At 62.9% G+C, this 226881-nt stretch carries 212 protein-coding genes, 1 tRNA gene, 1 other RNA gene and 5 pseudogenes (2 of these 219 cut by a window edge); 122 read left to right on the forward strand and 97 right to left on the reverse strand.

Annotated elements, in window-relative coordinates:
* From NKI59_RS07115 to NKI59_RS07130, 4 genes are all read right to left on the reverse strand, one after another.
* On the reverse strand, positions 1-864 hold the 5' portion of the coding sequence (locus NKI59_RS07115; protein WP_023676335.1) for a carbohydrate ABC transporter permease. 87 nt of this gene lie to the left of the window's left edge; only the first 864 of its 951 coding nucleotides appear in the window; it begins with the start codon at positions 862-864; the stop codon falls past the left edge of the window.
* The gene (locus NKI59_RS07120; protein WP_031211681.1) at positions 861-1808 is read right to left on the reverse strand and encodes a carbohydrate ABC transporter permease; all 948 of its coding nucleotides are present in this window, start codon (positions 1806-1808) and stop codon (positions 861-863) included. The genes NKI59_RS07115 and NKI59_RS07120 overlap by 4 nt, the downstream gene beginning before the upstream one ends.
* A 109-nt stretch (positions 1809-1917) precedes the next feature.
* Positions 1918-3249, reverse strand: coding sequence for an ABC transporter substrate-binding protein (locus tag NKI59_RS07125; protein WP_352703253.1), 1332 nt, complete (start codon positions 3247-3249; stop codon positions 1918-1920).
* A gap of 212 nt (positions 3250-3461) precedes the next feature.
* Positions 3462-4151, reverse strand: a complete 690-nt coding sequence (locus NKI59_RS07130; RefSeq protein ID WP_352591132.1) for a PIG-L deacetylase family protein — start codon at positions 4149-4151, stop codon at positions 3462-3464.
* Between the two features lie 27 nt (positions 4152-4178).
* Here NKI59_RS07130 and NKI59_RS07135 point away from each other — a divergent pair, with 27 nt between their 5' ends.
* The 5 genes from NKI59_RS07135 (at position 4179) to nhaA (ending at position 11090) form a co-directional block, all read left to right on the forward strand.
* Positions 4179-5069: a DMT family transporter gene (locus NKI59_RS07135; RefSeq protein WP_352703255.1), complete on the forward strand. Its 891-nt coding sequence runs from the start codon at positions 4179-4181 to the stop codon at positions 5067-5069.
* Between the two features lie 75 nt (positions 5070-5144).
* Positions 5145-7763: an ATP-dependent helicase HrpB gene (gene hrpB, locus NKI59_RS07140; RefSeq protein WP_352703257.1), complete on the forward strand. Its 2619-nt coding sequence runs from the start codon at positions 5145-5147 to the stop codon at positions 7761-7763.
* A gap of 89 nt (positions 7764-7852) precedes the next feature.
* On the forward strand, positions 7853-9178 hold the full coding sequence (locus tag NKI59_RS07145) for an ActS/PrrB/RegB family redox-sensitive histidine kinase (RefSeq protein ID WP_352448476.1): 1326 nt from the start codon (positions 7853-7855) through the stop codon (positions 9176-9178).
* A 63-nt stretch (positions 9179-9241) separates the two neighbouring features.
* A complete protein-coding gene (locus tag NKI59_RS07150; RefSeq protein ID WP_023676342.1) occupies positions 9242-9805 on the forward strand; it encodes an ActR/PrrA/RegA family redox response regulator transcription factor in 564 nt (187 codons plus the stop codon).
* Positions 9806-9896: 91 nt separating this feature from the next.
* The gene (gene nhaA, locus NKI59_RS07155; protein ID WP_352703259.1) at positions 9897-11090 is read left to right on the forward strand and encodes a Na+/H+ antiporter NhaA; all 1194 of its coding nucleotides are present in this window, start codon (positions 9897-9899) and stop codon (positions 11088-11090) included.
* 17 nt (positions 11091-11107) lie between these two features.
* Here nhaA and NKI59_RS07160 read toward each other — a convergent pair whose 3' ends face one another.
* From NKI59_RS07160 to NKI59_RS07190, 7 genes are all read right to left on the reverse strand, one after another.
* Complete coding sequence (locus tag NKI59_RS07160; protein ID WP_352568331.1) at positions 11108-12535, reverse strand: gamma-aminobutyraldehyde dehydrogenase; 1428 nt, start codon at positions 12533-12535, stop codon at positions 11108-11110.
* Between the two features lie 25 nt (positions 12536-12560).
* The gene (locus tag NKI59_RS07165; RefSeq protein ID WP_023676345.1) at positions 12561-13376 is read right to left on the reverse strand and encodes an ABC transporter permease; all 816 of its coding nucleotides are present in this window, start codon (positions 13374-13376) and stop codon (positions 12561-12563) included.
* Positions 13366-14316 carry an ABC transporter permease gene (locus NKI59_RS07170; protein WP_352454675.1) on the reverse strand — a complete coding sequence of 317 codons (951 nt, stop codon included), beginning with the start codon at positions 14314-14316 and terminating at the stop codon, positions 13366-13368. Before NKI59_RS07170 ends, NKI59_RS07165 begins: the two co-directional genes overlap by 11 nt.
* A 14-nt stretch (positions 14317-14330) precedes the next feature.
* Positions 14331-15326 (reverse strand): ABC transporter ATP-binding protein, encoded by a 996-nt coding sequence (locus NKI59_RS07175; RefSeq protein WP_352703261.1) that lies wholly within the window; start codon positions 15324-15326, stop codon positions 14331-14333.
* Between the two features lie 189 nt (positions 15327-15515).
* A complete protein-coding gene (locus NKI59_RS07180) occupies positions 15516-16670 on the reverse strand; it encodes an ABC transporter substrate-binding protein (RefSeq protein WP_352703263.1) in 1155 nt (384 codons plus the stop codon).
* 291 nt (positions 16671-16961) lie between these two features.
* A complete protein-coding gene (locus NKI59_RS07185) occupies positions 16962-17888 on the reverse strand; it encodes a LysR family transcriptional regulator (RefSeq protein ID WP_023676350.1) in 927 nt (308 codons plus the stop codon).
* Between the two features lie 90 nt (positions 17889-17978).
* Positions 17979-18755: a DeoR/GlpR family DNA-binding transcription regulator gene (locus NKI59_RS07190; protein WP_352448483.1), complete on the reverse strand. Its 777-nt coding sequence runs from the start codon at positions 18753-18755 to the stop codon at positions 17979-17981.
* A gap of 435 nt (positions 18756-19190) precedes the next feature.
* Here NKI59_RS07190 and NKI59_RS07195 point away from each other — a divergent pair, with 435 nt between their 5' ends.
* Both NKI59_RS07195 and NKI59_RS07200 read left to right on the forward strand, forming a co-directional pair.
* The gene (locus tag NKI59_RS07195; RefSeq protein ID WP_352591294.1) at positions 19191-20075 is read left to right on the forward strand and encodes a phosphotransferase; all 885 of its coding nucleotides are present in this window, start codon (positions 19191-19193) and stop codon (positions 20073-20075) included.
* On the forward strand, positions 20072-22525 hold the full coding sequence (locus NKI59_RS07200) for a GcvT family protein (protein WP_352703265.1): 2454 nt from the start codon (positions 20072-20074) through the stop codon (positions 22523-22525). Before NKI59_RS07195 ends, NKI59_RS07200 begins: the two co-directional genes overlap by 4 nt.
* Positions 22526-22543: 18 nt before the next feature.
* Here NKI59_RS07200 and NKI59_RS07205 read toward each other — a convergent pair whose 3' ends face one another.
* Positions 22544-23176, reverse strand: a complete 633-nt coding sequence (locus NKI59_RS07205; RefSeq protein WP_352568327.1) for a class I SAM-dependent DNA methyltransferase — start codon at positions 23174-23176, stop codon at positions 22544-22546.
* Between the two features lie 103 nt (positions 23177-23279).
* On the opposite strand from NKI59_RS07205, the gene NKI59_RS07210 reads away from it, so the two are divergent.
* Complete coding sequence (locus NKI59_RS07210) at positions 23280-24182, forward strand: phosphotransferase (protein WP_352703267.1); 903 nt, start codon at positions 23280-23282, stop codon at positions 24180-24182.
* Here the strand turns inward: NKI59_RS07210 and NKI59_RS07215 are convergent.
* The 3 genes and pseudogenes from NKI59_RS07215 to ilvD all read right to left on the reverse strand — a co-directional run bounded on the left by NKI59_RS07215 (position 24179) and on the right by ilvD (position 28566).
* Positions 24179-25100 (reverse strand): annotated as a pseudogene (locus tag NKI59_RS07215) (DMT family transporter). The gene NKI59_RS07210 and the pseudogene NKI59_RS07215 sit on opposite strands and share 4 nt — an antisense overlap.
* Positions 25101-25215: 115 nt before the next feature.
* The gene (locus tag NKI59_RS07220) at positions 25216-26490 is read right to left on the reverse strand and encodes an amidohydrolase family protein (RefSeq protein ID WP_352469954.1); all 1275 of its coding nucleotides are present in this window, start codon (positions 26488-26490) and stop codon (positions 25216-25218) included.
* Between the two features lie 231 nt (positions 26491-26721).
* The gene (gene ilvD / locus NKI59_RS07225) at positions 26722-28566 is read right to left on the reverse strand and encodes a dihydroxy-acid dehydratase (protein ID WP_352703269.1); all 1845 of its coding nucleotides are present in this window, start codon (positions 28564-28566) and stop codon (positions 26722-26724) included.
* A 288-nt stretch (positions 28567-28854) separates the two neighbouring features.
* Here ilvD and NKI59_RS07230 point away from each other — a divergent pair, with 288 nt between their 5' ends.
* The gene (locus tag NKI59_RS07230) at positions 28855-29328 is read left to right on the forward strand and encodes a VOC family protein (protein WP_352703271.1); all 474 of its coding nucleotides are present in this window, start codon (positions 28855-28857) and stop codon (positions 29326-29328) included.
* Between the two features lie 301 nt (positions 29329-29629).
* Here the strand turns inward: NKI59_RS07230 and NKI59_RS07235 are convergent, their stop codons facing one another.
* From NKI59_RS07235 to NKI59_RS07255, 5 genes are all read right to left on the reverse strand, one after another.
* Positions 29630-30616: an IS5 family transposase gene (locus NKI59_RS07235; protein ID WP_352685171.1), complete on the reverse strand. Its 987-nt coding sequence runs from the start codon at positions 30614-30616 to the stop codon at positions 29630-29632.
* A gap of 88 nt (positions 30617-30704) precedes the next feature.
* Positions 30705-32297, reverse strand: a complete 1593-nt coding sequence (locus NKI59_RS07240) for a peptide chain release factor 3 (protein ID WP_352635068.1) — start codon at positions 32295-32297, stop codon at positions 30705-30707.
* 89 nt (positions 32298-32386) lie between these two features.
* Positions 32387-32749: a hypothetical protein gene (locus NKI59_RS07245; protein WP_352458662.1), complete on the reverse strand. Its 363-nt coding sequence runs from the start codon at positions 32747-32749 to the stop codon at positions 32387-32389.
* A 266-nt stretch (positions 32750-33015) separates the two neighbouring features.
* Positions 33016-33933, reverse strand: coding sequence for a haloalkane dehalogenase (locus NKI59_RS07250; RefSeq protein WP_352703273.1), 918 nt, complete (start codon positions 33931-33933; stop codon positions 33016-33018).
* Positions 33930-34529 carry a TetR/AcrR family transcriptional regulator gene (locus NKI59_RS07255; protein ID WP_352703275.1) on the reverse strand — a complete coding sequence of 200 codons (600 nt, stop codon included), beginning with the start codon at positions 34527-34529 and terminating at the stop codon, positions 33930-33932. The genes NKI59_RS07250 and NKI59_RS07255 overlap by 4 nt, the downstream gene beginning before the upstream one ends.
* A 117-nt stretch (positions 34530-34646) precedes the next feature.
* Here NKI59_RS07255 and NKI59_RS07260 point away from each other — a divergent pair, with 117 nt between their 5' ends.
* Complete coding sequence (locus tag NKI59_RS07260; protein WP_352703277.1) at positions 34647-35723, forward strand: NAD(P)/FAD-dependent oxidoreductase; 1077 nt, start codon at positions 34647-34649, stop codon at positions 35721-35723.
* Here NKI59_RS07260 and NKI59_RS07265 read toward each other — a convergent pair.
* Together NKI59_RS07265 and NKI59_RS07270 are read right to left on the reverse strand one after the other, a co-directional pair.
* A complete protein-coding gene (locus NKI59_RS07265) occupies positions 35717-37090 on the reverse strand; it encodes an amidase (RefSeq protein WP_352703279.1) in 1374 nt (457 codons plus the stop codon). The two genes, NKI59_RS07260 and NKI59_RS07265, sit on opposite strands and share 7 nt — an antisense overlap.
* A 171-nt stretch (positions 37091-37261) precedes the next feature.
* Positions 37262-37477, reverse strand: coding sequence for a DUF6356 family protein (locus NKI59_RS07270; RefSeq protein ID WP_352469961.1), 216 nt, complete (start codon positions 37475-37477; stop codon positions 37262-37264).
* Between the two features lie 115 nt (positions 37478-37592).
* On the opposite strand from NKI59_RS07270, the gene NKI59_RS07275 reads away from it, so the two are divergent.
* The 3 genes from NKI59_RS07275 to NKI59_RS07285 all read left to right on the forward strand — a co-directional run bounded on the left by NKI59_RS07275 (position 37593) and on the right by NKI59_RS07285 (position 39289).
* Positions 37593-38063: an Lrp/AsnC family transcriptional regulator gene (locus NKI59_RS07275; protein ID WP_352703281.1), complete on the forward strand. Its 471-nt coding sequence runs from the start codon at positions 37593-37595 to the stop codon at positions 38061-38063.
* An 84-nt stretch (positions 38064-38147) separates the two neighbouring features.
* Positions 38148-38633, forward strand: a complete 486-nt coding sequence (gene dut / locus NKI59_RS07280) for a dUTP diphosphatase (RefSeq protein ID WP_352448498.1) — start codon at positions 38148-38150, stop codon at positions 38631-38633.
* Entirely contained in the window at positions 38633-39289 is a 657-nt protein-coding gene (locus NKI59_RS07285) for an HAD family hydrolase (protein WP_352458656.1), read from the forward strand. The genes dut and NKI59_RS07285 overlap by 1 nt, the downstream gene beginning before the upstream one ends.
* Before the next feature lie 33 nt (positions 39290-39322).
* Here the strand turns inward: NKI59_RS07285 and NKI59_RS07290 are convergent, their stop codons facing one another.
* Entirely contained in the window at positions 39323-39907 is a 585-nt protein-coding gene (locus NKI59_RS07290) for a TetR/AcrR family transcriptional regulator (protein WP_352703283.1), read from the reverse strand.
* A gap of 80 nt (positions 39908-39987) precedes the next feature.
* Here NKI59_RS07290 and NKI59_RS07295 point away from each other — a divergent pair, with 80 nt between their 5' ends.
* From NKI59_RS07295 to NKI59_RS07310, 4 genes are all read left to right on the forward strand, one after another.
* A complete protein-coding gene (locus NKI59_RS07295; protein WP_352458654.1) occupies positions 39988-40398 on the forward strand; it encodes an SRPBCC family protein in 411 nt (136 codons plus the stop codon).
* A 75-nt stretch (positions 40399-40473) separates the two neighbouring features.
* Positions 40474-41331, forward strand: coding sequence for a hypothetical protein (locus NKI59_RS07300; RefSeq protein ID WP_352703286.1), 858 nt, complete (start codon positions 40474-40476; stop codon positions 41329-41331).
* 77 nt (positions 41332-41408) lie between these two features.
* Positions 41409-42212 carry an isocitrate lyase/PEP mutase family protein gene (locus NKI59_RS07305; protein WP_352458652.1) on the forward strand — a complete coding sequence of 268 codons (804 nt, stop codon included), beginning with the start codon at positions 41409-41411 and terminating at the stop codon, positions 42210-42212.
* A gap of 14 nt (positions 42213-42226) precedes the next feature.
* Positions 42227-43213, forward strand: coding sequence for a proline racemase family protein (locus NKI59_RS07310; protein ID WP_352703288.1), 987 nt, complete (start codon positions 42227-42229; stop codon positions 43211-43213).
* Here NKI59_RS07310 and NKI59_RS07315 read toward each other — a convergent pair.
* Positions 43144-43905: a sulfate transporter family protein gene (locus tag NKI59_RS07315; RefSeq protein WP_352570221.1), complete on the reverse strand. Its 762-nt coding sequence runs from the start codon at positions 43903-43905 to the stop codon at positions 43144-43146. The genes NKI59_RS07310 and NKI59_RS07315 overlap by 70 nt on opposite strands.
* A 215-nt stretch (positions 43906-44120) precedes the next feature.
* On the opposite strand from NKI59_RS07315, the gene NKI59_RS07320 reads away from it, so the two are divergent.
* Positions 44121-45113: an adenosine kinase gene (locus tag NKI59_RS07320; protein ID WP_352623206.1), complete on the forward strand. Its 993-nt coding sequence runs from the start codon at positions 44121-44123 to the stop codon at positions 45111-45113.
* A 184-nt stretch (positions 45114-45297) separates the two neighbouring features.
* Here the strand turns inward: NKI59_RS07320 and NKI59_RS07325 are convergent, their stop codons facing one another.
* A complete protein-coding gene (locus tag NKI59_RS07325) occupies positions 45298-47577 on the reverse strand; it encodes an NADP-dependent malic enzyme (RefSeq protein ID WP_023676376.1) in 2280 nt (759 codons plus the stop codon).
* A gap of 204 nt (positions 47578-47781) precedes the next feature.
* Between NKI59_RS07325 and mutS the strand changes: the two genes are divergently transcribed.
* Positions 47782-50430 (forward strand): DNA mismatch repair protein MutS, encoded by a 2649-nt coding sequence (mutS, locus tag NKI59_RS07330; RefSeq protein WP_352703588.1) that lies wholly within the window; start codon positions 47782-47784, stop codon positions 50428-50430.
* Between the two features lie 110 nt (positions 50431-50540).
* Here mutS and NKI59_RS07335 read toward each other — a convergent pair whose 3' ends face one another.
* The 3 genes from NKI59_RS07335 to NKI59_RS07345 form a co-directional block, all read right to left on the reverse strand.
* Positions 50541-51386, reverse strand: a complete 846-nt coding sequence (locus NKI59_RS07335) for an aldo/keto reductase (protein ID WP_352703290.1) — start codon at positions 51384-51386, stop codon at positions 50541-50543.
* Between the two features lie 109 nt (positions 51387-51495).
* Complete coding sequence (copM, locus tag NKI59_RS07340; RefSeq protein WP_352703292.1) at positions 51496-51882, reverse strand: CopM family metallochaperone; 387 nt, start codon at positions 51880-51882, stop codon at positions 51496-51498.
* A gap of 43 nt (positions 51883-51925) precedes the next feature.
* Positions 51926-54430, reverse strand: coding sequence for a heavy metal translocating P-type ATPase (locus NKI59_RS07345; RefSeq protein WP_352703295.1), 2505 nt, complete (start codon positions 54428-54430; stop codon positions 51926-51928).
* Positions 54431-54657: 227 nt separating this feature from the next.
* Here NKI59_RS07345 and NKI59_RS07350 point away from each other — a divergent pair, with 227 nt between their 5' ends.
* Complete coding sequence (locus NKI59_RS07350) at positions 54658-57456, forward strand: [protein-PII] uridylyltransferase (RefSeq protein WP_352703297.1); 2799 nt, start codon at positions 54658-54660, stop codon at positions 57454-57456.
* 46 nt (positions 57457-57502) lie between these two features.
* Positions 57503-59101: a murein biosynthesis integral membrane protein MurJ gene (gene murJ, locus NKI59_RS07355; RefSeq protein ID WP_352703301.1), complete on the forward strand. Its 1599-nt coding sequence runs from the start codon at positions 57503-57505 to the stop codon at positions 59099-59101.
* On the opposite strand, the gene NKI59_RS07360 is transcribed toward murJ, so the two are convergent.
* Complete coding sequence (locus NKI59_RS07360) at positions 59076-59480, reverse strand: type II toxin-antitoxin system VapC family toxin (protein ID WP_352703303.1); 405 nt, start codon at positions 59478-59480, stop codon at positions 59076-59078. The genes murJ and NKI59_RS07360 overlap by 26 nt on opposite strands.
* Positions 59480-59725 carry a type II toxin-antitoxin system VapB family antitoxin gene (locus tag NKI59_RS07365; protein WP_023676383.1) on the reverse strand — a complete coding sequence of 82 codons (246 nt, stop codon included), beginning with the start codon at positions 59723-59725 and terminating at the stop codon, positions 59480-59482. Before NKI59_RS07365 ends, NKI59_RS07360 begins: the two co-directional genes overlap by 1 nt.
* A gap of 368 nt (positions 59726-60093) precedes the next feature.
* Between NKI59_RS07365 and trpS the strand changes: the two genes are divergently transcribed.
* The 3 genes from trpS (at position 60094) to NKI59_RS07380 (ending at position 62702) form a co-directional block, all read left to right on the forward strand.
* Positions 60094-61176: a tryptophan--tRNA ligase gene (gene trpS, locus NKI59_RS07370; protein WP_352703305.1), complete on the forward strand. Its 1083-nt coding sequence runs from the start codon at positions 60094-60096 to the stop codon at positions 61174-61176.
* Between the two features lie 185 nt (positions 61177-61361).
* A complete protein-coding gene (locus tag NKI59_RS07375) occupies positions 61362-61853 on the forward strand; it encodes a universal stress protein (RefSeq protein WP_023676385.1) in 492 nt (163 codons plus the stop codon).
* A gap of 279 nt (positions 61854-62132) precedes the next feature.
* The gene (locus NKI59_RS07380) at positions 62133-62702 is read left to right on the forward strand and encodes a NifU family protein (protein ID WP_023676386.1); all 570 of its coding nucleotides are present in this window, start codon (positions 62133-62135) and stop codon (positions 62700-62702) included.
* A gap of 110 nt (positions 62703-62812) precedes the next feature.
* Here the strand turns inward: NKI59_RS07380 and NKI59_RS07385 are convergent, their stop codons facing one another.
* From NKI59_RS07385 to NKI59_RS07395, 3 genes are all read right to left on the reverse strand, one after another.
* Complete coding sequence (locus NKI59_RS07385; protein ID WP_352448678.1) at positions 62813-63430, reverse strand: L,D-transpeptidase; 618 nt, start codon at positions 63428-63430, stop codon at positions 62813-62815.
* A gap of 338 nt (positions 63431-63768) precedes the next feature.
* Positions 63769-63894 carry a hypothetical protein gene (locus NKI59_RS07390; protein WP_352448513.1) on the reverse strand — a complete coding sequence of 42 codons (126 nt, stop codon included), beginning with the start codon at positions 63892-63894 and terminating at the stop codon, positions 63769-63771.
* 231 nt (positions 63895-64125) lie between these two features.
* Positions 64126-64452: a GYD domain-containing protein gene (locus NKI59_RS07395; RefSeq protein WP_023676390.1), complete on the reverse strand. Its 327-nt coding sequence runs from the start codon at positions 64450-64452 to the stop codon at positions 64126-64128.
* Between the two features lie 155 nt (positions 64453-64607).
* Here NKI59_RS07395 and NKI59_RS07400 point away from each other — a divergent pair, with 155 nt between their 5' ends.
* From NKI59_RS07400 to NKI59_RS07410, 3 genes and pseudogenes are all read left to right on the forward strand, one after another.
* The gene (locus NKI59_RS07400) at positions 64608-64907 is read left to right on the forward strand and encodes a DUF1330 domain-containing protein (protein ID WP_023717905.1); all 300 of its coding nucleotides are present in this window, start codon (positions 64608-64610) and stop codon (positions 64905-64907) included.
* Positions 64907-65059 (forward strand): annotated as a pseudogene (locus tag NKI59_RS07405) (transposase); the annotation flags it as partial. The gene NKI59_RS07400 and the pseudogene NKI59_RS07405, both read left to right, overlap by 1 nt.
* Positions 65054-65192 (forward strand): annotated as a pseudogene (locus NKI59_RS07410) (DMT family transporter); the annotation flags it as partial. The pseudogenes NKI59_RS07405 and NKI59_RS07410, both read left to right, overlap by 6 nt.
* Positions 65193-65380: 188 nt before the next feature.
* Here the strand turns inward: NKI59_RS07410 and NKI59_RS07415 are convergent.
* Positions 65381-65749: a hypothetical protein gene (locus tag NKI59_RS07415; protein WP_352703308.1), complete on the reverse strand. Its 369-nt coding sequence runs from the start codon at positions 65747-65749 to the stop codon at positions 65381-65383.
* Between NKI59_RS07415 and NKI59_RS07420 the strand changes: the two genes are divergently transcribed.
* Positions 65748-66248 (forward strand): MmcB family DNA repair protein, encoded by a 501-nt coding sequence (locus NKI59_RS07420; protein WP_352703310.1) that lies wholly within the window; start codon positions 65748-65750, stop codon positions 66246-66248. The genes NKI59_RS07415 and NKI59_RS07420 overlap by 2 nt on opposite strands.
* Before the next feature lie 82 nt (positions 66249-66330).
* Here NKI59_RS07420 and NKI59_RS07425 read toward each other — a convergent pair whose 3' ends face one another.
* From NKI59_RS07425 to NKI59_RS07470, 10 genes are all read right to left on the reverse strand, one after another.
* Complete coding sequence (locus NKI59_RS07425) at positions 66331-66672, reverse strand: hypothetical protein (protein ID WP_352703312.1); 342 nt, start codon at positions 66670-66672, stop codon at positions 66331-66333.
* Between the two features lie 69 nt (positions 66673-66741).
* On the reverse strand, positions 66742-67104 hold the full coding sequence (locus tag NKI59_RS07430; RefSeq protein WP_352448516.1) for a nuclear transport factor 2 family protein: 363 nt from the start codon (positions 67102-67104) through the stop codon (positions 66742-66744).
* A gap of 77 nt (positions 67105-67181) precedes the next feature.
* Positions 67182-67655, reverse strand: a complete 474-nt coding sequence (locus NKI59_RS07435) for a carboxymuconolactone decarboxylase family protein (RefSeq protein ID WP_352455046.1) — start codon at positions 67653-67655, stop codon at positions 67182-67184.
* 111 nt (positions 67656-67766) lie between these two features.
* A complete protein-coding gene (locus tag NKI59_RS07440) occupies positions 67767-68333 on the reverse strand; it encodes a helix-turn-helix transcriptional regulator (RefSeq protein WP_352703314.1) in 567 nt (188 codons plus the stop codon).
* 105 nt (positions 68334-68438) lie between these two features.
* Positions 68439-68747, reverse strand: a complete 309-nt coding sequence (locus NKI59_RS07445; protein ID WP_352570237.1) for a formate dehydrogenase subunit delta — start codon at positions 68745-68747, stop codon at positions 68439-68441.
* Positions 68737-69564, reverse strand: coding sequence for a formate dehydrogenase accessory sulfurtransferase FdhD (gene fdhD, locus NKI59_RS07450; RefSeq protein ID WP_502901032.1), 828 nt, complete (start codon positions 69562-69564; stop codon positions 68737-68739). Before fdhD ends, NKI59_RS07445 begins: the two co-directional genes overlap by 11 nt.
* Before the next feature lie 202 nt (positions 69565-69766).
* Complete coding sequence (fdhF, locus tag NKI59_RS07455; RefSeq protein ID WP_352703318.1) at positions 69767-72679, reverse strand: formate dehydrogenase subunit alpha; 2913 nt, start codon at positions 72677-72679, stop codon at positions 69767-69769.
* A gap of 12 nt (positions 72680-72691) precedes the next feature.
* Positions 72692-74248, reverse strand: a complete 1557-nt coding sequence (locus NKI59_RS07460; protein WP_352577475.1) for a formate dehydrogenase beta subunit — start codon at positions 74246-74248, stop codon at positions 72692-72694.
* Positions 74245-74724 carry a formate dehydrogenase subunit gamma gene (locus NKI59_RS07465; RefSeq protein ID WP_352448523.1) on the reverse strand — a complete coding sequence of 160 codons (480 nt, stop codon included), beginning with the start codon at positions 74722-74724 and terminating at the stop codon, positions 74245-74247. The genes NKI59_RS07460 and NKI59_RS07465 overlap by 4 nt, the downstream gene beginning before the upstream one ends.
* Positions 74725-74857: 133 nt before the next feature.
* Positions 74858-75757 (reverse strand): LysR family transcriptional regulator, encoded by a 900-nt coding sequence (locus tag NKI59_RS07470; RefSeq protein ID WP_352703321.1) that lies wholly within the window; start codon positions 75755-75757, stop codon positions 74858-74860.
* A gap of 193 nt (positions 75758-75950) precedes the next feature.
* On the opposite strand from NKI59_RS07470, the gene NKI59_RS07475 reads away from it, so the two are divergent.
* Both NKI59_RS07475 and NKI59_RS07480 read left to right on the forward strand, forming a co-directional pair.
* Complete coding sequence (locus NKI59_RS07475) at positions 75951-76592, forward strand: DUF47 domain-containing protein (protein ID WP_023676807.1); 642 nt, start codon at positions 75951-75953, stop codon at positions 76590-76592.
* A complete protein-coding gene (locus NKI59_RS07480; RefSeq protein WP_352703323.1) occupies positions 76592-77596 on the forward strand; it encodes an inorganic phosphate transporter in 1005 nt (334 codons plus the stop codon). Before NKI59_RS07475 ends, NKI59_RS07480 begins: the two co-directional genes overlap by 1 nt.
* Before the next feature lie 38 nt (positions 77597-77634).
* Here NKI59_RS07480 and NKI59_RS07485 read toward each other — a convergent pair whose 3' ends face one another.
* Positions 77635-78012: a VOC family protein gene (locus NKI59_RS07485; RefSeq protein ID WP_352703325.1), complete on the reverse strand. Its 378-nt coding sequence runs from the start codon at positions 78010-78012 to the stop codon at positions 77635-77637.
* Positions 78013-78205: 193 nt separating this feature from the next.
* Here NKI59_RS07485 and NKI59_RS07490 point away from each other — a divergent pair, with 193 nt between their 5' ends.
* The 4 genes from NKI59_RS07490 to chrA all read left to right on the forward strand — a co-directional run bounded on the left by NKI59_RS07490 (position 78206) and on the right by chrA (position 83979).
* Complete coding sequence (locus tag NKI59_RS07490) at positions 78206-79390, forward strand: Mrp/NBP35 family ATP-binding protein (RefSeq protein WP_352623218.1); 1185 nt, start codon at positions 78206-78208, stop codon at positions 79388-79390.
* Positions 79391-79629: 239 nt separating this feature from the next.
* Complete coding sequence (locus NKI59_RS07495; RefSeq protein ID WP_352623219.1) at positions 79630-81435, forward strand: IlvD/Edd family dehydratase; 1806 nt, start codon at positions 79630-79632, stop codon at positions 81433-81435.
* Between the two features lie 319 nt (positions 81436-81754).
* The gene (locus tag NKI59_RS07500; protein ID WP_352591232.1) at positions 81755-82594 is read left to right on the forward strand and encodes a chromate resistance protein ChrB domain-containing protein; all 840 of its coding nucleotides are present in this window, start codon (positions 81755-81757) and stop codon (positions 82592-82594) included.
* Positions 82591-83979, forward strand: coding sequence for a chromate efflux transporter (gene chrA / locus NKI59_RS07505; protein WP_352703327.1), 1389 nt, complete (start codon positions 82591-82593; stop codon positions 83977-83979). The genes NKI59_RS07500 and chrA overlap by 4 nt, the downstream gene beginning before the upstream one ends.
* 3 nt (positions 83980-83982) lie before the next feature.
* On the opposite strand, the gene NKI59_RS07510 is transcribed toward chrA, so the two are convergent.
* Both NKI59_RS07510 and pdxR read right to left on the reverse strand, forming a co-directional pair.
* The gene (locus NKI59_RS07510; RefSeq protein ID WP_352455053.1) at positions 83983-85572 is read right to left on the reverse strand and encodes a trimethylamine methyltransferase family protein; all 1590 of its coding nucleotides are present in this window, start codon (positions 85570-85572) and stop codon (positions 83983-83985) included.
* A 194-nt stretch (positions 85573-85766) separates the two neighbouring features.
* On the reverse strand, positions 85767-87260 hold the full coding sequence (gene pdxR / locus NKI59_RS07515; protein ID WP_023676815.1) for a MocR-like pyridoxine biosynthesis transcription factor PdxR: 1494 nt from the start codon (positions 87258-87260) through the stop codon (positions 85767-85769).
* Between the two features lie 255 nt (positions 87261-87515).
* Here pdxR and pgi point away from each other — a divergent pair, with 255 nt between their 5' ends.
* Positions 87516-89159, forward strand: coding sequence for a glucose-6-phosphate isomerase (gene pgi / locus NKI59_RS07520; RefSeq protein WP_352703329.1), 1644 nt, complete (start codon positions 87516-87518; stop codon positions 89157-89159).
* A 5-nt stretch (positions 89160-89164) separates the two neighbouring features.
* Entirely contained in the window at positions 89165-89887 is a 723-nt protein-coding gene (locus NKI59_RS07525) for an HAD family hydrolase (RefSeq protein WP_352614515.1), read from the forward strand.
* A gap of 43 nt (positions 89888-89930) precedes the next feature.
* Here NKI59_RS07525 and NKI59_RS07530 read toward each other — a convergent pair whose 3' ends face one another.
* Entirely contained in the window at positions 89931-90938 is a 1008-nt protein-coding gene (locus NKI59_RS07530; RefSeq protein ID WP_352703331.1) for a hypothetical protein, read from the reverse strand.
* 253 nt (positions 90939-91191) lie between these two features.
* On the opposite strand from NKI59_RS07530, the pseudogene NKI59_RS07535 reads away from it, so the two are divergent.
* Positions 91192-91404 (forward strand): annotated as a pseudogene (locus NKI59_RS07535) (HAD family hydrolase); the annotation flags it as partial.
* 124 nt (positions 91405-91528) lie between these two features.
* The gene (locus NKI59_RS07540) at positions 91529-91954 is read left to right on the forward strand and encodes a hypothetical protein (RefSeq protein ID WP_352703334.1); all 426 of its coding nucleotides are present in this window, start codon (positions 91529-91531) and stop codon (positions 91952-91954) included.
* Between the two features lie 64 nt (positions 91955-92018).
* Here the strand turns inward: NKI59_RS07540 and NKI59_RS07545 are convergent, their stop codons facing one another.
* From NKI59_RS07545 to NKI59_RS07560, 4 genes are all read right to left on the reverse strand, one after another.
* Entirely contained in the window at positions 92019-92654 is a 636-nt protein-coding gene (locus NKI59_RS07545) for a class I SAM-dependent methyltransferase (protein WP_352703590.1), read from the reverse strand.
* Positions 92655-92739: 85 nt separating this feature from the next.
* Positions 92740-94485 (reverse strand): long-chain fatty acid--CoA ligase, encoded by a 1746-nt coding sequence (locus NKI59_RS07550; RefSeq protein WP_352577486.1) that lies wholly within the window; start codon positions 94483-94485, stop codon positions 92740-92742.
* A gap of 61 nt (positions 94486-94546) precedes the next feature.
* Positions 94547-94765: a hypothetical protein gene (locus tag NKI59_RS07555; protein WP_352577487.1), complete on the reverse strand. Its 219-nt coding sequence runs from the start codon at positions 94763-94765 to the stop codon at positions 94547-94549.
* A gap of 126 nt (positions 94766-94891) precedes the next feature.
* The gene (locus NKI59_RS07560) at positions 94892-95161 is read right to left on the reverse strand and encodes a hypothetical protein (RefSeq protein ID WP_352570256.1); all 270 of its coding nucleotides are present in this window, start codon (positions 95159-95161) and stop codon (positions 94892-94894) included.
* A gap of 13 nt (positions 95162-95174) precedes the next feature.
* On the opposite strand from NKI59_RS07560, the gene NKI59_RS07565 reads away from it, so the two are divergent.
* From NKI59_RS07565 to NKI59_RS07585, 5 genes are read left to right on the forward strand one after another with little or no spacing between them, the layout of a single operon-like run.
* Complete coding sequence (locus tag NKI59_RS07565; RefSeq protein ID WP_023676821.1) at positions 95175-96767, forward strand: ABC transporter substrate-binding protein; 1593 nt, start codon at positions 95175-95177, stop codon at positions 96765-96767.
* 58 nt (positions 96768-96825) lie between these two features.
* Positions 96826-97833 carry an ABC transporter permease subunit gene (locus NKI59_RS07570; protein WP_023676822.1) on the forward strand — a complete coding sequence of 336 codons (1008 nt, stop codon included), beginning with the start codon at positions 96826-96828 and terminating at the stop codon, positions 97831-97833.
* A gap of 1 nt (position 97834) precedes the next feature.
* Positions 97835-98752: an ABC transporter permease subunit gene (locus NKI59_RS07575; protein ID WP_023676823.1), complete on the forward strand. Its 918-nt coding sequence runs from the start codon at positions 97835-97837 to the stop codon at positions 98750-98752.
* Between the two features lie 4 nt (positions 98753-98756).
* Positions 98757-99632 (forward strand): ABC transporter ATP-binding protein, encoded by an 876-nt coding sequence (locus NKI59_RS07580; protein ID WP_352703337.1) that lies wholly within the window; start codon positions 98757-98759, stop codon positions 99630-99632.
* Positions 99629-100459, forward strand: a complete 831-nt coding sequence (locus NKI59_RS07585; RefSeq protein ID WP_023676825.1) for a dipeptide ABC transporter ATP-binding protein — start codon at positions 99629-99631, stop codon at positions 100457-100459. The genes NKI59_RS07580 and NKI59_RS07585 overlap by 4 nt, the downstream gene beginning before the upstream one ends.
* Positions 100460-100481: 22 nt before the next feature.
* Here NKI59_RS07585 and NKI59_RS07590 read toward each other — a convergent pair whose 3' ends face one another.
* On the reverse strand, positions 100482-101402 hold the full coding sequence (locus tag NKI59_RS07590; RefSeq protein WP_352455059.1) for a LysR family transcriptional regulator: 921 nt from the start codon (positions 101400-101402) through the stop codon (positions 100482-100484).
* A gap of 93 nt (positions 101403-101495) precedes the next feature.
* Between NKI59_RS07590 and NKI59_RS07595 the strand changes: the two genes are divergently transcribed.
* Positions 101496-102368 (forward strand): NAD(P)H-dependent oxidoreductase, encoded by an 873-nt coding sequence (locus NKI59_RS07595; RefSeq protein ID WP_352591258.1) that lies wholly within the window; start codon positions 101496-101498, stop codon positions 102366-102368.
* Here NKI59_RS07595 and NKI59_RS07600 read toward each other — a convergent pair.
* From NKI59_RS07600 to NKI59_RS07675, 16 genes are all read right to left on the reverse strand, one after another.
* Complete coding sequence (locus tag NKI59_RS07600; protein ID WP_352703340.1) at positions 102299-103591, reverse strand: cysteine desulfurase-like protein; 1293 nt, start codon at positions 103589-103591, stop codon at positions 102299-102301. The genes NKI59_RS07595 and NKI59_RS07600 overlap by 70 nt on opposite strands.
* Positions 103592-103621: 30 nt before the next feature.
* Positions 103622-104296, reverse strand: coding sequence for an amino acid ABC transporter permease (locus NKI59_RS07605; RefSeq protein WP_292656040.1), 675 nt, complete (start codon positions 104294-104296; stop codon positions 103622-103624).
* A gap of 109 nt (positions 104297-104405) precedes the next feature.
* Positions 104406-105197, reverse strand: a complete 792-nt coding sequence (locus NKI59_RS07610) for an ABC transporter substrate-binding protein (protein WP_352570264.1) — start codon at positions 105195-105197, stop codon at positions 104406-104408.
* A gap of 178 nt (positions 105198-105375) precedes the next feature.
* Complete coding sequence (locus NKI59_RS07615; protein WP_023676831.1) at positions 105376-105771, reverse strand: RidA family protein; 396 nt, start codon at positions 105769-105771, stop codon at positions 105376-105378.
* 71 nt (positions 105772-105842) lie between these two features.
* Positions 105843-106991, reverse strand: coding sequence for an acyl-CoA dehydrogenase family protein (locus NKI59_RS07620; protein ID WP_352703342.1), 1149 nt, complete (start codon positions 106989-106991; stop codon positions 105843-105845).
* A gap of 224 nt (positions 106992-107215) precedes the next feature.
* Complete coding sequence (locus tag NKI59_RS07625; RefSeq protein ID WP_352703345.1) at positions 107216-108028, reverse strand: enoyl-CoA hydratase family protein; 813 nt, start codon at positions 108026-108028, stop codon at positions 107216-107218.
* On the reverse strand, positions 108025-108495 hold the full coding sequence (locus NKI59_RS07630; protein WP_023676834.1) for a MarR family winged helix-turn-helix transcriptional regulator: 471 nt from the start codon (positions 108493-108495) through the stop codon (positions 108025-108027). The genes NKI59_RS07625 and NKI59_RS07630 overlap by 4 nt, the downstream gene beginning before the upstream one ends.
* A complete protein-coding gene (locus NKI59_RS07635; RefSeq protein WP_352455066.1) occupies positions 108489-109262 on the reverse strand; it encodes an SDR family NAD(P)-dependent oxidoreductase in 774 nt (257 codons plus the stop codon). The genes NKI59_RS07630 and NKI59_RS07635 overlap by 7 nt, the downstream gene beginning before the upstream one ends.
* Positions 109259-111553 (reverse strand): bifunctional salicylyl-CoA 5-hydroxylase/oxidoreductase, encoded by a 2295-nt coding sequence (locus NKI59_RS07640; protein WP_352570269.1) that lies wholly within the window; start codon positions 111551-111553, stop codon positions 109259-109261. The genes NKI59_RS07635 and NKI59_RS07640 overlap by 4 nt, the downstream gene beginning before the upstream one ends.
* Positions 111554-111696: 143 nt before the next feature.
* A complete protein-coding gene (locus tag NKI59_RS07645) occupies positions 111697-112296 on the reverse strand; it encodes a VOC family protein (RefSeq protein WP_352703347.1) in 600 nt (199 codons plus the stop codon).
* Positions 112297-112376: 80 nt separating this feature from the next.
* Positions 112377-113207: an ATP-binding cassette domain-containing protein gene (locus NKI59_RS07650; RefSeq protein WP_352703350.1), complete on the reverse strand. Its 831-nt coding sequence runs from the start codon at positions 113205-113207 to the stop codon at positions 112377-112379.
* Positions 113200-114090 (reverse strand): ABC transporter ATP-binding protein, encoded by an 891-nt coding sequence (locus NKI59_RS07655; protein WP_352703352.1) that lies wholly within the window; start codon positions 114088-114090, stop codon positions 113200-113202. The genes NKI59_RS07650 and NKI59_RS07655 overlap by 8 nt, the downstream gene beginning before the upstream one ends.
* Positions 114087-114935 carry an ABC transporter permease gene (locus NKI59_RS07660; RefSeq protein ID WP_352703354.1) on the reverse strand — a complete coding sequence of 283 codons (849 nt, stop codon included), beginning with the start codon at positions 114933-114935 and terminating at the stop codon, positions 114087-114089. Before NKI59_RS07660 ends, NKI59_RS07655 begins: the two co-directional genes overlap by 4 nt.
* Entirely contained in the window at positions 114928-115935 is a 1008-nt protein-coding gene (locus NKI59_RS07665) for an ABC transporter permease (protein ID WP_023676841.1), read from the reverse strand. Before NKI59_RS07665 ends, NKI59_RS07660 begins: the two co-directional genes overlap by 8 nt.
* A 64-nt stretch (positions 115936-115999) precedes the next feature.
* The gene (locus tag NKI59_RS07670; RefSeq protein ID WP_352703356.1) at positions 116000-117526 is read right to left on the reverse strand and encodes an ABC transporter substrate-binding protein; all 1527 of its coding nucleotides are present in this window, start codon (positions 117524-117526) and stop codon (positions 116000-116002) included.
* Positions 117527-117633: 107 nt separating this feature from the next.
* Complete coding sequence (locus NKI59_RS07675) at positions 117634-119208, reverse strand: phytoene desaturase family protein (RefSeq protein WP_352703358.1); 1575 nt, start codon at positions 119206-119208, stop codon at positions 117634-117636.
* Between the two features lie 117 nt (positions 119209-119325).
* Between NKI59_RS07675 and NKI59_RS07680 the strand changes: the two genes are divergently transcribed.
* The 14 genes from NKI59_RS07680 (at position 119326) to NKI59_RS07745 (ending at position 135120) form a co-directional block, all read left to right on the forward strand.
* Positions 119326-120117 carry a cyclase family protein gene (locus NKI59_RS07680; RefSeq protein ID WP_352703360.1) on the forward strand — a complete coding sequence of 264 codons (792 nt, stop codon included), beginning with the start codon at positions 119326-119328 and terminating at the stop codon, positions 120115-120117.
* Positions 120118-120266: 149 nt separating this feature from the next.
* Positions 120267-121838, forward strand: a complete 1572-nt coding sequence (locus NKI59_RS07685) for a phytoene desaturase family protein (protein ID WP_352703363.1) — start codon at positions 120267-120269, stop codon at positions 121836-121838.
* Positions 121838-122317, forward strand: a complete 480-nt coding sequence (locus tag NKI59_RS07690) for a MarR family winged helix-turn-helix transcriptional regulator (RefSeq protein ID WP_023676846.1) — start codon at positions 121838-121840, stop codon at positions 122315-122317. The genes NKI59_RS07685 and NKI59_RS07690 overlap by 1 nt, the downstream gene beginning before the upstream one ends.
* Positions 122318-122359: 42 nt before the next feature.
* A complete protein-coding gene (locus NKI59_RS07695) occupies positions 122360-124513 on the forward strand; it encodes a thiamine pyrophosphate-dependent enzyme (RefSeq protein ID WP_352703365.1) in 2154 nt (717 codons plus the stop codon).
* Positions 124506-126101, forward strand: coding sequence for an indolepyruvate oxidoreductase subunit beta family protein (locus tag NKI59_RS07700; protein ID WP_352703367.1), 1596 nt, complete (start codon positions 124506-124508; stop codon positions 126099-126101). Before NKI59_RS07695 ends, NKI59_RS07700 begins: the two co-directional genes overlap by 8 nt.
* A 268-nt stretch (positions 126102-126369) precedes the next feature.
* A complete protein-coding gene (locus NKI59_RS07705; protein ID WP_352703369.1) occupies positions 126370-127590 on the forward strand; it encodes a tyrosine-type recombinase/integrase in 1221 nt (406 codons plus the stop codon).
* Between the two features lie 208 nt (positions 127591-127798).
* Positions 127799-128059, forward strand: coding sequence for a helix-turn-helix transcriptional regulator (locus tag NKI59_RS07710; protein WP_352703371.1), 261 nt, complete (start codon positions 127799-127801; stop codon positions 128057-128059).
* Positions 128060-128215: 156 nt separating this feature from the next.
* Positions 128216-130693 carry a DEAD/DEAH box helicase family protein gene (locus NKI59_RS07715; protein WP_352703373.1) on the forward strand — a complete coding sequence of 826 codons (2478 nt, stop codon included), beginning with the start codon at positions 128216-128218 and terminating at the stop codon, positions 130691-130693.
* Between the two features lie 398 nt (positions 130694-131091).
* Positions 131092-131670 (forward strand): hypothetical protein, encoded by a 579-nt coding sequence (locus NKI59_RS07720; RefSeq protein ID WP_352703375.1) that lies wholly within the window; start codon positions 131092-131094, stop codon positions 131668-131670.
* Positions 131671-131673: 3 nt separating this feature from the next.
* A complete protein-coding gene (locus tag NKI59_RS07725) occupies positions 131674-132198 on the forward strand; it encodes a hypothetical protein (RefSeq protein ID WP_352703376.1) in 525 nt (174 codons plus the stop codon).
* Complete coding sequence (locus NKI59_RS07730) at positions 132198-132569, forward strand: hypothetical protein (protein WP_352703378.1); 372 nt, start codon at positions 132198-132200, stop codon at positions 132567-132569. Before NKI59_RS07725 ends, NKI59_RS07730 begins: the two co-directional genes overlap by 1 nt.
* Before the next feature lie 12 nt (positions 132570-132581).
* A complete protein-coding gene (locus NKI59_RS07735; RefSeq protein WP_352703380.1) occupies positions 132582-133322 on the forward strand; it encodes a hypothetical protein in 741 nt (246 codons plus the stop codon).
* Positions 133323-133324: 2 nt separating this feature from the next.
* The gene (locus NKI59_RS07740) at positions 133325-133903 is read left to right on the forward strand and encodes a hypothetical protein (RefSeq protein WP_352703381.1); all 579 of its coding nucleotides are present in this window, start codon (positions 133325-133327) and stop codon (positions 133901-133903) included.
* 299 nt (positions 133904-134202) lie between these two features.
* On the forward strand, positions 134203-135120 hold the full coding sequence (locus NKI59_RS07745; RefSeq protein WP_352703383.1) for a hypothetical protein: 918 nt from the start codon (positions 134203-134205) through the stop codon (positions 135118-135120).
* 54 nt (positions 135121-135174) lie between these two features.
* Here the strand turns inward: NKI59_RS07745 and NKI59_RS07750 are convergent, their stop codons facing one another.
* Positions 135175-135411, reverse strand: coding sequence for a hypothetical protein (locus NKI59_RS07750; RefSeq protein WP_352703385.1), 237 nt, complete (start codon positions 135409-135411; stop codon positions 135175-135177).
* A 289-nt stretch (positions 135412-135700) separates the two neighbouring features.
* Here NKI59_RS07750 and NKI59_RS07755 point away from each other — a divergent pair, with 289 nt between their 5' ends.
* The gene (locus NKI59_RS07755) at positions 135701-136099 is read left to right on the forward strand and encodes a hypothetical protein (RefSeq protein WP_352703387.1); all 399 of its coding nucleotides are present in this window, start codon (positions 135701-135703) and stop codon (positions 136097-136099) included.
* Positions 136100-136253: 154 nt separating this feature from the next.
* On the opposite strand, the gene NKI59_RS07760 is transcribed toward NKI59_RS07755, so the two are convergent.
* A tRNA-Thr gene (locus NKI59_RS07760) sits at positions 136254-136329 on the reverse strand.
* A 353-nt stretch (positions 136330-136682) separates the two neighbouring features.
* On the opposite strand from NKI59_RS07760, the gene NKI59_RS07765 reads away from it, so the two are divergent.
* Positions 136683-137840 (forward strand): hypothetical protein, encoded by a 1158-nt coding sequence (locus NKI59_RS07765; RefSeq protein WP_352703389.1) that lies wholly within the window; start codon positions 136683-136685, stop codon positions 137838-137840.
* A 102-nt stretch (positions 137841-137942) separates the two neighbouring features.
* On the opposite strand, the gene NKI59_RS07770 is transcribed toward NKI59_RS07765, so the two are convergent.
* Entirely contained in the window at positions 137943-139544 is a 1602-nt protein-coding gene (locus NKI59_RS07770) for a cisplatin damage response ATP-dependent DNA ligase (protein WP_352703592.1), read from the reverse strand.
* A 238-nt stretch (positions 139545-139782) separates the two neighbouring features.
* The gene (locus NKI59_RS07775; protein ID WP_023676852.1) at positions 139783-140793 is read right to left on the reverse strand and encodes a ligase-associated DNA damage response exonuclease; all 1011 of its coding nucleotides are present in this window, start codon (positions 140791-140793) and stop codon (positions 139783-139785) included.
* Positions 140794-140900: 107 nt separating this feature from the next.
* Between NKI59_RS07775 and NKI59_RS07780 the strand changes: the two genes are divergently transcribed.
* Both NKI59_RS07780 and NKI59_RS07785 read left to right on the forward strand, forming a co-directional pair.
* Entirely contained in the window at positions 140901-141845 is a 945-nt protein-coding gene (locus NKI59_RS07780) for a methyltransferase domain-containing protein (RefSeq protein ID WP_352635808.1), read from the forward strand.
* A 55-nt stretch (positions 141846-141900) separates the two neighbouring features.
* Complete coding sequence (locus NKI59_RS07785; RefSeq protein WP_023676854.1) at positions 141901-142257, forward strand: hypothetical protein; 357 nt, start codon at positions 141901-141903, stop codon at positions 142255-142257.
* Between the two features lie 7 nt (positions 142258-142264).
* On the opposite strand, the gene NKI59_RS07790 is transcribed toward NKI59_RS07785, so the two are convergent.
* The gene (locus NKI59_RS07790) at positions 142265-143128 is read right to left on the reverse strand and encodes a prephenate dehydratase (protein WP_023676855.1); all 864 of its coding nucleotides are present in this window, start codon (positions 143126-143128) and stop codon (positions 142265-142267) included.
* Positions 143129-143161: 33 nt separating this feature from the next.
* The gene (locus NKI59_RS07795; protein WP_023676856.1) at positions 143162-143890 is read right to left on the reverse strand and encodes a 3-deoxy-manno-octulosonate cytidylyltransferase; all 729 of its coding nucleotides are present in this window, start codon (positions 143888-143890) and stop codon (positions 143162-143164) included.
* Positions 143891-144082: 192 nt separating this feature from the next.
* Between NKI59_RS07795 and NKI59_RS07800 the strand changes: the two genes are divergently transcribed.
* The 7 genes from NKI59_RS07800 (at position 144083) to NKI59_RS07830 (ending at position 153596) form a co-directional block, all read left to right on the forward strand.
* A complete protein-coding gene (locus tag NKI59_RS07800) occupies positions 144083-144742 on the forward strand; it encodes a c-type cytochrome (protein WP_352570294.1) in 660 nt (219 codons plus the stop codon).
* 173 nt (positions 144743-144915) lie between these two features.
* Positions 144916-146799 (forward strand): extracellular solute-binding protein, encoded by a 1884-nt coding sequence (locus NKI59_RS07805; protein ID WP_352570296.1) that lies wholly within the window; start codon positions 144916-144918, stop codon positions 146797-146799.
* Entirely contained in the window at positions 146799-148667 is a 1869-nt protein-coding gene (locus NKI59_RS07810; RefSeq protein ID WP_352577505.1) for an extracellular solute-binding protein, read from the forward strand. Before NKI59_RS07805 ends, NKI59_RS07810 begins: the two co-directional genes overlap by 1 nt.
* Before the next feature lie 30 nt (positions 148668-148697).
* Positions 148698-149792, forward strand: coding sequence for a microcin C ABC transporter permease YejB (locus NKI59_RS07815; RefSeq protein ID WP_352570300.1), 1095 nt, complete (start codon positions 148698-148700; stop codon positions 149790-149792).
* Positions 149792-150931, forward strand: a complete 1140-nt coding sequence (locus tag NKI59_RS07820; protein ID WP_352703391.1) for an ABC transporter permease — start codon at positions 149792-149794, stop codon at positions 150929-150931. Before NKI59_RS07815 ends, NKI59_RS07820 begins: the two co-directional genes overlap by 1 nt.
* Positions 150928-152559 carry an ABC transporter ATP-binding protein gene (locus tag NKI59_RS07825; protein ID WP_352703394.1) on the forward strand — a complete coding sequence of 544 codons (1632 nt, stop codon included), beginning with the start codon at positions 150928-150930 and terminating at the stop codon, positions 152557-152559. The genes NKI59_RS07820 and NKI59_RS07825 overlap by 4 nt, the downstream gene beginning before the upstream one ends.
* Positions 152560-152654: 95 nt before the next feature.
* On the forward strand, positions 152655-153596 hold the full coding sequence (locus tag NKI59_RS07830; protein WP_352455091.1) for a 2-hydroxyacid dehydrogenase: 942 nt from the start codon (positions 152655-152657) through the stop codon (positions 153594-153596).
* Between the two features lie 25 nt (positions 153597-153621).
* Here the strand turns inward: NKI59_RS07830 and NKI59_RS07835 are convergent, their stop codons facing one another.
* From NKI59_RS07835 to NKI59_RS07845, 3 genes are read right to left on the reverse strand one after another with little or no spacing between them, the layout of a single operon-like run.
* Complete coding sequence (locus NKI59_RS07835) at positions 153622-153924, reverse strand: Dabb family protein (protein ID WP_352483257.1); 303 nt, start codon at positions 153922-153924, stop codon at positions 153622-153624.
* Positions 153925-153949: 25 nt separating this feature from the next.
* Entirely contained in the window at positions 153950-154891 is a 942-nt protein-coding gene (gene nudC, locus NKI59_RS07840; protein WP_352703395.1) for an NAD(+) diphosphatase, read from the reverse strand.
* 38 nt (positions 154892-154929) lie between these two features.
* Positions 154930-155349: an HIT family protein gene (locus tag NKI59_RS07845; protein WP_023676868.1), complete on the reverse strand. Its 420-nt coding sequence runs from the start codon at positions 155347-155349 to the stop codon at positions 154930-154932.
* 360 nt (positions 155350-155709) lie between these two features.
* Here NKI59_RS07845 and ffs point away from each other — a divergent pair.
* From ffs to NKI59_RS07910, 13 genes are all read left to right on the forward strand, one after another.
* An RNA gene (gene ffs / locus NKI59_RS07850) (signal recognition particle sRNA small type) lies at positions 155710-155806 on the forward strand.
* A gap of 104 nt (positions 155807-155910) precedes the next feature.
* Positions 155911-157749: a DNA polymerase III subunit gamma/tau gene (locus NKI59_RS07855; protein WP_352703397.1), complete on the forward strand. Its 1839-nt coding sequence runs from the start codon at positions 155911-155913 to the stop codon at positions 157747-157749.
* Between the two features lie 31 nt (positions 157750-157780).
* A complete protein-coding gene (locus NKI59_RS07860; RefSeq protein WP_023676870.1) occupies positions 157781-158104 on the forward strand; it encodes a YbaB/EbfC family nucleoid-associated protein in 324 nt (107 codons plus the stop codon).
* 289 nt (positions 158105-158393) lie between these two features.
* Positions 158394-159332, forward strand: a complete 939-nt coding sequence (locus tag NKI59_RS07865) for a cell wall hydrolase (protein ID WP_352703399.1) — start codon at positions 158394-158396, stop codon at positions 159330-159332.
* Between the two features lie 119 nt (positions 159333-159451).
* Positions 159452-160057, forward strand: coding sequence for a recombination mediator RecR (gene recR / locus NKI59_RS07870; RefSeq protein ID WP_352448580.1), 606 nt, complete (start codon positions 159452-159454; stop codon positions 160055-160057).
* Positions 160058-160235: 178 nt separating this feature from the next.
* On the forward strand, positions 160236-161507 hold the full coding sequence (locus NKI59_RS07875; RefSeq protein WP_352703401.1) for a lytic murein transglycosylase: 1272 nt from the start codon (positions 160236-160238) through the stop codon (positions 161505-161507).
* Positions 161508-161708: 201 nt separating this feature from the next.
* Entirely contained in the window at positions 161709-163352 is a 1644-nt protein-coding gene (locus tag NKI59_RS07880; protein WP_352703403.1) for an ABC transporter substrate-binding protein, read from the forward strand.
* A gap of 31 nt (positions 163353-163383) precedes the next feature.
* Entirely contained in the window at positions 163384-164451 is a 1068-nt protein-coding gene (locus NKI59_RS07885; protein WP_023676874.1) for an ABC transporter permease, read from the forward strand.
* 13 nt (positions 164452-164464) lie between these two features.
* A complete protein-coding gene (gene nikC / locus NKI59_RS07890; protein WP_352703405.1) occupies positions 164465-165385 on the forward strand; it encodes a nickel transporter permease in 921 nt (306 codons plus the stop codon).
* Positions 165386-165395: 10 nt separating this feature from the next.
* Positions 165396-166229: an ABC transporter ATP-binding protein gene (locus NKI59_RS07895; protein ID WP_023676876.1), complete on the forward strand. Its 834-nt coding sequence runs from the start codon at positions 165396-165398 to the stop codon at positions 166227-166229.
* On the forward strand, positions 166226-166975 hold the full coding sequence (locus NKI59_RS07900; protein ID WP_352542927.1) for an ABC transporter ATP-binding protein: 750 nt from the start codon (positions 166226-166228) through the stop codon (positions 166973-166975). Before NKI59_RS07895 ends, NKI59_RS07900 begins: the two co-directional genes overlap by 4 nt.
* A gap of 44 nt (positions 166976-167019) precedes the next feature.
* Positions 167020-167334 carry a hypothetical protein gene (locus NKI59_RS07905; protein WP_352448586.1) on the forward strand — a complete coding sequence of 105 codons (315 nt, stop codon included), beginning with the start codon at positions 167020-167022 and terminating at the stop codon, positions 167332-167334.
* A gap of 286 nt (positions 167335-167620) precedes the next feature.
* Positions 167621-168898 carry a 4-aminobutyrate--2-oxoglutarate transaminase gene (locus tag NKI59_RS07910; RefSeq protein ID WP_352703408.1) on the forward strand — a complete coding sequence of 426 codons (1278 nt, stop codon included), beginning with the start codon at positions 167621-167623 and terminating at the stop codon, positions 168896-168898.
* Positions 168899-168961: 63 nt separating this feature from the next.
* On the opposite strand, the gene NKI59_RS07915 is transcribed toward NKI59_RS07910, so the two are convergent.
* A complete protein-coding gene (locus NKI59_RS07915; RefSeq protein WP_352703410.1) occupies positions 168962-169564 on the reverse strand; it encodes a sulfotransferase family protein in 603 nt (200 codons plus the stop codon).
* A gap of 117 nt (positions 169565-169681) precedes the next feature.
* Entirely contained in the window at positions 169682-170935 is a 1254-nt protein-coding gene (locus NKI59_RS07920; protein ID WP_352703412.1) for an NAD(P)/FAD-dependent oxidoreductase, read from the reverse strand.
* A 423-nt stretch (positions 170936-171358) separates the two neighbouring features.
* On the opposite strand from NKI59_RS07920, the gene NKI59_RS07925 reads away from it, so the two are divergent.
* The 18 genes from NKI59_RS07925 to trmB all read left to right on the forward strand — a co-directional run bounded on the left by NKI59_RS07925 (position 171359) and on the right by trmB (position 188755).
* Positions 171359-172651, forward strand: a complete 1293-nt coding sequence (locus NKI59_RS07925) for an imelysin family protein (protein WP_502897061.1) — start codon at positions 171359-171361, stop codon at positions 172649-172651.
* Positions 172652-172707: 56 nt separating this feature from the next.
* Entirely contained in the window at positions 172708-173019 is a 312-nt protein-coding gene (locus tag NKI59_RS07930) for a (2Fe-2S)-binding protein (RefSeq protein WP_023676882.1), read from the forward strand.
* On the forward strand, positions 172985-173470 hold the full coding sequence (bfr, locus tag NKI59_RS07935; protein ID WP_023676883.1) for a bacterioferritin: 486 nt from the start codon (positions 172985-172987) through the stop codon (positions 173468-173470). Before NKI59_RS07930 ends, bfr begins: the two co-directional genes overlap by 35 nt.
* Positions 173471-173482: 12 nt before the next feature.
* Positions 173483-175090 (forward strand): di-heme oxidoreductase family protein, encoded by a 1608-nt coding sequence (locus NKI59_RS07940; protein ID WP_352703414.1) that lies wholly within the window; start codon positions 173483-173485, stop codon positions 175088-175090.
* Positions 175090-176163, forward strand: a complete 1074-nt coding sequence (locus tag NKI59_RS07945; protein WP_352703417.1) for an imelysin family protein — start codon at positions 175090-175092, stop codon at positions 176161-176163. Before NKI59_RS07940 ends, NKI59_RS07945 begins: the two co-directional genes overlap by 1 nt.
* 2 nt (positions 176164-176165) lie before the next feature.
* Complete coding sequence (locus NKI59_RS07950; RefSeq protein ID WP_352703419.1) at positions 176166-177272, forward strand: DUF1513 domain-containing protein; 1107 nt, start codon at positions 176166-176168, stop codon at positions 177270-177272.
* Positions 177273-177432: 160 nt separating this feature from the next.
* On the forward strand, positions 177433-178185 hold the full coding sequence (tsaB, locus tag NKI59_RS07955) for a tRNA (adenosine(37)-N6)-threonylcarbamoyltransferase complex dimerization subunit type 1 TsaB (RefSeq protein WP_352703422.1): 753 nt from the start codon (positions 177433-177435) through the stop codon (positions 178183-178185).
* Entirely contained in the window at positions 178185-178679 is a 495-nt protein-coding gene (gene rimI, locus NKI59_RS07960; protein ID WP_352703423.1) for a ribosomal protein S18-alanine N-acetyltransferase, read from the forward strand. Before tsaB ends, rimI begins: the two co-directional genes overlap by 1 nt.
* A 22-nt stretch (positions 178680-178701) precedes the next feature.
* Positions 178702-179502: a lyso-ornithine lipid O-acyltransferase gene (olsA, locus tag NKI59_RS07965; protein ID WP_352703425.1), complete on the forward strand. Its 801-nt coding sequence runs from the start codon at positions 178702-178704 to the stop codon at positions 179500-179502.
* Between the two features lie 63 nt (positions 179503-179565).
* Entirely contained in the window at positions 179566-180975 is a 1410-nt protein-coding gene (gene miaB / locus NKI59_RS07970) for a tRNA (N6-isopentenyl adenosine(37)-C2)-methylthiotransferase MiaB (protein ID WP_352703427.1), read from the forward strand.
* Between the two features lie 26 nt (positions 180976-181001).
* Entirely contained in the window at positions 181002-182051 is a 1050-nt protein-coding gene (locus NKI59_RS07975; RefSeq protein ID WP_352703429.1) for a PhoH family protein, read from the forward strand.
* Between the two features lie 17 nt (positions 182052-182068).
* The gene (ybeY, locus tag NKI59_RS07980) at positions 182069-182566 is read left to right on the forward strand and encodes an rRNA maturation RNase YbeY (RefSeq protein WP_023676892.1); all 498 of its coding nucleotides are present in this window, start codon (positions 182069-182071) and stop codon (positions 182564-182566) included.
* Positions 182567-182594: 28 nt separating this feature from the next.
* Positions 182595-183668: a hemolysin family protein gene (locus NKI59_RS07985; protein WP_352681248.1), complete on the forward strand. Its 1074-nt coding sequence runs from the start codon at positions 182595-182597 to the stop codon at positions 183666-183668.
* 17 nt (positions 183669-183685) lie between these two features.
* The gene (locus tag NKI59_RS07990) at positions 183686-184156 is read left to right on the forward strand and encodes a VOC family protein (protein WP_352703431.1); all 471 of its coding nucleotides are present in this window, start codon (positions 183686-183688) and stop codon (positions 184154-184156) included.
* 93 nt (positions 184157-184249) lie between these two features.
* The gene (gene lnt / locus NKI59_RS07995; protein WP_352703434.1) at positions 184250-185836 is read left to right on the forward strand and encodes an apolipoprotein N-acyltransferase; all 1587 of its coding nucleotides are present in this window, start codon (positions 184250-184252) and stop codon (positions 185834-185836) included.
* A 137-nt stretch (positions 185837-185973) separates the two neighbouring features.
* Positions 185974-186393 carry a helix-turn-helix domain-containing protein gene (locus NKI59_RS08000; protein WP_023676895.1) on the forward strand — a complete coding sequence of 140 codons (420 nt, stop codon included), beginning with the start codon at positions 185974-185976 and terminating at the stop codon, positions 186391-186393.
* Between the two features lie 359 nt (positions 186394-186752).
* Positions 186753-188042 (forward strand): methionine adenosyltransferase, encoded by a 1290-nt coding sequence (metK, locus tag NKI59_RS08005; protein WP_023676896.1) that lies wholly within the window; start codon positions 186753-186755, stop codon positions 188040-188042.
* An 11-nt stretch (positions 188043-188053) separates the two neighbouring features.
* Positions 188054-188755, forward strand: a complete 702-nt coding sequence (gene trmB / locus NKI59_RS08010; protein WP_352614602.1) for a tRNA (guanine(46)-N(7))-methyltransferase TrmB — start codon at positions 188054-188056, stop codon at positions 188753-188755.
* A 60-nt stretch (positions 188756-188815) separates the two neighbouring features.
* Here the strand turns inward: trmB and NKI59_RS08015 are convergent, their stop codons facing one another.
* Positions 188816-189058: a hypothetical protein gene (locus tag NKI59_RS08015; protein WP_352703602.1), complete on the reverse strand. Its 243-nt coding sequence runs from the start codon at positions 189056-189058 to the stop codon at positions 188816-188818.
* Positions 189059-189262: 204 nt separating this feature from the next.
* Here NKI59_RS08015 and rimP point away from each other — a divergent pair, with 204 nt between their 5' ends.
* The 10 genes from rimP to NKI59_RS08065 all read left to right on the forward strand — a co-directional run bounded on the left by rimP (position 189263) and on the right by NKI59_RS08065 (position 201641).
* Positions 189263-189895: a ribosome maturation factor RimP gene (gene rimP, locus NKI59_RS08020; protein WP_352703436.1), complete on the forward strand. Its 633-nt coding sequence runs from the start codon at positions 189263-189265 to the stop codon at positions 189893-189895.
* A 47-nt stretch (positions 189896-189942) separates the two neighbouring features.
* Positions 189943-191538 (forward strand): transcription termination factor NusA, encoded by a 1596-nt coding sequence (nusA, locus tag NKI59_RS08025; protein WP_352566252.1) that lies wholly within the window; start codon positions 189943-189945, stop codon positions 191536-191538.
* 38 nt (positions 191539-191576) lie between these two features.
* The gene (locus NKI59_RS08030; RefSeq protein ID WP_352455116.1) at positions 191577-192227 is read left to right on the forward strand and encodes an RNA-binding protein; all 651 of its coding nucleotides are present in this window, start codon (positions 191577-191579) and stop codon (positions 192225-192227) included.
* Positions 192224-194791 carry a translation initiation factor IF-2 gene (gene infB, locus NKI59_RS08035; protein WP_352703438.1) on the forward strand — a complete coding sequence of 856 codons (2568 nt, stop codon included), beginning with the start codon at positions 192224-192226 and terminating at the stop codon, positions 194789-194791. The genes NKI59_RS08030 and infB overlap by 4 nt, the downstream gene beginning before the upstream one ends.
* A 122-nt stretch (positions 194792-194913) precedes the next feature.
* Entirely contained in the window at positions 194914-195339 is a 426-nt protein-coding gene (rbfA, locus tag NKI59_RS08040) for a 30S ribosome-binding factor RbfA (protein WP_352470068.1), read from the forward strand.
* Positions 195339-196292, forward strand: coding sequence for a tRNA pseudouridine(55) synthase TruB (gene truB / locus NKI59_RS08045; protein WP_023676905.1), 954 nt, complete (start codon positions 195339-195341; stop codon positions 196290-196292). The genes rbfA and truB overlap by 1 nt, the downstream gene beginning before the upstream one ends.
* A gap of 133 nt (positions 196293-196425) precedes the next feature.
* Positions 196426-197520, forward strand: a complete 1095-nt coding sequence (corA, locus tag NKI59_RS08050; protein WP_352703441.1) for a magnesium/cobalt transporter CorA — start codon at positions 196426-196428, stop codon at positions 197518-197520.
* A gap of 140 nt (positions 197521-197660) precedes the next feature.
* Positions 197661-197972: a 30S ribosomal protein S15 gene (gene rpsO / locus NKI59_RS08055; protein WP_280940423.1), complete on the forward strand. Its 312-nt coding sequence runs from the start codon at positions 197661-197663 to the stop codon at positions 197970-197972.
* Between the two features lie 418 nt (positions 197973-198390).
* Positions 198391-200538: a polyribonucleotide nucleotidyltransferase gene (gene pnp, locus NKI59_RS08060; protein ID WP_352703443.1), complete on the forward strand. Its 2148-nt coding sequence runs from the start codon at positions 198391-198393 to the stop codon at positions 200536-200538.
* A gap of 89 nt (positions 200539-200627) precedes the next feature.
* Positions 200628-201641, forward strand: coding sequence for a class I SAM-dependent methyltransferase (locus NKI59_RS08065; protein ID WP_352703446.1), 1014 nt, complete (start codon positions 200628-200630; stop codon positions 201639-201641).
* A gap of 36 nt (positions 201642-201677) precedes the next feature.
* Here the strand turns inward: NKI59_RS08065 and fabI are convergent, their stop codons facing one another.
* The 3 genes from fabI to fabA all read right to left on the reverse strand — a co-directional run bounded on the left by fabI (position 201678) and on the right by fabA (position 204365).
* Positions 201678-202490 carry an enoyl-ACP reductase FabI gene (gene fabI / locus NKI59_RS08070; RefSeq protein WP_023676910.1) on the reverse strand — a complete coding sequence of 271 codons (813 nt, stop codon included), beginning with the start codon at positions 202488-202490 and terminating at the stop codon, positions 201678-201680.
* Between the two features lie 13 nt (positions 202491-202503).
* Positions 202504-203724 carry a beta-ketoacyl-ACP synthase I gene (gene fabB, locus NKI59_RS08075; protein ID WP_023676911.1) on the reverse strand — a complete coding sequence of 407 codons (1221 nt, stop codon included), beginning with the start codon at positions 203722-203724 and terminating at the stop codon, positions 202504-202506.
* A 122-nt stretch (positions 203725-203846) separates the two neighbouring features.
* A complete protein-coding gene (fabA, locus tag NKI59_RS08080; protein WP_023676912.1) occupies positions 203847-204365 on the reverse strand; it encodes a 3-hydroxyacyl-[acyl-carrier-protein] dehydratase FabA in 519 nt (172 codons plus the stop codon).
* Between the two features lie 240 nt (positions 204366-204605).
* On the opposite strand from fabA, the gene irrA reads away from it, so the two are divergent.
* Positions 204606-205037, forward strand: a complete 432-nt coding sequence (gene irrA, locus NKI59_RS08085; RefSeq protein ID WP_023676913.1) for an iron response transcriptional regulator IrrA — start codon at positions 204606-204608, stop codon at positions 205035-205037.
* A gap of 10 nt (positions 205038-205047) precedes the next feature.
* Positions 205048-205407, forward strand: a complete 360-nt coding sequence (locus NKI59_RS08090) for a DUF4260 domain-containing protein (RefSeq protein ID WP_352703448.1) — start codon at positions 205048-205050, stop codon at positions 205405-205407.
* An 81-nt stretch (positions 205408-205488) separates the two neighbouring features.
* Here the strand turns inward: NKI59_RS08090 and NKI59_RS08095 are convergent, their stop codons facing one another.
* Complete coding sequence (locus NKI59_RS08095; RefSeq protein ID WP_023676915.1) at positions 205489-206046, reverse strand: SH3 domain-containing protein; 558 nt, start codon at positions 206044-206046, stop codon at positions 205489-205491.
* Between the two features lie 155 nt (positions 206047-206201).
* Here NKI59_RS08095 and NKI59_RS08100 point away from each other — a divergent pair, with 155 nt between their 5' ends.
* A complete protein-coding gene (locus NKI59_RS08100) occupies positions 206202-207203 on the forward strand; it encodes a 2-hydroxyacid dehydrogenase (RefSeq protein ID WP_352470076.1) in 1002 nt (333 codons plus the stop codon).
* Positions 207204-207267: 64 nt separating this feature from the next.
* Here NKI59_RS08100 and NKI59_RS08105 read toward each other — a convergent pair whose 3' ends face one another.
* The 9 genes from NKI59_RS08105 to NKI59_RS08145 form a co-directional block, all read right to left on the reverse strand.
* Entirely contained in the window at positions 207268-207756 is a 489-nt protein-coding gene (locus tag NKI59_RS08105; RefSeq protein ID WP_352703450.1) for a GNAT family N-acetyltransferase, read from the reverse strand.
* Positions 207753-208514, reverse strand: coding sequence for a molybdopterin-synthase adenylyltransferase MoeB (locus NKI59_RS08110; protein ID WP_352703451.1), 762 nt, complete (start codon positions 208512-208514; stop codon positions 207753-207755). Before NKI59_RS08110 ends, NKI59_RS08105 begins: the two co-directional genes overlap by 4 nt.
* A 76-nt stretch (positions 208515-208590) precedes the next feature.
* Positions 208591-209739, reverse strand: coding sequence for a DNA replication/repair protein RecF (gene recF / locus NKI59_RS08115; RefSeq protein WP_352470079.1), 1149 nt, complete (start codon positions 209737-209739; stop codon positions 208591-208593).
* A 26-nt stretch (positions 209740-209765) separates the two neighbouring features.
* A complete protein-coding gene (dnaN, locus tag NKI59_RS08120) occupies positions 209766-210884 on the reverse strand; it encodes a DNA polymerase III subunit beta (RefSeq protein WP_352703454.1) in 1119 nt (372 codons plus the stop codon).
* A gap of 199 nt (positions 210885-211083) precedes the next feature.
* The gene (dnaA, locus tag NKI59_RS08125; protein WP_352703456.1) at positions 211084-212556 is read right to left on the reverse strand and encodes a chromosomal replication initiator protein DnaA; all 1473 of its coding nucleotides are present in this window, start codon (positions 212554-212556) and stop codon (positions 211084-211086) included.
* A 915-nt stretch (positions 212557-213471) separates the two neighbouring features.
* Positions 213472-213738, reverse strand: a complete 267-nt coding sequence (gene rpsT, locus NKI59_RS08130; protein WP_023676922.1) for a 30S ribosomal protein S20 — start codon at positions 213736-213738, stop codon at positions 213472-213474.
* A 160-nt stretch (positions 213739-213898) separates the two neighbouring features.
* Positions 213899-214672: an enoyl-CoA hydratase gene (locus NKI59_RS08135; protein WP_023676923.1), complete on the reverse strand. Its 774-nt coding sequence runs from the start codon at positions 214670-214672 to the stop codon at positions 213899-213901.
* 24 nt (positions 214673-214696) lie between these two features.
* Positions 214697-215587 (reverse strand): bifunctional DNA-formamidopyrimidine glycosylase/DNA-(apurinic or apyrimidinic site) lyase, encoded by an 891-nt coding sequence (gene mutM, locus NKI59_RS08140; RefSeq protein ID WP_352448614.1) that lies wholly within the window; start codon positions 215585-215587, stop codon positions 214697-214699.
* Positions 215580-216821 carry a phosphopentomutase gene (locus NKI59_RS08145; protein ID WP_352703459.1) on the reverse strand — a complete coding sequence of 414 codons (1242 nt, stop codon included), beginning with the start codon at positions 216819-216821 and terminating at the stop codon, positions 215580-215582. The genes mutM and NKI59_RS08145 overlap by 8 nt, the downstream gene beginning before the upstream one ends.
* Positions 216822-216980: 159 nt before the next feature.
* Here NKI59_RS08145 and NKI59_RS35075 point away from each other — a divergent pair.
* A pseudogene (locus NKI59_RS35075) lies at positions 216981-217109 on the forward strand (phosphate/phosphite/phosphonate ABC transporter substrate-binding protein); the annotation flags it as partial.
* A gap of 102 nt (positions 217110-217211) precedes the next feature.
* Here the strand turns inward: NKI59_RS35075 and NKI59_RS08150 are convergent.
* The 3 genes from NKI59_RS08150 to NKI59_RS08160 all read right to left on the reverse strand — a co-directional run bounded on the left by NKI59_RS08150 (position 217212) and on the right by NKI59_RS08160 (position 218998).
* Positions 217212-217832 (reverse strand): TadE/TadG family type IV pilus assembly protein, encoded by a 621-nt coding sequence (locus NKI59_RS08150; protein ID WP_023676926.1) that lies wholly within the window; start codon positions 217830-217832, stop codon positions 217212-217214.
* Positions 217833-217862: 30 nt separating this feature from the next.
* Positions 217863-218423, reverse strand: a complete 561-nt coding sequence (locus tag NKI59_RS08155; RefSeq protein ID WP_023676927.1) for a TadE/TadG family type IV pilus assembly protein — start codon at positions 218421-218423, stop codon at positions 217863-217865.
* 152 nt (positions 218424-218575) lie between these two features.
* Positions 218576-218998 (reverse strand): pilus assembly protein N-terminal domain-containing protein, encoded by a 423-nt coding sequence (locus NKI59_RS08160; protein WP_352703461.1) that lies wholly within the window; start codon positions 218996-218998, stop codon positions 218576-218578.
* Positions 218999-219332: 334 nt separating this feature from the next.
* Between NKI59_RS08160 and NKI59_RS08165 the strand changes: the two genes are divergently transcribed.
* From NKI59_RS08165 to NKI59_RS08200, 8 genes are all read left to right on the forward strand, one after another.
* Entirely contained in the window at positions 219333-219503 is a 171-nt protein-coding gene (locus tag NKI59_RS08165) for a Flp family type IVb pilin (RefSeq protein WP_352464861.1), read from the forward strand.
* A gap of 146 nt (positions 219504-219649) precedes the next feature.
* Positions 219650-220168 carry an A24 family peptidase gene (locus tag NKI59_RS08170; protein ID WP_023676930.1) on the forward strand — a complete coding sequence of 173 codons (519 nt, stop codon included), beginning with the start codon at positions 219650-219652 and terminating at the stop codon, positions 220166-220168.
* Positions 220169-220357: 189 nt separating this feature from the next.
* Entirely contained in the window at positions 220358-221173 is an 816-nt protein-coding gene (gene cpaB, locus NKI59_RS08175) for a Flp pilus assembly protein CpaB (protein WP_023676931.1), read from the forward strand.
* On the forward strand, positions 221170-222696 hold the full coding sequence (locus NKI59_RS08180; RefSeq protein ID WP_352703464.1) for a type II and III secretion system protein family protein: 1527 nt from the start codon (positions 221170-221172) through the stop codon (positions 222694-222696). The genes cpaB and NKI59_RS08180 overlap by 4 nt, the downstream gene beginning before the upstream one ends.
* A gap of 14 nt (positions 222697-222710) precedes the next feature.
* Positions 222711-223445, forward strand: coding sequence for a CpaD family pilus assembly protein (locus NKI59_RS08185; RefSeq protein ID WP_352703466.1), 735 nt, complete (start codon positions 222711-222713; stop codon positions 223443-223445).
* Between the two features lie 55 nt (positions 223446-223500).
* Complete coding sequence (locus tag NKI59_RS08190) at positions 223501-224784, forward strand: CpaE/TadZ family protein (protein ID WP_352703468.1); 1284 nt, start codon at positions 223501-223503, stop codon at positions 224782-224784.
* A 29-nt stretch (positions 224785-224813) separates the two neighbouring features.
* Complete coding sequence (locus NKI59_RS08195; RefSeq protein ID WP_352703470.1) at positions 224814-226322, forward strand: TadA family conjugal transfer-associated ATPase; 1509 nt, start codon at positions 224814-224816, stop codon at positions 226320-226322.
* Between the two features lie 29 nt (positions 226323-226351).
* A protein-coding gene (locus NKI59_RS08200; RefSeq protein ID WP_023676935.1) for a type II secretion system F family protein crosses the window boundary here: on the forward strand, positions 226352-226881 show its 5' portion. The gene runs 484 nt beyond the window's last position; the window shows 530 of its 1014 coding nt (coding positions 1-530); the start codon lies at positions 226352-226354; the stop codon falls past the right edge of the window.

The raw sequence follows: 226881 nt of genomic DNA on the forward strand, positions 1-226881 counted from the left end.
CGTCGTGCCGGCCGCGACCGCCGGCCAGTCCTGACCGCCTTCGCCGATGATGGTCGGGATGAAGGGCGGCGCGGTCTGCGCCGTGCCCGAGGTCAGTAGCGCAGCGAAGGCATATTCGTTCCAGGCAAAGATCAGGCAGAAGATGGCGGTTGCGGCAATACCGGTGGTCGCCTGCGGCAGTACCGTGCGCCAGAACGCCTGCAGCCTGGTGTAGCCGTCGATCATCGCCGCTTCTTCATATTCGCGCGGGATCTCGTCGATGAAGCCTTTCAGCAGCCACACCGCCAAGGACACGTTGACCGCCGTATAAAGCAGGATCATGCCGAGAGCCGTGTCCGACAGGCCAAGCTCCCGGTACATCAGGTAGATCGGGATGGCGACGGCGATCGGCGGCATCATCCGCGTCGACAGGATGAAGAACAGAAGGTCGTCGGCGAGCGGCACCTTGAAGCGCGAAAAACCATAGGCCGACAGCGTGCCGAGGAACACCGCGCAAAACGTCGAGCCGAACGCGATGATCAGCGAATTGACGAAGCGCGGCATGAAGTTGGACGGGCCGGCGATCACCATGTTGCGCTTGCGCACCGTCTCGTCGCACAGGCCCGTCGCCGGTCCCAGCGAGTTGATGTATTCCGGTGTTTGCCGAGTCCGGGTCGAGAACAGGTTGCAGTAGCCCTCGAGGCTGGGCTGGAACAGGATCTTCGGCGGATAGGCGATCGAATCCGGCGGCGTCTTGAAGCTTGTGGCGAAGATCCACAGCAGCGGCACGATCGAGATCAGCGCGTAGGCGACGATGATCGTGCCGGCGACGCGCTTCGACGTGGCCGACGGCGCGACAACGGAATGGGCTGACGTCAGGCTCATCTCTGCTTCACCTTGTTGAGCGCCTTGACGTAGATGTTTGCGAGGCCAAACACTGCGACGAACAGGATGATGGCGAAGGCCGAGGAATAGCCCGTCCGCCAGCTTTCGAAGGCCTGCCGCTTCAGCGTGATCGAGGCCACTTCGGTGGTCGATCCCGGCCCGCCGCCGGTGAGCAAATTGACCATGTCGAACATCTTGAAGTTCTCGATGCCGCGAAACAGCACCGCCAGCATGATGAAGGGCAGCGCCATCGGCAGCGTGATCGACCAGAACTGCCGCCAGTTGGAGGCGCGGTCGACCTCGGCCGCTTCGTAGATGTATTCGGGGATCGAGCGCAGGCCGGCGAGGCAGATCAGCATCACGTAAGGCGTCCACATCCAGGTGTCGACGATGATGATCGACCATGGCGCCAGTGACACGTTGGAGAGCATGCTGATTTCGGTTGCCGGAATGCCGGTGACGAACGAAACGGCGTAGGCGAACAGCCCGATCTGCGGCTCGTAGAGGAAGCGCCAGAAATTACCGACCACCGCCGGCGACAGCATCATCGGCACCAGGATGATTGTCGTCCAGAAGGCGTGGCCGCGAAACTTGCGGTCGATCAGCCAAGCCAGCGTGAAGCCGATCAGCGTCTGCAGCAGGATGGTCCAGAACACGAAATGCGCCGTCGTCTGCATGGCGATCCAGATGTCCTGGTCGGCGAGGATGCGCTTGTAGTTTGCCAGCCCAAGGTTCTTCACAACCTCGTTGGGCCGATTGGCGCGAAAATTGGTGAAGGACAGATAGATTGCCCAGAACAGCGGAAAGATGTTGATAGCTAAAAGCAACAGGATCGTCGGCGAGATGAACAGCCAGGCGAGGCCCTTGTCGCTGATGCCCCGGACCTTGCGGGCCAACGGCTCGGGCGTAGCCCGGGCAACGCTGTCCGCCGTCCGATTGAGCATGGTCAGTCCTGCTTCGGTCACTTGCTCGTCTCGACAATGGAATTTATCTGAACTGTGTCCCGTGCCAAGTGGCACGGGACGGTTCGGTCATGGGCTCGGGAGGAGCCGTTTACATCTTGCCATCGTCCTGGAAGACCTCGGTCCAGTCCTTGACGAGGCCGTCGAGCGCATCCTTGGCCGAGCCTTGCCCGGCAACGACATAGTCGTGGAAGCGCTTCTGCGATGCCTGCAACAGCGGGGCATAGCTCGGCTCGGCCCAGAAGTCCTTCACGATGGCCATCGAGTCGAGGAAGGTCTGCGCGTAGGGCTGGCTGGCCGAGATGGCCGGGTCCTTGACGACCGCGTTGAGGCAGGAATAGCCGCCGAGCGACCACCATTTGGACTGCACGTCCTTGTTGGCGAACCATTTGATGTATTTGAGCGCGGCTTCCTGCTTGTCGGAATAGGAGACCACCGAGATGCCCTGGCCGCCGAGCTGGGCGAACTGGTCCCCGTCCGGACCTTTGGGATTGACGAAATAGCCGATCTTGTCGCCGCCGACATTCTCGTCCTTCTGCAGGCCTGGCCAGGTGAAGGCGAAGTTCATGTGCATCGCCACCTGGCCGGATTTGAACGCATCGACGCCTTCGCCCATGTAGCTGTTCGAGGCGCCGGGAGGGGTGCAGCAATCGTAGAGGGCTTTGTAGAACTCCAGGCCCTTCACCGATTTATCGGAGTTGACGAAGCCTTCCATCTCGTAGGGCTTTTTCGGGTTTTCGTACTGGAAGCCGAAGCTGTAGAGCACGTCCATGGCGCCCATGGTGATGCCTTCCGAGCCGCGCTCGGTGTAGATCGACGCGCCATAGACGGTCTTGCCGTCGATGTCGCGCTTCTGGAAGAATTCGGCGATCTGCTTCAATTGGTCGAAGGTCGTCGGCGGGCCGAGATCCCAGCCGTACTTTTCCTTGAATTCCTTCTGCAGCTCCGGCTTGGAGAACCAGTCCTTGCGGTAAGTCCAACCGACGACGTCACCCATGGCCGGCAGCGCCCAGTAATTCGGCGAGTTCTTCGGCCATTCCGAATAGCCGACGACGGTCGCCGGCACGAAATCGTCCATGCTGATCTTCTCCTTGTCGAAGAAGTCGTTCAGCTTGACGTAATGGCCGTTCTCGGCGGCACCGCCGATCCACTGGCTGTCGCCGATGATGAGGTCGCACAGCTTGCCGTGCGAATTCAGCTCGTTGAGAAAGCGATCGGCATAGTTGGTCCACGGCACGAATTCGAATTTCATGCCGATGCCGGTTTCCTTGGTGAAGTCCTTGGACAATTCCACAAGCGCGTTGGCCGGGTCCCAGGCTGCCCAGCAAAGCGTCAGATCTTCTGCCTGCGCGACATTCGAAACGGCTGTCGACGCAAAGAGTGTCGATGCCAGTCCCAACGCCAATTTCAAGGTCGATTTCATGCCTTCCTCCCATTTGCGAAACGCGTCCGGATGACGGTTTCAAGAGCCCGCTAAACCCCTCCTCGGGGGCCTAAACACAACGACGCGGCGCCGCACCGGATGTTTAGTAATTTGTTTAGTGATGCAATTTTTACTAAACAAGGCAAGCGAATTCGTTGCTGCATCGCAGCATGCTGGATAGGAAAGCAACGTGAGAAGTTGCGGCGACCTGCCTAGGTCACCGTCTTGTTGCTGACGGCCACCGGACGGATCACTGGGGCCGGCGGCAGCAGCGCGCGGATATCGGCGAAGGGGAAGACTGGCTCGAAGCGGAAGGCCTCGGCGAACGATCCGGCTGGGCCGTTGCACTGGCCGGCGCGAAAGGCGTTCTGCGTGCGCGCCGCGTCGACGAAACGCTCGGGATCCTGCGACTGGTGCGCCCGGATCGCCTCCGCCTTGAGATCGAAATGCCTGGAGGTATCGACGTAGTGCGTTGGCGAAAACCCGGTGCCGCCGAACGTGTCGGCATGTAGCACCGGCACCGAGAATGACGCTGCGATGCGCACGCCATCCGACAGCGCGCGGTGGTCGCCATGATAGTCGTTCGGCGCATGCGTTATCACCAGATCCGGCCCTATCTCGCCGATCAGTGCTTTGAGCGCCCCGATCAGCGCGGCATCCGCGACCAGCCCGCCATCGGGAAAGTCGAGGAAGCGCGGCGTCACGCCAAGCAGGCCGGCCGCCGCCGTCGCCTCCTTGCGGCGCGTGCGGGCAAGTGCGGCCGGATCGCCATAGCCGCCCCTGGTGCCATCCGTGGCTATGGCAAAAAAGAGTTCTGCGCCTTGCGCGGCATAGGCCGCCATCGTACCGAACATGAAGATCTCGATGTCGTCCGAATGCGCGCCAAGCGCCAATATCTTCACTCTCATCTCTCCCGGAAATGGAAAAACGTGCCCAACGGAATTCTGCTCGCGCTCATCGCCTATGCAAGCTATTCGTGCAGCGACGCTGTTGTCAAAAGCCTGGGCGGGCAGTTCAACGTCTTCGAGATCGGCTTCTTCTCGACATTGTTTGCCGGCTGCTTTCTGCTCTTTACCAGGCCGGCAGGCGAGCGCTGGCTCGATTTCTGGCGCACCAACCGGCCCTGGGCGGTACAGGCCCGGGCCTGGGCCGGCATCGCCTCGGGCGTGCTCAGCGTCTATGCCTTCACCACCATCCCGCTGGCGGAAGTCTATGCGCTCATCTTTCTGGCGCCGCTGTTCGTCACTATCCTGGCCACGCTGGTCCTCAAGGAAAAGGTCGGCCCATGGCGGTGGCTGGCGGTCGTCGCCGGCTTTGCCGGAGTCATGCTGGTCGTCAGGCCTGGTTTTCGCGAGTTGCAGCTTGGCCATCTGGCGGCGTTCATCATCGCCTTCCTGGCCGCCACCAATGTCATCCTGATGCGTTCGCTCGCCGCGCAGGAAAAGCGCACAACGATGCTCGGCGTGCTGATCGGCTACGGCCTGCTCTTCAACGGCGTCGGTGCGGCGGCTACCTCGTTCTCGCTGCCGGATGGCAGGCAATGGGCCTGGCTGGTGCTGGCCGGCGCCTTTACCGCCGGCGGCCAGCTGCTGCATCTGCTGGCGGTCAAACACGCGCCGGCCAACCGCATCGCGCCGACGCATTACTCGCAGATCGTCTGGGCGGTGGTTCTAGGTGCGCTGTTCTTCAGGGAATATCCGGATTTTCTGTCGCTGGTCGGCTTGGCCGTGGTCGGCGGTTCCGGCCTGCTAACGATGGTGCGCGAGGAGGTGCGGCTCGGCACGGTGCGCTGGAACCCGTTTTTGCGGACCAGGCTTTGAGTCGGCGCCGAGGTTGCGCCGCGACCGCCACCGCTGATATGCGGTCGCTGCCAACTGGCTGCACAGCATAGCACAATGACGACAAAACCCTTGCCGGACCTGCCGGTCTCCGTTGTCTTGCCGGCGCTCAATGAAACGCTGAGCCATGGTAACAGCGCCGTGCTGGTGGCGCCGCCCGGTGCCGGCAAGACGACGCTGGTTCCACTGGCGCTGCTCGACGCTGAATGGCTCGGCGGCGGAAAGATCATCCTGCTCGAGCCTCGCCGCCTCGCCGCCCGCGCTGCCGCCCGCCGCATGGCCGAATTGCTCGGCCAAGAGCCCGGCGAAACCGTCGGCTATGCCATGCGCATGGAAAACCGCAGTTCCGCAAAGACCAGGATTCTCGTCGTCACCGAAGGCGTGCTGTCCCGCATGATCCTCGACGACCCGGAACTGCCTGGTGTCGCGGCGGTGCTATTCGACGAGTTCCACGAACGCTCGCTCGACGGCGATTTCGGGTTGGCGCTGGCGCTCGACGTGCAGGGTGCGCTGAGGCCCGAACTCAGATTGCTGGTGATGTCGGCAACGCTCGACGGCGCGCGTGTCGCAAAATTGCTGTCCGGCGCGCCGGTGATCGAGAGCGCAGGCCGCGCCTTCCCGGTCGACATCCGCTATGACGAGCGGCCGGCCGGCGTCACCATCGAGGACGCCATGGCCAAGGCGATCCGCTCGGCGCTTGCCGGGGAGGAGGGCAGCGTGCTCGCTTTCCTGCCCGGCCAGCGCGAGATCGAGCGCACCGCCGAGCGGCTGGCGGGCAAGGTCGGCGCCGATACCGACATCGTCCCGCTCTATGGTATGCTCGACAACAAGGCGCAGGACGCGGCGATCAAGCCGGCGCCGTTCGGCCGCCGCAAGGTCGTGCTGGCGACGTCGATCGCCGAAACCTCCATCACCATCGACGGCGTGCGCGTCGTCATCGATTCCGGCCTGTCGCGGCTGCCGCGCTATGAGCCAGCGAGCGGCCTGACGCGGCTGGAGACGGTACGTGCTTCCCGCGCTTCCGCCGACCAGCGCGCCGGCCGTGCCGGGCGCACGCAGCCGGGCGTCGCCATCCGGTTGTGGCGGGCCGAGCAGACGGCGGCCCTGCCGGCCTTCACGCCGCCGGAAATCCTCGAGGCCGATCTTTCCGGCCTGTTGCTCGATAGCGCGGCGTTCGGCGTCGCCGATCCGACCAGCCTGTCCTTCCTCGACCCCCCGCCGGCTTCGGCGCTCACCGAGGCGAGGGTACTGCTACGTGCGCTCGATGCTGTCGATGCGGCAGGACGCCTGACGGATGCCGGTGCCGCGATGCGCAGGCTGGCGCTACCGGTGCGGCTCGCCCACATGGTCGCCGAGGCGGCAAGGACCGGAGAGGCGCTCGAGGCGGCGATGCTCGCCGTATTATTGACCGAGCGTGGCCTTGGCGGCGATGGTGCCGATCTCGAACGGCGGCTGCTGCGCTTTCGCGCCGAAAGATCGCCGCGCGCCACCGCCGCCCGGCAGCTGGCTGAGAGGCTGGCAAAGCAGGCTTCACCCTCCCCCTTGAGGGGAGGGTCGGCGAGCGAGCCGAGCGCAGCGAGACGAGGGAGACGGGGCGGGGTCGTCGATGGCGTGCCCGAACCGACCCCACCCCGATCCGCCACGCGGATCGACGCGCCGGGGCGAGCCACGGGTCTCGCCCGTCCTTCCGACCCCCTCAAGGGGGAGGGCAGCACAGCCGGCGCTCTCCTCATCCATGCCTGGCCGGATCGGGTCGCCAAAGCGCGCGGCGAGCGTGGCCGCTTCGTGCTTGCCAACGGCTCGGGCGCCATGCTCGACCCCTCCGATCCGCTGGCCGGCGAGACCTGGCTCGTCGTCGCCGACCTGCAGGGCAAGGCGCAGAACGCCCGCATCACCGCAGCGGCAGCCATCGATGAGGCCGACATCCGCACTGCCCTGGCGGAAAAGATCGAGACCCGCCGCGAGGTGAGCTTCGACCGCGACAGGCGCGCGGTGCGGGTGCGCGAAACGGTTCGCCTCGGCGCCATCACGCTGTCCGAACGCATGCTGCCGGCGCCGACCGGTGCCGACGCGGATCGCGCCATCCTCGACGCCTTGCGCGAACACGGCCTAGCCCTGTTGCCGTGGAACAGGGAGGCGGAGACGTTGCGGCAGCGGCTCGGCTGGCTGCATCGCGGCCTCGGCGCGCCATGGCCCGATGTCTCCGACGCCGCGCTCGTCGAGCGCCTCGACGACTGGCTGCTGCCGTTCCTTTCCGGCGCGGCATCCTTTGCGGCAATCGATCCCAGCGTGCTTTCGCAAGGCCTGATGACGCTGGTGCCGCACGAATTGCAGCGCAAGATCGACACATTGGCGCCGACCCATTTCGACGCGCCGTCGGGCAGCCGGCTGCCGATCCGCTATGACGGCGAATGGCCGGTGCTGGCGATCCGCGTGCAGGAACTGTTCGGCTTCGACCGGCATCCGGCGATCGCCAACGGCACTGTGCCGCTGACGCTCGAATTGCTGTCGCCGGCTCACCGGCCGATCCAGACGACGCGCGACCTGCCCGGCTTCTGGCGCGGCTCCTGGGCCGATGTGCGGGCAGAGATGCGCGGCCGCTATCCCAGGCATGTCTGGCCGGAGAACCCGCTTCTCGCCGCCGCCACCAGCCGCGCCAAGCCGCGCGGTACCTGATGCTTCCAGACTGTCATTCCGAACCGAGGGCCGGCTTCGGCGGTTTTCGGAAAAGACCTCCGGCTGTTTCCCCTCTATAATCACTTGCCATGATAAACATCCTGCACGCACCCGACTTCCAGCAAAGCCAGCGGCTGCGCCTCAACACGCTGATCAGGTTGCGCTGGCTTGCCATCGTCGGCCAGAGCCTGACCGTGCTTGTCGTCGCTTACGGGCTGAAATTTCCGCTGCCGGTCAGCATGTGTTTTGCGCTGATCGCCTGTTCGGCCTGGATGAACCTTTTGCTGACCTTCCGCTATCCGGCGGCGCATCGGCTTACCCCGTTCTCGGCCTTCGCCATCCTGACCTTCGACAGCCTGCAGCTTGCCGGCCTGCTCTACATGACCGGCGGACTCACCAATCCGTTTTCGCTGCTGATGACCGTGCCCGTCGTCGTCTCGGCGACGTCGCTGCCGCTGCGGCTGACCGCCATGCTCGGCGCGCTGGTGATCGTGGCGGCGACGCTGCTGGTCTTTTACCACCTGCCGCTGCCATGGCATGAGGGCGCGCCATTGGCGATGCCGTTCATCTATGTCGCAGGCATGTGGATGGCGGTGTTCTGCTCCATCGCCTTTACCGCGATCTATGCCTTCCGGGTGGCCGAGGAGGCGCGGCTGCTTGCCAACGCGCTTGCCGCCACGGAATTGGTGTTGCAGCGAGAGCAGCATCTCTCTGCCCTCGACGGCCTCGCCGCGGCCGCCGCGCACGAGCTCGGCACACCGCTCGCCACCATCACACTGGTCGCCAAGGAAATGGAGAAGGCGCTTGGCGAAGATCCGAAATACGGCGAGGACGTGAAGCTGCTGCGTTCGCAGAGCGAGCGCTGCCGCGAAATCCTGAAGCGCCTGACCAGCCTGTCCTCCGAGAGCGAGGTGCACCTCTCGCGCCTGCCGCTGACCTCGCTGGTCGAGGAGGTGACGGCGCCGCACCGCGATTTCGGCATTTCGATCAAGCTTCGGCCGGGCGAGCGCATCGGCCCGGAACCGGTGGGCCGGCGCAATCCCGGCGTCATTTACGGCCTCGGCAATCTGGTCGAGAACGCGGTCGACTTCGCCCGCAACAGCGTGACAGTGCGCTGGAACTGGAATGAAGCCGCCGTCAGCTTCTCGATCATCGACGACGGGCCGGGCTTTCCACCGGAGATCATCGACCGTATCGGCGAACCCTATATGTCGACACGACAAGGCACCGAAGCCGGCGGCGGCCTCGGCCTCGGCCTATTCATCGCCAAGACCTTGCTCGAACGCTCCGGCGCGACGCTCGATTTCCGCAATTCAAGCGAGCCCGGCGAGGGCGCTATCGTGCAGATATCGTGGCCGCGCAGCGTCTTCCTCAATCCCGAGCAGGCTTCGGCCACCATGTTCGACACGGCCTAAATTGGACAATAGCGTTGCGAAACTATATTTGCGTAAAAATCAGGCAGCAGGATTTTCAGCACGATGAGTACTGACGAAACGATTGGCGCAATGGTCGAAGGCGAGGATACCTCGCTGCTGATCGTAGACGACGACAAGCCGTTCCTGACGCGGCTTGCCCGCGCCATGGAAACCAGGGGTTTCGTGGTCGAGACGGCGGAGAGCGTCGAGGAGGCGGTTGCCAAAGCGCGCGCCAATCCGCCGGCCTATGCGGTGGTCGACATGCGGCTGGCCGACGGCAACGGCCTCGACGTCGTCGCCGCGATTCGCGAGAAGCGCGACGATGCCCGCGCCATCATCCTCACCGGCTACGGCAACATCGCCACTGCGGTGACGGCGGTGAAGCTCGGCGCCATCGACTATCTGTCGAAGCCGGCCGATGCCGACGATATTTTTGCCGCCCTGACCCGCACCGCGGGCGAACGCGCAGCGCCGCCAGAAAATCCGATGTCGGCCGATCGCGTGCGCTGGGAACACATCCAGCGCGTCTACGAAATGTGCGACCGCAACGTCTCGGAAACCGCACGCCGCCTGAACATGCATCGCCGCACGCTGCAACGCATCCTCGCCAAGCGCGCGCCGCGCTAAAGGGCTCTCATTACAGGCTTGCCCGGCCAGCGCTGTTTGCGCATCATCGCTTGGCGGTGTCGGACCTTGCTACTGATACGACGGAGGCGACATGCAGGACGAAAAGCGGCTGGTCTCCATGCTGCGCGAATTCCTCGACAGCGAGGCGGCCGGCGGCCTCGTCCTGATGGCTGCGGCGGCCTTGGCCCTGATCGTCGCCAATTCGCCGCTGGGCGAGGCTTATTTCTCCGCCCTCCATGCCTATCTCGGACCGCTCAGCGTCTCGCACTGGATCAATGACGGCCTGATGGCGGTGTTCTTCCTGCTGGTCGGCCTCGAGATCAAGCGCGAAATGCTTGACGGCCAGCTGTCGACCTGGCCGCGCCGCGTGCTGCCCGGCATCGCCGCCGCCGGCGGCATGGCAGCGCCGGCACTGGTCTACGTCGCCATCAACCACAACAATCCAGCCGCTCTGTCTGGCTGGGCGATCCCAACCGCCACCGATATCGCCTTTGCGCTCGGCGTGCTGTCGCTGCTCGGCAGGCGCGTCCCGGGCTCGCTGAAGATATTCCTCACCGCGCTCGCCATCATCGACGATCTCGGCGCGGTGCTCATCATCGCGGTGTTCTATACCAGCGGCCTCTCGCTCGCCTATCTCGGCGCCGCCTTCGCCGTGATCGCGCTGCTGGTGGTGCTCAACCGCATGCGGGTGCTGACGCTGCTGCCGTACATCTTGCTCGGCATCGTTCTGTGGGTTTTGGTGCTCAAATCGGGCGTCCATGCGACGCTCGCCGGCGTCGCGCTGGCCCTCACCATACCGCTGAAGATATCGCCGGGCAGCGGCCATGATCTCGACCATTCGCCGCTGCACCGGCTCGAACACGGCCTGCACAAAGTCGTCGCCTTTTTCGTCATCCCGATTTTCGGCTTTGCCAACGCCGGCGTCTCGCTCGCCGGTCTCAGCGCTGCCGCCCTGGCCGAGCCGCTGACGCTCGGCGTCGCCGCCGGCCTCGTCTTGGGCAAGCTGGTCGGCGTGTTCGGGTCTTCCGCGCTTGCCATCCGGCTTGGCTTCGCCGATCTGCCGGTCAATGCCGGCTGGCTGCACATGGTCGGCATTTCGCTGCTCTGTGGCATCGGTTTTACCATGAGCCTGTTCATCGGCCTGCTCGCCTTCGCCAGCGACGCCGCCCTGCAGGACGCGGTCAAGGTCGGCATCCTCGCTGGCTCCTTTATCGCCGCGCTCCTAGGCGCCGCTGTGCTGCTGGTGGCGCCGGCCGGAGGCGAGGCGGAGGAGGCGGAAGAATAGGCGTCTCCTCGCGGGCGCTACCCGTGAGCGACCATGACGTGGCGGACGGCCGTATAGTCCTCCAGCGCGTAGAGCGACATGTCCTTGCCGTAGCCGGATTGTTTCAACCCGCCATGCGGCATCTCGTTGGTCAGCATGAAATGGGTATTGATCCAGGTGCAGCCATATTGCAGCCGGGCCGCCGTCGCCATGGCGCGCGAAACATCCTTGGTCCACACCGACGACGCCAGGCCATAGTCAGAGTCATTGGCCCAGTCCACCGCTTCGTCGACTTCGGAAAAGCGGGTGACCGAGACCACCGGACCGAACACTTCGCGGCGCACGATCTCGTCCTCCTGCAGCGCGCCGGCGACGACGGTCGGCTGGTAGAAGAAGCCGGAGCCCTCGCCCGGCTTGCCGCCCGTGGTGATCTCGATGTGCTTGAGCTCAGAGGCGCGCTCGACGAAGCTCGAGACGCGGTCGCGCTGGCGACGCGAGATCAGCGGGCCGATCTCGTTTTCGGTATCGTCAGGACGATCATACTTGATGGTCGAGACGGCAGCGGAGAGGTCGGCGACGAGCTTGTCGTAGATCTTCTTGCCAGCGTAGATGCGGCAGGCGGCGGTGCAGTCCTGGCCGGCATTGTAATAGCCGAAGGCGCGCAGGCCGTTGACCACCGCGCCGAGATCGGCGTCGTCGAAGACGATGACCGGCGCCTTGCCGCCGAGCTCGAGATGCGTGCGCTTGACCGATTTGGCGGCAGCCTGCAGCACCTTCTTGCCGGTGGCGACGTCGCCGGTGATCGAGATCATGTTGACCTTCGGGTGGTTGATCAGCGTGTTGCCGACGCTGTCGCCGCGACCGAGCACGACGTTGACGACGCCTTCCGGCAGGATCTCGGCAAGGATTTTCGCCAGCTTCAGCGCGGTCAGCGGCGTCTGTTCCGACGGCTTGAAGACGACGGTGTTGCCGCCGGCAATCGCCGGCGCCAGCTTCCAGGCCATCATCATCAGCGGATAGTTCCACGGCGCGATCGACGCGACAACGCCGATGGCGTCGCGGCGGACCATCGAGGTGTGGCCGGGAATGTATTCGCCGGCGACCTGGCCGGGCATCGAGCGGACCGCGCCGGCAAAGAAACGGTAGCAGTCGACGATCGCCGGGATCTCGTCATTGAGCACGGCATTGATCGGCTTGCCACAGTTCAGCGCCTCGAGCGCCGCGAAATCCTGTGCAGCAGCCTCGATGCGATCGGCGATCTTCAGGAGATAGCCGGCGCGCTGCGCCGGTGTTGTGCGGGACCAGGTGACGAAGGCTTTTTCGGCAGCAAGCACGGCCGCCTCGATCTGCGCTGGGCTGGCCTCAGGCAGATTGAGGATGGTCGCCCCGGTCTTCGGGTTGAGGATCGGCTCCTCGGTCTCGGTGCCTTTTTCGAATTTCGAGCCGATCAGCATCTGCGTGTCCATGGAAGTCTCTCCCTTATGAACGAGATCATTTGCCCGAACCGGCGATCTGGTCGCCGTCGCGGGTCAGGTAATAGGCAGCGAGGATGGGGAGCAGCGTCACCAGCACTACCACCATCGCCACGACATTGGTGACCGGACGCTGGCGCGGACGGATCAATTCTTCGAGCATCCAGATCGGCACCGTCTGCTGCTGGCCGGCGGTGAAGGTGGTGACGATGACCTCGTCGAAGGACAGCGCAAAGGCAAGCATGCCGCCGGCCAGCAGCGCGGTTGCGATGTTGGGCAGCACGACATGCCGAAAGGTCTGGAAACCATCGGCGCCGAGATCCATCGACGCCTCGATCATCGAGCCGGACGTGCGGCGGAAACGGGCGACCGCATTGTTGTAGACGACGACCACGCAGAAAGTGGCGTGGCCGAGCACGATCGTCCAGAACGAGAACGGGATTTCGGCCAGCGCGAAGGCCGAGCGCAGCGCGATGCCGGTGATGATGCCGGGCAGCGCGATCGGCAGGATGACCAGCAGCGAGATGGTTTCGCGGCCGAAGAATTTTGTGCGGGACACGGCGGCTGCGCACAGCGTGCCGAGGATCAGAGCGATGGCAGTCGAGATCGCCGCGACCCGCACAGACAATGACAGCGCCTGCCAGACGTCGGGGCGGTTCCAGGTGACGGCGAACCATTGCGTGGTCAAGCCCGGCGGCGGCCAGACGAAGCTCTTCTCCTCGGTGGTGAAGGCATAGACGAAGATCAGCAGGATCGGCAGGTGCAGAAAGAGCAGGCCGCCGGTGGCAGCGAGCTTCAGGCCGATCGGCGCGGATGGGCCACGGTCAGAGCGCATCGAAAGCCCCCATGCGCTTGGCGCCCCAGAGATAGAAGCCCATGATAACGATGGGCACCACGGTAAAGGCGGCGGCGAGCGGGATGTTGCCGGCGGTGCCTTGCTGCGAATAGACGGCCTGGCCGATGAACAGCCGCGAGGTGCCGATGATCTGAGGAATGATGTAGTCGCCGAGCGTCAGCGAGAAGGTGAAGATCGAGCCGGCAACGATGCCGGGCAGCGCCAGTGGGAACAGCACGTTGCCGAAGGTCTGGCCGGGCGAGGCGCCGAGATCGGACGAAGCCTCGACCAAATTGCCCGGCACGCGCTCGAGTGCGGCCTGCACCGGCAGGATCATGAATGGCAGCCAGACATAGACGAAGACGATGAAGGTGCCGGTTGAGGAGACCGACAATGAGTTGCCGCCGACGATCGGCAGCGATAGCCAGGCATCAAGCAGCCAGAGAAGATGCAATTTGGCCAGCAGCCATGTCAGGATGCCTTCCTTGGCCAGGATCAGCTTCCAGGCATAGATCTTGACCAGGTAGCTCGACCACAGCGGCAGCATGACGCCGAGATAAAACAGCGCCTTCCAACGGCCGCGCGCATAGCGCGCCGCGTAATAGGCGATGGGAAAGGCGATGACCGCCGCAGCCAGCGTCACCAGCGCCGCCATCGTCACCGTGCGCAGGATGATGTCGAGATTGGCGGCCTGCAGCAGGTCGCCATAAGTCTTCAGCGTGAACTCGCGGTTGATGAGGCCGGAGAACTCATCGATCGAAAAGAAGCTCTGCAAAAGCAGCGCAAACAGCGAGCCGATATAGACGATGCCGAGCCAAAGAACCGGGGGTAGCAGCATCAGGAGCAGCAAGAATTGCGGCCGGCGCCAGAAGAGATCGGAGAGCCCGCCGCGTACGCCGCCACTACCCGGCAGGATGGCGGGGGCCGTGGCCCGCGGCATGGCAGCGTCCAGGCTCATCCTAGCTCGTCCATCAGATGCAAATGCTCGCGGTTGAAGGTGAGCACCACCGCCTCGCCTTCCCGGGGCAAGGCAGCACCCGCCGGCACAATGGCATGCAGCCGCAAGCCCTCTGCATCGAGAGCAAGTCTTGTCGTGGCGCCGAGATAGTTGGTCGAGACCAGGCGGGCGGCAACCCCTTCGCCGTTGGCCCGGCCAATACGGATGGATTCGGGCCGCAGGCTGCCCCAGCGACGCTGGCCGGCATAGCGCTGGACGAAATCCGGCGGCAGCACGTTGGACGAGCCGACGAAATCGGCGACGAAGCGGGTCTTGGGGCGCTGGTAGATGTCTTCCGGCGTGCCGATCTGCATGATCTTGCCGTCATTGAAGACGGCCACGCGGTCGGCCATCGACAGCGCTTCGCCCTGGTCGTGGGTGACGAACACGAAGGTGATGCCGAGCGCCTTCTGCAGCGATTTCAACTCCTCCTGCATGTTTTCGCGAAGCTTGAGGTCGAGGGCGCCGAGCGGCTCGTCGAGCAACAGCACCTTGGGCTGGTTGACCAGCGCACGGGCGAGCGCGACGCGCTGGCGCTGGCCGCCGGAAAGCTGGCCAGGGCGACGGGCGCCGTAGCCGGGAAGCCGCACCAGCGCCAGCGCTTCTTCCGCCGCCTTTTGCCGCTCCGGTCTGCCGACGCCCTTGACCATCAGCCCATAGGCGACGTTGTCGAGCACGTTGAGATGCGGGAACAGCGCATAATCCTGGAACACGGTGTTGACGTTGCGGCGATAGGGCGGCACGCCCTCGGCGCGTTCGCCGAAGATCGAGATCGAGCCCGCCGTCGGCTGCTCGAAACCGGCGATGAGGCGCAGGCACGTCGTCTTGCCCGAGCCGGAAGGCCCGAGCATGGCGAAGAACTCGCCCGGCACGATGTCGAGATCGACCGCGTCGACGGCACGCACGCTGCCGAAATGGCGAGAGACGTTTTGGAAGGAAACGGCGGAGGTCATGGGGCTGTCCTGATCTGTCAGGCTCATCAAATTTCAGGCGGTAGCGCTGCCTCTCATCCGCCTGCCGGCACCTTCTCCTCGTATAGTGGACGGGGAGAAGGGAGGCGCTCCAACGCTGGCGACCCCCCGTTCTTCACGAGGAGAGGGTAAGGGTGAGGGGCAGCGCCGAGCTTCGTAGGTGAGGCGAACTCACCGCCCGCCGATGACGCCGATATAGTCCGACACCCAGCGGTAATAGGGCACGCACTGGTCGTTCTGGGTGGCGCATTTCGAGACCGGCGTCTTCCAGAACTTGATCTTGTCGAAATTGTCGTACCCGTTGGTCTTGCACCCTTCTTCGCCGAGCAGTTCGTTGCCCTTGCAGGCGGCGGGCACCACCGGCAGCGAGCCGAACCAGGCGGAGACGTCGCCCTGCACTTTTGGCGACAGCGAATGCTCCATCCACATGTAGGCGCAGTTCGGGTGGGCAGCATCGGCCTCCATCATCGTGGTATCGGCCCAGCCGGTGACGCCCTCCTCGGGGATAGTCGAGGCGACCGGCTTCTTGGCCGCGATCAGCGTGTTGACCTGGTAGGGCCAAGAACCGGAGGCGACGACGCCTTCGTTCTGGAAATCGTCGACCTGGATGGCGGCGTCGTGCCAATAGCGTCCGACCAGCGTACGCTGGACCCGCAACAGGTCGAGCGCCGCCTTGTACTGATCCTCGGTCAGTTCGTACGGATCCTTGATGCCGAGCTCCGGCTTGTGAGCCATCAGGTAATTGGCGGCGTCGGCGATGTGGATCGGCCCGTCATAGGCCTGGACGCGGCCCTTGTTCGACTTGCCGTCGGGAAGCTTCAATTCCTCGAAGACCACGTTCCAGCTCTTCGGCGCCTCCTTGAACACTTCGGTGTTGTACATCAGCACGTTCGGCCCCCACTGATAGGGGACGCCGTAATGGACTCCGCCGACGGTGAACCAGGGCGCATCCTTCAGCCGGTCGTCGACCGTCTTCCAGCTCGGGATGAGGTCGGTGTTGATCGGCTGGACGCGCTTGCCGGCGACCAGACGCAGCGAGGCATCGCCCGAGGCGGTGACCAGGTCGAAACCGCCCTCGTTCATCAGCGAGACCATCTCGTCGGAGGTGTTAGCGGTCTTGACGTTGACCTTGCAGCCGGTTTCCTTCTCGAAGGACGTGACCCAATCATAGCCCTTGTCGGTTTCGCCGCGCTCGATATAGCCCGGCCAGGCGACGATATTGACCTCGCCTTCGCCTTTGCCGAGCTCCTTGACCTGGGCGATGGCCTGGCCGGAGAAGCTCAGCGCGACCGTCAAGGCAGTGCATGATTTCAGCAATGAATTCATCGTCGATCTCCCATTTTTTGCATGACCTCGAAACCGGAAGAAGATCATGCGCCCGTTCAAAACGTTGGATGCGCGGCTCTGAAGGGCCGTGCTCCTCGCATCGGCCCGAAAATCGGAATCGATTTTCGGAAAGCCCGATGCGAAAATTGAAAGTCTTAGAGCGTACTATGTGCGTCCAATTGGATGCACGTCGCTCTAACAGCAGCTTTGTTCCCTGACCGAAAAGTGCTGCGAAATTTCCGGTTTCGCAAATTCATTTATCAGAAACCCGATATCGATTTTTCCGATACATCAGCGGCCGATCTTCTCGGGCCGTTGGCGCACCATGCGCTGCGACTGGGCAAGTCCGATGAAGTCGCGAGCCGCCTGCGGCAGGCCGGAGCCGCGCCGCCAGACCATGCCGACCTGGACGACTGGTAACGACCCCGAAATATCGCGCGATTCGATGCGGTCGCCTTCCAGCGACCATGGCCGGTAGACGAGGTCGGGCAGCAGCGCCACGCCGGCGCCGGTAGCGACGAGGCTGCGCACCGCTTCGACCGAGCGGGTGCGGAAGGCGACATGCGGCTTGGCGCCGATTGCCGTCAGCAGCTTTCCGGTATTCTCCTCGATCTCGTCGACGGTCAGCATGATCAGCGGTTCCGAGGCGATGTCGCCGATGCCGATGATGTCGGCACCGGCCAAGGGATGGCCGAGCGGCAGCCACAGCCGGTAGGCCGAGACTTCGAGGATTTCGGACTGCAGTGCCGTGCGGTCGCGCAGGTTCGAGGTGACCATGACGGCAATGTCGAGCTTGCCGCCAATTAACAGGTGCTCGAGATAGTCGCCATTGTCCTCGATCGCCGAGACCTCGACACCCGGATAGGCGCGGCGGTAGCGGGCAAGAAGATCGGAAAGCACATAGCCGGCGACCAGCGAGGTGACGCCAAGTTGCAGCCGCCCGCTTGCCGCGGCCTGTTCGCCGAAGAAGGCGCGGCGCGCATCGGAAACGTCGGCCAGGATCTTTCTCGCATGGCGCAGGAACTGGTGGCCTTTGTGGGTGATGTTCAAGCCGCGCGGGTGGCGCTCGAACAGCTCGACGCCGAGATCGTGCTCCAGCTCCTTGATCGCCTCGGTGACCGAGGATTGCGAGATCGACAGGTTCTGGGCGGCGCCCGACACTGTGCCCTGCTCGGCGACGGCGATGAAGAACTGCAATTGGCGGATGGTGAAAGCCATGGCCGGACTAAACACGGCAGAGGCGGCGCTGGGAAGTGGGTGCTGGCGCAGATCTCCCGATAGAGCTCCCGATAGAGCTCCCGATAGAGCTCAGCCCTCGCTTCCGCCATCGGCAATGCTGAGCCGTGCGCCGGCCTGGGCAAGGGCGGCGGCGATGTCGTGCGGCGGCGGACGGTCGGTCGCGAGTTCGGAAAAGCCGCCGAAGCCGCAGACCTGAACAAGGCCCTGGCGGCCGAATTTGCTATGGTCGGTGACGACAAGCGAACGCTGGCCGCGCGACAGCACCATGCGGGCGAATTCGGCCTCTTCCAGATCATAGTCCATGACGCCGGTGACGGCATCGACCGCACCGGTCGATATCACTGCATGGCTGACGGAAAAGCGGCTGACGAATTCGATGGCCGAGACGCCGAAGGCAGCACCGGAATCGCTGCGCAGCTCGCCGCCGGCCATGTAGACCTTATTGCCGTTGACGGTGGCCAATGTGCGGGCGATGTCGGAGGAGTTGGTGACGACCGTCAGCCGCCGGTGGCCGAGCAGTTCCCGGGCCAGGAAAGAGGTGGTGGTGCCGGTGTCGAGCATGATCGATTCGCCGTCGCGGATGGTGGCGGCGACCATGCGCGCTATTGCCCGCTTGGCATCGGCGTTCTCGCGCATGCGCCGCTCGAACGGCGCTTCGCCGGCAATCGACGGCAGGCCGACGGCGCCGTGCATCTTGAGGATGGAACCGTCGCTGGTCAGTGGCTTGACGTCGCGGCGTACTGTCTCCAGCGAGACGCCCAGCCGGTCGGCCAGGCTCGCAATGGTCACGGTGCCTTCCTCCTTGAGGAGGCGCAGGATTTCGCCATGCCGCTTCGAGTGGACCATCGGTTCCATCCGGTCGGATTGTTGCACCGCTGACCGTTTCTACGGCATAAATGCCACTAACTCCAAGGAATTTAGCAAAATTCGGGCAAAAAACCAGAAAATACCACAATTTCGCGTTGACAACACCTCCAGCGTGGCGCGACATTATCGCTGTGACAGGCTCGGAACGGAGGACGACGGCTGAGCCGCACGAAAAATCGCTTGCCCGAACGCCCGGGAGATCGTCGGGTGCAAGGGTACCGAAATTCAGGATCCGCGGGGGCGGATGCCGGCGTCGAAGAACCCGGCACAAAGGGGCTCGTCGGTGCGGTGCGGGATACCGATCCCGAGATCTGCACCGACGAGATCTTCGCGTTGCCTCCATTCCTCCGTCCGATTGTCATCGCTGGCCAGCCGTGACATGCGTGGAAAATTGACCCAATGTTGGACGAGATCGTGACTGTCGAAGACCGCATCCGTGCGCTGCCTTGCTGGACCGGCAGCATCGACATCGCGCCGCTGCCGGGCGGGCTGAGCAATGCCAATTATTTGGTCAAGGACGCGGCCGGGCGGCACGTCGTGCGGCTCGGCCAGGACTATCCGTTCCACCATGTCTTTCGCGAGCGCGAGATGATGACGGCGCGGGCAGCGCACGCGGCAGGCTTCGCTCCGGCCGTCCACTACACTGGACCCGGCGTCATGGTGACGGAGTATCTCGGCGCCAAGGCCTATGTCGCGCAGGACGTGCGCGCCGATCTCGGCCGCGTTGCCGCGTTGCTGCGCGGTTTCCACCGGGAGATGCCCGGTCATGTCTCCGGCGCCGGCTTCATGTTCTGGGTATTCCATGTCATTCGCGACTATGCGCGCACGCTGGAGGAAGGCCGCAGCCGCAAGCTGGGCGAACTGCCGCGCCTGCTGACGCTGGCGAACGAGCTCGAGCGCGCGCAAAAGCTGCTGCCGATCGTCTTCGGCCATAATGACCTCTTGCCGGCTAACATAATCGACGACGGTCACAGGCTGTGGCTCATCGATTTCGAATATGCAGGCTTCAACACCGCGATGTTCGACCTTGCCGGCGCGGCGTCGAATGCAGGCATGAGCGACGAGGAGTCCTTCGCCTTCCTGACCGCCTATTTCATGAAGGAGCCGGACCCGGCGATACGGCGCTCGCATGCCGCCATGCAATGCGCGTCGCTGCTGCGTGAGGCGATGTGGGGCATGGTTTCCGAGCTTTACCTCGACGCGCCCGGTGTCGACTACGCCGCCTACGCCGACGAAAACCTGGCGCGGCTCGAAGCCGCCCTGGAAAACTACAGGACAAAATACGGGACGCGGACATGACCTTGCCCGCCCAGGCCGGCATCGTCGTCATCGGCGGTGGCATCATCGGCTGTTCGACGGCCTATCATCTGGCGCGCGACCACAAGGCCGAAATCGTGCTGCTCGAACAGGGCAAACTGACCTCGGGTTCGACCTGGCATGCTGCCGGGCTGGTCGGCCAGCTACGCTCGTCGGCGTCGATCACGCGCGTGCTCAAATATTCGGTCGATCTCTACAAGGGGCTGGAAGCCGAAACCGGCCTGGCCACCGGCTGGAAGATGACAGGCTGCCTGCGCCTCGCCACCAAGGCCGACCGCTGGACCGAGTATAAGAGGCTGGCGACGACGGCAAAGAGCTTCGGCATGGATATGCATTTGCTGTCGCCGGCCGAGGTCAAGGAAATGTGGCCGCTGCTGGAAACCGGCGACCTCGTCGGCGCTTCCTGGCTGCCGAGCGACGGTCAGGCAAGCCCTTCCGATATCACCCAGTCGCTGGCCAAGGGCGCGCGCATGCATGGCGCAAAATTGTTCGAGGAGGTGCGGGTCACCGGCTTCGAAATGACGAACGGCCGGATCGTCAAGGTAAGGACGAACAAGGGCGATATCGCCTGCGACAAGGTGGTGAACTGCGCCGGGCAATGGGCGCGGCAGGTGGGTGCGCTGGCCGGCATCAACGTGCCGCTGCAGCCCGTGAAGCACCAATACATCATCACCGAAAGGATCGACGGCTTGGCGGGTGACGCGCCGACGATCCGCGACCCCGACCGCCGCACCTATTTCAAGGAGGAGGTCGGCGGGTTGGTGATGGGAGGCTATGAGCCGAACCCGCAGGCCTGGACGACCGATCTGCCCGGTGGTGATGTGCCGGACGATTGGGAGTTCCGGCTGTTCGACGATGATTACGATCATTTCGAGCAGCATATGGGCCAGGCGATCGAGCGTGTCCCGGCGCTCGCCAATGTCGGCGTCAAGCAGATGATCAATGGACCGGAGAGCTTCACGCCGGACGGCAATTTCATCCTCGGCGTGGCGCCGGAATGCCCGAATATGTTCGTCGGCGCCGGTTTCAACGCCTTCGGCATTGCATCCGGCGGCGGCGCCGGCTGGGTGCTGGCGCAATGGGTGGTCGACGGCGAGGCGCCGCTCGATTTGTGGGTGGTCGACATCCGCCGCTTCTCCAATCTGCACCGCGACCGGCAATGGGTCCGCGACCGCACGCTTGAAGCCTATGGCAAGCACTACACGATCGGCTTTCCGCATGAGGAATATGTCAGCGGCCGGCCGCGCATCGTTTCTCCACTCTATGAACGGCTGAAAGAACATCGCGCCGTGTTCGGCTCGAAGCTCGGCTGGGAGCGGCCGAACTGGTTCGCGCCGGAAGGGTTCGAGCCTAAAGACGTCTATTCGATGGGCCGGCAGAACTGGTTTTCGCCGGTCGGCGACGAACACCGCCACGTGCGCGAAAAGATCGGCATCTTCGACCAGTCATCCTTCGCCAAATACGAAATGACGGGCGCGGACGCGCTGAAGGCGCTGGACTGGATCTGCGCCAATGACGTCGCCAAACCGGTCGGCCGGCTGACCTACACGCAGCTCCTCAACACGCGCGGCGGCATCGCGGCCGATTTGACCGTGGCGCGGCTCGGTGAGGAGAAATTCTACATCGTCACCGGCACCGGGTTCCGCACGCATGATTTCTCCTGGATTGCCGATCATATCGGCAGGGAGTTCGACGTGACGCTGACCGACGTCACGGAGGATTTTGGCACGCTGTCGCTGATGGGGCCGCGCGCCCGCGACGTGCTGTCCGATGTGACCGACGCGGATGTGTCGAATACAGCTTTCCCGTTCGGCCATGTTCGCGAGATCGCCATTGCCGGCCACATCGTGCGGGCACTGCGCGTCACCTATGTCGGTGAGCTCGGCTGGGAATTGCATGCGCCGATCGCGGCGACGGGCGAGGTTTTCGATGCGCTGATGGCGGCGGGCGAGACCTACGACATCCGCCCGGTCGGCTACCGGGCGCTGGAATCACTGCGGCTGGAAAAAGGCTACCGCGCCTGGGGCTCCGACATCACGCCCAACGACACGCCGCAGGAGGCCGGCCTCGGCTGGGCGGTGAAGCTCAGAAAAAACACCGATTTCCTCGGCCGGCGGGCCTTGGAGAAGGTCGACGGTTCGCCGCCCAGGAAACGTTTTGCCGGCTTCACGGTCGACGATCCGGACATCGTCCTGCTCGGGCGCGAGACCATCCTGCGCAACGGCGAGGCGGTCGGTTATCTCACCAGCGGCGGCTATGGCTACACCATCGGCAAGAACATCGGCTACGGCTATGTGCGCAATGCCGATGGCGTCAACGATGATTTCCTCACTTCCGGCAACTACGAGCTGGTGGTGGCAATGGAACGGACGCCGGCTAAGATACACCTCGAGCCGCTTTACGATCCGGCAGGAGCAAAGGTGAAGGCGTAGAGCCTTCCGGTTTCAGCCTCAGTTCACGATGAGCACCAGCCCCCGGCTCGGCACGGTATCGGCCTCGCCTGGCATCGAAACATAGGGCAGCGTCTCTTCGGCGCGCGTGACGGTGGCTTGCGCCTCGAGCTCGGCGATCCGCGCGGCAAACCCGGCATCCCACAGCGTGTTCTTCACCGTCAGCACGATCACCCCACCCGGCCGGCAGATGCGGATCAGCTCGTCCAGCCCCTCGGCTCCGACATGGCCCGAAGTGAAGACGCCGGCGGAGATGATCCCGGCATAGGCATCGTCCACGAACGGCAGCGGTCCGCCAAGCGCCAGGCAGTGAAGCGCCGAATAGACGCCCTTGCGCGCCGCCTGGGCCAGCATGCCTTCCGAGATGTCGAGCGCCTCGACCTGCGGATAACCGGTGATGGCAAGCCATTCGCCGATAAGCCCGGTGCCTGCCCCGGCATCGAGGAGAGGTGCGGCGCCGCGCGGCAGATGGCGGGCCAGCAAGGCAAGGCAGATGGTGGGATGGCGATAGCCAGCCGCCGACATGTCGGCGTCATAGGTGCCTGCCCAACTGTCGTAGAGCGCCGCGACGTCTTCCGGCCGCTTCGCCGCATAGGCTGCGGCGAGTGCGCTCTGCTGATTGCTGTCCGTCATCGCTTTCCGTCGCCTGGTATCGATCCGCAACGCGATCATAGCCAAACGGCGAAAACTGTGGAACCGTCGTCGTCCCAATAACACGGGGAAAGGAGCGAAATCCATGGCGGACGACCGGGCGCGCGCCGCACTTGCGGCTATTCCGGTGCTGGCCGGCTACGAGGGGCCGCTGGAACGGCTTGGCGGCCTCACCAATCTCGTCTTCAGAGCGGGAGATTTCTGCCTGCGTATCCCCGGCAAGGGTACCGAGGAATACATCAACCGCGCCAACGAGGCAGTGGCGGCGCGGGAAGCGGCGAAGGCCGGCGTCAGTCCCGATGTGCTGCATGTCGATGCCGAGACCGGCGTGTTGGTGACCCGCTTCGTTGCCGGTGCCGAGACGATGTCACCGGAAAAGTTCAAGACTCGGCCGGGCAGTCCGGCACGCGCCGGCAAGGCCTTTCGCAAACTGCACACATCCGGCGCGGTGTTCCCCTTCCGCTTCGAGCTGTTTGCGATGACCGACGATTATCTGAAAGTGCTGTCGACCAAGGACGTCGCCCTGCCTGCCGGCTACCACGATGTGGTCCGCGAGGCGGAGGCAGTGCGCTCAGCACTTGCGGCTCAACCTCTGCCGATCGTCGCCTGCCACTGCGACCCGCTATGCGAAAACTTTCTCGATACTGGGGACAGGATGTGGATCGTCGACTGGGAATATTCCGGCATGAACGATCCGCTCTGGGATATCGGCGACCTCAGCGTCGAAGGGCAATTCGACGCCGCGCAGGACGAGGAGATGACGCTGGCCTATTTCGGCGGCGAGCCGAGACCGGCGGAGCGCGCCCGCATCGTCATTTATAAGGCGATGTGCGACCTGCTGTGGACGCTGTGGGGACTGATCCAGCTTGCCAACAAAAATCCGGCCGACGACTTTCGCGCCTATGCCGACGGCCGGTTTGCGCGCTGCAAGGCGCTGATGGAGACGCCGGAATTTTCGCGGCATCTTGCGGCGATGCGCCGGGGTTAGTTCACGCCCTTTGGCACGTTTTCGGGCGGTACCGTGTCGACCACCTTCTGGCGGTGGAAGATGAACAGGCCGGCCAGCACGACGATGGCCGAGCCGACCAGGATACGCGGCCCAGGCACATCGCCGAAGAAGGCCAGGCCGAAGACCACTGCCCACAAAAGCAGGCTGTAATGCAGCGGCGCCAAGGTCGAGGCAGGGGCAAGCTTCCAACGCCCGGGTGATCATCAGGTGCGCGCCGCAGGAGACGACGCCAAGAAGCAGCATGGCGCCGAAATCGAGCGATGACGGCGTCTTCCAACTGCCTATGGTCAACGCAGCGCCGACCAGCAGCGTGCCGATGCTCTGCCAGGTGACCAGCGAAGTGTCGCTGGTGCCGCGCAGCCGCCGGTTGAGGATGATGGCGAAGGCAAATGAAATGCTGCCGGCGAGCGCGAACATCGAGGACAGCGAGAACGCGGCCGAGGATGGCTTCAGCATGATCAGCACGCCGCAGAAGCCGACCAGGATCGCCGCCCAGCGGCGCCAGCCGACCCTTTCGCCGAGCAGGAAATGCGACAGCGCCGCCACGTAGATCGGCCCGGCCATGTAAAAGCTCATCACATCGGCGAGCGGCAGATAGACGACCGCCGCGTAGAACAGCGCCGTGTCGAGCGTCGTCATCACCACGCGCAGCAGCTGCAGCTCCGGCCGCTCCATGCGAAACAGCTTGGCCGGGCCCTGATGTGCAATCATCGGCCCGAGTATGAAAAACGCGCCGATCGAGCGGATCAGCACGACCTGGCCGACGGAAAAACTGGCGACCAGCCACTTGCCCATCGCGTCGTTCAGCGCAAACAGGAAGTCGCCGGCGAGCATCAGCAGGATGCCGGCCAGCAGCACGTTCATGATCGTTGAGTACTGGGCTGCGGGCCGCGCCATTCCGTTACCGGTTCCTCGCCGTGGGGTACGGTGACCCGCGTCGTAGTCGCAAGCTGCAGCCATGACGAGGCGAAAATCGAGAATTCGGTAAGACCAGCGCCGGAAATCGGCTGGACTAAGCGTGGCGCCGGTTCACCGTGCCCGGCCTTCCGGCGATCGAAAGCCGCGTGTCCTGCCGGCTGCGCTCGGCCACCACCTTGCCCCTGGCGATGACGCAGAGACGCTCTGGGCGCAGGCGCAGCGCCTCGACTGGGTTGCCGGCATCGAGAACGACCAGGCTGGCGCGCTTGCCGACCGCCAGGCCAAGGTGGTCGAGGCCCATGATGGCGGCATTGACGTTGGTGACCATGTCGAAGCAGCGCGCCATCTCGGCCGGGCTCGACATCTGCGCGACATGCAGGCCCATGAAGGCGACGTCGAGCATGTCTGCGGTGCCCAGCGAATACCAGGGGTCGAGCACGCAATCCTGGCCCCAGCCGACGCGGATGCCTTGCGCCAGCATCTCCTTGACCCGCGTCAGTCCGCGGCGCTTGGGAAAGGTGTCGTGGCGGCCCTGCAGCATGATGTTGATCAGCGGATTGGGGATCGCCGAAACGCCGGCCTCGGCAATCAGCGGCAATAGCTTCGAAACGTAGTAATTATCCATCGAATGCATCGATGTCAGGTGCGAGCCGGCCACTCTGCCCTGCAACCCGAGCCGCTGCGTCTCATAAGCAAGCTGCTCGATGTGGCGCGACAGCGGATCGTCGGTCTCGTCGCAATGCAAGTCGACCATCAGGCCGCGCTTCGCCGCGATTTCGCAGAGCTCGGTGACGGAGCGCGTGCCGTCGGCCATTGTGCGCTCGAAATGCGGAATGCCGCCGACGACATCGACGCCTATGTCGAGCGCCCGGATGGTGTTGTCGCGCGCCGTCGGCGAGCGGTAAAACCCGTCCTGCGGGAAGGCGACCAGCTGCAGGTCGATATAGGGGCCAACCGTCTTCTTCACGTCGAGCAGCGCCTCGACCGCCAGCAGGCGGTCGTCGCAAACATCGACATGGGTGCGGATGGCGAGCAGGCCCATCGACACCGCCCAGTCGCAATAGGCGAGCGCACGGTCGCGCACCGCTTCGTGGGTCAGAAGCGGCTTCAACTCGCCCCAAAGCGAGATGCCTTCGAGCAGCGTGCCCGAGACATTGATGCGCGGAATGCCGAGCGAAAGCGTGGCGTCCATATGGAAATGCGGATCGACGAAGGGCGGCGAGACCAGATTGCCATGGGCATCGATCGCCGTGCCGGCGCTGACGTTCAGCTCGGGCTCTATCGCTGCGATCGTTTCGCCGACGATGCCGATATCGGCGATCCTGCCGTCGGGCAGCGTCCCGCCGCGCACCACAAGGTCAAAATCCATCTAGCGCCACCTCGTTCAAAAAAGCCGTTTCTTCCCATGCAGCGTGCTGCCGCAAGGCGGAACCTTCAGGCGCGGCCCTTCCCTTCTCCCCTTGTGGGAGAAGGTAGCCGCGAAGCGGCCGGATGAGGGGTGTTCCAGCTTGGCGCCGACGACACTCCGTCCAGCACCCCTCAACCGTCTTGGCGCTGCGCGCCAATCCACCTTCTCCCACAAGGGGAGAAGGAAAAGCCACTATTCCGGCACGTACCGCACCGCCCCCTTGGCGGCACTTGTCGCCATCGCCGCATAGGCGCGCAAGGCCGTCGTCACCTTGCGCTTGCGCTTTTCTTCGGGCTTCCAGGCAGCCGTTCCCCTGGCCTCCATCGCGGCGCGACGGGCGATGAGTTCGGCGTCGTCGACAGCAAGCCTGATGGTGCGGTTGGGGATATCGATCTCGATCGTGTCGCCTTCCCTGACCAGCCCGATCAGACCGCCTTCCGCGGCTTCCGGCGAGACATGGCCGATCGACAGGCCGGAGGTGCCGCCGGAAAAACGACCGTCGGTGATCAGTGCGCAGGCTTTGCCGAGGCTTTTCGACTTCAAATAGCTGGTCGGGTAGAGCATTTCCTGCATGCCGGGTCCGCCGCGTGGCCCTTCATAGCGAATGACGACGACATCGCCGGCCTTGATCTCGTTCGACAGGATCGCCTTGACGCTGGCGTCCTGGCTTTCGAACACTCTTGCCGGACCGGTGAATTTCAGGATCGATTCATCGACGCCCGCCGTCTTCACGATGCAGCCATCGAGTGCCAGATTGCCTTTCAGCACGGCAAGGCCGCCATCCCTGGAGAAAGGATGTTCGGCCGAGCGGATGACGCCCTTCTCGCGGTCGAGATCGAGATCGTCCCAGCGGCGGTCCTGGCTGAACGCGACTTGCGTCGGCACGCCGCCGGGTGCCGCCAGGAAGAAATCGCGGACATTCTGGCTGGTGGTGCGCGAAATATCCCAATGATCGAGCGCTTCGCCGAGGCTTGCGGTGTGCACCGTCGGCAGGTCGCGGTTGATCAGCCCGGCGCTATCCAACTGGCCGAGGATGGCCATGATGCCGCCGGCGCGGTGGACATCCTCCATATGGACGTCTGCCTTGGCCGGGGCCACCTTGCACAGCACTGGCACCCGCCGCGACAGCCGGTCGATGTCCTCCATGGTGAAGTCGACCTCGCCCTCATGTGCCGCGGCAAGGATGTGCAGCACGGTGTTGGTCGAGCCGCCCATGGCGATGTCGAGTGTCATGGCGTTCTCGAAGGCGCCCTTCGAGGCGATGCTGCGCGGCAGCGCGGTGTCGTCGTCCTGCTCGTAATAGCGCTGGGCAAGATCGACGATCAGGTGGCCGGCCTCGACGAACAGGCGCTTGCGGTCGGCATGCGTCGCCAGCGTCGAACCATTGCCGGGCAAGGACAGGCCGAGCGCCTCGGTCAGGCAGTTCATCGAATTGGCGGTGAACATGCCGGAGCAGGAACCGCAGGTCGGGCAGGCCGAGCGTTCGATGGTCCTGACGTCCTCGTCGGACACCTTGTCGTCGGCGGCCGCGACCATAGCGTCGACCAGATCAAGCGCCTGGCTCTTGCCGGCGAGCACCACCTTGCCGGCCTCCATCGGCCCGCCGGAGACGAAGACGGTCGGGATGTTGAGGCGCAGCGACGCCATCAGCATGCCGGGCGTGATCTTGTCGCAATTCGAGATGCAGACCATCGCGTCGGCGCAGTGCGCGTTGACCATGTATTCGACCGAGTCGGCGATCAATTCGCGCGACGGCAGCGAATAGAGCATGCCGTCATGGCCCATGGCGATGCCGTCATCGACGGCAATGGTGTTGAACTCCTTGGCAACGCCGCCGGCTTTTTCGATCTCGCGGGCAACCAGCTGGCCGAGATCCTTCAAATGGACATGGCCCGGCACGAATTGGGTGAAGGAATTGACCACGGCAATGATCGGCTTGCCGAAATCCGAATCCTTCATGCCGGTAGCGCGCCACAGGCCGCGGGCGCCGGCCATGTTGCGGCCATGGGTGGTGGTGCGGGAACGGTAGGCGGGCATTGAACTGTCCTTGCTGTCTGCGTCGCGCCCAAAGGTGCGGAAAACCGGAATTGAGCCGCAGGCCTTATAGACGGCACACTCTGGTCTGGCCACAATTTTGCGCTGCGCCAGGGTGCGGAACGAGCGGCCAGCCAAAGACGCAGCCGGTCCAGGCCGTAAAAAAGTCAGAAGTGCTGTCGGATCGTGTTTTGCTCGAGCGTCCTTGAGCAGACGGCGGGACCGGGCATCAATTGCCAGCCGGCCGTTTTGCGAGTGAAACAAGCCAAAACCAGCCCGAGGAGCAAGAGAATGCAAAAGATCACCCCTTGCCTGTGGTTCGACGACCAGGCCGAGGAGGCCATGAACCATTACATCTCCATCTTCAAGAATTCGAAGGTGCTGAGCGTGATGCGCTGGCCCAAGGGCAGCGGCGATAATGAGGGCAAGGTGCTGATGGTCTCATTCGAGCTCGACGGCGTTCAGTTCCACGCGCTCAACGGCGGCCCGCAATTCAAGTTCACCCAGGCAGTCTCGCTCTCCATCGACTGCAAGACGCAGGAAGAGGTCGACTATTTCTGGGACAGGCTCATCGCGGGCGGTGGCCAGCCCAGCCAGTGCAGCTGGCTGAAGGACAAATTCGGCCTCTCCTGGCAGGTCGTTCCCGAGCAGCTGCCCAGGCTGCTGTTGGACCCCGACAGGGAAAAGGCCGGCCGCGTGATGCAGGCGATGATGCAGATGAGCAAGATCGACATCGCCAAGATCGAAGAGGCAGCGAAAGGGTGAACGAACGCGATCTTTCCTTCTCCCCCTGTGGGAGAAGGTGGATCGGCGCGAAGCGCCGAGACGGTTGAGGGGTACTGGACGGAATGAGACGTTGGTGTTTCCTGGAACACCCCTCATCCGTCGCCTTCGGCGACACCTTCTCCCACAAGGAGGGCTTTGCACGGGGAAGCGAAATCCTGGTTGGTGAGTTAATGGGGCTTTTTTGATGGCCGGGAAAGCAGTTTTCGACGGCTTGGTATGGCATCGACCGGCATGACCGGCCGATCCGCCGATTTTAGGCCGATTTTAGACAGACTCCTCCTCATGCCGGCTTTCCGCCAGGTGGATAGAGGGCGCCGACCATGGTCCGCAGATTGTAGGCGCAGGCGGCTAGTATGCATTGCGTGCGGTTGGCGGCGAGGTTGAAGAAGCGCAGGCGCCGCATGCCGTAGCGCTCCTTGAACACAGCAAAAGGCCGCTCCACAGCCGCCCGCACCTTGGCGATCAACCGGTTACGCAGCTTCTGGCGCGCCGGCAACTCGGGATGATGCTTGTTGGGCCGCCGCATCAGCCGGTCCTTGATCCCGGCCTTGGCCAGCCGATCATGCCTGGCATGGGTGTAGTAGGCCTGATCGCCATAGGCCGCCTTCTCATCGCCGCAAACCAGATTGTCGGCCGCCTCGGTGTCGGTGATCGAGGCGTCGCTTACCTCGACACGCCGGATCATGGTGTGCTCCTGGTCGGCGCCGATGTGCATCTTGTAGCCGAAGGTGCTCTTGTTGCCCTTCTTGCCCCAGCGCGCGTCCTTGTCGGCCGACGGCTTGGCCGGGCCCTGGTGGCCCTTCTTCGGCTGCTTGGGCGGCCGCCCACGGGCCTGCAGGAACGTCGCATCGACTAAGGTGCCGCGCTTGACGATCAGGCCCTTCGTCTCCAGCTGGCGGTTGATCTCCTCAAACACCTTGTCGATCAGCCGCTCGCGCGTCAGTTCCTCGCGGAAGCGCCACAGTGTCGAATGATCGGGCGTACGGTCCGAAAGGCTGAAGCCGGCAAAGCGGCGAAACGACAGCCGGTCACGGATCTGAGCCTCCAATGCCGGATCGCTCAGCCCGTGCCACACGCCCAGCAAAAGACAGCGCACCAGCGCCTCCGCCGGGTAGCTGGTGTTGCCCGAGCCGGGACCGCTGCGCTGACCCAGCAATGTTCGGATCGGTGCCCAGTCCAGTTCCTTCGATACCAGGTCGAAAATCGTCTCGTCCGACGCCGCCAGCCCGTCCGCCAGACTCAACTGACCCAGAACACGATCCGCCATCCCGAATCTCCCTGCTTCGACCATCATCACAGAATCACCAATCGGCTTCTATGCAAAGGTCTCACAAGGGGAGAAGGGAAGGGGCGCATCAAGCCGCTCTGTCGCGGACCTGATAGTCCTTCACCGCCGTGAAGCGGATCGCCTTCCAGCGCTCGGCCTCGTAGTTGAGCGAGAAGGCGTGCTGGGCGAGGAACACCGGATCATTGTCGAGGTCGCGCGCAATGTCGCCGCGATGCGCCTCGATGAAGCGCTGGAGCTCGGCCCTGTCGTCGGCCGATATCCAGCGGCAGACGGAAAACCGCGACATCTCGAAATCGACCGGCAGCGTGTATTCGAAGTTTAGCCGCTCCTTCAAGACGTCGAGCTGCAGGGCGCCGACGACGCCGACGATGGCTGGCGAGCCGTCCTCCGGCGAGAACAATTGCACGACGCCTTCCTCGGCCATCTGGTGCAGCGCTTCCTTGAGCTTCTTGGCTTTCATGGCATCGCCGAGGCGAACGCGGCGCAGGATTTCAGGCGCGAAATTCGGCACGCCCCGGAACAATATCTCCTCGCCTTCGGTCAGCGTGTCGCCGATGCGCAGCGTGCCGTGGTTGGGGATGCCGACGACATCGCCGGCGAACGCCTCGTCGGCCGTGACGCGGGTGCGGGCGAAGAAGAATTGCGGTGCCGACAGGCTCATCGGTTTTCCCGTGCGCACCAGCTTGGCCTTCATGCCGCGCTCGAGCTTGCCGGAGCAGACGCGGACGAAAGCGATGCGGTCGCGATGGTTGGGGTCCATATTGGCCTGGATCTTGAAGACGAAGGAGGTCATCTTGTCCTCGGTCGCCTCGACCTTGCGGCTGTCGGCCTCCTGCGCGCGCGGCGGCGGCCCGTAGGCGCCGAGCGCCTCGATCAGGTCGCGCACGCCGTAATTGCGCAGCGCCGAACCGAAATAGACCGGCGTCAAATGGCCCTCGCGGAAGGCATCGAGGTCGAGCGGGCGACAGGCCTCGCGCGCCAACTCCAGCTCCTCGATGAAGGCCTCCCGCTCGTTCTCCGGCAGCAGGCCGGCGACGCGGTTGGAATCGGGTCCATTGACCGGCGTGCGCTCCTTTTCGGCGTCGCCCTTGCGCACCGCGTTCAGCGCCAGATGGTAGGTCCCGGAAAAGGTCTTGCCGCGGCCGATCGGCCAGGTGATCGGCGCTGTATCCAGTGCCAGCTTCTGCTCGATCTCATCGAGGATGTCGAATGGGTCTCGGCTTTCGCGGTCCATTTTGTTGACGAAGGTGATGATCGGGATATCGCGCAGCCGGCAGACCTCGAACAGTTTCAGCGTGCGCGGCTCGATGCCCTTGGCGGCGTCGATCACCATGACCGCGCTGTCGACCGCCGACAGCGTGCGATAGGTGTCGTCGGCGAAATCCTCGTGGCCGGGCGTGTCGAGCAGGTTGAAGACGGTGTCCTCGTATTCGAAGGTCATCACCGAGGTGACCACCGAAATGCCGCGCTCGCGTTCGATCTTCATCCAGTCCGAGCGGGTCTGGATGCGGTCCTTCTTGGCCTTGACCTCGCCGGCAAGCTGGATGGCGCCGCCGAACAAAAGCAGTTTTTCGGTGAGCGTCGTCTTGCCGGCGTCGGGGTGGGCAATGATCGCGAAAGTGCGGCGGCGCGATACCGCTTGTTCGATGTCTTCAGCCAATTTCATGGAATCCTGTCTGTGGCGCGGGCTTCTAGCAGCGCTTTTCCGGCCTGTCGAACGGAAACACCGCTGATACCCCGGCAGCAGGTTCAGTCTCTGACGATAGCCGCCTGCGTGACCGAGCCAGCGTCATCCAGGCGCATAACCAGCCATTCAGAGTCGATCGAAAAAAATCCTCTTTCCGAACCAAGAATATAAACCAGACTCCAGTCCTCGAAATAGTCCGTCTTCGGCGGCTCGCCGAGCATGGCAACAACTTCTGCCCGCGATTTCCCAACCAACGCCCCGGTCAGCACCAAACCGTCAGCAATGCGATGGCGCTTATGCAAAGGATCCAGCCAGTTGTCGTCCTGCCACCAAGATCGAACGATCGGCAGCGGGCCGAAGAAGACGGCATAGACAATGGCGGCTCCGGCTGCAGCAAAAACCAGCCCTTTTATCCAGCGGCGCAAATGACCCTCATGTGATTGAGCTGAACGTTTCCAGTGAGGCGATCGTCATCGACCCGCTTCGAGAGCGGTCCCGGCAACGCTCTTGGCAAGTCTGTAGCATGGTGGCAATCAAGGCAAGAAGTCCTGGGCGTTTGAAGGTACACGGCCGCGAGCAAGAACATCATCGTCATTGGATACGGCATCATTGGCGCCTCCATCGCTTGGCACCGGCAGAGCTAAGCTGTCGACCTCTCCGCCGGCCGCGGCCGCCGGTTCACGTCCCGACGTCAGGCCGCATGGCTCTCGAACGCTATCTCGGGAATCCACTCGGCAATGGCGGCGCCGATCCTGTCGGCATGATCCTCCTGCAGATAATGCGCGCCGGGTCCGAGATCGATCAGGCGGCAACTCTTCAGGCTCGCCGCGAATTCCCGTGCCGCCTGCGGCGAGACGAGGGCCCCCGGATCGCCTGAGAAAAGCAGCTTCGGGTAGGAGGAGAGCCGGAGCGCCCGATGGTCGTGCTCGCTGATGGCACCGACATCGGCGGGCTGGCCTTCAATCGGCAGGTCGCGCGGCAGCCGCAGGATCGGCTTGCGCGATTGCGGCGTCGGGAACGGTGCCCGGTAGGAGGCCATTTCCTCATCGCTCATCGTGCGCAGCACCGCAGCCGGCAGCACCTTTTCGACGAAGACGTTGTCTTCCAGGACAAGCTTCTCACCGACGCCAGGCGTGCGCATTGCCTTGAACAATTCGCGCGCCTGCGGACGCTGGTGAAAATCGTCCCAACTCTCGAAGGGGCGGATGAATTCCATGAAGGCGAGGCCGAGGATCCGCTGCGGCCGCCGGGCCGCGAGATGGAAGGCGAGCGCGGTGCCCCAGTCCTGCGCGACGACCACCACGTCGGTGATGCCAAGCGTCTCGATGAAGGCGTCGAGATAGCGGACGTGGTCGAAGAAGCGATAGTCGATGTCCGGCTTGCCGGATTGGCCATAGCCGATCAGGTCGGGCGCAATGCAGCGGCCGAACGGCGCCACATGCGGGATGATGTCGCGCCAGATGTAGGACGACGTCGGGTTGCCGTGCAGGAATAGCACCGTCGGACCGGCAGTACCTGCCTCGACATAGGAGATGGTGGAATCGAGTACCGCGACTTGCGAGCGCGGCACCGTTGTGCGGGATTGCTGCTTTTCGAGTTTCGGGTTCATCGGATCAGCTCCTTTTTTGCGAAGACTGTTTTGAAGACGATATTCTTGAAACGCTCGAGCGGTTCGGGACTGCGCTCCACCTTCATGCGCAGCATCGCGCCTTGCCAGGAACTCAACAGGAAATCGGCGAGGTCCTCGGCATCGAACGCGTCGGTGATGTCGCCAGCCGCCTGGCCCTCGGCGATGCATTCGGCAAAGGGCTTACGCCAGCGTTCGAAAATGGCGACGAGTTGCAGCCTCAGCGCCTCGCTGTGAGCCGCCGTCTCGAGGCTGAGATTGCCGATCATGCAGCCCCGTGCCCAATCATGCGCCTCCAGCTTCGACGTGATGATTTCGAGATAGCGGCGCAAGCGCCCGACCGGGGGCGTGCCGTCCCGAGCAAGGGCCTGCTCCGCCAAACCGCTCACATAGGCGAAATAGCGGTCCAGCACCTCGCCGGTGAACGCCTCCTTGGATGCAAAATGATTGGTGAAGGACCCCGGGCGGGCATCGGCCGCGGCGACGATGTCGCGTACGCCGGCGGACGAATAGCCGGAATTCCAGATGGTTTTGAAACCGGCGTCGAGAAGTTTTTCGCGAAGTGAATGTCTAGCCATGCCGGTACAATACGTACGTACGTATTAAAGTCAAGAGGCACATTTGATACGGCGCGCTCTTGGCAGAACCCACGGGCAATGGCATCGCAGTGGTGGCGTTGGAACGAGGAGGGAAGCATGACAGCGGCGAAAGAAGTGATTGTCATCGGCGCCGGCATCATCGGCGCCTCCATCGCCTGGCACCTGACCAGGGCCGGAGCAAAGGTGACGGTCGTTGCCGGCAGCGGCGCCGGCGGCGTCGCGACACCGAATTCCTTTGCCTGGATCAATGCCAGCTGGGGCAATCCGGAGGTCTATTTCCGCCTGCGCATTCGGTCGATGGCCGAATGGACGCGGCTGGCGAACGAGGTGCCCGGCATCCCGTTGCAATGGTGCGGTGGCCTATGCTGGGACCTGCCACGTCCCGAACTTGAGGCCTATGCGGCCGAGCACTCCGCATGGGGCTACGGCATCGAGCGTGTCGACCGTGCCGGAGCGGCGCGCATCGAGCCCAATCTGGCCGAGCTTCCCGATTTCGCCCTTTATGTCGCCGAGGAAGGCGTTGCCGAGCCGGTCGCCGCCACGCAAGCACTGCTGGCCGACGCCGAACGGCGCGGCGCGCGAATTGTAGCCGGGACGACCGTCACCGCTCTGGTGCAAGCCAACGGCAGGATTGCCGGCGTCGATACATCCGGCGGGCGGATTGCTGCCGACGAGGTGGTGATCGCGGCCGGAGCCGGCTCTCCGGCACTAGCGGCAACAGCCGGGATAGAACTGCCGATCGAGACGCCACCCGGCCTGATCGTGCATTCGCGCCCCTACGAAAAGCTGCTCAACGGCCTGGTGATCGGCGACCGCCTGCATATGCGCCAGACGGCGGAAGGCCGCATCATCGCGGGCTCGGATTTCGGCGGCGCCGATCCCGGCATGGATGCCGCAGCCACCGCCCGCGACCTGTTTGCGGCGATGAAGGCGATGCTGCGCGGCGCGGATGAGCTGGAACTCGATTTCCACACCATTGGCTACCGGCCGACGCCGGTCGATGGCTTTCCGATCATTGGCCGCGCCGAAGGCACGAGCGGCGTCTACGTCGCGGTCATGCATTCCGGCATCACGCTGGCACCGGCCGTCGGCCTGTTTGTCGCCCGCGAAATCCTGGACGGCGAGCGCGATCCTCTGCTTGATCCCTACGGGCTGGCGCGGTTTACTCAATAACCGGGCGGGCGGCGAAAGCCGCCGGCCAGCGGGTCGATTGCCCTGGCGATCCCGAGCAGGCGCGACTCCGACCAGCGTTTGCCAACAATCTGTAGTCCGATGGGCAGGCCATTGCTGTCCTGCCCGCAGGGCAGCGACAGGGCGGGATGGCCGCTGTAGTTGAACACCGCGCCATAGGCCGGCAGCATCCAGTAGCTTTGCTTCTCGCCGTCGACCTCGATCGACGTTCCTGGCTCGCAATGCGGGAAGGCGGTGGCCATGGCGACCGGGCACAGCAAGGCGTCGCAGCCGTCGAAGAACCGTTCCCACGCCAGGATGGAGCGGTCGCGGCGGACGAGCGCCTCGAACCAGCGCGAGACCGGCGTCGGCTTCTCCGGTGGTCCGGGCTGCGCCGCCTCCAGCATCATGCCGATCAGCGCACCGCCTTGTGCTAGGTCGTCGTGCAGGTCGAACTCCGGCAACTTAGCTTCCTCGACGATGGCGCCCGCGGCCTGAAGCTCTTTTGCCAGACTTTCGACCGCCGCGCTGATCTCGCCGGCCACCGGAAAGCCCGGAAAGGACGGCGCGACGGCAATCCGCAAATTTCTGAGATCCAGCTCCGGCATGGTTTCGACCGGTACCGGCGCAAGGTCGGTATCGCTTCCATCCGGCCCGGCAATGAGGCCGTAGATCAGTGCCAGGTCCTCGACGCTGCGCGCCATCGGTCCGAGGCAGGAGATCAGCCTCACGCTGCGCGGCGCCCCGCCTGGATCGGGGAAAGCGCCGGCGAGCGAGACGCGGTGCTCGGTCGGCTTGAGGCCGTAGACGCCGCAAAAGGCAGCGGGCAGCCGGATCGAATCCTGCATGTCGGTGCCGACCTCGAACGGCGTCATTCCGGTGCCGAGCGCCGCCGCCGCACCGCCACTGGAGCCGCCGGCGGTGCGCTGGAGATTCCAGGGATTGCCGGTGCGGCCAAACAGCGGATTGCTCGACTGCCAGTCACCGAGCATTGTCGCCACGTTCGTCTTGCCCACCAGTATGCCGCCTGCCGCCTTCAGCCGGGCAACGACCGGACTGTCTGCCCTCGGGGCATAGTCGGCGAAAGCCGGGAAGCCGACGGTGGTTCTCATGCCCGCTGTTTCGTGCGTGTCTTTCAGTGTGAACGGCACGCCGTGTAGCGGCCCAAGGGCCTCGCCGCGCGCCTGGGCTTCGTCGGCCTTGCCGGCGCGTTGCCGCGCACCTTCCCGATCGAGGGTTACGACTGCGTTGACCGCCTCACTGTGCCTGTCAATTTGCGTTAGATGCGCGTCCAGCGCTTCCACAGCGGAAATCTTGCGGTCGCGAATGGCTGCAGCCAATTCTGTCGTCGGGGAAAAGACGATATCCATCGTGGATGCTCCGGGCTATCGCGCCGCGATCCTCAAAATGGCGGATTGCGGCGCGGCTTCAAGCCTGGCTCGACATTTCGACGATGGCGGCGCTTGATCGGGATTGCGCTGCCGGGATCCGTTGAGCGTTGGCCCTGTCCAGCGGCCTCGCCGCGCTCGGCGCCTCTACGGCTACCGTCCTCTATTATGCGTCCGCTCATAGAGCTCACGGATGATGCCGCTTGCCGTGGTCTCGAACAGAAACGGCAAGAAAGCATGAACGAGCGCGGCAAAGGCCGCCATGAACAATCGCGACGAGAACCATGCGGCGAAAGCCATATGGCCGAAATAGCTCTCGCCGACCGCGGCCGGGTGAGAGGTGAAAAGTCTTGCGAGCCGTGCGGTCATGTCGATCCCTCCTGCCGGCATGAAGAGCCAGTGATGAATATCCTGCCACGGCTATCAGGTTCATCGGTCTCAAATTGTCCTTGTCTAAAGCCAAATTTTGGGACAAATATCCCAAATGATGGCGGAAATCGACGAAATAGACCGGAGATTGCTGGCCGAGCTGCAACGCGACGGCAAGCTGTCCGTCGACCAGCTCTCGGCAAGAATATCGCTGTCGCGCAATGCCTGCTGGCGCCGGGTGAAGCGGCTGGAGGAAGACGGCGTCATCACCGGCCGGGTGGCGCTGGTCGACGCAGACAAGCTTGGGCTCGGCCTTTCGGTGTTCATCCTGATCCGCACCTCCAACCACGATCCGGACTGGCTGCAAAGATTCCGAGCGGCGGTGACCGGCTTTGCCGAGATCACCGGCGCTTACCGCATGTCCGGCGATCTCGACTATGTCCTGCGCGCCCGCGTCGCCGATGTGAAGGCCTATGACCGGCTCTATCAACGGCTGATCGCCAAGGTGGCACTATCGGACGTTTCGGCCTCCTTCGTCATGGAGGAGATCAAGGAGACCACGGTCGTTCCGATGGAACTGCGCTGAAGCGGAACTGTGCTGAAAGAAAGCCGTTGATAGCATTGCCGCCGAGTTGACTGGACCGGCGTTCGCGACGATAGGATCAGCCTCATGCGCGCAGCACTTTATCCCACCTCCGTCATCGGTCCGGCTGTCGGCTTCGTCAGGCTGCCGCATGGCGAGGGCTTGCCGCTTCCGGCCTATGAAAGCTCGGGCGCCGCCGGCATGGACCTGCGCGCCGCCGTCCCGGACGACAGGCCGCTTTTGATCCTGCCGGGAAAGCGCGCGCTGGTGCCGACCGGGCTGGTCCTGGAAATTCCGGAGGGCGTCGAAGGCCAGGTCCGGCCGCGTTCGGGCCTCGCCTTCAAGCACGGGCTCACCTGCCTCAACACGCCGGGCACCATCGACAGCGACTATCGCGGCGAGGTCAAGGTGCTGCTGATCAATCTCGGCGACGAGGATTTCGCGGTGACGCGCGGCATGCGGATCGCCCAGATCGTCTTCGCCCCGGTGACCCAGGCGACCGTCGAGGAGCGCACATTGGCTGGCGGTACGGCGCGCGGCTCGGGCGGCTTCGGATCGACCGGCACGGCCTGATGAAAATACCCAAGCTCGTCATCTTCGATTGCGACGGGGTTCTGGTCGACACCGAGAACCTGGCCAATCGGCGCCTCGCCGAATGGCTGACCGCGGCCGGCTTTCCGGCCAGCTTCGAATATTGCCGCAAGAATTTCTCCGGCCGCAGCATGGTCTCGGTGCAGAAGGAAGTCGAGGCGACCGGCGTCAGCCTCGGCGCCGATTTCGTCGAGCGCTGGAACGCCGGCCTGCCGGACCTGTTCGCGCATGGCGTCGAGGCCATCCCCTACGTTCGCGAGTTCATCGAAACCGTGCACGCCGCCGGCATCGCCACCTGCGTCGCCTCGTCGGCACGGGTATCGAAAATGCACATCACGCTCGGCCAGACCGGGCTGCTGCCGCTGTTCGAGCATGCGCTGTTCAGCTCGACCATGGTCTCGCGTGGCAAGCCGTTCCCCGACCTCTTCCTGCATGCGGCAGCGACGATGGGCTTCGCGCCCGCCGACTGCATCGTCATCGAGGACAGCGTCGCCGGCACGGCAGCCGGCATCGCCGCCGGCATGCGCGTCTATTCCTACCACGGCGACCCGCTTTCCGACCGCGATGGACTGATCGAAGCCGGCGGCATCCTGTTCGACGACATGCGTGAACTGGCCGGGCTGGTGCCGATCCACTGACCGCCTTTGCGCAGGCTGCACACGCGCCCGATCTCAGACCGGGCGCGGGGCTCCAAGTACTCGGTCGACCGTGTCGCGTATGAGACTGCGCAGATTGGCCGGCCTGTCGAGATGACTGACGACAAGGAGGCCGTCGGCCGCCACTGTTAGCGCGTCTGCGGTGCGGTCCGGATCGGAATTTGCGTCCGCGATCAGCAGATCCCTGAGGATGCCCCACTTCCAGTGACGATGCTGATCGATCGCCTGGCGAACCGGGCTGCTGGGATCAGGGTATTCGGCAGCGGCGTTCTGGAACGGGCAGCCGCGGTAGCCCGGCTGATCCGCCGCGCCGGCAATAAGATCGAAAACGGCAAGGATCATCTGGCGAGGTGGCCGCCGGCCAAGGCTCGCGATCGCTGCCCGTCCTTCCTTGCTGAGCTCCTCGATGTAGGCGCGGACGAGATCGTCCTTGGCCGCGAAGTGATGATAGAACGTCGCCTTGGCAACGCCGGCCTCGGCGATGATGCGGTCGATGCCGACGGCACGGACCCCCTCCAAAGAAAACAGCGCGGTCGCCGTATCGAGGATGCGTCGGCGCGCAAGACTTTCGGGACGATCGTTGATTCGGGCTGCGGACATGCCTTGACCGTATAGCAGACAGGTCTGTATACATCCACATGTAGACAGACAGGTCTACCTGTTAACTGGGACCAGCGAACATGGCTTCGATAGTCAGGGAAATCATCGTAGATGCTTCACCGGAAAGCGTATGGGCGACGGTGGGCGACTTCGCCGGCGGCGCCCAACGGATAGCCCCAGGCGTTTTCGTCGACTGCCGGGTGGATGAGGGCGACGTGCGGGCCCTTACTTTCGCCGACGGCAAGATCGTGCGAGAGCGGCTCATCGCCCGCGACGAGCAGAGCCGGCGGATCGTGTGGGGATGGCTCGGCGATGAGGTCACCCACGATAATACCTCCATGCAGGTCTTTGCCGAGGGCGAGGGCCGGAGCCGCCTGGTCTGGATCCACGACACTCTGCCCGACGAACTCGGCGCGTGGCTCGCAGCCGCCATGGATCAGCTGGTGCCGGTTTTCCAGCAGACCCTGGCGAGCCAAGCCAAGCCAACATAGTGAGGCAACGCCAGGTGTTTCCTCTTGGCCGCAAAATGCTTTAGCTTGCGCGCGCCCGACATAACGAGCGCGCGCATGACCTTCTCCCTGCTTCGTTTCATCTTTGCCTGCCTGCTGCTGCCCTGTCTTTGGACGACGGCCAGCGCGGAGGCCGTCAGCTTCCCGGAGCTCGGCAGCGCCGTCCCCGGCCACGGCGATGTCACCTATCTCGATCTCGCCAGGATGGTCATTCCCGATCTGGCCGCGGACAAGGACGGCTTTTTCCGGGGTTCGATTCCGATCGAGATGCGCCACATCGCTGGACCGGACTACGACGGCTCGCCGCCGGCGACGTCGGGTCTTTCCAGCGGCGACGTGCTCGACATCAAGGCCGGCGGCAAGGACCGGCTGGCGATGCTGCTCGACCTCGGCGACTCGCCTGACAGCGCCGAGGGTTATGCCGTGCTGGCACTCTACGACATCACCGGCAAGCCGGCCTTGCTCGACGCGGTCAATGTTGCCGTCGACCGCAGCACCTACTTTCGCGATCCGGGCAAGCTGTCGATCGGGCCCGGCGATGACGTCATCATCACCACGAGCACGCATTTCAATTCGAGCCAGGGCTATGTGATCGCGCCGCTGGTCATGGTCCGCAACGACAGGTTCGAGCTGATCGACATGATCAATACGTTCGACGAAAACCTCTGCACCAACCGAAGGACGCAGAATGCGGCCTTCCAGGCGATTGCCGACGGCCAGCCCTATGCAGCCATCAAGGTTACGGTGACCGACGCGACAGTGCCGGGCGATGAAAGCTGCGACGGCCAGCCGCCGCCAGAGGCGTCTTCGCGCGACATTTCCGTCACCTATCATTGGGACAAAAACGCTTCGCGTTACGTCAAGGATTCCGATGCGCTGGACCGATTGGCAGGAGAGAACGCCAAACGCTTCTGAGCCAACCGCATTTGTTTGCCCGGCGCGTTCCGCCGGGCTAGAATTTCCTTCATAGTCCGCACTGGAGGGGAGCATCCATGGACAAGGGCAAGATTTTTCGCGACCTGCATGCCTCGATCTTCGTCATGGCCAATTCCTGGGACGTCGGCACGACCAAGCTCTTGGCCTCATTCGGCTTCAAGGCGCTGGCCACGACCAGCGCCGGCTTTGCCTTTTCGCGCGGCCTGCCGGACGGCGCGGTGACGTTCGAGGCGATGATCCATCATTGCCGTGAAGTGTCGGCGGCGACCGGGCTGCCGGTTTCGGCGGACCTCGAAAAGGGCAAGGGCGACAGCGCGACAAGTGCCGGCGAGACCATCTTCGCCGCCGAGGCGGCTGGCCTCGCTGGCTGCTCGATCGAGGACCATACCGGCGAGCCCGCCAAGCCGATCTATGATTTTTCGCATGCCGTCGATCGCGTCGCGGCGGCGGCGGAAGCGGCACGGGCACTGAAACGCGATTTCGTCTTCACCGCGCGGGCCGAGAATTTCCTGTGGGGCAAGCCCGATCTCGACGACACGATCAAGCGGCTGCAGGCCTTCGAGAAAGCCGGTGCCGACGTGCTCTATGCACCGGGCCTGGGCGACATCGAGATGGTGCGAACCGTCTGCTCGGCGCTGACTAAGCCGGTCAACGTCATGGCCAGGCCCGGCTTCACCATCGCCGATCTTGCCATGGCGGGGGTGAAGCGCATCTCGCTCGGCCCATGGCTGACCAATTTCGCCTTCGGCATGCTGGAGACCGCGGCGCGCGAGATCCAGCAGGATGGCACCTTCGGCTTCACCCGCGCCGCCATGCCGTTCGGCAAGCTGCAGGCGCTGTTTGCCAAATCTTCCGCCTAGGTCGGGCCCGGCGAATGACGCTCACCGTCGTCGACATGCACACGGGCGGCGAGCCGCTGCGGATCGTCACCGGCGGCTACCCCGACATTCCCAAGGGCACGATCCTCGAAAAGCGTGCCTATGTGCGCGACCATCTCGATCATCTCAGAAAGATCCTGATGTTCGAGCCGCGCGGACATTACGACATGTATGGCGCGCTGCTGGTGGAGCCCGACCTGCCGGGCGCCGACCTCGCGGTGCTGTTCATGCACAATGAGGGCTATTCGACGATGTGCGGCCACGCCATCGTCGCGCTCGGCCGCTACGCCGTCGACGAGCGGCTGGTGGCGCCACGCGAGCCGATGACGACCGTCAACATCGAGGCGCCATGCGGGCTGATTTCGGCTGCGGTCGAGGTAAGGGATGGCAAGGCCGGCGCGGTGTCCTTCGAAAGCGTGCCGGCGTTTCTGTTCGCCGGCGACCAGCGGATCGAGCTGCCGGGCTATGGTCCGGTCGGCTTCGACATCGCCTATGGCGGCGCCTTCTATGCACTGGCCGACTGCCGCCAGTTCGGGCTGGAATTTGGCAGGAGCCGCGTCCGCGATTTCGTCGATGCAGCGACCGCGCTGACTGATAAGCTGAAGGCCGAATTGCCGCTGTCGCATCCCGACCATGCCGATCTCGCCTTTCTCTACGGCACCATCCTGACCGACGGACAGGATACGTTCTCCGATATGCCGACCAAAAACATCTGCGTTTTCGCCGAGGCCGAGGTCGACCGTTCGCCGACCGGCTCCGGCGTCACCGCGCGGCTGGCGGCCATGCACGCCAAGGGCCAAATCGAGATTGGCCGAACGCGGCTGTTCGAGAGCATCGCCGGCTCGCGCTTTTCCGGCGCCGTCGTACGCACGGCCACAGCCGGGCCGCATGACGCCATCATCGCCCGCGTCTATTACTCAGGGCGGGCCGAATTCATCGTCGAGGACGACGACGAACTGGGCAGGGGTTTTCTGCTGAGATAGCTCCCTTCCCGTGCCGAGATCGCCTTGTGCAGATGCACCATCATGGCGGCGGCAAACAGCGGCGTCAGAAGATTGAGCAGCGGCACGGCGAGGAAAGCGGCGACCACCAGCCCGGCCAGGAACACGGTGATGGAGTGCTTTCTGCGCAGCGCCTTGGCCTCGGCCTCCGGGCGAAAGCGCATGGCCGCGAATTCGAAGAACTCGCGTCCGAGCAGATAGCCATTGACGATGAAGAAAGCGGCGATGTTGACGCCCGGCACCAGGAGCAGCAGCAGGGCGACGATATTGCCGAGGATGACGACGCCGAAAAACCGGATCGCCAGCACCAGCGAGCGCAACGCCGGCACGGCGCGGCCGGGCGGGTCGTTTGGATAATCCGTGCGCTCGACCACTTCGGCGACGTCGTCGAGGAACAGGCCGGCGATGATCGCCGTCACCGGCGCGATGAGCAGCGCCAAGCCCAGCGCAAGGCCGATGCCGGCGACGACGGCGCCCAGCCAACCGGCCCAGGAGGGTAGGGCGGGCAGCCATGCATCGATCCACGGCCAGGCCAGCCATTCGAACAGGCTCTTGATCCCGAACCAAAGCGCCGCCAGCGCCAGCAAGGTCAGCCCCAGCGTCTTCAGGAACACGGAACGGAATTCGGGCGAGAACAGCCGGCTCAAGGCGGCACGGGCGGCGTCGAGGATCACGGCGTTTCCAATTCCATGTCAAACGAGGCCCATGGGCGATATTTCGGGATAGGCGGAGACAGGTCGCGAGACAAGCGCAAACCGCGCGATACGAAGCATCTGCGTTCTGCCCGGATTTATAACTCGCGGCCTAGGCAAAGCCGTATCAAACCGCTAGACCCGCCCGCGCCCGGCGTGGCAGAAAGCCGGTGGGTTTTTGGCGGAGACATGAATTGATGCCGGACTATGACGTGCTTTGTATCGGAAATGCCATCGTCGACATCATCGCCCAGTGCGACGAGGCGTTCCTGGAGACCAACGGCATCATCAAGGGCGCGATGAATTTGATCGACACGAGGCGCGCCGAACTGCTCTACAGCCGCATGGGCCCGGCCATTGAAGCCTCCGGCGGCAGCGCCGGCAACACGGCGGCGGGCGTTGCCAGCTTCGGCGGCCGCGCCGCCTTCTTCGGCAAGGTCTCGAACGACGCGCTCGGCGAAATCTACGCGCACGACATCCATGCCCAGGGCGTCGCCTTCGACACCAGGCCGCTCAGCGGCGAGCCACCGACGGCGCGCTCGATGATCTTCGTCACGCCGGACGGCGAGCGCTCGATGAACACCTATCTCGGCGCCTGCGTCGAACTCGGCCCGGAGGACGTCGAGGCCGACAAGGCGTCGGGCGCCGCCGTCACTTATTTCGAGGGCTATCTGTGGGACCCGCCGCGCGCCAAGGAGGCGATCCGGCAGACGGCGAAGCTCGCCCATGCCGCCGGGCGCGAAGTGTCGATGACATTGTCGGACTCGTTCTGCGTCGACCGCTACCGCGACGAGTTCCTCGATCTCATGCGCTCCGGCACCGTCGACATCGTCTTTGCCAACAGCCACGAGATCAAGTCGCTCTACCAGACCGCGTCGTTCGACGAGGCGCTGGCCCAGATCCGCAAGGATTGCAAGATCGCCGCCGTCACCCGCTCGGAAAAGGGCTCGGTGATCGTGCGCGGCGACGAGACCGTGACCATCAATGCGACCCAGATCCGCGAGCTGGTCGACACCACCGGCGCCGGCGACCTCTACGCCGCCGGCTTCCTCTACGGCTACACGCAACGCCGCAGCCTGAAGCAGTGCGGCGATCTCGGCTCGCTGGCAGCCGGGCTGGTCATCCAGCAGATAGGCCCAAGGCCACGGCAGAATTTGCGCAGAGAGGCCGAGCAGGCGGGGCTGCTGTAGCGGCACCTCTCCCTTCTCCCCCTGTGGGAGAAGGTGGATCGGCGCGCAGCGCCGAGACGGTTGAGGGGTGCTGGACGGAGTGCTGCCGGTGCCAAGCTGGAACACCCCTCATCCGACCGAGCTTCGCTCGGCCACCTTCTCCCACAGGGGGAGAAGGGAGAGGCGCTGCTGCTGCCCCCGCTCGTCAAGCTCCCGCGCTATACGCCGCGATTGCCGCCATGTTGACGATGTCCGAATCCTTGGCGTTCAGCGAGACGATCTGGACCGGCTTGTTCAGGCCGACCAGCAGCGGGCCGATGACGGTCGAGCCGCCGAGCTCCTGCAGCATCTTGGTCGAGATCGAGGCCGAGTGGAAGGCCGGCATGACCAGCACGTTGGCCGGGCCGGTCAGCCTGATGAACGGGTACTGCGCCATGGCACGGGCGTTGAGCGCCACGTCGGCGGCCATCTCGCCGTCATACTCGAAATCGACGCGGCGCTTGTCGAGGATGCGCACCGCTTCCTGGACGCGCTCGGAGCGCTCGCCCTGCGGATGGCCGAAGGTCGAATAGGCGAGCATGGCGAGCCTCGGCTCGTAGCCCATGCGGCGGGCAAAGCCGGCGGCCTCCTCGGCGATGTCGGCGATCTCGACGGCATCCGGCATGTCGTGCACCGCGGTGTCGGCGACAAGCACAGTGCGGCCCCGCGCGAGCACGATCGACACGCCGATGACGCAATGGCCGGGCCTTGCGTCGATGACGCGGCGGATGTCGTCGAGCGCCGTCGAATAGTTACGGGTAACGCCGGTGACGATGCCGTCGGCATCGCCCAGCGCCACCATGCAGGCGGCGAAATGGTTGCGGTCGTTGTTGATCAGCCGCTGGCAGTCGCGGAACAGAAAGCCTTTGCGCTGCATGCGTTCGTAGAGATAGTCGGTGTAGACCGAGTTGCGCCGCGACAGCCGCGCATTGATGATCTCGATGCCTTGCTTGCCGAGATCGATGCCGGCATTCCTGGCGTTTTCCTTGATGATGTCGTCGCGGCCGAGCAGGATGGCGGTGCCGAGCCGCTGGTTCACATAGGAGACGGCGGCGCGCATCACCTGCTCCTCCTCGCCCTCGGCAAAGACGATGCGCTTGGGCTGGCGGCGGACGCGGTCGTAGATGCGCTGCAGCGTCGAGGCGATCGGGTCGCGGCGGGCGGAAAGCTCCTGCGCATAGCGGTCGAGATCGAGGATCGGCTTGCGCGCGACGCCGGAGTCCATCGCCGCTTTGGCCACCGCAATCGGAATGGCCGAGATCAGGCGCGGGTCGAACGGCACCGGGATGATGTAGTTGGGGCCGAATTTCGGCCGCATGCCCTGATAGGCGGCGGCGACGTCGTCGGGCACGTCCTGGCGCGCCAGTTCGGCGAGCGCTTTGGCCGCGGCGATCTTCATGTCGTCGTTGATGGTGGTCGCCCGCACATCGAGCGCGCCGCGGAAGATGTAGGGGAAGCCAAGCACGTTGTTGACCTGGTTGGGATAGTCGGACCGTCCCGTCGCCATGATGGCGTCGGTGCGGATCTCGGCGACCTCCTCAGGCGTGATCTCGGGGTCGGGATTGGCCATGGCGAAGATGATCGGGTTCTTGGCCATCGACTGCACCATTTTGGTGGTCAGCGTGCCTTTGGCCGAGAGGCCGAGGAACACGTCGGCGCCGTCCAGCGCCTCGGCCAGCGAGCGCGCGCCGGTTTTCACGGCATGCGCCGATTTCCACTGGTTCATGCCTTCGGTGCGGCCCTGGAAGACGACGCCCTTGGTGTCGCAGAGGATGATATTTTCGGGCGCAAAGCCCATCGCCTTCATCAATTCGATGCAGGCGATGCCGGCAGCGCCGGCGCCGTTGCAGACCATTTTCGTGGTCTTCATGTCGCGGCCGGTGATTTCCAGCGCGTTGATCAGGCCGGCGGCCGAGATGATGGCGGTGCCGTGCTGGTCGTCATGGAAGACCGGGATGTCCATCAGCTCGCGCAGCCGCTGCTCGATGATGAAGCACTCCGGCGCCTTGATGTCCTCGAGGTTGATGCCGCCGAAGGAGGGGCCGAGAAAGCGCACGCAGTTGATGAATTCGTCGGCATCCTCGGTATCGACCTCGAGGTCGATGGAATCGACATCGGCGAAGCGCTTGAACAGCACCGCCTTGCCTTCCATCACCGGCTTCGAGGCCAGCGCGCCGAGATTGCCGAGGCCGAGGATAGCGGTGCCGTTGGAGATGACGGCGACCATGTTGCCGCGAACCGTGTAGTCGAAGGCGCGGCTCGGGTCCTCGGCGATGGCGAGAACCGGAACCGCGACGCCCGGCGAATAGGCGAGGCTGAGATCGCGCTGCGTCGCCATCGGTTTTGTGGCGACGATCTCCAGCTTGCCCGGACGCCCCATGGCGTGGAATTCCAGCGCCTCCTGGGCGCTGACGGAGGGCCCGTTGCTTTCGGTTTTCTTGGCCATGGTACTTTTGGTTTCCTCGCCCGTACGGCACCGCTTGAGATGGGGTGCGCATGCTTTCTTTTGTGGAAGGTTCGGGATTAAGGCTACACTTCGCCGCTGTAAACCGCCAAGCATGGCTTGCAAAATTTTGGAAGCAGCTTCTTGAACGACGAGACGCCCATTCGAAGCGACAACGCCACGCCGGCCTTCGCGCCGGCGACGCCGATGATGGAGCAGTATATCGAGATCAAGGCGGCGAACCCGGATTCGCTGCTGTTCTACCGCATGGGCGATTTCTACGAGCTGTTCTTCGACGATGCCGAGAAGGCAAGCCGGGCGCTCGGCATCGTGCTGACCAAGCGCGGCAAGCATCAGGGGCTCGACATCCCGATGTGCGGCGTGCCGGTGCATGCCGCCGACGATTATCTGCAGAAGCTGATCGGCCAGGGGTTCCGCGTCGCCGTCTGCGAGCAGATCGAGGATCCGGCGGAGGCCAAGAAGCGCGGCGGCAAATCGGTGGTGCGCCGTGATGTGGTGCGGCTGGTGACACCCGGCACCATCACCGAAGACAAACTGCTGGCGCCGTCGGAATCGAGTTTCCTGATGGTGCTGGGACGGGTCAAGGGCGGGGCAGAGCACGCTTTTGCCTTGGCCTGGATCGAGATCTCGACCGGTGTCTTCCGCGTCGCCGAGACAACCGCCGACCGGCTGCTCGCCGATGTCTTCCGCGTCGACCCGCGCGAGCTGATCGTCGCCGAGCCGGTGTTTTACGACCCGGAGCTGAAACCGGTTTTCGATGTGCTCGGCCGCGTCGCCAGCCCGCAGCCGCCGTCACTGTTCGATTCGGCTTCGGCCGCCGGCCGCATCGCCCGCTTCTTCGAGGTGGCAACGCCGGATGGTTTCGGCACGTTTTCGCGCGCCGAGCTGTCGGCGATCTCAGGCGTCATCGCCTATGTCGAGAAGACGCAGAAGGCCGAACGGCCGCCGCTGTCGCGGCCGCAGCGCGAGGAGCAGGGTTCGACGCTGTTCATCGACCCGGCGACGCGCGCCAATCTGGAGCTGCTGCGCACGCTGTCCGGCAGCCGCGAGGGGTCGCTGTTCAAGGCGATCGACCGCACGGTGACGGGTGGCGGCGCAAGACTGCTCGCCGACCGGCTGATGGCGCCGCTGACCGACCCGGCGGCAATCGCTGCAAGGCTGGACTCGGTGTCGTTCTTCCGCTCCGAGACGCGTTTTTGCCAGGCGGTGCGGGCAAGCCTGAAGAGCGTTGCCGACATGCCGCGCGCGCTATCCAGGCTGGCGCTCAACCGCGGCGGCCCGCGCGACCTCGGCGCGCTGCGCGCTGGTTTCGAAGCGGCCGGCGCCATCGCCGAACTGTTCGGCCAAACCGCATTGCCGGCCGAACTGACCGCGGCGTTGGGAGCTATCAAGGCACTGCCCAGTGAACTGGCGACGCATCTGGCACAGGCGCTCTGCGACGAGCTGCCGTTGCTCAGGCGCGACGGCGGCTTCGTCCGCGGCGGCTACCACGCCGAGCTCGACGAGATGCGGGCACTGCGCGACGAGTCGCGAAAGGTGATCGCCGGGCTGGAGCGTTCGCTGATCGACGAGACCGGCATCCGCTCGCTGAAGATCAGGCACAACAATGTGCTGGGCTATTATATCGAAGTCACCGCTAACCACCATGCGCTGATGACCGGCAGCGACGGCGCCAAGGCGCGCTTCATCCATCGCCAGACCATGGCCAACGCCATGCGCTTCACCACCACGGAACTCGCCGAACTGGAAACCAAGATCGCCAACGCCGCCGACCGGGCGCTGGCGATCGAGCTTGCCGCTTTCGAGGCGCTGACGGCGGAAGTGGTCGGCCAGGCCGACACGATCCGTGCCGGCGCCGAAGCGCTCGCCGTGCTCGACGTTTCGGCCGCACTTGCCTTGCTTTCCGAGAGCGAGGCCTGGTGCCGGCCGCTGGTCGATGCGAGCCTTGCCTTCGAGATTTCGGGTGGACGTCATCCGGTGGTCGAACAGGCGCTGCGGCGTTCCGGCGAAGGCCCGTTCGTCGCCAATGATTGCGATCTGTCGCCGCAAGGCGATGCCAAGGCCGGCGCGATCTGGCTGCTGACCGGCCCCAATATGGGCGGCAAATCGACCTTCCTCAGGCAAAACGCGCTGATCGCCATCCTCGCCCAGACCGGCTCCTTCGTGCCGGCGGCATCAGCCCATATCGGCGTCGTCGACCGGCTGTTTTCGCGGGTCGGCGCCTCCGACGATCTGGCGCGCGGCCGCTCGACCTTCATGGTCGAGATGGTCGAGACGGCGGCGATCCTCAACCAGGCAGGCGAGCGCGCACTGGTCATCCTCGACGAGATCGGCCGCGGCACCGCCACTTTCGACGGCCTGTCGATCGCCTGGGCGGCGGTCGAATATCTGCACGAGAAGAACCGCTGCCGGGCGATCTTCGCCACGCATTTCCACGAAATGACGGCGCTGGCCGGAAAACTGCCGCGGCTCTCAAACGTCACCATGCGGGTCAAGGAATGGGAGGGCGACGTGGTCTTCCTGCACGAGGTCGGCAAGGGTGCGGCCGACCGTTCCTACGGCGTCCAGGTAGCGCGGCTGGCCGGCCTGCCAGAGGCCGTCGTCGGCCGGGCCAAGGAAGTGCTGCACCAGCTTGAAGCAGGCGAGGTTTCGGGCAAGGCCAACCGCCTGGTCGACGACCTGCCGCTGTTTTCCGTGGCGGCGAAGCGGGAAGCGTCGAAGCCGGCGAAGAGTGACGGGCTGGGCGCGGCGCTAGCGGAGATCAATCCCGACGAGATGACGCCAAGGGAAGCGCTGGAGGCGCTGTACCGGCTGAAGGGGATGGCTGGGAAGTAGTGCTCGTCCGATAGCGCTCTACGGCATACCCCCTCTGTCCTGCCGGACTGTCCGGCAGGACAGAGGGGGTATGACGGAACGCTGCTTTGGCTTGCCTTCCGCCCCACCCCTCAAATCATCGCCAAGCCGGACTTCCGCCTCGGCGGTGGGAAGGCGCGGTCAATTTCGGCGAAATCTTCGCTCGTGAGCTCGATCTCCAACGCCGCGACATTCTGCCGGATATGCTCCGGGCGGCTGGCCTTCGGAATGGCGATGACGCCCTCCTGCGCCATCACCCATGCAAGTGCGATCTGCGCCGGCGTCGCACCGTGGCGGGCGGCGATGGCATCTAACCTGGCGTTGCGCGCCAATACCCCCTGATCGACCGGCGAATAGGCCATCAGCGGCATGCCGCGTTGCCGGCTCCACGGGGCGAGGTCGAACTCGACGCCGCGCTGCGACAGATTGTAGAGCACCTGGTTGGTCTGGACGTTGCCGCCGCCCGGCAACCGGACCAGCTCCTCCATCTCGCCGGTATCGAAATTGCTGACGCCCCAATGGCGGATCTTGCCGGCCGCCTTCAACGCTTCGAACGCCTCTACCGTTTCCATCAAAGGAACGCTGCCCGGCCAATGCAAGAGATAGAGATCGATGCGGTCGGTGGCGAGATGCCTCAGGCTGTTCTCGCATGCCCGTTTCACGCCGGCGCGCGAGGCATTGGACGGCAGCACCTTGGAGACCAGGAAAACCTCGTCGCGGCGCCCGGCGATGGCCTCCGCCACCACCTCCTCGGCACCGCCGCTGGCATACATTTCGGCGGTGTCGATCAGCGTCATGCCGAGATCCAGCCCGAGCTTCAGGGCATTGGCCTCGTCGCCACGGCGGCGGCCGTCTTCGCCCATCTTCCAGGTGCCCTGGCCGAGCACCGGCACAGCTTCGCCGCAGGGCAGGGTGGTCGTTCTTATCGTCGATGGCATGGCATGCTCCAGTCCGAGGCCCGGATAGCACCATAGCCGCCAAGGGAAATCCAGGTGAAGCAGAAATCCAGGTGAAGCCTCTCGCCCGGATTCCCCGACAGCGTGACGCCTACTTCACCGGATGGGCGGCGAGCCAGTCCTGCATCTGCTTGATCTCGGCTCGCTGCGCGGCGATCACTGCTTCCGCCAGCTTGCGGATTTCCGGATCCTTGCCATTGGCGAGCTCGATCTTGGCCATGTCGATGGCCGCCTGGTGATGCGGGATCATGCCGCGGGCGAAATCGACATCGGCATTGCCGGAATATTCGATTGCCATCATGTCGGTATGCATCTTGTCCATCGCCGCCTTGTAGCCCTCGGTCGAGGGGCTCTGCGCGCCCATTGCGCCCATGTCGTGCTTCATCTCCTCGGCTTGTGCCGGAACGCTTTCGAGGAAAACAGCAAGCAGCATTCCCGCCGCCATCATCAGCAGCACGATCTTCTTGGCCAAGGTCATTCATCGTCTCCTTTTTTGAACAGGGTCTATCTGGAAGTTTTACTCAGAGTTTCAACGTCCTGAGCCGCAATGCGTTGGCGATGACCGAAACCGAAGACAGGCTCATCGCCGCCGCCGCGATCATCGGCGACAGCAGCGTGCCGGTGAGCGGATAGAGCACGCCGGCAGCAACCGGCACGCCAAGCACATTATAGAGGAAAGCGAAAAACAGGTTCTGGCGGATGTTGCGGATCGTCGCGCGGGCCAGCGTCCTCGCCCTGACGATGCCGTTGAGATCGCCCTTGACCAGCGTAATTCCCGCACTTTCGACCGCAACATCGGCGCCTGTGCCCATGGCGATGCCGACATCGGCGGCGGCAAGTGCGGGTGCATCGTTGACGCCGTCGCCGGCCATGGCGACGCCGGCACCGCCGGCACGCAATTCCTCGACCAGCGCGTTCTTCTGTTCGGGCAAAAGTCCGGCACGCACCGCGTCGATGCCGAGCTTGGCTGCGATGGCCCTGGCGGTGCGCTCATTGTCGCCCGTCGCCATGACGATCTTCAGCCCGCTGTCATGCAGCGCCTTGATCGCCTCGGCGGTGGTCGCCTTGATCCGGTCGGCAACGGCGACGAGGCCGGCGAGCTTGCCTGCGACAGCGACGAACATCACGGTCTTGCCATCGGCCTGCAGCGCCTCGGCGCTGGCCAGGACCGAAGCCGTCTCGATGCCGAGATCGACCATCATCGCGGCATTGCCGAGCGCTACCTTCTGCCCCGAGACCGTGCCGGAAACGCCCTTGCCGGTGACGGCCTCGAAACCGCCGGCGTCGGGGACCTTCACGCCGCGTTCGCGGGCGCCTTCGACGATCGCCTCGGCCAGCGGATGCTCCGAGCCTTTTTCGAGACCGGCGGCGAGCGCCAGCAGCTCGTCCTGTGCCATGCCTTCGACCGCGATGACGTCGGTCAGTTTGGGCCGGCCTTCGGTCAGCGTTCCCGTCTTGTCGACGATCAGCGTATCGACCGAGGCAAAGCGCTCGAGCGCCGCCGCTTCCTTGATCAGCACGCCGGCATGCGCGCCGCGCCCGGTGGCGGTCATGATCGACATTGGCGTGGCAAGGCCGAGCGCACAGGGGCAGGCGATGATCAGCACCGAGACCGCCGAGACGATGGCAAACACCAGGCTGGGTTCCGGTCCGACGATCGCCCAGGCGACAAACGCAATGATGGCAATCAGAACGACGGCCGGGACGAAGTAGAACGAGACGCGGTCGGCCAACCCCTGGATCGGCGCGCGTGAACGCTGCGCCTTGGCGACCAGCTCGACGATGCGCGCCAGCGTCGTCTCGGCGCCGATCTTTTCGGCGCGCATGATCAGCGAACCGTTCTTGTTGAGCGTGCCGCCGGTGAGGTTGTCGCCTTCGGTCTTTTCGACCGGCAGCGGCTCGCCTGTGATCATCGATTCGTCGATGGACGAGCGCCCTTCGAGCACAATGCCGTCGACCGGCACGGCGTCACCGGGGCGGATGCGCAGGCGGTCGCCGGCCTTGACGGTTTCGAGCGGCACGTCGTTTTCGGAACCGTCCGCGCCGATCTGCCGCGCCGTCTTCGGCGCCAGGTCGAGCAGCGCGCGGATCGCCGAGCCGGTTTTCTCGCGGGCGCGCAATTCCAGCACCTGGCCAAGGAACACCAGCGCGACGATCACCGCCGCCGCCTCGAAATAGACCGGCACGGTGCCGTCATGGCCGCGGAACTGGTGCGGAAAGAGGCCTGGAAACAGCGTGGCGACGACGCTGTAGAGATAGGCGGCACCGACGCCGAGCGAAATCAGCGTCCACATATTGGGGCTGCGGTTGAGGACCGAGTTCCAGCCGCGATGGAAGAACGGGAATGCCGCCCACAGCACCACCGGGCTGGCCAGCGCCAGCTCCAGCCAGACCTTCGCGCGGTCGTCGATGAAGGCCTGGAACGTCAGGCCGAGCATCGGCGCCATGGCGATGACCAGCAACGGCACGGACAGCACCGCGCTCACCCAAAAGCGCCTGGTGAAGTCGACCAGTTCGGGGTTAGGTCCCTCGTCGCCGGTCGGCACGCCCATCGGCTCCAGCGCCATGCCGCAGATCGGGCAGGAGCCGGGCTTGTCGCGGATGATTTCCGGATGCATCGGGCAGGTGTATTGCGTGCCCTTGGGCATCGGCTGCGGCGCCGGCCTGTCGCCGAGATATTTTGCCGGCTCGGTTTCGAACTTCGCCTGGCAAGCGGCCGAGCAGAAATAGAAGCCCCGGCCCTCGTGCCGCAAAAAGTGCTTGGCCGTGGCACGGTCGACGCTCATGCCGCAGACGGGATCGGTTGCGGTCAGGTATTTTTCCGGTTCGGCGACGAATTTCGAACGGCAGCTTTCGCTGCAGAAATGATAGCGATGGCCGTCATGCTCGGCCGTCGGCTTGCCGGCAGCCGGATCGACGGTCATGCCGCAGACCGGATCGCGGACGACGGCGTCCGCAGCAGAGGAGACGCCTTTTGGCGAGCAGCAGCTGCCATGGGCGTGATGATGGTGATCGGAATGCGTCATGCCGAAAGCCCCTGTATTTCGATGTTGCGGCGGAGGTAGTGCTTCCAGTAACTGGAAGGTCAAGGGCTGATTTCGATTTTTCGTGGCCAGGCCCAAACTGCACCGGCCGCGGGCATGAGACGATCGTCCCGTTCCACGGCTGCGGAGAACGCGTCCGTCCGCCCCATACCCAGCGCCGCGAAAACGCGCTATAGACGCCGCCGAAACGGCGAGGCCGAACGGCATTTATGGCAAGAATATCCCTGAAGCTCGAGGAACTGATCGACGGCGAAGCCTTGCGCCGCGAGATGACCGAACTGACCGAGGCGTCGGCAGGCGACGGCTCCGGCAAGGCCGCGCGCAGCGGCGTTCTCAAGCTTCTCAAAAGCCGGCTCGCTGACGGCCGCACGGTCGCCGAACGCATGCTGATGGACGATGGCAGCGGTACCGCCTGCGCCGCCCGGCTGTCGCATCTGATGGATGAGATCATCCGCGCGCTCTACGACTTCGCCGCCACCCATGTCTATCGCGTCAAAAACCCGTCATCGGCCGAGCGCATGGCGGTCGTGGCCGTCGGCGGCTATGGCCGTGGCACGCTGGCGCCCGGGTCCGACATCGACCTGCTGTTCCTCCTGCCCTACAAGCAGACGCCATGGGGCGAGCAGATCGTCGAATACATGCTCTACATGCTGTGGGATCTCGGGCTGAAGGTCGGCCACGCCACCCGCAACATCGACGAGTGCCTCAGGCTGTCGCGCACCGACATCACCATCCGCACCTCGATCCTGGAGGCGCGCTTCCTGTGGGGCGAGCAAAAGCTCTATGACGAGCTTTTGCAACGCTTCGACCACGAGGTGGTGCGCACCACCGGCCCCGAATATGTCCAGGCCAAGCTCGCCGAACGCGACGAGCGCCACGCCAAGGCCGGCGAGAGCCGTTACCTGGTCGAACCCAACGTCAAGGACGGCAAGGGCGGCCTGCGCGACCTGCAGACGCTGTTCTGGATCGCCAAATATTTCTACCGCGTGCGCACCGGCGAGGAACTGGTCGACAAGGGCGTCTTCACCGACGCCGAATACAGAGAATTCCAGAAGGCCGAGGATTTCCTATGGGCGGTGCGCTGCCACATGCATTTCCTCACCGGCAAGGCCGAGGAGCGGCTGCATTTCGACATCCAGCGCGACATTGCCGAGCGGCTGGGCTACACCACCCATCCCGGCCTGTCGGCGGTCGAACGCTTCATGAAGCACTACTTCCTCGTCGCCAAGGATGTCGGCGACCTAACCCGCATTTTCTGCGCCGCGCTCGAGGAGGAGCAGGCCAAGCATGTGCCGGGCTTCAACCGCATTTTCCTCACCTTTTCGCGCCGCAAGCGCAAGCTCGCCGGCACGGCCGATTTCATCGTCGACAACCACCGCATCAACATTGCCGACGACGAGGTGTTCGAGCGCGATCCGGTCAATCTCCTCAGGCTGTTCTGGTTCGCCGACAAGCACGGCCTGGAATTTCACCCCGATGCGCTGAAGCTGTTGACCCGTTCGCTCGGCCTCGTCGGCAAGGCACTGCGGCGCGACGAGGAAGCCAACCGGCTGTTCCTCGACATCTTGACCTCGGACCGCAACGCCGAGCTCAATCTACGGCGCATGAACGAGGCCGGACTGCTTGCCAAGCTGATCCCGGACTTCGGCAAGATCGTCGCCATGATGCAGTTCTCGATGTACCACCACTACACGGTGGACGAGCACCTCATCCGCTGCATCGGGGTGCTGGCCGAGATCGAGCGCGGCGACGGGGAAAAGATCCATCCACTCGCCCACTCGCTGATGCCGGGGCTGAAGAAGAGCCGCGAGGCGCTCTATGTCGCCGTGCTGCTGCACGACATCGCCAAGGGCAGGCCGGAGGACCATTCGCAAGCCGGCGCCAGGATCGCCCGGCGCATCTGCCCGCATATGGGGCTCTCGCCGGCCGACACCGAAACGGTCGCCTGGCTGGTCGAGAACCACCTCGTCATGTCTATGACGGCGCAGACCCGCGATCTCAACGACCGCAAGACGATCGAGGATTTTGCCGCCATCGTGCAGTCGGTCGAACGGCTGAAGATGCTGCTTGTGCTTACCGTCTGCGATATCCGCGGCGTCGGGCCCGGGGTCTGGAACGGCTGGAAGGGCCAGTTGCTGCGTACGCTCTATTACGAGACCGAGCTTTTGTTGACCGGCGGGTTTTCGGAGGTGTCGCGCGCCAAACGGACGGCGGCGGCGCGCGAACAACTGGCCGAGGCGCTTGCCGACTGGCCGGAAAAGGCCCGCAAGCGTTATGTCGGCCAGCACTACGAGAACTATCTGCTGGCGGTCGATCTTCCCGACAAACTCCGCCATGCCGAATTCATCCGCGAGGCCGATCACGCCGGCAAGAAGCTCGCCACCATGGTGAAAACCCACCAGTTCGAGGCAGTGACCGAGATCACGGTACTTGCGCAGGACCATCCGCGCCTGCTTTCGGTGATTGCCGGCGCCTGTGCCGCGGCCGGCGGCAACATCGTCGACGCGCAGATCTTCACCACCTCAGATGGTCGGGCGCTCGACACCATCCTGATCTCGAGGGAGTTCGACCTCGACGAGGACGAGCGCCGCCGTGCCGAGCGCGTCGGCCGGCTGATCGAGGACGTGCTATCGGGCAAGAGCTGGCTGCCCGAAATGATCGAGAAGCGGACCAAGCCGCGGCGCGGCGCCAAGGTTTTCCGTATTCCGCCACGCGCCGAGATCCGCAACACGCTGTCGAACCGTTTCTCGGTGATCGAGGTCGAGGGGCTGGACAGGCCGGGCCTTCTGTCGGAGATCACCGGCATGTTGTCGGACCTGTCGCTCGACATCGCCTCGGCCCACATCACCACCTTCGGCGAAAAGGTCATCGACACGTTCTACGTCACCGATCTCACCGGCCAGAAGATCGACAGCCCGTCGCGTACGGCGACCATCCGCAACAGGCTGATCGCGGTGCTCGAGGGCACGGCGTCCGAGCGCGGCAAGACCAAAACGGCCGCCGAGTGACTGTTACCTTCCATTTGCCCCAATCGCACAGGCAGTCTTCAAGCGCATGAGCCTTGTCAAGAAATTCGCCACGGTCGCTTCCGGCACGCTGATGAGCCGCGCCCTCGGTTTCGGCCGCGAGATGCTGATGGCTGCCGCACTCGGCACCGGGCCGATCGCCGACGCTTTCAACGCCGCCTTCCAGTTTCCCAACACCTTTCGCCGGCTGTTCGCCGAAGGCGCCTTCAATGCCGCCTTCGTGCCGCTGTTCGCCAAGGAGATCGAGACGCACGGCACCGACGGCGCCAAGCGCTTTTCCGAAGAGGTGTTCGGCGTCTTGTTCACGGCGCTTCTGGCGCTGACCATCGCCATGGAACTGGCGATGCCGCTGATCGTGCGCTACCTGGTGGCGCCGGGCTTTGCCGACACGCCGGGAAAATTCGAGACGACGGTGGCGCTGGCGACCGTCATGTTCCCCTACCTGATCTGCATGTCGCTCGGCGCCATGATGGCCGGCATGCTGAATTCGCTGCGCCGCTATTTCGCCGCTGCGGTGGCGCCGGTGTTCCTCAACGTCATCCTTATCGCCGTGCTTGCCTATGCCTGGTACAAGGGTTCGGACGCCCGCACCGTTGGTTTCGGCCTGGCCTGGGGCGTGCTGGCGGCCGGCCTGGTGCAGCTGGCGATCGTCTGGGCGGCGGTGCGCCATGCCGGCATTTCGATCGGCTTCCGGCGGCCGAAGATGACGCCGAACGTCAAGCGGCTGCTGATCCTGGCGCTGCCGGCGGCGATCACCGGCGGCATCACCCAGATCAACCAGCTGATCGGCACGGCGATCGCGTCGGCGCAGGACAGCGCGGTGTCGTCGCTGGCCTATGCCGACCGCGTCTACCAGCTGCCGCTGGGCGTCGTCGGCGTCGCCGTCGCCATCGTGCTTTTGCCGGAACTGTCGCGGGCGCTGAAATCAGGCAATCTGGTCGAGGCCGCCAATCTGCAGAACCGCTCGGTCGAGTTTACCCTGTTCATGACCTTGCCGGCGGCGGCCGCGCTGCTGGTCATGTCCGAGCCGATCGTGCGGCTGGTCTATGAGCGCGGCGCCTTTGCCGCCAACAATTCGACGCCGACGGTCGCGGCAATCCTGGCGATCTTCGGCCTCGGCCTGCCGGCCTTCGTGCTGATCAAGGCGTTCACCCCAGGCTATTTCGCCCGCGAGGACACGCGCACGCCAATGATTTTTGCCGCCATCTCGGTGGGGGTTAACATTACGACGGCGCTGACGCTGTTTCCGACCATGGGCGCGCCCGGCATTGCCGTTGCCTCCGCTGTCGCAGGCTGGGTCAATGCGGCGATGCTGCTCGCCGTGCTGATCCGGCGCGGCCATTGGGGCCGCGACGTGCCGCTCATGAAACGCATCCCGCGGCTGGTGCTGTCGGCGGCGGTGATGGCCGCGGCGCTCTATCTTGCCGAACACTGGTTCGCCGCAAGGCTCGGCTCCGGCTCGCCGCTGGTGATCAAGGCGGTAACGCTGCTTGCGCTCGTCGCCGGCGGGGCGCTGCTCTACTTCGTTACTGCCTTCGCCACCGGCGGCGCCGATTTCGGCATGATCCGCCGCAATATCGGGCGCAAGGGCTCCCAGCCGGTCAAGCAACAGTCTCCAGATCCGTGAAGCGGAATTCGTCCGCCGTCGAAAGCATCGGAACGGCATAGTAGCGCGCACAGGCGTAGTGGAAACAGTCGGCCATGTTCAGGCGGCCAGCGTTGTTGCGAAACCGCGATGCAGCCTCGACTGACAGAGATGCCGCGTCAGAGGCAGGCGGAAGCTCCCGCAAGGTGATTCCACGCTCTTCGAGAAAACGGCTGACTATCTTGAAGCTTGTGGCGACCGGGACGGCTAGCTTTTCCGATCGCGAAAGCGCCATCGCGGCTTCCCAAACCACGATAGCCGACGTGAACGGAGCCGACGCCTTCATGACCGCCTGCGCGCAGCGCGGGGCTTCGGTCTCGTTGCTCAGTATTGCAACGATAGCGGCTGCATCGATGAACATCAGTCTTCACCGGACAATTCGTCGTAGACCGAGCGCGGCAGCGGCTTGCGCGCCTGCTCGCTCAGCTCAATACCGAACTCGGCCCGGAGCCGTGCCGCCGTCTCCAGCGGCGTCTCGCGATTGCGCCGGCGCTCCAAGGCTTCGCGCATGGCGATCACGATCGCCTCGGTGATCCCGACACCTTCAAGCCTGGCAAAAGCCCGCGTCAGGCTGTCCGCTTCCTTGTTGTTGATGTTGATCGTCATTGTTTTGCTTCCGCTGTGTAGCAAATATTATGTAGCTATCTACATCAGTCCGTCAATGTGGCCCTGAGCCAAATCGAAGCGATTGCCGAGGCGAGCTATTTTGTTCTTGCTTTGTGCCGGCAGCTATGCTACTAATTTGAGTATGGTGCTGATTCGCACCGACGACCCCGCCGCAAGGCGGGGTTTTTGATTCTGGTCGGCGCCATCCCTTCAAACAGCCTTCTGCGGCGTCTTGCTCGGCCACGGCCAAGGCCCTGCGCGGCCTAGCCAATACCCCTCTTGATCGCCTCCTCGCTCTCGTCCATAAGCGCGCCGTCGCAAGACTTTCGCCGCGCGCGAAACGGCCCTCCACAAGCCAGGGAAACACTATGACCGACCTCAACCAGCCCGCCTTCAAGCCGCTCGTCTTTTCCGGCGTCCAGCCAACCGGCAATCTGCATCTCGGCAATTATCTCGGCGCCATCAAGAAATTCGTCGCCCTGCAGGACACTTCCGACTGCATCTATTGCGTCGTCGACCTGCATTCGCTGACCGCACAGCTCGTCTATGAGGATCTTCAGGACCAGACGCGTTCGATCACCGCGGCGTTTCTCGCCTCCGGCATCGATCCGACCAAGCACATCGTCTTCAATCAGTCGAGGGTGATGCAGCACGCCGAGCTTGCCTGGATCTTCAACTGCGTGGCGCGCATCGGCTGGATGAACCGGATGACGCAGTTCAAGGACAAGGCCGGCAAGGACCGCGAGAACGCCTCGCTCGGCCTGCTCGCCTATCCCTCCCTGATGGCCGCCGACATCCTCGTCTACCGCGCCACCCACGTGCCGGTCGGCGACGACCAGAAGCAGCATCTGGAGCTGACCCGCGACATCGCGCAGAAATTCAACAACGACTTTTCGGACCGCATCGCAGCGCTTGGCGTCGGCGTCGAGATGCAGGTCGGCGAAGAGACGGTGAACGGCTATTTCCCGCTGACCGAGCCGGTCATCGGCGGCCCGGCAGCGCGCATCATGTCGCTGCGCGACGGTTCGAAGAAGATGTCGAAATCCGATCCGTCGGACCTGTCGCGCATCAACCTGACCGACGACGCCGATGCCATCTCGAAGAAGATCCGCAAGGCCAAGACCGACCCGGAGGCTTTGCCCGGCGAACTGGACGGGCTTGCCGGCCGGCCAGAAGCGGAAAACCTCGTCGGCATCTATGCCGGCCTCGCCGAAATCTCGAAAGAGGCGGTGCTGAAGGAATATGGCGGCCAGCAGTTTTCGGTGTTCAAGCCGGCGCTGGCCGACCTTGCGGTGGAAAAACTGGCGCCGATCGCCGGCGAGATGCGCCGCATCTCCAGCGACCGCGCCTATGTCGACGCGGTGCTGCGGGATGGCGGCGAGCGTGCCGGCACATTGGCCGAAGCGACCATGAAGACAGTGCGCGACATTATCGGCCTGCTGCAAGGCTAATGCATGTCGCGCAAAAGTGTGCAGCGGTTTTGCGATAACGACATGCATAAAACAAGAACCTGAAGCGCGTCGCTGGTCGAACGCGACGCGCTTTAAGCTGCACCAGCATTGCCACAGCCGCCGGTCGCTTGCGGGCGGGCTGTGGCGGTGGCAGATTGCGGCCGAAACCATCGAACAGGGTGAATATGGTCTCCAAACGCCTCAGCCGCGAAGTCGGTCATCGCCGCAAGTTCCTGGCGATCATCGACGACACGCCCGAATGCGAGCGCGCCGTCGCCTACGCCTCGAAGCGGGCGCAAAGCACGGGCGGCGTACTGGTGCTGCTCTATGTCATCGAGCCGGATGATTTTCAGCACTGGCTGGGCGTCGAGAAGATCATGCGCGAGGAGGCGACCGCCACGGCGCGTGCCGCACTGGACAGCTACGCCAACAAGGTGCGCCAGAAGCTCGGCATCGAGCCGGAACTGGTGGTGCGCGAAGGCAAGCCGACCGAAGAGATCCACAAGCTGATCGAGGAAGACCAGGACATCGCCATCCTGGTGCTGGCGGCAGGCGCCGGCAAGGAAGGGCCTGGGCCGCTGGTCGGCGCGGTCGCCGGCAAGGGCGCCGCCTTTCCCATCCCGGTCACGGTGGTGCCGCAGAACCTGTCGGACGAAGAGATCGACAGCCTCGCCTGAGATGTGCTGATATTCAGGTGAGGCCGGCCTGCAAATGGCAGCTTCCTGCGCTTCCGGTGCTCACGTACCAAAAGTACGCTCCGCTCCGGTTCACGGAAACCACCATTTTCGGCTCGGCCTGACCTGAATCTCAACACATCTCCAATCGTTTCAGCGAACTAGCAAAACATTCCGCCAGCCAGCCGTTCCCCCCCGAGGCCTTTCCCTTGAATGTCGGGCGGATAAAGCCTAATTAGAATTATTCCAAACTAGCTGCCCGAAACGGGCACGGAGACGGCCATGTTCATCCAGACCGAGTCGACGCCAAACCCGGCGACGCTGAAATTCCTGCCCGGCAAGGAAGTGCTGCAAGAAGGCACCGCCGATTTCCGCGATGCCGATAGTGCCGCGACGGCTTCGCCGCTCGCCGGCCGGCTGTTCGAAATCCCCGGCGTCACCGGCGTCTTCTTCGGCTATGATTTCATCACCGTGACCAAGGACGGCCCCGACTGGCAGCATCTGAAGCCGGCTATCCTCGGCGCCATCATGGAGCATTTCATGTCCGGCGCCCCGGTGATGGCCAAGGCCGGCCCCGCCGCCGAGACCAGCCAGACCGGCGAATTCTACGACAAGGCCGACGAGGAGCTGGTCGTCACCATCAAGGAGCTGCTCGACACGCGGGTGCGCCCGGCGGTGGCCCAGGATGGCGGCGACATCACCTTCCGCGGCTTCGAGAACGGCACCGTGTTCCTGCACATGAAGGGCGCCTGCGCCGGCTGCCCGTCGTCGACGGCGACGCTGAAGCACGGCATCCAGAACCTGCTCCGGCACTTTGTGCCGGAAGTGCAGCATGTCGAACAGGTCTCCTGACGCGACGTTCCATCGTCAACATCGATAGACAACAAAAAACCGGGCCAAAGTGCCCGGTTTTCTGTTTGCGACGTCTGTGTTGTTGCCTAGACGGTCCGCGTATAAGGGTTTTATATCACAATGACCTTGGCGCCGACCGAGGTGCGGTCGTAGAGGTCGATAATGTCCTGGTTCATCAGCCGGATGCAGCCCGACGACATCGCCTTGCCGATCGAATTCCATTCCGGGCTGCCATGCAGGCGATAACCCATGTCGCCGCCCTTGTTGAACAGGTACATAGCGCGCGCGCCGAGCGGGTTCTTCAACCCCGGCTCCATGCCACCGGCAAACTTGGCCAACTCCGGCTGCCGCTTGATCATCTGCGAAGGCGGTGTCCAGGTCGGCCATTCGCGCTTCAGCGCGATATGGGCGGTGCCGTGCCATTCGAAACCCTCACGGCCGACGCCGATGCCGTAGCGCATCGCTTCGCCGTCGCCCATGACGAAATAGAGGAACTTGTTCTGCGTATCGACGATAATGGTGCCCGGCTTTTCCCTGGTGTCGTAGTCGACGATCTGCCGGCGGTATTTGAACGGCACCTTTTCGATCGGAACGCGCGGCAGGTGATAGCCGGCGTCGGTCACCGCGCCGTAGTTGTTGGTGAAGATCTGCGAGCCGATGGTGCTGCAACCGGCGACAGCCGTCGACAGCGCCAGGGCCGCGACGATTGCAAGTGACTTCATGCGCATGAAAAGGTCCGATGCCTGCCCAAACAACAGCGGCTCGAGTCGGCCGCTTTTTTCATCTTCATTCATGCTGGCATTTGCTTTGCTTGCCAAGCGGGCGATGCCTACATCCTTGGACTTGCGTGCTGGTAAACCTGCGACTATGGCATTTCGGCAACAGCCCCCGCAGGATTATGTTGCAAAATCAATGGGCCAGGAACAAGAACCCCGAGCCGAGGAAATCACCCATGAATGTCGGTGACGCTGCCCGGCGCTCTGGCCTGCGGCCAAGACCATCCGTTGCTACGAGGAGATCGGCCTGAGACGCGGCCGCCGCAGGGGAAAGTCCAGACAGGCCGGGTTTAATAAAGGACGCCGCGAAGCACGGTCCAAGCCAGAAGCCCGAACGTGCCGATCACCACCAATGCACCAAGGACCGTGCCGATCTTTTCAGGCAATCCATCGGGGCGACCAGGATCGTTGGCCATTCAACTATCGATCATGACGTAGGCCGCACCAAACACGGCAACGATAATTGCCCCAAGCACCGCCCAGCCTCTGATGGCCGAGCGGATTTCCTCCGGCGTCGGTCGTCATCTTCCGTCATCTAATGCTCCTCCTAGAATCCGTGGCAGACATTGAAAGCGCAAGCTGCAACGTGCGCCGTCCGAGAGCAAGCGTTCCCCAGCCTTCGACACTCCGCAAAGCGCGGGCGGCGGTCACGATCCCGGCGGGCGGTACCGGATCGACTTCGCTTTGCCAAGCGCGTCCATCGTCTCTTCGACACTTAACAGGACGGTGGTCTGGTACGAGCTGAGCGCGCCTCCCGCACCGATGGCGAGCATGACGGATGCCATCGACACGTTGTCCGGCGCCTCCCATAGGTTCCAGCCATCGTACTCCCCGAAGGCATACCAGAACCCGTGCAGCTTTCCGCCGACCGACTCGATGTAGGAACGGGCAGCCTCGCGTCTATCCTCGGGATTATCCATCAAGCGCGCCCAGGTTTCGGGCCTGTAGCTGAATCGCGTGAGATACATCGGCATGGTTCGTCTCTCCTCCCAGAGCTGCCCCCACCAAGACAGTTAAGCGCCCCAATCCGGGAGAACGCGAGTCGTTTCCGAGGCGTAGTACCGCTGGCTTAGTTGCGGGTCTGCTAATAGACCTGTTTCAATTGCCTTCCCCAAGGGGAGTAAGGTCAATGGCCGCATATCTTATTGCTGATGTAGACATAACCGACGCCGCCGTTTTCGAGGAATACCGCCGGGATGTGCCGGCAACCGAAGCCCGCTATGGGGGGAGGTACATCGCTCGCGGCGGAGCCACCAAAGTGCTGGAGGGCGATTGGGAACCTCATCGCCTCGTCATTGTCGAATTCCCGGACATGGCGTCCCTCCTGGCATGGTACGACTCTCCAGAATACGGCCGCCTCAAAGCCATCCGCGAACGCTGCGCAAAGACGAGAATTATTGCTCTGGAGGGCATGATGCCGGTTAGCTAAAGGTGCTCGAGGCCGAAATGGACGAGGCGCTGGGCGCTTCGAAGAGCGAACGCACACCGGAGCGGCTTGGCTACCGCTCGGGTTATTATGGCCGCACCCTTGTCACCCGTGTCGGCAAGCTTGAGCTGCGGGTTCGGCAGGACCGGGGCGGCGGCATTGTTCTGGTCGCGCTGGTCGCCTGGATTTTGTGGGCAAAAACCGGACTTGGCTGGGTTCGTCGGCATGGGCTTAATTTTGGCTGGCGTATTGGTTCTCAACCTACTGTCCAAAACAAGCGCCCATTGATCAGCTAAATTAGCTGCTGCCAGATGCAAGCGGCCCACCTTGTGGAAAGGTGGAGTATTGCGAAATAATCGACTCAAAAAGTCGAAACGTACGCTAACAATATTTCGTCAGAGGGAAAGGGCTTTGCGCTCTATGAAGGGGATCGCCATTCCCCTACGGCTTGGTAACGCTGGCGGGTAGTGGCCTTTCTAGTTCTGCCTTCCCTTCAGAACGCCTTCAACGAGGTCATTGAACTCCTCGACGCTCAGACTACACAGGGCCTCGGCCGCGCCTAAATGGCAGAATTTAAATTCCACGAATTTCTTGTCATTGTTTGGGTCGAACTTGATGAAGAACCGAAACGACCAAGCGCCGCGAAGGGGCACATAAACGTAACTCAAGTCTATGGCCATGAAGTGCCGTTTGACGCTTTTCCAAAACCGCATCGCTGGATTCCCCCAATGACCCCCTCTTTCATACCAGCGCAGGCGCAATTCGCCAGCGGGTTTGTCAACCATAGAATCGCCCCGCATAAAACAGTTCAAACCGTGAACAAAATCTGGCATGGTGTCCGCCATGCCCATCATTTCCCCGATTCCCCTCAACCCGCTCATCGACGGCCGCCAGTCGGAGCGTGCCATGCTGGTCAGGCGTGGCGTGCAGCGGCTGCTCGGGCAGATGGGCGCGCATGTCTTGCCCGAACTGTCGCTGGCCACCGGCCGGCGCGCCGATCTCGTCGCGCTGACCCGCCAGGGCGACATCTGGATCATCGAGATCAAATCCTCGATCGAGGATTTCAGGGTCGACCGCAAATGGCCGGACTACCGGCTGCATTCCGACCGGTTCTTCTTCGCCACCCATCCCGGCGTACCCCAGGAGATATTTCCGGAGGAGTGCGGCTTCATTCTCTCCGACGGCTACGGTGCCGAGATTTTGCGCGATGCGCCCGAGCACCGCATGGCAGCGGCGACGCGCAAGGCGCTGATGCTGCGGATCGCACGCGCCGGTGCGTCGCGGCTGCTCGCGGCCGAGCTTGCCGGCGTGTCGGTGCCGGCGCTGGACGGCGAGAGCGAGTAGGGGTTTTGCTCTCCGTGATCATGGAGGCTGCGCCGTCCCGGCCGGGCGGCCACCTTCTCCCCGAGGGGAGAAGAGGCTGAGATCAACGCCGGCGATCTCCTCTCCCCTCGCGGAGAGGTCGGATTGCCCGAATTGCCTTTCGCAATTCGGTTGGCAATCCGGGTGAGGGGGCATCTTCCCAAATGCGATAGCCCTGTTCCACAAGCTGGTGCCCCGACACCACATAGGGCTCCATCTCCTTGCCCCATTTGGCGTGCGCGTCGATCTTGCCGATCCTGGCGAAGAACGCCTCCAACTGGCGAGGCTTTCGACCTGGTGATGTGACCCGACCGTCGCTTCCCGCGTCGATCGATCCGGTCATGATCTGGAACTTGAGGTCGTCGAGACCGGCCTGCGAGCCGATCTCGCGTTCCCATTTCTTCAACAGAGCACGGTCTGCTTGTGGCCGAATTTTGCGTCGATCTGCCATCTGGCACTGAACATCGCCGCCTCCTTATTCGTCCCAGGCCTGCACGACCGTCTGCCGTGCGATCTGGCCGTTCTTCAGCTCCAGCATCGCCGCGCAGAATACCTTGGTCCCGTCCGGATAGGAGCAGGCCTGGGTGAAGGCGAGATTGTTGCCGTCGGCGATGGTGGTGTCGACCTTGTGGGTCATCGCCCGGCTGCAGATGTCGTCCCAGAACGTGGTGATCGCTGCGCGCCCGCGGATTTCGCGCGGCTTGCTCGGCGGGTTGTTGCGGTCGATCACCCGCACCAATGCGTCGTCGGCATAGAAGCTCGCCAGCAATTTTCCATCACGGCCCTCAATCGCCTTCTTGATCGCAGCGCCGTCTATCGTCTGTGTCTTGGTCAGCATTTTTTCCTCCATAGGCCCGTCTTCACCGGGCGTTCAATTGATCAGAACCGCCCGGCGCTCATAGACGGGCAGGTGGTTCACTGCGACTTCGCCTTGACGGCCGCGAACACCTCGTCGGACTGCTTCTTGAAAGTGGCGAGATCGACCTGGCTGCCGTTGAGCATCGTCGACCAGTGGCGCACGATCGCCGCCATCGCCACCGCCTCCTTGATCTCCTCGTCGCTGGCGCCATTGAGCTTGGCCGCCTGCGTGTGGAAATAGATGCAGTACTGGCAGGGGATCTGCGAGGCGACGGCGAGGCCCATCAATTCCTTGGTCTTGCCGTCGAGCGCGGTGTTCGGGTTGAGCTGCACGCCCTTGATCTCGGCCCAGGCGCCGGCAACGGCGACATCCGGCAGCGTCTTGAACATGTCCGGCACCAAGCCGAGCGTTGCCTGGATGTCCTTGTAGGCAGCGGTCGCTGAGGCGTCTTCGGCCTTGGCAGGAACGATCGCCAACAGCGCGCCAACGCCTGCCGCCAGCACCAGTGATTTGAGTGTCGACTTCAGCATTTTATTCCTCCCTTCGCAGCGCCTTTCCCGGCGACATCCGCCTGGCCTGCATGGGACGAAGTGATAGCGCTTACGCATGCCCGGCCGCTTCGCCCGAAAGCGCCATGGCTCCTATGGCCCGTGCGGGCCAGCGTGCCGGGCCGAGAACGCCGCCGCCGCCGCCCGCGACGGCAGGTCCAGCTTGAGCAGAATATTGGCGACGTGGCGCTTGACGGTGTGTTCGCTCAGCCCGAGTTCGGCGGCGATCGCGGCATTGCTCTTGCCATCGGCGATGAGGTTCACCACCTCGCTTTCGCGCGCCGTCAGTGCGGCCGGCTCGGCAGCTTTGGCCTTCGGCCGGCAGGCCGGCTCCAGATGCTGTTCCGAGGTCGCCTGCACCAGCGCCAGCGGCTCATCCAGCTCGTCAAGCGCGATGCGCCCGGCGTCATTGAAATGAAGGCCTGAACCGGCGGCGAGGTCGGCGACCAGCCGCGAAGCGAGGATGTCGCCGCGCCCGGCATGCCCGGCAAGCTGCATCGTCACGCGCGCCGTCAACCCCGTCGGCGGCCCACGCAACTCGACCTCGCCGACATGTACGCCCTGCGCGCTGGCGACGAGATCGAACGATCCCTGGCCGACCACCTGATAGGCGATCCGCACGTCACCACTGAGCGCGTATCGAGTTTCGATCAGCCTCACGAGTTGTCCGCCCGACCCGACGATTTCTTATCGCCGGATCATAGCAGAGGCGCGCAGCTTGCGGCAGGTGAAACTTTAGAGAGCGTGAATGTGGGCCCGCGGCGCCTACTTCTGTGACGCGGCGGTCGTCTCGGTGTTCGCTCCGCCAGCGCTGAAACCTGCGCCCTCCGGCGCGCCCGGCCGCTTGATGTGTGGCGCGGCCGCGACGACAAGCTCGTTGAACCCCTCGCCGCCGCTGTCCAGCATCTCGAACAATTGCCGGCGCATCCTCGGCTCCCAGAACTTGTTGATGTGCTCGGCGACGCCGGCAATGCCTTGCTCGCGCGGCTTTGAGTGGAAAAAGGCGGCGATCTGGTTGGCCATGCGAACCAGCTTTTCGCTGGTGCTCATGAGGTGGCCCTCGTCATGCGACATGCTTGGCAACTCCGGAAACCACTCGGTCAGGATGGGTGAAAATATCGAAATCGTCGCCGCGCACCAGCGCCACCAGCGTCATGCCGGAATCGTCTGCGGTGCGGATGGCAAGTGCGGTCGGCGCCGAGACGGCAATGATGACGGCCGAGCCGATCGCCGCGGTCTTCTGCACCATCTCGACCGAAACGCGCGACGTGACGACGACGGCCCCCGACCTGCCGTCGATACCGGCTTTGGCCAGCGCGCCGGCCAGCTTGTCCAGCGCGTTATGGCGGCCGACATCCTCGCGCGCCATGACGATGCCCTTGCCGGAAAGGTAAAAACCGGCGGCGTGGACGGCACCGGTCTCGGCGTGCAGCGGCTGCACCTTCGACAAAAGCTTGACCGAGCGGACGATGTCATCGGACTGAAGTGTAAGTTGCGACGCACCGACCGGGTTTACCGAGCGCATTGCCTCTTCGATGGATTCGATGCCGCACAGCCCGCAGCCGACCGGCCCAGCGAGCCTGCGCCGCCGCGCTTCGAAGCGGGTGTTGGCCTGGTCCTTCAGCCGGATCTGGATATCGATGCCGGCGCCGTGATCCTCGACCTCGATCGCTTCGATTTCGTCCGGCGAGGCAATGATGCCTTCGGTCAGCGAGAAGCCGAGCGCGAAATCCTCGAAATCAGCCGGGCTTGCCATCATCACCGCATGCGTGGTGCCGGCAAAGGAGAACGCCACCGGCGTCTCTTCCGGCACCATGCGGTTGGCGGCCGCAGTACCGCCGGCGCGGCGCGCCAGGCGGCTGATCTGTGTGACAGCACGACGTTTGGGCATCACGCGGCATCCCCCTCTGGCCTGCCCTCTTTGTCATCATTTGGCATCTCCCCCTCAAGGGGGGAGATCGGCAGTTCAGGCGTCGCAGCGCACCTTTCGACTTTGGTGATTGGCGAAAGTCGAGATGACATCCAATCTCCCCCCCTGAGGGGGAGATGGCCGGCAGGCCAGAGGGGGGTACTCCGGCACGAAACCAAAACCGCTACTCCGCTGCTTGCAGCGGGGCGATGCGGCGGCTTTGCTTTGCCTGCTCGTCATAGTCGCGCTGCCATTCCGACGGGCCGTTGGATGCACCCACCTGCACCGCGGTCACCTTGTATTCCGGGCAGTTGGTCGCCCAGTCGGAGAAGTCGGTGGTAATGACGTTGGCCTGGGTGTCGGGATGGTGGAAGGTCGTATAGACGACGCCCGGCGACACCCGCTCGGTGATCATCGCGCGCAGCGTCGTCTCGCCGGAGCGGCTGGTCAGCCGCACCCAGTCGCCGTCGCGCAGGCCGCGATTTTCGGCATCGTGCGGATGGATCTCCAGCCGGTCCTCGCTATGCCAGACCACATTGTCGGTGCGCCGGGTCTGCGCGCCGACATTGTATTGCGACAGGATGCGGCCGGTGGTCAGCAGCAGCGGGAAGCGCGGTCCGGTCCTTTCGTCGGTCGCCACATATTCGGTGCGGATGAACTTGCCCTTGCCGCGCACGAAGCCGCCGATATGCATGATCGGCGTGCCTTCCGGCGACTTCTCGTTGCAGGGCCACTGCACCGAGCCCACCCGGTCGAGAAGGTCGAAGGAAACGCCGGCGAAACTTGGGGTTGTCTTGGCGATCTCGTCCATGATCTGGGACGGATGCGTGTAGTTCCAGCCGAGGCCGAGCGCCTTGGCGAGCTCCTGCGTCGTTTCCCAGTCGGCATAGCCGCATTTCGGCTCCATCACCTTGCGCACCATGTTGATGCGGCGCTCGGCATTGGTGAAGGTGCCGTCCTTCTCGAGGAACGTCGAGCCGGGCAGGAACACATGCGCGTAGTTGGCCGTCTCGTTGAGGAAGAGGTCGTGCACGACGACGCATTCCATCGCGGCGAGACCGGCGGCGACATGCTTGGTGTCGGGGTCCGACTGCAGGATGTCCTCGCCCTGCACATAGAGCCCCTTGAACGAGCCGTCGACGGCCGCATCCAGCATATTGGGGATGCGCAGGCCGGGCTCGTCGTCGAGCTTGACGCCCCACAGGCTCTCATAGATGGCGCGCACCGCGTCGCCTGAAATATGGCGATAGCCGGGAAGCTCGTGCGGGAACGAGCCCATGTCGCAGGAGCCCTGCACATTGTTCTGACCGCGCAGCGGATTCACGCCGACGCCCGGCCGGCCGATATTGCCGGTCGCCATGGCGAGGTTGGCAATGGCGATGACGGTGGTCGAGCCCTGGCTGTGCTCGGTCACGCCGAGGCCGTAATAGATCGCGCCGTTACCGCCGCGGGCGTAGAGCCGCGCCGCGCCGCGTATGTCGTCGGGATCGACATTTGCAAGCTGGCCGACCACTTCCGGGCTATTTTCCGGCAGCGCCACGAACGATGCCCAGTCCTGGAACTCGTCCCAGTCGCAGCGCTCGCGGATGAAGGCCTCGTCGAACAGACCCTCGGTGACGATGACATGGGCAAGTGCGGTCAGCATGGCGACGTTGGTGCCCGGCTTCAGCGGCAGATGGAACTGCGCCTCGACGTGGGCCGAGCGCACGATGTCGGTGCGGCGCGGATCGAGCACGATCAGCTTGGCGCCCTCGCGCATGCGCTTCTTCATGCGCGAGGCGAACACCGGATGCGCATCGGTCGGATTGGCGCCGATCAGCAGGATCACGTCCGTCTGCTCGATCGAATCGAAGTCCTGCGTGCCGGCGGAGGTGCCGAAGGTCTGGCCGAGACCATAGCCGGTCGGCGAATGGCAGACGCGGGCGCAGGTATCGACATTGTTGTTGCGGAAGCCCTGCCGGACAAGCTTCTGGACGAGGTAGGTCTCCTCGTTGGTGCAGCGCGAGGAGGTGATGCCGCCGATCGAGGTGCGGCCGTACTGGTATTGGATGCGGCGGAATTCATTCGCCGTATGGGTGAGCGCCTCTTCCCACGACACTTCGCGCCACGGATCGCTGACCTTCTCGCGGATCATTGGTTTCAGGACACGGTCCTTGTGCGTCGCGTAGCCATAGGCGAAGCGGCCCTTGACGCAGGAGTGGCCGTGGTTGGCCTTGCCTGCCTTGTAGGGCATCATGCGGATGACCTCGTCGCCCTTGACCTCGGCCTTGAACGAGCAGCCGACGCCGCAATAGGCGCAGGTGGTGACGGTCGAGCGCTCGGGAAGGCCTTTCGCCAGCACGGTCTTTTCCCTCAGCGCATCGGTCGGGCAGGCCTGCACGCAGGCCCCGCACGACACGCATTCGGAATCGACGAACGCCTCGTGCATGCCGGCCGAGACCCTGGATTCGAAGCCGCGGCCCTCGATGGTCAGCGCGAACGTGCCCTGCACCTCCTCACAGGCTCGCACGCAGCGCGAGCAGACGATGCACTGCGTCGGATCGTAGGTGAAATACGGGTTCGATTCATCGCGGGCGATGTAATCGATGGTCAGCGAGCCATGGCCGGGCGCCACGCCGTTTTCCTGCTTGACGTGGTTGCGGCCGTCCACGCCATAGCGGTTCTCGGTCAGGCCGACCGTCCTGACGACCTTGTCGAACTCGCTGGCGCCAGTGCCGGCCTTCTCGCCCCACGCGGCAGGATGGTCGGAGACGTAGAGTTCCATCACGCCGCGGCGAATGGCGTCTAGCCGGTCGCTCTGCGTATGCACGACCATGCCTTCGCCGACCGGCGTCGTACACGAGGCCGGCGTGCCGCCGCGCCCGTCGATCTCGACGAGGCAGACCCGGCAGGAGCCGAACGAGTCCAGCATGTCGGTGGCGCAGAGTTTCGGGATTTCGACGCCCGCTTCCATCGAAGCGCGCATGATCGAGGTCCCCGCCGGCACCGTCACCGACTTGCCGTCGACCGTCAGCGTTACCTTTTGTTCCGCTTCAGAGGCGGGTGTGCCGTAGTCGATTTCCTGGACCAGCGATTTGATGTCGAATGCCGCGTTCATACCTGTCCGCTCCTATTCCGCTGCTTCGGCGACCGGCGTCGGCCGAAAGTCGTCCGGGAAATGGTTGAGTGCACTCATCACTGGATATGGGGTGAAGCCGCCGAGAGCGCAAAGCGAGCCGAACTTCATCGTGTTGCAAAGGTCGGTGACCAGCGCGATCTGCTTTTCCGGTTCGACGTTCTGGGCGAGCCGGTCCAGCACCTCGACACCGCGCGTCGAGCCGATGCGGCACGGCGTGCACTTGCCGCAGCTCTCGATGGCGCAGAATTCCATGGCAAAGCGTGCCTGCTTCAGCATGTCGGCGCTGTCGTCGAAAACGACGATGCCGGCATGGCCGATCAGCCCGTCCTTGGCGGCAAACGCTTCGTAGTCGAACGGCGTGTCGAACAGCGCGCGCGGGAAATAGGCGCCGAGCGGGCCACCCACCTGCACCGCTTTCACCGGGCGTCCCGTCGCCGTGCCGCCGCCGATATCGTCGACGATCTCGCCCAGCGTCATGCCGAACGCCGCCTCGTAGAGACCGGGATACTTGACGTTGCCGGCAATCTGGATCGGGATGGTGCCGCGTGAACGGCCCATGCCGAAATCCTTGTAGAAGGCGGCGCCCTTGTCCATGATCACCGGCACCGAGGCCAGCGAGATGACGTTGTTGATCACTGTCGGCTTGCCGAACAGGCCCTTGTGCGCCGGCAGCGGCGGCTTGGCCCGCACCTGTCCGCGCTTGCCTTCGAGGCTGTCGAGCAGGGCGGTTTCCTCGCCGCAAACATAGGCGCCGGCGCCGACGCGCACTTCCATGTCGAATGAATTGGCCGAGCCGAGCACATTGACGCCGAGCACGCCGGCCTTGCGGGCGATCTCGACGGCCTTCTGCATAACCGCCACCGCGTGCGGATATTCGGAGCGGATATAGATAAAGCCCTTGGTCGCGCCGGTGGCGATGCCGGCGATCGCCATGCCTTCGATCAGCACGAAGGGGTCGCCTTCCATGATCATGCGGTCGGCGAACGTGCCGGAATCGCCTTCATCGGCATTGCAGACGATGTATTTGCGGTCGGCCGACGTATCGAGCACAGTTTTCCATTTGATGCCGGTCGGGAAGCCGGCGCCGCCACGACCGCGCAGCCCGGACTCGGTCACCTGCTTGACGACCTCGGCCGGCGTCATCGCCACTGCATTCTGCAGGCCCTTCAGCCCGCCATGCGCCTTGTAGTGATCGAGCGACAGCGGATCGGTGACGCCGCAGCGCGCAAAGGTCAGCCGCGTCTGCCTGGCAAGGAACGGGATCTTGTCCGGTGCGCCCAGCCAGCGCTTGTGGTGGCCGCCGGTGAGGAAGCCGCAGTCGAACAGGCCTTTGACGTCGGAGGGCTTCACCGGCCCATAGGCGACGCGGCCATTAGCTGTTGCCACTTCGACCATCGGCTCGAGGAAATAGGCGCCGCGCGAGCCGTTGCGCACGATCTTGGCCTCGATGCCGCGCTCGGCCAGTTCCGCCCGAATCGCCTTGGCGACCTTTTCCGCACCGAGCGCCAGCGCGCCGGAATCGCCGGGAATATAGATACGCGGGATCATGAGCGCACCTCGGCAACGATCTCGTTGAGCTTTTCGTCGTCGAGCCGACCGATCACCTCCCCGTCCAGCATCGCCGACGGCGAGCAGGCGCAAAGGCCGAGGCAATAGACCGGCTCCAGCGTCACCGAACCGTCACGGGTTGTCTCGTGGAAGCCTATGCCCAGCAATGATTTGAGCTTGGCGGCGATCGCATCCGAACCCATCGACTGGCAGGCTTCCGCCTGGCAGAGCTTCAGCACATGGCGGCCAGCCGGCTGGCTGCGATAATCGTGATAGAAGGTCACGACGCCGTGCACCTCGGCCCTGGAAATGTTCAGCGCCTCGGCGATGACCGGCAGCGCGTCCTGCGGCACATAACCGAACTCTTCCTGGATACCGTGCAGGATCGGCAGCAGCGGGCCTTCGAGGCCTTTCAGCTCGTGGATGATCGCCGCGGTGCGCGATGCGATCTCGGTACTTGCAGGCTGCATCGTCATGCAGCGCCCTCCCTGGTCGTGGCGGTCTTCCGCTAAGTGGTTAGGAAATCAGAGGAAACCCGCTAAATCAATAAAGCCGATCCGTTGCTCGATAGAAATTTTCTATCGTTCGCGGTCACCAGCCTTGTCTAGCCTAGCGGCGGGCGCGGAAATCGTCCGCCAGCGCCATTGCCTCGTCCAACAGCGCCGAGACCAGTGGCGTGTGCGGTTCGCGCCGTGCCGCCACCAGCCCGACGGTGTGGCTGGCATCCGGCTCGACGATCGGGATCGCCCGGATCGGCTCGGAAAAACCGAAGGTTTCCGAGAGGTTAAGCGGCATGATCGACGACCATTTGCCGGTGCGGATATGCGAAAACAGCACGATCATCGAGTTGGATTCCAATGTCGGCCGCACCTGCACGCCGGCTTCGGCCAGATGCTGGTCGATGATGCGGCGGTTCTGCATGTCGGGCGTCAGCAGGCAGAGCGGCAGCTGACTGAGTTCCGCCCATGTCACTTTGTCGCGGTCGAAATAGGGGTTCCCGACGGCGGTGATCAGCTGGTAGCGCTCGTCGTAGAGCGGCACGCTGGTGACGCGTCCGAGCGGCTCGTTGTCGAGATAGGTGATACCGGCGTCGATGTCGAAATTGCCGAGCAGCGACAGCACCTCGATCGAGGTCCGCGACAGCACCGAGAAGGTGACGCCGGGGTGCTTTGCCCGAAACGGCGTCGTCAGTCGCGCCACCATGGCCAGCGCCGTCGGGATCGCGGCGATGCGGATGCGCCCTGACAGGCCGTGGCGTGCCGCCCGCATCTCCTCGCGCATGGTCCTGCTGTCGCCGACGATGCGGCGCGCCCACACCAACACCTGCTTGCCTTCCGGCGTCAATCCCTGGAAGCGCGAGCCGCGCAGCACCAGCATCACGCCGAGCTGGCCTTCCAGTTGCTTGATGCCGGCCGAAAGCGTCGGTTGGGTGACGCCGCACACCTCCGCCGCCCGGCCGAAATGTTCTTCCCTGGCAAGTGCTATGAAGAATTCCAGCTTATCGATCATGCCGTCGGGAGCCTGTCACGGACGCTGTGTCCGATTGTAGCGCGCAACGTCGTGGAAATCGCCTTCGGCCGCAAGCCGCGTGTGTAAATCGTCCGCATCCACATCTTTCAGCCGGCTTACTGTTTCCCGCGATGGAATGCGGCGCTATGTGAATGAGACGGGGTCGTGGACTGGACACGACGGGAGACCGAACATGCTGGGCTGGTTCCGCAAGCTGCTGCCGCGCGAAGATCGCTTCTTCGACCTGTTCGAGCGGCATTCCCGCACCGTGGTCGGTGGCGCCGAGGCACTGCAGCAGCTTTTGCAGGGCAACGACATCGACCGCTGGTGTCAGACGATCATCGATCTCGAGGACGAAGCCGATCAGATCACCGCGGAAGTGCTGCTGGCCGTGCGCCGCTCCTTCATCACGCCCTTCGACCGCGGCGACATCAAGGACCTGATCCAGTCGATGGATGATGCCATCGACATGATGCACAAGACCGTCAAGACGGTAAAGCTGTTCGAAAAGAAGGAATTCGACCCGCTGATGCAGGAAATGGGGGGCGTCATCGTCGAGGCCGCCAAGTTGGTGGCCGAGGCGATCCCGCTTCTCGGCAAGGTCGGGGCGCATACGGTGCGCCTCAACGCCATCGCCGAGGAAGTCATGCGCGCCGAAGGCCGGGCCGACGACCTGCACGAGCAAGGCCTGAAGGACCTGTTCAAGCGGCACGGCCGCAGCGATCCGATGGCCTATCTGATCGGCAGCGAGATCTACGGCCAGCTGGAAAAGGTGGTCGATCGCTTCGAGGACGTCGCCAACGAAATCAGCGGCATCGTCATCGAGAACGTATAGTGGAAGCCGCAATAGCCTTTCCCGTGCTGGTCGGCCTTGTCGTCGTCGCGCTGTTCTTCGATTTCCTCAACGGCCTGCACGATGCCGCCAACTCTATCGCCACCATCGTCTCCACCCGGGTGCTGCGGCCGCATTATGCGGTGTTCTGGGCGGCCTTCTTCAATTTCATCGCCTTCATGTTCTTCGGTCTTCACGTGGCGGAGACGCTCGGAACCGGCATCATCGACGCCAGCATCGTCACGCCGGCAGTGATCTTTGCAGCACTTGTCGGCGCCATCGTCTGGAATATCGTCACCTGGCTCGTCGGCATCCCGTCCAGCAGCTCGCACGCGCTGATCGGCGGTTTGGTCGGCGCCGGCGTTGCCAAGGCAGGCACCGGCGCCATCGTCTGGACCGGGTTGGGCAAAACGACGGCGGCCATCGTGCTATCGCCGGCGGCAGGTTTTCTGCTGGCGCTCGTCCTGATCCTCGCGGTCTCCTGGCTGTTCGTGCGGCGGACGCCGTTCGCCGTCGACAGCACCTTCCGCGTCATGCAGTTCTTTTCCGCCTCGCTCTATTCGCTCGGCCATGGCGGCAACGACGCGCAGAAGACTATGGGCATCATCGCCGTGCTGCTCTATTCGCAAGGCATGCTCGGCGCGAATTTTTACGTGCCGCTGTGGGTCGTCATCACCTGTCAGTCGGCGCTGGCGCTGGGCACGTTGCTCGGCGGCTGGCGCATCGTCCACACCATGGGCTCGAAGATCACCCGGCTGAACCCGATGCAGGGTTTCTGCGCCGAGACCGGCGGAGCGATCACCCTGTTCGCCGCCACCTGGCTCGGTATTCCTGTATCGACCACGCACACGATCACCGGCGCCATCATCGGGGTCGGCGCCGCCCGCCGCGTCTCCGCCGTTCGCTGGGGCATTGCCGGTAACATCGTGGTGGCATGGATCGTCACCCTGCCGGCAACCGCGGCGATCGCGGCTCTCACCTACCTCGCGGTCGGCCTGGCAAGGTGACAGCACCGTAGCACTGCGCGGCAGGCGATGCGCCGTATCTACCTATCCACAAGGTTCAGGATGTTGCCGTCCGGTTCCTTGAACCATGCGACCTTCATGCCCTGACCGACATGAACATCGCCCTCCAGCGTCAGGCCTGGCATGTCGTAATGCTCGAAGGTCACGCCCTTCGATTTCAATGCCTCAACGATCTTGCCGAGTTCGTCGCCGACCGTCCATGTCACAGCCGTCGCCTTGTTGGTCCCAGCGAAGTTCGAACGGTAGACGTTGATGCTGGTGTCGCCGCTTTTATAGACGATCAGTTCGCCACCTTTATTGTGCACCTCTTTCAGGCCAAGGACCCCTTCGTAGAATGCCTTGGCCTTGGCCAGGTCCTTCACGGCGAGATTGGCCGTCGCGTTGCTGTTTGCGAGCATGATTCGTCTCCTTCCCTGGCTGTCATTCCATGCTCATGAAATAGGCTGCGTTGACGATTTGGCGACGGCTGCTCCCACTGGAAATGCCGTCATATGCTCGCTGCCTCCCCGATACGCCGCTGCAATTGGTGGTCCATCGCTTGGTTCTGTTCCGGAACTGCATTATCTGGAGCGGAAAAGTAGAGGAAAACTCATGCCCGCCGCCAATGAAAACGTGACCAAGGAAATCGTTATCGAGCGCCTGAAGACGGTCAATGGGCCGGATTTCACCGGCAATATCGTCGACCTCGGCCTGGTTTCCGAGATTTTCATTGCCGATGCCAAGGTGTTCTTTTCGATCACCGTTCCCGCTGCCCGTGCCCAGGAGATGGAACCGCTGCGTGCGGCGGCCGAACGTGTCGTCAAGGCGATCCCCGGTGTTGCCGGCGCCGTGGTCGCGCTGACGGCGGAAAAGAAGGGTGGCGGCATGGAGGCGCCGGTTCCGCAAAGACCGGCTCAGAGGCCCGCTCCGCCGGCCGCACCTGCGCGTCCCGCGCCGCAGGCGCCCGCCTCGCACAGCCAGGGCAAGCGCGGCGTACCCGGCATCGAAGCGATCATCGCCGTCGCTTCCGGCAAGGGCGGCGTCGGCAAGTCGACCACCGCCGTCAATATCGCCCTTGGGCTTGCCGCCAACGGGCTGCGGGTCGGGGTGCTCGATGCCGACATTTATGGCCCTTCCATGCCGCGTCTGCTCAACATTCGTGGCAGGCCGCAGACCGTCGACGGCAAGATCCTGAAGCCGATGCAGAATTATGGCCTCAAGGTCATGTCGATGGGCTTCCTCGTCGATGAGGAGACGCCGATGATCTGGCGCGGGCCGATGGTGATGTCGGCATTGACGCAGATGCTGCGCGAGGTCGAATGGGGACCGCTTGATGTGCTCGTCGTCGACATGCCGCCCGGCACCGGCGACGCCCAGCTGACCATGGCCCAACAGGTGCCGCTGGCCGGCGCCGTCATCGTCTCGACGCCACAGGACCTGGCCCTGATCGATGCGCGCAAAGGCCTCAACATGTTCAGAAAGGTGGACGTGCCGCTATTGGGTATCGTCGAAAACATGAGCTATTTTCTCGCCCCCGATACGGGAAAACGCTACGACATCTTCGGCCATGGCGGCGCCCGCCGCGAGGCCGAGCGTCTCGGCGTCACCTTCCTTGGCGAAGTGCCGCTCGAGATGGGCATCCGCGAAAGCTCCGATGCCGGCACGCCGGTGGTGGTCTCCAAGCCGGATGGCGCTGAGGCGAAAATCTATCGCAACATCGCCGCCAAGGTCTGGGACCGCGTCAATGAAGAGCGCGGCGCGGCCGAGGCTGCAGTGCCGAGCATCGTGTTCGAGTGATACGGATGTCCCTCCCCCAAGTGGGCCCCTTGAGGGGGAGGGTGGCCGGAAGGGTCAGGTAGGGTCCGCGGCGACGCGCTCCAACTTTTCCGGGATAGCGGGCTGACAAACCACGATCCCGTCTAGCGCGGAGGCAGATGTATGTCTTTCGTACCAAAGAGCGGATTCGGATGGCGCGTGCCCCTTGCCTGCTCCCGCGCGTTGTCATATCGATTTGTCATACAAATACGGAGACCACGATGGCAGGCGCCCCCACCCACAAGAAAAAATTTCGCTCGCAGGAGTGGTTCGACAATCCCGACAATCCGGGCATGACGGCACTCTATCTGGAGCGCTACCTGAATTACGGGCTGACGCGGGCCGAACTGATGTCCGGCAAGCCGCTGATCGGCATCGCCCAGACCGGCTCCGACCTGTCGCCCTGCAACCGCCATCACATCGAACTGGCCAAGCGCGTGCGCGAAGGCATCGTCTCGATGGGTGGCATCCCTTTCGAGTTCCCTTGCCACCCGATCCAGGAGACCGGCAAGCGGCCGACTGCTGCACTTGACCGCAACCTTGCCTATCTCAGCCTGGTAGAGGTGCTCTACGGCTATCCGCTCGACGGCGTGGTGCTCACCATCGGCTGCGACAAGACGACGCCGGCCATGCTGATGGCCGCGGCCACCGTCAACATTCCGGCTATCGCGCTTTCGGTCGGCCCGATGCTCAACGGCTGGCACAAGGGCAAGCGCACCGGCTCCGGCACCATCGTCTGGGAATCGCGCCAGCGCCTGTCGGCCGGCGAGATTGGCTATGACGAGTTCATGGATATCGTTGCCTCCTCGGCGCCGTCGACCGGCTATTGCAACACGATGGGTACCGCCACCACGATGAATTCGCTGGCCGAGGCGCTCGGCATGCAATTGCCGGGCTCGGCCGCTATCCCCGCCCCCTATCGCGAGCGCGGCCAGATCGCCTACGAGACCGGAAAGCGCATCGTCGACATGGTGCATGAGGATCTGAAGCCCTCCGACATCATGACCCGTAAGGCCTTCGAGAACGCCATCGTCGTCAACTCGGCGATCGGCGGCTCGACCAATGCGCCGATCCACCTCAACGCCATCGCCCGCCATCTCGGCGTGCCGCTCGACAATGACGATTGGCAGAAGGTCGGCCTCAACATACCGCTAATCGTCAATCTGCAGCCGACGGGCGAATATCTCGGCGAGGACTATCACCATGCCGGCGGCGTGCCGGCCGTGGTCGCCGAATTGATGAAGGGCGGCCTGCTGCCCTATCCGGAAGCCATGACAGCTAACGGCAAGACCATCGGCGACAATTGCAGCGGCGCCGTCAACGAGAACCTCGACGTCATCCGCACGGTTGCCGAGCCGCTGAAAGCCAATGCCGGCTTCATCAATCTCAAGGGCAATCTGTTCGATTCGGCGATCATGAAGACCAGCGGCATCTCGCCCGAATTCCGCGAGCGCTATCTGTCGAACCCGAAGGACCCCGAAGCCTTCGAGGGCAACGCCATGGTCTTCGACGGCCCCGAGGACTATCACGCCCGCATCGACGACCCGGCACAGGGAATTGACGAGCACACCATCCTGTTCATGCGCGGCGCCGGCCCGATCGGCTATCCCGGCGGCGCCGAAGTCGTCAACATGCAGCCGCCTGCCTATCTGATCAAAAAGGGCATCCACGCGCTGGCCTGTATCGGCGACGGTCGCCAGTCGGGCACGTCGGGCTCGCCGTCGATCCTCAACGCCTCGCCGGAAGCCGCCATCGGCGGCGGCCTGGCGCTGCTGAAGACCGGCGACCGCGTCCGCATCGACCTGCGCAAGGGCACCGCCGACATCCTCGTCAGCGACGACGAGATCACGCGGCGCCGCGCCGAGCTGCAAAACAATGGCGGCTATCAGTATCCGAAGCACCAGACGCCCTGGCAGGAAATCCAGCGCGGCATGGTCGACCAGTTTTCCGGAGGCATGGTGCTGAAGCCGGCGGTGAAATACCAGGATGTGGCTCATACAAGCGGCGTGCCGAGGGACAATCACTGACCAGGGTCCGTCGCACGAGCCAGCCGCCGGTGCAGGCAATTTGCCGAGGTCAGCGCCAGGAGGGGTAGGGGGTGGGGGTACATCGTAGAGCGAAAGCCTCGGCTTTCCACCCGCGATAGCCTGCCGTTAATGGCCAGAAATGCCCGGCACAGGGTTGGACGCGGTCATTTGTCAACAGCGATTGCTCCCGCGAGAACGGCAATGCTTGACAAGCGGGCGTGACAAATCCACGATCATCGCAAGGGGTGCATCGCGACGACCCCGTGAGGCGTCAGCCCAACGTTCGCGTCCAAGCTTCTCTTTCAAGGAGGTGGACGCCATGCCGTCAACAACCGCTATCACTGTATCGCAACTGTCCCGTCTGATTGGGCTGCCGGGTGCACCCGCAATCATCGACGTCCGCATCGATGATGACTACAACGCCGATCCGCGCCTGCTGCCGGGGTCGGATCGTCGTGATTTCAGGAGTGTCTCGAACTGGGCTGCCGACTTCGCCGGCAGGCAAGTGACAGTCGTCTGCCAACAGGGAAAAAAGCTCTCGCAAGGCGTGGCCGCATGGCTACGGCAGGAGGGCGTTGCCGCCGAATCGCTCGATGGCGGGTTTGAAGCGTGGCGCGATGCCAAGGGCCTTCTCGTTCACGCCGACAAGATACCGCCCGCCGATGCCAAGGGCCGCACCGTTTGGGTGACGCGTACGCGCCCGAAGGTCGACCGCATCGCCTGCCCCTGGCTGATCCGGCGCTTCATCGATCCTCACGCGGTCTTTCTCTTCGTCGAGCCGGCCGAAGTGGCGGCAGTCGCCGATCGCTTTCAGGCCATCCCTTTCGACATCGAGAACGTGTTCTGGAGCCACCGCGGCGAACGCTGCACCTTCGACACCATGATCGAGGAGTTCGGGCTCAAATCCGAAGCGCTCGATCGCCTGGCCACGATCATACGCGCTGCCGATACTGCGAGCCTCGATCTTGTTCCACAGGCGGCCGGGTTCCTGGCCGCCTCGCTTGGACTGTCACGGATGTTTCGCGACGATCTGGAGCAGCTCGAGGCCGGCATGCTGCTTTACGATGCGTTTTTCCGCTGGTGCCGCGATGCCACCGAGGAGACGCATAACTGGCCGGTCGCCGGCGCAGTCAGTCTCGGCGCAGGCAAACCATCGTGAGCGCCGTCCTTTCGAAAAAGCCGGCGGAGATCCAGGAGCCCGCTGTGCCGAGCTTCCGGCAGGCCGTGAAGGTCTGGGCGAAAATCGGCGTGCTCAGCTTTGGCGGCCCGGCCGGGCAGATCGCGCTCATGCACAAGGAACTGGTCGAGGAACGGCGCTGGATCGGCGAACAGCGCTTTCTGCATGCGTTGAACTACTGCATGCTGCTCCCTGGCCCCGAGGCCCAGCAACTCGCCATCTATATCGGCTGGTTGCTGCACAAAACGGTCGGCGGCCTTGTTGCCGGCCTCCTCTTCGTCGTGCCGGGCGCGCTTGTCATGCTCGTCCTGAGCAGCCTCTATGCGCTCTATGGCGATGTACCACTCGTCGCGGCGCTGTTTTTCGGGGTCAAGGCGACCGTGCTCGCCATTGTCATCGAGGCGGTGATCCGGATCGGCAGACGCGCGCTGAAAAACCCGGTCATGGTGTCGATCGCACTCGCCGCCTTCATCGCCATCTACGCGTTGAACGTGCCGTTTCCGCTGATCGTGCTGCTTGCCGGGCTGGCAGGCTGGATCGGCAACCGTAGTGCGCCGGCAGTTTTTTCCGGCGCCTCGCATGGCAAGGGCGATGTTCCCGACATAAAGGGCGTGGTCGATCTGATGTTCGAGCGCGGTGAACTGACCCACGTCAGGCCGACACGATGGCACGCGCCGCGCACTTTGGCGATCTGGCTGCCGATCTGGCTGGGGCCTGTTCTGCTGGTCTGGGCTTTCACCGGCCCTGCCAGCGTTTGGACTCAAATCGGTGGCTTCTTCAGTGTCATGGCGGTCGTCACCTTCGGCGGCGCCTACGCAGCCCTTGCCTATGTCGCGCAGGCAGCGGTCGAGTACTTCGGCTGGCTGGCACCCGGTGAAATGGTCGACGGCCTCGGACTTGCCGAAACCACGCCGGGTCCGCTCATCCTGGTCTTGCAGTTCGTCGGCTTCGTTGCCGCGTTCCGCCAGCCGGGCTTGCTGGCGCCGCTGCTTGCCGGACTGTTTGGCGGGCTGTTCACGCTGTGGGCGACCTTTACCCCATGTTTCCTATGGATATTCCTTGGGGCGCCTTACATCGAAGCGCTGCGCGGCAACAAGGCGCTGTCGGCGGCGCTCGGTGCGATCACCGCCGCCGTCGTCGGCGTCATCATGAATCTCGCTCTATGGTTCGGCTTGCACGTCATCTTCGGCGAAGTGCGCAATGTCGGGCTTGGAATGGACGTGCCGGTGCTTTCATCGATAGACTGGCGCGCGGCGCTGCTTTCCTGTGCCTCGATGATCGCCATTCTGAAGCTGAAGATCGGTATGCTGCCGACGCTTGCCGGATCGGCGCTGGCCGGTGTCTTGTTGCTGGCGGCGAGCGGGTAACGCTCAGCCGCCCATTCTGCCGCGCGGCAGCTTGATCATATCGCCGAAGCGGGCGCGCAATTTGTCGTCGACCGGCTTTGGCACATGGCGCGGGAAGCGTTCGGCAAGCACGCGTTTCTTCTCGATGATCGCCCGCTGCAGGATATCGGGCCTGCCTTTCTCATTCCATTCCTTCGGCGAAAAGCGGTCGCCGACGGCCGGATAGAAATATTCGGTCTGCATCAGCCGCAGCGTCTGCTCGTTGCCGAGATAATGGCCCGGGCCCTTCAGGCAGACATCGGCAATCGTGTCGATCGACAGCGACTCGTCCGTCACTTCGATGCCGCGCACGCAGCGCAGGCAGTGGCCGAGCATGTCGTTGTCGATGATCAGGCTCTCAAGGCAAAAGCCGAGCAGCGAGGCGTGCATGCCGGCCGATTCGTAAACCAGGTTGAGGCCGGCAAGACCGGCCATCACGTCGGTTATGCCCTTTTCGTAGCCGGACTGAATATCAGGCAGTTTCGAATCTGTCATGCCGGCGGCCGAACCGCCCGGCAGGTCGTAAAATTGCGCCATCTGCGCGCAGGCCGCGGTCAGCACCGCCTGCTCGGCCGAACCGCCCGACATGGCGCCGGTCCGGAGATCCGAGACAAACGGCCAGGTACCGAAAATCGCCGGATGGCCTGGCTTGATGGCGTTGACGTAGATGAGGCCGACGAGGACTTCGGCGACCGCCTGCACCACGGCGCCGGCAATCGCCGCCGGTGCCGTCGCACCCGCCTGTCCTGCCGACAGCAGCAGGATCGGAATGCCGCCCTCGACGCAGGCTTCGAGAACGCCACAGGCGTCCTCGGCAAACTTCATCGGCGGCACGACGAAGCAGTTCGAATTGGAGACGAAAGGCCGCGCGCGAAAATTCTCTTCGCCGCCCGCGATCGCATAGAGCATGTCGAGCGCCGGCTTGACGTTCTCACGCACGGTAAACGAGGTGCCGACATGCTTCGACGTGCCCATGACGCAGGCGTAGAGCGTGTTGAAATCCATATCGAGCGGGTCGGGAATGTCGCGCGGCACCATCGGCCGCTGGAAGAAATGGATGTTGTCGAGCCCTTCGACCAGGCGCGCGGCATCATAAATATCCTGCAGCAGCGACTCGCGATACTCACGCTTTTCGACATCGACAAGATGCACCGCAGCACCGGCCGTGCCGTAGTGCACACGCTTGCCCTGGATCACCATGTCGTGCTTCGGATCCTGGCCGTGGAGGGTGAAATGCCGCGCCGCGTTCTTGATGGTGTCGAGCACAAGGCCGCGAGGAAAGCGCAGGCGGCCGTCCTCACTGAAGGTCGCGCCGGCTTTGGTCAGCGCCTCGATGCAGGAGGGAATGGCGTTGGCGAAGCCGACCGTCTCCAGAAGGGTAAGCACGGCCTCGTGGATACGTTCGCAATCGCTGCCGCTGAGCGGGCTGTAGCTTCCGCCTTCGAGGCCGGCACGCACCGGCTTGACGTCGTCGGCAAGCGGTGCCGCCCGCATGGCGCGGCGCGCCTCGCGCCCGCCGGACCGCCGCGAACGCTGGTCTGCGGACACGTCCTGCTTCTCATGGGCCATTGGCATGAAGGCACTCCAACTTTAGCTGCGGAGCGGGCGCGGCGGTTGGTCCACCATCGGCCTGCTTCGTCCCCTCTATACAGCGACTATGCCGCCGGCATTGGCACAGCCTATGTGCCAGCCGGTCCCGTCGCATATGCCAAGGAGCTAAAGAACCGGAGCCGCACTACATGCGCCAGGCTCCGGTCGGGGAAGGGAGATCAGGCCGCTGCCGGCCTGCGTCCAGCTGCCGTCGCTAGTTCGCGGATGCCGGGTTCGATGTGCTGCAACGCGATCGAGGAAATGCCCAAGCGCATGAAACGCGATGGCTTTTCGGTGCGGTCGAAGAAGCGGTCGCCAGGCTCGATGATGACGCTGCGCGAGGCCGCGGCCTCCGCCAGCCCGCGCGAATCGGTGCCGCGCGGCCCCTCGAGCCAGAGCGACGTGCCGCCGGCCGAATCGGTCGAGCGCCACTCCGGCAGGAAGGCGGAAATCGCATGGACCAGACGCTTGCGCCTCTCGTCGAAGGCGCTCGACAGCCGCCGCACCAGCGCCTCGTGATGGCCGAGCGACAGGAACAATGCGACGGCGCGCTGGTTGTTCGCCGGCGGATGGCGCAGCATGAAGCGGCGTAGCGCCCGAAGCTCGGAGATCAGCCCGGCCGAGGCGACGATGTAGCCGAGCCTGAGGCCGGGAGCCAGCGTCTTCGACATCGAGCCGACATAGACGACGCGGCCGGAGCGATCGAGGCTCTTCAGCGCCTGCTGCGGCGCCTCGTCCAGGAGCTGGCTGTCATATCCGTCCTCGATGATGATCTGGTTGTGCCGGTTGGCGCGCGCCAAAAGCTCCTGCCGCCGCTCTGCCGACAGCGGCACCATGGTCGGGCAATGGTGGCTGGGCGTGACGAAGACGAAGCCGGAATCATTGGGAATGGCCGAGGTTACGATGCCGGAGTGGTCGACCGGAACCGGCTGGATCTCGGCGCCGGCCAGCCGGAAGATCGAACGTGCATCGGGATAGCCCGGGTCCTCCATCGCCACCTTGGAGCCCTTGGTCATCAACAGCGTCGCCAGCATGTAAAGCGCGTTTTGCGCGCCCAACGTCACGATGATCTCGTCCGGATTGGCGAAGATGCCGCGTCGCGGCAGCAGCCGTGCCTGGATCTGCTCGATCAGGAGCGGATCGTCGCGGTCGACCATGTCGGATGCCCAGTTGCGGATTTCGAGCACCGCCAACGCCATGCGGTTGCACTCGCGCCATTCGGCGGTCGGGAACAGCGCCGGGTCGAATTGGCCATAGACGAAGGGGTATGACGACTTGATCCAGTTGTCGTGCTTGGCCGGCGGCGGCATGTCGCTCGCCGCGATCTGCCGACGCGCCTTCCAGTCGATCTCGTTGGCCTGGTCGGGCGCCTTCTGATGCGGCTTGGCAGGCGTCGCCAGCACTTCGGGATTGACGAAATGGCCGCGGCGCTCGCGCGCCACCAGGAAGCCTTGGTCGACCAGCTGCTGGAAGGCCAGCACCACGGTGCCGCGCGCCACGCCGAGTTTTTCGGCAAGAATCCGGCAGGACGGAAGCGGCATGGAAGCCGCGATCTGCCGGTCGAGGATGGCGGCGACGATCGCCTGGCGGATCTGCGCCTGCAGGGTCTGACCGGATTCCGCCGAAATCCGGAACAGGCCGGACCATATGGCCGTGTCGTTTCGCTGTGGCATGGGAAATGTTCCTCGATGGCCAGCTTTTTTCACTTGGCTGGACCAGTCGAATGTACCGGTGGCACAAGGTGTTGCGCCAATCAATTTTTCTGATCGCTGGGATTTATGCCAGTGATCCTTTGAGCCGGCCCACGCTGCGCTGCGGCATCGCTGCGCATTGAAACAGATGGAATTCGACCCGATAGTTTGCCGCGACGACACGCGCCGGAAACATCCGGCCTGATAAGATGCATCTCAAGAGACCGGAGCGAAGCAGTGGATCAATCGTCCTTTCAAAAGCAGCTCGACGCATTGCGCGATCATCGTGCGGCCAAATCGGGCTCGATGCGCGAGGTTTTCGCTGCCGATCCGCAGCGCTTCGAGAGATTCTCCGCCAGTGACGGCGACTTGCTGCTCGACTGGTCGAAATGCGCGGTCGATGCGCGGACTATGGAGTTGCTGGAGAAGCTGGCTGAGGCCGCTGACCTCGAAGGCCGGCGCGACGCGATGTTTGCCGGCAAGAAGATCAACGTCACTGAAGGCCGTGCCGTGCTGCACACGGCGCTGCGCAACCTGACCGGCAAGGGCATCGTGCTCGACGGCCAGGACGTGAAGGCGGAAGTCCTTGCCGTACTCGACGCGATGGGTGCCTTCGCCGACGCGGTGCGTTCCGGCAAGGCGGCCGGCGCGACCGGCAAGAAAATCACCGACATCGTCAACATCGGCATCGGCGGCTCCGATCTCGGCCCGGCCATGGCGACGCTGGCGCTGGCGCCCTATCATGACGGGCCGCGCGCGCATTACGTATCCAATATCGACGGTGCCCATATCCACGACACGCTGAAGGGTCTTTCCGCCGAAACCACCCTGTTCATCATCGCCTCCAAGACCTTCACCACGGTCGAGACGATGACCAATGCCGAAACCGCGCGCAGATGGGTCGAGAAGGCGCTCGGCAAGGAAGCGGTCGGCAAGCATTTCGCCGCCGTCTCGACGGCGCTCGACCTGGTCGCCAAATTCGGCATCGCGCCCGATCGCGTCTTCGGCTTCTGGGACTGGGTCGGCGGCCGCTATTCCGTCTGGGGTGCGATCGGTCTGCCAGTGATGATCGCCATCGGCCCGAAGGATTTTCGCGCCTTTCTCGACGGCGCCCATGAGATGGACGAGCATTTCCGCACCGCGCCGCTGGCGAAGAACCTGCCGGCGCTGATGGGGCTGATTGGCTGGTGGCACCGCGTGATCTGCAAATACCCCGCTCGCGCCGTCATCCCCTACGATCAGCGTCTGTCCAGGCTGCCGGCCTATCTGCAGCAGCTCGACATGGAATCGAACGGCAAGAGCGTCACCCTGGAAGGCGGCGCTGTAACGACGCCGACCGGCCCGCTGGTCTGGGGCGAGCCCGGCACCAATGGCCAGCATGCCTTCTTCCAACTTCTGCATCAGGGCACCGATTTCATTCCGGTCGAATTCCTTGCCGCTGCCGTCGGCCACGAGCCGGAACTGAAGCATCACCACGACCTTCTGCTTGCCAATTGCCTGGCGCAGTCGGAAGCCTTCATGAAGGGCCGCACGCTTGAGGAAGCCCGAGCGCAGATGCTGGCGAAAGGCATGAAGCCGGCCGATGTCGACAGGATTGCTCCGCACCGCGTCTTCTCCGGCGACCGCCCCTCGGTGACGATTCTCTACAGAAAGCTCGACCCGCATACATTCGGACGGCTGATTGCGCTTTACGAACACCGCGTCTTTGTCGAAGGCACGCTGTTCAACATCAACTCCTTCGACCAATGGGGCGTCGAACTCGGCAAGGAACTGGCGACCGGGCTGCTGCCCGTCGTTGAAGGCAAGGAGAACGCCGCAAAGCGGGATGCCTCGACTGCCGGACTGGTGGAATACATTCACCGCTTGCGCGGCCTGGAGTGAAAAGCTTGGCGGACATCAAGGGAATATTGTTCGACAAGGACGGCACGCTCGTAGATTTCAACGCGACATGGCTGGGCATCGCCGACTTCATGGCGATGGATGCGGCCGAAGGCGATCGCTGGAGGGCAGACAGGCTGCTTGCGGCGGCGGGCTTCGACTTCGCCAACAAGCGCTTCAAGCCGGATTCAATTTTTGCCTCCGGCACCAACATGGACGTCGTCGAGCTGTGGTTTCCGCGGCTGTCCGACGAGGACCAGATGCTTGCCGTCGCCCGTTTCAATGCCATCACTTCGGCGCAAGGATCGGCGATGGCCGTGGCGCTGCCGGGTGTGGTCGAGACGCTTGGGCTGCTTCACAGAAAATCCTACCGGCTTGGCGTCGCCACCAACGACTCGACCAGCGGCGCGGAAAAGACCTTGGTCACTCTGGGCGTCGCGCAGCTTTTCGAAGCCGCCTATGGTTACGACGCGGTGGCCAATCCAAAACCGGCGCCGGATACGATCCTTGCCTTTTCGGATCTGACAGGGCTCAGGCCGGCGACGATCGCAATGGTCGGCGACAATCGTCACGATCTGGAGATGGCGCGCGCCGGCGGCTGCGGCCTGGCGATTGGCGTGCTGTCCGGCACCGGCACACGTGAATCGCTGTCGCAGATAGCCGACGTCATTCTGGACTCGGTGGCCGACCTGCCTGATTTTCTTTCGGCGCGAGTGACGGAGACAGCCTGACGGCCGAGGCCATCTCTTCCTTGCATAGGACTTCTTCCGGAGCCTAATCGACCATCAGATGGGTACAGTTGATGGTCGTATTCTCGATGGCCGTCAGTTTGGCCAGCAGGTCCAAGCGGATCATCTCGACAGTCCGGCTCGGTAGAACCCCTTCCACTGTCAGCTGAATATCATACCAGTCCTCGACATAGCGCACGGTGACGCCTTCGACGCAGAGGCGATAGACACGATGCTCGTCCGTGATTTCAGGCATCTTCGAGTGAGGCACGTCGGGCGTGTACAATGTTTCGAGCAAGTCTATTCGAGGATTGGGGCCGAGATGGCGAAGATGTTTGGCTCGAAAGCCGTCGCTGTCCTCTGGTCTGCCGCTGGCGCGATCTGAAAGGCGGCGGCGAAGCCAAAAGATATGATTTTGACAGCCATCATCTCGAACGAATGCAAATCGCGGCCAGAGCCGCCTGGTAAGGCGCTCCCAGCGGCCTGTATGGAGGTCCAGGCGCCAATCGTCGATGTTCTCGACCACTCCAGGCCATCGCGGCCCGATCAGGCGCCCGCCGCGAACCAGGAGTGCGCCACCATCTTCCACGAGTTCCGAAGAGTGCTTGTATATCCATGGCGGCGTTTCTCCGGTCGTATCGAAGCGGCCAACACCAAAGTTTGTTATGTCTAAAACGAGCACCTGGGCCTTGTGACCGCGAACATTCGGATAAGATAGGTTGCCTACTATAAATATTCGGTCGTCGACAAGATTTGCCGTATGAAAGTCGGTCGGTGGAAAAACCTCATCCGAGTAGCCCAAAATCTCGGTGCCGCTCCCAGGATGACTCACGATCACATCGTTGTAGATATAGAAATCTGCATCATAGTGATCTTCATACTCGCCGCCGATCCTGACAAGGCGGCCGTCTGGCAGCACCGTTTCAGTGCGCCCGTACCGGCTGAAGCTCCAGCACGGCCCGACATCCTTTGAAGGCGGGCCGTGGAACGCTTTGTTCAGGGAGTAACCGGTGAGACGGTGCTCAATTGCCCATACCCAGACAGGGTTGGTCATAGGTTCCGGATTGCCAGAACCTCGACTGGGCGAACGAAACTGTAAAAACAGGTCTTGGTCTATGTTCGCGGGCGGTATGATCAAGTTCAAGCGGGGCTAGCAAGGCTGCTACATCGAAGGACGAGCCGATACCCCATCGCTGGATTATAGCCTCCATAGAATCGTCTGCAAGGGGTCGAACTCAGTCATTCGAATGATTTGGTTTTGAGCCGATGTCAGCAATCTTTCGGTTCAAAGAAAACACGCCGCTCGGGATCTGGCGGGGCTCAGGCCCGCGGCAATCGCCATGGTCGGCGACAACCGTCACGATCTTGAAATGGCGCGGGCCGGCGGCTGCGGTCTGGCGGTCGGCGTGCTGTCCGGCACCGGCACACGTGAATCGCTGTCCCAGATAGCCGACGTCATTCTGGATTCGGTGGCCGACCTGCCTGATTTTCTTTCGGCACGAGTGACAGAGACGGCCTGACGGCCGAGGCCCGGGGGCAAAACGCAAATCACTTGGGCTTTTCCACAATGGCCGAGATGGGTGGAAGCGGACATTGCCGTTGGTATCGCGGATGGTCGGATAGCACTAGCCGTGGTAGAAGCGAGTGCACACGGATCAATGTTGTCTGCCTGATATGCTCCCCAACCTGTCGCGCTTTGTCGATATTGAAATGCTTAGGGATGGCGGCTCGCTCACAGCTACTTTTAATGACGATGACCATAACCACATACTTCTTTTGCAGATTGTCCACGAGGCGGATCAAAATAGCCAAGCATCCTATGCTCGCTACCATGATCCAGTATTGATCAACTGCAACATCAAACTGCGACCGCGCGCTTCTGCGGGGATGATCTACAGCGAACTGAGTGACCCTCAAACTCCAATCACATGGGAGGAAGCGGGCGTACTGATTGGTATGGCGAGCCTGCCGGGCAATTCTCCGTCTTGGCGGTTGCAATGGCTTGCAATGATGAAGGAAGCGGTTGCCAATAAAGGTTCGGCTAAGCGCACTTCAGGTGAGCAACGCTAGCTACTGCTTGGTACGCAACGGGTCGAAGTCGGCCGTTCATAGCGATTTGATTTTGATCCTGGCGCTAGCGATCGTCCTGCTCGAAGGAAAAGACGCCGCTCGGCCTGGTCACACCCTTCGCGTCGCCGAAATCCGGCACTTGGTATTCGGCGAGCAGCCGAAGCCGGGACAGCGGCAGGTCCGTGCGGCGGGGGTCGCCGACCAGCACCTTGATGCCGGCTACTAGGCAGCGGTCGAGGAATGGGATAACCCGTAGAGCAACCTCGCGACCGTAGAACACGTCGCCGGCAACCACGACGTCGACCCGTGGTGGCGGACCGGTGGTGATATCCTTGTCGACGATATTGATCGTGACACTATTGGCCGCGGCGTTGAGGCCGATCGCGGCAACGGCGTTGTGATCGATCTCGGCCGCGATCACCGCGCTTGCGCCGGCCTTCTCGGCGGCGATACCTACAAGGCCGGAGCCGGCGCCGAGGTCGAGTACGCGACGGCCGGCCACGGTCTCCGGCCGGTCGAATATGTAGCGGGCGAGCACCGCGCCGCCGGCCCAGACATAGGCCCAGTACGGTGGCTCCGGTTCAGGTCCGTCTTCTTCGGTCGCATGTTGGTTCCATTCGAGAAGCCGCCTGAGCCCGCTTCCCGGATGGGCGGTGTAAAGCCGAATTTCGGGAAGCGCGGGCACGGGGGCGATCCGCATGTTCGCCCGGATGAACTCTGCCGGGTCCGGGCGCGAACCTATACTCACGGCGTTGGCGCCGGCGATGCAATCGCTCAAGCTGCGCCTAGCCCCGCAACGCCCGTCGCAGGATCTTGCCGACCGGTGTCTTCGGCAGCTCGGTGCGGAACTCAATATACCTGGGACGCTTGTAGCCGGTCAGGTTCTCGCGGCAATAAGCCGTCAGCATGTCGGCGGTCAGTGCCGGGTCCTTCTTGACGACGAACAGCTTCGGCACTTCACCCGAATGCTCGTCCGGCACGCCGATCGCCGCCACTTCGAGTACGCCTGGATGCTGCGCCACCACTTCCTCGAGTTCGTTCGGATAGACGTTGAAGCCGGAAACCAGGATCATGTCCTTCTTGCGGTCGACGATCTTGGTGTAGCCAAGCTCGTCCATGAAGCCCATGTCGCCCGATTTGAAGAAGCCGTCCTCGGTCATCACCTTGGCGGTCTCGTCCGGCCGGTTCCAGTAGCCGGCCATCACCTGCGGTCCGCGGATGCAGATTTCGCCGACTTCGCCGAGCGGCAAATTGTTGCCGTCGTCGTCGCGGATGGCGATCTCGGTCGAGGGCAGCGGCAGGCCGATCGTGCCGGTGTAAACGCCGTCGCTGAATTTGTTGATGGTTGTCCCCGGCGAGGTCTCGGTGAGCCCGTAGGCCTCGCTGATCGGGCAGCCGGTCAGCGCCTTCCATCGTTCGGCGATGGCCCTCTGCACCGGCATGCCGCCACCCAGCGTCAGGATCAGCGGCTTGAAATCGAGCTTGCGAAAATCCTCATTATTGAGCAGCGCATTGAACAGCGTGTTGAGGCCCGGAAAGATGTGGATCGGGTATTTCTGCAGCTCCTTGACGAAGCCGGGAATGTCGCGCGGATTGGGGATGAGGACATTCTGCGCGCCTTGCTGCATGCCTACCAGCACGTTCGCCGTCAGCGCAAAAATGTGATAGAGCGGCAGCGCGCAGAGGAAGTTCAGATGCGCCGGCTTCGGCTTGACGGTAAAAGCGTCTTCGGCCCACAGTGCGTTCTGCGCGACGTTCGCCAAAATGTTGCTGTGCAAAAGCATCGCGCCCTTGGAGATGCCGGTCGTGCCGCCCGTGTATTGCAGGAAGGCGATGTCGTCGGCCGCGACCTTTGCGGGCCTGAAGGCCATGCCGGTGCCGGCCTTCAGCGCGGCGTTGAACTTGACATGGCCGGGCAGCGACCATGCCGGCACCATCTTCTTGATGCGGCGTACAACGAAGTTGACGATCGTTCCCTTGAGCCCGCCGAGCATGTCGCCCATCGAGGCGACCACTACATGCTTGACCGCGGTCCTGGCGATCACCGCCTGCAAGGTGCAGGCAAAATTTTCGAGGATGACAATGGCTTGAGCGCCGGAATCCTTGAGCTGGTGCTCCAGCTCGCGCGGCGTGTAGAGCGGATTGATGTTGACCACGACATAGCCGGCGCGAAGCACTGCCATAATCGCCACCGGATATTGCAGCACATTCGGCATCATCAGCGCGACGCGCGCGCCCTTCTGCAGCCCCGTTGATTGCAGATAGGCGCCGAAGGCGGCCGACTGTCGCTCGAGGTCGGCATAGGTGATCGATTTGCCCATGCAGACGAAGGCCGGCCGATTCGCAAACTGCTTGCACACGGCAACGAGAAAGTCGCCGATCGAGCTGGAGGGCAGGTCGCCAATCTCGGCCGGCACGATTTTTGGGTAACTCTGGAGCCACGGTTTTTCAGGCAGGCCAGCGGCCAGTGCGGTGATCGCCTTCGGTAATCTATTGGCCGGACCTGCCGGCGGTCGTGGCGCTGTCGGCACTGCCTTCGCCGCCGGCTTGGCGGCAGATTTTGCAGCAGGCGCAGTCTTGCCGGTTGCCGGTTTAGCAGCCGTTCCAGCCGTGGTCTTCGCCGCCGGCTTCGCGCTTGCCTTCGCGGTAGCCGTCGGCTTGGCGGCGGCCGCTTTTGACTTGACCGCTTTCGATGTTGCCTCGGCCTTTGCTTTCGCCGCGTTGGTTGTCTTTGCCGGTTTTGCCACCTGTCGCTCCCTCAATCGTTCTTATTGTTTCGGCATGCTTGCGCGCCACCACCGCCCTGATCAACAAAGATATCCCACGCTTGCCGCAATGTCCGGAACCTGGGAAAATCCGGCACGCTGCCCATCTATCTATGTATTGCCACAAGCGGCCGTGCAAGCCTCGCTACCTGGAGTGCGGTAAGACTTGCCGTCAAACCTCTTGGCCGGGACCGGTTTTCGGACGCGCATCGCTTGAACCGGACGGCTCGATTCCCCGATTGGCGGCATTACCGATCAACAAAAAATTGAAGTCGCTAATAATGTCGTGATCTGCGGATTCGGCTGGTTTTTTCCACAATTCGCCGCATGCCGGAATTTTTTTCTGCTTCCCGTGGGTTAGGCAAACAAGCAGTTCCAAAGCTAGAAAAACGGTGCTTATATGCGGCCTTCGCGAGCCTGACAGAGGGGCTTGGAAGAACATCAGGGAGTGCTCAATGAAAAAGAAACTGACTTTTGCAGCCGCGTTGCTGGCTGCAAGCGTCCTCGGCGGCGTGGCCAATGCAAAACAACTGGTCTATTGCTCGGAGGCATCGCCGGCCGGCTTCGACCCGTCGCCATGGAGCGGCGGCAACGACTTCGATGCCTCGTCGCGCACCATCTATTCGCGCCTGGTCGAGTTCGAGCATGGCAAGACCACCATCTCGCCCGGCCTGGCCGAGAGCTGGACGGTTTCCGATGACGGTCTCGAATACACCTTCAAGCTTCGCCCGGGTGTGAAATTCCAGACGACCGATTATTTCACGCCGACGCGCGACCTCAACGCCGACGACGTGATCTTTTCCTTCGAACGCCAGTGGAAGAAAGAAAGCCCGTGGTACAGCTATCTGGAAGGCACCGGCTGGGAATATTTCACCGGCATGGGCTTCCCCGATCTCCTGAAGGAAATCGTCAAGGTCGACGACCTGACGGTGAAATTCGTGCTGAACAAGCCTGAAGTCGCCTTCCTGCCGGACCTCGGCATGGATTTCGCCTCGATCGTTTCCAAGGAATATGCCGACCAGCTCGACAAGGCCGGCACCAGGCAGCAGTTCACCCAGAAGCCGGTCGGCACTGGTCCGTTCCAGTTCGTCGACTATCAGGTCGATGCGGTCGTGCGCTATGCAGCATGGGACGGCTACTATGGCGGCCGCCAGAAGATCGATGATCTGATCTTCGCCATCACGCCCGACCCCGCCGTGCGCGCGCAGAAGCTGAAGGCGGGCGAATGCGATATCATGTCATACCCGGCGCCGGCCGACATTGCCGGACTGCAGGCCGACGCGAACCTCAAGGTCGACGAGCAGGAAGGCCTGAACATCGGCTACATGGCTTACAACACGACGCAGCCGCCCTTCGACAAGGTCGAGGTCCGCAAGGCCCTCAACATGGCGGTAAACAAGAAGGCGATCATCGACGCGGTCTATCAGGGCGCCGGTGCGCCGGCCATCAACCCGATCCCGCCGACCATGTGGTCCTATAACAAGGACATCAAGGACGATCCCTATGATCCGGAGGCGGCCAAGAAGATGCTGGCCGATGCAGGCGTCAAGGATCTGTCGATGAAGATCTGGGCTATGCCGGTCAGCCGCCCCTACAACCCGAACGCCCAGCGCGTCGCCGAGTTGATCCAGGCCGATTATGCCGCCGTCGGGGTCAAGGCGGAGATCGTCAGTTACGAATGGACCGAGTATCGCCAGCGCGGCAAGGCTAAGGATCGCGACGGCGCCTTCCAACTGGGCTGGACCGGTGACAATGGCGATCCGGACAACTTCTTTTTCCTGCTCGGTTGCGATGCCATCGGCCAGTCCAATTATGCGATCTGGTGCAACCAGGAATTCGAAGCCCTGCTGAAAAAAGGCAAGGCAACGACGGACGTCGCCGAGCGCACCAAGATCTACGAGGAAGCTCAGGTGGTGTTCAAGCGTGAGGCTCCGTGGCTGACCATCGCCCACTCCAAGGTCTTCATGCCGATGAACAAGAAGGTGTCGGGCTTCGTTATGGACCCGCTCGGCATTCATCGGTTTGACGGCGTCGACGTCACCGAATAAGTCCTGAGAAATTGAACGGCGGCGCTGGACTTCCCGCGCCGCCGTTCTATGAAGCAAGATGCTCCGTTATCTCCTCCACAAGCTCGCTTTGATCATCCCGACCGTGTTCGGCATATCGCTGGCGGCGTTTGCTTTCGTCCGGCTTCTGCCCGGCGATCCTATCCTGGCCCTGGCGGGCGAGCGCGGCGTCAGCCCCGAGCGCTACGCCCAGCTCATCGAGCAGTTTGGCTACAACCGGCCCTATGTCATCCAATACCTGGAATATATCGGCAGGGTCCTGACCGGCGATTTCGGCATATCTATTGCCACCAAGCGGCCAGTGCTCGGCGAATTCCAGGCGCTGTTTCCAGCCACGCTGGAACTGGCGACAGTGGCGTTGATCATCGCCGTCCTGCTCGGCATTCCTGCCGGTATCTTCGCCGCGGTCAAGCGCGGCTCGTGGTTCGACCAGGCGACGATGGGTGTCGCGCTGACCGGCTATTCGATGCCGATCTTCTGGTGGGGGTTGCTGCTCATTATCTTCTTCTCCGGCTATCTCGGCTGGACGCCGGTTTCCGGCCGTATCGGCCTGCAGTATTTCTTCAGGCCGACGACCGGGTTCATGCTCATCGACAGCCTGATCTCCGGCAGGAGCGGCGCTTTCAAATCCGCCGTCAGCCATTTGATCCTGCCGTCGATCGTGCTGGCGACGATCCCGCTCGCCGTCATAGCGCGCCAGACGCGCTCGGCGATGCTCGAGGTGCTGGGCGAGGACTATGTCCGCACCGCGCGCGCCAAGGGCCTGGCGCCGCGCCGCGTCATCGGTCTGCACGCTTTTCGCAACGCGCTGATCCCGGTAGTCACCACCATTGGACTGCAGGTCGGCACCTTGATGGCGGGCGCCATTCTGACCGAGACCATTTTTTCCTGGCCGGGCATCGGCAAATGGATGATCGATGCCATCGGCAAGCGCGACTATGTCGTCGTCCAGAGCGGATTGCTGATCATCGCGCTGATCGTCATGGCGGTGAACCTGATCGTCGACGTGCTCTACGCCGTCATCAATCCGCGCATCCGGGTGCAGTGAGATGACCGACGAATCCGCCGCCGAAGCTACCGCCGCCTCCATCCCGACAGGCGGCAGGCAACGGGCTTTCGCCGAGTTCTGGCACTACTTCTCGATGAACACCGGCGCGGTCATCGGCCTTGTCGTGTTTTCGGCGCTGGTGCTGGTGGCGATCTTTGCGCCGTTCGTCGCCCCACATTCGCCCGACGAGCAGTTTCGCGATGCGCTGCTGGCACCCCCTGCCTGGCAGGAAGGCGGCAAATCGATGTTCCTGCTCGGCACCGACGCGGTCGGCCGCGACATGCTTTCACGGTTGATCTTCGGGGCGCGTTTCTCGCTGTTCATCGGTCTGGTGGTCGTTGTCTTCTCGCTCACCAGCGGCATCGTGCTTGGCGTGCTCGCCGGCTATTTCCGCGGCTGGGTCGACACGCTGATCATGCGCATCATGGATATCATCCTGGCCTTCCCGTCGCTGCTTCTGGCGCTGGTGCTGGTGGCGATCCTTGGCCCCGGCCTTTTCAATGCCATGCTGGCGATCGCGCTGGTGCTGCAGCCGCATTTTGCGCGCCTCACCCGCGCCGCCGTGATGGCCGAAAAGAACCGCGAATATGTCATCTCCGCCAAGGTGGCTGGTGCCGGTCATCTTCGCTTGATGGTGAGGACGATCCTGCCGAACTGCCTGGCACCGCTGATCGTGCAGGCGACGTTGTCCTTCTCCAACGCTATTCTCGAGGCTGCGGCGCTCGGCTTCCTCGGTGTCGGTGCGCAGCCGCCGACGCCGGAATGGGGCACGATGCTCGCCTCGGCGCGCGAGTTCATCCTGCGCGCGCCTTGGGTGGTGACCTTCCCCGGCCTTGCTATCCTGATCACTGTGCTTGCCATCAATCTGATCGGCGATGGCTTGCGCGATGCCTTCGATCCCAAGCTGAAGAGGTCATAATCCAATGCCTCTTCTCGAGATTAAGAACCTGACCGTTTCCTTCGACACCGCCGCTGGACCATTCATGGCGGTACAAGGCATCGACCTGTCGGTCGAACCGCGCGAGGTGCTGGCGATCGTCGGCGAATCCGGTTCGGGCAAGTCGGTGGCGATGCTGGCGGTGATGGGGCTTTTGCCCAACACCGCGACGGTGAGGGCCGACCGCATGGCCTTCGGCGGCATCGACCTGCTCAAGCTCGGCCCATCCGAGCGGCGCAAGATCGTCGGCAAGGACATTTCGATGATCTTCCAGGAGCCGGTCGCCAGTCTCAACCCGTGCTTCACCGTCGGCTTCCAGATCGAGGAGGTGCTGCGCTTCCATATGGGCATGGACCGCGCCCAGCGCCGGGCGCGTGCCATCGAATTGATGAAGTTGGTCGGCATCGCCGACCCCGAGGAACGGCTGGGCTCCTTCCCGCACCAGATGTCGGGTGGTCAGTGTCAGCGCGTCATGATCGCCATCGCCATCGCCTGCAATCCCAAGCTTTTGATCGCCGACGAGCCAACCACGGCGCTCGACGTCACCATCCAGAAGCAGATCCTCGATCTACTGGTCGGCCTGCAGGCCAAATATGGCATGGGCCTGATCATGATCACCCACAATATGGGGGTGGTTGCCGAGACCGCCGACCGTGTCATCGTCCAGTACAAGGGCCGCAAGATGGAAGAGGCCGACGTGCTGTCGCTGTTCGAGTCCCCCAAGAGCAACTACACGCGCGCGCTCCTGTCGGCGCTGCCCGAAAACGCCGTCGGCGACCGGTTGCCTACTGTTTCCGACATGCTGTTTGAGCCGGCCCCATCTGTAGTCGCAGCCCGGTCCGCAGGAGGAACCGCCTCATGAGCGTGACGGTAGTCGAAGGCAAGAACATCGTGCGCGACTATCATGTCGGTGGCGGGCTTTTCCGCCCCTCCCGTACGGTTCATGCGGTCAAGGGTGTTTCGTTCAGCGTCGACAAGGGCAAGACGCTGGCCATCGTCGGCGAGAGCGGCTGCGGCAAGTCAACACTCGCCCGCATCATCACCCTGATCGACCCGGCGACCTCCGGCGAGCTTTTCATCGACGGCAAGAAGGTAGACATCGGCAGGAACGGCCTGTCGAAGGAAATGCGCCGCAAGGTCCAGATCGTCTTCCAGAACCCTTATGGTTCGCTCAATCCACGCCAGAAGATCGGCGACGTGCTTGGCGAGCCGCTGCTCATCAATACCGACAGCACGGCCGACGAGCGGCGCGATCTTGCCATGAAGATGCTAAAGAAGGTCGGTCTCGGCCCCGAGCACTTTAATCGCTACCCGCATATGTTTTCGGGCGGCCAGCGCCAGCGGATCGCCATCGCCCGCGCGCTGATGCTCAACCCCAGCCTTCTGGTGCTGGACGAGCCGGTCTCGGCACTTGATCTTTCGGTGCAGGCGCAGGTGCTGAACCTGCTCGCCGACCTGCAGGACGAGTTTCAGCTAACCTATGTTTTCATCAGCCACGACCTGTCGGTGGTGCGCTACATCGCCGACGACGTGATGGTAATGTACTTCGGCGAAGCGGTCGAATACGGCTCGCGCGACGAGGTCTTCGCCGACCCCAAGCACAGCTACACCAGGACGCTGTTCGCGGCGACGCCGCGTGCCGACGTTGCCAGCATCAAGGCACGGTTGGCCAAGAAGAAGGCCGCCTGATCCGGCGAGGTTTGCCGGCCGGCTACCGCTTCTCGATCCCCGGAATGCCGGAGATCTGCTCGGCGAGAAAGTCGACCAGCAGCCGCACCCGGGCAATGCCCGCACGCTCCGGAACGATCAGCATGCTCAGCGGGACGGGAGGCGGAAAATAGCCCGGCAGGACCACTTCCAGCCGGTCGGCCGCCAGAAGATCGTCGACAAGCCAGTGGTGGGCGGGTGCGATGCCGCGTCCGGCGACAAGGGCTTCGCGCGCAGCAAGCCCATGGTCGACCAGAAATCTGCCGCCAAAGGGCACCGCAAAGGTCTCGCCGCCCGGCCCCTGCAAGGTGAGCGTGTCGCTTCCCGCGATGTTCGACATCCGGATGCCTTCATGGCCAGGCAGATCCTGCGGGACAGCCGGTCTGCCCCGCGCCGCCAGATAGGCCGGCGCCGCCACCAGCAGACGCCGGGATTGCCCGAGCGCCCGCAGTTTCATTGAGCTGTCGGTGAGCGGGCCGAGGCGAAGCGCGATGTCGACGCCCTCCCGCACAAGGTTGATGCGCTCGTCGGTAAGGCTGAGATCGATGCCGATGTAGGGATAGCGGTCCTGAAAGGCGAAGATCAGCCGGCTGACATGCAAGACCCCGAGCGCCGCCGTGCAGGATATCCGGATCGTGCCGGCCGACGCGCCGCGCGTGCCCCGCGCCTCATCGCCGGCCTGCTCGACGAGGCGCAGGATCTGGACGCTGTCGGCATAGTAACGGCTGCCTTCATCGGTCATCGTGACGCGCCGGGTGGTCCTGCTGAGCAAGGGCACTCCGACGGCCTCCTCGAGTTCTCGCAAATGCCGTGTGACCGTCGACTGCCCAACTCCGAGCTCGCGCGCCACCGCCGAGAGGCTGCCGCGCTCGGCGACGCGAACGAAGGTGCGCATGCGCTCAAGGGTGACGTCCGATCTATCCATTATTCGGCATTATCTTATACATTTCCTACATATAGTGGATCAGCCCACGGCTGGCTACCTTTGGTGTCTATCGTCCTTCTTCGGAGTAGACCCATGAAAGTCCTGCTTGTTTTTGCTCATCCTGAACCGCGTTCGCTCAACGGCGCACTGCGTGACGTCGCCATCGGGGAACTTGAGGCCCAAGGCCATGAGGTGCGGGTGTCTGACCTCTACGCCGATGGCTGGAAAGCCGAGGTAGACCGTGCCGACTTTCCGTCGTGGCCGCCTGAAGCACGCTTCCTGCCGGCCGGCGCCTCCAAAAAAGCTTTTGCGAGCGGCACTCTGACCGAAGACGTCAAAGTGGAGATCGACAAGCTGCTATGGGCCGATACCCTGATCCTCCAGTTCCCGCTGTGGTGGTACGCCATGCCGGCGATCCTCAAGGGCTGGGTCGATCGCGTGTACGCCTACGGCTTCGCCTATGGCGTTGGCGAGCACAGCGACAAGCGGTGGGGTGACCGCTTTGGTGAGGGAACGCTCGCCGGCAAGCGCGCAATGCTGATCGTGACCACCGGCGGCTGGGAGGAGCATTATTCCGCCCGCGGCGTCAACGGCCCGATCGACGACCTGCTGTTCCCGATCAATCACGGGATTCTATACTATCCGGGCTACGACGTGCTTCCGCCGTTCGTGGTTTACAGGGTGGACCGTTTCGGGGAGGCGGATTTCGAGCCTGTCGCGGAGCGACTGCGCGAAAGGATGCGAACGCTCGAGACAATGCGGCCCATTCGTTATCGGCAGCAGAATGGCGGCGATTACTTGATCCCAAGCATGCAATTGCGCCCCGGCTTGGAGAACCCGGGTGCGACCGCCTTTGCGCTTCACGAGGATCGCGCCGGCGCCGCCGCCCAGTCCGATCAGGACAGCCGGGCGATGATGGTGCGCAGCGCCTCGCCGAAGCGCCGGACTTCCTCGATCGTATTGTAATGCACCAGCGAGGCGCGCACGGCGCCGCTGTCCATGCTGAGGTTGAGCCGCTTCATCAGACGCGGCGCATACATGTGGCCGTCGCGAATGCCGATCTGCATCTCGGCCATTTCCTCGACGATCCTCTGCGGCGACAGCGTGCCGACATTGAAGCAGAAGGTCGGCACGCGCTCGCTGAGGCGTGCCTCTTCGGCCACGCCGTAGATCGTCGCGCCGCAATCTTTGAGCACCGCCAGCATTTCGCGCGCCAGCACCTGTTCGTAGTCGCGGATGGCATTCATGCCGGCGACGATGTTGTCGCGGCGCGACCGGTTATTCTCTGACAAGAAATAGCGGCCGATCGATTCGAGGTAGCGCACCGCGGCATCCATGCCGGAGACGTTCTCGTAAATGAAGGTACCGGCCTCGATCTTGTAGGGCGGCTCGTCGGGGATGAAATCTTCGCGGAAGGTCGGCAGGCGCTTCAGAGTTTCGAAGCGGCCCCACAGGAAGCCCATATGCGGCGAGAAATTCTTGTAGCCGGAGCAGACCAGATAGTCGCAATCCCAGGCCTGCACATCGATCAACCCGTGCGGCCCAAAATGCACGCAGTCGAGGAACACTTCGGCGCCTGCCGCATGCGCAATCCCAGCCACGGAGGCAACGTCGACAATCGAGCCGATCGAATGCGCCGTTACCGTGCAGGCGACGAGCCGGGTGCGCTCTGAGACCAACGGGCGCAAATCGTCGACATGCAGATTGCCGTCCTCGCGCATCCGCCACCATTTGAACTTGGCGCCGGCGGGCGCCAGCGCCAGCCACGTCGCGATATTGGCGTCGTGATCCATGTCGGTGATGACGATCTCGTCACGCTCCCCGTTTGGGCGCTCGGAAAGCATCTGGCCGATGCCGAGGCTGACCAGGCGGATGAACGAAGTGGCGTTCATGCCGAAACAGATCTCCGCCGGGTTGGTGGCGTTGATCAGCAAGGCCACGCTTTCGCGAGCGCCGGCGACGGCTTGGTCGACGGTGACGCTGCGGCCATAGCGGCCGCCGCGCTGCACATTATGCGCGACCAAATGGTTGGTGACTGCATCGAGCACGCTTTGCGGGATCTGCGCGCCGGCGGCATTGTCCATGAAGACGAAGTCCCCGGCTTGCTGCAAGGCGGGAAACATGGCGCGGATCGTCTCGACCGGGAAAGCTGCGGCATCGCCGGTTTTCGAAATCTGATGCTGGTTCAAGGTCGTCTCCTGCGAAGTGCGCTGACAGATTCAGCGGGTCTTTTCGGTTTGAAAGCGGCGTTCAAGGAGGCTGACGAGACGGACCATCGGCCAGAGAAAGATGAGATAGACCAGCGCCGCGCCGATCAGCGGTGAAGGATTGGCATAGAGCGATTGCGCGTTGGTCGCTTCCTTCAGCAGTTCGGGCAGCGCCACGGTGGAAGCGAGCGAAGTATCCTTGAACATCGAAACGCAATTGCTGGTCATTGGCGGAATGACGACGCGGATCGCCTGCGGCAGCACTACCTTGCGCAAGGTCAGCAAGAACGGCAGGCCGAGCGCCTGCGCCGCCTCGAACTGGCCGCGCGGAATGCTCTCTATACCGGAGCGGAACACCTCGGCCGAATAGGCCGCCATGATGATGGCGAAGGCCATCACCGCGGACGTCCACGATGACAGGCGAATGCCGAGGAACGGCAGCGCATAGTAGATCAGGATCAGCACGACCAGCACCGGCATCGCCCGGAAAATGTCAATGTAGCCGACAGCCAGCAGCCGAAGCGGCTTTGGCGCATAGAGTCGCACCAGGCTGATCGCGAGGCCGACGGGAATACCGATGCCGATGCTCATGATTCCGAGCAGCAGGGTGTTCAGGAAACCGCGCAGCAGCGCCGGCAGGCTGGAGACCATGACGTCGGCGTTGAAGAAGGTGTCCAGCAGCGACATCGCAGCATTTCCGAAACGTTTGGCGTCCCGCGACGCTCGAGCCCGAGCCCGAAATCCGAAATCGTGCCGGCATCGAAAGCCGGCACGACATTTAAGCGCGAACTGCCGCTCAGGCCTTCGGCATAGGCATTTCCTTGACGGTCGAGGAATCGGCAGGTGCGTCGCTGCCGAACCACTTCTTGTGGATCGCGGCCAGCGTGCCGTCCTTCTTCATCGCGGTCAGCGCGTCGTTCAGCTTGCCGAGCAGCGGGTGGTCTTTGGTCATCATCAGACCGTACTGCTCGCCGGTCTTGATGCGCTCTTTTACGGCGAGATCCTTCATCCTGGTGAAAGAATATTCCAGGCCCGGAATATCGCTGACCGCCGCATCGACGCGGCCGGAGCTGAGATCGAGCAGCAAATTCTGCTGCGTGTCGTAGCCCTTGACGTCACTGAACCCGTCCGCTTCCTGGTGGGCCGTGACCCAGGCTTCGCCGGTCGAGCCGGACAGCACGCCGACGATCTTGCCCTTGAGGTCGGCCTCGGCCTTGATCGGGCTGTCGGCCTTCGCGGCGATGCCCATGTCGGAATCATAGTAGGGCTGCGTGAACGACTGAGACTTCAGCCGCTCCGGCGTGATGGTGATCGACGAGATGGCGACGTCGATGCGCTTCGAGGTGGTGGCGGCGAACAGCGCCTGGAAACCGAGATCGGCGATGTCGGTGGTCATGCCGATACGCTTTGCCGCCTCATTGATGATGTCGACTTCGAAACCCTCGAACGTGCCGCTCTCGTTCTTGTATTCAAAAGGCGGATTGGTCGGATAGGCGCCGACATTCAGCGTGCCTTCGGCGTAGGCCGGGCCGCCGGCGATGCCGATGGCAGCAGCAAGAAGCAGCAGGTTGCGACGGGTGAAGTTCATTTTCGTTCCCTCTGGTTGTGATCGGACGGGTTTGGCCCCGCACGGTTTTGATGCGCCAAGTGACGGGACTGCCGGAAAGCCCTCCCGGCACGGCAGTCGCAAGACATTGGATGCTATCCAAAGTACCGCGCTTTTCAAGGCGAAAGTTTTAAGCTTAAAAAATTGCCACGTGTTGCCGTCACTCCGGAATAACCGCCGTGGCCTGGATCTCAACCTTGGCGCGATCCTCGACCAGCGCCATCACCTGCATGGCGGCCATCGCCGGAAAATGCCGGCCGATCACCTCGCGATAGACCTCTCCGATCCCCTTGAGATTGGCCAAATATTCCGCCTTGTCGGTAAAGTACCAGGTCATCGAGGTGATATGTTCCGGCTTGGCGTCGGCCTCGGCGAGCACAGCAACAATATTGGCCAGCGTCTGCCGCACCTGGCCGACAAGATCATCGGTCTCGAAGCGGCCCTGTCCGTTCCAGCCGACCTGCCCGCCGACGAAGACAAGCTGCCCACGCGCGGCGACGCCATTGGCGTAGCCGACGGGTTTCGCCCAGCCTTCCGGCTGCAGGATGGTGTGCATGTCAAACCTCCCAATGCTCAAATCCGGTCGTTCAAAACTCGAAGACAATAATTTTCACGCAAACTCCTGTCTCAGGCCGCTCCCATCACTTGCCGTGCAATCACCACCTTCTGCACGTCGGACGCTCCCTCGTAGATGCGCAGCGCCCGGATCTCGCGATACAGGCTTTCGACGATATGGCCCTTGCGGACGCCATCGCCGCCATGCAGCTGCACAGCCTTGTCGATCACCTCCTGCGCTTTGTCGGTAGCGAACAGCTTGGCCATGGCGGCTTCGCGGGTAACCCGACCCGCGCCCATGTCCTTGGTCCAGGCGGCACGATAGACCAGCAACGCGGCGGCATCGACATCCAGCGCCATGTCGGCGATGTGGCCCTGCACCATCTGCAGCTCGGCCATCGGCGCACCGAACAGCCTGCGCTCGGCCACTCTTGTGATGCTTTCGTCCAGCGCGCGCCGGGCAAAGCCGAGCGCCGCTGCGCCGACGGTCGAACGGAACACGTCGAGCACGGACATGGCGATGCGAAAACCGTCACCGGGTTTGCCGATCAGCGCCGAGGCTGGAATGCGTGCATTGTCGAAGGACAGCCGGGCGAGCGGGTGCGGCGCGATCACCTCCAGCCGCTCGGCAACGATCAGCCCCTCGGTTTCGGAAGGCACGACAAAGGCGGAAAGCCCCTTGGCGCCGGGCGCTTCGCCGGTGCGGGCAAAGACAGCATAAAAGTCAGCGATACCGCCGTTGGAGATCCAGGTCTTTTCGCCGGACAAGAGATAGCTGTCGCGGTCACGCGTGGCCGTCATTTCCATATTGGCGACGTCCGAGCCCGAGCGCGGCTCCGACAGCGCGAAAGCCGAAATCGCCTTACCGGCCCGTGTCTTAGCCAGCCAATGCTGCTGCTCGGGCGAGCCGAACAGGCTGAGTGCGCCTGTGCCGAGCCCTTGCATCGCGAAGGCGAAATCGGCCAGCCCGTCATGCCGGGCCAGCGTCTCGCGCGTGAGGCAGAGCGTGCGCACGTCGAGTGCTGCAGGGTTGTCGGTATCGAGCGCCGTCGGCTTTAGCCAGCCGTCCTTACCGAGCTTGGCCACCAGCTCGCGACAGGCGGCGTCGACATCGTCATGCGCAACCGGCAGGTTCTTGGCGCACCATGCCTCCAGCCGCTCCGCCAGCTCGCGGTGATGGTCCTCGAAGAACGGCCAGGTAAGGAAGGAACGGTCAGGCATTGCTGCCTCCACAATTCTCCGGCCCTGGCGCTCCACGGCGCCCCCCTCTGTCCTGCTGGACATCTCCCCCTCTAGGGGGGAGATTGGCGGCTTCGCTGCCACGGCTCTCCCTGCGATGTTGGAGATTGGCGAAAGCGGGCCTGATATCCAATCTCCCCCCTTGAGGGGGAGATGGCCGGCAGGCCAGAGGGGGGTGCTGTCCCGCCAGCGTGGAAGCGATCATCTCAATTTCCCTCGAACACCGGCTTCTCCTTAGCCACGAAAGCCGTGTACGCCCGCTCGAAATCGCGGGTCTGCATGCAGATCGCCTGCGCCTGCGCTTCCGCTTCGATCGCCTGGTCGAGACCCATCGACCATTCCTGGTTCAGCTGCGTCTTGGTCATGCCATGGGCGAAGGTCGGGCCGGAAACGATGCGCGCGGCCATGTCGAGCGCGTCGGCCTCAAGCGTTGCGGTATCGACCAGCCGGTTGTAGAAGCCCCAGCGCTCGCCTTCCTCGGCACTCATCGTGCGGCCGGTATAGAGCAGCTCGGCGGCGCGGCCCTGGCCAATGATGCGCGGCAGGATCGCGCAGGCCCCCATGTCGCAGCCGGCAAGGCCGACGCGGGTGAACAGGAATGCTGTCTTGGCCTGGGGCGTGGCGATGCGGATATCGGAGGCCATGGCGATAATCGCGCCGGCGCCGACCGCCACGCCGTCGACCGCCGCAATAATCGGCTTGCCGCAATTCAGCATCGCCTTGACGAAATCGCCCGTCATGCGGGTGAAGGCGAGCAGCGCCTTCATGTCCATCTTGACCAGTGGGCCGATGATTTCGTGGACATCGCCGCCCGAGCAGAAATTGCCGCCATTGGGCAGGAACACCACAGCATCGATATCATCGGCGTAGACAAGGTCGCGAAATATGTCGCGCAATTCGGCATAGCTGTCGAAGGTCAGCGGGTTCTTGCGCTCCGGCCGATCGAGCCGGATCTTTGCGATCTTGCCTTCGACCTGCCAGAGGAAATGCTTCGGCTTGCGGCCGGCCAGCTTCGTCATTCCCGTCCCTCCCAATTGCTGCGGAAGGAGGTCAGCATGCCGGTCAGCCGGCGCGCCTCATCCTCGCTCACATTGCCCAGCAACTCGCCGACCCATTTCTCATGCGCGGCGGCGATCACGGCGAAAATCTTCGATCCCTCTTCCGTCAGCCGTACCATCGAGGTACGGCGGTCGCCATTGCGTCGGGCCCGCATCACCAACCCTTCCGAGACCAGCCGGTCGATGATGCCGGTGACATTGCCGTTGGACACCAGCAGGAAGCGCGAAAGATCGCTCATCAGCATGCCCTCCGGCGCGCGGTAGAGCGCGGCCATCACGTCGAAGCGTGGCAGCGTTGTGTTGAACTCTTGCCGCAGTCGTTCGCGCAGCTCGGCCTCGATGGTGCGCGAGGCGCGCAGCAGGCGTATCCACAGCCGCAGGCGGTCCTTGCCGGGTCCGGACGGGGCGGGCAGGGGACCGGCTACCATGTCTCACCTCCGGAGATCGAAATCGTCTGCCCGGTAATCGACCGGGCGGCGTCGCCACACAGATAAAGTACCGCGGCCGCAATTTCTTCCGGCTGGATGAAGCGGCCTTGCGGGTTGGTCGCGGCTAGGCTTGTCCGTGCCTGCTCGGACGAGCGGCCGGTCGTTTGGACGATGCGCTGGACGGTGCTCTCCAGCATCTCGGTTTCGACAAACCCTGGGCACACGGCATTCACTGTTATGCCGGACTTGGCGGTCTCGACGGCGAGTGCCCGCATCAGGCCGACGACGCCATGCTTGGCGGCAACGTAAGCTGCGACATAGGGATAGCCTTTCAGTCCGGCGGTGGAAGCGACGAAGATGATACGGCCAGTCTTGCGCACTGCCATGCCGGCCAACGCCGGCTTCACCGTCAGGAACGCACCGGTCAAGTTGACGTCGAGCGTGCGCTGCCAGTCTGCCAGCGAGGTCCGCTGCGCCGGGGCACTGCCGGACATGCCGGCATTGGCAACGACGATGTCGAACGCTCCGCGTGCCGCTTCCGCGGCCTCGTAGAGCGACGCCATCGACGTCTCGTCGGTGACGTCGGCGGCAATGGCGAAGATGGACTTGTTCTCCGCGGCGACCTCGGCAAGCGGCTCCACGCGCCGGCCGCAGATGGTCACGTCAACGCCCGCGCCGGCCAGCGCCAGCGCGATCGCGCGGCCGACGCCGGAGCCGCCGCCGGTGACCAGCGCATGACGCCGCGAAATCGTCGCCGCGGCACTCATACTTTCAACCCCGCTGCCGCTTCGCGTTCGGCCAGCCGGTAGAGCTGGTCGCGGCCGGGCAGATAGGGATCCGGCCATTTGACGCCGCGATCGCCAAGCATGACGGCCGCGTGCAGCGTCCAATACGGATCGGCAAGATGCGGCCTAGCCAGTGCGACGAGATCGGCGCGGCCCGCCATCAGGATCGAGTTGACGTGGTCCGGCTCATAGATATTGCCGACCGCCATCGTCGCCATGCCGACCTCGTTGCGGATGCGATCGGAAAACGGCGTCTGGAACATGCGGCCATAGACCGGTCTTGCCACGGCCGAAGTCTGGCCGGCCGATACGTCGCAGATGTCTACGCCGGCCTCATGCAGCAGCCGCGCGATCTCTACGGCATCGGCCGGCGTCACGCCTTCGATGCCCAGCCAGTCATTGGCGGAGATGCGCATCGAGATCGGCTTCTCGGCCGGCCACGCGGCGCGCACCGCATGAAAGATTTCCAAGGGGTAGCGCATGCGGTTTTCCAGCGAGCCGCCATAGGAGTCGGTGCGCCGGTTGGTCAAGGGCGTGATGAAGGAGGACAGGAGATAGCCGTGCGCGGCGTGGATTTCGAGCATGTCGAAGCCGCAGCGCGCCGCCATCTCGGCCGAAGCGACAAACTGGTCGCGCACCATATCCATGTCGGCGCGGTCCATCGCCTTAGGCACCTGGTTTTCCCGCGACCACGGCACGGAAGACGCTGCCATGACGGGCCAATTGCCTAAGGGCAGCGGCACGTCGGTTCCCTGCCAGCCGAGCCTGGTCGACCCCTTGGCACCGGAATGGCCGATCTGGGCGCAGATCTTGGCCTCGGTTTCGGCATGGACGAACTCGACCAGCCGCTTCCAGGCGACCTCATGCTCGGGCGCATAGAAACCGGGGCAGCCAGGCGTGATGCGGCCCTCCGCGCTGACGCACGTCATCTCGATGTAGAGGAGACCGGCGCCGCCTTTGGCCCGTTCGGCGTAATGGGCGAAATGCCAATCGGTCGGACAGCCGTCGACCGCTTTGTACTGCGCCATCGGCGAGACGACGACGCGGTTCTGCAGCGCCATGCCGCGCAGCCGGAACGGCGCGAACATCGGCGCGCGACGCAGATTGTTGCCCCCGGCGCCGGCCTGGCGCTGGAACCACTCCTCGGCGCCGGCCAGCCATTCGGCATCGCGCAGCCGCAAATTCTCGTGACTGATGCGTTGCGAACGCGTCAGCAGCGAATAGTTGAACTGCACCGGATCGAGGCCGAGATAGCGCTCGACCTCCTCGAACCATTCGAGCGAATTGCGCGCCGCCGACTGCAGCTTCAGCACTTCGGTGCGGCGGGCGTCCTCATATTTGCTAAAGGCGGCCTCGAGGTCTGGCTCGGACTCCAGATAGTCGGCCAGCGCCACCGCGCTTTCCAGCGCCAGCTTGGTGCCGGAACCGATCGAGAAATGCGCGCTCGCCGCCGCGTCGCCCATCAGCGCCAGGTTCTTGTAGGACCAGCGTTCGCACAAGACGCGCGGGAAATTGATCCACGCCGAGCCGCGGATATGATTGGCGTTGGTCATCAGCGCGTGGCCGCCGAGATGACGGGCAAAGATGCGCTCGCAGACGGCAATCGATTCCTGCTGCGACATCGCGCCGAAGCCGAAGCGCTGCCAGGTCTGCTCGCTGCATTCGACGATGAAGGTCGCGGTATCGCTGTCGAACTGGTAGGCATGCGCCCACACCCAGCCATGCTCGGTCTTTTCGAAGATGAAGGTGAAGGCGTCGTCGAATTTCTGGTGGGTGCCGAGCCAGACGAACTTGCATCTACGAATGTCGATATCGGGCTTGAACACGTCGACGAAGGCGCTCCGCGCTTTCGAGTTCAACCCGTCGGCGGCGACAACCAGGTCGTGCGTCTCCATATATGGCTTGGGATCGGCGATGTCGGTTTCGAAGACCAGCTTGACGCCGAGTTCGCGCGCGCGCCGCTGCAGCAACGTGAGCAGCCGCTTGCGGCCAATGCCGCAAAAGCCGTGACCGGTCGAGACCGTGCGCACGCCGTCATGGATGACGGCGATATCGTCCCAATAGGCGAAATGCTTGCGGATCCAGACGGCGCTGACCGGGTCGTTTTTGGTCAGGTTCTCCAGCGTTTCGGCCGACAGCACGACGCCCCAGCCAAACGTGTCATCGGCACGGTTGCGCTCGAACACCGTGACCTCATGCGCGGCATCCCTGAGCTTCAGCGAGATTGCAAAGTAGAGCCCGGCTGGTCCGCCGCCGAGAACCGCAACTTTCATCGTGCGATCTCCTCTTCGCTTCTGTTTGTCGAGTTTACGCCTGAGACGGATTAATTCAAGCTTGAAGTTTCAGGATTGAAACAATCCGCCCCAGAAACCCAGCTTGCCGGCAGTCGGCTTGCGCAGGCAAGGGACGCCCCGGGCTATTTTTCCGGGTTCTTCGGGCTCCACAGCACCGTCTCCGCATCTTTTTCATAGGCCATGCCATTGGGATAGCTGATCGCTTCCAACTGCAAGCCCCAGGGCGCCTGGAAGTAGAGGATGGTCTGGCCGGCGGCCGGGCCTTCGGTAACCGGCAGCGGTCCCATCCGCGTCTTGACGCCCTTGCCGTCAAGATAGGCTTTTGCGGCGGCGATGTCGTCGACATAGAAGGCGATATGGAAGCCGCCTATGTCGCTGTTGCGAGGCGTCAGGTCCTTCTGGTCCGGCGCGGTGTATTTGAACAGCTCGATGTTCGACCCGTGTCCGCAGCGGACCAGGGTGATCTCCTCGATCACCGCCTTGGGATCGACGCCCAGCAGATCCTGCATGAATGTGCCCTTGTCGTCGGCGAACGGGCCGAACGACATCGCCTTCTTGCAGCCAACCACCTCGGTGAAGAAATCGACCGCCTGCTCCATGTCGGGGACGGTGACGCCGGTGTGGTCGTGGCCACGCATGCCGGGAATGGAACTGGCGTAAGCGGTGCCGATGCCTCCCAGCACGGTGGCGATGAGCACTGCGTAGCGGATTGCATTCTTCATGTCAGTCATCCTTCATCGCGGGACATTTTGCCGGCCGCACGCCCGAGGCCCGCTCTTTAGCGTGCGAATAGGATTGTGTTTCATGCCGGCGCCTTTGCGGCGGGAAGTAGCCAGGCATCATCGATCTCGGGCAGCGGAATGGCGGCGAGCAGATCGCGCGTGTAGGGCTGCTGCGGCTGCTCGAACAAAGCGTCGGTCGCGCTGGCTTCGACGATCGCGCCTTCGCGCATGACGATCACGTGCCGGCAGAGCCGCCGGATCACCGACAGGTCATGGCTGATGAAGGCAACGGTCAGGCCCATTTCGGCGGCGAGTTTTTCCAGCAGCGTCAGGATCTGTGCCTGCGTCGACACGTCGAGGCCTGAGACGATTTCGTCGGCCAGCACGAATTTCGGCGACAGCGCCAGCGCGCGGGCAATGCCGACGCGCTGGCGCTGGCCGCCCGACAATTCATGACGATAGCGGCTGGCGAAGCCTTGCGGCAGGCCGACGCGCTGAAGCGCCTCCGCGACACGATCCCTGAGGTTGTCGCCAAGCCCGTTCTGCTTGAGCGGTGCTGCGATGATGCTGAAGATGGTGCGGCGCGGGTTGAGCGACGACATCGGATCCTGGAAGATCATCTGCAGATTGCGGCGCAGCGGCCGGAGCTCGGCCTCAGGCAGATGTGTGATGTCGCGGCCGTCGAAGATGACCTTGCCGGCGCTCGGCTCCAGAAGCCGCACTAAGGCGCGGCCAAGCGTCGATTTGCCGGAGCCGGATTCGCCGACGATGCCGGTCACCGATCCCTTTGGCAGGTCGAAATCCAGCCCTTTCAGGATCTCGGCCAAGGGCGCGCGGCCGATCAGCGGCTTGCGCGTCATGTCGGGCAGCGCGACCTTCAGCCCACGCACGGAAAACAGCGGCTCAGCCATGCGGGCGCCTCCAGGCCTGATCGGCGGCGGCGATCTCCGAAGCAAGCCCGGCCAGCACCGCCTCGTCCACCGGCTTCAGCGAGGCGAAGGGGTCGGTGTAGCGTGGCGTCGCGGCCATCAGAGCTCGCGTGTAGGGGTGCTGCGGAGCGGCGAAGAGAGCGGCCGTTTCGGCCTCCTCGACCACCTTGCCGGCATAGAGCACCGAGACCTTCTGGCTGATCTTGGCGACGACGCCGAGATCATGGGTAATGAACAGGATCGCCGTGCCGTGCTCGCGCTGCAGTTGCGCGATCAGCCGCAGGATCTGCTTCTGCACAGTCACGTCGAGCGCCGTGGTCGGCTCGTCGGCGACGATCAGCCTTGGTTCGGCCGCAAACGCCGCGGCGATCAGCACGCGCTGGCGCATGCCGCCGGACAGCTCGTGCGGATAGCATTTGAGGACACGCTCGGGGTCGCGGATTTGCACCTCGTCCAGCAATTGGCGGATGCGTGCATCGGCCTTCTCGCCGCTCCAGCCGAGGATGCGCACCAGCCGGTCGGTCATCTGCGGGCCGATTCGCCGTGACGGGTTGAGCGCGGTCAGCGGGTCTTGCGGGATCAGCGCCGTGCGCGCGCCGATCAGCGTGCGCCTTGCCTTTGGCTGAAGCTTGCCGAGGTCCTCGCCCTCGAGCAACATATCGCCTTCGACGATGCGCACGCTCGAGGGCAGCACGCCAAGCACCGCCTTGCCGATCATCGTCTTGCCGGCGCCGCTCTCGCCGACCAGCGCGCGCACCTCGCCGGGCTCGACGGCGAGCGACACCGAGCGCAGCACGCGCAAGCCATTAGGCAGCACCGCGCTAAGGCTGCGTATGTCAAGGCAGGGTTTCGCCAGCGCGTTCATCGCAGCACCGGATCGAAACGTGCCCTGAGACCTTCGCCGAACTGGCTGAACGACAGCACCGTCAGGATCAGCGTGACCAGCGGGAACACCAGCACCCACCAGGCCTGATGGATCGACAGGCGGCCCTCGGCGATGATGCCGCCCCAGGTTGGGTCGTCGGTCGAGATCGACAGATTGACGAAGGACAGGATCGCCTCGACGATGACGGCAATGCCCATCTCCAGCGACAGCAGCGCGACGATCGACGGCACCACATTGGGCAGCACTTCGCGCAGCATGATGCCGATGCGGCCGTAGCCGGCGATGCGGGCGTTCTCGACATAGTCCATGCGCGACTGGCCCAACGTCTCGGCGCGGATCACCCGGCAGAAGCGCGTCCAGTCGATGACGGCAATGGCAATGATAACCGAGCTCAAGCCGGTACCGAGCACTGCGACCAGAAGGATGGCAAACAGCACCGGCGGAAACGCCATCCAGACATCGACGATGCGCGAGATGATGCGGTCGGCCCAGCCGCCGAAATAACCAACGATCAGGCCGAGCGTCGAGCCGACCAGGCAGGCCGCGATGGCGGCGGCGAAGGCGACGATGAAGGCGATGCGGGCGCCGAAGATCAGCCGTGACAGGAGATCGCGGCCGAGACTATCGGTGCCGAGCCAGTAGCCGGGCTCGGCTCCATCGAGCCAGAACGGCGGCAGGCGCTCCAGCATCAAATCCTGCGCCAGCGGGTCCTGCGGTGCGACCAGCGGCGCAAAAATTGCGGCCAGCAGCGCAATCAGCAGCCAGCCGCCGGCCAGCCACAGGCGTGCCCGCGAGCCATGTCTCGAAATGCGGGCCTCATCCATGGCGCAGCCTCGGATTGAGCAGGGCGTACATCATGTCGACGGCAAGGTTGATCAGCACAAACAGCAGCGCGAAGACCAGCACGATGCCCTGGATCAGCGGCAGGTCGCGGTTGATGACGGCATCGATCGCCATGTTGCCGAGACCTTCATAGGAAAACAGTCGTTCGACGATGACCGTGCCGCCGATCAGGAAGGTGAACTGCACGCCGACCAGCGTCAGCGTCGGCAGGGCCGCGTTCTTCAGCGCCTCGCGCAGGATGACCTGCGTTTCCGAAAAGCCCTTTACCCGCGCCAGCACGACGTAGTCGAGGTCGAGCACTTCCTTCAGCGACTGTTTCAGCAGCTGCGAGATGATCGCGGCCAGTGGCAGCGCCAGCGCAATCGCCGGCATCAGCATGTGTGCCAGCAGGTCCCTGGTCAGGTCGAAGCGCAGCCGTACGATGCTTTCGAACAGATAGAATTGCGTGGCGAAGGGCAGGTCGAGCTGCGGCGACACCCGGCCAGAAATGTCGAAGATAGGCACCAGCACGCCGAACAGAAGGATCAGCACCAGGCCCCACAGGAAATCGGGAATCGAGAGTGCCGCACCGCTGGCAATGTCGATGCCGGCTTCGACCGCGGTGCCGCGTTCGCGCGCGCCGAGGATCGCCGTCGTGCCGCCGATCGCCAGCGCCATCACAAGCGCGACGATGGCGAGTTCCAGCGTGGCCGGGAGGCGATTGAAGACCAGCCCAAGCACGTCCTGCCGCAGTGAGATCGACGTGCCGAAATCGCCCCTGACGACACCGGCCAGCCAGATGAAGAATTGCTGGACGATGGTCTTGTCCAGCCCGTAAAGCGCGCGCAGCCGAGCGATGTCGGCATCGGTCGCGCCGGGCGGCAGCATCATCGCGATCGGGTCGCCCGGCGCGACACGGATGACGATAAAGACGACGACGGCCACGCCGAACAGCGTGATCGCCATCGTCAGAAGACGGATCAGGAATCTTTGCAGCAGCATGGTCGCCCGTGGCGGAAAATGCGCGCCGTCATTCCGGACGGCGCGCGGCAAGCCGAAGACTGTCTCAGGCCGGGCTCATCAGCGCCGGCAGAAGTGCGCCCGACACATGCTGCACCACATTGACGCCCTTGGCATGCACGATCGGCTGCGCATACTGGATCAGCGGCAGCACATAGGCCTGTTCGGCGATGTATTTGTCGACGGCCTTCCAGCCGGCAATGCGCTTGGCCTCGTCCTTCTCGCCCCATAGTGGATTGATCATGTCGATCAGGTCCTGGCTGTCCCATACCGAATGCGGACTTGGGCCATACATGGCAAAGCCGGTCGACGTGGTGGGATCGCCGATGGCATTGCCCCAATTGTAGAAGGCCGCCGGTGCCAGCTTGTCGGCGGCGCGCAGCTCGTAGTGCTTGGCGATCTCGTAGACCTCGATCGTTGCCTCGATGCCGACCTTGCGCCACATGCCGACGATCGCCTGGATCATCTCGTAGTCCTTGGGCTTGAAGCCCTTGGTCGTCTGTATCGTGAACTTGACCGGCTTTTCCGGCGAATAGCCGGAGGCGGCCAGCAGTTCCTTGGCCTTGTCCGGATTGTGCTCCACCTTGATCGACGCATCGTAGGCCTCGTATTCCGGCGTCTCCAGCGTATCGATGGGCTGGCCGTAACCGCGCAGCAGCCGGTCGACCAAAAGCTTTTTGTCGACCGCCATCACCGCCGCCTGGCGCACGTTCTTGTCCAGCATCACGTCGATGTCGTTGAAGAAGATCATGCCGATGTCGGAGACGTTCTTGCATGAGCCGGCAAGTCCATCCTTGGCGATCAGGCGGTCATATTCCTCATAGGGGATTTCCAGCGTCACCTGCGAGGAACCGGACTCGATCTCGGCGACGCGGCTCGCCGCATCGGTGACGAACTTGATGGTTACGTTTTCGAAGGCCGGCTTGCCGCCCCAGTAGTTCGGGTTGGCCTTGAGCCGCAGGAAGGCGTTGCGCTCGAATTTGTCGACCATATAGGGCCCGGTGCCGATCGGGGCTTTCTCAAAACCCTCGGCGCCGACCTTTTCGTAATAGGCCTTCGGCATGATGTAGCCGGTCAGGAACGACATCCACTTGAAATACACCGGGTCGAATTGCACGACGTCGCCGGTGATCTTGTTGCCGTCGATCTTGAAGTTGTTGACGTTCTTCCAGACGAACTGGATCGGGTTGCCGGTCTTTTCATCGCCCGCCCGCTGCAGCGACCAGACCACGTCTTCGGCCGTGAATGGCGAGCCGTCATGCCAGGTGACGCCCTCGCGCACCGTCATCATGATCTTGCTGCGATCCTCGTTCCAGCCCCATTCGGTGAGCAGGCCGGGCGCGAAAGAGAGATCCGGCGTCTGCGGGATGAACTGGTCGAACACCGACTGGTAGAGACCCTGGATGGTCGGGTTGACCGCCGAAGGCCCGGTGGTCGGGTCCCAGGACGGCAAATTGACATTGTAGGCGATGGTCAGTTCGCCGGCAGCCTTGGCGATTTGCGGCAGGCCGAGCGCCGTGGCGCCAAGTGCGGCCGCGCCATATCCGAGCAATTCTCGTCTGTTGATTGTCATGGTCGTTCCCCTGTTGCTTTTATGCGCGGTGTCGTTGTCAATCGGTGGGTTCAGGCTCCTTGGGCAACCGCGCCTTGTCCTCCTTCACCCTAGATGAAAAATGGAGCCTACCTCCCGCCAAGTTGTTGCGCGAGCATGTAGCCCGACGCCGCCCCGGTGCCGGCGCCGGGCCATGTTGCCGCCCCGGTCAGGTGCAGATTGCCGACCGGCGTGTTCCAGCCGGCGTAACCGCGCGCCGGCCGGAACAGGAAATTCTGCGCCAGATGATGGCTGCCGCAGATCTGGTCGCCGCCGACAAGGTTCGGGTTCTCGCGTTCGAGGTCGATGGGCGAGAACACGGCGCGGCCGAGGATCTTCCGACGAAGGCCGGGCGCATAGCGCTCGATAATGTCGAGGACGCGCTCGGCGTAGTGCTCCCTAGCCTCGTCCCAGTGAGCCGCCGCGATCGTGCCCGCTGCATCGCCTGCAATCTCGGCTGGCAGCATGCGCACCTGCACCCAAAGTACGTGCTTGCCGTCCGGCGCGCGCGAGGGATCGACGGCCGTCGGCTGGCCGACGACCAGCACCGGTTCATCCGGCAGCATGCCTGCCATCACCTGCTGGTAGGTCAGCGACATGGCGTCGAGCGACGGCGAAAGGTGCACATAGGCGAACTGCCGAAGCTCGGCGCCGGCGCGCCAGTCCGGCAGATCGTCGAGCGCCAGATGGATCATCAACGTCCCCGGCGCGTGGCGGAATTTTTTCACGGCCGTGTCGAAGCCGGTGTCGCCCGATCCGTTAGGCAACAGTTTCCCGGTCAGCGCCTTGGGCGTGACACCGGCGATGACGGCCTTGGTGGCTGTGTGGGTCTCGCCGGAAGCGAGCCGCACGCCGGTCGCTTTGCCGGCCGAAACCGTGATCTCGGCGACATCAGCCCCGGTGACGATCTTGCCGTCGGCGGCCGTGAGCATGCCCGACAGAGCGCGGATGATGGTGTCGGCGCCGCCTCTGCCGAGCACCATACCGAAGCACTGGTTGGCCATGGATTCGAGGTAAGGGAACACCGCGCCGCCGGCGATATCGGGGGCGAAGTCGAGATGCATGCCCCAGGTGGCGAGCGTCGCCCTGACATGCGGTGACTGGAAAGTCTCCTCGAGCCAGGCGCGGGGTGACGAAAGCAGCAACCGACCAGTATCGAGCGCGCCGGCAAAACCCTTCTTGCGCCAGAGGTTCCAGGCGGTGCCGGCGAGCGCACGGCCGCTCATCGGCGAGCCCAGCAGCCGGAACAGATGCTCGGCCTCCGCCGGGAATGCCGCAACCAGACGGCGCCATGTCTGTGCGTCGGCGTCGGAAAAAGCGGCCATGCTCGAGGCGGTCTTTTCCAGGTCGCTGCTGACGCCGAACCAGCGACCGTCGGGGAAGGCGCTGGCAAAACAGTCGGCCATCGGCACGAATTCCAGCCCGTGGGTTTTCAATTCATTTGCATATTTCTTGTGAAAGGCCGAGCCGGCGAACAGGCTGAGATTCATCGCGCCGAAATCGTGCCGGAAGCCCGGAAGCGTCAATTCGCGCGTCTGGACGGCGCCGCCGATCGTTGCATTACGCTCGAAAACTGCCGTTTTCCAGCCTTTGAGCGCCAGATGCGCGGCGCATGCCAGACTGTTGTGGCCTGCCCCGACAAATATGGCGTCGAACTCGCTCACGCCCCGTCCCATTTCCTTTATGCTTAAAGATAATTGCAGATGCATATGTTTTCGTCTAGTAGGATATTAAGGGCCGCGAGAGCCTTCAGCACCATCGAGAAAGAGGGAACAGAGACCATGGACACACAACAACTTCTAGGCGAAGTCGCCGGCCAGCTGCTTTCAGGCGCCATCCAGGTGGTCGACCTGACGGCGCCGCTCGGGCCCAACACGCCACTGATCAAGCTGCCACCGGAACTGGCGGTCGACACGCCGAAGATCGAGATCCACGCCATCTCCGCCTATGACAAGAATGGCCCGTGGTGGGCCTGGAACTGGCTCAAGCTCGGCGAGCATTCGGGCACCCATTTCGACGCACCCAACCACTGGATCACCGGCAAGGATTATCCGGACGGCGCCACCGACACCATTCCGGCGCAGAACTTTGTCGGCCCGGTCAACGTCATCGACTGTTCGAAGCAAGCGGCAGCCGATCACGATTTCCTGCTCACCGTCGATCACATCAAGGCATGGGAAGCCGAACATGGCGCTATCAACCCCGGCGAGTGGGTGGTGATGCGCACCGACTGGTATAAGCGCAACGGCTCGGAAGCCGAGTTCCTCAACGCCAATGAGACCGGACCGCACACGCCTGGCCCGACCGCCGAAGCCATCCAGTATCTGATTAGCAAGGACATCAAGGGCTGGGGCAGCGAGACGATCGGCACGGATGCTGGCAAAGCAGGGGGAATGGAGCCGCCGTTCCCGGCGCATAGCCTGATGCACAAGGCTAACCGCTACGGCCTCGCCAGCCTTTGCAACCTCGACCGGCTGCCGCCGAAAGGCGCGATCCTGATCGCGGCGCCGCTCAAGATCGAGCACGGCACCGGCAGCCCGATCCGCGCGTTGGCGTTGGCGCCAAGGCAATAGGGTAGCTGCGGTCTTCGGGAGAAGATCATGTGCGGAAGTGGCACTGTGGTGACGGAGTGGGAGCGGCAGCCTTGCAAAGCTGCGGCTCTACGGCGCCGTAGAGCGCCAATCTCTGCAATTGAACTCCTGCCGGCTAGGAGCACGCATCGATGAGCGCTCCCGATCACATCGTCGTCGGCAGCGGCATCAACGCGCTGGTCTGCTCGGCGATGCTTGGCGGCAAGGGGGCGAAGGTGCTGGTGCTCGAGCGCAACGACCGCATCGGCGGCTGCATGCGCACCGAAGAAATCACCGCGCCCGGCTTCATCCACGACGTGATGGCGACGACCTTTGTCCTGTTCATCACCTCGCCGGCCTATGCGGCGCTGGGCAAGGATCTGGCGCGGCACGGCCTGGAGTTTTGCAACACCTCCACGCCGACCGGTGTGCTACGCCCGGACGGCAGCCATGCCGTCCTGCGCACCGATCGTATCGCCAATGTAGCGGCGATCAATGCGCTTGCCGCGGGCGACGGCGACCGGCACGCAAACGATGTCGGCGAGATCGAGCGCAACGCCGGTCTGCTGTTCGGACTGCTCGGTGGCAGCCTGTGGTCCCACCCGACGGCCAGGCTGCTGGCGGGTGAAGCCTGGCGGCGCGGCCCGCGTGGCCTTGCCGCCTTTCTCGGCAGCGCGCTGGTGCCGGCGCGCGGTTGGCTGGAAAGCACCTACCAGTCGGAAACCATGCGCGCGCTGTGGGCGCCCTGGGTGCTGCATGCCGGCCTCGGGCCTGAGGACGCGTTCTCCGGCCAGATCGCCAAGGTCATCGCCTTCGCGCTTGAGGCGGCCGGCGCGCCGATCGTCAAGGGCGGTGCCAGGAATCTGCTGGCCGCCTTCGAAGCCCTGATCAGGGAACGTGGCGGCGAAATCCGCACCGGCGCCGACGTCGCGGCTATTGTCCAAAGCGGAGGCCGCGCCGCCGGCGTGCGGCTGGCTTCGGGCGAAACGATCAACATGAACAAGAGCGTCATCTGCTCGGTCACGCCGACCCAGCTCTACCAGCGGCTGCTCGGCGACGCGGCGCCGAAAGCCGACGTCGAGGCAGCGCAAAAATACCGCTACGGCAAGGGCAATTTCCAGATCCACTATGCCTTGGACAAGCCGCCGGCATGGCGCGGCGAGGGCCTGGACAAGGTCGCGCTGCTGCATCTGACGCCGGGGCTCGACGGCGTCTCGAAGGCCTGCAACGAAGCCGTGCGCGGCATGCTGCCGGAGGTGCCGACCATGTGCGTCGGCCAGCCGCACGCGCTCGACCCATCGCGCTGCCCGGACGGCAAGGCGGTCCTGTGGCTGCAACTGCCCGAGGCGCCACGGCATATCAAGGGCGATGCCGCCGGCAAACTGCAAACACCGGCAGACGGTCGCTGGACCGAGGCGCTGCGCGAAGCCTATGCCGACCGTGCCGAAGCGATCCTCGCCAGCCATATCGATGGGTTCAAGGACAGCGTCATCGCACGCCGCGCCTGTTCGCCGGCCGACCTGGAAGCGATGAACATCAATCTGGTCGGCGGCGACCCCTATGGCGGTTCCTCGGCCATCGACCAGTCGTTTCTGTGGCGGCCGTTCAAGACGAGCCGCAATCACGCCACCGAGGTCAGGGGTCTCTACCACATCGGTGCCTCGACCCATCCGGGTGCTGGCTTGGGCGGCGGCTCCGGCTTTCTCCTGGCGGGGAGGCTGTGATGGAACAGAAGGTTGAAAAGCGCCAGCGCATCTCGACTTTGGGCCAGATCGGCCTGCAGCAATTCGCGCCCTATCTGATGAACCGCATCATGGGCCGCTACAACGCCACCTTGCGCGACAATTTCCGCAGGCAGGGCCTGACCATTCCGCAGGTGCGCACGCTGGCCGTGTTGTCGGTCACCGATGGCGTCACCGTCAACGATCTCTCGGTCTATACCGTCATCGAGCAGTCGACCTTGAGCCGGACGCTCGACACGCTGGAGGGGCAAGGGTTTGTGCGGCGCGAGCAGGGGGTCACCGACAGCCGTATCCGCCATGTGTTCCTGACCGACGATGGCCGCGCCGAGTTCGCGCGCGCCTGGCCGGCCATGCACGACGCTTTCGAGGCAATGTTCGACGATGTCGACGATGCCGAATACGCGGCGCTGATCGCGACATTGCAGAAGATGCTGAAGAACATTCGCAAGCACGACATCTGATCTTACGCGCCGCCATCGGGGCGGTAACGGAAGGAGCCCAAAATGGCCGAACGGTCTTTTGCCAAGGAAGTCGAAAAGCTCAGGCTCGGCGCCGGCGAGGAGTTTTCCGGCGAAGGCATTCTCGCCATCACCAAGGCGCTGCTGCAATGCGGCGTCGGCTATGTCGGCGGCTATCAGGGCGCGCCGATCAGCCATTTGATGGACGTGCTGGCCGACGCGCAGGATATCCTGGGCGAGCTCGGCGTGCATTTCGAGGCGAGCGCCTCGGAAGCGACCGCCACCGCCATGCTTGCGGCATCGGTGCATTATCCTATCCGCGGCGCGGCGACCTTCAAGTCGACGGTCGGCACCAATGTCGCCTCCGACGCGCTCGCCAATCTCGCTTCCGGCGGCGTCACCGGCGGTGCATTGATCATCGTCGGCGAGGATTACGGCGAAGGCTCCTCGATCATGCAGGAGCGCAGCCACGCCTTTGCCATGAAAAGCCAGGTCTGGCTGCTCGACCCGCGGCCGAACCTGCCGTCGATCGTCAAGGCGGTGGAGGACGGCTTCGAGCTGTCCGAGGTTTCCAACACGCCGGTCATGCTGCAGGTCCGCATCCGCTGCTGCCATGTCCACGGCCATTTCATCGCCAAGGACAACAAGAACCCGGCAATGACTGTGGCCGATGCGCTCGAGGCGCCGCGCCGCGACACCGGCCGCATCGTGCTGCCGCCCGCGTCCTTCCTGCACGAGAAGGAAAAGGTGCAGAAACGCTGGCCGGCGGCGGTGGATTTCATCCGCACCAACAAGATCAACGAATTCTTCGGCCCGGAGCACGGCGCAGTCGGCATCGTCATGCAGGGCGGCATGTACAATTCCGTCATCCGGGCGCTGCAGCGGCTCGGCCTCGCCGACACCTATGGCGATACCGACGTGCCGCTCTATGTGCTCAACGCCGTCTATCCCTTAGTCGATGACGAGTTCCTGTCCTTCTGCGAGGGTAAGGACGCCGTTCTCGTCGTCGAGGAAGGCCAGCCCAACTACATCGAACAGGCCTTTGCCGCGATGCTGCACAAGGCCGGCCGCGGCACCAAGCTCGTCGGCAAGGAACATCTGCCTATGGCCGGCGAATATACCGGCCAGGTGATGCTCGACGGCATCGGATCGTTCCTGCGTTCCACCATCCCGCATCTGCTGCCAAGCGAGGTCCGCGCGCCGAACAAGATCGGCGACGGGCTCGACACCGCCGACCTGATCAACGTCGTCCCGGGCCGGCCGCCCGGCTTCTGCGTCGGTTGCCCGGAGCGGCCGATCTTCGCCGCCACCAAGCTGGTCGAGCAGGAGCTGGGCAAGCACCACATCGCCTCCGACATTGGCTGCCATCTGTTCTCGATCATGCCGCCTTTCGAGCTAGGTGCCACTACCATGGGCTACGGGCTGGGGCCGGCCTCGGCTTCGGCGTTCAATTCGCCCGATGCCAAGCGCCGCTCGATCTCCTTCGTCGGCGACGGCGGCTTCTGGCACAACGGCCTGACCTCCTCGGTCGGCAATGCCGTGTTCAACAAGAACGACGGCGTCATCGTCATCGTCGACAATTTCTATTCGGCCGCGACCGGAGGGCAGGACATCCTGTCGTCCCGCGCCGGCAACAAGACCAAGTCGACCAAGCACCCGATCACCGAGGCGGTGAAGGGCATGGGCGTCAAATGGCTGCGCCACATCGACCGCACCTACGACGTAACCAAGATGCAAGACACGCTGCGCGAGGCGCTGACGACGGACGAGAAGGGCCCGAAAGTCATTGTCGCCTCGTCCGAATGCATGCTCAACCGGCAGCGCCGCGAAAAGCCGCTGGTCGACAAGGCGATCAAGGGCGGGACGCGCATAGTCAAGCCGAAATTCGGTGTCGACGAGGACATCTGCACCGGCGACCATGCCTGCATGCGGCTGTCCGGCTGTCCGTCGCTTTCGGTGAAGTCGCTCGACGATCCGCTGCGCGACGATCCGGTGGCGCATATCGACCAGAGCTGCGTCGGTTGCGGCAATTGCGGCGAGGTTGCCGATGCTGCGGTGCTGTGCCCGTCCTTCTACCGCGCCGATGTCGTGCACAATCCGAGCCGCTGGGACCGTTTCCTTGAAGCCGCGCGTCGCGCCATGATCGGTCTCTTGCAGCGGCGCCGTGAAAGCCGGCGCCTGATATTCGCCGATGCTTGACGCCGTTCCATCAACCCGTTCAAAGGCCGGCGCGCCGGACGACGAGCGCGTCATCAAGCTCGCCGTGCTGGCGGTCGGCGGCCAGGGCGGTGGCGTGCTGGCCGACTGGATCACCGACGTCGCCGAGCGCAACGGCTACGTCGCGCAATCGACCTCGGTCGCCGGCGTCGCCCAGCGCACCGGCGCCACCATCTATTATGTCGAAATGTGCCGCGACACCGGCCGCCTGCCGGTCTTCGCGCTGTCGCCGTCGCAGGGCGACGTCGACATCCTGATTGCCGCCGAACTGATGGAGGCCGGCCGCGCCATCATCCGCGGCTTCGTCACGCCCGAGCGCACCACGCTGATCGCCTCGTCGCACCGCATCGCCGCGGTCTCGGAGAAGATCGAGCCCGGCGACGGCCGCGCCTCGTCCTCCAAGGTGCATGCCACGGCGGAAGCCGCGGCCAAGCGCTTCATCGCCTTCGATATGGAGAAGATCGCCGCCGACAATGGCTCGATGATCTCGGCCAGCCTGCTCGGCGCGCTGGCCGGCTCCGACGCCTTGCCGTTTACACGCGAGAGCTACGAGCAGGCGATCGGCGCCGGCGGCCGTGGTGTCAAGGCCAGCCTCGCCGCCTTCGGCGCCGCCTACGATCGGGCGCGCGGCATCGCGAGTGCGCCTTCGGGCGACAAGACTGCAGGGCCGGCAGCCGCTGAAACCGGCTCGGGCGCAACGGCAAAGGTGAGCGGCCCGCAAAGTCTCTTGCGAGGCTGGCAGCAACTGGCCGCCCGGGTCGATGCTTTGCCGGCTCCTGTCGCCGACATGGCGCTTCGCGGCCTGAAAAAAGTGGTCGACTATCAGGACGTTGCTTATGGCGGCGAGTATCTCGATAGGCTCGACCGGGTCGTCGCTCTGGACGATGCCGAACACGCCTACGCGCTGTCGATCGCCGCCGCCAAGCATCTGGCCAACGCCATGTGCTACGACGACATGATCCGCGTCGCCGACCTGAAGACGCGCTCTAGCCGCGACCGACGCGTACGCCGTGAGGTTGGCGTCAAGGACGGCTCGGTCCTGCAGGTGACCGAATATTTCCATCCGCGCATCGAGGAATTCTGCGGCACGCTGCCGGCCGGGCTCGGCAGCTACATCGAGGCGCGGCCGAAGCTCGCCGCCTTCCTCGACCGCCGCATCAACCGCGGCCGCCATATCCGCACCGACAGTTTCGCCGGCTTTGCCGCTTTGTGGTTCATCGGCGGCCTGCGCCGCTGGCGCCGCCGCCTGCTGCGCCACAAGGTCGAGACCGCGCATCTCGAGCGCTGGTATGCGCTGGCGCTGGGCCAAGTCGGCCAGGACTACGCGCTTGGCACGGAGATCCTCAACTGCCGCCGGCTGATCAAGGGCTACAGCGACACCCACGCCCGCGCGCAGTCGAAATTCGACCGGGTGCTGTCGGCACTCGACCTGGTCAAGGGCCGCCCGGACGCCGCCGACTGGATCCGGCGCCTGCGCGAAGCCGCGCTGAAGGACGAGAAGGGCGACATGCTCGACGGCGCGCTGAAGACCGTGGCGTCGCTGGGTGATAGCGACGTTCCATCGAGTTGATCTGTGAAATGGTCCCGTTTAATTCATCGAGAATTTTGGTGCCGCTTAGGTGACTCGAACACCTGACCCCATCATTACGAATTAGCTCCATACACGAATAGCGTGTTTTAAAAATAATGTTTCTGACCAGCCAATACATTGATTTCGCTGTATTTTATGGCGAACTCCACATAACATCCCCTGATTGTAAAACAACCTACGGTAGCGCAAATAAGGTGGTTTTCCTTATTTGGACTGCTCCGTCCAAGGTTCAACCAGGAGAAGTGTTATGGCGCGTATCAAGCTTACAGAACGGGTTATCGATCGGCTGGCAGCGCCAGATCCCAGCGGCAAACAAGTGTTGCATTGGGATGCCGATCTGAAAGGGTTTGGCGTCCTTTGTTCGGGCGTCACCAACTCAAAAACATACATCGTCCAGCGCACACTTCCCGACGGACGAACGCGCCGCGTCACTGTCGCGGCAGCAAATGAGATCGACCTCGCAAAGGCGCGGGAAGAAGCTGCTGAGATGCTGGTCGAGTTGCGCAAGGGGCGAGATCCGAAGCTGCGTTCTGCCACCCTTCAGTCAACGCTTGATGGCTATCTCAAAAAGAAGGGCGAGAAGCTCAGCGAGGCGTCGGTGCAGAACTATAGGACGATGGTCGAGCGGCATCTCAGTGCCTGGCTGTCGAAGCCGCTGACTTTCATCACTCGCAAGGCTGTCGAGGACCGCCACGCTGCAATTGCCAAGGAGATAGCCGAGGCAGGGGGCGGGAAGGGCGAGAGCAGCGCCAACGCCGCGATGCGAACTCTTCGCCTCCTCTGGAACTTTGCCGCGAAGAACGATCCCTCGCTCGCTGCCAATCCAGTTAATCTGCGCGGGGATTGGTTTGAGGAAAAGCGCAGGGATCGGATTGTCGAAACAACTGACATGCCAGCTTTCTACAATGCCGTCGTCGCCCTGCCCAATCCCGTTGCTCGCGACTACATTCTGTTCGTTCTGTTCACCGGCCTACGGAGACGCGAGGCCGCGATGCTCAAATGGGAGCATATCGATTTCGACCAAAAGCTGGTCCGGATTCCAGCGGACAACACCAAGGCAAAGCGGAAGCTTGATCTGCCTATGACGGACTTCGTTCGCAATCTGCTTGTCGCTCGCCGAAGCGTTGGAAAAGAGCCAAGCGGCTACGTCTTCCCCTCGCATGGCAAGAAGACCGGCTACATTGCCGAGCCGAAGTTTCCTCTGGATGCTGTCGGCAAGGCCTGCGGTGTCAGCGTGTGCGTGCACGATCTGCGCCGCACGTTTATCACCGTGGCAGAGGAAACGGAAATTAGCCCGATGGCGTTGAAGGCGTTGGTCAACCATTCCCTCGGAAAGGACGTGACAGAGGGATATGTGCAGATGAGGGTTGAACGTCTTCGCGCTCCGGCTCAGAAGGTGACGGACAGCCTGAAACAGCTATGCGGCATCGTTCCCATTGATGAGGAAAAGGTGGCTGTGTTGGCGTGAGCAAACGTTCCACTTGTGGGTTTTATTTAGCGCCCCTATTGTAGTGCAGTCCGTAGGCTACCTGCTGAGGTGGCATAGGGCCTTTCGGGATCGTGCCCGTATATACGATCCATCCAAACGACAGGCTCTCGTGTGCAATATGCGCGCGAGGGCTTTTTGTTTTTTCAGCCCCCGCGCGTCCTTGGCAAAAAGCAAAAGGACGCCTGCTATGGAACTGAATCTGCACCTCGATAAACGGGCCGACAGCCTTGTCGCTGCCGTGGTTGGTGACGACGAGGACCTTCTGAATACGGCTCAGACCGCAAAGCTTCTAGGCGTCAGCACCCAGTGGCTTGAGATCGGACGCACGAAAGGCTACGGCCCCCCGTTCATTCGCATTGGACTGCGCAACATCCGTTATCGGCGTGACTCACTGCGCGAATGGCTGAAAAGCCGGGCAGAGTACCGCTCTACACGCGAATACGCTTAGCCTTTGGTCGAACAAAAAAAACGCCGGTCCTCAGGGACCGGCGCTGGAACTGGTATTGGACGAAAAAGAAGGAGCCGAGGTGTCTTGCGGACCGACCTTGGACCAACTCCCCCACAATATAGCCGCGCGATTCTAACCAGTAAATGACGTCGGCTAATGAATTTCCCGAAGCTCCGCTCCGCTCTCAATTTCAGCTACGACTCAGACGGAATTGTGCGCGACAACCGCGACAACTTCATCACGGCTGTTGTGGCCGCGACTATTACAGCACACCCAGAGGGCACAGAGGCTGCAATCCTACTTGCCCACGCGACGGCTTGGGTTCGGGCCCAGGTGGACCTTACACGACCGCACAAGGGCAGATGGCAGTGGAGCGACGATACCCAACTTAAAAGATTTCTGACCAAGCAGATTGCCCGTGCCCAGAAGCACGAAAGGAAAATCCGAGCGGGCAGGCAGAAGCGTGGCCTAGTTCCGGGGATAGCTCCAAACCGGCGCTCCGATCCGATGACGCCCTATGCCGCGACCGAAACGTTGCGACGCGAGTTGATGGGTTTCCTGACAGCTCTGCCCTTCTGGGATCCAGTGGCACAGATGGATGCGTATCTAGCGGAAGGTCCTTCGCTTGAAGCCACTGTTCCCCGACGTCTCATTGCCGGTTCTGCCGGCTTGGGCAAGAGCACGATGTTGCTGGCCCTGCTCGCCGACCTGTTCAAGTCCAGCGTAGCCCGAGGGGATTTGAAACGCCGTGTCTTCTACCTCTGCCCGACCATAGAGCTGTGTGGAGAACTGGCCCTTAAGTACCGGGCAATGGGCGGGCGGGGCATTGTGATACGGGGCCGCACGCATGGGCTCGCGAAGGACCCAGAGAACACACCCTGCCTCAAGCCCCGCGACGTTGAAATCGCCGCCAGTGCCGGGCTCTACATCCAAAGCTCCCTTTGCAAACGGTACGATGAGGAAACGAAGACCCTGCACCTGTGTGAGCACTATGAGAACGGTTGCCGGTACTACGCGCAGGCTGATGAAAGCGCGGATATCGTCTTCATGACGCACGACATGGCCATGCTCACGCTAGATCAGGAACTGTTCGGCAAGGCCGACCTGCTGGTTGTCGATGAATCGATGCTCAGCAAACTGACCAGCACCGGCGGCGGCATCGCATTCGACGACATGTTGCAGAGCGAGCATCTGGCGCGCCTCCATGCGGTGCTGTCCGACGACCCAAAAGCCGACCCGATCCAGACGCTCTTAGCGATGGGCCTTACGTGGCAACAGCTTCGCGATGAACAGGTTGCTATGGAGGAAGCCGACAGGGCTTCGCGGAGCAATGTCGCCTATCCGGGCATCGACAGCACGAAGCTGGCCAAAAACGCTTCTGCCTTTAAGAAGGAGCGCAGCAAATCGACCACCATCCGCATGCTGCGGAACCTCAAGAACGAGATGAAGGCAGGCCGGACGCATGGCACGCGGTCATTCACGTTTGCGCCCGAAGTGGCGGTCGCGGCGACCGAGAAGGTTCCGGCACATACGACGAAGCTGATATTCCTTCAGCACCGGCCAAAGGTGAAACTGCTTCGGCAGGACTTGCCGGTCCTGATGCTCGACGCAACTGGCGATGCGAGTCTGATGGCATACAGCTTCCCCGGCATTGAGCAGGTAACGATTGAAGCTGAGCGCAATGCCTATGTCATCCAGACCACCGGCAACAGCGGTGCGATGAGCAAGATCGGAAACATCTCCACCGACAAATACCGCGAGGAAGTGGCCCGCGTGGCGGGCGATATGGCAAGCAGGCGCGGCAGGCGGGGCTTAGTGGTCGCAACGAAGGAATCGCTGGAGCTTGGCCTGCAACGGATGCTCCCCGAGGGAGTTGATCTCATCTACTTCGGCAATCTGCGAGGCATCGACAGATACAAGGATCACGACTGGATCCTGATTGCCGCGCGCATGCAGATCAGGGCGCTAGAGGCAGAACGCTATGCCAAGGCGCTGGCCTATGACAGCTTGGAACCTCTGTCGTGTCCGGGCAGCTACACCGAAGCCCTCGTTGGCTACGATCTATCCAGCTACGAGGACAGGCAGGGCATCAATGCCATCCGGCATGTCGATCCGTTGGTGGAGGCAATACGGCGGCAGTTCACCGAGGCAGAAAGCGTCCAGGCAATTGATAGGCTCCGGCTGGTGTTTCGGGGATATGATGGCGATTTGGCCGATCAATCGGCGCAATGGCTTAGACCTGGCCCGTGCGCATTCGTTTGCGTTCTGTCCGAGGTGCCGTTGCCGGGCATCATCGTTGATGAGTTGGCGCCGTATAAGGATGTCGTCGGACGCACGGGCGAGAGGGGCGGTGGTGGCGGCCCCGGCAGTCGTCTCAAAAAATGGTATGACGAGCTTGGGTGTGTTCTTCCGATCCAGAAACGGAAGTGGTTGGCACAGCGCTTTGGTGTGACGGTTCGAGCGGTGGACAACACTATCGATGACTTCAAGAAGCGGGGCGACGGAGACTTCAAGAAGCTGCTGGGAGCGGTGCCGGTGTACGTGCAGGGCGTGACACCGGGCACCGTCTATGCGTCATCGCGCCAAAGGGCACTTGAGTTTAGCCGGGACTGGCAGGGGGCAGGACAGCGGTAGTCCCTCCGGCCGTAAAACACTGCAAACCCTATATATGCACTTATAGCTTTTGCAGTGTTTTTGCACTGGAGGGAATATCGCCCCGCGTTTCCCGGAAATATCGGAAGATCACGAATTCCGAGCGGCAGCGCTATTTTTCTGCGCCCCGGCTTCGCACCGCACGCATAGCGGCAGCGTCTTCGGACACCAGTCCCGAAAGGCCACCCTTCTAGCCGATTTTCCTTATTGCTAAAACAACTTGCGTCATAACGCGCTGTAAATGTTCAGCTTTACGCTTCACAACAGCTAATATACTGTTAGCTGGCTCACTAGTTTTGCTTCAAAGCTAGGCCCTCGATAGCTAGTGCATTGCTGGATGATAGTGAGTGCTTTGCCCCTTGAAAGAGACCACGTCATCAATGGCCAGCAATTACCCACGTCCCCGAAGCCGGCAGTTTCAGACCCGCGTCACCAACGGCAAGGAGATCCTGCCAGGGATCGACGGGCGGTCGAAGTGGGCGCGGCGACTGCATGACCTAATCGCAAATCATGTCGCGGACCTCGGTGGACCCGGTCACGTCACACAGTCGCAGTACGTCTTGGTCAAGAGCGCCGCCAACATCATCATCGTGATGGAGCAATGGGAGCTTGAGTTTGCGAAGGAAGGCACAGCTAGCCTGCCTGCACTGCTCGCTTACCAGACTATCGCGAACAGCCTTCGGCGCATCTTCGAGACGCTGGGCCTCAGCCGGGTTGATCCCCCTCGCGACACCACGCCAATCCTGGAAATGAGCAAGCTTGATCCTGCGGAGCAGCAACGCTTTCGCACCCTGTGCGACAAGTACGACAAGTTCGGCATGGAGGGCCTGCTGGAAGATCAGGCTCGTGAGCTCCATGCACTCATGTCTAAGGCAAGCGGCAGAGGCTCCGGCCCTTCGGCCAAGGACGCTGCCCACCATGACCGCCCTGTCCACGAGATCGACTATTCGAGGCGATGAAACATGCGTAGCGGCGACATCATAAAATCACGGCGTGGGCACAGGTGGATTATCGGCTATGCGGTCGAGGAAGGCGCCTACGAACGCGCTCTCGGCAAGGGCCGTCACTTTTTTCTGATTCGCGCTATCGAAAGCGATGCCGGCCCGGTCTTGTTGTTCACCCTGCGCCCCCAATGCGACATCCGGAAGGGTTGGCAGCGGAACGACTTTGAAGTCGGCTACTCATCAGCCGGATACCTGAATGGTTCGGTGTCGCTTGTGAAACAGGACACGCTCTATTTCGCGGTGCCCGCTACGGCAGACGTTCACCCCTTCGCGGAGACGCATGACGGCAAGATGCTGGTCAAAGCGTCGGGCTTCAACGACCTGTTCGTCGCCGTGCAATATGATAGCGACGGCGGCAGCACCGACCACCTCATTTTGTGGCGTTGGCAATTCGCGCTGCTGATGCAGCGTGACCGGGACGGCAAGCCGCCCATCGATTTTTCTCAAGTGCAGGGCCGCATAGCGCGGCCGGAGGAAATCTGATGACCGTAGCTGTCGGCGATATCGTCGTGTCGGCATCAGGGTTGCGGTGGTGCGTGCTTTCGTTCGTTGGCAACGCATCCGGGACACAGGACGCGAAGCTGATCCGCAAAAACAGCGAGGGCACTTTCACCGGCCTCCAGAAGGATGCCGAAATGCTGATCCCGGTGGAGACGCCTGTTTTCGAGTCGGGCGATGCAGTGACGATTGACGGCTTCAAGGGCACGTACATGAGCCGCGACGGCGACGTGGCGCGCATCATGCTGGAACCACGCCGACGCCAATTGTCGAGCGGCGGATTTGTCCAGATCGAGGCCGGCGTTGCACGCGCCTCGTTTGCATTGCTCGTCGTCCAAAATCGATCACCACTTTGAAGGAGAAGAACAATGGCAACCGTCGCCGAACAAGAACTGAAACTGCACGTCTCGCCCTCAATCAATGAGTTGGCAATCGACCACTTTGCCGAACGGCAGAGAGGCAACGATAAGCCGGAACCCGACCTGGAGCATGTCGCCCTATCAGGAGCTATGCGGGTCGCACGGGAGGAGGCCCACGCGCTGGTCGCTCTCGCCAACACTGTTTACGGGGACGCCTCGCAGACGCCAGCTGCCGCCGCAATCCAAGTCGCTACCGCCGCGAAAAAGACAGGCGAGCGTGTTGCGGCGCGGCTGATCGATGCTCAGGAGAAGGCGGACGCCACAATCGCCTCGATCCAAAAGGCAACGTTCGCTCCCCTGCCGAACGCAGACATAGGCGAGAAGTTCGACAAGCAGATTCTTTATGCCCTCAAGACCATGACGTCTGACGAACGCAGCGAAGCTTTCGCTGAGGCATTCGAGTCCGACGATATGACTATCATCGGCGCAGCACTGCGCGCGCCAGCAATACTATCGGGGATGAAGTCAGCTGAGCTTGCCGCGCTTCGGCACCGGTTCCAGACCAAACATTTCCCAGCCGAAATAGCCCGTCTAGAGCGCTTGAAGAAGATGCGCGCTGCGGCAGACACCGGCGGCAAGGCATTCGTCAAGCTCGTTGAGCAGGCGGCCGACACCACATTTGCCAACGGCGCAATCGCTGCTCGCACGAGGCGCGAAAGCGCGCTGGCGGCACATCAACAGGAGGCATGAATATGGGCAATGGAAGCTTCAGCCACTACACTGATGGCCTTCGCCTTAGCAAAAAGGTCACTGCGGCCGGCCTTGCGTTAGTCCCAGAAGAATATCGCGTCGCCTACCGGCCGGTTGACGAGGACGATGACGATTGCGAGGGTTATGACTTCATACTGTGTGCCAGTGCCGCAGACTATGTCACCGAGGCAAAGGCTGAGATCGCCCGCCTTGACGCCGCTCTAGCGACGCTGAAAGTTGAAGGTCCTGCGATGGTGGCGGCTGAGAAGCAAGCGTCACGCGACTATGCTGTCTCTACCACCCTTCGTCATTCGCTCGTGAAAGCTGGCGTCAAGGGCGGGTTGGTAGAAGGTGTTATCTCACTGCTGAAGGACGAAAATGACTTCGAGGTGGGGGAATCTGATGACCGCAAAAAGAAGCGTGTCGTCCATGCGCGAACCGAGCGCGGGCTACTGACGGTCGATGCACTGGTCCAGCAGTTCGTCACCAACGAAGGGGCAGCTTATCTGGAAAAGCGCGCTGCCCCCGCCGCCGGCAATCACTTCAGTCAGCTTCAGTCGGGGCTGAAGCGGCCGCACTGACAACAGCACCCTTGCCAAAAGCGAGGGTCGGCGGGATCAAGAGCAAAAAGGCTGTCAAGCCGCGTGGCCTGTGGACAGACCAAATTTGCTGTGAATAGCGGGTATGGAAGCCGTTTCGCTGTTAACAGATGCAGAGAAGTAGCAATGGGCAGGAAAAGTGAGAGTATGTAGGGAGTCATCTTCAACCAAGGATTCGCTCCAGATGACCTCTCTCCAGATTGCCTACATGATGATCGCTCTGTCCTATCTGCTCGCCGCGGTGGCGCTTGGGACGATGCATTGACGCCCGGGATCGTGAAATGGTTCTGAATCAGATCTTCGCAACTCTGATGATATTGGCGGTCGCCGCGACTAGCTGCGTATACCTGATCCCAAAAACCTCCCAGGATCGCATGGACGAAAAAGTGCACGCTCTCTCAGAAGGCGTTCGTGAACTTACCTGTTGGAATTTCGCAACGATCGAGCGCGATATAGCATTCTCATGGTTGCAAGCCATCTTCGGGGCTAGCGTCAACAATCCGCGTTTCTACCTCAACGTAGCCCTCTATGCCGCGTATGCGACTGCCATAGCGCTCGTGCCATATCTCTTCATACCATTTAGCGATCCACTGAATGTGTCTCTGGTAGGATTTCCGGCCTTCCTGCTAATGGGTTTTTTCGTCCCCAGCATGATAGTTGCAGTCATCTCCATGGGCTTCACCATTGCGTTGCTGTCTATAGGCGCCCGCCTTAAGAATGGCATATTCTACTTGTTCATTGTAGCTATTGATATGTTGGTAGTGGCGACACTGATTGCAGCTCTGTCGGTCAACCTTGAACTCACAAGGGATTACCTTGAGGGCGTATATCTTGGTCAGATCGACACGAACCGATGGCTTGCGGTTTATCAACCATTTCTGGCAATCGAACATGTAGTCCGTCACCCGAGTGTTATAATCCCATCAATTCACGCCGAACTTTACACGTCGTCAAAATATACGACTTATATTGTATCCATAATGGCAATGGTATGCGCGATCACCCCAGGAATAATTCATTTGGTGTGCGCTGTATTTATTGCCTCAATGGCAATATTCCATAACGTAATGAAACATGTTGCTTCATTTTTACTTGCCAGAATGTACGAACAGAGAACGTTCAAGTTTCTTGGCTGGTTTTTCGGTTTGCCTGCAGCTTGTATCAAAATTTTGGAGGTGGTGTTCTCGAAGTCCGTTTAACGCCCCGGACCGGGAAGCGCGCCGCCCGCACACTTGGGGCGACGCGCATGGCCCTCACGCTGTGGGCCCGGCCCCCTCGGCCCGCAGCAATATGAACTCCTCCACCCTTTCCAGCGTGTCGGAATACTCGTGGTCGCTGCATCCTGATACGACGGTGTTGCCGTCGAGGATCATATAGCCGGGACCATACTCGGCCCGAAGCCATGATCGGCTTGGCGTCTTGTTGAGGCGAAAGCCCAGCCGAGCAAGCTGGCGGCGGGCGCGGTCTTCACGTGTGTTGAGGATAGACATGGCAACGGTATCTCCATTGAGATTTTGTCCAACCGTTGCGTTGCTCCGGTAGGTCGGCGCGGGACGTGATGCCGAGGACCGGGGGCTGCGAATGCCCTGCGAGATCTTTGTAGACCGATAATCGGATTTAGAACAGGAGCAGCTTGTGCGGTGGTTAACGCGCCTTGACTCGATATTCGTCCCATGGTCTGGTTTAGGCGCGAGCAAGAACGCTCCCACGAGTTCCGGCCACCTCCTCGAGAAAATGCCGGCGGTTTCAAGACCGCTGTTTTTCGAAAGGAAGTTGTCGATGATGACTGCTCAACTTAAAAAAGAATTCCATCAAGCCATGCTCGCAGCGGATGCGGCTGCGCGTCGCTTACCCGGATACACCGGGCACGTGTTCCGCCGGATGATCGACGATCATGGCGGGTGGCAGGCCGCCAAGTTGGTGCTCCAGCCTATGCCGAGCGGCAAGGTACAAGACGGCTTTGTCGATCTCTGGATGTGTGGCGGGATTGAACTCACCGCCGAGGCCATCATCCTGGAGCAAAAGTGGTGGGATCTGTTCACGGCAAACGATCGCAAGGAAGCCTACCGTAGGCTCATTTCGGCCGGGTGTGAAATTGTACGCGAGCTGACGCCGCATAAAGTGCGGTACATCGTGCTGCAATATAGTCGCCCGCTTCGGCCAAAACGCCGCGCGTAAGCGCTTGAACCATGCGCACCGCCCCAACTGTGCGGGGCGGTGCGATTTGCCCTTGGGGCGCATTGCCCCTTTAAACCGGGCGACTTTCCTTATTTGGAAGCCGCACCCAAATAAGCGATCCCACCGCAAGCGATTCTAAATGCTGGGAAATTGTTGGTGCCGCTTAGGTGACTCGAACACCTGACCCCATCATTACGAATGATGTGCTCTACCAACTGAGCTAAAGCGGCCCGGGAAGCCGAGCTTCCAGGATGGGCTGCGTGATAGACGCAACCGGCCGCGAATTCAAGATGGCAGTCGCGATTTCAGGACGAGGCAATTCGTGCCGCCTCCGGCCGGGCGCAAGGGCAGCCGCCGCGCGGATCTACCATTGGCCGCGCGATGCCGCATCGGCACGCCGCGCGACCGCCACGTTGGCCGTGACCGGAAAATCAGCGAAAAATGTTGATTCCTTTACCGAAAACCGCCGAAATAAGCTTTGTACCCCTCGGCAAGGCAGAATGCGGCCGCTCGCTTGTTGATTGATTGGTCGCCTGCGGCTAACGATCATGACAAAGTGAGTGAAATTGCAGAGGGAATTCGCTTGGACGCGATCGAAAAAGCGATCCGCAATGCCTTCGAGAAAGGCAATGCCGACGACCGGGCGTTTCGCGAGCGGGTCTATCGATCGGCTTTCGCGGCACTCGACCGTGCCCTGCAGGCCAATCCAAACGTCACCGTGGAAGTCGCCATCAAGCGCCGCAAGGCGGTCCAGGCGAAGATCACCGAAATCGAATCGGAATTCCTGCCGGCGGTTGCCGACGTCGCCGCGCCGACCGACAGTTTGGAGGCAGCACCGGAGGTGGAGTCTCCGGCCGAAGCCGAAGCCGAGCCCGCGCCGTCGCCCGATGTCGTCGTGGACGGTCCGGCGGAGCCGCCCGAATCCGAAGCGCCCCGGTCGCGAGTCTTGCCGGTCGTCCCCGACATCATGCCCGATGCGCCTGTTCCCGAGGCGCCGGTGATCGACATGGGGGCCTCGGTTCCGACCGAAGCCGACGTCGAAACCGACGACGCGGAAGTGACGCCCGACCGCGACGACCGGCGGGCGAGACGGCGGCGCCTGCCCTTGACCGCGATCTTCTTCGGTGTGACGCTGCTCGCAGCCGCCGGCATCGGCCTTTATTTCGCCAACCAGACCGGCGTCTTCAAATCGGCGACCGAGCTCGACACAGCGCCACCGGAAGCGCCGCCAACGGTCGATGGCGAAGATTTCACGCCGGACGACACCGCTTCGCCGCCAAAGCAGGGCGAGGAGGACCAGGCGCGCGACTGGATCAACGTTTTTTCGCCGGGTGACCCGACGCAGGTCAATGCACCGTCGGACGCCAAGGCCGACGTCATCCAGGACGAAAGCGGTTCCTTCCTACGCATCCGCTCGGGGGCATCCGGCTCGGCCATCAGCTTCGACGTCGGACAAGGCGTGCTGGAAAAACTAGCCGGCAAGCATGCCACATTCGACATCATCGCGCGCTCCGAGGAGGGGCAGGAGACGCAGATTTCCGTCGATTGCAATTTCGGCGAACTCGGCGACTGCGGCCGCAAGCGCTATGCGGTCGGTCGCGAGCGCAATGAATATCTGTTCGACGTGCGCTTTCCCGACAAGCGTCCGGGTGCTGCCGGCACCATCGCCATCAATTCCGACTTCGACAAGCAGGGCAAGGCGGTCGACATCTACGAGATCCGCGTTTCAGTCGTTCCCTAAAGCACGTCGCGTTCGGACCGGCCTCATGCGACGCACTTTAGGTTCTTGTTTTGATGCATGTCGTTACCGCAAAACCGCTGCACACTTTTTGCGCGACATGCATTAACTATCGAGCAGCGCCTGCAGCGTCTCGATGCGGTCGGCTTCCGCCACCGGCTTGTCCCAGCGCAGCCGCGAAATGCGCGGAAAGCGCATGGCAACGCCGGATTTGTGCCGCGTCGAGCGGTTGAGCCCTTCGAAGGCTACCTCAAGCACCAGCCCGTTCCTGCGGTCGGCACGCACCGAGCGGACCGGGCCAAAGCGCTCGATCGTATTGTCGCGGACATATTTGTCGATCTGCCTCAGTTCCTGGTCGGTGAAGCCGAAATAGGCTTTTCCCACCGGCACCAACTCCTCCGATCCTTCCGGCCCGGACCAGACGCCGAATGTGTAGTCGGAATAGAAGCTCGAACGCTTGCCGTGGCCGCGCTGGGCATACATCAGCACGGCGTCGACCGTGTGCGGATCGCGCTTCCATTTGAACCACGGGCCCTTCGGCCGCCCGGCCACATAGGGCGAATCCCAGCGCTTCAGCATGACGCCTTCGATGACCGGATGCAGCGGCTTGCGGCGCAACTCCTCCAGCGCCTGCCAGTTGCTGAATTCGACCAGCGGCGACAGATCGAAGCGGCTCGGATCGAGTGTCCTGACGAAGGCCTCGAGCCGGCCACGCCGTTCACGGAACGGACGTCCGCGCACATCCTCGTCACCAATCTGCAGCACATCGTAGCAGCGCATGAAGGCCGGGTATTGCTGCTGGATCTTGGGTGACACGCTCTTGCGGTTCAGCCGCTGCTGCAGGTCCGAGAAGGTGCCCGTCGCCTGCCTGGGGTCTCCGACCAGAAGCTCGCCGTCGAGGGCGCCGGAAAAATCCATCGCCTCCGCAAGGTCCGGAAAGGCACCCGAGACATCGTCACCGGTGCGCGAATAGAGCCGGCGAATGCCGCCTTCGCAAACCGCCTGGACGCGGATGCCGTCCCATTTCCATTCGGCCGCGTAGTCGGCCGGGTCGAGCTTTTCGAGGTCGCCGTCGCCGACGGCATTCGACAGCATCACTGGCCTGAACAGCGCCAGCGCCGTCTTCCTGGGTTTTTCCGCTTTACCCTCCAGCCAGGCGAACAGCGCGAGATAGGGCGGCGTCAGCCCGTGCCAGAGTTCCTCGATCTCGGCGATTTCGACCTTGCCGAAATCGGCCAGCGCCTGCTTGGCAAGCCGCGCCGAGACGCCGATGCGCAGGCCGCCGGTGACCAGCTTTATGATGGCAAAGCGCGCCGAAGTGCTGGCGCTGTCGAGCAGCCGGGCCAGCACTTGCGGCCCGTCGGAACGGCTCGCCGCCTGCAGCTTGGCCACCACCTCGGCCAGCGTCGGCTCGTGGTTCGCAATGTCGACCGGCGCCTGCGGCCAGACCAGCGATACGGTCTCGGCCAGGTCGCCGACATAGTCGTAGGAATAGCCGAACAGCACCGGATCCATGCGCTCGATCACCAGTGTGCGCAGCATCGCCGGCTTGACCGCGGCGATGGACAGATCGCCGGTGATGGCCGCCAGCGCCAGCCCGCGGTCCGGATCCTCGACGCTGCGGAAATAATCGGTCAAAAGCGTCAGCTTGCCGTTGCGCGACGGCGTCAGGACGAGGCGGTCGAGAAGCTCGGCGAAGCGGTTCATGACGGTGAGAACCATGGGCGGGCGTCGCGTTCTATCGCGCCCCCCTCTGTCCTGCCGGACATCTCCCCCTCAAGGGGGGAGATTTGCTGTCGCGACTGCTTTCGCCAATTTCCAACGTTGCAGGATGAGCGGCAAAACCAAAGCTGCCGATCTCCCCCCTTGAGGGGGAGATGTCCGGCAGGACAGAGGGCGGCGCCGCAGAGCGCCGTACCGGCGATTGCTGGATCCAAAAACACCATCAATCGCCCTCGTCCTCGTAGCCGACGAGATGCAGCGGCCGAGCCGCAATGCCTTCGAGCTCGCACCAGCGCACCAGCGCCTCCTCGCGGCCATGCGTTACCCAGATTTCTTCGGCGCCGGTCTCCTTGATCGTGGCGGTCAACTCGCCCCAGTCGGAGTGGTCGGAAATGATCAGCGGCAGCTCGACGCCGCCCTGCTTGGCGCGCTGGCGGATGCGCATCCAGCCTGAGGCGAAGCACGACATCGGATCGGGAAAACGCCGCGCCCAGCGATCGGCGAAGGCGGATGGCGGGCCGACGACGATGGCGCCGGCAAAGTCGCTTTTTTGGCCGGTCTCGACGGTCGCCGGTTCCAATGTGCCGAGATCGATATTCTGGCTCTGGTAATACTCGCTGAGCTTGGCCAGCGCGCCGTGGATGTAGATCGGCTTTTCGTAGCCGGCATCGCGCAGCAGCCGCATGACGCGCTGCGCCTTGCCCAGCGCATAGGCGCCGACCAGATGCGTTCGCTCGGGAAACTGCTCGGTCGATTTCAGCAGCCGGGCGATCTCTTCGGTATCGGGCGGATGCCGAAACACCGGCAGACCGAACGTCGCCTCGGTGATGAAGACGTCACACTTGAGCGGCTCGAACGGCTCGCAGGTCGCGTCCTTCTGGCGTTTATAGTCGCCGGACGCGACGATGCACGTACCCTGATGCGCGACCTTGATCTGGGCCGAGCCAAGCACATGACCAGCCGGGTGAAAGCTGACGGCCACACCGCCAAGCGCAATCGTCTCGCCGAGCACGGCGGCTTGCGTCGTTCCGGCAAAACTGTCGCCGTAGCGCAGCCCCATGATGTCGAGCGTCTGCTGCGTCGCCATCACCGAGCGGTGGCCGGAGCGGGCATGGTCGGAATGGCCATGTGTGATCAGCGCCCGGTTGACCGGCCGCACCGGGTCGATGAAGAAATCGCCGGGCGGGCAATACAGCCCTTCCGGCCGGGGATGAAGCAGGTCGCTGGCGCGCATGGCCCCAAGATAGGCGCTAATTCCGGCGCGGGAAGCCTGTTGTAAGTCACTGCTGACTCCAGCATAGAGCGCAAGCCGGCTGCAAACACCCGGCGGAACCCGATCGCATGAAACCGCTCCAGACCTCGTCCGGCGATTTGACCGCCGACCGCCGCGCCGACTATGCCGAAATGCTCTATGCATCCGGCGATCATGCGGCAGCGGCGGAATTGCTGCTCGGCGCGCTCGAACTGGCGCCGCAATGGCCAGCCGGCTGGTTCCGCCTCGGCGAGATGCAGGAAGCGGCGGGCGCGCGCGATCGTGCCGCGCAGGCCTGGACGACGGCACTGCGGCTCGACCCGGCGGACAGGCTCGGCGCGGTGCTCAAGCTGCAATTGATCGGCAGGGCAGCGGCGGCCCAGGCGCCGCCCAGCGCCTTTGTCGAGACGCTGTACGACCACTATGCCGGGAGTTTCGAGGCTGAACTGGTCGACAGGCTCGGCTATCGTCTGCCCGAATGCCTCGACCGCGCCATCCAGGCAGCACGGCCGGGCCGGTTTTCGCTGGCGCTCGATCTCGGCTGCGGCACCGGCCTCATGGGCCAGAAGCTGCGGCCGATCGCCGACCGGCTGGAGGGTTACGACATCTCGGCCGCCATGCTGAGGCAGGCGCGCGCCAAAGGCGTCTACGATCTGCTCGTCAAGACGGACCTGCAGGATTTTTGCTATTCTGGCCCGAAAGCCGATCTGGTGACGGCGGCCGATGTGTTCATCTATGTCGGCGCACTCGAAAAGGTGGTGAACAAGATTGCCGGAATGCTTGCCGGCGGCGGTCTGTTTGCGTTCTCCGTCGAGACGCTCCCGGGCGGAGAATCGTCTGACAGCGCCGGCTTCGCCCTGCTGCCGTCCCGCCGCTACGCGCATTCCCAAAGCTATGTAGAGCGGGTTCTGGACGCCGACGGCTTTTCAGTCCTGTCGCTGCAGGCAACGATCATCCGGCAGGATCGCCGCCAACCGGTCGAAGGGCTGGCCGTAGTGGCAAGCTTGCTTTCCGGCAGCGTAAAATCTGGCTAAGACTTCTGCCGCTGCGCATGAGAAGCCGCAGCTGCGAACGACAAGGAGCACGTTCATGCGCTGGAACATGACGGTCTTGGCATCTTGCCTGGCGATGGCCGGCTGCGTCGGCAATTCGATGTCCGAACGGCAGGACGAAAACGTCCAGTCCTCGCTGCAATATGACAAGGTGCCTTGCGATCAATTGCTGGCGCAACGAAACGGCCTGGCGCAGCAATATCATCTGCCGGTGGACGCCAAGCCGTCCTTCTCCAACCCGGCGACGGGCTTTGGCCCGTTCACGCCGGATATGCGCTCGAAAGCCAAGCGCGATGCCGACCAGGCAAGCGGCAAGATCGACGCCATGAACCGGTCGATTGCCCGCCGCGAATGCGGCAAGCCGGCCAAGCAGAACAAGCTCGGCCTGACCTGACCGGATCCTAATCCGCCACCTTCCACTGCTCGCGCGAGGCGCTGGCGGGATAGACGCCGAGAATGCGCATTTCGCGCGAGAAAAAGCGCAACTCGTCGAGTGCCAGCTTCACCAGCGGATCGTCGGGATGGCCCTCTATGTCGGCGTAGAACAGCGTCGCCGTAAACGCGCCGAGCTGGTAGCTTTCCAGCTTGGTCATGTTGATGCCGTTGGTGGCAAACCCGCCCATCGCCTTGTAGAGCGCCGCCGGCACGTTGCGGACGCGGAAGATGAAGGTCGTCATCATCCTGGCGTCGGCCGAGGGGCGCTCGGCCCATTGCTTGTTCTTGGTCAGCACGACGAAGCGGGTGACGTTGCTGTCGGTGTCCTCGACATTCTCCTCGATGATGTCGAGTCCGTAGAGGGTCGAGGCCAGCGCCGGCGCCAGCGCGGCCATGGTGCGGTCCTTCATCGCGGCGACCATCTTGGCGGCGCCCGCGGTGTCGCCGGCAACCGTCGCCTTCCAGCCGTTCTTGCGGATGTATTTGCGGCATTGGCCGAGCGCGTGGATGTGGCTGTGCACGGTCCTGATCTCGTCGCGCCTGACGCCGCGCAGCACCATCAGCTGGAAGTGGATCGGCAGAAAGTATTCGCCGATGATGTGCAGCTTCGATTCCGGCAAGAGGTGATGAATGTCGGCGACGCGGCCGGCAATGGTGTTCTCGATCGGGATCATCGCCAGATCGGCCTTGCCGGTCTCGACGGCGTTGAAGGCGTCCTCGAAGGTCGGGCACGGCAACGGCTCCATCGACGGGAACATGTTGCGGCAGGCGGTGTCGGAATTGGCGCCCGGCTCGCCCTGGAAGGATATTTTGTTGGTCTTTTCAGGCATGCGCAGAGTCTCGGGAATTGGGGGAAGAATTTCTTAGTTGGAAAGGAGCGCCCTGGCGCGTTCGAGATCGTCCGGCGTATCGACGCCAAGCGGCACCGACTGGACGATCTCCGCATCGATGCGCATGCCGGCCTCCAGCGCCCGCAACTGCTCCAGCCGCTCGCGGCGCTCCAGCGGCGACGGCCTTAGCGCAACGAAGCGTTCGAGTGCGGCGCGGCGATAGGCATAGAGGCCGATATGATGGTAGAGCGGGCCTTCGCCCCAAGGGGCGGTGGCGCGGGTGAAATAGAGCGCCCTGAGCCGCGTCGTCGAGAGTGGCGAGCCGACCAGCTTGACGACGTTCGGATTGGTCTTTTCCTCGTCGCGTACGATCTCGACGCAGAGCGTGGCGATGTCGACCGCTGCGTTCTCGAAAGGCTTCAGCGCGGCGCCGATAACAAGGGGGTCGATGGTCGGCAGATCGCCCTGCACATTGACGATGGTCTCGACGCTGTTGCCAGGGTCGAGAATGGTCAGCGCTTCGAAGATGCGGTCGGAACCGGTTTCGTGGTCCGCCCGCGTCATCACCGCCTCGAAACCATGCGCGCGCACCGCCTCCGCAACGCCTTGCGTATCGGTGGCGACGACGACCCGGCCGAGCCCGGCCTCGGCAGCGCGGCGGGCGACGTGGACGATCATTGGAGTGCCGGCAATGTCGGCGAGCGGCTTGCCCGGCAGGCGGGTCGAGGCCATGCGGGCCGGGATCAGGATGAGGGTGGACATGAGGCGGGCAGGGGCTCGAAAAAGAGGAGGACAAAAGTGGCAAAAGGTCTCACTGGCAGCGCCCTTATAGGTGTTGCAACGCCGGAGCAAAAGACCTAGTTTCCGCGCGATTTGACCGCCTCGCAGGGTGGTTCACGATACCGACGGACGGAGTGGACGGATCGGTCCGCCGGAAAAGGGAGCCTGGGGCGTATGGATTCCAACGAAGTCAACAAGCTGCTCGCCGGTCTCCTCGGCACCGTGTTCATCGTCTTTTCCGTTGGCATCGTGTCCGACGCGCTGTTTGCCTCGCCGGCGCCGGAAAAGCCCGGCTTCGCCATCGAGGCGACCGAGCCCGCCGAAGGCGGCCCGGCCGCTCCCGCCGCGGCCGTGAAGCCGATTGCCGAGCTGCTGACCACTGCCAACGCCGAAGCGGGCGCCGCCATCTTCAAGAAATGCCAGGCTTGCCACTCCGGCGAAAAGGGTGGCCCCAACAAGGTCGGCCCCGATCTCTGGGACATCATCGACCGTCCGGTCGCCGAGCATGAGGGCTTTGCCTATTCGGCCGGCATGAAGGAGTTCTCCAAGGGCGGCAGCGAGAAGTGGACCTACGACAATCTAAACCACTTCATCACCTCGCCGAAGAAGTTCGTAAAGGGCACCGCGATGGGCTTCGCCGGTCTGCCGAAGGATGAGGACCGCGCCAACGTCATCGCCTATCTGCGCACGCTGTCGGACAATCCGAAGCCGCTGCCGGCGCCCGGCGCCTCGGCCGAAAATGAGGCCGCCAAGCCGCCCGAAGGTGCGGCCCCTGCCAAGCCGGCAGAAGGCGCGGCGCCAGCCGCTCCGGCGCCGGCTGCGCCCGCAAAATAACAAAACTGTAATGGCATAATCCTTGAAAAAGCCGGGTTCAGCCCGGCTTTTTCGTTAGGAAAAATGCATATGCGACGACAAAGCCGCTCGGTTGCGGTTTTCAGCGCCGCCAAATGATCTAGATTGGGCCCAGACGCTATGGTGACGGCGCTATATCGCGAAGAGGAGAACGCATGACGGTTGGCCGAGCGCGGACGCTTCTGAAATCAGTGCTGATGCTGGCCGCTTTTGCCGGCGGATTGCAGGCGGCCTTCGCGGACGAATGGCGTACGACCTCCTCGCTGATCGGCGAATCCAAATACGGCGACAACTTCCAGCACTACGACTACGTCAATCCGGATGCGCCGAAGGGCGGCACAGTGAACTCAGTGGTGCTCGGCACGTTCGACAGCTTCAACCCCTATATCGTGCAGGGTTCGCCGGCCGCCGGCTTCGCGCAGTTCGGCGGCGGCCTGCTCTACGACACGTTGATGGAGCAGGCGACCGACGAGGGCAGCACCAGCCATCCGCTGATCGCCGACGCCTACAAATATCCGGCCGACTATTCCTCGGCGACCTACCGGCTCGATCCGCGGGCGAAATGGCATGACGGCCAGCCGATCACCACCGAGGACGTGATCTGGTCGTTCCAGGTGCTGAAGGCCAACAGCCCGATGTACAGCCGCTATTTCGAAAACGTCACCGACTCCGTCGCGGTGTCCGACCGCGAGGTCGAATTCCACTTCAGCCAGAAGGGCAACCGGGAGCTACCGAAGATCATCGGCGATCTCGTTGTGCTGCCCAAGCACTGGTGGGAAGGCACCGACGCCAACGGCAAGAAGCGCGACGTCACAAAGCCGACGCAGGAGCCGCCGCTCGGCTCCGCCGCCTACAAGATCGCCAGCTTCAAGCCTGGCTCCGAAATCATCTGGCAGCGCGTGCCCGATTACTGGGCGGCCAAGCTGCCCGTAAAAATCGGCCGCGAGAATTTCGACAGGCAGCGTTTCACCTATTTTCTCGACGACAATGCCGCCTGGCAGGCCTTTACCAAGGGCGGGCTGGACGACATCAAGCCGGAGAACAGTTCGAGGCGCTGGAACACGGCCTATAATTTCCCGGCAGTTCAGGCCGGCGACGTCATCAAGAAGGAATTCAAGACCGCGTCGCCCGAACCGATGCAGGCCTTCATGCTCAACACCAGGCGCCCGCTGTTCCAGGATCGCCTGGTGCGCGCCGCGTTGATGTATCCGTTCGATTTCGAGACGATGAACCGGACCCTGTTCTTCGGTTCCAACACCCGCACCAGCAGCTATTTCCAGGGCACCGAACTGGCGTCGAGTGGCCTGCCGCAGGGCAAGGAACTCGAAATCCTCGAGCAGTACCGTGACAAGCTGCCGCCTGAAGTCTTTACCCAGGAATTCAAGCTGCCGGTCTACGACAACCCGCAGGCTGAGCGCAAATACCTGAAGACCGCGGTCGATCTGTTCGCCAAGGCAGGCTGGATCATCAAGGGCGGCAAGATGGTCAACGCCAAGACCGGCGAACCGTTCAAATTCGAGATCCTCGGTTGGAACGACACCGACCAGGTCATCGCCAGCCCGTATATCGCCAATCTGCGCAAAATCGGCGTCGACGCAACGCTGCGCCTGATCGACCAAACCCAGTATATCAACCGAGTCACCCACTTCGACTTTGACGTGGTCACTTCGATACTCGGGCAGTCGGACTCTCCCGGCAATGAACAGCGCGATTTCTGGAGTTCCAAGGCCGCCGATTCGCCGGGATCGCGCAATTACGCCGGCATCAAGAATCCGGTCGTCGATGCGCTGGTCGACCGCATCATCTTTGCCACCGACCGCGACGATCTGGTTGCCGCCACCCATGCGCTCGACCGGGTGCTGCTGTGGAACTACTATGTCGTGCCGCAATATTACCGCGCCGTGGTTTGGCTGGCCTACTGGAACAAGTTCGGTATGCCGGAGAAACAGCCCGCCTATAGCGGCGTCGACCAGAATTCCTGGTGGATCGACCCGGACAAGGAAAAAGCGCTGGCCGCCAAATATAAGAGTGGCAATTGATGGCTGCGCTGCCCCGTCGCGATTTCCTCGCCCTTGGCGGTGCGGCCGCCGCTGCAGCGCTGCTGCCCGGCCGGGCTTTCGCCGCCATCCCGACCGGCGTGAAACTGCACGGGCTGTCTGCCTTCGGCGATCTCAAATATCCTCCGGATTTCACGCATTTCGACTATGTCAATCCAGACGCTCCCAAGGGCGGCCGGATGAATTTCGGCCCGCCGAACTCCACCCTCAATCAGAGCTTTCTGACTTTCAACACGTTGAACTCGCTGGTGTTGAAGGGGGATTCGCCGCCGCGCACCGAGCTCTGTTTCGATTCGCTGATGGCAAGGGCGCTCGATGAGCCGGATGCGGTCTACGGCGTGCTTGCCGAATTCGTTACCTTGTCGCAGGACCGCAACGGCTTCCGCTTCAGCCTGCGGCCACAAGCGCGCTTCCATGACGGCTCGCCGCTGACGGCTGAGGACGTTGCCTTCGCCTTGAACCTCTACAAAGACCGGGGACACCCGAACCTTTCCCAAGCGCTGCGGCATATGACGGATGCGGTCGCAATCGATCCGCTTACTGTCAGCCTTACCTTCAACGGCAAACAGTCGGCGCAGAATATCCTCGCGATCGCCGTAATGCCGATCGTGTCCAAAGCCTTCTATACGGCCAATGATTTCGACGCCTCGACGATGACCCCGCCGCTCAGCTCCGGGCCGTACAAGATGGGACGGGTCGTGGCCGGGCAGACTATCGAATATGAACGCGTCGCCGATTATTGGGGGCGCGATCTCGCCGTGAACCGCGGGCTTAATAATTTCGACCGTATCCGTATCGATTTCTACCTTGATCGCCAGGCAGCGTTTGAAGCGTTCAAGAAAGGCGATACGCATTTTCGCGAGGAGTTCACCGCGCGCGTATGGGCGACCGGTTACGACTTTCCAGCGCTGAAGGATGGCAGGGTCGTCAAACGCGAATTTCCCGGCGAGAAATCGCCCGACATGCAGGCTGTCGCGCTGAACCAGCGCCGGCCGCAATTCCGCGATGTGCGCGTGAGACAGGCGATCGCCTATTGCTTCGATTTCGAATGGACCAAGCGGGTACTGTTTTTCGGCTCCTACGAGCGCTCGCAATCGAACTTCGAACGATCGGACTACAAGGCCGAGGGCCCGCCCTCGCCCCAGGAATTGAAACTGCTGGAGCCGTTTCGAGCCGAGTTGCCGCCGGAAACCTTCGGCGAACCGGTGGTGCAACCCGTCTCGGACGGTTCCGGTCACGACCGTAAGGTGCTGCGCGAAGCTTCGAGACTGCTTGCCGAAGCCGGCTGGAAGCGAGCGGGCAATTTCGTCGTCAATGAGAAGGGCGAGCGACTGCGGGTGGAAATGCTGGCCGAGGACGAGGGTCTCGTTCGCATTTTCGCGCCGTGGTCCGAGAATATGAAGGCGATTGGCATCGACGCTTCGATCCGGCAGGTCGATTCGACGCAATTTGAAGCGCGGCAAAGCAACTACGATTTCGATTTCAACATGCTACATTGGTTGATCGGAGCGACGCCTACTGCCGACGGCCTGGAAATCCTCTACAATTCCCGGATGGCGAAAACGCCGGGGATGCGCAACTATCCGGGTACGGAAAGCAAAGCCATCGACGCGCTGATCGAGGCAGCCGGCAAGGCGCAGAGCCGGATCGAACTCGTCACCGCGCTCAACGCGCTCGATCGGGTCTTGCGCGCGCGGCTAGACTGGATTCCAACATATCATCTGGCGAATCACCGGGCTGCCTTCTGGGATATGTTCGGCTTTCCCGCTCAAAAGCCGGATTACGACTTTCCGGTCGAGACGCTGTGGTGGTTCGACAAAGACAAGGCGGCAAAAATTGGCAAAGCCTGAGATTTTCGCACAAGCGAGGCAGAGAGCCTGATGGGCGCCTATATACTGCGCCGTATCCTGCTGATGATCCCGACCCTGTTCGGCATCATGGCGGTGTCGTTCGCCGTCATCCAGTTCGCGCCGGGCGGGCCGGTCGAGCAGGTCATCGCCAGGCTGACCAACCAGGGCGGCAGCGATCGCCTCGGCGGCGGCGGCGGTGATGCTGGCGGCGCCAATTTCGACGTCGCCGGCGACGTCGGCTCGAAATACCGCGGCGCGCAAGGGCTCGACCCGGAATTCATCAAGAAGCTGGAGAAGCAGTTCGGTTTCGACAAGCCGCCGCTCGAGCGCTTCGGCATGATGCTGTGGAACTATCTCCGCTTCGATTTCGGCGACAGCTATTTCCGCGACATATCGGTGCTCGACCTGATCCTGGAAAAGATGCCGGTGTCGATCTCGATCGGGCTGTGGATCACGCTTTTGTCCTATCTGATCTCGATCCCGCTCGGCATCCGCAAGGCGGTCAAGGACGGCTCCACCTTCGACGTCTGGACCAGCGGCGTCGTCATCGTCGGCTACGCCATTCCCGGGTTTCTGTTCGGCATATTGCTGATGGTGCTGTTTGCCGGCGGCTCGTTCTGGGACTGGTTTCCGCTGCGCGGCATCACCTCCGACAATTGGGACCAGCTGTCGTGGCCGGCGCGGATCGTCGACTATTTCTGGCATATGACCTTGCCGCTGACCGCGCTGGTATTGTCGGCCTTCGCCACGACGACGCTTTTGACCAAGAATTCCTTCCTCGAGGAAATCCGCAAGCAATATGTGGTCACAGCCCGCGCCAAGGGCCTGTCGGAGCGGCAGGTGCTTTATGGCCACGTCTTCCGCAACGCCATGCTGATCGTCATCGCCGGTTTTCCCGGTGCTTTCATCTCGGCCTTCTTCACCGGCTCGCTGCTGATCGAGAACATATTTTCGCTCGACGGCCTCGGCCTGCTCGGCTTCAACTCGGTGGTGCAGCGCGACTATCCGGTGGTGTTCGCCAATCTCTTCATCTTCTCGCTGCTTGGCCTGTTCGTCGGGCTTTTGTCCGATCTGATCTATACCTGGGTCGATCCACGCATCGATTTCGAGCGGAGAGACGTCTGATGGCGCAGGCCACAGCCGAAACGGCGCCGGCACGGATCGCGCGGCCCTTTCTGTCGCCGCTCAACCAGCGGCGCCTGCAGAACTTCAAGTCCAACCGGCGCGGCTACTGGTCGTTGTGGATGTTCCTGTTCCTGTTCGTGCTGTCGCTGGTTTCGGAATTGGTCGCCAACGACAAGCCGATCATCGCCTCCTACAAGGGCGAGATCCTGTTTCCGGTCCTGGTCGCTTATCCCGAGGAGAAGTTCGGCGGCTTCTATGCGGTCACCGACTACCGCGACCCGGTGATCCAGGACGAGATCAACGCCAATGGCTGGATGGTCTGGCCGCCGGTGCGCTACTCCTACCAGACCGTCAACAACGCTATTCCCGAAGCAGCACCGACCAAGCCGTCCTGGCTCTACGACAAGAAGACGCGCTGCAACCAGTATCCGAAAGGCGAGGCAGACCCCAATTGCAACGTCGGCAACTGGAACTGGCTGGGCACCGATGACCAGGCCCGCGACGTGCTGGCGCGCGTCATCTACGGCTTCAGGATCTCGGTGCTGTTTGGTCTGATCCTGACTGCCGGCTCGGCGCTGATCGGCGTGGCGGCCGGCGCTCTGCAGGGCTATTTCGGCGGCTGGACCGACCTTCTTTTCCAGCGCTTCATCGAGATCTGGTCGGCCATCCCGGTGCTGTACCTGCTCTTGATCGTCGCCGCCATTCTGCCGCCCGGCTTCTTCATCCTGCTCGGATTGATGCTGCTGTTCTCCTGGGTGGCACTGGTTGGCGTGGTGCGGGCCGAGTTCCTGCGCGCCCGTAACTTCGAATATGTCAATGCGGCGCGCGCGCTCGGCGTCTCCAACGTCACCATCATGTTCCGGCATCTGCTGCCCAACGCCATGGTGGCGACGCTGACCTTCCTGCCCTTCCTGCTCAGCGGCTCGATCTCGACGCTGACCTCGCTCGACTATCTCGGCTTCGGCCTGCCGCCCGGCGCCGCCTCGCTGGGTGAGCTGTTGAAGCAGGCACAGCGCAATCTCAACGCGCCATGGCTCGGCATTTCCGGCTTCGTCGTCATCTCGCTGATGCTGTCGCTGCTGGTCTTCGTCGGCGAAGCCACCCGCGACGCCTTCGATCCGCGCAAGACGTTCAGATGAGCGACACCCCGCTGCTTTCGGTCCAGGATCTCAGCGTCGCCTTCACGCAAGCCGGCGACCAGTCGATGGCCGTCGACCATATTTCCTTCGACCTTGCCAAGGGCGAGACGGTGGCGCTCGTCGGCGAATCCGGCTCCGGCAAGTCGGTCACCGCGCTATCGGTGCTGAAGCTGCTGCCCTATCCGACCGCCAGCCACCCGTCGGGAAAGATCCTGTTCCTCGGCGCCGACCTGCTTGCCGCCGACGAGAGAGACCTGCGCCGCGTGCGCGGCAACAAGATCACCATGATCTTCCAGGAGCCGATGACCTCGCTCAACCCGCTGCACACGATCGAGCAGCAGATCGTCGAGGTATTGAAGCTGCATCAGGGCCTGGGGGATCGCAAAGCCAAGGCGCGCACGCTGGAACTTCTGCACGAGGTCGGCATCCGCGAACCGGAAAAACGGCTCGACGCCTATCCGCATCAGCTTTCCGGCGGCCAGCGCCAGCGCGTCATGATCGCCATGTCGCTGGCCAACGAGCCTGAACTTTTGATCGCCGACGAGCCGACGACGGCGCTCGACGTCACCGTCCAGGCGCAGATCCTCGAGCTGCTCGCCGGCCTGAAAAGCCGCAAGAACATGTCGATGCTGTTCATCACCCACGATCTCGGCATCGTCAGGAAGATCGCCGACCGGGTCTGCGTGATGACCAGGGGCAAGATCGTCGAGACCGGCCCGACCAAGGAGATATTCGCCAATCCGCAGCACGCCTACACGCGGCATCTGCTTGCCGCCGAGCCGAAAGGCAAGCCGCCGGCGGCCAACCAGGCCGCCAAGCCGGTGATGGTCGGCAAGGACGTCAAGGTCTGGTTTCCGATCAAGAAGGGCTTCTTCCGGCGCACCGTCGACAATGTGAAGGCGGTCGACGGCATCGACGTCACCGTGCGGGCCGGCCAGACGCTTGGCGTCGTCGGCGAATCCGGCTCAGGCAAGACGACGCTCGGCCTGGCGCTGGCCAGGATGATCTCGTCGACCGGGACCATCCAGTTCAACGGACGCGGTATCGATCAGCTGTCCTTCAACGAAATGCGGCCGTTGCGGCGCGAGTTGCAGATCGTCTTCCAGGATCCGTTCGGTTCGCTCAGTCCGCGCATGTCGGTCGCCGAGATCATCGAGGAAGGGTTGAAGATCCATGAGCCGAAGCTGTCTCCTGATGGGCGCGACGAGCGTGTCGTCGACGTGCTCGGGGAAGTCGGCCTCGATCCGGCGACGCGCAACCGCTATCCGCACGAATTCTCCGGCGGCCAGCGCCAGCGCGTCGCCATCGCGCGCGCCATGGTGCTCAACCCGCGTTTCGTCATGCTGGACGAGCCGACCTCGGCGCTCGACATGAGCGTGCAGGCGCAGGTCGTCGACCTCTTGCGCAGCCTGCAGGCCAAGCACGACCTCGCCTACCTCTTCATCAGCCACGATCTGAGGGTCATCCGCGCGCTCGCCAACGAAGTCATCGTCATGCGCAACGGCAGGATCGTCGAGGCCGGTCCTTCCGAACAGATTTTCGGCAACCCGCGGACCGACTATACAAAGGCGTTGATCTCGGCCGCCTTCAAGATCGAAACGGCGCCGGTCGGCATCGTCAGCGAGTAGATTTTCGCCAGAGATCATGCACAAAATCAAAACGCTGCCGCGCCTTGCGCGTCGGGACGCGAACGCTGTTGGTAAAAAGGGAAAAACAATCCGCAATGGAAAAAGGCCGCATCCTGCTTGCCCTCACCGGTATTCATCCGCTGCGCTGGCGCGAACTGCTGTCGGCGGAGCGCGAGGTGGTGCTCGAGCCGAATGGCGCCGGCGATCCCTCGATTACCTATGCTGTGGTGTGGAAACAGCGGCCGAACCTGTTGTCGTCGCTGCCCAATCTGCGCGCCATCTTCTCGATCGGCGCCGGCGTCGACCACATCTTCGCCGATCCCACCTTGCCCGACGTACCGGTCGTCAAGGTGGTGGCCGACAACCTGACCCAGTACATGACCGAATACGTCGTCTGGCGGGTGCTCGACCACCATCGCCAAGGCATGCTCTACCGCGCCCAGCAGCAGAAGAAGATCTGGCATGAACCGCAGCAGCGGCCGGCCAGCGACATCTCGGTCGGCATTATGGGGCTCGGCACGCTTGGCCGCGCGGCGGCATCGGTGCTGTTGTCGCTCGGCTTTCCCGTCAATGGCTGGTCGCGCAGCGATCGGCCGATGCAAGGTGTCTCGACTTACGCGGGCGAGGCCGGCCTGATCCCGTTCCTAAACGCCACCGACATCCTGGTGGTGCTGCTGCCGCTGACGCCACAGACGCACGGTATCATCAACCACGGCGTGCTGAAGGAGCTGCGGAAGCGCAACGGCCTCGGCGGCTCAGTGCTGATCAATGCCGGGCGCGGCAGGCTGCAGAAGGACGCCGACATTTTGCGCGCGCTGGACGACGGCACGCTGAAGGAAGCCAGCCTCGACGTTTTCGAGGTCGAGCCGTTGCCGAAGACCAGCCCGCTATGGAGCCATCCGAAAGTGTTCGTGACGCCGCACGCGGCGGCAACCTCCGATCCGGTCCACCTGGCGCCGATCATGCTGCGTCAGATGGATGCTTTCGAGCGCGGCGAAGCGCTGGAAAATGTGGTGGATCGCGACGCCGGGTATTAATTTTTTAGAGCGCCGCTTTCCAGTCTCAGCCCCAGCCGAGCGGCACGTAGTCGATCTCCATAAACGCCTCGACTTCCGGGATCCAGCGGTCGCGGACGAAGGCGACGTGGTCGGGATGATCGTTGTAGCCGGAATAGGCCCGCTGATCGGCGAACTCCATCGAGAAGCCGAAGCGGTACTCGTTCTTGGGACTGACCTGCCGCAACTGCTCGAAATGCGTGACGCCCTTTATCGCCGTGAGAATCCTCTTGGCGTCGGCGAGGAACCGTTTTTCCTCGAGCGAATGCGGCGGGTGTTTCAGCGTGAACACGACGGTGTGACGGATCATTTTTTGCTCCTGCGATGTCTTCGTGTCACGCGCTGTCAGCCCAGGCGCGGATGAGGTTATAGGCGATCGCCCCCTTCGGCGGTGTCACTAGGCCGCCCGGATGCTCGCGGGCCAGCATCGAGAGCACCTCGTCGCGAAAGAACCAGCGGCAATCTTCCAGCTCGTTGAGGTCGGGGTGGATATCGTCGTTGAGCGGTTCGCCGAAGCAGCCGATCATCAGCGAATAGGGAAACGGCCAGGGCTGGCTGGCGTGGTAGACGACGCGGCCGAGCCTGATGCCGGCTTCCTCCAGCGTTTCGCGGCGCACCGCCGCCTCGATCGTCTCGCCCGGCTCGATGAAACCGGCGAGCGCCGAATACATGCCGGGCCCGAAATGCCGGCCGCGGCCGAGCAGGCATTTTTCGCGTGTTGCCGTCAGCATGATCGCCACCGGGTCGGTGCGCGGAAAGTGCTCCGTACCGCAGGCCGGGCAATGCCGCTTGTAACCGCCCGCCCGCATCTCGGCTTCGGTGCCGCATTTGCTGCAGAAGCGATGGCTGGCATGCCAGGCGAGCAGCGCCGCCCCTTGCGCCAGCGCGCCGGCCGCCGCTTCGTCGATCAGCCCCTGCATATAGACCGAGCGATAGTCGATCGCCTTGATCGTCTCGGGAAGCTGCTCGGGCTCGACCCCGGCCGGCACCGCCAGCACCGGGCCGCCTTCGGAAAAACCGAGCAGGACGCCGTTTTCGAGCGATGCTTCGAGCGGCCGGCATTCGGACACGCCGAACCAGGGGTCGAATGCGCCTTGCGCAAGCTTCAAATAGAGCCGGCCGCCACGCATCAGCAAAAGCCGCGCCGAGGGATCGGCGAGTGCCTTTTCGACGGAATCGTCGGCGCGGTTTTCGGACTGCCGGTCGATAATGTTGCCGGCGAAGCCGACGAACTGGCTCGGCTCGCGCAAGGGCGCGTCATACAGGCGAAAGCTCATGCAGACTCGGGAAGGTTCAAGGTGGACACCGGAGAGGCTTATAGCGCTGCCTTGATCTTTTCCGCAAACTTGCGAAGGTCGGAGCGCTGATAGGGCTCGCGCAGGCCGTGCCCCCACACCGGGCCGGGCCAGCCGGGATCGCCTTCCGAGCGCGCAATGACGTGTACATGCAGCTGGCGCACGATGTTGCCGAGTGCGCCGGTGTTGATCTTGGTGCAGCCGGTCACCCGCTTCAGCGCCAGCGCCACCATGTTGGTCTCGAAGGTCAGCATCGCCTGGTCCAGCGGCGTCATGTCGTGGATTTCCTCGATGCCCGGCCGCTGCGGCACCAGCAGCAGCCATGGCCAGCGGCGGTCGTTCATGACGCGCAATTCGCACAGGCCGAGCCACATCAGCTGTTCGCTGTCGGCTTCCAGCTGGGCGTCAAGCGTGAATCCGGCCTTGAGGCCCGGCAGCATTGGCGTTTCCCACACTTTTTGACGTTTTTTGACCTCCATCGACGCTAGAGCGGCTTCCGAAGGGCCGCAAGGGGCAGCAAGCAACATTGGCCGTCGCGGCGCTGATTGTGCGCGAAGAAGTGAGGGCCCGGGCAAATTGCATCAGGTTGGCGCTGCCCCGCCGAGGTCGACGATTTTGATCGCGGCCACATTTTGTTCTTGCTTTGTGCCGGCAGCTATGCTACTAATCTCGCTATGGTGATTATTCGCACCAACGACCCGCCCGCCGAGGCGGGTTTTTTGGTTTCAGCTTTCGCCGTCGCTCAAGGCCCCTATCATCCGCACTTGCATTTCATCGCCGGATTGCCGATATGGAGGCTGGGAGGTTGGTGGTGGACGGTCCACTCGCCAACCGGGTCAGGTCCGGAAGGAAGCAGCCCTAACGAGCCCGGAACGGGTCATTGTTCCAGCCTCCCGCCTCTTCGCCTTTTGCCCCGACATTGACGGCGCCAAGCCGTACGGGCGAAACTATGCGCAGGAATCGGCCGCCTCCAGTGGCAGCCCTTGGAGCTTAACGGGCGAATGAGCGAAGCCGGAAACGAGGCCGGGAAATTGGACAAGCCTGCCGCCTACCGCGTGCTGGCGCGCAAATACCGACCGTCGAATTTCTCCGAACTGATCGGCCAGGAGCCGATGGTCCGCACCTTGACCAATGCCTTTGCCACCGGCCGCATCGCCCAGGCCTGGATGCTGACCGGCGTGCGTGGCGTCGGCAAGACGACGACCGCGCGCATACTCGCGCGGGCCCTGAACTACAAAACATCGACCGTCGATCAGCCGTCAGTCGACCTTGCCGTGCTCGGCGAGCATTGCCAGGCGATCATGGAAGGCCGGCATGTCGACGTCATCGAGATGGACGCCGCCTCGCATACCGGCATCGACGACATCAGGGACATCATCGAGCGTGTGCGCTACGCCCCGGTGTCGGCGCGCTACAAGGTCTACATCATCGACGAAGTGCACATGCTTTCCAACCAGGCCTTCAACGGCCTGCTGAAGACGCTGGAAGAGCCGCCGCCGCACGTCAAGTTCATCTTCGCCACCACCGAAATCCGCAAGGTGCCGATCACCGTCCTGTCGCGCTGCCAGCGTTTCGACCTCAGGCGCATCGATGCGGCAATGATCAAGGCCGACCTTGCCAGGATAGCCGGTCTGGAGGGCATCGAAGTCGAAGACGATGCGCTGGCGATGATCGCGCGCGCGGCGGAAGGTTCGATGCGCGATGCGCAGTCGATCCTCGACCAGGCGATCGCCCATGGCGGCGGCGCGGTCAGCGCCGAAGCGGTGCGTGCTATGCTCGGCCTTGCCGACCGTGCCCGCATCGTCGACCTGTTCGAACATGTCATGAAGGGCGACGTCGCCGCCGCACTCGCCGAATTCCGTGCCCAGTACGATACCGGCGCCGATCCTGCCGCGGTGCTGACCGACCTTGCCGAGTTCAACCATCTGGTCACCCGTCTGCGTTTCGTGCCGGCTGCCATCGACGACGCCTCGCTGTCCGAGGACGAGCGCCGGCGCGGCGCCGATTTCGCCAGCACGCTGTCGGTCAAGGTGCTGTCGCGGACATGGCAGATGCTCTTGAAAGGCATTCCCGAGGTGCAGACCTCCAACCGCCCGGTCAGCGCCGCCGAGATGGTGCTGATCCGGTTGGCGCATGCCGCCGACCTGCCGACGCTGGACGAGGCGCTGAAATCGCTGGAGAACGGCGGTACCCTGCCGGGCGCTGCGCCGCGCGTGAATGGCACGCCGGCAAGCCCCGGCCCGGCAAACCATGCGCCTGCAAGCGGTGGTGCCGGCGCCGTGGCGCAGGCGCGGATGCCGACCGCCAATGGCGGCGCCCAGACAATGCGCCTGGTCGAGACGATGCGCCTGGTCGAGGCCGAGCCCGTGCCGACCAACTTCGTTGCTCCGCCGGAGCCGGCGGTCGAGGCGCCGCCGGTGCCGGTGAAATCGCTGGCCGACATTGTCGCCCTTGCCGACGTCCAGCGCGACATGGCCTTCAAGGTGCTGGTGAAGCGTTGCGTGCGCCTGGTGCGCATCGAGCCCGGTCGTATCGACGTCAGCCTGACCGACGATGCGCCGAAGATGTTGCTCAATGATTTGACCGCCAAGCTGCGCGCCTGGACGGGCCGCAACTGGCTGGTGTCGCTGTCGAAGGACGAGGGCGGCCAGACCTTGGCCGAGCTGGAATCGACAAAGCGCGAAAACGCCTTCCTCGATGCCAAGAGCGACCCGACGGTCGCCGCCATCCTGGCGCGCTTTCCCGGTGCCAAGATCATCGACGTGCGCATTCCCGACGCGCCGGAAGCCGACGAGGCCGAAGTGCCGGTCGAGCCGCCGGCCGACGACGACGAAACCTGAACAACCAGGACCAGCTGCAAAGGACAGTGCGATGAAAGACCTTCTCGGCATGATGGGCAAGGCAAAGGAAATGCAGGCCAAGTTCCAGGCCATGCAGGATGAGATCGCCACGCTGGAAGCCACCGGGCAGGCCGGCGGCGGCCTGGTCAGCGTCACGCTGACCGGCAAATTCGAGATGAAGTCGCTGAAGATCGACCCGTCGCTGTTCAAGGAAGACGAGGTCGAGATTCTCGAGGACCTGCTTCTCGCTGCCCACAACGACGCTAGGACCAAGGTCGAGCAGATCATGCAGGAGAAGACCAGGGCGCTGACCGCGGGCCTACCGATCCCGCCGGGAATGAAACTGCCGTTCTAAGGCTAGTGCATGTCGCGCAAAAGTGTGCAGCGGTTTTGCGATAACGACATGCATCAAAACAAGAACCTAAAGCGCGTCGCATGAGGCCGGTCGAACGCGACGCGCTAGTCAATCGGTATGCCGTTACAGTGGCCGAAGAGTGCAGCGGCCCAGTGCTCGCTCTACCGCCAGCTGTGTCTATTAGGCAACTCCCCACACTTAATAACGCTTTAGCCATCTTTTTGCCTGAAAGTGTCTCATTCTTGCCGCAACCAGGGGCGGGCTGGCAGCAGAATTGAGGGGACACCTGTTGATCTCTACCCGATGGAAGACGCCGTTGCGGCTCGGCGTCGTTATCTCGCCGCTGTTTTTGGCCGCTTGCAGTCAGACCGCCTCGCACGGCATGTCCAGCCTGACCGATGCTATTACGCCGAGTTTCCTGAGCTCGCGCTCCTACAATTCCACGCCGAAGGAAAAGGAGTGCCTGGAGCGGGCAATGTTCTTCGAGTCCAACCGGTCGAGCCGTGACGGCATGATTGCGGTCGGCACGGTGGTGATGAACCGGCTGCGGTCCGGCAATCACGGCAACACCATCTGCCAGGTCGTCGGCGAGCGCGGGCAGTTCGCGCCGGGCGTCATGACACGGCCGATGAATTCGAAGGCGATGCCCGACGTCGAGGAAGCCGCCGAGGCGGTGCTCAAGGGCGAGCGCAAAGCCAAGCTGAAGAACACCATGTTCTTCCACACCGCCGGCCTGCGCTTCCCCTACAAGAACATGCACTACACCATGGTCGCCGGCGGCAATGCCTTCTATGAAAAGCGCGGCCGCAACTGGCAGCCGCTGCCGGACGAACCGGTGGTCGCCATGGCCCAGGCCAAGCCGCAAGCGCCTGCCGCTCAGGCCATACTTGTCGCCTCGGCGGAGCCGGCACGCGAGGTCAAGCCGACATTCGCCAGGGCAACCTATGTGACCGCCGCTGCATCGCTGCCGGCAAAGCAGACAAGGGTGACCGCCGGAATGGCGACCCCGGAGAAGGCGACGGCGGAAAAGCCGATGCTTGTGGCGCTGCAGGAACCAATGCAGGAGCCGGATGCGGCCCGTTTTGGCGGAACCGTGAGCGAGCGGCCTGTCACCTCCTTCCAGGCCGCGCCGGCAGAGCCGACAATGTCGTTCGAGGCGACGCCCGAGAACACCGACGCCATCGGCGCGATGATCGCCGGCCAGACCCGGCCACTGGAAGAAAACTGAGGGCGGCAGCACTGGCCGCGACGTCGGCCTTCCCTTCTCCCACAAGGGGAGAAGGGAAGAGCGGAGCCCCTGGCCGCTCAACTGTTCCAAAGCGTGCGGAAAAATCCTAAACCGGTGCGATGTCGAAGCGAATCGCCGGTCCCGAGATCGAACGCCTGATCCAGCTGCTGGCCAAGGTGCCGGGGCTCGGTCCGCGTTCGGCACGCCGCGCCGCGCTCCACCTCATCAAGAAGAAGGAACAGCTGCTGGCGCCGCTCGCCGCCGCCATGGGCGAGGCGGTCGACAAGGTGCGCATCTGCTCGACCTGCGGCAATGTCGATACCTCGGATCCATGCATGATCTGCACCGACCCCCGCCGCGACCCCACTACGCTCATCGTCGTCGAGGACGTGGCCGACCTTTGGGCGCTGGAGCGGGCGACAGCCATGAACGTGCGCTACCATGTGCTCGGCGGTACGCTGTCGCCGCTCGACGGCATTGGTCCTGATGAGCTAAACATCCGTTCGCTGGTCGATCGCGTCGCCGGCGGCGAAGTCAAGGAAGTGATCCTCGCCGTCAACGCCACGGTCGAGGGCCAGACCACCGCGCACTACCTCACCGACCAGCTTTCCGGCTTCGACATCAAGGTGACGCGCCTGGCGCACGGTGTTCCGGTCGGCGGCGAACTCGATTATCTCGACGAAGGCACGCTGGCCGCCGCACTGCGCTCGCGGACGGTGTTTTGAGCACGTTGGGGGAAGGGGTGCTCTTGAGATGATTGCGTTCCGTCGCGCCCCCCTCTGTCCTGCCGGACATCTCCCCCTCCAGGGGGGAGATCGGCAGCCTCGACATCCCCGCCAAGCTTGCGACGTTGAAGATTGGCGAAAACAGACGCGACAGCCAATCTCCCCCCTGGAGGGGGAGATGTCCGGCAGGACAGAGGGGGGCGCGACAGAACGTCGGCTTTGTGGATTGGCGATCTTTCTTGCAGTCCTCTTTGCCTTCCTCCTCGCCACCCCCGCCTCGGCGGCAAAGATCGACGACCAGTTCCGCGCCTGGCTTGGCAACGACCTCTGGCCCGAAGCCAAGGCCAAAGGCATCTCCAGGAAAACCTTCGATGCCGCCTTCGAAGGCGTCAAGCCGAACCTGAAGCTGCCCGACCTGGTGAAGCCGGGCGAGAAGGCGACGACGCCGCAGAAGCAGCATCAGGCCGAGTTCGGTTCGCCGGGCGCCTATTTCGCTGAAAAGATAGTCCGAGCGGTGACCGCCGGCGGCCGCACCCGCGAGGCGACCAACGCTAGGACGCTTGCCGCGATCGAGAAACGCTACGGCGTGCCTGGCGAAGTGCTGCTGGCGATCTGGGGCCGCGAGAGCGGCTTCGGCGCGGCGAAGATGCCTTATGACGCCTTCGAGGTGCTGGGCACCAAGGCGTTCATGTCGACCAAGAAGGAATTCTTCCGCACCGAGCTCTTGGCTGCGCTCGAGATCGTCGAGCGCGGGCTTGCCCCGGTCGGCGCGATGAAATCGTCTTGGGCAGGCGCGCTTGGCCAGCCGCAGTTCATGCCGACATCGTTCCTCAAGCATGCCGTCGATTTCGACGGCGACGGCCGCACCGACATCTGGAATTCGACGCCCGATATACTGGCATCGATCGCCAATTATCTCGTCCATTATGGCTGGGTCAGGGGCCGCGGCTGGGGCTTCGAGGTGACTGTGCCGGACAGCGTCTCGTGCTCGCTCGAAGGTCCGGACCAGGGCAAGAAGATTTCCCAATGGGCTGATATGGGCATCAGGCGTGTGTCGGGTAAACCGTTCCCGGCGAGCGAACTGAAAGCCGAGGGCTTTCTTTTGATGCCGGCCGGGCGTAGCGGCCCAGCCTTCATCGTCACCCCCAATTTCTATGTGCTGAAGCAGTATAACACCAGCGATCTCTATGCCCTGTTCATCGGCCATGGCGCCGATCGCATCGCCCATGGCGACAGCAATTTCTCGGGCAATTGGGGCGCGGTCGGCGGGCTCTACCGCTCCGACATCGCCGCCCTGCAGCGGGCGCTGGAAGCTAAGGGCTACGATGTCGGCAGCGCCGACGGCCTGCCTGGCTTCAAGACGCGCCGCTCGATCGGCAAATGGCAGGCCAGCAACGGCCGTTCCGCTACCTGCTTTCCCGACGCCGACCTGGTTACCGCGCTGAAATAGCCGGATTTTCGCACCGCCGGTCTGGCCCAATCGACCGTTCTGCAAATGCTCGTTGCCGCGCTCGAAACCGCCGGATATGGTGAACCGGAACCGCACAAAAAATTGCCAAGACAACGGTCCGGGGATCACCGTTCGACGCGGCAAGAAATGCCACAACCCTGAGCCGGGAACTCAGGTCAACAAAAACAGGGAACAGTTAAAATGATGATGGAAAAGTTTGCTCTACGCTCCCGCTTCTTGCTCGCGGGCGCGGCCATGTCCGCGCTGCTTCTGGCCGGTGCGCCTGCCTTCGCGGTCACGCCCGCCGACACGCTGGTCGAGGGTTTCGCCATCGACGACATCATCACCATGGATCCGGGCGAAGCATTCGAATTGTCGACCGCAGAGGTCACCGGCAACACCTATGATCTTCTGGTACGCCTCGACCTCAGCGACACATCCAAGGTCAAGGGCGATCTCGCCGAAAGCTGGAGCGTCTCCGACGACGGCCTGACCTACACATTCAAGCTCAAGCCCGGCCTCAAATTCGCCTCCGGCAATCCGATCACGGCGGCCGACGTCGCCTATTCGTTCGAGCGCGCCATCAAGCTCGACAAGAGCCCGGCCTTTATTATCGGCCAGTTCGGTATCGATGGCGGCAACGTCCCCGAGAAGGCCAAGGCCGTTGATGACACGACGTTCCAGTTCACCGTCGACAAGGCCTATGCGCCGAGCTTCGTGCTGAACTGCCTGTCGGCGACGGTCGCCTCGGTCGTCGACGCCAAGCTGGTCAAGGAGCATGTCGCGGCGGTCACGCCGAGCGCCGACTACAAATGGGACAATGATTTCGGCAATGCCTGGCTGAAGACCGGCTATGCCGGCTCCGGTGCCTTCAAGCTGCGCGAATGGCGCGCCAACGAGGCCGTCGTGCTGGAGCGCAACGACAATTACTACGGCGACAAGGCCAAGCTTGCCCGCGTCATCTATCGCAACATGAAGGAAAGTTCGGGCCAGCGCCTTGCGCTGGAAGCCGGCGACATCGACGTTGCCCGCAATCTCGAGCCGAACGACCTTGATGCCATTGCCAAGAATGCCGACCTCACCACCACCAGCGCGCCGAAGGGCACGGTCTATTACATCAGCCTCAACCAGAAGAACCCGAACCTCGCCAAGCCCGAGGTTCGCCAGGCTTTCAAATATCTGGTCGACTACGATGCCTTGAGCACGACCATCCTCAAGGGCATCGGCGAGATCCATCAGACCTTCCTGCCCAAGGGCGTGCTCGGCGAACTGGACGAGAACCCGTTCAAGTTCGACGTCGCCAAGGCCAAGGAACTGCTCGCCAAGGCCGGCCTCGCCGACGGCTTCAGCGTCACCATGGACGTGCGTACCGGGCAGCCGACGACGGGCATGGCGGAATCGATCCAGCAGACGCTGGGACAGGCCGGCATCAAGCTGGAGATCATCCCCGGCGACGGCAAGCAGACGCTGACCAAATACCGCGCCCGCAACCACGACATCTATATCGGCCAGTGGGGCCAGGATTATTTCGATCCGAACTCCAACGCCCAGACCTTCGCCAGCAACCCCGACAATTCGGATGAAGGCAAGACCAAGACGCTGGCCTGGCGCAACGCCTGGGAGATCCCGGACTTGACCAAGCAGACCGAAGCCGCCCTGCTCGAGAAGGACGCGGCCAAGCGCGCCGCAATGTACCAGGATCTCGAGAAGAAGATCCTCGATACCAGCCCCTTCGTCATCATCCACCAGCAGCTGGAAGTGGCCGGCCTGCGCAAGAACCTCAAGGGTTTTGCGCTCGGCCCGAGCTTCGACACCAACTTCGTCGGCCCCGTCTCGAAAGAGTGATGCCGGGGAGTGACGCCGGCGGACGCGCCGTATGAGTGTGGCTGAAAGCGAGGTGACGGCAGGGCGCGGCGGCGCCCGCGCCGTTGCCGTGGCCTCATCTATCGCCCGGTTCCTGGTCATCGCGATAACGACCTATCTCGGTCTGCTCGCGGTGACCTTCTTCATCGGCCGCGTGATCCCGATCGACCCGGTGCTGGCGGTGCTCGGCGACCGGGCGCCGGCCAACGTCGTCGAACGAACGCGCCGCGAGATGGGCCTCGACCTGCCGCTGGTCGAGCAGTTCTACATCTATGTCAAACATGCCCTGAACGGTGATTTCGGCACCTCGGTGCTGACCACCAATCCGGTGATGACCGATATCCGCCGCGCCTTTCCGGCGACGCTCGAACTGGCGACGTTGGGAACATTGATCGGTTCGGTGATCGGCGTGCCGCTTGGCGTGCTGGCCGCCGTGCGGCGCGGCAGCGTCATCGACCAGATCGTGCGCATCATCGGCCTTGTCGGCTATTCCGTGCCGATCTTCTGGCTGGGGCTGCTGGCGCTGGTGCTGTTCTACGCCAAGCTGCAATGGGTCGCCTTTCCCGGCCGGCTCGACGTCGTCTACGAATACACCTTCACGCCGATTACCGGCTTTTACCTGCTGGATGCGCTCTGGCAGCGGCAGTGGGACGTATTTGCCGATGCCTTCCGCCACATCATCCTGCCGGCCTCGCTACTCGGCTATTTCTCGCTCGCCTACATCAGCCGCATGACGCGCTCGTTCATGCTGAACGAACTCACCCAGGAATACATCGTCGCAGCGCGCGCCAAGGGCCTGTCGGAAACGCGCATCATTTGGGGTCACGCGCTGCGCAACGCCGCGGTGCCGATGGTCACGGTGATCGCTCTGTCCTATGCCGGGCTGCTCGAAGGCTCGGTGCTGACCGAGACAGTGTTTTCGTGGCCGGGCATCGGCCTCTACATCACCAACTCGCTGCAGAACGCCGACATGAATGCCGTGCTTGGCGGCACGATCATCATCGGCTCGGTCTTCATCGCCATCAATCTATTCTCCGACCTGCTCTACCGGCTGCTCGATCCAAGGACCAAGGCAGGATGAGGACCAAGGCAGGATGAGCACGGAAGCGATTCAAACCCGCCGCGACTGGCTGCTCAGCGAGCGGCCGGCGTCGCGCGTGCAGGCGAGGCTCGGCCGCGCCTATGTGGCGTGGCGGCGCTTTTCCGCCAACCGGCTGGCGTTTGCCGGCCTGCTCATCATCGTCGCCTTACTGGTGGTCGCGGCATTCGCCGATGTGCTGGCGCCCTATTCGCCGACATTCGGCGACCTCAAGGGCTCGCGGCTCCTGGCGCCGAGTGCGGCGCACTGGTTCGGCACCGACGATCTCGGCCGCGATATCTATTCGCGCATCATCTTCGGCTCGCGCTGGACACTCTACGTCGTCGTTCTGGTTGCCATTATCGCCGCGCCCATCGGCTTGCTGGTCGGCACCGTCGCCGGCTATGCCGGCGGCTGGACCGATGTGATCCTGATGCGCATCACCGACATCTTTCTCGCCTTTCCGAAGCTGATCCTGGCGCTGGCCTTTGTCGCGGCGCTCGGCCCCGGCATCGAAAACGCCGTGCTTGCCATCGCCATCACCTCGTGGCCGCCCTATGCCCGCATTGCCCGCGCAGAAACGCTGACGGTGCGCAATTCCGATTATATCAAGGCGGTGCAATTGATGGGCGCCTCGCCGTTTCGCATCGTGCTTCGCCACATCATGCCGCTCTGCATCTCCTCGCTGATCATCAGGGTGACGCTCGACATGGCCGGAATCATCCTGACCGCGGCCGGCCTCGGCTTCCTCGGCCTCGGCGCGCAGCCGCCGCTGCCCGAATGGGGCGCGATGATCGCGTCGGGCCGCCGCTTCGTGCTCGACCAGTGGTGGGTGGCGGGTGCTCCGGGCTTTGCCATCCTCATCGTCAGCCTCGGCTTCAACCTGCTCGGCGACGGACTGCGCGACGCGCTCGATCCCCGAAGTGGCGACCAATGAGTGGCGACCAATGAGCACGCTTCTCGAAGTCAACGACCTGCGCGTTACCTTCCCGACGCGCACCGGCCTGATCGAGGCGGTGCGCGGCGTCTCCTTCTCGCTCGGCCGCGAGCGGCTCGGCATTGTTGGCGAGAGCGGTTCGGGCAAGTCGCAGACCGGCCGCGCCATCATGGGCGTCACCCCGCCGCAGGCCGAGGTGACCGCGAAGACGCTCGCTTTTGACGGCATCGACCTGCTGGCCGCCTCGCCGCGCGAGCGCCGCGCGCTGCGCGGCAAGCGTATCGCCATGATCCTGCAGGATCCGAAATATTCGCTCGACCCGGTGATGAGCATCGGCCGCCAGATCGTCGAGACGCTGCGCACGCATGAGAAGGTCTCCAAGGCCGAAGCCCGCGACCGCGCGCTGGCCATGCTGGAGGCTGTGCAGATCCGCGATCCGGCCCGTGTCTTCGACCTGCATCCGCACGAGGTTTCCGGCGGCATGGGCCAGCGCGCCATGATCGCCATGATGCTGATCGCCGGGCCGGAAATGATGATCGCCGACGAGCCGACCTCGGCACTCGACGTCACTGTCCAGCTCGACGTGCTCGGCATCCTCGACCGGCTGGTCAGCGAGCGCGGCATGGGGCTGATCTTCATCTCGCACGATCTGCGCCTGGTCTCGTCCTTCTGTGATCGTGTCATCGTCATGTATGCCGGCAAGGTGGTCGAACAGCTCAAAGCCTCGGAGCTCGGCCGCGCCCAGCATCCCTATACGCGCGGCCTGCTCAACTGCATGCCCAAGATCGGCGCCGACCGTCACCCGCTGCCGGTGCTCGACCGCAAGCCGGAGTGGGCAGCATGACGGCAGCCCTTTCCGTCGACAGGCTGGAGGTGGTCTTCGACCGCTTCCGCGCGTTGAAAGGCGTGAGCCTCGAGGTCGAATCCGGTGAATCCTTCGGCCTGGTCGGCGAGTCCGGCTCCGGCAAGTCGACGTTGCTAAGGGCAATCGCCGGCCTGGCGCCGGCCGCATCAGGCACCATCGCGGTCAACGGCAAAACGCTAGGCGCGCGTCGCGACAAGGCGTTCTACCGCGAGGTGCAGATGGTCTTCCAGGACCCGTACGGTTCGCTGCACCCGCGCCAGACCGTCGACCGCCTGCTGCAGGAGCCGCTCGCCATTCACGGCTTCGCCGACGGCGAAAAGCGCATCCAGCGGGCACTCGACGAGGTCGGCCTCGGCACCGGGTTCCGTTTTCGCTATTCGCATCAATTGTCCGGCGGTCAGCGCCAGCGCGTGGCGATCGCCCGCGCCCTGATTCTGGAACCGTCGATCCTGCTGCTCGACGAGCCGACCTCGGCGCTCGACGCTTCGGTGCAGGCGGAGGTGCTGAACCTGCTGGAAGAGATCAGGCGCCGCCGCAAGCTGACCTTCCTGATGGTCAGCCACGACCTAGCCATCATCACCCACATGTGCGAACGGCTGATGGTGATGCAGAACGGCGAGGCGATGGAGAATCTGACCGCGGACGATCTTGTCGAACGCCGTGTCACCAAGGATTATACGCGCAATTTGCTGAGGGCCAGCGAGGGGTTTGTGAGAACCGCTTGAACCTTCTCACGGTGCGCAGGACCAACTGTCTTCGGGAGATTCCCATGCAGCAATGGACGTTCCCAGACCCGCCCAATGTCGCGGTGTTTTTGGATCGGGTCATAATTACCCGCGGCGACTGGATTGCACACGTCTCGCATGACGATGACGACGGCAGTTGGCAATTCCACAACAGCGAAATTGGACCTGTTGACGAAGGCGACATAATGATTGTCAGCTTGCAAAACGTTGTGCAGCGGGATGAAAGTATCCTTGCGTTGGCCGACTTGCCGGAAGGCTGGCATGCTTGGCGCGAGTCAAAATCGTCGCCGTGGCAGCGCGCCAGGTCGCGCCCTGTACCCTCCAACGATAACGAATGATCCGGCAAAGCCTTAAGTCGGACCTTGCACCGGTTCGCCGGTCTCCAAAACGGGTAGCTCTTTCCAGCCTTTCGGCTCCTTGACCTGAACCACGCCGAATAGCGCGCCGGCAGGAACAGCAGCATGATCGCTGCGCCGGCGATAGTGCCGGCCATCATCGCGTAGCTGCCGGACCGCAGGCCCAATCACCCGCCGCCAGTGCCAACTTGAGGAAAACCTGAAATAAGCCCAGAAGAGTCTCAACAGCCATCAAACGAGAGCGGGCGCCGGCCCGGTGAGGGATACGATGACAAATTCAGCCATTTCCGAACGCAAGAGCCAGTCGATTTCGCGCGGCATCGGCATGACCACTCAGATCTATGCCGATCGCGCCGAAAACTCGGAGATCTGGGATGTGGAAGGCCGCCGCTACATCGATTTCTCGTCCGGCATCGCCGTCGTCAACACCGGCCACCGTCACCCCAGGGTGATCGAAGCGGTCAAGGCGCAGCTCGACCGCTTCACCCACACCTGCTATCAGGTCGTGCCCTATGAGAGCTATATCAGGCTGGCCGAACGGCTGAATGGCATGCTGCCCGGCAAGCTCGACAAGAAGACGATTTTTGTCACCACCGGCGCCGAGGCGGTCGAGAACGCGATCAAGATCGCGCGCAACGCCACCGGCCGGCCCGCGGTCATCGCTTTTTCCGGCGGCTTTCACGGTCGCACCTTCATGGGCATGGCGCTGACCGGCAAGGTCGTGCCCTATAAGGTCGGCTTCGGCGCCATGCCAGCGGATGTCTTCCATGCGCCGTTCCCGGTTGCGCTGCACGGCGTGTCGGTCGCCGATTCGCTGGCTGCGCTCGACCGGCTGTTCAAGGCCGATGTCGATCCGGCCCGCGTCGCCGCGATCATCGTCGAGCCGGTGCAGGGCGAGGGCGGCTTCTACGAGGCGCCGCGCGATTTCATGACCGCATTGCGCAAGATCTGCGATCAGCACGGCATGCTGCTGATCGCCGACGAGGTGCAGACCGGCTTTGCCCGCACCGGCAAGATGTTTGCCATGGACCACCACGAGGTGGCGGCCGACATCACCACCATGGCCAAGAGCCTGGCCGGCGGCTTCCCGTTGGCGGCGGTCACCGGGCGTGCCGAGGTCATGGATGCGCCGAACCCCGGCGGACTCGGCGGCACCTACGGCGGCAGCCCGATCGGCGTCGCCGCGGCGCATGCCGTGCTCGACGTCATCGACGAGGAGAAGCTCTGCGACCGGGCCAACACGCTGGGCAACCGGCTGAAGCAGCGCCTGCAAGCGATCCGCGACGAAGTCCCGGAAATCGTTGATATCAGAGGCCCCGGCTTCATGAACGCGGTCGAGTTCAACGATGTGACGAAGGGGCTGCCGTCGCCGGAACTCGCCAATGCGGTCCGGCTGAAGGCGCTCGACAAGGGCCTGATCCTGCTGACCTGCGGCGTCTACGGCAACGTCATCCGCTTCCTCGCGCCGATCACCATCCAGGACGGAGTCATGAACGAGGCGCTCGACATCCTGGAAAGTTCGATCCGCGAGGCCCGCGCCGCCTGAGCGGCGAGGATATCGCCTAGGATTCAACTGCGGCGAAGGCCGAGATAGGTGGCAAGCCGCCGTTCAACGCCCTAGGCGAGCACGAAATTCGGCAGTCGAATTGGTGCGTGGAAACGGTTCGGAAGGCAACTGTACACCGAGAAAGGCACAAAGCGGCTCCCACCCTTCGGAGGCCTGATAAGTAAGAAGGCGTTCAGGTGGCAGCGTTGATTTCACGGAAGCGTTATGTGCTTCATAGACAGCGATTGCGTGATCACGGTTATCAAATCGACCGCCAAAGACAGTGTTTCCAACCACCGCCACACCAAAGGACTGTGGATCATTGGTAGCAGCATCCATCGTGAGCCCTATTGTTTGCGCCATGCTGTCATACCAGGCTTCCGGGTCACGAACTGTCAGGATAACCTTTGCATGAGGGTAGTGGTCACTCACTTCGCGCCAAAAATGCGCCGTTGGCCAATCGACCGCGGAAAGATAGCCGGCATATGCCGCATCCCAGGTCGGGAGTTGTCCCTGACCGGCGGCGCGCCACAGCGCCTTCTGCTCGGGATTGGCGTGGACATCTGCCATGTGATGACACGGCCCGAACCCAAGATGCTCCAACGCGAGCTTCAGTGAATATGTGCCAGTGCGACCCATGCCTGCGCCAATGACATATAGAGCCATGAGCACCCCCCGACGAATTTCAATTGGTCAAAATACCGGTGTTTCCTTTACTTCGCTATATGTTTTGCAGGTCAGCTCCCGGTCGAACTCGGTCATTCAGGGTGATTGGGTTTGATCTTATCCCGCAGCGCGGACAGGCTCTCCTTCCTGGAAGGCGGCGAGCGCCGCCTTCAGTCCATCCGGCCCGGTCGCGACAATCTGCGGCGACGGCGAAAAGCCGGCGCCGAGCATCTTGCGGCCAAGCATGTGGTCGCCGGGCCGGTTGACCGATTCGATGCCGAGCAGCCGGCTTCCGGCATAGTGGTAGATGGAGAATTTGTTCTCGGCCACGTCGCCCAGCACGACATGGCTGTCGCCGCCCGAAATCAGGCCGACCATCTGCAGCTTCATGTCGCCGATATCGGACCAGAACCACGGCACCGCCGAGTAATTGTCGGTGTGGCCGGCGATGGTGCGTGCGGCCAGCCGCGCCTGGTCAGTGGCGTTCTGCACCGATTCCAGCCGCACGTCGCCGCCGGTGAACCAGTGCCGGTAAGACGCCGCGTCGCCGACGGCGAGGATTTCCGGCACCGACGTGCGCATCTGCTGGTCGACGCGGATGCCGTTGGCGATGGCAATGCCGGCGGCTTCGGCCAATTCGACATTCGGCACGACGCCGATACCGATGACGACCATCTGCGCCGGCAATCTTTCGCCGGATGAGGTGATTGCAGCCGAAACACGGCCGTTCTCGTCCTCCAGCCGTTCGATGGTGGTGCCGGTAAGGATGCGCACACCGGTGGCCTCCAGCCGCTGGCGAACATGGCCGGCGATGACCGGTGCCACGGCGCGGCCGAGCAGCCGGTCCACCGCCTCGACCACCGTAACCTTGCGGCCTGCCGCGGTGAGTGTCGCGGCAATCTCCAGGCCGATGAAACCGCCGCCGAGGATGACGACCTCCTCGCTTTGCGCGCTCAATTCGCGGATCAGGCGGGCATCGCCGAGCGAGCGCAGCGACACAACGCCGGAAAGCTCCGAACCCGGCAGCGGCAGCAGGCGCGGCCGCGCGCCGGTGGCGAGGACAAGCCGGCCGAACGGCAACACACCGCCGCCCGATATCTCCAGCCTGCGGCCGCCTGCATCGATCCGCTCGACCCGGATGCCTGGCCGGAAGTCGATGGCGCTGCCGGTATAAAAAGCCTCGCCGCGCAACGGCTGCGGCTTTGCTTGCTGATCCTTGATGAAGGTCTTCGACAGCGGCGGCTTGTGGTAGGGCAATTCGTTTTCGTCGCCGACCAGGATCACCGGGCCGTCATAGCCTTCTTCGCGCAGGCTGGCGGCCGCTTGCACGCCCGCATGACCCGCACCGACAATGACGACCCCGTTCTTCATAACAGCCCGATTCCTCATCCAAATCTAGGACGTCTCGCCAGGTGGCGATTGTCCGGCGCCGCCGCAAGAGCGCCGATCCGGGTCGCACCCGGAACGGCCGCCTGTCAACTGCGTCATGCGCCGGCATTCCTCATACGTCGGTGTTAAAGTTGACAGTTCTAGTTTAGAATAATTCTAAACTGTTGTTTCAATTGAATTTTTTCTATGCCACCAGTTGACATCCGGCGTCTTCGCCGTTTTATGGAAGCTCGCGCGTCAGCGCATCCCTTTGATGTCTGGGCCTTGAACCCTTTCGATTGGAGGCATTTCGGTGTCTTTCTTCCGCGAACCGCGCGATGGCGCGACCCTTCTTTGCCCGCTGGCAACTGCCCGCCGCGGCGCCGGCATTTCATTGATTCCCGAGGAGAGACAATCATGAGAACGATGATCACGGCGCGGTATGGCGGCAGGCTTGCGGCGATCGGCGCCACCGCGATGCTGACGGCGGCCGTGTTCGTGCTGCCGGCCAAGGCGCAAACCGATGCCAAGGCGGTCATCAAGACCTATTCCGACATTGCGCTCGCCAAATACGAGGATTCGCTGATCACGGCCGAGGCGCTCGACAAGGCTGTCGATGCGCTGCTCGCCAAGCCATCTGCCGAAACGCTGAACGCCGCCCGCGAGGCCTGGAAGGCATCGCGCGTTCCCTATCAGCAGACCGAGGTCTATCGCTTCGGTAATGCCATCGTCGACGACTGGGAAGGCAAGGTGAACTCCTGGCCGCTCGACGAAGGCTTGATCGACTATGTCGCCAAGAGCTACGGCACCGAGTCGGACGCCAACGCGCTCTACACCGCCAATGTGATCGCCAACAAGTCGATCGAGATCAACGGCAAGAAGGTCGACGCCACCGACCTGACGCCGGAGTTCCTCTCCGGCACCCTGCAGGAGGCCGGCGGTATCGAGGCCAATGTGGCGACCGGCTATCACGCCATCGAATTCCTGCTTTGGGGTCAGGACCTGCACGGCACCGGTATGGGCGTCGGCGAACGGCCCTACACCGACTACGACCTCGCCAATTGCACCGGCGGCAATTGCGACCGTCGCGGACAGTATCTGAAATCGGCGAGCGACCTTCTGGTTTCCGATCTAAAGGATATGGTCGACGACTGGAAGGAAGGCGGCGCCGCCCGCAAGAACCTTGTCGATGGCGAGCTGAACGCCGCCATTTCGACCATCTTCACCGGTATGGGCTCGCTGTCCTATGGCGAGCTCGCCGGAGAGCGGATGAAGCTCGGCCTCTTGTTGCACGACCCGGAAGAGGAGCACGATTGCTTCTCCGACAATACCTACAACTCCCATCTTTACGATGCGATCGGCATCCGTGCCGCCTATCACGGCAGCTACAAGCGGCTCGACGGCACTGTCGTCGAGGGGCCGTCGGTGGCCGACATGGTCAAGGCGGCCGACCCGGCGGTTGACAAGGAATTGTCGGACAAACTGGACGTCACCGTCGCCAAGATGGAGGCCATCAAGGCGCGGGCGCTTGCCGGCGAGGCCTATGACCAGCAGATCGGAGAAGGCAACACGGAAGGCAATGCCACTGTGCAGGCGGCGATCGACGCGCTGGTCGATCAGACCAAGTCGATCGAACGCGCCGTCGGTACCCTGAAGCTCAATGCGATAGCCTTCGAGGGCTCGGACAGCCTCGATTCACCGGACAAGGTGTTCCAATAGACTATCGAAACCACCAGCCACGCGACGCAACGAAGCGCCGTTAGCCAGAGCGACAAATGCTGATCTGCCATTGCAACATCATCACCGAAAAGGAGATAGAGCAGACGATCGTCGGACTGCTGGATGAGGACCCCTGGCAGCTGATCGTGCCGGCGAAGGTCTATCACGCCATGCACAAGCGCGGTCGCTGTTGCGGCTGCTTCCCAAATGTGGTCGAAACGATCATTCGGGTCACCGAAAATTACCATGCCCGCTCGGCGGCGAGTGGCGTGGACATCGTTTCACACCTGGATCGCGTCAGAGGCCTACGCGTTCAATACGGGAGCAGAACCCATGAAAGGCGAACAGCAGATCATAGAGCGGCTTAACGAGGCTCTGTTTCTGGAACTTGGGGCGGTCAATCAATACTGGGTGCATTTCCGGCTGCTGGAAGACTGGGGATACGCCAAGCTAGCGAAGAAGGAACGCGCTGAATCGATCGAGGAAATGCACCATGCCGACCGGCTCGTGGCGCGCATCATCTTCCTCGAGGGCCATCCGAACCTGCAGTCCGTGGCGCCGCTGCGCATCGGGCAGAATGTCAAGGAAGTGCTCGAATCCGATCTTGCCGGCGAATATGACGCGCGCACCGCCTACAAGCGTTCGCGCGAGGTTTGTAACGAAGCAGGCGACTACGTGACGATGAAGCTGTTCGAGGAATTGCTGGCTGACGAGGAAGGTCACATCGACTTCCTCGAGACGCAACTCGACCTGCTCGCCTCGATCGGCGAAGAAAAGTACGGCCAACTCAACGCAGCGTCGGCCGACGAGGCGGAATAAGGACATGCCGGAATGTGGCGCCCCCTAGATTTCATGCGCCGCTTGCGGCCGGCCGAGCATTGTGGCCTGCCGCCTCAGAAGAAGCCGCGATACGGTATCCTTCGCGGCGCCTTTCTTGCCGTGGTGGCGACGCTCACAGCCTCGGCGCTGGCCGGGGCGCCGCAACCGGCGGGGCTTGCCACCAGCCGCACGGATCTGACGCCGAAGGATCTGGCGCGCGTCATCGCCATCACCAGGCCGACCAGCGATTTCTCCAAGCCCGAGCAATTCGAGCTGATGCAGGGCGGCGCCGGCACCTCGAAGAAGGACTTCAACAAGGACGCCTTCTCGCAATCCTCTGCCAACATCAGCTTCGAGGAAGAGGGTACCTTCAAGCTCGGCAACGCCATTTTCCGCAAGAACTGGGTGTCCTCGCCATCCTCGACACAAGCCTCGGATGGGCTCGGTCCGTTGTTCAACGAGCGCGCCTGCCAGAACTGTCATCTGAAGGACGGCCGCGGCCATCCGCCCCAAGGCGACAGCGGCACCACCTCGATGTTCCTGCGCCTGGCAAGGGAAGCCAGTACCGAGGAGGAGAAAGCCGCGCTCGCCGATCACAAGGTGCTCAACTTTCCCGACCCGGTCTATGGCACGCAGCTGCAGGAATTGGCCGTTCCCGGCCTGCAGGGCGAAGGCAGGATGCATGTCGACTATCAGGACGAGAAGGTGAAATTGGCGGACGGCAGCACGGTGTCGCTGCGCAAGCCGAGCTATTCGGTCGACGGTCTCGCCTACGGGGCGCTCGATCCACACACCACGCTGTCGCCGCGCATGACGCCGCCGATGATCGGCCTTGGCCTGGTCGAGCAGATCGCTCCTGCCGACATCCTTACGCGTGCCGATGCGGCCGACCGCGATGGTGACGGGATTTCCGGCAGGCCAAACATAATACGCGACGCCAGCAGCGGTGAACTGACGCTCGGCCGTTTCGGCTGGAAGGCGCAGGCGGCATCGATCCGCCAGCAATCGGCGGACGCTTTTGCCGGCGATATCGGCATTTCGACGCCTGAGGTGCCGAAGCACTGGGGCGATTGCAGCGCCGCGGAAAAGACCTGCCTTGCCCTACCTAACGGTGTACAGGAGCGCCTCGGTCCGGTCGAAGCGCCGCCGCCGGTCATGGACCTCGTGACCTTCTATTCGCAAAACCTTGCCGTGCCGGCCCGGCGCGATCTCGACAGACCGGACGTGCTCGCCGGCAAAAAACTGTTCTACGATATGGGCTGCATCTCCTGCCATACGCCGAAATTCGTCACCCGTCGCGGAACCCCGAACAAGGCGCAGGCCTTCCAGCTGATCTGGCCTTATTCCGATTTCCTGCTGCACGACATGGGACCCAGCCTTGCCGACGGACAGGCGGTGGGCGAGGCCACGGGAAGCGAATGGCGCACGCCGCCACTGTGGGGCATCGGGCTCACCCAGACCGTCAGCGGCAACACCTTCTTCCTGCATGACGGGCGCGCACGAAGCCTGGCCGAGGCGATTCTGTGGCATGGCGGCGAGGGCCAGAAGGCGCGTGACCGCTTTGCCGCTGCCGATGCGGCCGACCGCGCCGCGCTGATCAAGTTTCTGGAGTCGCTCTGATGCGGAAGCGTCTTGCATTCGCTCTGATGCTGGTCCTCGCCGGTGCGCTGCCGGCATCCGCGGCGGTGAAGGCTTCGGATGTGATCCAGCGGGCGATCGACAGCTTCGTCCGCCCGGCCTATGCCAGGCTGCATGACCATGCGGACAGCTTGACAGGGGCAATGCACGCGCTTTGCCAGGCGCCCTCGCAAGACAATCTCGATGCGGCACGCGCCGAGTTCGCCGGTGTCGTGGATGCCTGGTCGGTGGTGGAAATCATCCGTTTCGGGCCGATCGCCGAAAACAACCGGCTTGAGCGCATGCTGTTTTGGCCGGACCGCAAGAGCATCGGCCTGAAGCAGGTGCAGGCGGCACTTGCCGGCAAGGATCCGACAGCCGCCGATCCGGCCCAGCTGGCTACAAAGAGCGTCGCCATGCAAGGGCTCGGCGCACTGGAATTCGTCCTCTACGGCGACGGAGCCGGTCAATTGGTCGGCAGGGACGACGCCTATCGCTGCGCCTACGGTGCGGCCATTGCCGGCAATGTCGAGACGATTGCCGGCCAAGTCAGCGATGCCTGGAATAAGCCCGACGGCTTTGCCGCGCTCTGGGCCAATCCGGGTCCGCAGAACGCGCTCTATCACGACGGCACCGAAGCGGTGACCGAACTGGTCGGCGTCTTCATCAACGAGCTGGAAATGGTCCGCGACGTACGCCTGAAAGGCTTCCTGGGCGCCAAGCCGGAGGCCGACAAACCGAAACAGGCGATCTATTGGCGCTCGCAAAACACCGCCCGCTCGCTGACCGGGAATCTGGCGGGCATGGACACGCTGTTCCAGGCCTCGCAGCTTGGCGACGCGCTGCCGCCCGATGCGCGCTGGATGGCAGAATCGGTCCACATCCAGCTCACCAACGGGATCGAGGCGGCCAAGGCGATCAGGGGACCGATCGACAAGGCACTTGCCGATCCGGCGCTGCGCCAGAAGCTCGATTATTTCTCGCTGGTGACATCCAGCCTGACGACCCTGATCGGCACCAGGCTGACCGCCGAATTCGGCCTGACCGCCGGGTTCTCGTCATTGGATGGCGACTGATCATGAGGACGCCGCTGATCGATCGGCGCGATTTCCTGAGGGCCGCAGGCGCTGGTTTCGTAGCGGCGATGGCGCCGTCGGCCTGGGCAAAGACACTCGACGCCGACGCGGTCTTCGCCACCGCTTTCGTCAAGCGCGACGGCAGCTATGGCGCGGCCGTCCTGTCCGAGGCGGGCAAGTTGTTGCACACGATCGATCTGCCCGATCGGGGCCATGACGTTACCTTCGACCCGGTGTCCAAGCGTTCGGTGGTGTTTGCCAGGCAGCCGGGCACCTTTGCTGTCGTCTTCGACCATACCGGCCGCAATGAACCGCAGACCATTGCCAGCGTTGCCGGCCGGCATTTCTTCGGCCATGGCGTGTTCTCGGCCGATGGCACGCTGCTCTACGCAACCGAGAACGATTTCGACAATGCCGCCGGCGTCGTCGGCGTCTATGACGCGCATGCGAAATTCAAGCGCATCGGCGAGTTTCCGACCTACGGCACAGGCCCGCACGAGCTTTTGCTGCTTTCCGACGGCAGGACGATCGCTGTGGCTAATGGCGGCATCGAGACGCATCCGGATTATGGCCGCGCCGAGCTCAACATTGCCACGATGCGGCCATCCTACGTGCTGGTCGACCGTCTCACAGGCGATCTCACCGAAAAGCACGAATTGCCGCCGGCGCTGCACCAATTGTCGATCCGCCATATGGATGCCGACCGGTCCGGCACCGTCTGGTTCGGCTGCCAGTACAGGGGGCCGGGCACCGACCGTCCCCCGCTGGTTGGCCGCGCGCCGCGCGGCAAGGACTTGCAATTGCTCGATATGTCGCAGGATGTGCTCTCCGGCTTCAGGAACTATATCGGCTCGGTCGCCGCCAATCCTGCCGCCGGCACCATCGCCGTGTCTTCGCCTGAGGGGAATTCGCTTGCCGTGATCGACGCGGCCAGCGGCCGCGTCGTCGCTACCAAGGCTCTGGTCGAGGTCTGTGGCGTGGCGCCCGATGGGAAAGGCTTCATGGCGACGACGGGTGCCGGCGAAATCATCGAAGCCGGTGGCGCGACGCGTTCCGAGCCGGACTATGTCTGGGATAATCACGTGCTGCGTATCGAGCAGATCGGCTAGTCCTGGCACCGATTTGTGGCGGTTACGTTCGTCGAAACTTACCGTCTTGAACCTGAGCCGAAGCAAAGTCGCCTGACGATTTATCCATTATGCCCTTGCGGTGATGAGCCCTGGCGGGCAGAGGGAAGCTGTTTTCGAAACTGTCTCAACCGGCCGCTTCATGAAGTTGCTTGCCATCGACTGTGCCGCCAATCTCTGCGCCGCCTGCGTCTACGACGCGGCGGCTGGGAAGGAACTCGGCCGTTCGGTGATCGATCTTGGCAAGGGCCATGCGGAACATTTGATGGCCGTGATCGAGGGAGCGTTGAAGGCGGCTGGAACCGATTATGCCAGCCTCGGCGCCATTGCCGTTTCCACCGGTCCGGGCTCCTTCACCGGTCTGCGCGTCGGCGTCTCGGCGGCGCGCGGCCTTGCGCTGGCGCTGAAAATACCGGCGATCGGCGTGACGACTCTTGAAGCATTGGCGGCGCAAGCAAGAGCGACGTTTCCCGGCCGCGCCGCGCTCGCCGCGCTCGATGCAGGGCGCGAGGAAATCCATGCGGCACTCTACGATGAAGCATCCGCTTTGATTTACGGTCCCTCGGTGACCACGCTCTCGCAAGCCGCCGCCATCGCGGTTGACAGCTCCGCGGTTCTGGCCGGTACGGCGGCAACGCAAATTGCCGCCTCGGCCGGGCGCGCCTTCGACGTCGGCGCGACAGCGGCCACCGCCGACATCACCGTCTATGCCCGGCTGGCCGCCGCCCAACGTGCCGGTAAAAAGGGCGAGGGCGAAAAGCCGAAACCGCTCTATCTGCGCGGCGCCGACGCAAAGCCTCAGGGAGGCTTTATTCTATCGAGGCAAGACCATGATCCCAAAAAGTGGAAACCGGTTTTGGGAAAAGATCATGGTCCAAACGGAAACAAGTCCTGATGCGCATTCCCTTCCTCCAGTCGCGCCGCAGGGACTATGCGCTCGAGCCGTTGACGGTTGCCGATAGCGCGGCCATGTCGGTGCTGCATCGCGAGGATTTCGCGCGGCCGTGGACCGACGACGAATTCGCCGCACTGCTCGAGCAGGACACGGTGTTCGGCTATGCCGCGCGCGAGACCGGACAGGGCGCCAAGCCGCCGGTCGGCTTCGTGCTGGCGCGGCTCGCGGCCGGCGAGGGCGAGATCCTGACGGTCGCGGTGGCACGCTCGCATCGGCGCCGGGGGCTCGGCTGGCAATTGATGGATGCGGTGCTGCGCGAACTGCACGCACAGCGCGCCGAGGCACTTTTCCTCGAGGTCGACGAGACCAATGTAGCCGCGATCGCGCTCTACCGGCGGCTCGGCTTCCGCGAGGTCGGCAAGCGTGCCAACTATTACAAGTCGCCGGAGCACGGCCCGACCGGTGCGCTTGTCATGCGCCGCGATCTTCGTTAGCCAAACGCCGGGGGTGGTGCGGATGATCGGAAAAATCAGGATTTTCCTGGCGCTGGGGCTGGTTGTCGTCGGCTCATTGGTGCTTGTGCCGCTGCAGATACTGTCGATGCGGACCGGGCTCTGGCGCGAGACCTTCATCCTGAAAATCTGGCACAGGATGATTGTCAGGACGGTGGGGCTGCGCATCCATGTCAAGGGAGCGCTGTCCGGCCAGCGCCCATTGCTGATTGCTGCCAACCACATCTCTTGGACCGACATCATGGTGCTGGGGTCGATGGTCGACGTGACGTTCATCGCCAGGGCCGACATGGCCGGCTGGCCGTTGATCGGCATGCTGTCGAAGCTGCAGCGCACGGTATTCATCGAACGTGAGCGCAAGCGTTCGTCGGGCGACCAGGCGAGCGAGATCGCCGGCCGCATGACCAAGGGCGACGCCATGGTGCTGTTTGCCGAAGGCTCGACCGGCGACGGCAACATGATCCTGCCGTTCAAGAGCACGCTGTTCGGCGCCGCCACAATGGCGATTGCGGAAGGGGCGGCCGAACAGGTCTTCATCCAGCCGGTGGCGATCGTCTATACGCGCCTGCATGGCGTGCCGCTCGGCCGCCGGCATCGGCCGGTTGCCGCCTGGATCGGCGACGAGGAGCTGATGCCGCACCTCAAGGTGCTGATGGCCGAGGGCGCCCTCGACGTCGAGGTGCATTTTGGCGAAGCGATTGCTTTCTCCAAGAGCTCCAGCCGCAAGGAGACAGCAAAGCAGATGGAACGCCAGGTGCGCGAGATGGTGCAGGCGGCGCTCGCCGAACCGCGTCCGAGCCGGTAGGCTGCGCAGGTCCCGGCCAGATTCGTCTGTTTTTTGTTGGGGAAAGGCGCTAGAAGCCGCGAAATGGAATTGAACACGACAGAACGCGACGACATCGGCGCTGCCGCCGAAAACCTGGTCGTTCCGGCTGCCGCGACCAGAAAGGTCTTCGTCAAGACCTATGGCTGCCAGATGAACGTTTACGATTCGCAGCGCATGACCGATGCGCTGGCGGCCGACGGCTATGCCGCGACAGACGCCATCGGCGAGGCCGATCTGGTGCTGCTCAACACCTGCCACATCCGCGAGAAAGCGGCGGAAAAGGTCTATTCCGAACTTGGGCGCATCCGTGAGTTGAAGGCCGAGCGTGCAAAGGCCGGGCGCGAAATGCTGGTCGGCGTCGCCGGCTGCGTGGCGCAGGCCGAGGGTGCCGAGATCATCCGCCGCTCGCCGGCCGTCGACCTGGTCATCGGCCCGCAGACCTACCACCGGCTGCCCGGTGTGCTGGCGAGGGCGCGTGGCGGCGAGAAGATCGTCGAGACCGACTATGCCGTCGAGGACAAGTTCGAGTATCTGCCGCAGCCGAAGCGCGCCGAACTGATCAGGCGCGGCGTGACGGCGTTCTTGACCGTTCAGGAAGGCTGCGACAAGTTCTGCACCTTCTGTGTCGTGCCCTATACGCGCGGCTCGGAAGTCTCGCGGCCGGTGGCACAGATCGTCGCCGAGGCCGAGCGCCTGGCGGATGCCGGCGTGCGCGAGCTGACGCTGCTCGGCCAGAACGTCAATGCCTGGCATGGAAGAGGCGAAAACGGCGAGGAATGGGGCCTTGGCCGGCTGCTGTTCAGGCTGGCCGAGATTCCAGGCCTGGCGCGGCTGCGCTACACAACCAGTCATCCGCGCGACATGGAGGATGAATTGATCGCCGCCCATCGTGATTTGCCGACGCTGATGCCCTATCTACATTTACCGGTGCAGTCCGGCTCCGACCGCATACTCAAGGCGATGAACCGCAGGCATATGGCCAAGGACTATCTGACGTTGATCGACCGCATCCGTGCCGCACGGAGCGATATTGCACTGTCGGGCGACTTTATCGTCGGCTTTCCCGGCGAGACGGAAGCCGATTTCGAGGCGACGATGCAGTTGGTCGAAGACGTCAACTATGCCTCGGCCTTTTCGTTCAAATATTCGCCGCGCCCCGGCACGCCGGGCGCCGAGATGAGCGATCACGTGCCGGAGGCCGTCAAGGACGAGCGCCTGCAGCGGCTGCAGGCGCTGCTGCTGAAACAGCAGCAGGATTTCGGCACCAGCCTGATCGGCAGGACCATCGACACGCTGATCGAAAAGCCGGGCCGCCAGGCCGGCCAGAAGGTTGGCCGCTCGCCCTGGCTGCAGCCGGTTATTGTTGATGAAAAGGCCGGCGAAATCGGTGACATTATCCAGGTACGAATCACGAAGACGGGCTACAACAGCCTGTTCGCCGAATTGGCCTGAAGGTCTCGGCAGATGAGGAGAGACGGTTGAGCGCTGCTGAAGTGAAGAACCTGCCCCAGAACCTACCCTCGGGGGCCTCGGATATCGCGCACATCGTACTGACTTTCGACAATAACAAGCTTGCCAGCGCCCTTTACGGCCAGTTCGACGAGAATCTGGCCAGGCTCGAGCAGAAGCTCGGCGTCGATATCCGCTCGCGCGGCAATCAATTGACGATCAAGGGCTCTTCCTCGGCCGCCGAGCAGGCGCGCCGCGCCTTGGACAATCTTTACGGCATTCTGCAGAAAGGCACCGATATCGGCCAGTCCGATGTCGACGGCGCCGTGCGCATGGCGATCGCCAGCGACGACCAGCTGACGCTGCCGACGCTGGAGCGCAAGGGCAAGGTGTCCGCCGCCCAGATATCGACGCGCAAGAAGACGATCTATGCCCGCTCGCTGAACCAAGACGCCTATATGCGCGCGCTGGAGCGGTCGGAACTCGTCTTCGGCATCGGCCCGGCCGGCACCGGAAAGACCTATCTGGCGGTGGCGCATGCGGCAATGCTGCTCGAACGCGGCATGGTCGAACGCATCGTGCTGTCGCGCCCCGCGGTCGAGGCCGGCGAACGGCTTGGCTTTCTGCCGGGTGACATGAAGGAGAAGGTCGATCCCTATCTGCGGCCGCTCTATGACGCGCTCTACGACATGATGCCGGCCGACAAGGTCGAGCGGGCGATTGCCGCCGAGGTCATCGAGATCGCGCCGCTGGCGTTCATGCGCGGCCGTACGCTGGCGCACGCTGCCGTCATACTCGACGAGGCGCAGAACACCACGCCGATGCAGATGAAGATGTTCCTGACCCGGCTCGGCGAGAGCTCGCGCATGATCGTCACCGGCGATCCGACCCAGATCGATCTGCCGCCAAACACCAAGTCCGGCCTGGTCGAGGCGCTGAGAATCCTCGACGGCGTCACCGGCATGGTGACGGTCCGCTTCAACGAAGGCGACGTCGTCAGGCATCCGCTGGTCGCCGAGATCGTCAAGGCCTATGACCGCGACGGCAAGCTGGCCAGGGGCCTGGGTGTCGAAAGCTGATATGATTATGCGGCCGCATGGCTGAGGAGCAAAAGGCGGGGGGGCCGCTTCCCGTCGAGATCGATATCGCGATCGAGGCGGGCGACTGGCCCGACGAGACGACGCTGACGCGGCTGGTCGACCACGCCGTCTCGGCCGGCTTTGCCGAAACCGGTGCGGACGGCCGTTCCGAGCTCAGCATAGTCTTTTCCGACGATGCCCATATCCGTACGCTCAATGCCGGCTGGCGCGGCAAGGACAAGCCGACCAACGTCCTGTCTTTTCCGGCTTTTCCGTTTGCCAGGGGCGGGCCTCTGCCGCCGATGCTCGGCGACATCGTTTTGGCCGCCGAGACTGTCGCGCGCGAGGCGGCACTGGAAGACAAGCCCATCGAGGACCATATCTCCCATCTCGTCATCCATGGCCTGCTGCATTTGCTGGGCTATGATCACGAAACGGATGCCGAAGCGGAGCTGATGGAAGCGACAGAGCGCGCAGCACTTGCGAGGCTTGCCATTCCCGATCCCTACACGTAATTACAAAAGACCAATTGACCGGACGATGATGAACGACAAACCAGAGACTGCCGCCCGCTCCGACGCCGGCAGTGTGATCAAGCCTTCCGAAACGACGGAAGAGGGCTCGAGTCCGAGTACCACGACCGGCAGCTTCGCCAGCGAGGCATCGCCTGCCGGTCCTTCCCTGTTCGATCGCGTGCTCGGGCTTTTCAGGCACCGGAACGGCACCAGCCTGCGCGAGGAGATTGCCGGTGCGCTTGCCGAAACGGCGAGCGATGCAGAATCCTTCTCGCCCGGCGAACGCGCCATGCTCAACAACATCCTGCGCCTGCGCGAAGTGCGGGTCGAGGACGTCATGGTGCCGCGCGCCGATATCGAGGCGGTCGAGATCACCACGAAGCTCGGCGACCTTCTGGGGTTGTTCGAGCAGTCCGGCCATTCCCGCATGCCGGTCTATTCGGAGACGCTCGACGATCCGCGCGGCATGGTCCATATCCGCGACGTGCTGGCGCACATCACCAAGGTCGCCCGCGTCAGAAAGGGCAGGACGACCAGGAAAACCCCGGTCGCGGCTGTTCTCGATCTCGCCCAGGTCGATCTGGCGCGCACCATCGGCGATCTCAACCTGATCCGACCGGTGCTGTTCGTGCCGCCCTCGATGCTCGCCTCCGACCTGATGGGGCGGATGCAGACGACGCGGACCCAGATGGCTTTGGTCATCGACGAATATGGCGGTACTGACGGTCTCGTCTCGCTCGAGGACATCGTCGAGATGGTGGTCGGCGACATCGAGGACGAGCACGACGAAGACGAGCCGATGATCACCCAGGCCGGTGAAGGCGTCTTCATCGTCGACGGCAAGGCCGAGATCGACGATGTCGCCAAGATGATCGGCGAGGATTTCGCCGCCGGCGAGCACGGCGAATATGTCGACACGATCGGCGGCATGATCTTCAACACGCTTGGCCGGGTGCCGGCGCGCGGCGAAGTGGTGCAGGCCATACCCGGCTTCGAGTTCCATGTGCTCGACGCCGATCCGCGCCGCGTCAAGCGCGTGCGCATCGTCGAGACACTGAAGGGCGAGCGCCGCCGCCGCGCCGTCCGCACCGAGCAGGCTTGAAGGACGCGGCTTGCCCGATGCCGGTTGAGGACCCGTTCAAGCACTCAACCTTGGGCTCGGGTGTCTTCTACCAGAATCCGCGGGCCGCATTGACATGGCTTGAAAAGGCTTTCGGCTTCGAGCCGAGCATGGTGGTCAGCGATGCTAATGGCAGGCTCGTCCATTCCGAGATGCGGTTCGGCGACGGCTATATCATCGTCGATTCCGAATGGGCCGACCATATAGCCAGCCCGGCTTCAGTTGCAGGCAAGAACACGCAGTCGGTCTATGTACGTCTCAAGGACGGGATAGATGCCCACTGCGATCGTGCAAGGGCGGCGGGAGCCGAGATCGTCGAGGGGCCTGCCGACCAGCTCTACGGTGAACGGCAGTACAGGGCGCGCGATCCTGAAGGCCATATCTGGACCTTTTCCCAGACTGTCCGCTCCATCCCACGCGAAGAGGCTGAGCGGCTGGGCGGACTGAAGATCGAAGGCTGGCATCGATAGCTATGAGCGGACTTGTTCGCTCTTATCCGGTTTGGAGCCAAGGCCGCGGCCTGATAAATCTTGCTTCCTGATTCGCACGACTCGGAAGCATAGATGGAGCGCCAGGCCGGCCGGATAATTCTGCTTTGGGGCTGGCGGCGCGCGCTGGTTGCGTTTCTTGCCGGGGCGCTGGCGGTTCTTGCCCAGGCGCCGTACGATTTCTTCGCCGTCTGTTTCGTTTCGTTTCCCCTGCTGGTGTGGCTCCTCGACGGCGCGACCGGCGAAGCCTCGGACGGTTTTCTGCGACGCTTGCTGCCGGCTTTCGCCATCGGCTGGTGGTTCGGGTTCGGCTACTTTCTTGCCGGTCTCTGGTGGGTCGGCTCGGCGCTTCTGGTCGAGGCCGACAGCTTCGCCTGGGCCTTGCCGTTCGCGGTGGTCGGCATCCCCCTCGCGCTCGCCTTCTTCTATGGTTTCGCCGCCGCGGTCGCCCGGCTGTTGTGGAGCAACGACATCGGCCGCATCGCCGCGCTCGCCTTCGGCTTTGCGCTGGCGGAATGGCTGCGCGGCTTCCTGTTCACCGGCTTTCCGTGGAATGCCGTCGGCTATGCGGCGATGCCGGTGCCTTTGCTGATGCAGAGCGTATCGGTGACCGGCATGGTCGGCATGGACGCGCTTGCGGTCTTCGTCTTTGCGCTGCCGGCGCTGCTTGCGGCGCGCCGGCATCTCCGCCTCGGCGCGGCATTGCTTGTCGTTCTCGTCGCCGCCCATGCCGGCTTCGGCTATATCCGGTTCGCCGCCCCCGAAGAACCGGCCCCCCGCAGCCTTGACGTCCGTATCGTGCAGCCTGCCGTCGACCTTACGGAAAAATGGGATACTTCGGTGCGTGACCGTATCTTCGCCACCATGATGGGGCTTTCGGCCAAGACGCCGGAACCCGGCCATTACCGGCCGCAATTGATCCTGTGGCCGGAGACGTCCGTGCCGTTTCTGTTCACCGAACGTCCGGATGCCCTGCCTGCGATCGGAGAGATGCTTGGCGATGGCCAGATGCTGGTCGCCGGCGTCGTTCGCGAGGAAGGCGGCTCGGCGGCCGGCAGCCGTTACTACAACTCTGTGGTGGCGATCGACGAAAGGGGCGAAATCGTCGATGCCGTCGACAAGGTCCACCTGGTACCCTTCGGCGAATACCTGCCTTTCGCCGATCTGCTCGGCCGCTTCGGGCTTGAGCAGCTTGTTGCCGGTCCAATGACCTTCGCGGCGGGCAATGAGCGGCATCCGATCGCGCTGCCCGGCGGTATCCGGGCGCTGCCGTTTATTTGCTATGAGGTCATCTTTCCCGATCTGGTCGCAGTTGACGCAACGTCAGCCGAGCTTATTGTGAACGTCACCAATGACGCCTGGTTCGGCGACACGCCGGGGCCGTACCAGCACTTCAGGCAGGCGCAGATCCGGGCGGTGGAGAACGGGGTGCCCCTGTTGCGCGCGGCTAATAACGGCATTTCGGCCGTTGTCGACCCGCGCGGTCGCATCGTCGACGCGCTGGCAATCGATGCACGCGGCGCGATCGATGTGCGTGTGCCGATCTCCAACCAAGCCATCGTTTCCTCCGGCCAACGACGCATTAACGGAATGCTGATCATGTTTTTGCTTGCCGTTGCGGCATGCATTTTGAACGTAAGGCAAAGGCTACGGGCGAATTGACAGCCGACACATTAGAAACTCATACTGTAAGCGCCTGAAAATTTTCGAAGTCGATAAGGTTGTTCTGTTGGGGCACGGGCCGCGGCGTCGTTTGGGCAGCAAAATAGAAAAAGCCGGAAAAATTCGGCGAGGAAAAAATGACAGAAGAAAACAAGAAAAAGCCGAATCCGATCGACATCCACGTCGGAAGCCGCATCCGGCTTCGCCGCAATATGCTGGGAATGAGCCAGGAAAAACTGGGTGAAAACCTCGGCATAACGTTCCAGCAGATCCAAAAGTACGAAAAGGGCACCAATCGCGTCGGCGCCAGCCGTTTGCAGGCAATCGCCTCCATACTCGGCGTCCCCGTCGCCTTCTTTTTCGAGGATGCGCCCGGTCAGGAGCCCGTGGGCAACCGTGGATTTGCCGAGGATGCTTCGATGACCTCCGCCGTCGAATTCTGCGGCAGCCCGGAAGGCCTCCAGCTGAATCGCGCCTTCGTCAAGATCGCCGACGTGAAAGTGCGCCGCAAGATCATCGAGCTGGTGAAGTCGCTTTCCACCGACGAAGTCGATTGACTGGCCCGTGAAGAGTTCAACAAGGAAGGGGTCGTCGTAGCCGGGCATGCAATTTCTCGCGGCTGCGCGCATTGAGGGATGTTCATTCCGCAGATGCGCTAAAGCGCAGATCGATTTCGCTCGACACGCTTCCTCGAAGCCGTTTTCCTCAGTCTGTTGGTGCAAGGGCTGATCGCAGTGCGCCCTGCCGCCGTCTCGGGATGCAAAGATAATAACCCGCCGTCTCGGGATGCAAAGATAATAACGTCAAAATTCATGCCAGAACGGCTGCATGGCTTGACGAGCGACGCCCGGCACCGTTAACAACTGGCGCGCCAAAATCGGCGGCCTGCCGATATTTTTTTCAAGAGGGGACACCCGTGACGCGGCACAATTACTTCTTCACCTCGGAATCCGTTGCCGAGGGCCATCCCGACAAGGTCTGCGACCGCATCTCCGACGAGATTGTCGATCTCGTCTATCGCGAAGCCAGAAAGACCGGCATGGACCCGTGGAAGGTCCGCGTTGCCTGCGAGACGCTTGCGACGACCAATCGCGTTGTCATCGCCGGCGAGGTGCGCGTCCCCGAGACGCTGCTCAAGAAGGATAAGGAGGGCAACGTCCTGAAGGATGCGGCCGGCCATCCGATTGTCAACCCGGCCAAGTTCAAGTCGGTCGCTCGCAAGGCGATCCGCGAAATCGGCTACGAGCAGGCCGGCTTCCACTGGAAGACAGCCAAGATCGAGGTCCTGCTGCACGGCCAGTCGCCGGATATCGGCCAAGGCGTCGACAACGCCTCCGACCGGCAAGGCGAGGAGGGAGCCGGCGACCAGGGCATCATGTTTGGCTATGCCTGCCGCGAAACCCCGGACCTGATGCCGGCGCCGATCTATTACAGCCACAAGATCCTCGAATTGCTGGCGGCTGCGCGCCATGAAGGCAGCGGTGATGCCGGCAGGCTCGGGCCGGATGCCAAGAGCCAGGTCACCGTCCGCTATGTCGACGGCAAAGCGGCGGAAGTGACGCAGATCGTGCTGTCGACCCAGCATCTCGATGAGACGTGGGATTCGAAGAAGGTGCGCAACGTCGTCGAGCCCTATATTCGCGAAGCACTGGGCGACCTGAAGATTGCCGACAATTGCAACTGGTACATCAATCCGACCGGCAAGTTCGTCATCGGCGGGCCTGATGGCGACGCCGGCCTGACCGGCCGCAAGATCATCGTCGACACTTATGGTGGGGCTGCGCCTCATGGCGGCGGCGCTTTTTCTGGCAAGGATACCACCAAGGTCGACCGCTCGGCGGCCTATGCGGCGCGTTATCTCGCCAAGAACGTGGTTGCCGCAAAGCTCGCCGATCGCTGCACCATCCAGCTTTCCTATGCGATCGGTGTCGCCCAGCCGCTGTCGATCTACGTCGACCTGCACGGCACCGGCAAGGTCGACGAGGCAAAACTCGAGCGTGCACTGCGCGCCGTGATGGACCTGTCGCCTTCCGGCATCCGCCGCCACCTCGATCTCAACAAGCCGATCTATGCCAAGACGTCGTCCTACGGCCATTTTGGCCGCAAGGCCGGCCGCGACGGATCCTTCTCCTGGGAGAAGACCGATCTCGCCAAGGCGCTCAAGGACGCTCTCGCCGAACCGGTCGCCGAAGCAGTCGCCGCCTAACCGCGGCGCCTATGGATCCGAAGGACCGGCCAAGCCGTGCGACCGAGGCCTTTTTCGGTCGCCGGCGCGGCAAGACCATTCGACCACAACAGGCAGCGGCGCTGGAGAGCGGCTTCGCCGCCTACAGGCTCGATCTGACGGTTGAACCGCCGGCCGACTTGCGCAGCCTTTTCGAAGCCGAAGTTTCGGCTGTCCAGCTCGAAATCGGTTTTGGCGGCGGCGAACATCTTCTGCACCGTGCTACGGCCAGCCAGGCGACCGGCTTTATCGGCGTCGAGCCTTTCGTCAACGGCATGGCCAAGATGATGATGGCGGTCCGGGAGCGGCCGCTTGCCAATCTGCGCGTCTATGACGACGACGCCACACGTCTGCTGGACTGGCTGCCGCAGGCTTCGCTTGACGGCATTGACCTTCTCTATCCGGATCCGTGGCCGAAGAAGAAGCACTGGAAGCGGCGCTTCGTCAGCCCGGTCAATCTCGACCGCTTCGCGCGCGTCCTGAAGCACGGCGGAAAGTTCCACTTTGCGTCCGATATCGACAGCTATGTGAACTGGACGCTCCTGCATTGCCGGGCGCACGACGCCTTCACGTGGCAGGCAAGCGAAGCAGCCGACTGGCACCGGCCCTATGATGGCTGGCCGGGGACGCGCTATGAGGCCAAGGCCATTCGCGAAGGCCGACGGCCCGCCTATCTCACCTTCGTGCGGAAATAAGCGGGAAATTAGAGCTGAGCACAAGGCGAGCGGGCCGAGGGCTCTCGGCGCTCACTTGGCTCAGAAGCGACGGATCTTGTCGAAGGCTGCCGGCTCCATGCCGAGATTGCGCAGATCATGCGCACGCGGCTTGCGACCGCTTTCCACAGCCCGCGACGCGGCTACGGCGCTGCCGAACACGCTAAAGACATCGCCTATGGCTGAAAAAAATCCACGATTGTTCATGATGGTAACCCTTTCGAGCGCAGTGAGCGCTCCAATTGTGCAATGCAACATAGATAGTCGTGCGTGGCCGGTGCTCAAAGGGGGATCACTGCATGGGCGCCATGCATTTGGCGCAGCGCTGCGGACCCGGAGCCTTGCCGTCATGCAGGACGGGCTTGAAACGAGGACCACGATCGTCTATATCAGCTTCAAATTCTTGGTCGGTATGACGAAGAGTGGGTCCACCCGGTCCCGCTCTTTTTTATTACCTGCCGACCAACAGAAATCGAGTGACAGGACCGAATGACAGTGACGGCAAGCGAAGGCGACGACCGCATCATCCGCGAAAGCGGCATCGATGCGCGCATCGCGCTGATCGTTCAGCCGGTACTGCGCGCCATTGGCTTCCGCTTGGTACGTGTGCACCTGTCGGGCCAGAACGGGCTGACGCTGCAGATCATGGCCGAGCGCGAGGACGGCACCATGACGGTCGAGGATTGTGAAGAGGTCAGCCGGGCGGTGTCGCCGGCGCTCGATGTCGATGATCCGATCGAGAAGGCTTATTATCTCGAAGTGTCGTCGCCGGGCATCGACCGGCCGCTGGTCCGCAAATCGGACTTTGCAGCCTGGACCGGCCATCTGGTGAAGATGGAAACGTCGGTTCTCGTCGCCGACCGTAAGCGCTTCAAGGGCAAGATCGCCGAAAGCGACGCGGACGGTGTGCTGATCGAGCGTGACAAGGCCGCTTACGGCGAGGAGCCGACGGTACGTGTTCCCTACGATGCGATTGCCGAAGCGCGGCTGGTCCTGACCGACGATCTTATCCGCGATGCGCTGTCGAAGGACAACCGGGCGCGCAAGGAAGCCAGGAAACGCCGCGGCGAACCCGAAGACGCACCAGAGGGTGCGGAAGACGAAACCGAACAGGAAATGTGATTGGGCTGCCGGCCGTAAAGGTCGGCAACAAGCTCGGGAGAAAGAAGATGGTTGTAAGCGCCAACAGGCTTGAACTGCTGCAGATCGCCGATGCGGTCGCGCGTGAAAAGTCGATCGACAAGTCGATTGTCATCGCCGCCATGGCCGATGCGATCCAGAAGGCTGCGCGCTCGCGCTACGGCCAGGAAACCAATATCCGCGCCGACATCAACGCCAACACCGGCGAGATGAAGCTGCAGCGGCTGATGGAAGTGGTCGAGAAGGTCGATGACTACGCGACCCAGATTGCCATTTCCTCGGCGCGCGAGCGCAATCCGGACGCCCAGCTCGGCGATTTCATCGCCGAACAGCTGCCGCCGATGGATTTTGGGCGCATCGCCGCCCAGTCCGCCAAGCAGGTCATCGTGCAGAAGGTGCGCGAGGCCGAGCGCGACCGGCAATATGACGAATACAAGGACCGTATCGGCGAGATCGTCAACGGTACCGTCAAGCGCGTCGAATACGGCAACGTCATCGTCGATCTCGGCCGCGGCGAAGCGATCATCCGCCGCGACGAGCTGATTCCGCGCGAAAACTACAAGTATGGCGATCGCGTCCGTGCCTATGTCTATGACGTGCGCCGCGAACAGCGCGGCCCGCAGATCTTCCTGTCGCGCACCCATCCGCAGTTCATGGCGAAGCTGTTCACCATGGAAGTGCCGGAAATCTACGACGGCATCATCGAGATCAAGTCGGTCGCCCGCGATCCGGGTTCGCGCGCCAAGATCGCCGTCATCTCGCGCGACAGCTCCATCGATCCGGTCGGCGCCTGCGTCGGCATGCGCGGCAGCCGCGTCCAGGCGGTCGTCGGTGAATTGCAGGGCGAGAAGATCGACATCATTCCGTGGTCGCCTTCGGCCGCGTCCTTCATCGTCAATGCTTTGCAGCCGGCGGAAGTCGCCAAGGTCGTGCTCGACGAGGATGCCGAGCGCATCGAGGTCGTCGTTCCCGACGATCAGCTGTCGCTGGCCATCGGCCGCCGTGGCCAAAACGTCCGTCTTGCCTCGCAGCTCACCGGCTGGGACATCGACATCCTGACCGAGCAGGAAGAGAGCGAACGCCGCCAGAAGGAATTCGTCGAACGGTCGTCGCTGTTCATGGAAGCCCTCGACGTCGACGAGATGGTCGGCCAGGTGCTCGCTTCCGAAGGCTTCACCAGCGTCGAGGAAGTCGCGTATGTCGATTCCGGCGAAATCGCGTCGATCGACGGCTTCGACGAGGACACGGCTTCGGAAATCCAGACCCGCGCCCGCGAATATCTGGAGAAGATCGAAGCCGAGCACGACGAGAAGCGCAAGGCGCTCGGCGTCAAGGACGAGCTGCGCGAGATTCCCGGCATCACCACCGCCATGATGGTGACGCTCGGCGAGGACGGCGTGAAGACGATCGAGGATTTCGCCGGCTACGCCGCCGACGACCTGACCGGTTGGAAGGAACGCAAGGACGGCGAGACGAAGGTATTCCCGGGTGTGCTCGCCAACCACGGCGTGTCGCGCGCCGATGCCGAGCAAATGGTCTTGGCCGCTCGCCTGAAGGCTGGCTGGATCACCGAAGACGAGCTTGCCGCCGAGGGCGCGCCGGCTGACGAAACCGTCGGTGCGTGAGGTGAAACCGCATCGCACCGAACCCGCCCTTGGACGAGATGAACGATCGCACCTGCATCGTCACCCGCAGGCAAGCCGAACCGGATGAACTGATCCGTTTCGTCGTCGGCCCGGATTCGGCCGTCGTTCCGGACATCAAGAGAAACCTGCCCGGCCGCGGTTGCTGGGTGACGGCCGACCGCCTACATATAGAAAAGGCAGCGGCCAAAAACCTGTTTGCCCGTGCTTTTAAGGCGCAGGTGAGCGTGCCGGCCGATCTTGGCGGCATGGTCGACGCGCTGCTTTCCAGGTCCGCTCTGGGCATGCTTGGCCTGGCCCGCAAGGCGGGCGCCATAGCGCTCGGAGCGACCAAGGTCGAGAGCGCCGTGCGCGGCGGACTTGCACTTTTCGTGCTCCACGCGACCGAGGCTTCCGACGATGGCGTCCGCAAGATAAGCCAGGCGCGACGGGCAACCGTCCACCTCGGCGGGCCTGCGATCCGCGCTTACAAACTTTTCTCCGAGGCCGAGTTGAGCTTGGCATTGGGGGGTACAAATGTGATACATGCTGCCGTTCTCGCGGGAGACGCGGGCAGGGCGGTCCAGAAGCGCATGGTTGCGCTCGACCGATATCGGGGCGGTTCCCCGGACGATCTGGCAATGCTTGCGGCCGTTGCTGACGAAGATGATGCCGCAGAGGATATGGAATGAGCGATACGAAATCGGGCGACGACAAGACGCTGAGTGTTACGCCGAAGAAGACCTTGACGCTGAAGCGCCCCGGTATGGAACAGGGCACGGTGCGCCAGAACTTCTCGCACGGCCGCACCAAGTCGGTGGTCGTCGAGACCAAGAAGCGCAAGTTCTCGCTGCCCGGCGACAAGCCGGAGCCGGCGGCAGCGCCTGTGTCCGTCTTCACGCCGAAGCCGGTCGCGGCAGCGCCTGCCGTGCAGGAAGCTCCCAAGACGCCTCTCCCTCCGCCGCCGGTCGAACGCGGCGGCATGGTGCTGAACGAGTTGTCGCGCCAGGAAATGGAAGCACGCCGCCGGGCTCTCGAGGGCTCGAAGGTCCGCGATGTCGAGGATCGCCAGCGCGCCATCGAGGAAGCCAAGCGCCGCAGCGAGGACGAAGAGCGCCGCCGCCGCGAGCGCGAGGAATCGGCTCGCCGTCAGGCCGAGGAAGAGGCACGGCTGCAAGCCGAGGCCGAATCCCGCCGCCGTGCCGAGGAAGAGGCGCGCCGCCGTGCGCCGCTCGCCGCCGAACTGGCAACAGTCGATGACGAGGAAGAGGTCAAACCGAAGCGGACCGGTGCCGGCGCTCCAGTGCGCCGTCTGGTCACGCCGGAAGTGGCGCGTCCGGCCAAACCGACCAAGGGCGAGGAAGACCGCCGCCGCGGCAAGCTGACGCTGAATTCGGCGCTTTCCGACGAGGATGCGCGCGCCCGCTCGCTCTCGTCGATGCGCCGCCGTCAGGAGAAATTCAAGCGCGCGTTGCATAACGAGCCACGCGAGAAAGTCATGCGTGAAGTGATCCTGCCCGAAACCATCACCATCCAGGAGCTGGCGCAGCGCATGTCCGAGCGCGCTGTCGACGTGGTCAAGTTCTTCATGAAGCAGGGCCAGATCCTGAAGCCTGGTGACGTCATCGACGCCGACACGGCCGAACTCGTCGCCACCGAATTTGGCCACACGGTCCGCCGCGTCGCCGAGTCCGACATCGAAGAAGGCTTGTTCAACATCGCCGATCGTCCCGAGGACCTCCAGCCGCGTCCGCCGGTGGTAACGATCATGGGCCATGTCGATCACGGCAAGACCTCGTTGCTCGATGCCATCCGCAATGCCAACGTCGTCTCCGGCGAGGCCGGCGGCATTACCCAGCATATCGGCGCCTATCAGGTCGAGAAGAACGGTCACAAGGTTACCTTCATCGACACGCCCGGCCACGCCGCCTTCACGGCGATGCGTGCCCGCGGTGCCCAGGCGACCGATATCGCCATCCTCGTGGTGGCAGCTGACGACAGCGTCATGCCGCAGACGATCGAATCGATCAATCACGCCAAGGCGGCCGGCGTTCCGATCATTGTGGCGATCAACAAGATCGACAAGCATGACGCCGACCCGCAGAAGGTGCGTTCGGAACTGCTGCGCCATGAGGTGTTCGTCGAATCCATGGGCGGCGAGGTGCTGGATGTCGAGGTGTCGGCGACCAAGGGCATCAATCTCGACAAGTTGCTCGAAGCGATCCTGCTGCAGGCCGAAATCCTCGACCTGAAGGCCAATCCGGACCGCACCGCCGAAGGCGTGGTCATCGAAGCCCAGCTCGACAAGGGCCGCGGCCCAGTCGCTACCGTGCTGGTGCAGACCGGCACGTTGATGCCGGGCGACATTCTCGTCGCCGGCAACGAATGGGGCCGGGTACGCGCGCTCGTCAATGATCGCGGCGAGCAGGTCAAGGAAGCGCCGCCGGCAATGCCGGTGGAGGTGCTCGGCCTGCAAGGCACGCCGCAGGCCGGCGACCGCTTCGCCGTGGTCAACAACGAGGCCCGCGCCCGCGAGATCACCGAATACCGCCAGCGTCTGGCACGCGAGAAGGCGGTGGCCAGGCATGCCGGCCAGCGCGGTTCGCTGGAGCAGATGATGTCGCAATTGCAGACCAGCGGACTGAAAGAATTCCCGCTGGTTATCAAGGGCGACGTGCAGGGCTCGATCGAGGCGATCAACGCCGCGCTCGACAATCTCGGCACCGACGAGGTGCGCGCCCGCATCGTCCATGCGGGGGCTGGCGGCATTACCGAAAGCGACGTGTCGCTGGCGGAAACTTCGGGGGCTGCGATCATCGGCTTCAACGTTCGCGCCAATGCGCAGGCCCGCGCAGCCGCGGCTGCGGCAGGCATCGAGATCCGCTACTATTCGATCATCTACAATCTGGTCGATGATGTGAAAGCGGCGCTCTCCGGCCTGCTCTCGCCGGAGCGTCGCGAGACCTTCATCGGCAATGCCGAGATCCTCGAGATCTTCGACATCACCAAGGTCGGCAAGATCGCCGGCTGCCGTGTCACCGAAGGCAAGGTCGAGCGTGGTGCGGGCGTGCGCCTGATCCGCGACAACGTCGTCATCCACGAAGGCACGCTGAAGACCCTGAAGCGCTTCAAGGACGAGGTTTCGGAAGTTCCGGGCGGCCAGGAATGCGGCATGGCCTTCCAGAACTACGAGGACATGCGCGTCGGTGACGTCATCGAGTGCTTCCGCGTCGAGATGGTGACCAGGACGCTCTGAGCTCGACGTCCGAGTTCGGGCATCCATCGAGACCGGGCGGTGGTCGAAAGACCGCCGCCCAAACCATATGAGACATGTGGTGCGGTCCTATCCCGCGCCCCACGATTTCAGGATAGAGAAAAATGCCCCGTTCAATCACATCAGGCCCATCCCAGCGCATGCTGCGCGTCGGCGAGCAGGTGCGCCATGCTCTGTCGGAAACCTTGCAACGTGGCGAGATCCTCGATCCGTTGATCGAGAATGCCGTGGTGTCGGTCTCGGAAGTGCGCATGTCGCCCGATCTGAAGATCGCCACCGCCTTCGTCTCGCCGCTTGGCGCCAAGGATGCCGGCGTGGTGGTCGAAGCGCTCAACAAGCATGCGAAGTTCGTCCGCGGCCGTGTCTCCGGCGCGCTGCGGCAGATGAAGTACATGCCGGAATTCCGCTTCCGGCTCGACACCAGCTACGACAATTTCCAGAAGATCAACGAATTGCTGCACTCGCCCGAAGTGGCGCGCGATCTCAGCGCTGACGACAAAGACAAAGACGACCGGAAGGACAGCGAATAGTGGCGCGTCGCGGCAAGAAGAAGGGCCGGCCGATCTCGGGCTGGCTGGTACTGGACAAGCCGGTCGGCATGGGCTCGACTGAAGCCGTCTCCAAGATCAAATGGCTGTTCCAGGCGGAAAAAGCCGGCCATGCCGGCACGCTCGACCCGCTGGCGTCCGGCATGCTGCCGATCGCGCTCGGCGAAGCGACCAAGACCGTGCCATACGTCCAGGACGGCGCCAAGGTCTACCGCTTCACGGTTGCCTGGGGCGAGGAGCGTTCGACCGACGACCTCGAAGGCCCGGCGACCAAAAGCTCGGACCGCCGTCCGGCGGAAGCCGACGTACGGGCGCTGCTTTCGAAATATACCGGCGTCATCATGCAGACGCCGCCGCAATTTTCGGCGATCAAGATCGCCGGCGAGCGCGCCTACGACCTTGCCCGCGATGGCGAGACGATCGACATTCCGGCACGCGAGGTCGAGATCGGCCGGCTCGATCTGGTCGAGCACATGGCCGATCGCACCATCTTCGAGGTCGAATGCGGCAAGGGCACCTATGTCCGCTCGCTGGCGCGCGACATGGGCCGCGACCTTGGCTGCTTCGGTCACATCGCCGAGCTGCGGCGGGTCGAGGTCGAGCCGTTCACGCAGGAAGATTTCGTTACCCTGGCCGAGCTGGAAGCCGCCCGCTTCGGCGAGCAGGGCGAGCCGCAAGCAGCAGACGCCCCGATCGACTTCGGTGCCATCGATGCACTTCTGGTCGACACCGCCGCCGCGCTCGAATGCCTGCCGCAGGTCGCGATCAGCGATGATGCGGCAACCAAAATCCGCCTCGGCAATCCGGTCATCATTCGCGGCCGTGACGCGCCGGTAGAAGCGGAGGAGGCCTGCGCCACCGCGCGCGGCAAGCTGGTCGCCATCGGCGCCATCGAGCAAGGCATGTTCAAGCCAAAGCGGGTCTTTATCGGGTAACAGCTGTCTCTCGGCGCATGATCTCCAACCGGATTCTATTTTGGGAAAGGATCATGCGCTAAATCAACAGGGCGACGGCGTCGTTTGCCGTCCGAAGGGATGCGCGGCACCGACGCTGCATTCGAGGGGGCACATGGCAAAGGCTGAGACGGGCAGGAAGCGGGCGGCGCTCAAAACACGGAGGCCGCCGGTCGGGGCCTCGCCCGGCACGCTGATCGCCGACCCGGCGGCACGCCGTTCCGAGCTCAGGCTGACATTGATCTCGCCCGAAAAGTTCAAGACCATCGACAATGCCAGCATCGACGACGTCAACACCCATTGCCACAATTGGCCGGTTATCTGGCTCGATTGCACAGGCCTCGCCAACATCCAGCTGATCGAGGAGATCGGCCGGATCTTCAACCTGCATCCGTTGGCGCTGGAAGATGTCGTCAACACCGGCCAGCGGCCGAAGGTGGATTTCTTCGAGGACCATGCCTTTGTCGTCGTCAGGATGATCGACGATGTCACCGCGCATCGCTACGAACAGATCGCCGTCTTCTTCGGCAGGAACTTCGTCGTCACCTTCCAGGAACGCGAAGGCGACCCGTTCGATCCCGTGCGCAAGCGGATCGCAAGCTCGGTGCCCAACCGCTTGCGCTCGCGCGGCGCCGACTATCTCGCCTATGCTTTGATCGACGCCATCGTTGACAGCTATTTCCCGCCGATCGAGGCTGCCGGCGAATTGGTCGACAGCATTGAGGACCAGATGCTGAACCAGGCGCACAAGCATCAGATGCGGCAGCTTCACGAATTGCGGCGCGATGCCAATGTGCTGAAGGGCGTGCTTTGGCCGATGCGCGACGCGCTGGCGACCATGATCCGCAATGACGTCTCTTATGTGAAGGCCGAAACCAAGATATTTCTGAACGACACGCTCGATCATTCGCTGCGATTGATCGAACTGGTCGAAACCCAGCGCGACATGCTGACCGGCCTGATCGAGATGCACTTGTCGCTCAGCCAGGCGCGCACCAACGACGTCATCAGCTATCTGACGATCGTCTCGGTGATCTTCATGCCGCTTACCTTTCTCGTCGGCGTATGGGGCATGAATTTCGACCCCGACACCTCGCCCTGGAACATGCCGGAGCTGAAGGCCTATTACGGCTATCCGCTGTCGCTCGCCTTCATGGCGCTTGTTGCGGTCGGGCTCTTTGCGTACTTCAAATGGAAGAAATGGCTCTGACTAGGCGGAAGTGCCCGTTTATGCAGCAAAAAGCCGGCTTGTGAATTAGGCTGGCCTTTTTGTCGGAATTGCACTATATGCGCCGCAGCTTCGCGCTTTGACGCGTTGCTTGCACCGGCCCCTGCTGGACGACATCCCGGCTGAGGGCGTCCCGTTTCCTCAAACAGACAAGGAAAAACACGATGTCGATTACTGCCGAACGCAAGAAGGAATTGATGGGCGAATTCGCAACCGCCAAGGGCGATACCGGGTCTCCGGAAGTCCAGGTGGCCATCCTTTCGGAGCGCATCAAGAACCTGACCGACCATTTCAAGGACCACAAGAAGGATAACCATTCCCGCCGTGGTCTGCTCGCTCTCGTTTCCCAGCGCCGCAGCCTGCTTGATTATCTCAAGCGCAAGGACGACGCGCGCTATCAGACGCTGATCGAGAAGCTCGGTCTGCGCCGTTGACGAATTGACCGGCGGGTTCTTTCGAGAGCCCGCCGGTCGCGCATTGGAGCATCGGGTCATCCAAGGCTCCATGAAGGAAGTAGGAAGGAAGTAGAGCGCCGCGCATCGGTTTGGATGCGCAAAGGACGCTCTGAAGTTTAGATTTGCGCAGGATATTTTCCGAAAACCTGGTTTTCGGGTTCACGCGCAAGGCCACTCGGATCGATTGGCCAACCCGGTTTCGAAACAGCAGAGGGCCGCTCGAAACCGCCCATGGACGGTCATGGGGCAGGATTGCAGGACGCTCGTGCGGCAAATGCGCTGAATAGCCGAGCTTCCCGTTGTCTTGCCCGTGGCTGCCCGAGAAAGGAAGCCAAGGGAAAGGGGCATCCGCGCACGCTGAAACGGCGCGGCCCTTTCCGCATACGAAGGACAAGACATGTTCAATTACCACAAAGTGGAAATCGAATGGGGCGGCCGTCCGCTCATTCTCGAAACCGGCAAGATCGCACGTCAGGCCGATGGCGCGGTGCTGGCCACCTACGGCGAAACCAAGGTTCTCGCCACCGTCGTCTCGATGAAAGAGCCGAAACCCGGCCTCGATTTCTTCCCGCTGACGGTCAACTACCAGGAGAAGACTTACGCCGCCGGCAAGATCCCGGGTGGCTATTTCAAGCGTGAAGGCCGTCCGAGCGAGAAGGAAACGCTGGTTTCGCGCCTGATCGACCGCCCGATCCGGCCGCTCTTCGCCGAAGGCTACAAGAACGACACCCAGATCGTCGTCACCGTCGTCCAGCACGATCTCGAAAATGACCCGGACATCCTGTCGATCGTCGCCACCTCCGCTGCCCTGACCTTGTCCGGCGTGCCGTTCATGGGCCCGGTTGGCGGCGCCCGCGTCGGCTACATCAACGGCGAATATGTGCTCAACCCGCATGTCGACGAGATGCAGGAATCGAAGCTCGACCTGGTCGTCGCTGGCACCGCCGACGCCGTGCTGATGGTCGAGTCCGAAGCCAAGGAACTCGGCGAGGACCTTATGCTCGGCGCCGTCATGTTCGGCCACAGGGGCTTCCAGCCGGTGATCGACGCGATCATCAAGCTGGCTGAAGTCGCGGCCAAGGACCCGCGCAACTTCACCGCGCCGGACTATTCCGCACTTGAAGCCGAGATGCTCAAGATCGTCGAAGGCGAGCTTCGCGACGCCTACAAGATCACCGACAAGCAGAAGCGCTATGCCGCCGTCGACGCCGTCAAGGCGAAGGTCAAGGCCGCGTTCGCGCCGGCAGAAGGCGAAGAGGCCAAATACACGTCCGAACAGATCGGCACCGTGTTCAAGGAACTCCAGGCCAAGGTCGTGCGCTGGAACATCCTCGACACCGGCTCGCGCATCGACGGCCGCGACCTGAAGACGGTCCGCAAGATCGTCTCGGAAGTCGGCGTCCTGCCGCGCACGCACGGCTCGGCGCTGTTCACTCGCGGCGAGACCCAGGCGCTGGTCGTCGCCACGCTCGGCACCGGCGAGGACGAGCAGTATGTCGATTCGCTGACCGGCATGTACAAGGAGAAGTTCCTCCTGCACTACAACTTCCCTCCCTATTCGGTCGGTGAAACCGGCCGCATGGGTTCGCCGGGCCGCCGCGAAATCGGCCATGGCAAGCTCGCCTGGCGCGCCATCCGGCCGATGCTTCCGACCGCCGACCAGTTCCCCTATACGTTGCGCGTCGTTTCGGAGATCACCGAGTCCAACGGTTCGTCGTCGATGGCTACCGTCTGCGGCACCTCGCTGGCTCTGATGGACGCGGGCGTGCCGCTGGCCAAGCCGGTCGCCGGTATTGCAATGGGCCTGATCAAGGAAGGCGAGCGCTTCGCCGTGCTCTCCGACATTCTTGGCGACGAGGACCACCTCGGCGACATGGACTTCAAGGTTGCCGGCACCGCCTACGGCATCACCTCGCTGCAGATGGACATCAAGATCGAGGGCATCACCGAGGAGATCATGAAGATCGCCCTCGACCAGGCCAAGGATGGCCGTCAGCACATTCTCGGCGAAATGGCCCACGCGCTGTCCGGCGCACGTGCCGAGCTCGGCGAGTTCGCGCCGCGCATCGAGGTCATGCACATCCCGACCGACAAGATCCGCGACGTGATCGGCTCGGGCGGCAAGGTCATCCGCGAGATCGTCGAAAAGACCGGCGCCAAGATCAACATCGAGGACGACGGCACCGTCAAGATCGCCTCGGCCAATGCCAAGGAGATCGAGGCGGCGAAGAAGTGGATACACACCATCGTCGCCGAGCCGGAAGTCGGTGAAATCTACGAAGGCACGGTCGTCAAGACCGCCGACTTCGGCGCTTTCGTCAATTTCTTCGGTCCGCGTGACGGCCTCGTCCACATCTCGCAACTCGCCAATGACCGCGTCGCCAAGACCTCCGATGTGGTCAAGGAAGGCGACAAGGTCTGGGTCAAGCTGATGGGCTTCGACGAGCGCGGCAAGGTCCGCCTGTCGATGAAGGTTGTCGACCAGGCCACCGGCAAGGAAATCGTGCGCGACAAGAAGAGCGAAGGCGAAGAAAACGCCGCCTAAGCTGATCTAACCATGCAATCGAAGCGGGCGCGCCGGAAGGTCGCGCCCGTTTGCGTTTCAACAACAGCCTTGCAGTTCAAGAGTGGTGAATGTCCGCCGAGCCGCTGAAAACGCTTTTCCATCCGTTCGAGGCCGGTGCTGTTTCCCTGCCACGAAAGGATGAACGCATACTCTTTCTCGGTGCCGAGCCCGGCTTTCTCTTGCCGGAAGGGTTTGATGCCAAGCTTCATCTTATCCAAGGCTTCAGGCCGCACTTTCGCGCCTTGCAGGCGTCCGGCTTCGCGGTCACGCCGCAGGTCGAAGGCGAGGCTTTCGACGCGGCATTTGTGCTCGCTGGCCGCCATCGCGGCCAAAACGAGTTGCGCGTTGCCGAAGCGGTCGGACGCGCAGCACCAGGCGGGTTGATCGTCGTCGCCGGCAGCAAGGACGATGGAATCGCCAGCCTGCGCAAGCATGTCGGCGCCCTTGTGCCGCTCGAAGGCCACCTGCCGAAGCATCACGGCATTGCCTTCTGGTTTCGCCGGCCGGCCGATACCGTTGCCGCGGCAACGCTTCCCGCCGCCAATCCGGACTTGGTGGTCGAGGACCGCTTCCGCACGGCCCCAGGCATGTTTTCCTTCGACAAGATCGATGCCGGATCGAAGCTGCTGGTCGAAAATCTGCCCAACGATCTGCGTGGCAGCGTTGCGGATTTCTGTGCCGGTTGGGGCTATGTCGCCGCCGAAGTCGCCGCCCGCTCACCCGGCATATCGGCGCTTGACCTTTACGAAGCGGATTTCGAGGCGCTGGAGGCGGCCAAGGCCAATGTCGGCAACACAGGCGTGGAGCCACGTTTCTTCTGGATAGATCTTTTGAGCGAACCGGTCGAGCGCCGCTACGACGTGGTCGTCATGAACCCGCCCTTTCACCGCAGCCGGGCGACTGAGCCGGAAATCGGTGCCGGCATGATCCGCGCGGCAGGCAAGGCGCTGAAGCCCGGCGGCCGGCTGTTCATGGTGGCAAACCGTCAGCTTCCCTACGAACCGGTGCTGGAGGCCGCCTTCTCCAGCCATGCTGAACTCGCCCGCGACGGCATGTTCAAGGTCTTATCGGCGCGACGCTGAAATCCTGCGGGGCAAGCCGGCGATACGTCGCTCGCGCTATTCCCGCCCGCCGTCGGTCTGCTTCAATTCGTCAAGCGTCGGCATGGAAACGATGTGATAGCCGGAATCGACATAGTGGATTTCGCCGGTGACGCCGGAGGACAGGTCGGACAGCAAATAGAGCGCGGAGCCGCCGACTTCGTCGATCGTCACTGTACGGCGTAGCGGCGAGTTGCGCTGCTGGTAGGAGAACATGTGGCGTGCGTCGGAAATCCCGGCGCCCGCAAGCGTCCGTACCGGTCCCGCCGATATGCCGTTCACCCTGATGCCGCGCGGGCCGTAGTCGTTGGCGAGATAGCGGACGCTGGCCTCCAGCCCCGCCTTGGCGACACCCATAACGTTGTAGTTCGGCATGACACGGACCGAACCGGCATAGGTCAGCGTGATCATCGAACCGCTATCCTTCATCAATGTGGCGGCGTGACGGGCGATCTCGGTGAAGGAGTAGCAGGAGATCACCATGGTGCGGATGAAGTTGTCGCGGCTAGTGTCGGCGTAGAGGCCTTTCAGCTCGTTCTTGTCGGAAAAGCCGATGGCATGGACGACGAAATCCAGCCCGCCCCATGCCTTCCCCAAAGTCTCGAAAGTCGCGGCGACCGACACGCTGTCCTCGACGTCGCAAGGCACCACCAGGGATGCGCCCAATTTCTCGGCGAGCGGCTTGACCCGGCGCCCGAAGGCCTCGCCCTGATAGGTGAAGGCGAGGTCCGCGCCATGTTCGGACAGTTTGCGGGCGATACCCCAGGCGATCGAATGATCGTTGGCAACACCCATGACAAGCCCGCGCTTGCCCTTCATCAATCCGTCCATCGTCGGCAAATCCTTATGCGGAATAGCGCTGGAAAATCAGCGTTGCGTTGGTGCCACCGAAACCGAACGAATTGGACAAAACGGTGTCGATCCTTGCATCGTCGATGCGCTTGCGCACGATCGGCATGCCCTCGAATTCCGGATCGAGGTTCTCAATGTGGGCGCTCTCGCCGATGAAGCCGCCTTGCATCATCAGGATCGAGTAGATCGATTCCTGCACGCCGGCGGCGCCCAGAGAATGGCCGGTTAGCGATTTGGTCGACGTGATGAAAGGCATCTTCTCGCCGAACACCTCGCGGATGGCGCCCATTTCCTTGGAGTCGCCGACCGGCGTCGAGGTGCCGTGCGTATTGATGTAGTCGACCGGCGAGGACACCGTTGCGAGCGCCTGCTTCATGCAGCGCGCCGCGCCTTCGCCCGACGGCGCCACCATGTCGTAGCCGTCCGATGTCGCGCCATAGCCGACGATCTCGGCATAGATCTTGGCGCCGCGTGCCTTGGCATGCTCGAGCTCTTCAAGAATCAGCACGCCGGCGCCGCCGGCAATGACGAAACCGTCGCGATCGACGTCGTAGGCGCGTGAGGCGACCGATGCCCTGTCGTTGAACTTGGACGACATGGCGCCCATGGCATCGAAGAGATCCGACATCGTCCAGTCGAGATCCTCATGGCCGCCGGCGAAGACGATGTCCTGCTTGCCCCACTGGATCAGCTCGTAGCCATTGCCGATGCAATGCGCGGACGTCGAGCAGGCCGATGAGATCGAATAGTTGACGCCGTGGATCTTGAACCAGGTGGCAAGCGTCGCCGACGCGGTCGACGACATCGCTTTTGGCACCGCGAACGGCCCGATCCGCTTGGGGCTGCCGTTTTTGATCGTGGTCTCGGCCGCCTCGACGATTGCACGGGTCGACGGTCCGCCGGAGCCCATCACGATACCGGTGCGCTCGTTGGTGATGTCGGCCTCGTCGAGGCCGGCGTCTGCGATCGCCTGGTCCATTGCGACATGGTTCCAGGCAGCACCCTGCGACAGGAAGCGCATGGCGCGACGGTCGATCATGCCCGATGGGTCCAGCGTCGGCGCACCCCACACCCGGCAACGGAAGCCATGCTCGGCGAAAGAGTCGGAGAAGCTGATGCCGGATCTGGCATCGTGCAGCGAGGTCTGCACCTCGTTGGCATTGTTGCCTATCGACGACACGATGCCGAGACCTGTGACTACGACCCGTCTCATTCGCAACTCCTTCCAGCGCCGACCCCGAACCTGAAATCAATTTCCGGAATGGAACCATGCGCAAAATTAAAGTGCTACAGCGTCCTTTGGACGTCCAAGACGTGGCACTGTAGGGTCTTCGTTCAGACGGCGGCCGACTGCTTGGACAGACCGACCTTCAGATCCGTTGCCGCATATATGGGCTCGCCATCTGCCTTCAGCCAGCCATCGGCGATGCCAAGCACAAGCCGACCGCGCATCACGCGCTTGAAGTCGACGCCATACTCCACCTTCTTGACCGAAGGCGTGACCATGCCTTTGAACCTCACCTCACCGGTCGACAGCGCCATCCCCTTGCCGGGTTCACCGAGCCATCCGAGATAGAACCCCGTCAACTGCCACATGGCGTCCAGGCCTAGGCATCCTGGCATGATCGGATTACCGATGAAATGGCAGGCGAAAAACCACAAATCCGGCTTGATATCGAATTCCGCGCGGATGAAACCCTTGTCGAACGCACCGCCGGTCTCGCTGATCTCGGTGATGCGGTCGAACATCAGCATCGGCGGATAGGGCAGCTGCGCATTTCCCGGTCCGAACAGCTCGCCGCGGGCGCAGGCAAGCAATTCCTCGTAACCGTAGCTGGATTTCGAACCCGCCATCAATCTCGTCCCCGTGATCGTCCCGGGCGATAGGCGCCCTTGTCGGTGGTTTCCTAACACAATCTGTTTCAGGCCGGAAACCGGCGTTTGCGCTTAACCTGCCCGTCTGCCCGGGTCAATGCGCGCTATTGATCGCATTCGGTCGACAGAATATATGTCAGGACACGTCCGGTTTCGGCAGATGCTCAATTTCTGCCATTTTGGACCTGTCTGAGGCGGAACTGTGAGCGCGACGGATACATGGATCTGGGTTGCCGGAAGGATAATGTCGCTGTGGACAAGCGGGTTCGCGAGGCCGGTCTGAGGCCGACACGCCAGCGCATCGCGCTGGCCGATCTGCTTTTCGCCAAGGGCGACCGCCATCTTTCGGCCGAGGAACTCCACGAGGAGGCGCTTGCCGCCGGCGTGCCGGTGTCTCTGGCCACCGTCTACAATGCTCTGCACCAGTTTACCCAGGCCGGTCTTCTGCGCATCCTTGCCGTCGAGGGATCGAAGACTTATTTCGACACCAACACCTCCGATCACCATCATTTCTATATCGAGGGCGAAAACAGGATCTTCGATATCGACAGCGGCCCGGTGACGGTTTCCAACCTGCCGGAACCGCCGGAGGGCATGGAGATCGCCAATGTCGATATCGTGGTGAGACTGCGTCCGAAACGCTGCGACTGACCGGCGCCTTATGAAATTCCTGGATTTGACGCTCCGGCTCGAATGGGTCGCCGTCGCGGTGGCGGCTCTTGTCTTCTATGCAATCGCCGGTGTTTCCTGGTGGCTGTTTGCCGTGCTCATTCTGGCGCCCGACCTGTCGATGCTGGGTTACATGGCCGGGCCGCGCGTCGGGGCCGTCGTCTACAACGCCTTGCACATACTGATCTTGCCCGTTCTGCTGGCGCTTGTCGGCAGCGTCTTTGACAATGCAATGGCGGTAGCTGTCGCGCTGATCTGGATCGCCCACATCGCCATCGACCGCGCTCTGGGCTACGGTTTGAAGCTGTCAAGCAGTTTCCAGGATACCCATCTCGGCCGCATCGGCCGCTAAACCATCCCCGAACCGAAGATCAGCGAAACAAATGCCGGATCCGGTGCTTGTAGCGCTGGCCCGACCTGCGGTTCGGAAAAGTCAGTTCTTGACCTTTTCGCCGGGATAGGCACCCCAAACCAGCGACTGCGCGAGCCAGCCGGTATGGCCGTCGAAGGTCATTTCGCACCACTGGCCATCGCAGGACTTGATCGTGCCCATCACCCCCGGTTCGAGGATCGCGATGACGCCTGCGTCTTTTGCCGGGTCGTCAAGGAGGTTGACGCGAGCGTCCTTGCCGCGCTGCCAGGGGGCGACGATCGCCGTGCGACGGCCCGAAAGCAGCGACTGATTGATCCAGCCTTCCGAGCCGTCGGCATCACGCACACGGCGCCACGTATCGAACTCCTGGATGATCTCCATCGGCAGGCCTGGCTTCATATACATCCAGTCGACGGAATAATTGACGCCCGGCCCAACGCGCGAGTTGACGCGGCCGGATTTCAGGCTGACGAAGCGCGGCAGCGGCAAGCCGCTTGGTCCGAGCGTGACGCTCTGGGCGGGTGCGGCGGCACTTTGCGCCATCACCAGTGGGCTATGGATGAGAGCGCCGAGGAATGCTGCACTGAGGGTCAGGCGGAGCGACGCGAAACCAGACACTTTCGTTCCTTTCGGCGCCGGCCCATCGGCCTTCGCCCCTTTTTCTTTGTCTTCGGCGGCACCGCTTGTTACATGAATGACCGGTACCGCGATCGGCTCTCAGTTTCGCCGTTCTTGGTTAAAGAGGTCTCAACGAGATCGGGTTCGAGGAAACAATGGCAGGCAAAAAGAAGCCCCTCGTCGTCATCACGCGCAAATTGCCCGACCCGGTCGAGACCCGCATGCGCGAGTTGTTCGACGCCCGCTTGAATGTCGAGGACAGGCCGATGACGCAGCCGGAACTGGTGGCGGCGGTCAAGGAGGCCGACGTGCTGGTGCCGACCGTGACCGACAATATCGACGCGGCGCTGATTGCCCAGGCCGGCGACAACCTCAAGCTGATCGCCAATTTTGGCAATGGCGTCGACAAGATCGACGTTGCGGCAGCGGCCAAGAAAGGCATCACCGTCACCAACACGCCGAACGTGTTGACCGAAGATACGGCCGACATGACCATGGCGCTGATGCTGGCCGTACCGCGGCGGCTGGCCGAAGGCGCCAACGTGCTGACCGGCGATAAGAAATGGGCGGGCTGGTCGCCGACCTGGATGCTCGGGCGGCGCATTTGGGGCAAACGGCTCGGCATTGTCGGCATGGGTCGCATCGGCACCGCCGTCGCCAGGCGCGCGAAGGCGTTTGGCCTCTCGATCCACTACCACAACCGCCACCGCGTACTGCCGGCAATCGAGGACGAGTTGGAAGCGACGTATTGGGAAAGCCTTGACCAGATGCTCGCCCGCATGGACATTATCTCGGTCAATTGTCCATCGACACCGGCAACCTTCCACCTGCTTTCGGCGCGGCGACTGGCGCTTCTGCAACCGTCAGCTTACATAGTCAACACCGCGCGCGGTGATATCATCGATGAGGAATCGCTGGTCAAGCTCATCCATGACGGCAAGATCGCCGGCGCCGGCCTCGACGTCTACGAGCACGAGCCGGCGCTGAACAGCAAGCTGCTGAAGCTTGCCCACAAAGGCAAGGTCGTGCTGTTGCCGCATATGGGTTCGGCGACGCTCGAAGGCCGTATCGACATGGGCGAGAAGGTGATCATCAATATCCGCGCCTTCTTCGATGGTCATCGCCCGCCCGACCGCGTGCTGCCGTTGAGGGCGTGACCTGCCGTCACGCCGGCACGGTCTTGCCGCGGCAACCGCGCGTTCGTCGTTGGATAGCTTTGGCTTACGAAAACGCCTTGCGCATGGTGATTGAGGTCGGCCGGTCGTAGCCCTTGTGCGCTGTCCGTTCGGTTTCACGAAAACCGAGGCGGGCAAAGGCTGCGTGATTTCCGGTCAGCTCGATCCGGGTCTGGAGCTCGATGGCAGTCCTGTTGTGGCTGCGGGCAAGATCTTCGACGGCCTGCATCAGCTGTTTTCCAATGCCTTGTCCCTGAATACCCGGCTCGACCGCGAGCTTTCCAACATAGAGCTCGTCTGCGCGCTTCAGGATGAAGACGCAACCGACGATCTCGTTTTCCTTCAGCGCCAGGAATGCTGTCTCCTCCAGCGCTCTAGCCCTGAGATTTTCAACGGTGAGCCGATGCGCCGAGGACGGCGGGTCAATAACCCCGTCCATAAAGGCGAAGGCGCGCATGACCAGCGCCAGCACCTCGTCCCAACGGTCGAAATCGGCCGCAAGCTGCACGATGGAAACGTCGGCAGGCAGGCTCACGGGCTGGTTCGCTTGTAGCGGATCGTGTCGAAGCGTGCCGCCAGCGCATCGTAGAGCAGCAGTCGTCCGACCAGCGGCTCGCCAATCCCGGTGATCAGCTTGATCGCTTCCATGGCTTGCAGCGTGCCGATGACCCCGGTCAGCGCACCGACAATGCCGGCCACCGCGCAGGATGGCACCAGTCCCGGCGGCGGCGCCTCGGGAAAGAGATCGCGGTAGCTTGGGTTCAACTTGCCGTCCGGGCCGATTTCGAATGGCTTCAGTACGGTGACCGAGCCGTCGAAGCGGCCAACGGCGGCATGCACGAGCGGCCGGCTTTCCGCGGCGCAGGCGTCGGCCACCGCGTAGCGTGTCTCGAAATTGTCGGAGCCGTCAACGACGATGTCATAACGGGCAATGAGGGTAGGGGCGTTGTCCACGGTCAGCCTGAAATTGTGCTCTTCCACGACGACGTTTGGATTGATGCGGATGATCGCCGCTCTGGCGCTGTCGGTTTTCGCCACCCCGACATCGTCCGTGGCGTGGATCACTTGTCGTTGGAGGTTGGAAAGCGAAACGATGTCGTCGTCGACGATACCGAGAGTGCCAATCCCTGCGGCGGCGAGATATTCGAGCACCGGCGCTCCCAATCCGCCGGCGCCAATGACGAGCACCCGCGCCCGCTTCAGCCGCTGCTGGCCGGCGCCGCCGATCTCGGGCAGCACGATGTGGCGGGCGTAGCGTTCGAGCTCTTCATCGGTGAGGGCGGCTGTGATCATCGCCGGACCATATAGCGGAGGAAAAAGCTTGTCAGGTATCAATGCATGCCGCTCAGAAGTGCGCCATGAACCAAGTTCAAATGGTCGGCCTGACCGTGCCGTGATCGACGGTCAGGAATTGCGCGCGTCCCTTGAGGCTGTCAAACAACGCGGCATCGGTCCCGGTCATGAAGGCCTGGCAGTTTAGTTCCTCCAGGATCGAGAACAAGGCCGCCCGTCGACCGCCGTCGAGATGGGCGGCGATCTCGTCGAGCAGCAGGATCGGTGTCATGCCCGACATCTCGCCGGTTAGCCGCGCATGCGACAAGACAATGCCGACCAGCAGCGCCTTCTGCTCGCCGGTCGAACAGAGCTCGGCCGGCATCGCCTTGGGCCGGTGGCGCACCACGAGGTCGGAACGGTGCGGGCCGTCGAGCGTGCGTCCGGCGGTGCGGTCGCGGTCGCGCCCCTGGGCAAGCGCACGACGGAACCGTTCCTCTACGTCGACGGCCGGCAAAATACCGAGTTCGCCTTCCAGTTCGCCAGAGATGCCGATGTCGGCTTGCGGAAACGGTCCGTCGCCGGGCAGCCGGTCGATCATGGCGGCGAGCAGGCGCACCAGTTCGGCACGCGCCGCGGCAATCGCCACGCCGGTCTCGGCCATTTGCATCTCGATCGCATCGAACCAGGCACCGTCGCGTGAACCGTCGGCGAGCAGTCTGTTGCGGCCGCGCATTGCCTTTTCGTAGTCAAGCGCGCGCTGGCCGTGGCCAGGATCGATCGCCAGCACCAGCCGGTCTAGGAAGCGCCGGCGGTCGGCGGCCGGCCCGGGGAACAAGCCGTCCATGGCCGGTGTCAGCCAGACCACGCGCAGCCATTCCAGCATGTCTTCGGCTGAGCGTGCCGTCGCGCCGTTGATCCGCACCCGCCGGCCGGCTTCGCCGTCGCTGCCCGATATTCCGGTACCGATCTCGACCTGGCCTTCCGGCCCGTCAAGCCGGGCATGCAGCGCAAAGCCACCGTCGCCGCCTTCGCGCGCCACCTCGGAATAGGGTGCGCGGCGCAGGCCGCGGCCCGGCGTGAGCAGCGAGATCGCTTCAAGCAGATTGGTCTTGCCGGCGCCATTGTCGCCGGAGAAAACCACAGCGCCGGGATCAAGGTCGATTGCCAACGCCGCATAGTTGCGGAAATTCGTAAGTATGAGCTTACTTATGTACGTCTGCTGCGGTTTTGCAGATCTGGTCACGACAGCAAGATGGCCCCGTTCGGGCCCTACACCCGCATCGGCATCAGCACGTAGAGCGCGGTCTCGTCGGCCATGTCGTGGATCAGCGTCGGGGAACCGGCATCCGCCAGCATGAACTTCGCCTCCGTGCCGGTCAGTTGCGCGGCAACGTCGAGCAGGTATTTGGCGTTGAAGCCGATTTCGATCGGATCGGACGAATAGTCGGCCGCCAGTTCCTCGGTGGCACTGCCCGAATCCGGGTTGTTGACCGCAAGCGTGACCTGCCCTTCGGCGATCGAAAGCTTCACCGCCCGGCCGCGTTCGGACGAAATGGTCGAAACGCGATCGACGGCAGCGGCGAAACTCTGGCGATCGATAATCAGCTTCTTGTCGTTGCCGGTCGGAATGACGCGCTGGTAGTCCGGGAAAGTGCCGTCGATCAGCTTGGAGGTCAAGATAACGCTGCCGATGGTGAAACGGATCTTGGTGTCGGACAACTCGGTGGTGACTGCAACATCGGGATCGTCGACCAGCTTTTGCAGCTCACTGACCGTCTTTCGCGGGATTATGACGCCAGGCATGCCCTCAGAGCCTGCCGGCGCATCGATCTCGGCGCGCGCCAGCCGGTGGCCGTCGGTCGCGACAGAGCGCAGCTTCAGCTTGCCGCCGGCCTCGTGCGTGTGCAGATAAATGCCGTTCAGATAATAGCGCGTCTCCTCGGTCGAGATGGCGAACTGGGTCTTTTCGATGAGGCCCTTTAGTCCGACGGAATCGAGCCGGAAAATATGCGAGAACGACCCGGCTGAAAGCTCGGGAAAGTCGGACTGCGGCAGGCATTGCAGGCGGAAGCTCGAGCGCCCCGACGTCACCGTCATGGCGTTGCCGTCGTCGTCGGTCTTCAGCGCCACCTCCGCGCCGTCGGCAAGCTTGCGCACGATGTCGTAGAGCAGATGTGCCGGGACCGTCGTCGCCCCGCCACGTTCGACCTTTGCCGGCGTTGCTTCGGTCACCTCCAGGTCGAGGTCGGTCGCCTTCATTTCAAGGCTGGCCCCCTCGGCGCTGAGCAGCACGTTCGACAGGATCGGAATGGTATTGCGCCGCTCGACCACGCGGTGAACATGGTTGAGCGACTTCAGGAGATTTGACCGTTCCAGGATAACACGCATGACGAAACAGGCTCGCTTGAATGAATGAACGGGTCTCCGGCAAGCGGCGCCCCGCGAAAGGTCTGAACAGGCTCAGAATCTGCGTAAACTGACAGGAAAAACCCGGCAAACGCAAGCCCGCGCCACCGGTTCGGACCGGCTGCACGGGCTTTCTGGGGATAAAAAGGCCGGAGTCCGCGAGCCGGCGTTTTTCGGGCCGTCAGGCCTGGTCGTTGATCAGCCTTCTCAGCAATTCGAGTTCCTGCGCCAGTGTGTTGTCGGCACCGGAAAGATCCTCGATCTTGCGCACCGCATGCAGCACGGTCGTATGGTCACGACCGCCGAACCGCCGCCCGATCTCCGGCAGCGAGCGCGGCGTCATCACCTTCGACAGATACATGGCGACCTGCCGTGGCTTGACGATGGTGCGTGTGCGCCGGTTGGACAGAAGTTCGGTCTTCGACACGTTGTAGTGGCGCGCGACGATGCGCTGGATGTCCTCGATACGCACCCGCTTGGGTTCGCCCGAACGATAGATGTGGCCAAGGATCTCGTCGATGCGGTCGATGGTGATCTGCGGTTCGAAGGATTGGCGAAACAAAAGCTGGTTGAAGGCACCTTCGAGCTCGCGTCCGCTGCCGGTCACCGTGCGGGCGACGTGGTTGAGGATCTCTTCGGAAATATCGAGCGACGCATCGTCGAGCTTGGCGGTGGCAAGCCTGAGCTTGAGCATACCAATACGCATGGCGAAATCCGGGGCTGACATTTCCAGCGCGACGCCGCCGTTGAGGCGCGAGCGGACGCGTGGCTCCAGCGACTCCAATTCCGACGGCGGCCGGTCGGCAGCGACCACCACTTGCTTGGCGCTGTCGAGCAGCATGTTGATCAAATGGCAGAATTCGTGCTGGATCGACTTGCCCTGCAGGAACTGCATGTCGTCGATGATGAGAAGGTCGATGTCGCGCAGCTGTTCTTTCAGCGTCAGTGCGTTGTTGTCGCGGATCGCGGTGGCGAACCGCCACATGAAATACTCAGCCGTCAGATAGACGACCCGCGATTTCGGATTCTGCTTCAGCGATTCTGCGGCGATCGCCTGCAACAGGTGCGTTTTGCCCAGCCCGACCGTCGCGTGCAGAAAGAGCGGATTGAAACGCACCGCGCTCGACTGCGATTCCGCGACCGCCTTGGCCGCGGCAAAAGCCACTCGGTTCGATGGTCCTTCGATGAAGGAGGTGAAAGTATAGCGTGGATCGAGTGGCGAACCGAGAACATTGTGCCGGAACTCGGTTTCTGCCGGCATCCCCGGGCGGGGTACCGGGACCCGTTCCACCCTGCTGGGGCTCGCCGTGCCCGCAGAGAGCGCGGTTTGCGTCTGCCTGGTCATCTTGCGCGCCGGGGCCACTTCTGGCTCGACGCTGTTGCGGCCCTGCCGTGTGGCGGTGCGAACCACGATCTCGATCTTGAGGATCTCCGGATCCTCGTGATTCCACAACTCGGTGATGAGATCGAGATAGTGGCCGTTGATCCATGAACGCAGGAATGCGGTTGGCACTGAGATGCGGACAATGCCCTTAGAGGATTCAGCGACCTTCATGCGCCCGAACCAGCTCGAATAGACCTCGGTTCCCAGACGCGCCTTCAACTGGGCCTTGACCCGATCGAACTTCTGTTCAGCTTCATTGGAAGCCGCCATGTCGTTCCTTCCGATTAACGTTCCAGGAAATGGGAGGTCGCCTGTAAGCTCCCTTTCGATGCCGCCGCTCTGCATGATCGAGTTCCTTGTCTCTTGTACCTGTTTTCCGCCGGGGATGCGCCTCCTGCATCCATGTTTCCGGCGACCGTGTCTTCGCTGCGACACCATCGCCGCCGCCGGCTGATGAATCGCCTCGTTGTCGGTCCGGCGCCGAAGAGCCGATCCGCTTTGGTCATGTCAGGGCAACAAAATGCCGTCCGGCGAAAAACCGCCGGCGCACCGTCGACCTGCCATGTACAATTACGCCAGTCCCCTACCGTATCGAAAAGACAAACCAACCCCGTCCGCGGAGTTGAATCCGCAGTGTAAACTCTGCCAATTTGAGCTGGCCGGTTTCAGGCTGGTCAAGGGCCAAGGGCCCGTCCCTTCGATGGACAGACATTACCGAAATCGCTGTGGATAGGGCAAGGCCACCCCTAACGGATTTTTAAGGAATCTGACTAGCAAGGGACGTTTCGAACGCCATGCCGCAACAGTTGATTTTGACAAAGCCATTGTGATTCAAACCCTTTTCCGGCGAATGTGAAAAAGGCCACACAATGCGAAATTTTCTGAAATAATTCACTTGACAGCCAATTGCCGCCTATCGGCCGCAGCTGATGTGAACAAGCTGTGGATCACCATCGGTAAACTTCTGAAAAAAAACAGTAATCTGTGACGCTCGGAAATTTTCGCATTGGCAGTTTCGAAGGCTCCGAATATCAGCGGGCATGTATATGCCGGCAAAGCATTTCGAACTTTGAAATCCACCCGGAGCGCCATTTTGCGGGCTTTCTTTTAAGTACTTGCCGGCAAACGAAAAAAACCCGGCGCGATTGGCCGGGTTTGAAGAAGCGCAGTTCAGGAAAAGGTATATTAGGCCGACAGCACCTTGACCCGTTGGGCCAACCGCGACACCTTGCGCGATGCCGTGTTCTTGTGCACCACGCCCTTGGTCGCGGCGCGCATCAATTCCGGCTCGGCCACCTTGAAGGCAGCCTGTGCGGCCGCCTTGTCGCCAGCCGCGAGCGCCTCTTCGACCTGGCGGATGTAGGTCCGGACGCGGGAGCGGCGGTTCTTGTTGATCGCTGCGCGACGGGCGATCTTGCGCGTTGCCTTTTTGGCCGAGGAGGTATTGGCCATGGTGCCTCTCTTCTGATCTGGTGGGCGCTTGCGGGATACCGCAGGGCGCAAAAAACAAACGGGCAGCCACAGGGCCGCCTCGATTGGTGCGGCTTATAGTTCAGCTTTTCCGGCGCGTCAACGCTGCAGCGCTTTCTTTTTGACCGGCGCCTTCGTCGTCTCATCGGTTCGTGAAATTCGGCTTCCGCTTGCCGGTGAAGGCCGCCATGCCTTCCTTCTGGTCATCCAGCGCAAACAGCGAATGAAACAGCCGGCGCTCGAACCGCAGACCCTCGGTGAGCGTCGTCTCATAGGCGCGGTTGACGGCCTCCTTTGCCATCATCACCGACGGCAAGGAAAAACCAGCGATCTTGGACGCTGCCTTAAGCGCTTCCTCGATCAACTCGCCGGCTGGCACCACGCGCGAGACAAGGCCGGAACGCTCGGCCTCAGCTGCGTCCATCATTCGACCCGTCAGGCACATATCCATCGCCTTCGACTTGCCGACAAAGCGGGTCAGGCGCTGCGATCCGCCCATGCCGGGCATGACGCCCAGCGTGATCTCGGGTTGGCCAAACTTGGCGGTGTCGGCGGCGATGATGAAGTCGCACATCATCGCCAGTTCGCAGCCGCCCCCCAGCGCATAGCCCGCCACTGCCGCGATGATCGGCTTTCGTGCCCGCGTAAATTCCTCCCAGCCGACGAAGAAATCCTGCAGATAGGCATCCACATAGGAGATGGACTGCATTTCCTTGATATCGGCACCTGCCGCGAAAGCCTTTTCCGAACCAGTGATGACCATGGCGCCGATGTCGGCATTGGCGCCCATGCTATTCACCGACGCGACCAGTTCCGCCAGCACTTGTGAATTCAGCGCGTTGAGCGCCTGCGGCCGGTTCAGCGTAATCAGCCCGACCTTGCCGCGGGTTTCGACGATGATGGTTTCATAGCCCATGCTTTGCTCCTCCTCGCTTCTGGTTCAAGCCTGACAGGCCCGGCAGTGGAAAGTCGAACGACCGCTTTGCACGATACGCTCGATGTGGCCGCCACAACCAGGCTTGGAGCAGGCTTCCCCCTCGCGATCGTAAACCGCGAAGGAATGCTGGAAGTAGCCCAGCGATCCATCGGTCTGCATATAATCGCGCAACGACGAGCCGCCGGCGGCGATCGCATCGGCGACGACCGAGCGGATTGCTTCGGCCAGGCGTTCGCTCTGCTCTTTGGCTTTCTTGCCGGCTCTCGCGAGGGTGCCCGCTTCGCGCAGCGGCGACAGGCCGGCCCGCCAAAGCGCTTCCGAGACGTAGATATTGCCTAGCCCGGCAATCAGCCTCTGGTCCAGAAGTGCCGCTTTCAGCGGTGACTTGCGACCTTTCAGCAACGAAGCGAGCAGCGCGCCGTCCAGTGCGTTGCCTGTAGGCTCGACGCCTAATCCCGCCAGCATCGGATGCATGTCGGGCTCGCCTTCCGAAAACAGCATGAACCCGAAGCGGCGCGGGTCGTTGAAGATCACGCGAGAGCGGACGCCGGCAGGGGATGCGATGTCGAAGACGACGTGATCGTGAGCAGTGTTTTTCGAACGTTCGTGGTGGAACGCGCCGGGCGTTGCGCTCTCGTCGGCCGTTTCGATGCGAAACGAACCCGACATGCCGAGATGGCAGATCAGAACCGGGCCGTTGTCCATGTGCATTGTCAGATATTTGGCACGGCGGCCGAGCGCCGCAATCGTCTTACCGGTCAGCCGCTCCGAAAATCTCTCGGGGAACGGAAACCGCAAATCCGGCCGGCGTGCCTCGACACCGACAATGCGGGCACCTTCAAGGGCCGGCTGCAGACCGCGCCTGACTGTCTCTACCTCCGGCAGCTCAGGCATGGCCACCTATCGTGGCATGGAAGGAGGTGCCGTAACGGCCGCGCGCCAGCCCGAGATGTTCGGCCACGGTTTCGCCGATGTCGGCAAATGTTGTCCTCAGTCCGATGTCTGCGCCTTTGAAACCCGGCCGTGTCCCGATAATCGGAATACGCTCGCGCGTGTGGTCGGTGCCGCGCCACGTCGGATCGTTGCCGTGATCGGCGGTCAAAATGAGCAGATCGCCTGGCCTCAGCCGTGCGAATGCCTCGGGCAGGCGCCGGTCGAAAGCTTCGAGTGCCGCGGCATACCCCGCAACGTCGCGCCGATGCCCGAACTCGGTGTCGAAGTCGACAAAGTTCGCGAAGACGAGGTCGCCGTCGCGGGCGTCTTCCATGGCACCAAGCGTTTTGTCGAACATCGCCATGTTGCCGGCAGCCTTGCGGACTTCCGAGATCCCCCGATGGGCGAAAATGTCGCCGATCTTGCCGATCGCGATAACCCGGCTGCCGCGCGCCGTCAGCCGGTCGAGCAGCGTCGGTTTCGGCGGCGGTACGGCATAGTCGCGACGATTATGCGTTCGCTCGAACGTGGCGGCGGTTTCACCGATAAACGGCCTCGCGATGACGCGGCCGATATTCAGCGGATCGACGAGCCTGCGCACCACTTTGCAGAACTCGTAAAGCCGTTCCAGGCCGAAATGAACCTCATGCGCGGCGATCTGCAGGACGGAGTCGATCGAGGTGTAGCAGATCGGCTTGCCGGTGCGGATATGGTCTTCGCCGAACCGTTCGATAATCTCGGTGCCCGGAGCATGGCAATTGCCGAGGATGCCAGGCACCTTCCCTTCACGCACCATTGCTTCGGTCAACTCGGCCGGAAAGGCGGGAATCTTGTCTGGGAAGTAACCCCAGTCGAAACGGACCGGCAGGCCGGCTATTTCCCAATGGCCCGATGGCGTGTCCTTGCCGCTCGAAACCTCTTGGGCCGCGCCGTGAAAGGCGGCGGCAAGCGGCGCACTGCCGGCATTCTCGAACCTGAAACCCGTCGCCGTTGCCGCGGCCTGGCCGAGGCCGAGTGCGAGCATGTTTGGTACAAGAAGGGGTCCGGCACGCAGGCCTTCGCGATCGGCGCGGCCTTCTGCGCAGGCCCGCGCGATGTGTGCGAACGTATTGGAGCCGGTGTCGCCATAACGTTCGGCATCGGCCGCGCCGCCGATGCCGAAGGAGTCGAGGACAAAAAGGAAGGCGCGTGCCATCGAAAGGTTCATCATTGCCTGTGTGTTGGCTCAGACATAGGGTTCCGCGCCGCCATTGGCAATTCGGAAACCCAACGGCACGGCTTGGCGTGCTGGTCCCGGAGAGACGAATCGCGGCATGGTCGATCTGCGGATGGAAATGCGCGGCGCGGAGCTCGCATGAGGCTTGCCCTGACAGCATTCGCCGCCGTACTGGCTTTGCTGCTGGATGCGTCTTGCACAAACCTGGTGCGAGCCGATTGGCGCGATGTTATCGGAACGTTCCGTATCGGTATCGTCGCCGAACCGTTGCCGGTCCGAGGGACTATGTGCTGGCTGCAGCCATCGTGCGTCTAGTCTCGGCCCGCGGTCGCAAGCAATAGCAACAGACCGGTTAGCGGGCTTCAGGCGTCAGCAATCGCTGCACGGAATGGTCGGGCTCCTGCGTGGCCGCAGATAATAAGTTTCCGCCATCGATATCGAATTGAAGACCGAGCTCAACCCGAACCGGCTTTGGCCGTCCGCCGACCAGGTGATGATTGGCTTGTAGGCGAGATCGCTTTCGACCCGAATGAGGAACGTGCCTTTGATCTTGAGCGCGCTCGGGACCGTTGTGGTGGAATCCTTGACTGCGTCGACGCTAGAGACGCCATCGACCAGTTTGCGCGACCACACGACCAGAACTTTCGGCGTCGTCTCGTTCGTCACCTGTATCGCCGTGATAATGATCTTCGGTTTCGAGCGGTTGTAGGGCTGGAGCGTGGAACTGCCGATCGCCATGATGGCATCGACATCGGCCGCCTTGACGGTCTGCTGCTGCGTGACGAGGTCCGCTACCATGCTGCCGATGCGGCTGACCTTCTTGCTGGTCTCGATGGCTTGCGAGGCCTCCATTGTCATAAAGTACATGATCAACAGGACAGGCACGATGAGGGCAAACTCGACAGCCGCAATACCGCGGCGGTCCGAGCAAAGCCGGACTGCTCTTGTACAAATCCCTGCGATGCCCAGCTGTGCCCCCGCACGAATCATGGCTTTGCCCTTTTCAAGCGACTACGTGGTTCAGTTGTCGAACGGCTCGTTCTGCCAAGTGATCGAAGCAAAATGCAGCGTTTTGCCGTCCTTCAGGTTGGCCATCGATTTGGCCATGAAGTCGGTCATCACCGGCCATTTGTAAAAAACACGCAGCATGTTTCTCGACTCCGCCAGGCCAGGTGCGACGGTGAAGGTCTGTGTGCTCGTGCCCTTGGTCAGCACGACGTCGCCATCCTGGATCTTGAAACCGGCCAGCGCCGCATCGGCGAAGGTCGGATATTCGCGCAAGTCCACCAGCAATCCGGGACAGGTCTTGGCGACCATGATCTCCAATTTGGTGCAGATCATATCCCGCAGCTTGGTGCCGGACACATCGGCCGGTCTTAGTTGGCCGGTACGCAGCTGGCGCGCGATGTCGTCGGTTGCGTTTGCCATCACTTCCTGTGCGGCAAAAGAAATGCAGCTCTCCAGGATGGCGAAGACAAGAAGCGCGAAAGGAATTGCAAGCATGGCGAATTCGATCGCCGTGCTTCCGCGGCGGTCGCCCAAAAACCGTCTTGGAGAACCTGCTCGTCCTGCCTTGCTCATGTCCTCTGCCCGCCGATGCCGCTTCTGTATCGGTCCCACCCTTAGTCGGAACCGATTGAAGTCCGGTTGGAATGACCGTTAAATTCAACGGGAAGGCCTTAACCCGGCGATAACCGAAGCACGTTCTCGCCAAAGACGGAGAAGTCGGCTAGCTAATGCCCGGCGCTCATCTCGGCCTCAGAGGCCTTCTCGGCATCGCTCTTGTACGAGCTTTCGCAATATGGCGCGCAGGACATGGTCTGTACTTCGGCACGCCGATAGATGCGCACCGACGACGCTGCCTGGCGCACGACGGTTATTTGCTCATCGACGATCGGGTTGCCATCCTGGTCGAGGACGACGAGATTGGTGACGCCAAATCCCTTGCCGGTCAGTACGATCGTCGATGCGTCCTGCACGGAGGCGTCGGCGATCGCCGGATTGCCGACGACAATCGTATCGGCGGCGCGCGACAATTTGATGATCTTTGCCTGGTTCATCGTCACCTCGATGCCGGCGCCGGCCTTGGCTGGAAAGGCGAAAGCCGCTGCGGCAAAAAGCACGGCAACTGGAAATGACGATCTCGGCCCGGCCATTGAGGCGCCCCCTGGCAAACTGTTCAACGGAACATGAACGAGATTGGTGAACCAACCGTTAAGCGGCTGGAGTTCAGGATCAAGCCGGAACCGGCATTGGGCCTAGCCGACACGGCTGGAACGTCTTTGCCGAATTGCGCCTTTTGTCAGCCCGTGGGCCTGGCGGCGGGTATTTTAGTTCTGGGTTAACCACGCAATGTCGTCGAAGCGGGAAAGGAATCGGTAAGCCTGTTTATTAAGCCGATTGAAACAGCTTCTCCTTAGATTCGCAGTATCCGATCAGCCACCAAGAGAAGTTGACGGAAGTGCTGTAACAATTGGAGTAGGAGCTCGAATGTCTAACCTCATCGCACGTTTTGTGAAGGACGAATCCGGCGCGACCGCTATCGAATACGGTCTGATCGCCGCTCTTATCGCACTCGCCATCATGGTCGGCGCCGGCCAGCTCGGCAACTCGCTGAACGCCAAGTTCACCGCCATCTCCGCTAAGGTGAACGGTAGCTGACCGTAACGGGTTCGTTGTTCCGAAATAAGGGCCGCCGCACTGGCGGCCCTAATTAGTCCTGGTATGATTTGAAATTTAGGCCTCATCAGTCGTTAATCGAATAGGATTAGGGTGGGGCCAGATGCAATTGGGTCATAGGCGCTCCGATGCTTGAAGCCGTGATCTTCGTCGTGTTTCCGTTCTGCATGCTTTTTGCCGCGATCTCCGACATGCTTTCGATGACGATCGCCAATCGCGTGCCGGTGTTGCTTGTGGTCGTCTTCGCCTTGGTTGCGCCTTTGACCGGTATGGACTGGGCCACCTATGGCTGGCATTTCGCCGCCGCCGGCCTGGTTCTCGCGGTGACGTTCGGCCTGTTCGCGCTGGGCGGCATGGGCGGCGGCGACGCCAAGCTTCTGGCTGCCACTGCCATGTGGATGGGACTGAACATCCATCTCATCGAATACCTCGTCGCCTCGACATTCATCGGCGGCCTGCTGACGCTAGCCATCCTCGCCTATCGAAAATCGCCGCTTGCCGCCGTCACAAGCCATAATCCGTTCCTGCGCCATTTCGCCGATGAGGCGACCGGCGTTCCGTACGGCATCGCGCTTGGCATTGGCGGTCTGCTCACCTATTCCGACTCGCCATTGATGGCCTGGGCACTTACCAGGCTGGCGGGCTGAATTTCACTTTACGCGGTTGGCGCCGAGCAGGCGAGTTGGCCACGTTTTCCTTCGGGCCGGGCTTGTCGGTCCAATTTATATAAACGTTAAATTAATCACGATCGTAAGTATAACATTAACCTTGTTTTGACGATTGCCGCTGCAAAGTCCCGCTTGGCTACGTGGTTTGCCAAGGCGAGGTTCGGACAGATGCCAGCATCCCGATTGATTATTCTGAGCGTGGCGATAGCCGCGGCCGGTGGTGCAGGCTATGTCGCGAAGAACATGGTCGTGGCTCCGCCGCCTCCGGTTGTCGATTCCGGTCCTCAGGCGCCGGCGATCGCGCTGCAGGATGTGCTTGTTCTTTCCGGCGACGTTCCGATGGGCAGTCCGCTTGAAAACAACATTTCCTGGGAGTCATGGCCGTCCGCAGGCATCAACGCAAATTTCATCACCCGCGCCGCCGAGCCTGAAGCGCTGGACAAGCTGAAGGGCGCCGTCGCTCGCGTGGCGCTCTACGCCGGCGAGCCGCTGCGGCGCTCGAAGCTGATCGGTGAAGGGCAAAGCTTCATGTCGTCGATCCTGCCCTCCGGCATGCGGGCCGTTGCCACAAGCATCTCGGCCGACACCTCGGCCGGTGGCTTTATTCTTCCCAACGATTTCGTCGACGTCATCATGACCCGCCGAGCCGATCCCGCCAATGGCGGTGGTCCGGGCTTCACGACCGAAACTATCCTGAAGAACATTCGCGTCCTGGCGATCGACCAGACCATTCAGGAGGACGAGGAAGGTAAGAAGACCAGGGTTGGCCAGACCGCCACCCTGGAACTGACGCCGCAGCAGTCCGAGATCATCACCGTCGCACAGCAGATGGCGGATCGCCTGACATTGGCGCTGCGCTCGATCAAGGACAGCCAGGACAAGAATGTGGGCGAAGCCGATTACCTGGTTTCCGGCAATGGCCGGCGCGGAACAGTGCGGTTGATCAAGTCGGGCGAAGTTTCCGAAGTGGGGGCAAGGAAATGAGGCTAAAAACCAAACTGCCGCTCATCCTGGCTGCGGCGATCGGCCTGTTTCTCTTTGGAACGAATGCATATGGCATTGTCGATGCCAGTGCGGCGGGCAATGCCAGGGTGACGGCTTCGACCGCCACCCAGCGGGTCAAGCTCGGACTGAACAAGTCGGTGGTCATCGACCTCCCGAGCGATGCCTACGACATTCTCGTCGCCAACCCCGCTGTAGCCGACGCGGTGACCCGCACCGCCAGGCGCATCTATCTGTTTGGAAAGGCGGTCGGCGAGACAAATATCTTCGTCTTTGGCCCGAATGGCGAGCAGATCGTCAGCCTTGACCTAGCGGTCGAACGTGACGTCGCCGGGCTGGAGGATTATATCAAGCGCTTCATCCCGTCATCGGAGGTCAAGGTCGAGTTGCTGAACGACAACGTCGTTCTGACCGGAACCGTGGACACTCCTCTGGACGCGAAGCGCGCGGCCGATCTGGCAACTATTTTCGTGTCCGGCGGCGAGGCAACCACGGGTCAATATTCGCAGACCGCTGCCGGCGGTTCGGCTGAAGCCGGCGTCGCGATCGATAACCCGGATGCCGAGCGCCGCGTCAGCAAGATCGTCAACCTGCTGCAGATCATCGGCGACGACCAGGTGACGCTGAAGGTGACGGTCGCGGAAGTCAGCCGCTCGGTGATGAAGCAGCTCGGCGTCAACATGGTGGGCAACGGCAGCAGCAACGGCATCAGCTGGGGCGCGGTAAGCGACAATTTCACTGGTTTGGGCAAGTCGCTGTCGAACTCGGGCCTCTCTATCGGGAGCTCGACGCTGCAGGCCTACATAAATGCCATGGAACAGTCCGGTGTCATGAAAACCCTCGCCGAACCAACATTGACGGCCGTATCCGGCGAGAAGGCGACCTTCAAGGTTGGCGGCGAATACAACATGGTGACCAGCGTTTCCCAAGCCGTATCAAACGATAACCAGACCGGTCTGAAGACGTATTCGGTCGAGAAGATCGAATACGGCATTGGCCTGGAATTCCAGCCGGTGGTGCTGTCTCCCGGCCGCATCAGCCTGAAAGTCAGAACCTCGGTTTCCGAGCCGACAACGGAGGGGTCTGTGTCTTTGTCCGAAGGCGTAACGAGCCCGGGCATGAATGCCCTGTCGCTCCGCAAGCGCTTGGCCGACACAACAGTGGAACTGCCTTCGGGCGGCTCAATGATGATTGCCGGCCTTGTCCGCGATGATCTCAGGCAAGCCGTCAACGGCTTGCCCGGTCTGACAAAGATTCCAGTGCTTGGCGCGCTGTTCCGCAGCAGGGATTTCGTTCGTAACGAGACCGAGCTCGTCATCATCATTACGCCGTATCTGGTGAAGCCGGTGGCGCGCAACGATCTTGCCAAGCCGGATGACAATTTCAACGCCGCCAGCGATGGTGCCGGCATTTTCCTTGGCCGCGTCAACCGTGTCTACGGCACCATGCAGACCGACAAGCCCAACGGCCGTTACCACGGCGTTGTCGGCTTTATCTACAAGTAAGCGGGGAAGCGGTCATGTCTAAGGCAGCATCGAAGGCACGGGCGATCACCGCGACGCGGTCGGTCCATTCGCGAATCTGGCGGCCGCCCGTTCCCATTATGGCGATCGCGGTGGCGGCATTGCTGGCCGGCTGCGCCAATCGCGACAGCGTCACGGTGGGTGCCATACCGGACGATTATCGCACCACCCATCCGATCGTCATAGCCGAGAAGATACAGAAGATCGACCTTCCGGTCGGCGCCGGCGACCGTGGCATGACCAGATCCCAGCGTGACACGCTCCTGGGCTTCCTGGACGGATACGACAGGAGCGCGGCTCCGGTGCTGACGATCGAGATTCCGAGCGGCTCAGCCAACCAAATCGCAGCGGCCGCGGCCGGCCGCGATTTCGCCAGGCTGGCCATAGCCAGCGGCATCAGCCGGAAGCGGATCGACATGCGGTCTTATCAGTCTGTTTCGGCCGAAGCGTCCGCACCGGTCCGTGTTGCCTACGTCTCCCTGAAGGCTCAGACGGATAAATGCGGGCGCTGGCCCGAAGACCTGCTGCAGACTTCGGAAAACAAGCACTATGCCGATTTCGGCTGTTCGTATCAGAACAACCTGGCTGCCCAGATGGCCAATCCGTCCGATCTGATCGGGCCACGCAAGCCGACCCCGATCGACGCGGAAAATCGCGGCGCGGTGATCGACGTCTATCGTGACAGAGGTATTTCGGACGAATTCCTCGGCAATTCGGAAGTCGAATATTAACGAGTGTTGAGGCTCAACAAACCCTAAGCCGCGCAAGTCACGGAAAGTGATGACAATGAGCAATCTTGCCTATGACACAGAGGTACCGGGCGGCGAAACCTCGGAGCAGGATATTGCCGCGATGCAGGCGTTGCGGCCGATCCCGCGCATTTCGATCCAGGCATTTTGCGAGACCGAAGGCGTAGCCAATCCGGTCGAGCGCGCCGGCGAGGATCGCCGCATGGCCAAGGCCCATCTGAAGGTGCATATGGGGGGCATCCCCACCGCTATCGAATTCTATCAGTCGGCGCCGACGCCGAACCTGATCCTGCTTGAATCGCGCAGCGAGCCGAAGCTGTTGCTGGAACAACTCGCCCAGCTCTCCGAGCATTGCGACCCGACCTCCAAGGTGGTGGTTGTCGGCCACTACAACGATGTCGGCCTGTACCGCGAACTCATCCGTTCGGGCATTTCCGAGTATGTCATCGCGCCCGTATCGATGGCCGACATCGTCAGCGTGGTGTCTTCGATTTTCGTTGATCCGGAAGCTGAGCCGATCGGCCGCTCGATTGCCTTCATCGGCGCCAAAGGCGGCGTCGGCTCCTCGACCATAGCCCATAATGTGGCCTGGGCCATGTCGTCCCTTTTCAAATCCGAAGTGGTTGTCGCCGATCTCGACCTCGCCTTCGGAACGGCCAATATCAATTTCGACCAGGATCCGGCGCAAGGCATTGCCGAGGCAGTCTTCTCGCCGGAACGCGTCGACGAGGTCTATCTCGACCGGCTGCTCGCCCAATGCGCCGAGCACCTGTCGCTGCTTGCGGCCCCTTCGACCCTGGAGCGGGTCTACGATTTCGATCCCGACGCCTTCACCCAGCTTATCGACATAGCCCAGCGTAGCGCGCCGCTCCTCGTGCTCGATGTTCCCCACGTGTGGGCCGGCTGGACCAAGAACACGCTGGTCAAGGCCGACGAGATCGTCATCACGGCGACGCCCGAACTGGCCAATCTGCGCAACACGAAGAACCTGGTCGACATGCTGAAGCGGCTTCGTCCGAACGATCCCCCGCCAAAGCTTGTGATCAACCAGGCCGGTGTGCCGAAACGTCCTGAGATTACGCCGTCCGACTTCTCCGAATCGCTCGGCCTTTCGCCGATGTCGGTCATCCCGTTCGAGCCGCTTTTGTTCGGAAATGCTGCCAACAACGGACGTATGCTCGGTGAGATGGATGCCAAGAGTCCGGTTGTCGCCACGATCAACGAGATCGCCCATGTGCTGACAGGGCGCAGCGAAATCAAGGTGAAGAAAAAGGCTGGCCTCGGCAATCTGATCGGCAAGCTTTCGCGCAACAAGAAGTGATGCCTCAGCGGTGGAATTGGTAAGCGATCATGTTTGGTAAAAGAGGCAGCGACGACGGCAACCGGACCATTCCGGAATTCCGTCAGCCAGCACCCGCACCTGCTGCGCCGGCGGCCGCGAACCCTGTGGAAGCGGCTGTAACTGCCAGGCCGGCGGCGCTGCCGCCATCCGGCGCGCCTGCCGCGCCGGCGGTTCGCCGTGCGGTCGAGCCGCCGCCATTGGCCCCGGAGCCGAAAAATATCCAGCGCCAAAAGAGCGAAACCTACTACGACACCAAAAGCCAGGTCTTCGCCGCACTCATCGATACGATAGATCTGTCGCAGCTCGCCAAACTCGATCCCGAAAGCGCGCGCGAGGAAATCCGCGACATTGTCAACGACATCATCGCGATCAAGAATTTCGCGATGTCCATCGCCGAGCAGGAAGAGCTTCTCGAGGATATCTGCAACGACGTTTTGGGCTACGGGCCGCTGGAGCCACTGCTTGCCCGCGACGATATTGCCGACATCATGGTCAATGGCTCCAAGAACGTCTACATCGAAGTCAACGGCAAGGTCGAGCAGACCGGCATCCGTTTCCGCGACAACCAGCAGCTCCTCAACATCTGCCAGCGTATCGTCAGCCAGGTTGGCCGCCGCGTCGATGAATCAAGCCCGATCTGCGATGCGCGTCTTCCTGATGGCTCCCGTGTCAACGTCATCGCACCGCCCCTGGCTATCGACGGCACCGCACTTACCATCCGCAAGTTCAAGAAGGACAAGCTGACGCTCGACCAGCTGGTCAAGTTCGGCTCGATTTCTCCACAAGGGGCCGAGATTCTCAAGATCATCGGGCGTGTCCGCTGCAATATTGTCATCTCGGGCGGTACCGGCTCAGGCAAGACGACGCTGCTCAATTGCCTGACCAACTATATCGACCGCGAAGAACGCGTCATCACCTGCGAGGACTCAGCTGAGCTGCAATTGCAGCAGCCGCATGTGGTGCGTCTCGAAACCCGTCCGCCTAACCTCGAAGGCGAGGGCGAAGTGACCATGCGCGACCTGGTCAAGAACTGTCTGCGCATGCGCCCCGAACGTATTATCGTCGGCGAAGTGCGCGGACCCGAAGTGTTCGACCTGCTGCAGGCGATGAACACCGGCCATGACGGCTCGATGGGAACGATCCACTCGAACAGCCCGCGCGAATGCCTCAACCGTATAGAGTCGATGATCGCCATGGGCGGCTACACGCTGCCGCAAAAAACCGTGCGCGAAATCGTCGTCGGCTCCGTCGACGTGATCATACAGGCTGCACGCCTGCGCGACGGATCGCGGCGTATCACCCACATCACCGAGGTGATCGGCATGGAAGGCGACGTCATCATCACCCAGGACATCGTTCTCTATAACATCAAGGGCGAGGACGCGAACGGCAGGCTGCTGGGCGAGCACGTGTCGACTGGCATCGGCCGTCCGCATTTCTGGGAGCGCGCCCGCTACTACGGTGAGGAGCAGCGCCTCGCGGTCGCGCTCGAGGCGATGGAGAAACGCGCTGATTGATCCGTCTGGAAGCGTGGGGGCCAGGGTCGATGTTCGGAATTGACGGCACCGTATTGGCATTCGTCGTGCTCGCCGGCTTCAGCGCCGGCGCTGTGGCCTATGCTTTCCTGTTCAACCGGATCAGCACCGAGAAGCAGGTCGGCAAGCGGCTTGAATCGATCAAGACCGCCGAGACGGATCGTTCCGTCGTCAAGGCGTCGCGCGATCGCGTGGCGGAAGCGGCCAAGCGTCGCAAGTCCGTCCAGGATTCGCTGAAGGATCTCGATCAAAAGCAAAAGTCCAATCAGAGCCTGGTCAAGAAACCACCGCTGAAGATCCAAATCCGTCAGGCCGGCATGAAGATCTCGCTTGAGCGCTTCTATGTCTACTCGGCGGTCTGCGGAGTCGTCTTGACGGCTCTTGTCTATTTCATCGGCGCACCGTTGCTGGTCTTGCCGGCTGCGCTGCTGGTCGGCGTCTTGGGTCTGCCCCGCTGGTTCGTCTCGTTTCGCCGCGCGCACCGCGTCAAGGCGTTCCTCAACGAATTTCCGAACGCGCTCGATATCATCGTGCGTGCGGT

The sequence above is a fragment of the Mesorhizobium sp. M0598 genome (assembly GCF_040320865.1).
Taxonomy (GTDB): domain Bacteria; phylum Pseudomonadota; class Alphaproteobacteria; order Rhizobiales; family Rhizobiaceae; genus Mesorhizobium.

Bases quoted from the DNA above. Each gene is read 5' to 3' on its own strand.
- NKI59_RS07845 (WP_023676868.1), bottom strand. From the start codon at position 155,349: ATGCTGCCGGGCCTCAAGGCCGGATTCACGCTTGACGCCCAGCTGGAA.
- NKI59_RS07360 (WP_352703303.1), bottom strand. From the start codon at position 59,480: ATGTTCATCGATGCAGCCGCTATCGTTGCAATACTGAGCAACGAGACC.
- NKI59_RS07920 (WP_352703412.1), bottom strand. From the start codon at position 170,935: ATGAAGAACGGGGTCGTCATTGTCGGTGCGGGTCATGCGGGCGTGCAA.
- trpS (WP_352703305.1), top strand. From the start codon at position 60,094: ATGACCGACCTCAACCAGCCCGCCTTCAAGCCGCTCGTCTTTTCCGGC.
- rpsT (WP_023676922.1), bottom strand. From the start codon at position 213,738: ATGGCCAATACCTCCTCGGCCAAAAAGGCAACGCGCAAGATCGCCCGT.
- NKI59_RS07320 (WP_352623206.1), top strand. From the start codon at position 44,121: ATGCCGGACTATGACGTGCTTTGTATCGGAAATGCCATCGTCGACATC.
- NKI59_RS07220 (WP_352469954.1), bottom strand. From the start codon at position 26,490: ATGGATTTTGACCTTGTGGTGCGCGGCGGGACGCTGCCCGACGGCAGG.
- NKI59_RS07985 (WP_352681248.1), top strand. From the start codon at position 182,595: ATGAACGACAAACCAGAGACTGCCGCCCGCTCCGACGCCGGCAGTGTG.
- NKI59_RS08100 (WP_352470076.1), top strand. From the start codon at position 206,202: ATGGCAGGCAAAAAGAAGCCCCTCGTCGTCATCACGCGCAAATTGCCC.
- corA (WP_352703441.1), top strand. From the start codon at position 196,426: ATGGCAAAGGCTGAGACGGGCAGGAAGCGGGCGGCGCTCAAAACACGG.
- NKI59_RS07205 (WP_352568327.1), bottom strand. From the start codon at position 23,176: ATGACGGACAGCAATCAGCAGAGCGCACTCGCCGCAGCCTATGCGGCG.
- NKI59_RS07680 (WP_352703360.1), top strand. From the start codon at position 119,326: ATGGACACACAACAACTTCTAGGCGAAGTCGCCGGCCAGCTGCTTTCA.
- NKI59_RS07700 (WP_352703367.1), top strand. From the start codon at position 124,506: ATGCTTGACGCCGTTCCATCAACCCGTTCAAAGGCCGGCGCGCCGGAC.
- NKI59_RS07170 (WP_352454675.1), bottom strand. From the start codon at position 14,316: ATGCCGCGGGCCACGGCCCCCGCCATCCTGCCGGGTAGTGGCGGCGTA.
- NKI59_RS07210 (WP_352703267.1), top strand. From the start codon at position 23,280: ATGGCGGACGACCGGGCGCGCGCCGCACTTGCGGCTATTCCGGTGCTG.
- NKI59_RS07375 (WP_023676385.1), top strand. From the start codon at position 61,362: ATGGTCTCCAAACGCCTCAGCCGCGAAGTCGGTCATCGCCGCAAGTTC.
- NKI59_RS07730 (WP_352703378.1), top strand. From the start codon at position 132,198: ATGACCGTAGCTGTCGGCGATATCGTCGTGTCGGCATCAGGGTTGCGG.
- NKI59_RS07660 (WP_352703354.1), bottom strand. From the start codon at position 114,935: ATGGATGAGGCCCGCATTTCGAGACATGGCTCGCGGGCACGCCTGTGG.
- olsA (WP_352703425.1), top strand. From the start codon at position 178,702: ATGATCGGAAAAATCAGGATTTTCCTGGCGCTGGGGCTGGTTGTCGTC.
- NKI59_RS07790 (WP_023676855.1), bottom strand. From the start codon at position 143,128: ATGCCTGAAAAGACCAACAAAATATCCTTCCAGGGCGAGCCGGGCGCC.
- NKI59_RS07905 (WP_352448586.1), top strand. From the start codon at position 167,020: ATGCAGCAATGGACGTTCCCAGACCCGCCCAATGTCGCGGTGTTTTTG.
- NKI59_RS08030 (WP_352455116.1), top strand. From the start codon at position 191,577: ATGAACGATCGCACCTGCATCGTCACCCGCAGGCAAGCCGAACCGGAT.
- infB (WP_352703438.1), top strand. From the start codon at position 192,224: ATGAGCGATACGAAATCGGGCGACGACAAGACGCTGAGTGTTACGCCG.
- fabI (WP_023676910.1), bottom strand. From the start codon at position 202,490: ATGGACGGATTGATGAAGGGCAAGCGCGGGCTTGTCATGGGTGTTGCC.
- NKI59_RS07470 (WP_352703321.1), bottom strand. From the start codon at position 75,757: ATGATCGATAAGCTGGAATTCTTCATAGCACTTGCCAGGGAAGAACAT.
- NKI59_RS07715 (WP_352703373.1), top strand. From the start codon at position 128,216: ATGAATTTCCCGAAGCTCCGCTCCGCTCTCAATTTCAGCTACGACTCA.
- dnaN (WP_352703454.1), bottom strand. From the start codon at position 210,884: ATGCGTGTTATCCTGGAACGGTCAAATCTCCTGAAGTCGCTCAACCAT.
- NKI59_RS08145 (WP_352703459.1), bottom strand. From the start codon at position 216,821: ATGGCACGCGCCTTCCTTTTTGTCCTCGACTCCTTCGGCATCGGCGGC.
- NKI59_RS08155 (WP_023676927.1), bottom strand. From the start codon at position 218,423: ATGAGCAAGGCAGGACGAGCAGGTTCTCCAAGACGGTTTTTGGGCGAC.
- NKI59_RS07270 (WP_352469961.1), bottom strand. From the start codon at position 37,477: ATGACCGCACGGCTCGCAAGACTTTTCACCTCTCACCCGGCCGCGGTC.
- NKI59_RS07585 (WP_023676825.1), top strand. From the start codon at position 99,629: ATGAGCGTGACGGTAGTCGAAGGCAAGAACATCGTGCGCGACTATCAT.
- rimP (WP_352703436.1), top strand. From the start codon at position 189,263: ATGACAGTGACGGCAAGCGAAGGCGACGACCGCATCATCCGCGAAAGC.
- NKI59_RS07780 (WP_352635808.1), top strand. From the start codon at position 140,901: ATGAAACCGCTCCAGACCTCGTCCGGCGATTTGACCGCCGACCGCCGC.
- NKI59_RS07710 (WP_352703371.1), top strand. From the start codon at position 127,799: ATGGAACTGAATCTGCACCTCGATAAACGGGCCGACAGCCTTGTCGCT.
- NKI59_RS07835 (WP_352483257.1), bottom strand. From the start codon at position 153,924: ATGATCCGTCACACCGTCGTGTTCACGCTGAAACACCCGCCGCATTCG.
- tsaB (WP_352703422.1), top strand. From the start codon at position 177,433: ATGAAGTTGCTTGCCATCGACTGTGCCGCCAATCTCTGCGCCGCCTGC.
- NKI59_RS07460 (WP_352577475.1), bottom strand. From the start codon at position 74,248: ATGATCCCGCGTATCTATATTCCCGGCGATTCCGGCGCGCTGGCGCTC.
- NKI59_RS07690 (WP_023676846.1), top strand. From the start codon at position 121,838: ATGGAACAGAAGGTTGAAAAGCGCCAGCGCATCTCGACTTTGGGCCAG.
- NKI59_RS07775 (WP_023676852.1), bottom strand. From the start codon at position 140,793: ATGCGCGCCAGCGACCTGCTTCATCCCCGGCCGGAAGGGCTGTATTGC.
- NKI59_RS07415 (WP_352703308.1), bottom strand. From the start codon at position 65,749: ATGGCGGACACCATGCCAGATTTTGTTCACGGTTTGAACTGTTTTATG.
- NKI59_RS07885 (WP_023676874.1), top strand. From the start codon at position 163,384: ATGAGTGTGGCTGAAAGCGAGGTGACGGCAGGGCGCGGCGGCGCCCGC.
- NKI59_RS07400 (WP_023717905.1), top strand. From the start codon at position 64,608: ATGGCCGCATATCTTATTGCTGATGTAGACATAACCGACGCCGCCGTT.
- NKI59_RS07125 (WP_352703253.1), bottom strand. From the start codon at position 3,249: ATGAAATCGACCTTGAAATTGGCGTTGGGACTGGCATCGACACTCTTT.
- NKI59_RS07200 (WP_352703265.1), top strand. From the start codon at position 20,072: ATGACCTTGCCCGCCCAGGCCGGCATCGTCGTCATCGGCGGTGGCATC.
- NKI59_RS07165 (WP_023676345.1), bottom strand. From the start codon at position 13,376: ATGCGCTCTGACCGTGGCCCATCCGCGCCGATCGGCCTGAAGCTCGCT.
- NKI59_RS07560 (WP_352570256.1), bottom strand. From the start codon at position 95,161: ATGTTCTTCCAAGCCCCTCTGTCAGGCTCGCGAAGGCCGCATATAAGC.
- NKI59_RS07295 (WP_352458654.1), top strand. From the start codon at position 39,988: ATGGCTTCGATAGTCAGGGAAATCATCGTAGATGCTTCACCGGAAAGC.
- NKI59_RS07640 (WP_352570269.1), bottom strand. From the start codon at position 111,553: ATGAAAGTTGCGGTTCTCGGCGGCGGACCAGCCGGGCTCTACTTTGCA.
- NKI59_RS07670 (WP_352703356.1), bottom strand. From the start codon at position 117,526: ATGACAATCAACAGACGAGAATTGCTCGGATATGGCGCGGCCGCACTT.
- NKI59_RS07855 (WP_352703397.1), top strand. From the start codon at position 155,911: ATGAGCGAAGCCGGAAACGAGGCCGGGAAATTGGACAAGCCTGCCGCC.
- NKI59_RS07385 (WP_352448678.1), bottom strand. From the start codon at position 63,430: ATGCGCATGAAGTCACTTGCAATCGTCGCGGCCCTGGCGCTGTCGACG.
- NKI59_RS07610 (WP_352570264.1), bottom strand. From the start codon at position 105,197: ATGAACTTCACCCGTCGCAACCTGCTGCTTCTTGCTGCTGCCATCGGC.
- NKI59_RS08190 (WP_352703468.1), top strand. From the start codon at position 223,501: ATGAGCAATCTTGCCTATGACACAGAGGTACCGGGCGGCGAAACCTCG.
- nusA (WP_352566252.1), top strand. From the start codon at position 189,943: ATGGTTGTAAGCGCCAACAGGCTTGAACTGCTGCAGATCGCCGATGCG.
- NKI59_RS07495 (WP_352623219.1), top strand. From the start codon at position 79,630: ATGGCAGGCGCCCCCACCCACAAGAAAAAATTTCGCTCGCAGGAGTGG.
- NKI59_RS07945 (WP_352703417.1), top strand. From the start codon at position 175,090: ATGCGGAAGCGTCTTGCATTCGCTCTGATGCTGGTCCTCGCCGGTGCG.
- NKI59_RS07175 (WP_352703261.1), bottom strand. From the start codon at position 15,326: ATGACCTCCGCCGTTTCCTTCCAAAACGTCTCTCGCCATTTCGGCAGC.
- NKI59_RS07570 (WP_023676822.1), top strand. From the start codon at position 96,826: ATGCTCCGTTATCTCCTCCACAAGCTCGCTTTGATCATCCCGACCGTG.
- NKI59_RS08135 (WP_023676923.1), bottom strand. From the start codon at position 214,672: ATGGGCTATGAAACCATCATCGTCGAAACCCGCGGCAAGGTCGGGCTG.
- NKI59_RS07830 (WP_352455091.1), top strand. From the start codon at position 152,655: ATGGAAAAAGGCCGCATCCTGCTTGCCCTCACCGGTATTCATCCGCTG.
- NKI59_RS07510 (WP_352455053.1), bottom strand. From the start codon at position 85,572: ATGCCAATGGCCCATGAGAAGCAGGACGTGTCCGCAGACCAGCGTTCG.
- NKI59_RS07265 (WP_352703279.1), bottom strand. From the start codon at position 37,090: ATGGATATCGTCTTTTCCCCGACGACAGAATTGGCTGCAGCCATTCGC.
- fabA (WP_023676912.1), bottom strand. From the start codon at position 204,365: ATGGCGGGTTCGAAATCCAGCTACGGTTACGAGGAATTGCTTGCCTGC.
- NKI59_RS08150 (WP_023676926.1), bottom strand. From the start codon at position 217,832: ATGATTCGTGCGGGGGCACAGCTGGGCATCGCAGGGATTTGTACAAGA.
- ybeY (WP_023676892.1), top strand. From the start codon at position 182,069: ATGGCTGAGGAGCAAAAGGCGGGGGGGCCGCTTCCCGTCGAGATCGAT.
- NKI59_RS07770 (WP_352703592.1), bottom strand. From the start codon at position 139,544: ATGAACCGCTTCGCCGAGCTTCTCGACCGCCTCGTCCTGACGCCGTCG.
- nikC (WP_352703405.1), top strand. From the start codon at position 164,465: ATGAGCACGGAAGCGATTCAAACCCGCCGCGACTGGCTGCTCAGCGAG.
- NKI59_RS07500 (WP_352591232.1), top strand. From the start codon at position 81,755: ATGCCGTCAACAACCGCTATCACTGTATCGCAACTGTCCCGTCTGATT.
- NKI59_RS07335 (WP_352703290.1), bottom strand. From the start codon at position 51,386: ATGCCATCGACGATAAGAACGACCACCCTGCCCTGCGGCGAAGCTGTG.
- NKI59_RS07950 (WP_352703419.1), top strand. From the start codon at position 176,166: ATGAGGACGCCGCTGATCGATCGGCGCGATTTCCTGAGGGCCGCAGGC.
- recR (WP_352448580.1), top strand. From the start codon at position 159,452: ATGTCGAAGCGAATCGCCGGTCCCGAGATCGAACGCCTGATCCAGCTG.
- NKI59_RS07990 (WP_352703431.1), top strand. From the start codon at position 183,686: ATGCCGGTTGAGGACCCGTTCAAGCACTCAACCTTGGGCTCGGGTGTC.
- NKI59_RS07420 (WP_352703310.1), top strand. From the start codon at position 65,748: ATGCCCATCATTTCCCCGATTCCCCTCAACCCGCTCATCGACGGCCGC.
- rbfA (WP_352470068.1), top strand. From the start codon at position 194,914: ATGCCCCGTTCAATCACATCAGGCCCATCCCAGCGCATGCTGCGCGTC.
- NKI59_RS07815 (WP_352570300.1), top strand. From the start codon at position 148,698: ATGGGCGCCTATATACTGCGCCGTATCCTGCTGATGATCCCGACCCTG.
- pdxR (WP_023676815.1), bottom strand. From the start codon at position 87,260: ATGCCACAGCGAAACGACACGGCCATATGGTCCGGCCTGTTCCGGATT.
- NKI59_RS07430 (WP_352448516.1), bottom strand. From the start codon at position 67,104: ATGCTGACCAAGACACAGACGATAGACGGCGCTGCGATCAAGAAGGCG.
- mutM (WP_352448614.1), bottom strand. From the start codon at position 215,587: ATGCCTGAGCTGCCGGAGGTAGAGACAGTCAGGCGCGGTCTGCAGCCG.
- NKI59_RS07810 (WP_352577505.1), top strand. From the start codon at position 146,799: ATGGCTGCGCTGCCCCGTCGCGATTTCCTCGCCCTTGGCGGTGCGGCC.
- NKI59_RS07260 (WP_352703277.1), top strand. From the start codon at position 34,647: ATGACAGCGGCGAAAGAAGTGATTGTCATCGGCGCCGGCATCATCGGC.
- NKI59_RS07895 (WP_023676876.1), top strand. From the start codon at position 165,396: ATGAGCACGCTTCTCGAAGTCAACGACCTGCGCGTTACCTTCCCGACG.
- NKI59_RS07745 (WP_352703383.1), top strand. From the start codon at position 134,203: ATGGTTCTGAATCAGATCTTCGCAACTCTGATGATATTGGCGGTCGCC.
- bfr (WP_023676883.1), top strand. From the start codon at position 172,985: ATGAAAGGCGAACAGCAGATCATAGAGCGGCTTAACGAGGCTCTGTTT.
- NKI59_RS07720 (WP_352703375.1), top strand. From the start codon at position 131,092: ATGGCCAGCAATTACCCACGTCCCCGAAGCCGGCAGTTTCAGACCCGC.
- NKI59_RS07645 (WP_352703347.1), bottom strand. From the start codon at position 112,296: ATGAAGAATGCAATCCGCTACGCAGTGCTCATCGCCACCGTGCTGGGA.
- NKI59_RS07435 (WP_352455046.1), bottom strand. From the start codon at position 67,655: ATGCTGAAGTCGACACTCAAATCACTGGTGCTGGCGGCAGGCGTTGGC.
- NKI59_RS07915 (WP_352703410.1), bottom strand. From the start codon at position 169,564: ATGGCTCTATATGTCATTGGCGCAGGCATGGGTCGCACTGGCACATAT.
- lnt (WP_352703434.1), top strand. From the start codon at position 184,250: ATGGAGCGCCAGGCCGGCCGGATAATTCTGCTTTGGGGCTGGCGGCGC.
- NKI59_RS07860 (WP_023676870.1), top strand. From the start codon at position 157,781: ATGAAAGACCTTCTCGGCATGATGGGCAAGGCAAAGGAAATGCAGGCC.
- NKI59_RS07185 (WP_023676350.1), bottom strand. From the start codon at position 17,888: ATGGCTTTCACCATCCGCCAATTGCAGTTCTTCATCGCCGTCGCCGAG.
- copM (WP_352703292.1), bottom strand. From the start codon at position 51,882: ATGACCTTGGCCAAGAAGATCGTGCTGCTGATGATGGCGGCGGGAATG.
- mutS (WP_352703588.1), top strand. From the start codon at position 47,782: ATGATGGAGCAGTATATCGAGATCAAGGCGGCGAACCCGGATTCGCTG.
- NKI59_RS07685 (WP_352703363.1), top strand. From the start codon at position 120,267: ATGAGCGCTCCCGATCACATCGTCGTCGGCAGCGGCATCAACGCGCTG.
- NKI59_RS07235 (WP_352685171.1), bottom strand. From the start codon at position 30,616: ATGGCGGATCGTGTTCTGGGTCAGTTGAGTCTGGCGGACGGGCTGGCG.
- NKI59_RS07160 (WP_352568331.1), bottom strand. From the start codon at position 12,535: ATGGACACGCAGATGCTGATCGGCTCGAAATTCGAAAAAGGCACCGAG.
- cpaB (WP_023676931.1), top strand. From the start codon at position 220,358: ATGCCAGCATCCCGATTGATTATTCTGAGCGTGGCGATAGCCGCGGCC.
- NKI59_RS07735 (WP_352703380.1), top strand. From the start codon at position 132,582: ATGGCAACCGTCGCCGAACAAGAACTGAAACTGCACGTCTCGCCCTCA.
- NKI59_RS07305 (WP_352458652.1), top strand. From the start codon at position 41,409: ATGGACAAGGGCAAGATTTTTCGCGACCTGCATGCCTCGATCTTCGTC.
- NKI59_RS08165 (WP_352464861.1), top strand. From the start codon at position 219,333: ATGTCTAACCTCATCGCACGTTTTGTGAAGGACGAATCCGGCGCGACC.
- NKI59_RS07300 (WP_352703286.1), top strand. From the start codon at position 40,474: ATGACCTTCTCCCTGCTTCGTTTCATCTTTGCCTGCCTGCTGCTGCCC.
- NKI59_RS07625 (WP_352703345.1), bottom strand. From the start codon at position 108,028: ATGACGAAGCTGGCCGGCCGCAAGCCGAAGCATTTCCTCTGGCAGGTC.
- NKI59_RS07180 (WP_352703263.1), bottom strand. From the start codon at position 16,670: ATGAATTCATTGCTGAAATCATGCACTGCCTTGACGGTCGCGCTGAGC.
- NKI59_RS07475 (WP_023676807.1), top strand. From the start codon at position 75,951: ATGCTGGGCTGGTTCCGCAAGCTGCTGCCGCGCGAAGATCGCTTCTTC.
- NKI59_RS07800 (WP_352570294.1), top strand. From the start codon at position 144,083: ATGGATTCCAACGAAGTCAACAAGCTGCTCGCCGGTCTCCTCGGCACC.
- NKI59_RS07575 (WP_023676823.1), top strand. From the start codon at position 97,835: ATGACCGACGAATCCGCCGCCGAAGCTACCGCCGCCTCCATCCCGACA.
- NKI59_RS07725 (WP_352703376.1), top strand. From the start codon at position 131,674: ATGCGTAGCGGCGACATCATAAAATCACGGCGTGGGCACAGGTGGATT.
- NKI59_RS07145 (WP_352448476.1), top strand. From the start codon at position 7,853: ATGATAAACATCCTGCACGCACCCGACTTCCAGCAAAGCCAGCGGCTG.
- NKI59_RS07395 (WP_023676390.1), bottom strand. From the start codon at position 64,452: ATGCCGATGTATCTCACGCGATTCAGCTACAGGCCCGAAACCTGGGCG.
- NKI59_RS07825 (WP_352703394.1), top strand. From the start codon at position 150,928: ATGAGCGACACCCCGCTGCTTTCGGTCCAGGATCTCAGCGTCGCCTTC.
- NKI59_RS07605 (WP_292656040.1), bottom strand. From the start codon at position 104,296: ATGTCGCTGCTGGACACCTTCTTCAACGCCGACGTCATGGTCTCCAGC.
- NKI59_RS07820 (WP_352703391.1), top strand. From the start codon at position 149,792: ATGGCGCAGGCCACAGCCGAAACGGCGCCGGCACGGATCGCGCGGCCC.
- NKI59_RS07485 (WP_352703325.1), bottom strand. From the start codon at position 78,012: ATGCTCGCAAACAGCAACGCGACGGCCAATCTCGCCGTGAAGGACCTG.
- NKI59_RS07875 (WP_352703401.1), top strand. From the start codon at position 160,236: ATGTCCGGCAGGACAGAGGGGGGCGCGACAGAACGTCGGCTTTGTGGA.
- dnaA (WP_352703456.1), bottom strand. From the start codon at position 212,556: ATGGCGGCTTCCAATGAAGCTGAACAGAAGTTCGATCGGGTCAAGGCC.
- NKI59_RS08195 (WP_352703470.1), top strand. From the start codon at position 224,814: ATGTTTGGTAAAAGAGGCAGCGACGACGGCAACCGGACCATTCCGGAA.
- NKI59_RS07365 (WP_023676383.1), bottom strand. From the start codon at position 59,725: ATGACGATCAACATCAACAACAAGGAAGCGGACAGCCTGACGCGGGCT.
- NKI59_RS07255 (WP_352703275.1), bottom strand. From the start codon at position 34,529: ATGGCTAGACATTCACTTCGCGAAAAACTTCTCGACGCCGGTTTCAAA.
- NKI59_RS07620 (WP_352703342.1), bottom strand. From the start codon at position 106,991: ATGCCTGACCGTTCCTTCCTTACCTGGCCGTTCTTCGAGGACCATCAC.
- NKI59_RS07580 (WP_352703337.1), top strand. From the start codon at position 98,757: ATGCCTCTTCTCGAGATTAAGAACCTGACCGTTTCCTTCGACACCGCC.
- dut (WP_352448498.1), top strand. From the start codon at position 38,148: ATGCGCGCAGCACTTTATCCCACCTCCGTCATCGGTCCGGCTGTCGGC.
- NKI59_RS07285 (WP_352458656.1), top strand. From the start codon at position 38,633: ATGAAAATACCCAAGCTCGTCATCTTCGATTGCGACGGGGTTCTGGTC.
- NKI59_RS07565 (WP_023676821.1), top strand. From the start codon at position 95,175: ATGAAAAAGAAACTGACTTTTGCAGCCGCGTTGCTGGCTGCAAGCGTC.
- NKI59_RS07445 (WP_352570237.1), bottom strand. From the start codon at position 68,747: ATGTCGCATGACGAGGGCCACCTCATGAGCACCAGCGAAAAGCTGGTT.
- NKI59_RS07615 (WP_023676831.1), bottom strand. From the start codon at position 105,771: ATGCACACCATCCTGCAGCCGGAAGGCTGGGCGAAACCCGTCGGCTAC.
- rimI (WP_352703423.1), top strand. From the start codon at position 178,185: ATGCGCATTCCCTTCCTCCAGTCGCGCCGCAGGGACTATGCGCTCGAG.
- NKI59_RS08180 (WP_352703464.1), top strand. From the start codon at position 221,170: ATGAGGCTAAAAACCAAACTGCCGCTCATCCTGGCTGCGGCGATCGGC.
- NKI59_RS07350 (WP_352703297.1), top strand. From the start codon at position 54,658: ATGGCAAGAATATCCCTGAAGCTCGAGGAACTGATCGACGGCGAAGCC.
- NKI59_RS07750 (WP_352703385.1), bottom strand. From the start codon at position 135,411: ATGTCTATCCTCAACACACGTGAAGACCGCGCCCGCCGCCAGCTTGCT.
- NKI59_RS07590 (WP_352455059.1), bottom strand. From the start codon at position 101,402: ATGGATAGATCGGACGTCACCCTTGAGCGCATGCGCACCTTCGTTCGC.
- nudC (WP_352703395.1), bottom strand. From the start codon at position 154,891: ATGAGCTTTCGCCTGTATGACGCGCCCTTGCGCGAGCCGAGCCAGTTC.
- fabB (WP_023676911.1), bottom strand. From the start codon at position 203,724: ATGAGACGGGTCGTAGTCACAGGTCTCGGCATCGTGTCGTCGATAGGC.
- NKI59_RS07230 (WP_352703271.1), top strand. From the start codon at position 28,855: ATGCAAAAGATCACCCCTTGCCTGTGGTTCGACGACCAGGCCGAGGAG.
- NKI59_RS07290 (WP_352703283.1), bottom strand. From the start codon at position 39,907: ATGTCCGCAGCCCGAATCAACGATCGTCCCGAAAGTCTTGCGCGCCGA.
- NKI59_RS07390 (WP_352448513.1), bottom strand. From the start codon at position 63,894: ATGGCCAACGATCCTGGTCGCCCCGATGGATTGCCTGAAAAGATCGGC.
- NKI59_RS07595 (WP_352591258.1), top strand. From the start codon at position 101,496: ATGAAAGTCCTGCTTGTTTTTGCTCATCCTGAACCGCGTTCGCTCAAC.
- NKI59_RS07310 (WP_352703288.1), top strand. From the start codon at position 42,227: ATGACGCTCACCGTCGTCGACATGCACACGGGCGGCGAGCCGCTGCGG.
- NKI59_RS08065 (WP_352703446.1), top strand. From the start codon at position 200,628: ATGTCCGCCGAGCCGCTGAAAACGCTTTTCCATCCGTTCGAGGCCGGT.
- trmB (WP_352614602.1), top strand. From the start codon at position 188,054: ATGGATCCGAAGGACCGGCCAAGCCGTGCGACCGAGGCCTTTTTCGGT.
- NKI59_RS07665 (WP_023676841.1), bottom strand. From the start codon at position 115,935: ATGCTGCTGCAAAGATTCCTGATCCGTCTTCTGACGATGGCGATCACG.
- NKI59_RS07655 (WP_352703352.1), bottom strand. From the start codon at position 114,090: ATGAACGCGCTGGCGAAACCCTGCCTTGACATACGCAGCCTTAGCGCG.
- NKI59_RS07250 (WP_352703273.1), bottom strand. From the start codon at position 33,933: ATGAACCCGAAACTCGAAAAGCAGCAATCCCGCACAACGGTGCCGCGC.
- hrpB (WP_352703257.1), top strand. From the start codon at position 5,145: ATGACGACAAAACCCTTGCCGGACCTGCCGGTCTCCGTTGTCTTGCCG.
- NKI59_RS07900 (WP_352542927.1), top strand. From the start codon at position 166,226: ATGACGGCAGCCCTTTCCGTCGACAGGCTGGAGGTGGTCTTCGACCGC.
- NKI59_RS07275 (WP_352703281.1), top strand. From the start codon at position 37,593: ATGATGGCGGAAATCGACGAAATAGACCGGAGATTGCTGGCCGAGCTG.
- NKI59_RS07190 (WP_352448483.1), bottom strand. From the start codon at position 18,755: ATGGTCCACTCGAAGCGGCATGGCGAAATCCTGCGCCTCCTCAAGGAG.
- NKI59_RS07805 (WP_352570296.1), top strand. From the start codon at position 144,916: ATGACGGTTGGCCGAGCGCGGACGCTTCTGAAATCAGTGCTGATGCTG.
- NKI59_RS07530 (WP_352703331.1), bottom strand. From the start codon at position 90,938: ATGACCAACCCTGTCTGGGTATGGGCAATTGAGCACCGTCTCACCGGT.
- pnp (WP_352703443.1), top strand. From the start codon at position 198,391: ATGTTCAATTACCACAAAGTGGAAATCGAATGGGGCGGCCGTCCGCTC.
- NKI59_RS07925 (WP_502897061.1), top strand. From the start codon at position 171,359: ATGATCACGGCGCGGTATGGCGGCAGGCTTGCGGCGATCGGCGCCACC.
- ilvD (WP_352703269.1), bottom strand. From the start codon at position 28,566: ATGCCCGCCTACCGTTCCCGCACCACCACCCATGGCCGCAACATGGCC.
- NKI59_RS07465 (WP_352448523.1), bottom strand. From the start codon at position 74,724: ATGACGATGCAGCCTGCAAGTACCGAGATCGCATCGCGCACCGCGGCG.
- NKI59_RS07120 (WP_031211681.1), bottom strand. From the start codon at position 1,808: ATGCTCAATCGGACGGCGGACAGCGTTGCCCGGGCTACGCCCGAGCCG.
- NKI59_RS07490 (WP_352623218.1), top strand. From the start codon at position 78,206: ATGCCCGCCGCCAATGAAAACGTGACCAAGGAAATCGTTATCGAGCGC.
- NKI59_RS07880 (WP_352703403.1), top strand. From the start codon at position 161,709: ATGATGATGGAAAAGTTTGCTCTACGCTCCCGCTTCTTGCTCGCGGGC.
- nhaA (WP_352703259.1), top strand. From the start codon at position 9,897: ATGCAGGACGAAAAGCGGCTGGTCTCCATGCTGCGCGAATTCCTCGAC.
- NKI59_RS07380 (WP_023676386.1), top strand. From the start codon at position 62,133: ATGTTCATCCAGACCGAGTCGACGCCAAACCCGGCGACGCTGAAATTC.
- NKI59_RS07930 (WP_023676882.1), top strand. From the start codon at position 172,708: ATGCTGATCTGCCATTGCAACATCATCACCGAAAAGGAGATAGAGCAG.
- NKI59_RS07740 (WP_352703381.1), top strand. From the start codon at position 133,325: ATGGGCAATGGAAGCTTCAGCCACTACACTGATGGCCTTCGCCTTAGC.
- NKI59_RS08110 (WP_352703451.1), bottom strand. From the start codon at position 208,514: ATGATCACAGCCGCCCTCACCGATGAAGAGCTCGAACGCTACGCCCGC.
- NKI59_RS07795 (WP_023676856.1), bottom strand. From the start codon at position 143,890: ATGTCCACCCTCATCCTGATCCCGGCCCGCATGGCCTCGACCCGCCTG.
- irrA (WP_023676913.1), top strand. From the start codon at position 204,606: ATGGATCTGGGTTGCCGGAAGGATAATGTCGCTGTGGACAAGCGGGTT.
- NKI59_RS07345 (WP_352703295.1), bottom strand. From the start codon at position 54,430: ATGACGCATTCCGATCACCATCATCACGCCCATGGCAGCTGCTGCTCG.
- NKI59_RS07695 (WP_352703365.1), top strand. From the start codon at position 122,360: ATGGCCGAACGGTCTTTTGCCAAGGAAGTCGAAAAGCTCAGGCTCGGC.
- NKI59_RS08090 (WP_352703448.1), top strand. From the start codon at position 205,048: ATGAAATTCCTGGATTTGACGCTCCGGCTCGAATGGGTCGCCGTCGCG.
- fdhF (WP_352703318.1), bottom strand. From the start codon at position 72,679: ATGAACGCGGCATTCGACATCAAATCGCTGGTCCAGGAAATCGACTAC.
- NKI59_RS08160 (WP_352703461.1), bottom strand. From the start codon at position 218,998: ATGGCCGGGCCGAGATCGTCATTTCCAGTTGCCGTGCTTTTTGCCGCA.
- NKI59_RS07545 (WP_352703590.1), bottom strand. From the start codon at position 92,654: ATGCGGATCGCCCCCGTGCCCGCGCTTCCCGAAATTCGGCTTTACACC.
- NKI59_RS08170 (WP_023676930.1), top strand. From the start codon at position 219,650: ATGCTTGAAGCCGTGATCTTCGTCGTGTTTCCGTTCTGCATGCTTTTT.
- NKI59_RS07150 (WP_023676342.1), top strand. From the start codon at position 9,242: ATGAGTACTGACGAAACGATTGGCGCAATGGTCGAAGGCGAGGATACC.
- NKI59_RS08000 (WP_023676895.1), top strand. From the start codon at position 185,974: ATGACAGAAGAAAACAAGAAAAAGCCGAATCCGATCGACATCCACGTC.
- NKI59_RS07940 (WP_352703414.1), top strand. From the start codon at position 173,483: ATGTGGCGCCCCCTAGATTTCATGCGCCGCTTGCGGCCGGCCGAGCAT.
- NKI59_RS07325 (WP_023676376.1), bottom strand. From the start codon at position 47,577: ATGGCCAAGAAAACCGAAAGCAACGGGCCCTCCGTCAGCGCCCAGGAG.
- fdhD (WP_502901032.1), bottom strand. From the start codon at position 69,564: ATGCCCAAACGTCGTGCTGTCACACAGATCAGCCGCCTGGCGCGCCGC.
- NKI59_RS07910 (WP_352703408.1), top strand. From the start codon at position 167,621: ATGACAAATTCAGCCATTTCCGAACGCAAGAGCCAGTCGATTTCGCGC.
- NKI59_RS07755 (WP_352703387.1), top strand. From the start codon at position 135,701: ATGATGACTGCTCAACTTAAAAAAGAATTCCATCAAGCCATGCTCGCA.
- miaB (WP_352703427.1), top strand. From the start codon at position 179,566: ATGGAATTGAACACGACAGAACGCGACGACATCGGCGCTGCCGCCGAA.
- NKI59_RS07635 (WP_352455066.1), bottom strand. From the start codon at position 109,262: ATGAGTGCCGCGGCGACGATTTCGCGGCGTCATGCGCTGGTCACCGGC.
- murJ (WP_352703301.1), top strand. From the start codon at position 57,503: ATGAGCCTTGTCAAGAAATTCGCCACGGTCGCTTCCGGCACGCTGATG.
- NKI59_RS07630 (WP_023676834.1), bottom strand. From the start codon at position 108,495: ATGGTAGCCGGTCCCCTGCCCGCCCCGTCCGGACCCGGCAAGGACCGC.
- NKI59_RS07650 (WP_352703350.1), bottom strand. From the start codon at position 113,207: ATGGCTGAGCCGCTGTTTTCCGTGCGTGGGCTGAAGGTCGCGCTGCCC.
- NKI59_RS07705 (WP_352703369.1), top strand. From the start codon at position 126,370: ATGGCGCGTATCAAGCTTACAGAACGGGTTATCGATCGGCTGGCAGCG.
- NKI59_RS08185 (WP_352703466.1), top strand. From the start codon at position 222,711: ATGTCTAAGGCAGCATCGAAGGCACGGGCGATCACCGCGACGCGGTCG.
- NKI59_RS07785 (WP_023676854.1), top strand. From the start codon at position 141,901: ATGCGCTGGAACATGACGGTCTTGGCATCTTGCCTGGCGATGGCCGGC.